The organism is Saccharibacillus sacchari, assembly GCF_037722395.1.
Taxonomy (GTDB): Bacteria; Bacillota; Bacilli; order Paenibacillales; family Paenibacillaceae; genus Saccharibacillus; species Saccharibacillus sacchari_A.
On record NZ_JBBKAR010000039.1, the window covers coordinates 1 to 230686 of the forward strand.

General features: G+C 51.8%; 201 protein-coding genes and 1 pseudogene (1 of these 202 cut by a window edge). 53 read left to right on the forward strand and 149 right to left on the reverse strand.

Going from position 1 to position 230686, the window contains the following annotated elements:
- A pseudogene (locus tag WKI47_RS14470) lies at positions 1–230 on the reverse strand (IS4 family transposase); the annotation flags it as partial.
- 476 nt (positions 231–706) lie between these two features.
- On the opposite strand from WKI47_RS14470, the gene WKI47_RS14475 reads away from it, so the two are divergent.
- The 7 genes from WKI47_RS14475 (at position 707) to WKI47_RS14505 (ending at position 6856) form a co-directional block, all read left to right on the forward strand.
- On the forward strand, positions 707–1723 hold the full coding sequence (locus WKI47_RS14475; RefSeq protein WP_340228064.1) for an iron ABC transporter permease: 1017 nt from the start codon (positions 707–709) through the stop codon (positions 1721–1723).
- 3 nt (positions 1724–1726) lie between these two features.
- The gene (locus WKI47_RS14480) at positions 1727–2488 is read left to right on the forward strand and encodes an ABC transporter ATP-binding protein (protein ID WP_340227857.1); all 762 of its coding nucleotides are present in this window, start codon (positions 1727–1729) and stop codon (positions 2486–2488) included.
- A gap of 33 nt (positions 2489–2521) precedes the next feature.
- Positions 2522–3583 (forward strand): ABC transporter substrate-binding protein, encoded by a 1062-nt coding sequence (locus tag WKI47_RS14485; protein ID WP_340227858.1) that lies wholly within the window; start codon positions 2522–2524, stop codon positions 3581–3583.
- Between the two features lie 194 nt (positions 3584–3777).
- Positions 3778–4332, forward strand: a complete 555-nt coding sequence (locus tag WKI47_RS14490; protein WP_340227859.1) for a biotin transporter BioY — start codon at positions 3778–3780, stop codon at positions 4330–4332.
- A gap of 1 nt (position 4333) precedes the next feature.
- Positions 4334–5134 (forward strand): ATP-binding cassette domain-containing protein, encoded by an 801-nt coding sequence (locus WKI47_RS14495; protein WP_340227860.1) that lies wholly within the window; start codon positions 4334–4336, stop codon positions 5132–5134.
- A complete protein-coding gene (locus WKI47_RS14500) occupies positions 5119–6045 on the forward strand; it encodes an energy-coupling factor ABC transporter ATP-binding protein (RefSeq protein WP_340227861.1) in 927 nt (308 codons plus the stop codon). Before WKI47_RS14495 ends, WKI47_RS14500 begins: the two co-directional genes overlap by 16 nt.
- Entirely contained in the window at positions 6032–6856 is an 825-nt protein-coding gene (locus tag WKI47_RS14505; RefSeq protein WP_340227862.1) for an energy-coupling factor transporter transmembrane component T, read from the forward strand. The genes WKI47_RS14500 and WKI47_RS14505 overlap by 14 nt, the downstream gene beginning before the upstream one ends.
- Positions 6857–7114: 258 nt before the next feature.
- Here the strand turns inward: WKI47_RS14505 and WKI47_RS14510 are convergent, their stop codons facing one another.
- Both WKI47_RS14510 and WKI47_RS14515 read right to left on the reverse strand, forming a co-directional pair.
- Positions 7115–7993, reverse strand: a complete 879-nt coding sequence (locus tag WKI47_RS14510; protein ID WP_340228065.1) for a DMT family transporter — start codon at positions 7991–7993, stop codon at positions 7115–7117.
- A 104-nt stretch (positions 7994–8097) separates the two neighbouring features.
- Positions 8098–8982 (reverse strand): dihydrodipicolinate synthase family protein, encoded by an 885-nt coding sequence (locus WKI47_RS14515; protein ID WP_340227863.1) that lies wholly within the window; start codon positions 8980–8982, stop codon positions 8098–8100.
- 101 nt (positions 8983–9083) lie between these two features.
- On the opposite strand from WKI47_RS14515, the gene WKI47_RS14520 reads away from it, so the two are divergent.
- Complete coding sequence (locus WKI47_RS14520) at positions 9084–10577, forward strand: PLP-dependent aminotransferase family protein (protein ID WP_340227864.1); 1494 nt, start codon at positions 9084–9086, stop codon at positions 10575–10577.
- Between the two features lie 257 nt (positions 10578–10834).
- Here WKI47_RS14520 and WKI47_RS14525 read toward each other — a convergent pair whose 3' ends face one another.
- The 4 genes from WKI47_RS14525 to WKI47_RS14540 all read right to left on the reverse strand — a co-directional run bounded on the left by WKI47_RS14525 (position 10835) and on the right by WKI47_RS14540 (position 16656).
- Positions 10835–12361: a DUF3502 domain-containing protein gene (locus WKI47_RS14525; RefSeq protein WP_340227865.1), complete on the reverse strand. Its 1527-nt coding sequence runs from the start codon at positions 12359–12361 to the stop codon at positions 10835–10837.
- Positions 12362–12410: 49 nt separating this feature from the next.
- Complete coding sequence (locus WKI47_RS14530) at positions 12411–13295, reverse strand: carbohydrate ABC transporter permease (protein WP_340227866.1); 885 nt, start codon at positions 13293–13295, stop codon at positions 12411–12413.
- A gap of 12 nt (positions 13296–13307) precedes the next feature.
- Positions 13308–14288 carry an ABC transporter permease gene (locus tag WKI47_RS14535; protein ID WP_340227867.1) on the reverse strand — a complete coding sequence of 327 codons (981 nt, stop codon included), beginning with the start codon at positions 14286–14288 and terminating at the stop codon, positions 13308–13310.
- Between the two features lie 181 nt (positions 14289–14469).
- On the reverse strand, positions 14470–16656 hold the full coding sequence (locus WKI47_RS14540) for a helix-turn-helix domain-containing protein (protein ID WP_340227868.1): 2187 nt from the start codon (positions 16654–16656) through the stop codon (positions 14470–14472).
- 150 nt (positions 16657–16806) lie between these two features.
- Here WKI47_RS14540 and WKI47_RS14545 point away from each other — a divergent pair, with 150 nt between their 5' ends.
- Positions 16807–18387 carry a glycoside hydrolase family 43 protein gene (locus tag WKI47_RS14545; protein WP_340227869.1) on the forward strand — a complete coding sequence of 527 codons (1581 nt, stop codon included), beginning with the start codon at positions 16807–16809 and terminating at the stop codon, positions 18385–18387.
- A 20-nt stretch (positions 18388–18407) separates the two neighbouring features.
- On the forward strand, positions 18408–19979 hold the full coding sequence (locus WKI47_RS14550) for a glycoside hydrolase family 28 protein (protein WP_340227870.1): 1572 nt from the start codon (positions 18408–18410) through the stop codon (positions 19977–19979).
- Here WKI47_RS14550 and WKI47_RS14555 read toward each other — a convergent pair.
- A complete protein-coding gene (locus WKI47_RS14555) occupies positions 19909–20775 on the reverse strand; it encodes an AraC family transcriptional regulator (RefSeq protein ID WP_340227871.1) in 867 nt (288 codons plus the stop codon). The genes WKI47_RS14550 and WKI47_RS14555 overlap by 71 nt on opposite strands.
- Before the next feature lie 90 nt (positions 20776–20865).
- Between WKI47_RS14555 and WKI47_RS14560 the strand changes: the two genes are divergently transcribed.
- Genes WKI47_RS14560 through WKI47_RS14575 form a run of 4 tightly spaced genes read left to right on the forward strand, consistent with a single transcriptional unit; the run spans position 20866 to position 24430 of the window.
- Entirely contained in the window at positions 20866–21756 is an 891-nt protein-coding gene (locus tag WKI47_RS14560) for a pectinesterase family protein (protein WP_340228066.1), read from the forward strand.
- A 30-nt stretch (positions 21757–21786) separates the two neighbouring features.
- The gene (locus WKI47_RS14565; RefSeq protein WP_340227872.1) at positions 21787–22866 is read left to right on the forward strand and encodes a dienelactone hydrolase family protein; all 1080 of its coding nucleotides are present in this window, start codon (positions 21787–21789) and stop codon (positions 22864–22866) included.
- Positions 22863–23990 carry a glycoside hydrolase family 88 protein gene (locus tag WKI47_RS14570; RefSeq protein WP_340227873.1) on the forward strand — a complete coding sequence of 376 codons (1128 nt, stop codon included), beginning with the start codon at positions 22863–22865 and terminating at the stop codon, positions 23988–23990. The genes WKI47_RS14565 and WKI47_RS14570 overlap by 4 nt, the downstream gene beginning before the upstream one ends.
- 50 nt (positions 23991–24040) lie before the next feature.
- Positions 24041–24430: a GNAT family N-acetyltransferase gene (locus WKI47_RS14575; protein WP_340227874.1), complete on the forward strand. Its 390-nt coding sequence runs from the start codon at positions 24041–24043 to the stop codon at positions 24428–24430.
- Positions 24431–24954: 524 nt separating this feature from the next.
- On the opposite strand, the gene WKI47_RS14580 is transcribed toward WKI47_RS14575, so the two are convergent.
- The 3 genes from WKI47_RS14580 to WKI47_RS14590 all read right to left on the reverse strand — a co-directional run bounded on the left by WKI47_RS14580 (position 24955) and on the right by WKI47_RS14590 (position 28408).
- Entirely contained in the window at positions 24955–25797 is an 843-nt protein-coding gene (locus WKI47_RS14580; RefSeq protein ID WP_340227875.1) for an AraC family transcriptional regulator, read from the reverse strand.
- A 91-nt stretch (positions 25798–25888) separates the two neighbouring features.
- Positions 25889–27970: a beta-galactosidase gene (locus tag WKI47_RS14585; protein WP_340227876.1), complete on the reverse strand. Its 2082-nt coding sequence runs from the start codon at positions 27968–27970 to the stop codon at positions 25889–25891.
- 198 nt (positions 27971–28168) lie between these two features.
- A complete protein-coding gene (locus tag WKI47_RS14590; RefSeq protein ID WP_340227877.1) occupies positions 28169–28408 on the reverse strand; it encodes a DUF896 domain-containing protein in 240 nt (79 codons plus the stop codon).
- Between the two features lie 241 nt (positions 28409–28649).
- Between WKI47_RS14590 and WKI47_RS14595 the strand changes: the two genes are divergently transcribed.
- Positions 28650–29018: a VOC family protein gene (locus WKI47_RS14595; RefSeq protein WP_340227878.1), complete on the forward strand. Its 369-nt coding sequence runs from the start codon at positions 28650–28652 to the stop codon at positions 29016–29018.
- A 113-nt stretch (positions 29019–29131) separates the two neighbouring features.
- Here WKI47_RS14595 and WKI47_RS14600 read toward each other — a convergent pair whose 3' ends face one another.
- From WKI47_RS14600 to WKI47_RS14615, 4 genes are all read right to left on the reverse strand, one after another.
- Positions 29132–29572 carry a MarR family winged helix-turn-helix transcriptional regulator gene (locus WKI47_RS14600; protein ID WP_425355465.1) on the reverse strand — a complete coding sequence of 147 codons (441 nt, stop codon included), beginning with the start codon at positions 29570–29572 and terminating at the stop codon, positions 29132–29134.
- A gap of 114 nt (positions 29573–29686) precedes the next feature.
- On the reverse strand, positions 29687–30388 hold the full coding sequence (locus WKI47_RS14605; protein ID WP_340227880.1) for an SDR family NAD(P)-dependent oxidoreductase: 702 nt from the start codon (positions 30386–30388) through the stop codon (positions 29687–29689).
- Between the two features lie 110 nt (positions 30389–30498).
- Positions 30499–31368: an SDR family NAD(P)-dependent oxidoreductase gene (locus WKI47_RS14610; RefSeq protein ID WP_340227881.1), complete on the reverse strand. Its 870-nt coding sequence runs from the start codon at positions 31366–31368 to the stop codon at positions 30499–30501.
- Between the two features lie 27 nt (positions 31369–31395).
- The gene (locus tag WKI47_RS14615; protein ID WP_340227882.1) at positions 31396–32436 is read right to left on the reverse strand and encodes a sugar phosphate isomerase/epimerase family protein; all 1041 of its coding nucleotides are present in this window, start codon (positions 32434–32436) and stop codon (positions 31396–31398) included.
- Positions 32437–32548: 112 nt separating this feature from the next.
- Here WKI47_RS14615 and WKI47_RS14620 point away from each other — a divergent pair, with 112 nt between their 5' ends.
- Positions 32549–33112: a TetR/AcrR family transcriptional regulator gene (locus WKI47_RS14620; RefSeq protein WP_340227883.1), complete on the forward strand. Its 564-nt coding sequence runs from the start codon at positions 32549–32551 to the stop codon at positions 33110–33112.
- Positions 33113–33227: 115 nt separating this feature from the next.
- On the opposite strand, the gene WKI47_RS14625 is transcribed toward WKI47_RS14620, so the two are convergent.
- The 4 genes from WKI47_RS14625 to WKI47_RS14640 all read right to left on the reverse strand — a co-directional run bounded on the left by WKI47_RS14625 (position 33228) and on the right by WKI47_RS14640 (position 36890).
- On the reverse strand, positions 33228–33713 hold the full coding sequence (locus WKI47_RS14625; RefSeq protein ID WP_340227884.1) for a GNAT family N-acetyltransferase: 486 nt from the start codon (positions 33711–33713) through the stop codon (positions 33228–33230).
- A 450-nt stretch (positions 33714–34163) separates the two neighbouring features.
- Entirely contained in the window at positions 34164–35459 is a 1296-nt protein-coding gene (locus WKI47_RS14630; protein WP_340227885.1) for an MFS transporter, read from the reverse strand.
- A 218-nt stretch (positions 35460–35677) separates the two neighbouring features.
- Positions 35678–36283, reverse strand: coding sequence for a DUF1349 domain-containing protein (locus WKI47_RS14635; RefSeq protein ID WP_340227886.1), 606 nt, complete (start codon positions 36281–36283; stop codon positions 35678–35680).
- A 13-nt stretch (positions 36284–36296) separates the two neighbouring features.
- Positions 36297–36890: a sugar O-acetyltransferase gene (locus tag WKI47_RS14640; protein ID WP_340227887.1), complete on the reverse strand. Its 594-nt coding sequence runs from the start codon at positions 36888–36890 to the stop codon at positions 36297–36299.
- Positions 36891–37049: 159 nt separating this feature from the next.
- Between WKI47_RS14640 and WKI47_RS14645 the strand changes: the two genes are divergently transcribed.
- Positions 37050–38006, forward strand: coding sequence for an AraC family transcriptional regulator (locus WKI47_RS14645; protein ID WP_340227888.1), 957 nt, complete (start codon positions 37050–37052; stop codon positions 38004–38006).
- Positions 38007–38065: 59 nt separating this feature from the next.
- On the opposite strand, the gene WKI47_RS14650 is transcribed toward WKI47_RS14645, so the two are convergent.
- The 4 genes from WKI47_RS14650 to WKI47_RS14665 all read right to left on the reverse strand — a co-directional run bounded on the left by WKI47_RS14650 (position 38066) and on the right by WKI47_RS14665 (position 42240).
- The gene (locus tag WKI47_RS14650) at positions 38066–38461 is read right to left on the reverse strand and encodes a hypothetical protein (protein ID WP_340227889.1); all 396 of its coding nucleotides are present in this window, start codon (positions 38459–38461) and stop codon (positions 38066–38068) included.
- The gene (locus tag WKI47_RS14655) at positions 38458–39405 is read right to left on the reverse strand and encodes a hypothetical protein (RefSeq protein ID WP_340227890.1); all 948 of its coding nucleotides are present in this window, start codon (positions 39403–39405) and stop codon (positions 38458–38460) included. The genes WKI47_RS14650 and WKI47_RS14655 overlap by 4 nt, the downstream gene beginning before the upstream one ends.
- A gap of 37 nt (positions 39406–39442) precedes the next feature.
- Entirely contained in the window at positions 39443–41446 is a 2004-nt protein-coding gene (locus tag WKI47_RS14660; RefSeq protein WP_340227892.1) for a TerD family protein, read from the reverse strand.
- A gap of 188 nt (positions 41447–41634) precedes the next feature.
- Positions 41635–42240, reverse strand: coding sequence for a sugar O-acetyltransferase (locus WKI47_RS14665; RefSeq protein ID WP_340227893.1), 606 nt, complete (start codon positions 42238–42240; stop codon positions 41635–41637).
- 182 nt (positions 42241–42422) lie between these two features.
- On the opposite strand from WKI47_RS14665, the gene WKI47_RS14670 reads away from it, so the two are divergent.
- From WKI47_RS14670 to WKI47_RS14680, 3 genes are read left to right on the forward strand one after another with little or no spacing between them, the layout of a single operon-like run.
- Positions 42423–43277 (forward strand): ABC transporter ATP-binding protein, encoded by an 855-nt coding sequence (locus tag WKI47_RS14670; protein WP_340227894.1) that lies wholly within the window; start codon positions 42423–42425, stop codon positions 43275–43277.
- Positions 43270–43923, forward strand: coding sequence for an ABC-2 transporter permease (locus tag WKI47_RS14675; RefSeq protein ID WP_340227895.1), 654 nt, complete (start codon positions 43270–43272; stop codon positions 43921–43923). Before WKI47_RS14670 ends, WKI47_RS14675 begins: the two co-directional genes overlap by 8 nt.
- Before the next feature lie 4 nt (positions 43924–43927).
- On the forward strand, positions 43928–44296 hold the full coding sequence (locus WKI47_RS14680; protein ID WP_340227896.1) for a GntR family transcriptional regulator: 369 nt from the start codon (positions 43928–43930) through the stop codon (positions 44294–44296).
- A 58-nt stretch (positions 44297–44354) separates the two neighbouring features.
- Here WKI47_RS14680 and WKI47_RS14685 read toward each other — a convergent pair whose 3' ends face one another.
- Positions 44355–50255 carry a GDSL-type esterase/lipase family protein gene (locus tag WKI47_RS14685; protein ID WP_340227897.1) on the reverse strand — a complete coding sequence of 1967 codons (5901 nt, stop codon included), beginning with the start codon at positions 50253–50255 and terminating at the stop codon, positions 44355–44357.
- 187 nt (positions 50256–50442) lie between these two features.
- On the opposite strand from WKI47_RS14685, the gene WKI47_RS14690 reads away from it, so the two are divergent.
- Positions 50443–51315: an AraC family transcriptional regulator gene (locus WKI47_RS14690; protein ID WP_340227898.1), complete on the forward strand. Its 873-nt coding sequence runs from the start codon at positions 50443–50445 to the stop codon at positions 51313–51315.
- Between the two features lie 61 nt (positions 51316–51376).
- Here the strand turns inward: WKI47_RS14690 and dmpI are convergent, their stop codons facing one another.
- From dmpI to WKI47_RS14710, 4 genes are all read right to left on the reverse strand, one after another.
- Positions 51377–51559, reverse strand: a complete 183-nt coding sequence (gene dmpI / locus WKI47_RS14695) for a 4-oxalocrotonate tautomerase DmpI (protein ID WP_340227899.1) — start codon at positions 51557–51559, stop codon at positions 51377–51379.
- Between the two features lies 1 nt (position 51560).
- A complete protein-coding gene (locus tag WKI47_RS14700; protein WP_340227901.1) occupies positions 51561–52118 on the reverse strand; it encodes an NAD(P)H-dependent oxidoreductase in 558 nt (185 codons plus the stop codon).
- A gap of 90 nt (positions 52119–52208) precedes the next feature.
- Entirely contained in the window at positions 52209–53135 is a 927-nt protein-coding gene (locus WKI47_RS14705; protein WP_340227902.1) for an AraC family transcriptional regulator, read from the reverse strand.
- A gap of 38 nt (positions 53136–53173) precedes the next feature.
- Positions 53174–54154 carry an aldo/keto reductase gene (locus WKI47_RS14710; protein WP_340227903.1) on the reverse strand — a complete coding sequence of 327 codons (981 nt, stop codon included), beginning with the start codon at positions 54152–54154 and terminating at the stop codon, positions 53174–53176.
- Positions 54155–54394: 240 nt separating this feature from the next.
- Here WKI47_RS14710 and WKI47_RS14715 point away from each other — a divergent pair, with 240 nt between their 5' ends.
- Positions 54395–55288, forward strand: a complete 894-nt coding sequence (locus WKI47_RS14715; RefSeq protein WP_340228067.1) for an AraC family transcriptional regulator — start codon at positions 54395–54397, stop codon at positions 55286–55288.
- A gap of 16 nt (positions 55289–55304) precedes the next feature.
- Here the strand turns inward: WKI47_RS14715 and nfsA are convergent, their stop codons facing one another.
- The 5 genes from nfsA to WKI47_RS14740 form a co-directional block, all read right to left on the reverse strand.
- Positions 55305–56045, reverse strand: coding sequence for an oxygen-insensitive NADPH nitroreductase (nfsA, locus tag WKI47_RS14720; protein ID WP_340227904.1), 741 nt, complete (start codon positions 56043–56045; stop codon positions 55305–55307).
- A gap of 74 nt (positions 56046–56119) precedes the next feature.
- Positions 56120–56707: a TetR/AcrR family transcriptional regulator gene (locus WKI47_RS14725; RefSeq protein WP_340227905.1), complete on the reverse strand. Its 588-nt coding sequence runs from the start codon at positions 56705–56707 to the stop codon at positions 56120–56122.
- A gap of 77 nt (positions 56708–56784) precedes the next feature.
- Positions 56785–57843 (reverse strand): hypothetical protein, encoded by a 1059-nt coding sequence (locus tag WKI47_RS14730; RefSeq protein ID WP_340227906.1) that lies wholly within the window; start codon positions 57841–57843, stop codon positions 56785–56787.
- A gap of 301 nt (positions 57844–58144) precedes the next feature.
- Entirely contained in the window at positions 58145–59080 is a 936-nt protein-coding gene (locus WKI47_RS14735; protein WP_340227907.1) for a helix-turn-helix domain-containing GNAT family N-acetyltransferase, read from the reverse strand.
- Between the two features lie 107 nt (positions 59081–59187).
- On the reverse strand, positions 59188–60057 hold the full coding sequence (locus WKI47_RS14740; protein ID WP_340227908.1) for an SDR family oxidoreductase: 870 nt from the start codon (positions 60055–60057) through the stop codon (positions 59188–59190).
- A gap of 264 nt (positions 60058–60321) precedes the next feature.
- Between WKI47_RS14740 and WKI47_RS14745 the strand changes: the two genes are divergently transcribed.
- Positions 60322–61233 carry an AraC family transcriptional regulator gene (locus tag WKI47_RS14745; RefSeq protein ID WP_340227909.1) on the forward strand — a complete coding sequence of 304 codons (912 nt, stop codon included), beginning with the start codon at positions 60322–60324 and terminating at the stop codon, positions 61231–61233.
- 158 nt (positions 61234–61391) lie between these two features.
- On the opposite strand, the gene WKI47_RS14750 is transcribed toward WKI47_RS14745, so the two are convergent.
- Positions 61392–62423: a carbon-nitrogen hydrolase family protein gene (locus WKI47_RS14750; protein ID WP_340227910.1), complete on the reverse strand. Its 1032-nt coding sequence runs from the start codon at positions 62421–62423 to the stop codon at positions 61392–61394.
- Positions 62424–62749: 326 nt separating this feature from the next.
- On the opposite strand from WKI47_RS14750, the gene WKI47_RS14755 reads away from it, so the two are divergent.
- Entirely contained in the window at positions 62750–63727 is a 978-nt protein-coding gene (locus WKI47_RS14755; RefSeq protein WP_340227911.1) for a helix-turn-helix domain-containing protein, read from the forward strand.
- A 64-nt stretch (positions 63728–63791) separates the two neighbouring features.
- Here WKI47_RS14755 and WKI47_RS14760 read toward each other — a convergent pair whose 3' ends face one another.
- The 7 genes from WKI47_RS14760 to WKI47_RS14790 all read right to left on the reverse strand — a co-directional run bounded on the left by WKI47_RS14760 (position 63792) and on the right by WKI47_RS14790 (position 71153).
- Positions 63792–63992, reverse strand: coding sequence for a cold-shock protein (locus tag WKI47_RS14760; protein ID WP_037288271.1), 201 nt, complete (start codon positions 63990–63992; stop codon positions 63792–63794).
- Positions 63993–64274: 282 nt separating this feature from the next.
- Complete coding sequence (gene flgB, locus WKI47_RS14765; RefSeq protein ID WP_340227912.1) at positions 64275–64682, reverse strand: flagellar basal body rod protein FlgB; 408 nt, start codon at positions 64680–64682, stop codon at positions 64275–64277.
- 12 nt (positions 64683–64694) lie between these two features.
- Positions 64695–66119, reverse strand: coding sequence for a HAMP domain-containing histidine kinase (locus WKI47_RS14770; RefSeq protein WP_340227913.1), 1425 nt, complete (start codon positions 66117–66119; stop codon positions 64695–64697).
- A complete protein-coding gene (locus tag WKI47_RS14775; RefSeq protein WP_340227914.1) occupies positions 66106–66801 on the reverse strand; it encodes a response regulator transcription factor in 696 nt (231 codons plus the stop codon). Before WKI47_RS14775 ends, WKI47_RS14770 begins: the two co-directional genes overlap by 14 nt.
- A gap of 59 nt (positions 66802–66860) precedes the next feature.
- Entirely contained in the window at positions 66861–67412 is a 552-nt protein-coding gene (locus WKI47_RS14780; protein WP_340227915.1) for a DUF4334 domain-containing protein, read from the reverse strand.
- 358 nt (positions 67413–67770) lie between these two features.
- Positions 67771–70554, reverse strand: a complete 2784-nt coding sequence (locus tag WKI47_RS14785; protein WP_340227916.1) for a sugar-binding domain-containing protein — start codon at positions 70552–70554, stop codon at positions 67771–67773.
- Between the two features lie 209 nt (positions 70555–70763).
- A complete protein-coding gene (locus WKI47_RS14790; RefSeq protein WP_340227917.1) occupies positions 70764–71153 on the reverse strand; it encodes a MerR family transcriptional regulator in 390 nt (129 codons plus the stop codon).
- A gap of 104 nt (positions 71154–71257) precedes the next feature.
- Between WKI47_RS14790 and WKI47_RS14795 the strand changes: the two genes are divergently transcribed.
- Together WKI47_RS14795 and WKI47_RS14800 are read left to right on the forward strand one after the other, a co-directional pair.
- Positions 71258–71578 carry a carboxymuconolactone decarboxylase family protein gene (locus WKI47_RS14795; RefSeq protein ID WP_340227918.1) on the forward strand — a complete coding sequence of 107 codons (321 nt, stop codon included), beginning with the start codon at positions 71258–71260 and terminating at the stop codon, positions 71576–71578.
- Positions 71579–71623: 45 nt separating this feature from the next.
- Complete coding sequence (locus WKI47_RS14800) at positions 71624–72019, forward strand: cupin domain-containing protein (protein ID WP_340227919.1); 396 nt, start codon at positions 71624–71626, stop codon at positions 72017–72019.
- 259 nt (positions 72020–72278) lie between these two features.
- Here WKI47_RS14800 and WKI47_RS14805 read toward each other — a convergent pair whose 3' ends face one another.
- The 3 genes from WKI47_RS14805 to WKI47_RS14815 all read right to left on the reverse strand — a co-directional run bounded on the left by WKI47_RS14805 (position 72279) and on the right by WKI47_RS14815 (position 75037).
- The gene (locus tag WKI47_RS14805) at positions 72279–73328 is read right to left on the reverse strand and encodes an NADH:flavin oxidoreductase (protein ID WP_340227920.1); all 1050 of its coding nucleotides are present in this window, start codon (positions 73326–73328) and stop codon (positions 72279–72281) included.
- A gap of 202 nt (positions 73329–73530) precedes the next feature.
- Entirely contained in the window at positions 73531–74064 is a 534-nt protein-coding gene (locus WKI47_RS14810; protein WP_340227921.1) for a TetR/AcrR family transcriptional regulator, read from the reverse strand.
- Between the two features lie 79 nt (positions 74065–74143).
- Positions 74144–75037 carry a LysR family transcriptional regulator gene (locus WKI47_RS14815; protein WP_340227922.1) on the reverse strand — a complete coding sequence of 298 codons (894 nt, stop codon included), beginning with the start codon at positions 75035–75037 and terminating at the stop codon, positions 74144–74146.
- A 120-nt stretch (positions 75038–75157) separates the two neighbouring features.
- Here WKI47_RS14815 and WKI47_RS14820 point away from each other — a divergent pair, with 120 nt between their 5' ends.
- Positions 75158–76516 carry an MFS transporter gene (locus tag WKI47_RS14820; RefSeq protein WP_340227923.1) on the forward strand — a complete coding sequence of 453 codons (1359 nt, stop codon included), beginning with the start codon at positions 75158–75160 and terminating at the stop codon, positions 76514–76516.
- Positions 76517–76559: 43 nt separating this feature from the next.
- Here the strand turns inward: WKI47_RS14820 and WKI47_RS14825 are convergent, their stop codons facing one another.
- On the reverse strand, positions 76560–76907 hold the full coding sequence (locus tag WKI47_RS14825) for a hypothetical protein (protein WP_340227924.1): 348 nt from the start codon (positions 76905–76907) through the stop codon (positions 76560–76562).
- A 240-nt stretch (positions 76908–77147) separates the two neighbouring features.
- On the opposite strand from WKI47_RS14825, the gene WKI47_RS14830 reads away from it, so the two are divergent.
- Entirely contained in the window at positions 77148–77987 is an 840-nt protein-coding gene (locus WKI47_RS14830) for a YitT family protein (RefSeq protein WP_340227925.1), read from the forward strand.
- Positions 77988–78266: 279 nt separating this feature from the next.
- Here the strand turns inward: WKI47_RS14830 and WKI47_RS14835 are convergent, their stop codons facing one another.
- Genes WKI47_RS14835 through WKI47_RS14870 form a run of 8 tightly spaced genes read right to left on the reverse strand, consistent with a single transcriptional unit; the run spans position 78267 to position 86000 of the window.
- Positions 78267–78818, reverse strand: a complete 552-nt coding sequence (locus tag WKI47_RS14835) for a hypothetical protein (protein WP_340227926.1) — start codon at positions 78816–78818, stop codon at positions 78267–78269.
- 51 nt (positions 78819–78869) lie between these two features.
- The gene (locus WKI47_RS14840) at positions 78870–79652 is read right to left on the reverse strand and encodes an ABC transporter ATP-binding protein (protein WP_340227927.1); all 783 of its coding nucleotides are present in this window, start codon (positions 79650–79652) and stop codon (positions 78870–78872) included.
- Positions 79649–80473 carry an ABC transporter ATP-binding protein gene (locus tag WKI47_RS14845; protein WP_340227928.1) on the reverse strand — a complete coding sequence of 275 codons (825 nt, stop codon included), beginning with the start codon at positions 80471–80473 and terminating at the stop codon, positions 79649–79651. The genes WKI47_RS14840 and WKI47_RS14845 overlap by 4 nt, the downstream gene beginning before the upstream one ends.
- Entirely contained in the window at positions 80473–81537 is a 1065-nt protein-coding gene (locus WKI47_RS14850) for a hypothetical protein (RefSeq protein WP_340227929.1), read from the reverse strand. The genes WKI47_RS14845 and WKI47_RS14850 overlap by 1 nt, the downstream gene beginning before the upstream one ends.
- 32 nt (positions 81538–81569) lie before the next feature.
- Positions 81570–82409: an ABC transporter permease gene (locus WKI47_RS14855; protein WP_340227930.1), complete on the reverse strand. Its 840-nt coding sequence runs from the start codon at positions 82407–82409 to the stop codon at positions 81570–81572.
- 19 nt (positions 82410–82428) lie between these two features.
- Entirely contained in the window at positions 82429–83346 is a 918-nt protein-coding gene (locus WKI47_RS14860; protein ID WP_340227931.1) for an ABC transporter permease, read from the reverse strand.
- A gap of 55 nt (positions 83347–83401) precedes the next feature.
- Complete coding sequence (locus WKI47_RS14865) at positions 83402–84964, reverse strand: ABC transporter substrate-binding protein (protein WP_340227932.1); 1563 nt, start codon at positions 84962–84964, stop codon at positions 83402–83404.
- Between the two features lie 28 nt (positions 84965–84992).
- The gene (locus WKI47_RS14870) at positions 84993–86000 is read right to left on the reverse strand and encodes a succinylglutamate desuccinylase/aspartoacylase domain-containing protein (RefSeq protein ID WP_340227933.1); all 1008 of its coding nucleotides are present in this window, start codon (positions 85998–86000) and stop codon (positions 84993–84995) included.
- Positions 86001–86301: 301 nt separating this feature from the next.
- On the opposite strand from WKI47_RS14870, the gene WKI47_RS14875 reads away from it, so the two are divergent.
- Positions 86302–86646, forward strand: a complete 345-nt coding sequence (locus tag WKI47_RS14875) for a cupin domain-containing protein (protein WP_340227934.1) — start codon at positions 86302–86304, stop codon at positions 86644–86646.
- A gap of 57 nt (positions 86647–86703) precedes the next feature.
- Here WKI47_RS14875 and WKI47_RS14880 read toward each other — a convergent pair whose 3' ends face one another.
- The 7 genes from WKI47_RS14880 to WKI47_RS14910 all read right to left on the reverse strand — a co-directional run bounded on the left by WKI47_RS14880 (position 86704) and on the right by WKI47_RS14910 (position 98622).
- The gene (locus tag WKI47_RS14880; protein WP_340227935.1) at positions 86704–87039 is read right to left on the reverse strand and encodes a helix-turn-helix transcriptional regulator; all 336 of its coding nucleotides are present in this window, start codon (positions 87037–87039) and stop codon (positions 86704–86706) included.
- Between the two features lie 22 nt (positions 87040–87061).
- Complete coding sequence (locus WKI47_RS14885; protein ID WP_340227936.1) at positions 87062–90052, reverse strand: glycosyl hydrolase 115 family protein; 2991 nt, start codon at positions 90050–90052, stop codon at positions 87062–87064.
- 90 nt (positions 90053–90142) lie between these two features.
- Entirely contained in the window at positions 90143–93835 is a 3693-nt protein-coding gene (locus tag WKI47_RS14890) for a DUF4832 domain-containing protein (RefSeq protein WP_340227937.1), read from the reverse strand.
- A gap of 76 nt (positions 93836–93911) precedes the next feature.
- Positions 93912–95606, reverse strand: a complete 1695-nt coding sequence (locus WKI47_RS14895; protein WP_340227938.1) for an alpha-L-rhamnosidase C-terminal domain-containing protein — start codon at positions 95604–95606, stop codon at positions 93912–93914.
- Complete coding sequence (locus WKI47_RS14900) at positions 95603–96436, reverse strand: carbohydrate ABC transporter permease (RefSeq protein ID WP_340227939.1); 834 nt, start codon at positions 96434–96436, stop codon at positions 95603–95605. The genes WKI47_RS14895 and WKI47_RS14900 overlap by 4 nt, the downstream gene beginning before the upstream one ends.
- Positions 96433–97206: a sugar ABC transporter permease gene (locus WKI47_RS14905; protein ID WP_340227940.1), complete on the reverse strand. Its 774-nt coding sequence runs from the start codon at positions 97204–97206 to the stop codon at positions 96433–96435. The genes WKI47_RS14900 and WKI47_RS14905 overlap by 4 nt, the downstream gene beginning before the upstream one ends.
- Positions 97207–97335: 129 nt before the next feature.
- A complete protein-coding gene (locus tag WKI47_RS14910; RefSeq protein WP_340227941.1) occupies positions 97336–98622 on the reverse strand; it encodes an ABC transporter substrate-binding protein in 1287 nt (428 codons plus the stop codon).
- Between the two features lie 175 nt (positions 98623–98797).
- On the opposite strand from WKI47_RS14910, the gene WKI47_RS14915 reads away from it, so the two are divergent.
- From WKI47_RS14915 to WKI47_RS14935, 5 genes are all read left to right on the forward strand, one after another.
- On the forward strand, positions 98798–100570 hold the full coding sequence (locus WKI47_RS14915; protein ID WP_340227942.1) for a sensor histidine kinase: 1773 nt from the start codon (positions 98798–98800) through the stop codon (positions 100568–100570).
- Entirely contained in the window at positions 100539–102053 is a 1515-nt protein-coding gene (locus WKI47_RS14920) for a response regulator (protein ID WP_340227943.1), read from the forward strand. The genes WKI47_RS14915 and WKI47_RS14920 overlap by 32 nt, the downstream gene beginning before the upstream one ends.
- Before the next feature lie 119 nt (positions 102054–102172).
- Positions 102173–103561 carry an MFS transporter gene (locus WKI47_RS14925; RefSeq protein ID WP_340227944.1) on the forward strand — a complete coding sequence of 463 codons (1389 nt, stop codon included), beginning with the start codon at positions 102173–102175 and terminating at the stop codon, positions 103559–103561.
- Between the two features lie 488 nt (positions 103562–104049).
- Complete coding sequence (locus WKI47_RS14930) at positions 104050–104535, forward strand: MarR family winged helix-turn-helix transcriptional regulator (RefSeq protein WP_340227945.1); 486 nt, start codon at positions 104050–104052, stop codon at positions 104533–104535.
- A gap of 144 nt (positions 104536–104679) precedes the next feature.
- On the forward strand, positions 104680–105945 hold the full coding sequence (locus WKI47_RS14935) for an MFS transporter (RefSeq protein WP_340227946.1): 1266 nt from the start codon (positions 104680–104682) through the stop codon (positions 105943–105945).
- A gap of 95 nt (positions 105946–106040) precedes the next feature.
- On the opposite strand, the gene WKI47_RS14940 is transcribed toward WKI47_RS14935, so the two are convergent.
- From WKI47_RS14940 to WKI47_RS14970, 7 genes are all read right to left on the reverse strand, one after another.
- The gene (locus WKI47_RS14940) at positions 106041–106442 is read right to left on the reverse strand and encodes a DUF488 domain-containing protein (protein WP_340227947.1); all 402 of its coding nucleotides are present in this window, start codon (positions 106440–106442) and stop codon (positions 106041–106043) included.
- Positions 106435–106683: a ferredoxin gene (locus WKI47_RS14945; protein ID WP_340227948.1), complete on the reverse strand. Its 249-nt coding sequence runs from the start codon at positions 106681–106683 to the stop codon at positions 106435–106437. The genes WKI47_RS14940 and WKI47_RS14945 overlap by 8 nt, the downstream gene beginning before the upstream one ends.
- Before the next feature lie 106 nt (positions 106684–106789).
- Positions 106790–107428, reverse strand: coding sequence for a hypothetical protein (locus tag WKI47_RS14950; protein WP_340227949.1), 639 nt, complete (start codon positions 107426–107428; stop codon positions 106790–106792).
- Positions 107418–108056 carry an RNA polymerase sigma factor gene (locus WKI47_RS14955; RefSeq protein WP_340227950.1) on the reverse strand — a complete coding sequence of 213 codons (639 nt, stop codon included), beginning with the start codon at positions 108054–108056 and terminating at the stop codon, positions 107418–107420. The genes WKI47_RS14950 and WKI47_RS14955 overlap by 11 nt, the downstream gene beginning before the upstream one ends.
- Before the next feature lie 39 nt (positions 108057–108095).
- Positions 108096–108878, reverse strand: coding sequence for a protease inhibitor I42 family protein (locus WKI47_RS14960; protein WP_340227951.1), 783 nt, complete (start codon positions 108876–108878; stop codon positions 108096–108098).
- Positions 108879–108977: 99 nt separating this feature from the next.
- On the reverse strand, positions 108978–109751 hold the full coding sequence (locus WKI47_RS14965) for a hypothetical protein (protein WP_340227952.1): 774 nt from the start codon (positions 109749–109751) through the stop codon (positions 108978–108980).
- Between the two features lie 33 nt (positions 109752–109784).
- Positions 109785–110342, reverse strand: a complete 558-nt coding sequence (locus tag WKI47_RS14970; RefSeq protein ID WP_340227953.1) for a TetR/AcrR family transcriptional regulator — start codon at positions 110340–110342, stop codon at positions 109785–109787.
- 158 nt (positions 110343–110500) lie between these two features.
- Between WKI47_RS14970 and WKI47_RS14975 the strand changes: the two genes are divergently transcribed.
- Together WKI47_RS14975 and hcp are read left to right on the forward strand one after the other, a co-directional pair.
- Positions 110501–111175 carry an SDR family NAD(P)-dependent oxidoreductase gene (locus WKI47_RS14975; RefSeq protein WP_340227954.1) on the forward strand — a complete coding sequence of 225 codons (675 nt, stop codon included), beginning with the start codon at positions 110501–110503 and terminating at the stop codon, positions 111173–111175.
- A gap of 565 nt (positions 111176–111740) precedes the next feature.
- Entirely contained in the window at positions 111741–113426 is a 1686-nt protein-coding gene (gene hcp / locus WKI47_RS14980; protein ID WP_425355469.1) for a hydroxylamine reductase, read from the forward strand.
- Between the two features lie 140 nt (positions 113427–113566).
- Here hcp and WKI47_RS14985 read toward each other — a convergent pair whose 3' ends face one another.
- From WKI47_RS14985 to WKI47_RS14995, 3 genes are all read right to left on the reverse strand, one after another.
- Positions 113567–114205 (reverse strand): hypothetical protein, encoded by a 639-nt coding sequence (locus WKI47_RS14985; RefSeq protein ID WP_340227956.1) that lies wholly within the window; start codon positions 114203–114205, stop codon positions 113567–113569.
- A gap of 15 nt (positions 114206–114220) precedes the next feature.
- The gene (locus WKI47_RS14990; protein WP_340227957.1) at positions 114221–115213 is read right to left on the reverse strand and encodes a hypothetical protein; all 993 of its coding nucleotides are present in this window, start codon (positions 115211–115213) and stop codon (positions 114221–114223) included.
- Between the two features lie 187 nt (positions 115214–115400).
- Positions 115401–116009: a TetR/AcrR family transcriptional regulator gene (locus tag WKI47_RS14995; RefSeq protein ID WP_340227958.1), complete on the reverse strand. Its 609-nt coding sequence runs from the start codon at positions 116007–116009 to the stop codon at positions 115401–115403.
- 173 nt (positions 116010–116182) lie between these two features.
- Between WKI47_RS14995 and WKI47_RS15000 the strand changes: the two genes are divergently transcribed.
- Entirely contained in the window at positions 116183–117496 is a 1314-nt protein-coding gene (locus WKI47_RS15000) for an aldehyde dehydrogenase (protein ID WP_340227959.1), read from the forward strand.
- A 216-nt stretch (positions 117497–117712) separates the two neighbouring features.
- On the opposite strand, the gene ric is transcribed toward WKI47_RS15000, so the two are convergent.
- The 9 genes from ric to WKI47_RS15045 all read right to left on the reverse strand — a co-directional run bounded on the left by ric (position 117713) and on the right by WKI47_RS15045 (position 129226).
- Positions 117713–118417, reverse strand: a complete 705-nt coding sequence (gene ric, locus WKI47_RS15005; RefSeq protein WP_340227960.1) for an iron-sulfur cluster repair di-iron protein — start codon at positions 118415–118417, stop codon at positions 117713–117715.
- Positions 118418–118579: 162 nt separating this feature from the next.
- A complete protein-coding gene (locus WKI47_RS15010) occupies positions 118580–119743 on the reverse strand; it encodes a glycoside hydrolase family 88 protein (RefSeq protein WP_340227961.1) in 1164 nt (387 codons plus the stop codon).
- On the reverse strand, positions 119707–121368 hold the full coding sequence (locus WKI47_RS15015; protein ID WP_340227962.1) for a glycoside hydrolase family 43 protein: 1662 nt from the start codon (positions 121366–121368) through the stop codon (positions 119707–119709). Before WKI47_RS15015 ends, WKI47_RS15010 begins: the two co-directional genes overlap by 37 nt.
- Before the next feature lie 43 nt (positions 121369–121411).
- Positions 121412–122248 carry a carbohydrate ABC transporter permease gene (locus tag WKI47_RS15020; protein WP_340227963.1) on the reverse strand — a complete coding sequence of 279 codons (837 nt, stop codon included), beginning with the start codon at positions 122246–122248 and terminating at the stop codon, positions 121412–121414.
- A complete protein-coding gene (locus WKI47_RS15025; protein WP_340227964.1) occupies positions 122248–123180 on the reverse strand; it encodes a sugar ABC transporter permease in 933 nt (310 codons plus the stop codon). Before WKI47_RS15025 ends, WKI47_RS15020 begins: the two co-directional genes overlap by 1 nt.
- Before the next feature lie 33 nt (positions 123181–123213).
- Positions 123214–124539, reverse strand: a complete 1326-nt coding sequence (locus tag WKI47_RS15030) for an ABC transporter substrate-binding protein (protein ID WP_340227965.1) — start codon at positions 124537–124539, stop codon at positions 123214–123216.
- A gap of 695 nt (positions 124540–125234) precedes the next feature.
- Positions 125235–126995 carry a sensor histidine kinase gene (locus tag WKI47_RS15035; protein ID WP_340227966.1) on the reverse strand — a complete coding sequence of 587 codons (1761 nt, stop codon included), beginning with the start codon at positions 126993–126995 and terminating at the stop codon, positions 125235–125237.
- Positions 126996–127011: 16 nt separating this feature from the next.
- On the reverse strand, positions 127012–128616 hold the full coding sequence (locus tag WKI47_RS15040; protein WP_340227967.1) for a response regulator: 1605 nt from the start codon (positions 128614–128616) through the stop codon (positions 127012–127014).
- A gap of 22 nt (positions 128617–128638) precedes the next feature.
- Entirely contained in the window at positions 128639–129226 is a 588-nt protein-coding gene (locus WKI47_RS15045) for a TetR-like C-terminal domain-containing protein (protein ID WP_425355470.1), read from the reverse strand.
- 274 nt (positions 129227–129500) lie between these two features.
- On the opposite strand from WKI47_RS15045, the gene WKI47_RS15050 reads away from it, so the two are divergent.
- Complete coding sequence (locus WKI47_RS15050) at positions 129501–130934, forward strand: DHA2 family efflux MFS transporter permease subunit (protein ID WP_340227969.1); 1434 nt, start codon at positions 129501–129503, stop codon at positions 130932–130934.
- 75 nt (positions 130935–131009) lie between these two features.
- Here the strand turns inward: WKI47_RS15050 and WKI47_RS15055 are convergent, their stop codons facing one another.
- Complete coding sequence (locus WKI47_RS15055) at positions 131010–132596, reverse strand: sugar hydrolase (protein ID WP_340227970.1); 1587 nt, start codon at positions 132594–132596, stop codon at positions 131010–131012.
- A gap of 23 nt (positions 132597–132619) precedes the next feature.
- Complete coding sequence (locus tag WKI47_RS15060; RefSeq protein WP_340227971.1) at positions 132620–134014, reverse strand: MFS transporter; 1395 nt, start codon at positions 134012–134014, stop codon at positions 132620–132622.
- A gap of 247 nt (positions 134015–134261) precedes the next feature.
- Between WKI47_RS15060 and WKI47_RS15065 the strand changes: the two genes are divergently transcribed.
- On the forward strand, positions 134262–135266 hold the full coding sequence (locus WKI47_RS15065) for an AraC family transcriptional regulator (protein ID WP_340227972.1): 1005 nt from the start codon (positions 134262–134264) through the stop codon (positions 135264–135266).
- A gap of 17 nt (positions 135267–135283) precedes the next feature.
- On the opposite strand, the gene WKI47_RS15070 is transcribed toward WKI47_RS15065, so the two are convergent.
- Positions 135284–136465, reverse strand: a complete 1182-nt coding sequence (locus tag WKI47_RS15070; RefSeq protein WP_340227973.1) for an MFS transporter — start codon at positions 136463–136465, stop codon at positions 135284–135286.
- Positions 136466–136643: 178 nt separating this feature from the next.
- Between WKI47_RS15070 and WKI47_RS15075 the strand changes: the two genes are divergently transcribed.
- Entirely contained in the window at positions 136644–137189 is a 546-nt protein-coding gene (locus WKI47_RS15075) for a TetR/AcrR family transcriptional regulator (RefSeq protein ID WP_340227974.1), read from the forward strand.
- 12 nt (positions 137190–137201) lie between these two features.
- On the opposite strand, the gene WKI47_RS15080 is transcribed toward WKI47_RS15075, so the two are convergent.
- The 14 genes from WKI47_RS15080 to WKI47_RS15145 all read right to left on the reverse strand — a co-directional run bounded on the left by WKI47_RS15080 (position 137202) and on the right by WKI47_RS15145 (position 152619).
- Positions 137202–137348 (reverse strand): hypothetical protein, encoded by a 147-nt coding sequence (locus WKI47_RS15080; RefSeq protein WP_340227975.1) that lies wholly within the window; start codon positions 137346–137348, stop codon positions 137202–137204.
- A 102-nt stretch (positions 137349–137450) separates the two neighbouring features.
- Positions 137451–137807: an MmcQ/YjbR family DNA-binding protein gene (locus tag WKI47_RS15085; RefSeq protein WP_340227976.1), complete on the reverse strand. Its 357-nt coding sequence runs from the start codon at positions 137805–137807 to the stop codon at positions 137451–137453.
- Positions 137808–137912: 105 nt separating this feature from the next.
- On the reverse strand, positions 137913–138494 hold the full coding sequence (locus tag WKI47_RS15090; protein WP_340227977.1) for an NAD(P)H-dependent oxidoreductase: 582 nt from the start codon (positions 138492–138494) through the stop codon (positions 137913–137915).
- 111 nt (positions 138495–138605) lie between these two features.
- Positions 138606–139028, reverse strand: coding sequence for a MarR family transcriptional regulator (locus tag WKI47_RS15095; RefSeq protein ID WP_340227978.1), 423 nt, complete (start codon positions 139026–139028; stop codon positions 138606–138608).
- A 124-nt stretch (positions 139029–139152) separates the two neighbouring features.
- On the reverse strand, positions 139153–139965 hold the full coding sequence (locus tag WKI47_RS15100; RefSeq protein WP_340227979.1) for an HAD family hydrolase: 813 nt from the start codon (positions 139963–139965) through the stop codon (positions 139153–139155).
- Positions 139966–140199: 234 nt separating this feature from the next.
- Positions 140200–140787, reverse strand: a complete 588-nt coding sequence (locus tag WKI47_RS15105; RefSeq protein WP_340227980.1) for a sugar O-acetyltransferase — start codon at positions 140785–140787, stop codon at positions 140200–140202.
- A gap of 18 nt (positions 140788–140805) precedes the next feature.
- Positions 140806–142512: a dihydroxy-acid dehydratase gene (ilvD, locus tag WKI47_RS15110; RefSeq protein ID WP_340227981.1), complete on the reverse strand. Its 1707-nt coding sequence runs from the start codon at positions 142510–142512 to the stop codon at positions 140806–140808.
- Between the two features lie 27 nt (positions 142513–142539).
- On the reverse strand, positions 142540–143205 hold the full coding sequence (locus WKI47_RS15115) for a GntR family transcriptional regulator (RefSeq protein WP_340227982.1): 666 nt from the start codon (positions 143203–143205) through the stop codon (positions 142540–142542).
- A gap of 205 nt (positions 143206–143410) precedes the next feature.
- A complete protein-coding gene (locus WKI47_RS15120; RefSeq protein ID WP_340227983.1) occupies positions 143411–144040 on the reverse strand; it encodes a cyclase family protein in 630 nt (209 codons plus the stop codon).
- Between the two features lie 388 nt (positions 144041–144428).
- The gene (locus WKI47_RS15125) at positions 144429–147233 is read right to left on the reverse strand and encodes a sugar-binding domain-containing protein (protein ID WP_340227984.1); all 2805 of its coding nucleotides are present in this window, start codon (positions 147231–147233) and stop codon (positions 144429–144431) included.
- Positions 147234–147455: 222 nt separating this feature from the next.
- The gene (locus tag WKI47_RS15130; RefSeq protein ID WP_340227986.1) at positions 147456–148751 is read right to left on the reverse strand and encodes an arsenic transporter; all 1296 of its coding nucleotides are present in this window, start codon (positions 148749–148751) and stop codon (positions 147456–147458) included.
- Between the two features lie 581 nt (positions 148752–149332).
- Complete coding sequence (locus WKI47_RS15135; protein ID WP_425355466.1) at positions 149333–150568, reverse strand: MFS transporter; 1236 nt, start codon at positions 150566–150568, stop codon at positions 149333–149335.
- A gap of 29 nt (positions 150569–150597) precedes the next feature.
- Positions 150598–151602, reverse strand: coding sequence for an ROK family protein (locus WKI47_RS15140; RefSeq protein WP_340227988.1), 1005 nt, complete (start codon positions 151600–151602; stop codon positions 150598–150600).
- Between the two features lie 510 nt (positions 151603–152112).
- Complete coding sequence (locus WKI47_RS15145) at positions 152113–152619, reverse strand: TetR/AcrR family transcriptional regulator (protein ID WP_340227989.1); 507 nt, start codon at positions 152617–152619, stop codon at positions 152113–152115.
- Positions 152620–152774: 155 nt separating this feature from the next.
- Between WKI47_RS15145 and WKI47_RS15150 the strand changes: the two genes are divergently transcribed.
- The 3 genes from WKI47_RS15150 to WKI47_RS15160 are packed head-to-tail and all read left to right on the forward strand — an operon-like array spanning position 152775 to position 154886.
- Positions 152775–152915, forward strand: a complete 141-nt coding sequence (locus WKI47_RS15150; RefSeq protein WP_340227990.1) for a hypothetical protein — start codon at positions 152775–152777, stop codon at positions 152913–152915.
- A complete protein-coding gene (locus WKI47_RS15155; protein WP_340227991.1) occupies positions 152912–153898 on the forward strand; it encodes an alpha/beta hydrolase in 987 nt (328 codons plus the stop codon). The genes WKI47_RS15150 and WKI47_RS15155 overlap by 4 nt, the downstream gene beginning before the upstream one ends.
- Before the next feature lie 19 nt (positions 153899–153917).
- Complete coding sequence (locus WKI47_RS15160) at positions 153918–154886, forward strand: alpha/beta hydrolase (RefSeq protein ID WP_340227992.1); 969 nt, start codon at positions 153918–153920, stop codon at positions 154884–154886.
- A gap of 97 nt (positions 154887–154983) precedes the next feature.
- On the opposite strand, the gene WKI47_RS15165 is transcribed toward WKI47_RS15160, so the two are convergent.
- Positions 154984–155403: a MarR family winged helix-turn-helix transcriptional regulator gene (locus WKI47_RS15165; RefSeq protein ID WP_340227993.1), complete on the reverse strand. Its 420-nt coding sequence runs from the start codon at positions 155401–155403 to the stop codon at positions 154984–154986.
- A 125-nt stretch (positions 155404–155528) separates the two neighbouring features.
- On the opposite strand from WKI47_RS15165, the gene WKI47_RS15170 reads away from it, so the two are divergent.
- Entirely contained in the window at positions 155529–156014 is a 486-nt protein-coding gene (locus WKI47_RS15170) for a DUF2798 domain-containing protein (protein WP_340227994.1), read from the forward strand.
- 314 nt (positions 156015–156328) lie between these two features.
- Here WKI47_RS15170 and WKI47_RS15175 read toward each other — a convergent pair whose 3' ends face one another.
- The 7 genes from WKI47_RS15175 to WKI47_RS15205 all read right to left on the reverse strand — a co-directional run bounded on the left by WKI47_RS15175 (position 156329) and on the right by WKI47_RS15205 (position 162114).
- On the reverse strand, positions 156329–158002 hold the full coding sequence (locus WKI47_RS15175; protein WP_340227995.1) for an aminotransferase class I/II-fold pyridoxal phosphate-dependent enzyme: 1674 nt from the start codon (positions 158000–158002) through the stop codon (positions 156329–156331).
- A gap of 345 nt (positions 158003–158347) precedes the next feature.
- The gene (locus WKI47_RS15180; protein ID WP_340227996.1) at positions 158348–158782 is read right to left on the reverse strand and encodes an NUDIX domain-containing protein; all 435 of its coding nucleotides are present in this window, start codon (positions 158780–158782) and stop codon (positions 158348–158350) included.
- Positions 158783–158815: 33 nt separating this feature from the next.
- Complete coding sequence (locus WKI47_RS15185; protein WP_340227997.1) at positions 158816–159295, reverse strand: DMT family transporter; 480 nt, start codon at positions 159293–159295, stop codon at positions 158816–158818.
- A 42-nt stretch (positions 159296–159337) separates the two neighbouring features.
- Positions 159338–160039, reverse strand: a complete 702-nt coding sequence (locus tag WKI47_RS15190; RefSeq protein ID WP_340227998.1) for a Crp/Fnr family transcriptional regulator — start codon at positions 160037–160039, stop codon at positions 159338–159340.
- A gap of 18 nt (positions 160040–160057) precedes the next feature.
- Positions 160058–160522, reverse strand: coding sequence for a DMT family transporter (locus WKI47_RS15195; RefSeq protein ID WP_425355467.1), 465 nt, complete (start codon positions 160520–160522; stop codon positions 160058–160060).
- A gap of 133 nt (positions 160523–160655) precedes the next feature.
- Positions 160656–161624: an alpha/beta hydrolase gene (locus WKI47_RS15200; RefSeq protein ID WP_340228000.1), complete on the reverse strand. Its 969-nt coding sequence runs from the start codon at positions 161622–161624 to the stop codon at positions 160656–160658.
- A gap of 25 nt (positions 161625–161649) precedes the next feature.
- Positions 161650–162114, reverse strand: a complete 465-nt coding sequence (locus WKI47_RS15205) for a DinB family protein (protein ID WP_340228001.1) — start codon at positions 162112–162114, stop codon at positions 161650–161652.
- Between the two features lie 148 nt (positions 162115–162262).
- Here WKI47_RS15205 and WKI47_RS15210 point away from each other — a divergent pair, with 148 nt between their 5' ends.
- Positions 162263–163453 carry a cytochrome P450 gene (locus WKI47_RS15210; protein ID WP_340228002.1) on the forward strand — a complete coding sequence of 397 codons (1191 nt, stop codon included), beginning with the start codon at positions 162263–162265 and terminating at the stop codon, positions 163451–163453.
- Between the two features lie 71 nt (positions 163454–163524).
- On the opposite strand, the gene WKI47_RS15215 is transcribed toward WKI47_RS15210, so the two are convergent.
- The 9 genes from WKI47_RS15215 to WKI47_RS15255 all read right to left on the reverse strand — a co-directional run bounded on the left by WKI47_RS15215 (position 163525) and on the right by WKI47_RS15255 (position 175187).
- The gene (locus WKI47_RS15215; protein WP_340228003.1) at positions 163525–166086 is read right to left on the reverse strand and encodes a diguanylate cyclase domain-containing protein; all 2562 of its coding nucleotides are present in this window, start codon (positions 166084–166086) and stop codon (positions 163525–163527) included.
- Between the two features lie 48 nt (positions 166087–166134).
- The gene (locus WKI47_RS15220; RefSeq protein WP_340228004.1) at positions 166135–166734 is read right to left on the reverse strand and encodes a biliverdin-producing heme oxygenase; all 600 of its coding nucleotides are present in this window, start codon (positions 166732–166734) and stop codon (positions 166135–166137) included.
- A 204-nt stretch (positions 166735–166938) separates the two neighbouring features.
- Entirely contained in the window at positions 166939–167508 is a 570-nt protein-coding gene (locus WKI47_RS15225; protein WP_340228005.1) for a GNAT family N-acetyltransferase, read from the reverse strand.
- 1520 nt (positions 167509–169028) lie between these two features.
- Positions 169029–169481 carry a chemotaxis protein CheW gene (locus WKI47_RS15230; RefSeq protein WP_340228006.1) on the reverse strand — a complete coding sequence of 151 codons (453 nt, stop codon included), beginning with the start codon at positions 169479–169481 and terminating at the stop codon, positions 169029–169031.
- 109 nt (positions 169482–169590) lie between these two features.
- Entirely contained in the window at positions 169591–170430 is an 840-nt protein-coding gene (rhaD, locus tag WKI47_RS15235) for a rhamnulose-1-phosphate aldolase (protein WP_340228007.1), read from the reverse strand.
- 522 nt (positions 170431–170952) lie between these two features.
- Complete coding sequence (rhaA, locus tag WKI47_RS15240) at positions 170953–172233, reverse strand: L-rhamnose isomerase (RefSeq protein WP_340228008.1); 1281 nt, start codon at positions 172231–172233, stop codon at positions 170953–170955.
- Complete coding sequence (gene rhaB, locus WKI47_RS15245) at positions 172230–173708, reverse strand: rhamnulokinase (RefSeq protein ID WP_340228009.1); 1479 nt, start codon at positions 173706–173708, stop codon at positions 172230–172232. The genes rhaA and rhaB overlap by 4 nt, the downstream gene beginning before the upstream one ends.
- Positions 173709–173918: 210 nt before the next feature.
- Positions 173919–174641, reverse strand: coding sequence for a YebC/PmpR family DNA-binding transcriptional regulator (locus tag WKI47_RS15250; RefSeq protein WP_340228010.1), 723 nt, complete (start codon positions 174639–174641; stop codon positions 173919–173921).
- Positions 174642–174764: 123 nt separating this feature from the next.
- Positions 174765–175187: a hypothetical protein gene (locus WKI47_RS15255; protein ID WP_340228011.1), complete on the reverse strand. Its 423-nt coding sequence runs from the start codon at positions 175185–175187 to the stop codon at positions 174765–174767.
- Between the two features lie 290 nt (positions 175188–175477).
- Here WKI47_RS15255 and WKI47_RS15260 point away from each other — a divergent pair, with 290 nt between their 5' ends.
- On the forward strand, positions 175478–176653 hold the full coding sequence (locus WKI47_RS15260; protein ID WP_340228012.1) for an MFS transporter: 1176 nt from the start codon (positions 175478–175480) through the stop codon (positions 176651–176653).
- Positions 176654–176778: 125 nt separating this feature from the next.
- Here WKI47_RS15260 and WKI47_RS15265 read toward each other — a convergent pair whose 3' ends face one another.
- On the reverse strand, positions 176779–177507 hold the full coding sequence (locus tag WKI47_RS15265) for a general stress protein (protein ID WP_340228013.1): 729 nt from the start codon (positions 177505–177507) through the stop codon (positions 176779–176781).
- Between the two features lie 207 nt (positions 177508–177714).
- Here WKI47_RS15265 and WKI47_RS15270 point away from each other — a divergent pair, with 207 nt between their 5' ends.
- Positions 177715–179367: a putative bifunctional diguanylate cyclase/phosphodiesterase gene (locus WKI47_RS15270; protein ID WP_340228014.1), complete on the forward strand. Its 1653-nt coding sequence runs from the start codon at positions 177715–177717 to the stop codon at positions 179365–179367.
- Between the two features lie 47 nt (positions 179368–179414).
- On the opposite strand, the gene WKI47_RS15275 is transcribed toward WKI47_RS15270, so the two are convergent.
- The 20 genes from WKI47_RS15275 to WKI47_RS15370 all read right to left on the reverse strand — a co-directional run bounded on the left by WKI47_RS15275 (position 179415) and on the right by WKI47_RS15370 (position 203530).
- Positions 179415–179570: a hypothetical protein gene (locus tag WKI47_RS15275; protein ID WP_340228015.1), complete on the reverse strand. Its 156-nt coding sequence runs from the start codon at positions 179568–179570 to the stop codon at positions 179415–179417.
- 52 nt (positions 179571–179622) lie between these two features.
- Positions 179623–180216 carry a DNA-3-methyladenine glycosylase I gene (locus tag WKI47_RS15280; RefSeq protein ID WP_340228016.1) on the reverse strand — a complete coding sequence of 198 codons (594 nt, stop codon included), beginning with the start codon at positions 180214–180216 and terminating at the stop codon, positions 179623–179625.
- Entirely contained in the window at positions 180213–182186 is a 1974-nt protein-coding gene (locus WKI47_RS15285; RefSeq protein ID WP_340228017.1) for an LTA synthase family protein, read from the reverse strand. The genes WKI47_RS15280 and WKI47_RS15285 overlap by 4 nt, the downstream gene beginning before the upstream one ends.
- A gap of 460 nt (positions 182187–182646) precedes the next feature.
- Entirely contained in the window at positions 182647–183210 is a 564-nt protein-coding gene (locus tag WKI47_RS15290) for a metallophosphoesterase (protein ID WP_340228018.1), read from the reverse strand.
- 2 nt (positions 183211–183212) lie between these two features.
- Entirely contained in the window at positions 183213–184085 is an 873-nt protein-coding gene (locus WKI47_RS15295) for a (2Fe-2S)-binding protein (RefSeq protein WP_340228019.1), read from the reverse strand.
- Between the two features lie 237 nt (positions 184086–184322).
- Entirely contained in the window at positions 184323–185090 is a 768-nt protein-coding gene (gene pstB / locus WKI47_RS15300) for a phosphate ABC transporter ATP-binding protein PstB (RefSeq protein WP_340228020.1), read from the reverse strand.
- A 13-nt stretch (positions 185091–185103) separates the two neighbouring features.
- Complete coding sequence (gene pstA / locus WKI47_RS15305) at positions 185104–186000, reverse strand: phosphate ABC transporter permease PstA (protein WP_340228021.1); 897 nt, start codon at positions 185998–186000, stop codon at positions 185104–185106.
- Positions 185997–186920, reverse strand: coding sequence for a phosphate ABC transporter permease subunit PstC (gene pstC, locus WKI47_RS15310; RefSeq protein WP_340228022.1), 924 nt, complete (start codon positions 186918–186920; stop codon positions 185997–185999). The genes pstA and pstC overlap by 4 nt, the downstream gene beginning before the upstream one ends.
- An 83-nt stretch (positions 186921–187003) precedes the next feature.
- Positions 187004–187954 carry a phosphate ABC transporter substrate-binding protein gene (locus WKI47_RS15315; protein ID WP_340228023.1) on the reverse strand — a complete coding sequence of 317 codons (951 nt, stop codon included), beginning with the start codon at positions 187952–187954 and terminating at the stop codon, positions 187004–187006.
- 333 nt (positions 187955–188287) lie between these two features.
- Positions 188288–189274: a glycoside hydrolase family 43 protein gene (locus WKI47_RS15320; protein ID WP_340228024.1), complete on the reverse strand. Its 987-nt coding sequence runs from the start codon at positions 189272–189274 to the stop codon at positions 188288–188290.
- A 16-nt stretch (positions 189275–189290) separates the two neighbouring features.
- Positions 189291–190283 carry an endo-1,4-beta-xylanase gene (locus WKI47_RS15325; protein WP_340228025.1) on the reverse strand — a complete coding sequence of 331 codons (993 nt, stop codon included), beginning with the start codon at positions 190281–190283 and terminating at the stop codon, positions 189291–189293.
- A gap of 24 nt (positions 190284–190307) precedes the next feature.
- Complete coding sequence (locus WKI47_RS15330; RefSeq protein WP_340228026.1) at positions 190308–191213, reverse strand: carbohydrate ABC transporter permease; 906 nt, start codon at positions 191211–191213, stop codon at positions 190308–190310.
- Positions 191214–191439: 226 nt separating this feature from the next.
- Positions 191440–192339: an ABC transporter permease gene (locus tag WKI47_RS15335; RefSeq protein WP_340228068.1), complete on the reverse strand. Its 900-nt coding sequence runs from the start codon at positions 192337–192339 to the stop codon at positions 191440–191442.
- 115 nt (positions 192340–192454) lie between these two features.
- Positions 192455–194107, reverse strand: a complete 1653-nt coding sequence (locus tag WKI47_RS15340) for an ABC transporter substrate-binding protein (protein WP_340228027.1) — start codon at positions 194105–194107, stop codon at positions 192455–192457.
- A gap of 137 nt (positions 194108–194244) precedes the next feature.
- Entirely contained in the window at positions 194245–195789 is a 1545-nt protein-coding gene (locus tag WKI47_RS15345; protein WP_340228028.1) for a response regulator transcription factor, read from the reverse strand.
- A gap of 2 nt (positions 195790–195791) precedes the next feature.
- Positions 195792–197606 carry a sensor histidine kinase gene (locus tag WKI47_RS15350; RefSeq protein WP_340228029.1) on the reverse strand — a complete coding sequence of 605 codons (1815 nt, stop codon included), beginning with the start codon at positions 197604–197606 and terminating at the stop codon, positions 195792–195794.
- Entirely contained in the window at positions 197603–198862 is a 1260-nt protein-coding gene (locus WKI47_RS15355; protein WP_340228030.1) for a response regulator, read from the reverse strand. The genes WKI47_RS15350 and WKI47_RS15355 overlap by 4 nt, the downstream gene beginning before the upstream one ends.
- Positions 198863–198975: 113 nt before the next feature.
- Positions 198976–200352: a helix-turn-helix domain-containing protein gene (locus tag WKI47_RS15360; RefSeq protein ID WP_340228031.1), complete on the reverse strand. Its 1377-nt coding sequence runs from the start codon at positions 200350–200352 to the stop codon at positions 198976–198978.
- Between the two features lie 329 nt (positions 200353–200681).
- Positions 200682–202541, reverse strand: a complete 1860-nt coding sequence (locus WKI47_RS15365) for a beta-galactosidase family protein (protein WP_340228032.1) — start codon at positions 202539–202541, stop codon at positions 200682–200684.
- Positions 202542–202639: 98 nt separating this feature from the next.
- Complete coding sequence (locus WKI47_RS15370) at positions 202640–203530, reverse strand: LysR family transcriptional regulator (RefSeq protein ID WP_340228033.1); 891 nt, start codon at positions 203528–203530, stop codon at positions 202640–202642.
- Between the two features lie 160 nt (positions 203531–203690).
- Between WKI47_RS15370 and WKI47_RS15375 the strand changes: the two genes are divergently transcribed.
- Positions 203691–204650: a DMT family transporter gene (locus WKI47_RS15375; RefSeq protein ID WP_340228034.1), complete on the forward strand. Its 960-nt coding sequence runs from the start codon at positions 203691–203693 to the stop codon at positions 204648–204650.
- Between the two features lie 71 nt (positions 204651–204721).
- On the opposite strand, the gene WKI47_RS15380 is transcribed toward WKI47_RS15375, so the two are convergent.
- The 3 genes from WKI47_RS15380 to WKI47_RS15390 form a co-directional block, all read right to left on the reverse strand.
- The gene (locus WKI47_RS15380; protein WP_340228035.1) at positions 204722–205051 is read right to left on the reverse strand and encodes an AzlD domain-containing protein; all 330 of its coding nucleotides are present in this window, start codon (positions 205049–205051) and stop codon (positions 204722–204724) included.
- Complete coding sequence (locus WKI47_RS15385; RefSeq protein WP_425355471.1) at positions 205048–205773, reverse strand: AzlC family ABC transporter permease; 726 nt, start codon at positions 205771–205773, stop codon at positions 205048–205050. Before WKI47_RS15385 ends, WKI47_RS15380 begins: the two co-directional genes overlap by 4 nt.
- Positions 205774–205842: 69 nt before the next feature.
- The gene (locus WKI47_RS15390) at positions 205843–206448 is read right to left on the reverse strand and encodes a GNAT family protein (RefSeq protein ID WP_340228037.1); all 606 of its coding nucleotides are present in this window, start codon (positions 206446–206448) and stop codon (positions 205843–205845) included.
- Between the two features lie 232 nt (positions 206449–206680).
- Here WKI47_RS15390 and WKI47_RS15395 point away from each other — a divergent pair, with 232 nt between their 5' ends.
- Complete coding sequence (locus WKI47_RS15395; protein ID WP_340228038.1) at positions 206681–207907, forward strand: acyltransferase; 1227 nt, start codon at positions 206681–206683, stop codon at positions 207905–207907.
- A 100-nt stretch (positions 207908–208007) separates the two neighbouring features.
- Here WKI47_RS15395 and dapA read toward each other — a convergent pair whose 3' ends face one another.
- Complete coding sequence (dapA, locus tag WKI47_RS15400; protein ID WP_340228039.1) at positions 208008–208907, reverse strand: 4-hydroxy-tetrahydrodipicolinate synthase; 900 nt, start codon at positions 208905–208907, stop codon at positions 208008–208010.
- 125 nt (positions 208908–209032) lie between these two features.
- On the opposite strand from dapA, the gene WKI47_RS15405 reads away from it, so the two are divergent.
- Positions 209033–209944, forward strand: coding sequence for a LysR family transcriptional regulator (locus tag WKI47_RS15405; RefSeq protein ID WP_340228040.1), 912 nt, complete (start codon positions 209033–209035; stop codon positions 209942–209944).
- Positions 209945–210339: 395 nt separating this feature from the next.
- On the opposite strand, the gene WKI47_RS15410 is transcribed toward WKI47_RS15405, so the two are convergent.
- The 7 genes from WKI47_RS15410 to WKI47_RS15440 all read right to left on the reverse strand — a co-directional run bounded on the left by WKI47_RS15410 (position 210340) and on the right by WKI47_RS15440 (position 219241).
- Positions 210340–211383 carry an ABC transporter substrate-binding protein gene (locus tag WKI47_RS15410; protein ID WP_340228041.1) on the reverse strand — a complete coding sequence of 348 codons (1044 nt, stop codon included), beginning with the start codon at positions 211381–211383 and terminating at the stop codon, positions 210340–210342.
- A gap of 80 nt (positions 211384–211463) precedes the next feature.
- On the reverse strand, positions 211464–213104 hold the full coding sequence (locus tag WKI47_RS15415; protein ID WP_340228042.1) for an AraC family transcriptional regulator: 1641 nt from the start codon (positions 213102–213104) through the stop codon (positions 211464–211466).
- Positions 213105–213244: 140 nt separating this feature from the next.
- A complete protein-coding gene (locus tag WKI47_RS15420) occupies positions 213245–215596 on the reverse strand; it encodes a sensor histidine kinase (RefSeq protein WP_340228043.1) in 2352 nt (783 codons plus the stop codon).
- Positions 215583–216284, reverse strand: a complete 702-nt coding sequence (locus WKI47_RS15425; RefSeq protein ID WP_340228044.1) for a response regulator transcription factor — start codon at positions 216282–216284, stop codon at positions 215583–215585. Before WKI47_RS15425 ends, WKI47_RS15420 begins: the two co-directional genes overlap by 14 nt.
- A 339-nt stretch (positions 216285–216623) precedes the next feature.
- The gene (locus WKI47_RS15430) at positions 216624–217589 is read right to left on the reverse strand and encodes a GGDEF domain-containing protein (RefSeq protein ID WP_340228045.1); all 966 of its coding nucleotides are present in this window, start codon (positions 217587–217589) and stop codon (positions 216624–216626) included.
- Between the two features lie 52 nt (positions 217590–217641).
- Positions 217642–218574 carry an EAL domain-containing protein gene (locus WKI47_RS15435; protein ID WP_340228046.1) on the reverse strand — a complete coding sequence of 311 codons (933 nt, stop codon included), beginning with the start codon at positions 218572–218574 and terminating at the stop codon, positions 217642–217644.
- 187 nt (positions 218575–218761) lie between these two features.
- Positions 218762–219241, reverse strand: coding sequence for a CBS domain-containing protein (locus WKI47_RS15440; RefSeq protein WP_340228047.1), 480 nt, complete (start codon positions 219239–219241; stop codon positions 218762–218764).
- A 217-nt stretch (positions 219242–219458) separates the two neighbouring features.
- On the opposite strand from WKI47_RS15440, the gene WKI47_RS15445 reads away from it, so the two are divergent.
- Positions 219459–222683 (forward strand): GNAT family N-acetyltransferase, encoded by a 3225-nt coding sequence (locus tag WKI47_RS15445; protein WP_340228048.1) that lies wholly within the window; start codon positions 219459–219461, stop codon positions 222681–222683.
- Positions 222680–223567 (forward strand): amidohydrolase family protein, encoded by an 888-nt coding sequence (locus WKI47_RS15450; protein ID WP_340228049.1) that lies wholly within the window; start codon positions 222680–222682, stop codon positions 223565–223567. Before WKI47_RS15445 ends, WKI47_RS15450 begins: the two co-directional genes overlap by 4 nt.
- 319 nt (positions 223568–223886) lie before the next feature.
- On the opposite strand, the gene treR is transcribed toward WKI47_RS15450, so the two are convergent.
- From treR to treC, 3 genes are all read right to left on the reverse strand, one after another.
- Positions 223887–224612, reverse strand: a complete 726-nt coding sequence (treR, locus tag WKI47_RS15455; protein WP_340228050.1) for a trehalose operon repressor — start codon at positions 224610–224612, stop codon at positions 223887–223889.
- A gap of 149 nt (positions 224613–224761) precedes the next feature.
- Positions 224762–226825 (reverse strand): PTS system trehalose-specific EIIBC component, encoded by a 2064-nt coding sequence (treP, locus tag WKI47_RS15460; protein ID WP_340228051.1) that lies wholly within the window; start codon positions 226823–226825, stop codon positions 224762–224764.
- A 39-nt stretch (positions 226826–226864) separates the two neighbouring features.
- Positions 226865–228574 carry an alpha,alpha-phosphotrehalase gene (treC, locus tag WKI47_RS15465; protein WP_340228052.1) on the reverse strand — a complete coding sequence of 570 codons (1710 nt, stop codon included), beginning with the start codon at positions 228572–228574 and terminating at the stop codon, positions 226865–226867.
- 548 nt (positions 228575–229122) lie between these two features.
- Here treC and WKI47_RS15470 point away from each other — a divergent pair.
- Positions 229123–229341 (forward strand): TetR/AcrR family transcriptional regulator, encoded by a 219-nt coding sequence (locus WKI47_RS15470; protein ID WP_340228053.1) that lies wholly within the window; start codon positions 229123–229125, stop codon positions 229339–229341.
- Between the two features lie 209 nt (positions 229342–229550).
- On the opposite strand, the gene cysI is transcribed toward WKI47_RS15470, so the two are convergent.
- Positions 229551–230686 carry the 3' portion of an assimilatory sulfite reductase (NADPH) hemoprotein subunit gene (cysI, locus tag WKI47_RS15475; protein WP_340228054.1) on the reverse strand. 592 nt of this gene lie beyond the right edge of the window, so 1136 of the gene's 1728 nt are visible here — the last part of the coding sequence; the start codon falls outside the window, past its right edge; its stop codon occupies positions 229551–229553.

Genomic DNA, 230686 nt, shown 5'->3' on the forward strand with positions numbered 1-230686 from the left:
GACAGGGTGGAATGGTCGACTGATTTCAAGCCGTTCGAGAGGAGACGGGGTTCGGCATCTCGATAGCCTTTCCATTGGTGAAGAGCGGCTTGCGTCCAAAACAGCAACAAGTCATAGACGGTGAACTTTCTTGCGACGTCGATATAGCCGATGTCCGCGAGCAACTCTTCGAGTTGCTCGCGGGGGAAGACGGATTGCAGCAGGGTAGAAAATGAAGTAGACTTTGTCATGAGGTCGCCTCGTTTCGCTGGGTGTAGGGGTACAACCAGCTTAACAAACAGGCGTCCTTTTTTCTATTTTTTGGCTAATCAACAGGCCTAGTATATACGCTCTTATTTTCAAAACACCGATCGTAGACGCCAATCGAAATAGACAAAGAAAGGTTGCCGAGAAAGCCCGACGTAACGGGGAGCGACTTTCTCGACACCTACATAGCGTTCCCGACCCCTAAGCGGCTTTACAGTCGCTGTTTTTTCTCTTTGTTTATCTGTTTACAATATTTAATGTATATTTTTTCTGTATAAAGATTGTTTTTTGTGCAAAATAGAGGTACGATGGCTTTTGTGAAAATGATAATCATTATCGTATACTCGTTTTCAATTTAAGTTGTGGAGGTGAATCCTGAAACATGCAGGAGGCAACGTTGCAAAAAACACGGACGCATAAAGCCCGGGCGACCGGTTTTTATAGTGCGTTCATTCTGGCTATGGTAGGTCTGATCCTGATATCGGCCGTCTATTCCGTGTCGATCGGACAGGTGCAGATTCCGTTTCGGCAGGCGATGAATATTTTGCTGCATGCGCTGTCGGGCGGGCATCTCGGCTCGATCGAGCAGATCGATAACGGCTCGTACCTGAATATCATTATGCAGGTTCGGATGCCGAGAGTTATCTTTGCCCTGCTGATTGGATTGGGGCTATCTCTTTGCGGCACAGTTATGCAGGCGGTCGTCCAAAATCCGCTTGCCGATCCCTACATATTGGGCATCTCCTCGGGAGCTTCGCTCGGCGCGACTTTTGCTATTCTGATCGGCTTTGGCAGCGGTACGATCTTCTCGCAATTCGGCGTGGCTTCGGCGGCTTTTGTCGGCGCAATGATCACGTCGCTCGGCGTGCTGTTCCTGTCGAGCATCGGCGGTAAAGCCACGTCGGTCAAGCTGGTGCTCTCGGGCGTCGTCGTCGGCGCGATGTGCGGTTCTTTTTCCAGCCTGATCATCTACTTCGCCAACGATGCGGAAGGCATCAAGACGGTTACGTTTTGGTCGATGGGCAGTCTGGGTTCGTCAAGCTGGCAGAAGGTTCCGATCATGGCTATCGTCGTGCTGCTCGGCTGCCTGATCTTTTTATTCCAGCACCGGATACTGAACGCCATGCTGCTGGGTGACGAATCGGCGATTACACTGGGCATCAATCTGAGCGTATACCGCAAGCTGTATATGGTCGCGACGGCGCTCGTTACCGGTACGATGGTGGCTTACGCAGGCATGATCGGCTTCGTCGGCTTGATCATTCCGCATATTACCCGGGGCATGTTCGGCGCAGATCACAAAAAGCTGATGCCGGCGACTTTGCTGCTCGGCGCGCTGTTCCTGATCTGGGCGGATATTCTGTCGCGTACGCTGGTACACAACGTCGAGCTGCCGATCGGCATCATCACGTCGGTCATCGGTTCACCGCTGTTCATCTACATGATCGTGAAAAAAGGCTATAACTTCGGGGGGTAAACGATGGAATTGACCGCTACGGGCATGGAGGTGCGGATCGGGCGCAAAGATATCGTCCACGGCGTATCCGTCCGGGTAAAAGACAAGCAGTTCGTCGGCCTGATCGGTCCGAACGGCTGCGGCAAATCGACACTGCTCAAAAGCATTTATAAAAGCCTGGTGCCCAAAAGCGGCAGTGTCATGCTGGATGATCTGAACATTTTAAAATCATCCGAGAAAAAAGTATCGCAAAAAATGGGCGTGGTCGGACAGTTCAACGAGATGCACTTTGACCTGACCGTGGAACAAATGGTGATGCTCGGCCGCACACCGCACAAAAAGATGCTGGAAGCCGATCGCCCGAAAGACCACGAGATCGTCGAAGAAGCGCTGCGTATCACCAACCTGACGGACTATAAAGAACGCAGTTATCTGTCGCTGTCCGGCGGCGAGAAGCAACGGGTTGTGCTGGCACGCACGATCGCGCAGCAGCCGGAATTCATGATTCTCGACGAACCGACCAACCATCTGGATATCCGGTATCAGATCGAGATTCTGTCTTGCGTCAAAAATCTTGGAATCGGCGTACTGGCCGCTTTGCACGATCTGGAAATGGCCGCGCATTATTGCGATTATCTTTATGCCGTGAAAAACGGAGTCGTATACGCGCACGGAACGCCGGAAGAAGTGCTGACGCCGGAAAATATCGAGGCTATCTACGAGGTACGCTGCGCGACTTACCGCAATCCGATTACCGGAAGTTTGGGGTTCGCCTACAGTTTATAAATCTAACTACATAAACATAGAGGGGGAAATATAATGATGAAGAAAAAGAATGTAATGGCAGGAGCGACGCTGGCTTTGATGTTGGCTTTAACGGCGTGTGGAGGTACAGCAAGCACCCAACCGGAAGCCTCGGCAGAATCCACGGCAACAGCGGCCACGGGATCGACAGAAACGGCAGCGCAAACGGAAGCGGCTGTTTATCCGTTGACGATCTCCAATGTAGCAAAAGTCGAAGGCGGAACCGAATGGACGGCTAAAGACCAGACCTTCGACAAGGCTCCCGAGCGCATCATGGCTAACACTCGTCCGACTGCCGAATTGCTGCTGCATTTGGGACTTGGCGATAAGATCGTCGGTGTCGGCGCGGGCGGTGGCGAAGGTGATCCGGACGTAGCGGACGAATACGCAAAGTTGAATATTTTGGATGAATTTTATGTCGGCAAAGAAGTCACGCTTGGCGTAGATCCGGATATCGTGGTCGGCCGCGGCGGATTGTTCGAAAACGCCGATTGGGGCACGGGCACCGTTGATTCGCTAAACGATATGGACGTCAAAACGTACGTATTCGAATCGTCGATCGCGGGTGGCACTTATGAATCCGTATATGCGGACATCGCAAATTTGGGCAAAATTTTCGACGTGGAAGAAAATGCGCAAGCGTTCGTCGACGAGCTGAAAACGCGCGAAGAAGCCGTAACTTCGAAACTCAGCACAATCACCGAAAACAAAACGTACGTCTATCTGCATATGTTCGATCCGAGCGAAGTCGCTTTGCTGACGCTCAAAGGCGAAACGTTTTTCAATGATGTCATGAACAAGATCAAACTCGACAACCCGCTCAAAGACCGCGCAGGCGACGGCAGTATCGAGATGCTGATCGAGACCGATCCGGACATCATCATCATCCCGGACGGCGAGCAGACCGACAAAGTCAAAGAAGCGCTGTACGCGAATCCTAAACTCTCAAGTATGCAAGCAATTAAAAATAAACAAGTGTATGCCATGAAGTATAACTATATGTTCGGCTACGGCTATGATTCTTTGAAAGGGATCGAGAAACTGTCGGCTGAGTTGTACCCGGATCTGTTCAAGTAAAAAAATCTATCCATTTTCATTAGCGACTCCTTTCTGCGGAAAGGAGTCGCTTTTTTGAATAGAGAAACGATCAATGTTAACCTTTTATTTTTCATTAGGTTTACAATAGATTTTGATCAGGCTATAATGCAAAGGCAAGAAGCAAGCAGCTTTCGATTGGCTTGCCTACATATCCGCTGGAGGTTAACAACGTCATGAAAACAAAAGAAATGGTATACGCCGCTTTATTCGCTGCACTGATTGCCGTATTGGGAATGGTTCCTCCGATTCCGCTCGGATTCATTCCGGTGCCGATCACGCTTCAGACGCTGGGTGTCATGTTGGCAGGCGGTTTTCTGGGCAAAAAAATAGGCTCGATCAGTTTGATTCTGTTTATCGTGCTGGTTGCGCTCGGCTTGCCGATCCTTGTCGGGGGATCAGGAGGATTGGCTCCGCTCGTAGGCCCGACCGCCGGATATATCTTCAGTTGGCCGCTGGTCGCGTTCTGCATCGGTTGGGCAACCGAAAAAGTATGGCCGAAGCTGAAAACGTGGAAGCTTATTGCAATCAATATTGCTTTTAGCGTGGTTATGGGCGGAGTGATCGGAGCTGTGGTTATGGCTTTGATTACAAACACGCCGATTTGGGCAGGGTTGGTTGCCTCGCTTGCTTTTGTGCCGGGCGACATCATCAAGGCCGTCATTGCCGCAATCGTTGTCGTCCAGGCTCGCGCGGTCAGTCCGGTCGAAGAGAAAGTGCTCGGCGCCTGATATGCTGGTTTTCGATCAAGTCGGCTATTATTATCGCAGAGGGCAAGAGGTAGTGAAGAAAGTCAGTTTTACGATCGAAAAAGGCGAATTCGTCTCGATCGTAGGCGGTAACGGGAGCGGAAAATCGACCCTCGCCAAGCTGATGAACGGATTGCAGCTTGCCAAACAAGGTTCTGTTGTGTTCGATAAACAGACGGCCTCCGATCCCGATCAAGCTCGCAATATTCGCAAAGCGATCGGGTTGGTATTCCAAAATCCCGAAGACCAATTTATTACGACGAACGTCACGGACGAGATCGTATTCGGTCTGGAAAATATTCGTGTCCCTGCTGACGAGATCGCAGCACGGGTCCGAAGCGCGTTGCAAGCTGTCGGGCTGGAACGCTATGCCGATGCCGCTCCGCATGAGTTGTCAGGCGGACAGAAACAAAGGGCTGCCGTGGCTGCCGTTATCGCGATGCGTCCTCGATTCATCGTTTTCGATGAAGCAACCTCCATGCTCGATCCGGAAGGCCGCAACGAACTGATGCAGCTTATGCAGGATTTTCACAAGCAAGGCATCACCATTGTCCAAATCACGCATCACATGGACGAAGTATTGGCTTCGCGTCGCGTTCTGTTGCTGGATCAGAGCGAATTGGTATTCGACGGTCCGCCGGATCGCTTTTTCCGGGAAGTACCGCTTGAAACGTATGGGCTGGAGCAGCCGTTTGCGGTTCGAATCGGGCAGCAGCTCGGATGGAGCGGAGAAGCAACCGCCGATTGGAAAGGACGTGCCGCATCGCAATGGTCAACCGAATAAAGAAGACCGCTATCGCACAGCAGAGCGGTTGGGAACTTCGCGACATCTGCGTGGAACTGGGCGGGACTCCTGTGTTGCAGCATATCGATCTGACGCTGGAACCCGGAAGCTGGACCTCGTTGATTGGAAAAACCGGGGCTGGAAAGTCTACGTTGGTTCGCTTGATCAAAGGTCTGATTCCCGAGTTTACCGGTGAATATTGGCTGGCAGGACAACCCATGGCACGAGACCGCAAAGGACGTGCCCGCGTTGTGCCGGAGATCGGATTCGTTTTTCAATACCCGGAGCATCAGATTTTCGAGACCACCGTCGAAAAGGAATTGAGCTTTGCGCTACGGATGCGGGGAGATTCTGCAAAAGAAATCGAGGTAGCGATCCGTAAGATGTTGCCCGTATTCGGGTTAAGCGAAGAACTCCTGCATCAATCGCCGTTATTGCTCAGCGGCGGGCAGAAAAGGCGGCTGGCGATCGCTTCCGTGCTTATTGCCAATCCTCGGCTGCTGATCCTGGACGAACCGACAGCCGCGCTCGATCCGGTCAGCCGGCGCGAGCTGCTGCGTGTTCTTCGAGATTGGCAGCGAGGCGGTTTGAACGACGAGCCGCGTACCGTACTGTTTATTTCGCATCGGATGGAGGATGTTGCGGAGTACTCGGATCGCGTTGCGCTACTGCATAACGGACATCTATTGGCGCATGAGACGGCAGAGAAGTTGTTTTTGCATCGAAGCGAGCTGCTGACTCAGGCCGGAATGCCGCTGCCGGAGGCGATAGAACTGCTGCGCTTGACTGAGCAGTTGTCAGGTCGAGTGTTGAACCCGTCAAGCTGCCGCGAAGCGGATGTTCTGAAGCGGGTAAAAGAAGCTTGGAGCACTCGAAAAGGAACAGGAGGACTGGCGGATGAATACTTCTAATGCAGTGCTCGTCGGCCAGTTTATCGAACGGGACTCTGCGCTGCACCGCCTCGATCCGCGTATCAAGATCATCGGCTTGTTGATGTTCATGATCGTCATCATGATGCTCGACAGCCGAAGCGGTTATACGGCGGCGACAGTAGTCGTTTTAATCATTCTGCTCCTGTCGAAGATTCCGCTGGGGTTCTACTTCCGCGGCTTACTTCCGTTGCTTCCGGTTCTGATCCTCACGCTGCTGTACCATACGATATGGGGAAAAGGACAAACTATCCTCGCTTCGTATGGGTTTCTGCAAATCACCGTCGAAGGCATTCTGGAAGGAATCCGAATCGTTTGGCGCATTCTGCTGATGATTTTGCCAGCGTCCGCTTTAACGGGCACGACCCAACCTCTCATTTTGGCGCAAGGACTGGAAACGCTGCTGAAGCCGTTGTCCAAGCTGCGTGTTCCCGTCGAACAATTCTCGTTAATGGTCGTGATCGCGATTCGGTTTATCCCGACTATTCTTGAAGAAATCCGGCGTATCCGACTTGCGCGACGAGCACGAGGATTCGAGCCGTCCAATCGCAATCCGTTCTCTCGCCTGACGGAATTTATCCCGATCTTGGTCCCTTTGCTGGTGAGCACCACACGGCGCGCAGACAACCTGACTCTGGCGATCGAAGCGCGGGCTTACGGCGACGGACGGCATCGAACGATCTTCCGTCCGCTTCGCTTGACGAAGTCTGATCTGATAGCAGGATGCTTGATGCTATTAAGTATCGCTATCCTTTTGGTCATCGATTTCTACCTATCTAACACCCACATTTGAAAAAGCAAAAGCGCCCAATTTTTTTTGGGCGCTAACAGGTACAGAAAGATTTGATTTGCAGCGAAGCATAAGGCGGAAGGAGAAATTCAGTGAAAGACGCCTTTGAACTCGGAAAATTCCTTATTTAAATCTAATCCAGTTTTCCGAGTGAGACAGCGTCTTGAACGAATTTTTCCCGCAGCCCTTTAAGCTTCCCGCAACGAATAGAATCTTTCTTCTCCTTTTGGCGCCCATGAAAATCCGGGCGCTTTTGCTTTTTCAAGAAGCCAATCTCAGTACGATAATTCCCGCAAAAGCAAGCAATATCCCCAATGCTTCGCGGCGGCTCATCGTTTCTTTCAGGTAAAAGCGCGCATATAAGATGACAACGATCACGCTCATTGCGGTGATCGCGGAGACAATCCCCGTGACGCCTTCTTGCAGCGCGTTCAGCATCAGAACCATGCCTGCGATATTGGTCAAACCTACGGTCATGCCCCAGATTAACGTACGCGGAAGGGGCCAAACGGCAGAAGCCTTAACTTCGTCGCCTGTCGGACTCTTTTTCCCGCGACTTTTCCGCACCCGATCCGTGGCATACATGCCGAGAAACAATATCGTGCCTGTCATAAACATCATCGTCAATACCGGCAGCATCGACGCACCGACTAGCACGGATTGCTTGGAACTCAGGTCGGTGAAGCTGTATAGCAACATGGCGAGCGTTCCCCAACTCCAACCGCGAAGCTGGCCGCTGCGAAGATCCTGTCCGTAACGGACGATGACGAGCGCCAGTACAACGATAGCAAATCCGATTCCCTGAACGATGCCTGGCGCTTCGCTCCACAGCAGATAAGCGGCGAATACGACAACGAGCGGGGACAACGCCGAGAAGAATGCTACGACTGAGGCGCGGCCGACTTCATAACCCCGATATAACGAAGCATTGGCGGCGAACGAAAACAAACCCATTAGAATGCCAAGCTCGATACCGCTATTCCAGGGTTGTCCGGCCTGAACGTTCAGCAACAGAGAAACGATGATTCCCGACAAATACACGCCAACGAACAATAGATTCCGATCCACTGGCCGCTGCGAAGTCCACTGATACAAAATCCCCCGAATGCCGAAGCAAGCGGAAGCGGCTATTGCGAACATAAACCACACGACTTTACGTTAACCTCCTCAACCGATCTCTGTATGCTTCATTCGCGCTGGCGAAGCTATTCTCCTTCAAGGAGGTGTATTGCACGTACCATTAATCAGGCCAACGCGTCCAGACAGTCGGCAATCTGTTCCATATCGGAAGCCGGAACGGGAGCAAGCGGAAGAGGCAGCCCCGGTGCGCTCATCCAACCTTGACGAATCGCAATCGCCGCTGCGGTGCGCATGCTTCCGTAACGATTGAACAGCGACCAGATCGGAGCCAATTGCGCGGATACGCGAACCGCTTCGTCCGCTCGCCCTGCTTGGGCATGACGGGTCAGCTCCAGGCAGATTCGTGGGAACAGACCGCCCAATACCGAATACCAGACGTCGCATCCCGCATTCAGACCTGTTGCCGCGCAATCGTCGCCGCTGATACCGAGTGCGAACTTCCCAGGAACAACCGAGCGCAAGCGACTGATACGTTCTTTTGCCTCGATATAGTCGTCCGAAACGCCGGGAATCTTGATCGACTGCACATGCGGCAACGCCGCAATACGCCCGTGCAGCTCGTCGCTGAACGTAAATCTTGTTGTACGAGGGTTGTCGTAGACGCAGATCGGAACGGATACGTGACGCGAAACCTCTTCGTACAGCGAAAAGACTTCTTCTTCCCTAAGCGGTTGATACGACACCGGAGCAAGCAGCACAGCGCGTACTCCAGCTTGTTGCGCATCTTCCGCCAACGCCAGCACATCGCGAAGACGAAGCTCGCTAATACTCGCCATAACCGGAGTGTCCCGGGCTTCGCGAACCGACAATTCGATCACCCGTCGACGCTCTTCACGGCTGAGATACATATAACTGCCGGTCGATCCAAGTACGCCGATCGAGTCTACTTTGGCTTCTAACGAGCGATTGATCAGAGCAATAAAAGCATGTTCATCAATACGTTCCTCCTTCAGCGGGGTAAGCGGAAAAGCAGATAGCCCTTTGAACATCGTCCAACACTCCCATTTCTGTTTCGATTTCGTATAGTATATAGATAAGCTGGCTTGTTCGATAGAACCAGTTTTGATCAAATGGAAGGAGCCAGTTGAAAATGTTGGAGCTTACGCCGCTGTTGGCGGACCATCCGAACGGAATATGGGATTCGAAGCGAAAAGAACCGATCTACGAGCAGTTGTACACCTATTTGAAAATAGAGATCCGTGCCGGGAGAATTTCTTCGGGCAGCAAATTACCATCTCAGCGTCGGCTGGCCGGTCATTTGCATGTTAGTCGGAATACGGTGGATGCCGCTTATCAGCAGTTGCTTGCGGAAGGTTATCTGCACAGTGAACCACGGCGGGGCTTGTTCATATCCGAATTGCCTGAAATCGAAAAAGCCGAAATAATCCGTTTGAATAACGCCAAAAACGTATGGGACTCCGACGACTCCGCTTTGGATGTCGGAGCCGTACTTGAATCTGAACCCGCGAAAGCCGCAAACGGGCTGCTTTGCGACTTCAGGTATGGCGACGTCGATACGCAGCATTTTCCATACCGCTTATGGCGCCAATTCTTGATGAAAAGCCTGTCTCCCGAGCACTCGCGCCTTCTCCAATACGGCGACCAGCAGGGAGAGATCGAATTGAGACAGCAAATTGCCGAGTATCTGTATCAGTCGCGCGGAGTGCGTTGTTTGCCGGAGCAGATCGTGATCGGCGCGGGGACGCAGTGGTTGACGGACTTGTTGTGCCGCGTGATCGGGCGCGAAACGGTCTACGGAATAGAAGAGCCGGGATACCCGCGTATCCGCAAAATCTTCGAAGACTGCGGCCGTTCTCCGGTTGCGGCGAGACTGGACGAATCCGGTATCCGCATAGATGAACTGGCACAAGGCGGGGTGCAGGTCGTCTACGTCACGCCGTCCCATCAATTTCCGACCGGCACCGTGATGTCTGTATCCCGGCGATTGGAACTGATCGAGTGGGCGCGAGCGGCGGGCGGAACGATTATCGAAGACGATTACGACAGCGAATTTCGCTATGAGGGGCGGCCGATTCCTTCTTTGCATAGCTTGGACACGCATGGAAATACAGTTTATGTCGGCACATTTTCCAAATCGCTGATGCCTTCGGTCCGGATCGGTTATCTGGTGCTTCCCGATAAATTAACGAACGCGTATCACACAAGGGGCCAGCATTACAAACAAACGACTTCGCGATTGGATCAATATACGCTGGCTTTGTTTATGCAGAGCGGGGAGTGGGCCAGACACCTCAACCGAATGCGGAATTTGTATAAAAAAAGATACCTGGCTTTGCTGACGTCTATCCGAACGTACATGGACCCAAAGGTGCGGATCATCGGCGCCGCGTCCGGCTTGCATCTGCTGCTTCAGCCAAACAACGGAATGACCGAGCAGGAATTAATCTTTGCTGCGGAACAATCGGGCGTACGAGTCTACCCGGTAGCCGACTGTTATATCGATCCTCCAGATGCTTCAAAACAAGCGCAGGTGCTGCTCGGGTATGCAGGATTAAATGAAGCCGCGATCGAGGAGGGCGTGAAAACATTGTCTGCGGCATGGAACATAGAGCGAACGAAGTAGCACGTATCTCCATTAAAATGTATTTAAAATTAAAACGCACCTCCTCAAATCAGGAAGCGCGTCGACAAAATCCAACGTGACTAGGAAGGGAGAAGACGGAGAGAAAAATTCAGTTCAAGACGCCTTTGAACTCGGAAAGATCCTTTATTCAAACCCAATCAACCTTTCCGGGTGAGGCAGCGTCTTGAACGAATTTTTCCCGGAGTCTTCTCCCTTCCCACGCACACGTCACTTTGAAAACTTGACAAGCGCCGCTGCTACTGATGCTGCTCCGCATACCACGCCGAGAACTGCTTCTGATATTCCGCGATATACTTGTCGATCCCCGCCGCTTTGAGCCGGTCCAGCGCTTTCGGGTACCCTGTCTCGTAATCGACGAAGCCGCTGCCGATCGGCGCCAGATATTCGGTCAACACCCCGTTCAGCTTGGTTTCTTCGTTTTTGACCGGCGTATTGTCGAAGTTGAAGCCCGCGCCTTTGGAGATGATCGCGTCGTCGTCCCAGGCTTTATAGTCGGCGATAAAATCGTCCGGTACGCTATTGTCGAAACGCATAAAGTTTTTGTTCATCAGCAGCCAGTCGGGGATCAACGAATCGGTCGTTAAACGCGTGATCCGGTCGTTTTCGTCCAGCGTGTAATCCGTTCCTTGTATGCCGTAGGCGAACAGGTCATACAGCTCCTGGTCTTTTTGCAGCAGATTGAAAAACATCACGTAACGTTCCGGGTCTTTAGCGGCGGAGGAGACGAAAAAGGCGGTGCTGTACGTACCGCGGCTAATCTTCGGACGGCCTTCGCCGAGGAAATAATTGACCAGCTTGGCATCCGGCACGGCTTGGGAGATCGTAGCGGCACCTTCGAACGGACGCGCGGCCGTACCGGCCCAGAACATCGCTTTGCCGGAGTTCCAGTCGGATTGCAGCTGCGGAACGTTGGTGGCGGCGTATTTCGGAATGATGCCTTTTTCGTACCAACCGCGCATCAGCTTCGCATAGTTTTTGAAGTCTTCGGATTCGAACCAGTTGATGATTTGATCGTCCTGGGCGGCTTCGTCCAGCGCGACAAAGTCGTTTTGCCAATATAAGTTGCGGTCCGTATAATCGTACAGCAGCATCCGCCGCGCATCGACTCCCGCGTAACCGATCAACTCGGGATGCGCCGCGTGGACTTTATCGTAATACTCCTCCAACTGCGCAAGCGAAGTCACTTCGCTCATGCCGACTTCTTCCAGCAAATCCTGACGGATCAGCACACTGTAAAACTCGGCCGAATTCGGCTTGTTGCCGACCGGAATCGCATACTGTTTACCGCCCAACTGGAAAGCTTTGAACGAAGCTTCGTCTACCGTTTGGCTTAGGTCGGCGGTAGCTTCCGCGTATGGGGTGAGATCCGCGTACAGTCCTTTGGCGACCGACTTGACCATGTAATTAGCGTCGGTGTACGTTGCGAAATCTTCGCCCGTGGAAAGCATCAGATCCGTTTTGCCACCCGCATATTCGGTCCACGGCAGGAACTGGAATTCGACTTCGGCATTGATTTCCTGCTTGATTCGATCGTAAAATTCCGTTTTCGCCAGTTCTTTCATCCGATTGGATTCGTCGCCGTACAGCACGATTTTGAGCTTGGCCGGAGCCAACTCGCCGCTTGCTTCGTTACCGGACGCATCTGTTGAAGAGGAATCGCTACCGTTTGTGCCCGTAGTCGCCGCACCTCCGCCTTGCGAACAAGCGCCAAGCAGCAGCACCGCAGTCATGAGCAAGCCGAGCCATCCTTTTTTTCTAAGCATAACTGAACCAACCTCCCTAAATATGATAGAAGATTCAAAAGCGATACGATCACCCTTTAACCGAGCCAACCACAATCCCTTTGACGAAAAAACCTTGCAGAAACGGATACAAAATCGCGATCGGGAGCACGGTTAGGCAGGTCATCGCCATCTTGGCGGTTTCGAGCGGCGGGGCGATGATCGCTCCGCCGACCTGCGCGGCGTTGCCGGAAGCGAGGAACTGGATGTTGGCCATCATGGTGTACATGAGATATTGGATCGTGTACAGCCGTTCGTCGGTGACGAGCATCAGCGGCAGATAGAAGTCGTTCCAGTATTGCAGCGCGTAAAACAGGGAAATGGTGACGACGCCGACTCGTCCGAGCGGAAGCATGATCCGTACAAAGATGCGAAAATGCCCGGCCCCGTCGATCTGCGCGGATTCCACGATCTCATGCGGAATACTGCGGAAGTAATTGGTCATGAGAAACATGAGGAACACGCTGAGCAGATAAGGAGCGATCAGACCGATCAATTTGTCGTCGAGATGGTAATATTTCGTGCTGAGCAGATACCAGGGAAGCGTGCCGCCGCTGAACAACATCGTGAAATAAGCGAAAAAGGCGAACACGTTGCGGAAACGGAAGCTTTTGACGGACACCACGTAAGCATATGCCGTCGTGACCAGAACCGCTGACACCGTCCCTAGCACGGTTACGGTCAATGAGACGGCGTAAGCGCGTACGATCTGTTCCATTTTGGAGCCGAACAGAAACTGGTACGTTTCGAGCGAAAAGCCGCGCGGCCAGAACGAATATCCTTCCGCCGCGATCCGCGATTCGGTCGATAACGAACCGGAGACTGCCAGCACGAACGGAGCGAAGCAAATCACGGAGAAGACGGCAATGCAGAGATAGAAGAAGATCAATAAGCCTTTGTTTTCAGCTTTGGGCATGCTTTTCAACTCCTAAAATAATTTGCTGTCTTTGTCGTACCAGCCTGCCATTTTGTTCGCGACCAGCACCAGAATGAAGCCGAACACCGACTGATACAATGTAATCGCCGAAGCGAAGCCGAATTCGCCGGAACGGATCGCCGTCCGATAGACGTACACGTCGATAATATCGGTCGTCGGCAGCAGCAGCGGATTCAGGAACGTGACGCCCATGATCATGCTGAGATCGCCTTTGAGCATGCCGCCTATACCGAGCAGGCTCATCAGAATAATGGACGGAACCAGCATTGGCAGCGTGATCCGCATGATGATCTGCCACCGCGAAGCGCCGTCGATCCGGGCCGCTTCGTAGTAGGAGGTGTCTATGCCCTGAAGCACCGCGTAATAGATGATGGCGCCGTAACCGGCGCTTTTCCAGATGTTCGCCAGCACCAGAATGACCACGAACAGCCACGGGCTGGAATACCAATCGACCTGTTCCAGTCCCAACGCGGCAAGCGATTGGTTCAGGATGCCTTTGTCGTAATCCAGCAGGGAGAACAAAATCGCTCCGATGATGATCCACGAGATAAAGTAAGGGAAAAACATAACGCTTTGCGTGATTTTGACAAACCATTTGCTGCGCATTTCATTGAGTACGATTGCGATCGCGACGGAGAAAAGGGTGCCGGTCAGCATATACAGCACATTCAGCATCACGGTATTGCGCGTCGCCCGAATCGCATCTTCCATACTGGAGAAAAAGAACTCGAAATTGGCAAATCCTGCCCACGGACTGCCGAAGATGCCGTCATTGAAATTGTAATTCTTGAATACGAGAATCAGTCCGCTCATCGGCAGGTAGGCGAACAGGATCAAAACCGCGACTCCCGGTAGGGCCAGTACATATAAGGGAGCATCTTTCCTGATCGATGTTCGCAGCCGACCGGACTTTACAGCCTGACGCTTGCCGAGACGTTTATTCGTTTCGCGCGTCGCAGCTTGTTGCACCATCGACGTTTCACTCCTTTTTTCGTTTTGGCGTTTTTCGTTCGTGACGCCATCAGCATAAGCCCGATAAATATGTAAGCGCTATCAAAATAAAGGGATAAAGCTTAACAAATCGCGAAAAAAGCAGCTTAACAAAACGAAAAAAGGTTCACTTTTTTGAACTTGAAGACTTTCAAAGCCCATATTATCGCTCATGGTGCTCCAAAACATAATGGATTCTCCATTTGGAAGGCGTGACGCCGTAGCGCTTTTTGAACTGGGTCGTAAAATAGGTGCTGCTGTTATACCCGACCTGTTCGGCGATCTCGCGGATATCCAGGTCCAATTCGTCCGTCAGCAGTCGCCGGGCTTGTTCAAGACGATGCAGATTCACCAGTTCGGGGAAATTGCTGCCGGTCCCGTCCGCGATCAGGCGGCTGAGGTATGCCGAGCTGATCGACAGCCTCTCCGCCAGCGCGTTGAGCGATAGGTCGGGGTCGCTGTAATGTTCGGAGATATATCGTACGGCCTCTGCGGCGAGACTGCGCGTTTGCAGGCCGTCGATCCGATCCAACCGTTCGCTCGCGATGCGGCACTGATGCTCCAGCCACTCCCGAAGCTCGGCATGATAGCCGATACGGTCGATAAGCGGATACAGGTCCAACAGGTCAAGATCCCATTGCTCTGTCTTTTTACTTCCGATCCGGTCCAGCTCTAAAGCCAGTCTGGCGAGAAAAGCAGTCGAGGCTTCCGCCCGATAATCACCGACCACGGCCAAAAGCCGCTCGACCGCCTGACTCATCGACACTTCGTCCCGTTGGCGCACGGCGATCCGAATCGGCTCTATGTGGTTCTCCGGAATCGGGCCTGCATGAAGCGGGAGTAGATCGGAGGCGAACAGCATTGATTTGGCTTGGAGGAATTTCATATGACGTCGGCAGTCACAGGCTTCGTCGTATCGGTCTTTCAATTGCTCTGCGAAATCGGTTAGCCCGCTGACGCCAAGCGTGTAACGAATACCGGCCGCGTTATGCTCGACTTGATTCCAACGTGTTTGAAAAGCTTCGACATCCTCAAAATCCCCTGGGCTTAATTCGCTGACAATCAGCACGGCAGTATGAAGGTCTGGGCGGAAAATTCGGAGGTTGGCCCATTCTTCGAACGTCCGTCTAATCAGCCTCAACAGCTCTTCACAATCTTGTTCGACAGACAATACGCATACGCAATAAGAGCCGTCCAGCTCAGCCAGGCGCTGCGGTGTCCCACTCCTGTCGGCATCACGGGGAGCTAGCAGCCAATGCAGCACAGCGCTGTCGTCGTTTTCTTTCCGAAGCTGGGCCATGCGTTCGCCGATCGTTTCCAGCTCGCGATTGACGACCTGATAATCCCGACTTACCCGGGAATCCGGGCTGCCGGACAGATGCACGATGCTGCCGAAGATCCGATCGATCGGTTGATACATACGGCGCGAGATCCAGAAAGCGATCGCGACCGCGGCAAGGGTCAGCGCCAGGCATAGAAGCATCATCAAATTCCGGGCATTGGAGATATCGCGTACGCTGTCGGTATAAGAGGTTTCGGAAACGAACCATAATCCGTCTTTTTCCGAGTGTACATAGGTAATCAGCTTCGCTTCGTCGCTTCCTCGGAAAACGAAGGAATGTTCGGCCGAAGCTTTCGATCCGATAATACGTTGCGCCATTTCGGGGTCGATTGTCGCGATTCCGGGGCTGTGCATCAATAGATTTCCGTTTGCGTCAAGGATGCGGTAATGCGTGGAGTCTTCGCCTTGCTGCACGAACAGATTTTTTTGCAGCTCTGCCGGATTGATCGTGATCGCGACGCCGCCGTAATACGCACTGTTCGCAAAAGCCCGATCGTTGTAAAAAACCGTGATTAACGGGATTTCGCTCCCGTCATTTCGCTGCGCCGTCCAAAGAAACGGAGACTCGACGATGCGGCTGTCCTGGATTTTTTGAAATAATTCGGCTTTGGAATCGGGGCTGAGCGGAAGATTCTCGAACATGGCGACAGGTTCTTCGGTTCCGAAGATATAGGCATTTTCCAGATAAGGATTGACGATTAGCGCTCCTTTGATCTGGCTGAGCGCGCTGTACAACTGATCGCTCCAATCGGTATCGCCGCTCATCATCAGGGCATGGATATTCGGATTCGCGTAGAAGTCCATCGTATAGTTCTGGGCGACGTCCTTATAATTGTTGTACACGTTGGCCGTATTCAGAAGCACGCTTTGATTGGCTTTGTTGACGTTCTGAATCGTTAAGCTGCGGTACCAGAAAAAAATAGCGACTGAAAGCACAAGAATGCTGCACACCGCGATCAGGGTCAAGCTAAGAAAAAAAGGCATATGCAGCTTCATTTTCTTCCTCATGGCCATCACTCCTCGAATAAAAAGCATGAAAGTATAAAAATGAGCAAAATAGACAAAGGAATCGCAAGAAAGTTAAATCCATACGAACTATAATTGATAAGGCTTACATATGTAAACGGTTTAATTTTTTATTTTGAAGGAGGCTTATCGTTGAAAACATTCCGAAATCCTATCCTGCCCGGTTTTTATCCCGATCCATCGGCGATCCGCGTCGGCGAAGATTATTATCTGGTCACGTCGAGCTTCGAATTTTTCCCCGGCGTACCGATCTTCCACAGCAAAGACCTGGTCAACTGGCGCCAGCTTGGTCATGTATTGGATCGTCCTTCCCAGTTAAACCTGGATCGGACCACGCCGTCCCGAGGCATCTGGGCGCCTACGATTCGCTACCACGCAGGCGTGTTCTATATGATAACGACCTTCGTCGACAATGACAAGGAGTGTCACAACTTCTATGTGACGGCTACCGATCCGGCAGGAGAATGGTCGGACCCCGTCTGGTTGGAGGATGCGCCGGGAATAGATCCTTCGCTCTTTTTCGATGACGACGGGCGGGTGTATTACACCGGGAACCGCGTTCCGCCGGCAGGGCAGAAGTATGCCAAGCATATGGATATCTGGCTTCAGGAGATCGACTTGAACTCCGGCAAGCTGATTGGCGACAAGCTCAGTATCTGGCAAGGTGCGCTTAAGGTCGGTCATGCCCAGGAAGGCCCGCATCTCTATAAGATCGGCGACTGGTATTATGTCCTGATCGCCGAAGGCGGTACCGGTCATACGCATGCGATCACGATTGCGCGCAGCAAGCGGATCAACGGCCCTTACGAAGGCAATAAAGCCAATCCGATCCTGACGCACCGCCATCTGGGCCGCGAGTTCCCGATTGTGAACGTAGGCCACGGCGAATTGGTCGAGACGCAACACGGCGATTGGTGGATGTTCTGTCTGGCTTCGCGGACAAGCGGCGGTTATTACCGTAATCTCGGACGCGAGACGTTCTTGACGCCGGTGAAATGGGAACAAGGCTGGCCGATCGTCAATCCGGGAAAAGGCATGCTGGAATTACAATCGCCTGCGCCGGACCTGCCGCAAACGCCGTGGCCGCCGCTTCCGGTTCGCGATGATTTCGACGAAAACAGGTTGTCTCCGGTCTGGAACTTCCTGCGCACGCCGCAAGGCGACTTTTGGAGCTTGAACGATGCGCCGGGCCGTCTGCGTCTGCGCTTGAAGCCCGAGAAGCTGACTGAGTTTGTTAATCCGGCCCTGCTCGCGCGCAGACAGCAGCATCTTTCATTCCGGGCGGCCGCAGCTATGAAGTTCGCGCCGGCTACCTCTGACGAAACAGCCGGGTTCGTGCTTTTCCAAAATGCGGATCATCACTTCCGATTGGAGGTCGGGTCCGGGGAAAAAGGTGTTGACGGCGAAACGGCGAGTTTAACGCTGACGGTGCGTTTGAATGGCGAGGACGAAGTGTTAGCCAGCGTTCCCTGGAACCAGGCGCATATCCAGTTTAAAGCCGAAGCCTACGGGCAGAATTATAGTTTCTTTTACAGGGAGAACGAACAACAGACATGGACGGCGCTGCACTTGAACGCCGACGGTCGGGTGCTAAGCACGGACACGGCAGGCGGATTCACCGGAGCGTATATCGGACTATATGCCAGCTCGAACGGAGCAGAAAGCGCCAACCATGCGGACTTTGATTGGTTTAGCTACGAAGGATTGGAATAGAGAGAGGAGGAATTCCACAGATGAATAGGCATCGAACCCGCAACGAGACTGAACGCAAGCCGCAATGTTTTGAGCGTGACACCGGATACCCGCTGCCCGAACTACCGCGGATTCCGGATCACCGCGTGAACGTAACGGACTACGGCGCGATCGGCGACGGGTTGGACTTATGCACTTCCGCCCTGCAAGCCGCGATCGACGATTGTGCCGCTTCGGGCGGCGGAACGGTGGTCATTCCCGCCGGATTCTGGCGAACCGGCCCGCTGACGCTGCGCAGCCGAATCAATCTCCATGCAGAGAGCGGCGCGCTCGTTCAATTCGACTCCGATCCTGAGCTGTACCCGCTGGTGCCTTCGCATTTCGAAGGTCGGTCGGAATGGCGCTGCCAGGCTCCGCTTGACGGTTCGGCATTGACGGATATCGCCATTACGGGTAGCGGAATCTTCGACGGCGGCGGGGAAGGGTGGCGTCCGGTCAAGCGTTTCAAAACGACGGAATCGCAATGGACAAAGCTGGTGCAATCCGGCGGCGTGGTGGATGCGGCGAACGAAATCTGGTGGCCCAACGCCGAAGCACGGGATGGAGAGGCTTATTGCCGGGAATTGCGCGAGCGATTAACGATGACATCGACAAATGCGGAGCATGAATATGGACAATTGTCGCAAAATCCAGCCAGCTCGGAAGATTATTTACCCGCCCGAACTTATTTGCGTCCCAACATGGTGAGCCTGCGCTCCTGCCAACGAATCTTGCTCGAAGGCCCTACTTTTCAAAATTCCCCAGCCTGGTGTCTGCATCCTGTCGGCTGTGAAGACGTCACGATTCGAGGCGTACAGGTGCGTAATCCGTGGTATTCGCAGAACGGAGACGGACTGGATCTGGAATCGTGCACCCGTGCGCTCGTCGAGCACAGCCTGTTCGATGTCGGCGACGATGCGATCTGCCTGAAATCCGGCAAAGACGAAGAAGGAAGACGTGCGGGAATGCCATGCCAATCGATCACAATTCGGCATTGCACGGTGTATCACGGTCATGGCGGGGTGGTGATCGGCAGCGAAATGTCCGGCGGCGTACGCGGGGTTCGCGTCAGCGATTGTGTGTTCAGCGGAACGGAGATCGGCCTTCGTTTCAAAAGCGCGCGCGGACGCGGCGGAGTCGTGGAGGATATTCTTATCGAACGGATCGTGATGCGGGATATCGTGCATGAAGGGATCTCGTTCCATCTTTTTTATGCAGGCGTGGAAGGTTCGGAAGGCAGCGACGACGAAGTCTACCCGGTAACGGAAGCAACGCCGGTGTTTCGGGATATCGGGATTCGCGACGTGATTTGCGGGGGAGCCGCTACGGCTCTGCTGGTGAACGGACTCCCCGAAATGCCGCTCAGGAATTTGCGTATCGAAGGTCTTCGAGCGGTCAGTGAAAAAGGGATCGTTTTGCGCCATGCTGACGGGGTAGAGCTGTCGAACGTCGCGCTCCGCACCGGCGAACAGCCGCAGTTGACCGCGCACGGCTGCCGGAACGTCAAACTGGACGGCGAGTCGCTCGCGCCTGCTTCCGGTATTGCAGCGGCGTCAATCCGGTCGCTTTCTTGAACGTTTTGTTGAAATGCGACAAATGCTCGAATCCGACAGCCGAAGCGATCTCCTGCACTTGGTCTTCCGAATGTACTAATCGCTTCTCCGCTTCCCGCATACGGATATGGAGAATATATTCGCGGAAGTGAAAGCCCGTTAATCGGTGGAATACGCGGCTCAAATACGAAGCGCTGATGAAAAAATGAGCCGCCGTTTGTTCCAGTGTCAGACTCTCTCGGTGATGTTCGCGGATATAGGTCGCCACATGGTTAACCAATTCATGCAGCGGCGGCTTGGCCGATCCGTTTTGCTGAAGCTGCACGCCTTCGGAGCGCTGAAGCAGAATCATCAGTTCGGTGAACAAGGCCACTACGCAGCTTTCGTAATAATCGCGTGCGGCCTGGCATTCGTCCAGTATTCGTGCCAGCAGTTGCTGAACCTCGTTTTGTTCGCGCAAAGTCAGCCCGAACATGCGGTAGCCCCGGTTATGGAACCATTTGCTGTCGTCTTGCAGAGCGCTCGGCAAAAGCAGCGGATCGTAATTGACCAAAATCCGCTCGAATTCCGCTTTCTCGGAGCTTGCCGTTGCATGGAGCTGGGCGGGTCGAATCAGGATCAGCTCGCCCTTATGCACGGTAACGACACGGTCGTCGACAAAATAAACGCGCTCCCCTTCGCACAGGAAATACAATTCGATCTGCTCATGGCTGTGGGGACGCGGCATGGCTGTGATGCCTTTGCGTTTCATATGCTGGATACTGAATCGCCCGTCTTCCACAACATACTTGGGATTGGGACTGCTGATGCCGGACATACGTCACTTCCTTTTCTCGCACCGACCTGATTTAACTTTGACTTCATTATAGAACATCCCAGCCAATCCGGGAAAGGAGTCCGTCTCTTGATGCTTATTACCGTCTCCAAGCAAAACGACGCCGAGTTCTCAACGCTTCAGTCAGCCCTTGATTACATCCCGAGCGGCTTCACCGAATCTGTCACGCTGCGGATCAAGCCCGGCGTCTACGAGGAAAAGGTGACCGTTCGCGCCGATGCCCCGCCGATCCTGCTACTGGGCGACGATGCCGCGTCCACGATCCTAAGCTGGTCGGATAACGCCCATACGCTGGATGATGCAAGCCAGCCGCTCGGCACGTTCCGCAGCGGGACGCTCAACGTCTTGGCCGAACATTTTACCGCCGAAAACGTGACGATCCGCAACGCTTCCGGTCCCGGCACGGGCCAGGCCGTCGCCGCGTTCGTCGATGCCGGATATGCCGTTTTCCGCCGCGTGCGATTGCTGGGCGACCAAGACACCCTATATACGGGAAAAGGCAAACAAGTTTACGACGATTGCTATATCGAAGGCGACGTCGACTATATTTTCGGCGCGGCAACCGCTTTGTTCGACCGCTGCCATTTGCACACCAAACGTTCGAGAGGGTATATCACCGCAGCTTCCACGCCCGAAAAAGAGCGATTCGGCTATGTGTTTCTTGATTGCACGATCACGGGCGGAGAAGGCGTAAGCGAGGTATGTTTGGGACGCCCGTGGCGATCTTTTGCCCATGTGGCTTTGATCCGTACAACAATTGACGCCTCGATTATCCCGGAAGGCTGGCATAACTGGGGACAGCCGGATCGGGAATCCACCAGTCGTTACGAGGAGTTCGATAGCCGAGGTCCCGGAGCGAATCCGAATGCCCGCGCGGAATGGTCCCGTCAGTTGAGTGCCGAAGAAGCTGCCGGTTATCGGGTGATCGAGATTTTGGACGGTTGGCATCCCGAAGGATATTGATCCGAGCAATCAGAAAGGAGAGAGGACAGCATGAATTCTTACCAAGCGAATCAATCGAACGGGTTGGAACATTTTATCCGTACGCTGGGCTTAACGGCGCCCCGGCGCGCGGAATGGCAGATGAACACACCGTTCGAACAATGGCAAAAAGAGCTGAGTCAGCGATTCCGCGAACGTCTGGGCGAATTCCCGTCCGTTCCCGCCGAATTAAATCCGCTGTTGCTGGAACAAACGCAGTGCGACGGTTACACGCGGGAACGGATCGAGGTCACGACCTATGAAGGTCTTCGGATGCCGTTGTACCTGCTGATTCCCGACACTCTTGGCTCTCCCGATCCACTTCCTGTCGTGCTCGCGATCCACGGTCACGGCTACGGAAGTCGCGAGATCGTCGGTCTGCATCCGGACGGATCGGCGAGACAAAGTCAGCCCGGTTTGCATAAAGACTTCGCGTTGTCGCTTGTCCGGCAAGGTTTCGTCGTAGCCGTGCCCGAGCTGCTCGGTTTCGGAGATCGCCGTTTAGCGGAGGATTTGGCTTTGGCCGCCGAAGATCCGGGCAAAAATTCCTGTTTCCGCTTATCTTCGGCACTGCTGATGGTTGGGCAAACGATGGCAGGCTACCGGATTTACGAGACGATGCGCGCGCTGGATTATGTGCAGACGCGCCAAGAAACGGATTCCGGTCGGGTCGGGATTATGGGGATTTCGGGAGGAGGGCTGGTAGCCGGATTCACGGCCGCTTTGGATCAACGTATTGCTTGCGCTGTCGTAAGCGGTTACACGAACACGTTCGCCGCAAGCATTCTGACGCGCAATCACTGCCTGGACAATTATATCCCCGGTATTTTGCTCGAAGCGGAAATGCCGGACCTGCTCGGTTTGATCGCGCCGCGAGGTCTTTTTGTGGAATCGGGGGTGAACGATCATTTATTCGGTCCTGCCGGCGTTCGCGAAGCGTTGGATCGACTGCAAGTCATTTTCCAAGCATCAGGACATCCAAATAGCATTGAAGCGGATTTTTTCGAAGGCGGACACGAGATTCACGGCGATCCGGCTTTTGCTTGGTTGAAGCGACAACTGACGACGAATAAGGAGGTTCGGCAGAAATGACGACGTTGAAAACAACAAACTTTGCGGGGACCGCGTGGGTACGCAAGTTCGCGGATCGACTATTGGCAGAGTGCAACGATCAAGGCGAGCATCCGTGGGTCATGGAGCGTTGGGCGTATGTCCCCGGGATGCAGCTTATGGCGCTTGCGCAGGCGGGCGAGCAGTTGGACAGGCCGGAATATATGGCGTTCGCGAAGCAGCATATGGATACGTTTGTTCAAGAAGACGGGCGTATTCGCACGTATCGGTTGGAAGAATACAATCTGGATCAGATCAATCAGGGAAAAAATTTGTTTGCTCTGCACGGGGCGACGGGAGAGCCGCGTTACGCGGAAGCCGCGCATCTGCTCGCCGCCCAGCTCGTCTCCCAACCGAGAACGTCGGAAGGCGGATTTTGGCATAAAAAAGTGTATCCGTTCCAAATGTGGCTCGACGGTCTGTACATGGCTTCGCCGTTTCTGGCCGAATACGGCAAAACGTTCGACCGTCCCGACCTGATCGACGAAGCGCTGCACCAGTTGCTGCTGATCGAACGCCGTACCCGCGATCCGCGCACCGGACTGCTGTATCACGGCTGGGACGAATCCAAAGAGCAGGAATGGGCCGATTCGTCGACCGGATTGTCTTCGCATTTTTGGAGCCGCGCGATGGGCTGGTACGCGATGGCGGTCGTGGACGTGCTGGATCATGTGCCGGTCACGCACCGTCAGCGGGGCACGGTCGTCGGTATTTTTCAACGGATGATGGGCGCGCTTGTCCGGGTACAGGATGCGGACAGCGGACTGTGGCATCAGGTGTTGGATCAGGGAGGACGCAAAGGCAATTACCTCGAGGCTTCCGGTTCGTGCATGTTCGTGTACGCGATGGCAAAAGGATTGCGGTTAGGCTATCTGGAAGCCAACTTCACGGAGCCGATGCGACGCGGATATACGGGGATTTTGCGGCATTTGGTCACCGAAGACGAGCAAGGCATCCATCTGAACAGAATCTGCCACGGCGCGGGATTGAGCATCGACCGCAACGGTTCGTACGATTATTATATCTCCGAAGCCGTGGTGAGCGATACGCCGATGGGCGTAGCTCCGCTGATGTTGGCTGTGCTGGAAGTAGAGCGGGTACAGTAGTAAAAGTCGGAATGCAAGTTCGATTCGAGAATTACCGGAAGGATGAGGGTATGATCCAAGTCTTGATTAATCCCTATTTGCAAAATGAGGAAGTTCCTGATCTTCGGGAAGCGATAGGCTGGGGAAGACGAGACAGCGACTTTCCTATATTATTCGAACGTTGCAATTTCTGGGCAGGCGTCAAGAACGAGCACGGAAAACTGATAGCCTTCGGTTATGTGGCCGGAATGGGTTTGCAGCATGGTTATATGGAAGACATTATTGTGCATCCCGATTACCAGGGGCAGGGGATTGGGAAGAGGTTGGTGGTTAGGCTGTTGGAAGAAGCGCAAGCGTATGGGTTGGAGATCGTGACGCTGACGTTTGAGGAGAAAAATGCGAAGTTCTATGCAGGTTGCGGATTTCGGGTAGGCATGGGCGGCGTTTGGCGTAGGAATTAGAAGGAACGTAAGTTTATGTAATAGAAAGCGACGGCGCAGAAAAAGAATCTGTAGCCGTTGCTTTTTTAAATGGTAAATTTTACAAATAATTAGAGTCGAATTAGATTCGTGGGTTTAAAGATGACATTTATAAATCCATGGATCAGGCCAAGCATGTAAAGTTTAAATGATTCAACGATAAACAAATCCAAAGACGGATGCCGTGCAAGTCCATACAAATGAGTTCGCAAACTTTATCATAAAACCACGCACATAAATTCATTTCAAAATCAATCAAGCTGAACAAGCTAAATTGACTAATCACGCAGTTAGATTAGGCTATATATCAATTTCCTTATACATTTCTTCACAAAATCCGTATTTTGTACATATGTATATAAGCAAAGTTAATCGCCTTAACTATCTTTGTATCTTTATATCCGTTTTATTTTTTCGCAAAACATAGATTAATATGACTTTTAAATTGTTTATCCCTCGGAGATTACTTCATTTCGCATGGATAAATAAACACAACGGCTTATCAATCATTCGTATGCTCTAGTCAATCGATACTGCGCCGGCGTAATTCCGTGCTCCCGTTTAAACAAGCGCACGAAATAATTAAACTCCATCCCAACTCGCGTCGCGATCTCGCCTACGGAAAGTTCGGATTGTTCGGCTAGCAACTGAGCGCCTTTGAGTAATCGCAACCGTTGCAGATACTCGCTTGGATTCACGCTATGGGTTTCTTTAAACTTGCGCTGAAAATGTTGCTTGGAATATCCGACGGTATCGGCGATATTCGCAATACTTAAATCCTCCATATAATGCTGCTCCATATAGTACACAGCTTTACGCATTAACTCGTTGACTCCTGTAAGATAGCGATCGCCGGATGGTTTGCTTTCGGTTTGAATCATTGCGGCAATCGAGGTTAACAAACCATACATCTCACTAGAAGCATGATGATCAGCGTCCCGCTCGTGCAGCTCGTTTCCATTCCATAATCGTGTTAAAGCCGCTTCGACCTGATCCAAATTTTCTTCACCGATTGAGAACGTTCTCATGACCGGAAGCTTCAATGTATGAATCAAAGGCTCAACCAAACTCCCTTCAATCCCCGTATATCCTAATGTCCAACGTTCCGCCGCCGGAGCATAATGATGAGCTTGTTTGCCCGGAATGAACAAAATGTCTCCTTTTTGCATCATAACCGAAACGCCATTTTCAAAACGAAAAGTTCCTACGCCGTCAAAGCAAATCATACATTGAAAGGTCGGATAACCGATCGGACGATGGATCTCATGTTGGTCATGCAACCCGCAACTATATAAAGACAACGGCAATTCGATCTTTCCTTTTTGATGAAAAAGCTTGAATGCTAACATGTTCGGCTTCGCTCTCCTTCTTCGCATCCTTAAATAAGACCAGATCCCTTTGGTCTTCGAGTATACATGAATTTCCGATCCGATAACCGGCTTAATCTTGTTTGCTTTCAAACTCTTTATAAAAATCGTTTTTCATTTCAGACACGGCCAGGTAGCATTCTTTGCCTTCCAGCAGCTTTGCCGGAACTCTCCACGCCTCTCCGTAAAAATAACTATCCGCCACAAGCTCCCCGTCTGCATAAATCTGCGCCGCATCGCCGTAATACTCAATGTCGATGAAACCTTGCGCGCCCGTAACGGAAACTTTTTGCCACTGGACGTTGCGCTCGCCGCCGATATGCAATTCTTCGGTATGCTTCGGTTCAAAAGGAAGTTCCACTACATCTTCATACATCGCGAAAGCCGCTACATACGGTTGTTGAAAAGATTTCGAATGAAACGACTTCCCGTTCCAAAGCCAATAACGAACGTCACCGCCTGCCACAGCACGAATTTCGCTATCCACTTTATACAGGTCGCATCCATCTCCTACAACCAGCTCTCCATCCAACCTGCGCAAATACCGGGCTTGATCCCAAGTCAGCGTCACGATCGTCGTCTCATCAACCCGAACAGCCGACTCTAACCCTGCTTCAGCCGTAACTTTTTGCCCGTTGCTGAATACATACTCCGGCGCAATCCCAGGAATTTGTACAAAGAAATACGTATCCCCTTCCTTACACAAAGGCTGAGCCGTCGCATAATCCAGCACAACACTTGATAGTTCCATACGAAACGGCATAAAGAAGCTCGTTTCCCCGCATACATCTATTTTCGGAAAAATGACACGCCCCGTATCAATCGCTACATCCCGCACATCCGCAAGCCCGGTCAGCCGTTGATAGTGGTTCACAAACACGAATCCGCTCTCCCCGTCCGTGCGCATTGCATACCGTAGAGAAGTCGTATCCTCCCTGGCAACAGTATGCGCAGCTTCGACCCGAACCATAGGCGCAAGCGTTTCCTGAAAATCCTGAACAAACAAATGCAAAAGGTTCAAAAGCCGATACTGTTCCCGCACTTCCCCATATTCCGACAACGCACACTGAAAATCATACGACAAAATCGGATAATCGTTCGGATAGCCGGTGGCTTTCGATTCCTGGAACGTCGACAACTTGCCGATCTGATTCGTGCCCCCGTGATACATATAGTAGCCGATCAGATTGTTGCCATCCCCGATCTTCACGAGCGAGATGCTGTAAATATCCATAGGTTTGATCCACGGTCGGCGATGATGCGTCACTTGAATCCCGCTGCCCAACTCGCACGTCGCAAACGGATACCGTTCATACGGCAACCGCCATTTGGAATCCGTTTCGATCGCTTGAGGAAGCAAGTCTGCCCCGATCCCCGTATCGTTTCTCATCCCCGTAAAAAAGTAATGCGGAGACGGCGGCAGCGGGTTCAAATGTTCTTCCCACGGCGCTTCGCAATACCCGCCGAACACGGGAAGCACCTCGTCCGCGGGGATCTGAGCGCCTTCCACGGCATTCCATCCGGTCACGGTATAGATCGGAGCCATGATCCCGCAGTCGATGGCGATTTCTTTTAACTTGAGTAGGTGCTCGGCTTGATCCGTCAACTCGTTTTCCAGCTGAACCGCGATAATGTTGCCTCCGTCTTTGAAAAAGAGTCCTTGCACCTGTTCGAAAATTTTTTTGTATAGGATACGGACTTGCTCCAGATATTGCGGATCATTTTCGCGGAGTTTAAAAGGTTTGTTGAGCAGCCAATCCGGGAATCCGCCGTTACGGCACTCGCCATGCGCCCACGGACCGATCCGGATCACGACGTCCAGTCCGACCTTTTCGCATTCCAGGACAAAAGCGCGCAAATCGTTATCGCCGGAAAAATTGAATACGCCTTCAATCTCTTCGTGATAAATCCAAAATACATAGGTGGAAACGAGCGTGATCCCGCCTGCTTTCATTTTACACAGCTCATCGTGCCAATCGTCGCGGTTGCATCTGGAATAATGGAATTCGCCCATGACCGGAATATGCGGTTTGCCGCCCCGTTCGATATATAGGCTGGTTACGTCGATCTTCTCGCCTGACGGATTCGTGCCTCCAAGCTTCAGATGATTGCGCAGGTGGTCGGGTTTTTGCATATGTTTAAACGTATAAGTCATATTCATTCCCTCTTTCGTCGTGATCGTTTTGCGTTTCGCTTGCTGATCTTATTGTATCGTAGAGGGTTTCAGGCCCGTTAGGATTAGGAGAATCATAACTAGCACAAAATGAACTAGTATCATTGACGGGTATGCCAAACAGGAAAGAACTGGGCAGTCCTTTCCTGTGTCTATCGTATGAAGTTGAGACGCTTTAGCTTAGTTGTTTCTTTTTTTCGCGATCTCGTTCTGCTTCGCTCTTAATTTCTCGGGCGTCACGTCGTCTCCCAGCGGATCGATGACGGTCGAATTGAGCAAAAGATCGTTAACCGAGCCGCGGAACGTGCGCAGATATTCTTTCCGAAGCAAAGCTTGTTCTTCTTTTTCCGCCTCGGTCAGCCCGACTTCTTTTTGTTTTTTGGACAGCTCGTTGATTCGTTCCAAACTTGGGTTTACCATATGATGTCCTCCCTGATCCTGTGCGTTCTTCATTTGTGTTTATATTGTATTTTAACTAATTTCGGCTTTGGTGTACATCTTTCGCGTTTTTTGCAGTCAGGTAAGCCAGCGGATACTTTGCATTTGTCATACCGGAATCCGTTTTTCTTTTCGACTACTGACATACCGCTGTCAACAGTGGAGCTTTATAGTGAAGACATAACCGCGATTCAAATTCATAAGGTATACAAAGGAGACTATTATGCCCGTTATTGGACCCGACTTTATTTCGCTTCAGGTAACCGATTTGGAACGTTCCGCGCAATTTTATCAGCAGCACCTCGGCCTTGTTCGATCGCCGGCAGGACCGCCTCATGCAGTCGTTTTTGACACCAAACCGATTGCTTTTGCACTTCGTGACCTGATGCCGGGTGTTGAGCTGCACTCGATTGCACAACCGGGGCTGGGCGTTGCCTTGTGGCTGTATGCGCCGGATGCGCAAGACATTCACGACAATCTTGCTGCGTCAGGCGTAACGATTACCTCGGCTCCGATCGACGGACCGTTCGGGCGCACGTTTACGTTTGCCGATCCGGACGGATATGGGATTACGTTGCATAGCAAGCCTTAATCCGCCGACGGCTGATCCGAACCCTTGCGCTTACTGAACGAAAAAGAGTCTGATCGGCAAGCGTGACGCTGCCTTCAGACTCTTTTTCGTTCAAATGGGAATCTCTGCTCCGTTCAACTTTGCCGCTTCAAACGCTCCACGTTTTTGTTCAACTGTGCCAGCGTGGTTCGTAAATTTTCCAGTTCCGCTGCGCCGATATTCGCCAGCAGTTCTTTCGCGAAATCCATTTTTTCTTTTTGCGACTGTTCGATCATCGCCTTGCCCGCTTCCGTCAGTCGGACGAACACCGAACGGTTGTCTCCGTCTTTTTTGCGCCGGATCACGATCTGATTCTCTTCCAACTGCTTCAGATGCCGGGCGACAGCCGCTTTATCGAGCGTGACTTTGCGTTGCAGATCGCTTTGGCTAATCTCGCTCTCGTTGTGGATCAAAGCCAGAATCTCAAAACGAGACTGGCTGATGCTGATATAAGCGTCGAAGGTTGTATTGATCGCATTGTTGACGCGGTAGATTTCGTACAGCAAAGCGGATTCGTGCGACCCATCTTGGCTCAAAACGATCACATCTTTCTCGGTTTTATTTACGCGATACTTTATTATAACGCAAAATATCGCGCAAAACCGTGTAAAAGCCCTCTCCATTAAGGAAAGGGCTGCACGGGACCGACATCAGTAAACCGAAGGCGTCCCGTCGTAGTTAATGACCTGTCCGTTACGATTCTCGCCGTCCAACACGAATTCGGTAATCAGTTTCCCTGCTTGAGCCGGAGTCTTCATAAAATCGCCGGTCATGTTTCCGTTCAGATCCGTGGTCACCCCTCCAGGCATCACGGCAAAGATCCGTACCGGAATCTGTGCCTTTTCAAAAGCTCTTCCCCATGACTTCGTCATCACGTTCAAAGGCGCTTTGGATGTCGTATAAGCGAACGGGTTGAAAAAGTCCAACGGCTCGATCGGAATGCTGATATTTTGAATGATGCCGCGGTTCGCGATCAGCAGCGGAAGCAGTCCTTTCGACAAAGCAAAAGGTCCGATAAAGTTGACCTGGTGTGTCGCTTGCAGTTCTTCCACGTCGAATTCCCAACCGACTTTGTGCATGTCGCCGGGAATCCCCGCATTGTTGACCAGCAGCGACAAATCCGGGTACTGCGCGTTAATCGTCTGAACGGCCTGCTCGATGCTGCTCAAATCAGCCACGTCCAACAAAAGCAACTGCGCGTCACCGAAAGCTTGCAATTCATTAACAGCCGCTTCTCCCCGGACTTGATCTCGCGCCCCTACGAGCACCCGATAGCCCGCTTGCAGCAAATGCTTCGCCGTTTCAAAACCGATGCCTTTATTCGCGCCTGTCACCAAAGCCGTTTGCGTCATGATCCATTCTCCTTTTATTGTTGATGTATCAACAGTTGATTTATCAACAATATAGTACGGATGGTTTGGGATTGCAAGTTATTTTTCGCGCCCGGCCTTCTTGTAAAACGCTAACCCTTGTTAATCTCCTTCCGGGATATCTCCCGAAGCATCGCCAACAACTCGCTCGACACCGCTGTATCTTTCGCCGTTTTCGGAAGATTGGCGGGTCGGCCGAATTCGAAGTACAACGCATCTTTTCCCGCATCTGCTATTGCCGAGATAGCCTGATAGATCCGCTCCGAGCCTTGCAAAGCGGTCACGAAGTACCAACGGATCAGCGGGAACCACCAGGGCATGGCTCCGCTTAACGACATCGCGGTTCGGGTAGGGCCGGGATCGGCAATTCGCAGCGAGATGCCGTCTTTGGCATAATCGTCGGCCATAGCCTGAAAAGCCGCTGCAATCGCAAGCTTCGTATGCGCATACGGCTTGAATCGTTGAAACTTTTCCGGTAAACGGAGTTGTCGAGGATTAAGGCCGCGTGCCATACGCATCGCACTCGAACCGACGGCAATCACGGTGGAATGTTCGGCTGCCGCCAATTGCGGTCGAAGCAGCTCGGTTAGCAAATAAGGCGCGAACGTATTCACCTCGAAATGCAAATCATTGCCTTGAACGGATCGCTGAAGACGTTCGTTGGCAACTCCCGCATTGTGGATCAGAAGATCGATGTGGCCGTGCTGGTCCGTAATCTGCTCGGCAGCTTCCCGAAGTTGCGTATGATCCGACAAATCCGTATAAACGGGGTGAATCGTACTCTGCGGCGCAAAAACCCGAAGCTCCTTCAGTTGCAAAGCCGTTCGTTCGGAACTGCGATTAACAACGATCAAGTCGTAGCCTTCGGCGGCAAGCCTTTTGCTCAGCTCCGTTCCGATTCCGGAATAAGAAGCCGTTAATACCGCAACAGGACGCTTTTCGTGTGCATTATTGGACGTCATCTGGCACCTTCCCTCTCTGCGTTTCGTTTACTCTCCGAAAGTCTCGTTCATATAAGCCGCGCTAACCTGGATACTCTTGATCGGATCGCGATCCACCCAATTTTGATTCGTTTCCAAAATGACGCCTTCGACTCCGTTACGGATCGCGATCGCCGAGAGCGTGTCCAGATCCATATTCCCGTTTCCCAGCTCCGTCACTTTTTGCTTCAGAATCGGCGTCATGTAAGGACCCGGCTTCGTATGACCGCGATCCGTGATATGCCACAGCTTCATACGACTTCCCAACTTTTCCATCAGAGCCGTTACGTTCGCGCCTCCGTCGGCCATCCAATAGCTGTCGAATTCAAAATTCACATAAGCGGGATCGGTTTCGTCGACAATGATATCGTAAGCGGTTTGTTCCGGCGTTACCTTTTGCAGCTCGACATTATGATTGTGATACAGCAGACGAATGCCCTTTTCCGACAGCGCTTTGCCCGCCTGATTCAGTCGTTGAGCCAGTTGTGCGACGTTATCCAGGTTGCCGTAATCGAATTGGTACATACCTGTAATGACCACCGTATCCGTCCCGAATTTTTGGGCTTGATCGGCGACGGCTGTCGGGTCTTGTTCGATGCTTCCCAGATTGCTATGTAAACTGATGACTTGCAGTCCGCTTTCTTCAATCAGCTTCGGCCAATCCAGCGTACCTCCGTTGCCGATCGGCATACCGGAGAATTTTGTCATGACTTTCACAAGGATCGACGACTTTTGGATCATAAAATCATTCAGCTCGATCGCATCGTAACCGGAGCTTTTGATATTGAGCAGCGTTTGCAGCGCATGGTCGTAATTGTTGCTTAACGTTCCGATCATGATCTGCTGCACGGCGGTTGTGATAGCGGGTTTGTTCCGATCAAGACCTTTGGCGGCGGCGTACGTGGGCAACGCGCCCGGATCGACGTTATGCGACTCGATGATTTTGTTGATTCGAAAGTTCTCCTTGATCTGATACCCGCCAACCAGAATCACCGCAAGGCCTACGCATACGCCGGCTACGGTTAAGATTTTCTTGCTTTTTCTTCTCACGTTCACATCTCCGTTTCATTGACTTCATTCCTTTATCCCTTAAAATGATATCAACAACTGTCTATTTTACAACCGACAGATGCGATGGAAATGTCGAATTTACGGAGGCTTTATGGCTGAAAAAAACAAGATAAATCAGCGGGTGATGTTAACCAAACGGTTGATTAGCGAAGCTTTGCTGAAGTTGTTGCAGACCCAAAATATCAACAAAATATCGATCCGCGAACTTTGCCAGGTTGCCGGAATCAATCGGACGACCTTTTACAATCATTACGGAAGTCAGTATGACGTGTTAAACGAGATTGCCGAGACGTATATCCAAAACACTTCGCTTACCGTGATCTCCGACCTCGCCGCTGGCAAAAGCATCGACGAGTGTCTGACCGGAATTTTGCATTATATCCAAAACAATCTACAGTTCACCAAGCTTGTGCTGGATCTCGGCAATTATGACCTGATCTCCAATATTTCGATCTCGCTGCCGCAGTTTGACGATATGGTGATCAAGCATCTGCCTGAACATTTGGACGTAGCGGAGAAAAAGGCTATCGCTTCGTATGTGCAGTACGGCACGGTGAGGTTGCTGAAAGAGTGGATTCTCTCGGATTGCGAACGATCGCCGGAGGAGGAAGTTCGGCTGATTTTGGCGATTGCGGAGAGAACGATGCGGGCATAATGTAGATGACGGAGTCGATCAAGGAGTTAAGGAAGCGGATTTTGGGGCATGAAAAGAAGCCGAGCATCAGGTTCTCTCGGCTTGTTTGCTTTTGTGTTTTTCGACCGGGATGGCTCTACCGTCTTTTCACTAAATTGTACCAGCGTATGCCGCCATGCTCCGACGCCGATACGCCTTCGTTCACAAAGCCGAGCTTTTCGTAAAAAGGAATCAGTTCCTTTTTGCAGGTCAATGTGACGCCTTCCCGATCATTTGCGGCTGCCAGCTCGTCGAGCTTATCCATCAATAGCTTCGCGACGCCTCGACCTCTCGCTTGATCGGATACGGCCAAGCCCAGAATACTCTGATAACCTACGCGAGCGGGGTTGGGTTGGATCTCGGTGAACAAGTCGTCCGTGATGTAGGCTTGACGGATGATCGGACCGTTGACGTAGCCGAGAACTTTGCCATTTTGCTCGGCTACGATGAACGTGTCCGGTATGAATAGGATACGCTCGATAAAGGCTTCGCGAGTAGCGGCTTCTTCTTCCGTGAAACCTTCGTTTTCGATGATTATAAGTTGGTCCAGGTCTGTCGGGTGAACGTTTCGTAAAGTTATCATTGGGTGTTCACCTCGTTTTGAAAGATTTTCTGTTTATACACCTCGCAGCTATGCACCCGTTTAACCTATGTAAGGACTGGAACCTTTGGCCTAAAAACTTCATCAAACTTTTCTTTGATCCAGCCTTCGACGTCTTCAACATGTTCGCTTCTGTATAACACGACTCCGCCTTGCAAGGAAAACACGATATACTCGCATTTGTCCCCCAGAATGGATGTTTTCATTACTTTGGTGTTGATCTGACAAGCGTTGAAATTCAAAGCATCCGTTACTGAATCTTCTTTAAAATCTACGTACGTTCCCCAAGCTTTTACCACTACCCAATCCTCATTTCTTATCATTCATAGAGTACTTTTTCGCCAGTGAGATGCGGATTCTCAAGATTATAACCTATCTTCACTAATTTGATAAGCATAAATAGATGTATTACTCGATTTTCAACCTATTCTTTTATACCGTCTTCCGCGACCACAACACCACCGGAATCAACAACAAAGCCAATACCGCCCCGCCTAGCGAAAGTACCGAATAACTGTAATGCGCCACCACCATACCGGATAACGCACCGCCCGAAGCTCCCGCAAGAGCAATCAACACATCCACCGTTCCCTGCGTTTTCGCGCGGTTCTCCGGTGTCGTGGCATCTACGATCGCCGCCGTCCCGCTGATCAGACCAAAGTTCCAGCCCAGGCCAAGCAGCGCCAGCGCAAGAATCAGCAGCGTCATGGAATCGCCCGGCGCAAAAGCGGCAAAGAGTCCGGCCAGCAGCAACGTCACGCCGGACGCATAGGACATCCGCTTCCGACCGTATTTATCGACGAGTACCCCGGTCAATAACGAAGGCAGGTACATCGCGGCCACGTGAATACCGATGACCATGCCTACCGCACCCAGCCCATGCCCGTGATGCTTCATATGCACGGGAGTCATGGTCATGATCGCGATCATCACGATCTGGGTCAACACCATAACCGAAGCGCCAACGATGATTCCGCGCTTGTCCCTGTCCGACTGCGTTGCTGATGAAGGGTTCAGAGATGCAGTTCTGCCGATATTGTCTTTGGCACGCTTCGCGGAAGCAATCGCTTGGGCAACCAGCAGCGGGTCAGGCTTCAGGAAAATGAGCAAAACAAACCCTGCCAGCAGATACGCCGCCGCTGCCAGCATAAACGGGCCGGATAAGGCTGGAGCGCCTAGCGAAGTCGCGACGTCTCCCGTTACATTCACAAGATTCGGTCCCGCAACCGCTCCGAACGTGGTGAACACCATCGCCATGCTAATCGATTTGGCGCGCTGCGTCGGCAGAGCCAGATCCGTCCCCGCATACCGGGCCTGCAAGTTGGTTGCCGAACCCGCTCCGTAGATCAACAGCGAAATAAATAACAGTGGAATGCTGCTCCAAATTGCCGCCAGCACGACCCCGATCGCTCCGACTCCGCCTGCCAAAAAGCCTGCGGCCAGTCCTACCCGGCGTCCGGAGCGCTGGGATAACCGGCCGACGATCCATGCGGCAGCCGCCGAGCCTAGCGTGAATAGCGCAGTCGGCACTCCAGCGTAGCTGTCCGTACCAAACATCTCTTGAGCCAACAGCGCCCCTACCGTAATCCCCGCAGCCAGCCCCGCTCCGCCGAACATTTGCGAGGCGATCACGATATTCATCGTTTTGCGGTATAGACGCCGCTGCTTCTCGGGCGAGTCCACATAGGGTTGAAGCTTTTCTTTTCCAATACTTGTATCGCGTGACATGTCTGTATTCCTCCTGCTTCGACTCTAACAATATCCGCAATCATACCATTCCCCAAAAAGCCAGGCTATCCCAAAATTATGGGGGAAACAAGGGATCAACGTAGGGGAGTGGATATGACGTCAAAACACAGCAAAAAGAGCTTCCCGATGTCGAGTAGCCCTTTTTCATACCATTGATGTACTGCGGTGTGCGGTTCGGCCAAAGTGAATAAAAGCTTCTACTCGCCGTTGCGAATATTTCGAACCGTCCGCTGTTCCAATGAAAATTCCGAGTAGACGCGATCCCCGCCTTTACCTGTAGGAGCTTGAGCTACCAGTCCTGCCTTAACCGTCTCGCCGACAGGCAGGTTGAAAAAACGAACCATAAAGAACTGTTTGCCGTCGAGCGAGTAATGGAATGCAAACGATTGGCCTACCCGAGCCGCTTGCAGCCAGACCGAATTGCCGTCGATATTGCTGCCGTTGGCATCGTCCGAAGTCTGGTTGGTCACGACGCTCACCACCGCATGCGTATCAAAGTCGGTAAACTCAAAGCAAAACTTGCCCCATACGTCCAGGCTATCCATGACCATTAAGCAGGCTGCGTCGTAGACGTCCCGGAAGTCCACTTGCACTTTGACGCGCATCACGAAATCCCCGGTAACTTCCGTGTAATAAAAAGGCGCGTTCGTGAGAGAATCCGGTGTGATGCCTTCGCTTGAGATTGCCCCGTTATTGCAAAAAAAGTCGCTTTTCTCCGGCGCATAGATCGTCAGCTTGTCGTTTTCGAATGTAGCTTGGCTTTCGTTCAACCAATGGAATTGTTCGAAATCGCTTTTCTTCATGTTCGCTCTCCTCCTATTGTTGTCTTTTCCACTGTATATCCGAAAAACGGATCGGCCGAATGACTTTGCACGGATTCCCGGCTGCTATAACGTTGGGCGGAATGTCTTTGGTCACGACGCTGCCTGCTCCGATGATGCTATTCTCGCCGATCGTGACGCCCTGCGTAATTTTCACGTCGCCGCCCAGCCATACCCGGTCCTGCAAAATAATCGGTTTGGCATATACGCCTTTGTCTGCCCGTTCGAACGGATCTTCCGCATGATTGGCCGCATACAATCCCGCACGCGGTCCTATGTAAACGTCGTTTCCGATCTTCACTTCGTTGCAATCCAGAATAATCATATCATGGTTGATGTACACTTCGCTGCCGATCGAAATATTGAAACCGAACTCGCACCGGAAATTCGATTCGATATAGACGTTCTCGCCGACTTCATGAAATAACGTTTTTAAAATCGACATGTCATAGCCTTCGTTGGCGTTGACTTTAGCATTATATCTCCGGCACTCCGCTAACGCATGATCTCTGGCCGCTGCGACGTCGGGAGCCGCGTCATCGTACATTTTTCCCGTATTGGTGATGGCTTTGATCTTCTCGATATTCATGGAAACCTCCTGTTTTGGGCGCTTTTTTGGTAGGATGAAGAAGATGGAACATAGAGCCGGATAAAGTCATCCAACAACAGATTATAAGCATCCGTCGATAAAGTCTCAATTCATTTTGTTCCCAGTATCTATCACGATCTTCCCAAAAAGGAGTGTGCTATGCGCGCAGACACTATGCCTCTCGACGCCACGCTTTACGAAGGCACCCAGCACGGAACGCCGGATTTTCCGATTCAATTTTACGTGGACGAGCTGCATCTTTTTCAACAACGCCAGGTTCCGCTTCATTGGCACTTCGAACCGGAATTTTTCGTGATACGCGGTGCGAGCGTTCAGGTGCAGGTCGGCCATCATCTGGTGCTGCTCAATCCCGGCGAAGGCATCTGGATCAGTAGCAACACGCTTCATCGTTTTCAACAGATCGGCGAGACGCGGGAATGTCCGTGTCCGAACATCGTTTTTTCCGCCGAGATGATCGCCCCGCATTCCAGCGTGATCTACGAGAAATACGTGACGCCGCTGCTGGATGCACCGGATCTGCCTTATGTGGTGCTAAGCCCGGAAATTTTTTGGCAAAAAGAGATATTGGAGCGTCTGGATACGGTGTTTGCGTTATTGCAGGAGTATGGGCCGAAGAGTGCGTATGAAGCTTTTCCTTATCTGGATTTCGGAAGCCATGAGTTGAACGGTCAAGGGTATGAAATGCAGGTGCAGCGGGGGCTTAGCGAAGTGTGGCAGAGTTTATTCGCTCGGATAGAGGAAGTGCCGCGATTCGCGCAGGATAAAAAGGCTTTGCAAGCGCAGGTGCGGCTTCAGCAGATGATTGCGTATATTCGGGAGAACTATCGGGACGAGGTGACGCTTCAGGATCTTACACTATCGGCGAATATCAGCAAAAGCGAGGCGGCGCGATGCTTTCAGGCGTATACGAGCGTATCGCCGATCGAGTATCTGCTGCAATACCGGGTGAAAATGGCTCAACGCCTCCTGCATCTGACGACGCAGAGCGTGCAGGAGGTGAGCCTGGAATGCGGGTTTCGGTCGTTGAGTTATTTTATTAAGGCGTTCAGGGAAAGGGTTGGGGTGACTCCGGGGGAGTATCGGCGGCGAAACTAAATATGAAAAAGTCGCTCCTTTAGGAACGACAGAATTTAGGCTATATCAGAAGAGTCTTCTCATGCGCGCTCTTCAAGATGATGATCAGATGTTTGACTAGCTACAAATTCATTCAACCATTTTTCGAATTCAGCTACAAACTCTTCCCAATCGTAGTATTCTTCACAATGATCAGAATCATCAAACACAATAGGATACAACTGATCTGAATCGCTAAAGTTAATTTCCGCAAGGAAGGTTTCTACTCCATCCGGCTCGACCAAGTTCATTATACGTGTCTGTTCATCTGGTGCACCGGTAATTCGCTTAATTTCTATATGTGAACCGTTAAGCTTGGATTTCAAACGAATTACTGAAATTAACAGATGACGCACTAAAGAATCAGAAGTAATCGACTTTTCATCTTTAATTAATTTTGGAATGAATTTTTCATTTTTTTTATTCATTTCGCTCATTCGCTCTGCTCCTCTCTTTTCGGAGTGAGACTAAACTTAATTGGCAGATGGTCGGAGTAGTTTCTGCTTAGAGGTCGTCCATATCTATCAATTAAACTATTATTTACATCATTATAATCGTAGGATGAGATAATTTCAAAAAATTCGTAGTCAAACTCAAAAGGATCGATGACGCCCCTTGTGAAAATGACCTGATCCAACATATGAAAATAAATAGGGTTATTAGCACCGCTCGCCATATAAAATGTTCCCAATACCTTTTTCGTTATATTTCCGTGTAAGGTCCAACTGGGGTTAAAAAAGCGTTCGACTCTTCTGCCGTTAACGTTTAGACTCATTAAATTCATAGGGCTCATAGTCGCATCGAATGAATAAGTTTCTACGAGCCCCGGATCATGCGGATCCATGTTGAAATCACCTGCTACCGCTACACCATCAATCAGGGGTCTTCCTTCAACCTCGCTTTTTTCATTTAATTCATGAACATAAGCAAAAATTTGGTGTCTAATTTTATCGGCATCTTCTCTAATCACTCGTTGCGGCGTAGCATATTGAGACCTCAAATGAACGCCTACTAGCAGTATTCGTTTTCCATTTATCGACAAAGGAATGTAGCTGTGTCTTGGCATCACAATCTCTTCCGAAGGATCAAGTACATCGTGAGGCAAATTGGAGAATATCGCTATTTTACTGGGTCGCTTTAGTAAGGCTGTTCTTTTCGTTTTAGTAGATTGCGACATGTTGAGTTCGATTTCAATTCGGTTTCGCATAAATGAACCATTGCATTCTGCAAGCACTAAAATATCAAACTGATTCGCTTGATGCATACCTTTTAGTGCTTCTACGATATTGTCGAGTCTTTTACTGGATGTCTCGTCACCTTCATCGGATCCTTTTATATTCCAGAACAATACTTTCAAATCTGTCTGCACATCTTCTACCACAAACAAATCTCCTTTAACAAAATACTTGGTCTATGAATCAACCCACTTCCAACCCATAAGCCCGACATGCCTCTTCCAACCCGCCCGCGAAATACGTCTCCGACGTCGTAAACGCCCACTCCCCGTCGATCTTTCGGAACTGCCCCAGCACCAACGTATCGCATACCGCGCTCGGCATGTACTCGAACGTATGGTACAGATCCAGCTCGTTGTCGATCGTCAGCTCTACTTTCCGCTTATACGTATCCAGCGAGCCGACGACCACGATCCTCGTGCAATGCGCAGGAAGCTTCGCCAGATCCAGAATCAGCAGCTTTTCCCACACGTTGTCGTTGATCAGTTTCACGCAGCCGCTCGGGTGATCCGGTTGGTTGTAAAAGACGAAGTCGTCTTCGCCCGCGCAGCGATCGTATTCATTGACCAGAAACGCCGAAATGTCGATATCCACTTCGTCTTCCGAATCCAGCTTGGATAGCTTGAGCTTCAATTCGTGTTCCGGCGAGACGCCGATCCGCGAGCGCAGGCGTTCTTCCGTCTTATTAAGCTGCGTTTTGTCCCACACTTCCACGCCGAGCTGTTCTGCCATCTGAAGCGCCGCGCGGCTGAAATAACTCGTCGTCACCACCAGATAACTGTCGCAATCGTACATTTTCGCGCCCGCGTACACTTCCTGCACGGCCCGCACCGGCACGACGTTGCTGAAGCATTTGAGCTGTACCGCTTTGCGGACGCCGCCTTTGATGATGATCAGGTCGACTCCGTAATCCGGCGCGTACGGATCGCTGGTCGGCACTTCCACGTCGTAGCCGAGCTTGGTGAACAAATCCTGCATCTGATACTCGAACGTCCGGCCGTCCAGCGCGATCTCTTCCAGCACTTCCGGCGTGAACGAATAGGTCGTGGTCAGATCGGGAATGCCGTAATGCTCCGCGACCAGTTCCATCCCCGCGTCGTAGCCGTTGCCGATCGCGTTGAACCGCCATTGGTCTTTGTATGCGTACAGCGAACCCAATTCCAGAGCCGTATTGCCCGAGCAGGTACGCATATCCACTTCATATCGCAGCAGCTCCCGATTGTCGTAGGTCATCAGGCGGACATACAGTTCTTCCGGCACGCCGTGCGGCATGACGAGCGTGAACAGCACTTTGTCCGGTCCCGCCTGCCCGATCGCCGCGAGGTTAACCGTGTACAGCTCCATATCTTCCGTCGGCAACTCGCGTCCGTCCACATGCGTCATCCCGATGGTCGATTTATTTCCGAAAAAAGCAATGCTTTCCGCGTCCGGCAGCCGATTATCCGCAAGCAGCATGCCTGCCGTCAGGCATTCGCCTTCCGACGTTTTCCAACCGATGCCGACCTTCAGATTGCTGGGTTCGACCGTCGTTTTGGAGCCTTTGACCACAAGTTGCGATGCGGAGCGGTCTTCCGTCTGCATCACGCGCACGCGGCCGTTCATCGGGAGATCGGTTTTATTGATGTACTGGGTGAATTTGTTGAAAACTTTGCGGTACAACACCGAGGTGGCGAGGCCGGAGATTTTCGGAGCGTGCGTCAAGGTGACGTTTTTCGGCGTTTTTTCCGTGCAGCGAAGCGGGTAGCCTTTGATCGAAATGAAGTTCCAGAACAGATGGGGCGCGTGCATGGAAGCGATCTTGGAAAGATACGGCGTCACTTCCTCATCCGTAAACCAGATCAAATGCGTGATTTCGCTCGTCGTGAACAGTTTGGAAAACAAATCGATCCGTTCGCCGCGCGCCGGATCGAGTCCGTAGATTTGTTCTTTCATGTAAGTATGCGTATTTTCGTGCGCGAACGACGGCAGTTGGTAAAAAGAACCGTCCTGCTGCGCCACCACTTTGACCGGACCGCTCAGCGTTAACGGAGACAGTTTATTGAAAACGGTCTGCATATTATTGCGCTTCATGTATTTTTGCAAGCCTTCAGCGACGTTGACGATCAGGATGACTTTCATTTGGTCTCCCTCGACGCTTTGGCGATTTAAGTAGGATTGATACGAACTGCGGTAACTGCTGGACCCCATAAGATGCCCCTCCTTGAGGAAATTTATCTCTAAAAATAAGTATAGTGCTAAAGTTCCACTTGCTCTCTAAATAGTACTCTCTTTTCTTCTGGAAGTGAATGCACAAAAAGAAAAAAAGAGCCGATTCAGTGCGTGAACTGCGACTGAAGACTCTTTTGCTTTAGATCCATGTTCCGGTTGCTAACTTTCTATTCCAGCTCGATCTTCCGGTCTCTGAAATAAACCTCCCGGTCCCGCTCATTGATCTCCCGCATGACTTTGCACGGATTCCCTACCGCAACCACGCCTGCCGGGATATCCTTCGTCACGATGCTGCCGGCGCCGATCACCGAGTTGTCGCCGATCGTAATGCCCGGAATAATGATAACGCCCGCGCCGATCCAGCAATTTTGGCCGATATGTACCGGGGAATTATACTGATAAGCTTGTTCCCGCAGTTCAGGCAAGATCGGATGTCCGGCGGTCGCGATCGTGACATTCGGCCCGATCATCGTGTAGTCGCCCACATGGATATGCGTATCGTCCACCAGCGTCAGATTGAAGTTCGCGTAAATGCCTTTTCCGAAATGAACATGGTGGCCTCCCCAATTCGCGCGAAGCGGAGGTTCGATATAACAGCCTTCTCCGATCTCGGCGAACATTTCTTTGAGTAGCGCTTGGCGACGTTCTTGTTCCAGCGGACGCGTCAGATTGAAATCGTACAACGCCTCCATGCACTTCATTTGTTCGTTCATCAACTGTTCGTCCATCGGCAGATACAAATCTCCGTTATGCAATTTTTCTCTAATATCCACTTCCGACACTCCTTTAAAGTTAGCTTCGCCTCTTTTTCAATTAGTAAGCGATTACAATCAAGCGTATCCGATAATTTTGGAAAAGGAAATAGCGGAAAGCATGATTCGACGCTGTTGACACCCTGATTCCTCGATGATATATTGTGCATACACGATATACACGCGATCAAGGAGATGAGAATATGATCATGCTGGATGTAAAAAACCTGAACAAGAAATTCCCCCATTTTCAACTGAGCGATGTCTCTTTTCAACTGCCGCAAGGCTACATCATGGGCTTTATCGGGCTTAACGGTGCGGGCAAGACCACTACAATCAAGTCAATATTAAACCTGATCACGGTAGACAGTGGAGAAATCAGCATCATGGGCAAAAATATGAACGAGCACGAAGTCGAGCTGAAGCAGGTCGTCGGTTACGCGTTCGGCAATGTCGACTTTTACACGCGAAGCAAAATCAAAACGCTGACAAAAGTGTTCAAAACCTTCTACGACAATTGGAACGACGAGGCTTATCGGCATTACATCCAAAAGTTCAAGCTGATCGAAGACAAAAAGATCGCGGAGCTATCTACGGGCATGAAGGTGAAGTACAGCCTCGCCCTCGCTCTATCCCACGGCGCCAAACTGTTGATTCTGGACGAGCCGACGAGCGGACTTGATCCGGCGGCTCGCGACGATCTGCTGGACGTGTTCCGCGAATTGGTGCAGGACGGGGAGATCAGTATCCTTTTCTCGACCCATATCACCTCCGACCTGGAAAAATGCGCCGACTACATTACGTATATTCACGAAGGGCATCTCATCAATAGCGCGGAAAAAGAAGAATTCGTGGATAAGTATCGCCTGATCAATGGAAAGGTTGAAGACCTGGAGCCGATCAAGGATCGGATGATTTCGTATAAAGTGACTTCGTTTGGTTTTACGGGCTTGATCCTGGCAGAGAACTTCACGCCTTCGCCTGCATTCAAATCCGCGATTCCGAACCTCGAAGAAATCATGATCTATTATTCCAAAAAGGAGGCTGCGCATGTATAATTTGCTGTTGAAAGAAGTAAGGCTCGGCGTGAATCCGTTTTTCTTCGTGCTTCCTTTGATCACCGGAGCGCTTATGCTGGTTCCCGGATGGCTGTACTTTATCGTTCCGCTGTACTTCTGCATGATTACGATTCCGAATATCTTCGGCGGTTATAAAAGCCAAAACGACTTAATGTTCACCAGTATGCTGCCTGTCAACAAGAAGAACGTCGTCCAGGCGAAGGTGCTGCTTATCGTTTTGTTGGAAGTTCTGCACGTGGTAACGGCGATGATCTACGGTAAAATCAGCCTGAGCCTGTATCCGCATCTCCACTATATTTTCTTCAAGCCGACTCCCGGTTTTTGGGGATTGACCTTGGTCATGTTAGCGCTATTCAATCTCTTTTTCATTTCGATGTATTTTAAAACGGCCTACAAGTATGGAGCGGCAACGCTTGTCGCAAGTACGGTTGCCGTGTTGTTCGCGGTCGAAGCCGAATGGTTGGGTATCCAAAATCAGTTCGTATCCGACTTGTTTAAAGGTAGCGGTTCTACCGACGGCTTGACGCATTATTCGATTCTGTTTACGGGGGTATTGATCTTTGCCGCATTCACGTTCATCGCATATCGCATTGCCTATCAACGATTCAAGAAAGTAGAAGTGTAACCGCATGAATATCATGATCTCCAACACCTCCGAAAAACCGATCTATCAGCAAATTTTCGAACAAATCAGCGCTCAAATTCTCAAAGGCGAGTTGGAAGGCGGCTATTCGCTCCCTCCGATCCGTCAGGCTGCCGTGGAACTTCAAGTCAGTATCATTACGGTAAAAAAAGCCTGGGAAGAGCTTGAGCGTTCCGGCCTGATCTATACGGTGACGGGCAAAGGCTGCTTTATCACGGAGCTGTCGCCGGAGCGGATGATCGAGAAGCGCAATGAAATGATCCTCAAGCAGATGGCGATCGATGTGGAATATTACCAGTCGTTCGGTCTGACGCTGGAAGAAGTGATTGAGCTGTTGAAAACCATGTATGAATGAAAAAGAACCCGCTTCGGCGCATCCATACGGTGCGTGTCGAAGCGGGTTCTTTGGTTAACTATTTGACCGTTACCGTCAACTTGGATGTCCGGGTTTCTCCGGCTGCATTTTGCAAAACGGCTTCATACTCGTAGCTGCCTGTCGCTTTGCCGGAAATATTCGTTGTCGCCGTTTGCGCGCCAGGCGTTGCGGCTTGTAGCGCTTGCGTATCGACCAGCGTTCCGTTCTCGTACAAGCGATATTCGGTTGCGTTCGTGCCCCACCACAGATTCATGCTGACCGCGTAGTTGCCGTCTTGATCCCAGTTGTCGTGCGACAGGACGGCTTGTCCCGGCGCGGCATCCGTGACCGTCACGGTCAGCGGCGCGCTTGCGGTAATGCCGTGTGCATTGGTTAGCTCACCCGTGTAAACATAGGTACCGTTAGGCTTACCCGTGATATCGACCTGAACGGATTGCGCGGAAGGCGATTGATCGGTCAAAGGGACTTCCTTGATCAGTTCCCCGTTCTCATAAAGCTTGAACGAGCTTCCGTTATTGCCCCACCACAGATTCATCGTGATCGTATAATCGCCGTCTCTCAACCCCGTATCGTGACCGTTGTTATCCGAAAGAACAGCGACTCCCGGAGCGCCTGTCGCAAGCGGCGGCGCGAAAGCGATCGAGATTTCCAATACTTGCTCCGCTTCTTTATTCCCTGCGACATCGACGCTCCAATAGGTAATGCGATGGCTTCCTTCTTCGTTCAATGTAAGCAGATTGCCTTCGGCAGCCTCTCCATCATTGATACGGTAGTAGGTAGCCGCTACTCCCGATCCTTCATCTGTTGCTTCGAATCGAACCTCGACGGCTGAGGCGTAGGAACCGTTTTGCAAATCGCCGGTCGGAGTCGCCGTCGTCTGCGGAGGTGTCTGATCCGAACCGTCATCCAGCGTCACGAAGGCGGACAGCGGGATATTCAATTGCTTGACCAGACCCGCGACGAGCTTGGACACTTCGATTGCGCCGTTCATTTGCAAATGCGTATTGTCTTCCGTCGCGCCGACCCACATGAAGATCGATTTGGTGCCTTCCGTGCCGAGTCCACTGAAGTATTCCCAGCTTGCCTGGTTCAGGTCGACCAGCAGCGTATCGGTTTCCTGAGCCACTTCCTTCATGGCTTGCACATATTCCGGGAAACTTTTGTTCAGCACGTCTCCTGTGTAATCGCGGCGGTTCACAGGCGTCACCAGAACCGGAGTTGCCCCGCGTTGGTTCGCGCCGTCGATGTACGTTTTCAGATACACTTTGAACTGTTCCGGCGTCAGATAACGTTCCGGACGGGACGGAGTGGAGTCGTTATGCGACCACTGCATGAACAGATAATCGCCTGCATGCACGTCCAGCAGCAGATCGTTCAGATGCCCGCCGACCAGGAAGGTCTTGCTGCTCAAGCCTCCGATTGCCCGGTTATCCACGCTCACTTCGTTCGGATCGAAATATTGGCCCAGCGTCTCGCCCCAGCCGGCTTGCGGACGGTACGTCTCGGCATAATTGGCTACGGTGGAATCGCTCGCCAGATAGATTGTCGGACGATCGGCCGTGCCATTATCCGGCAGACGCTCAAGGGTCAAGGCGTTGATCTTCGGCGAATTGCCTGCAAACTCGAAGTTGAATACGCCGTCGATCAGCGCTACGTCGTACGTCACTTCCTTGAACTCGCCTTTGGCGATGGTCGCCAGCGGGAGCTTGGTCATCTGCTCCGCGATCACGCTGGTGCTTGTCGATTCCCCGGCATCGCCGACGATCATCGTCACGCGATAGTTGGCGGGTTCCAGTTCCGCCAGGAAGGATGTCGAATTCACTCGGGTGAAGTCTTCCTTCAGAGCGTCGCCTGTCTCCCGGTTCTCGTCCTTGGTCAAAGCCGTATCGGCAAAACCATAGCCGTTGCCTTCGATATACGCATGATCGGCCGTGACTTGCGTGTAGCCGTCGGCGATCACTCCCGAACCGAAATCGAATTTGTATGCATTGACGGGTTCAGCGGCTTCGCTGGTTAGCGAAGCTTTGGCAACTCTCAGCATGTTCAGGGCATGGTCCACCTGAGCCTGCGTTGCCGTCTTGTCGATGATCTCCTCGGCAGCCGTCAAAGCCTTGCGCAATACGGCACGCGAAGCTTCCGTATAATTCGACAGATCCAGTTCTTGGATCTCTGCGTACAAAGCTTTCAACGCCGTCTGATCGCCGGATTCCGGCGGAAGCTCCGTGCCTTCGATCCGCACATTGTCGATCGCCGTCGTCCAGTTCAACGTACCGGCGCCCCCTTTTCTTGTACCCAGGAAGCGAAGCGATCTTACATTATCCGCATAAGCCCCCGGACTCAGCGCCAAGCCTTCGAACGTCTGGGTGACCGATGGATTGCTTCGGCTCGTGAGCGTCAGATCCAATGTTTTGCTGGCGAAGTCAATCGTGGCATCCACGTTGACCCATTGATTTTTTGGAATCGTGGTCGCCGTGCCGCCTTCAGGGATCGCGGTGTTGCCTCCTGCGTAATCCGCGACGTATGGACCTACGAAGTAATGCAGATTGGCATCGCCGTTTTTGGCAACCAGGGTAAATAGTGCATTTTCATTCGAATCCTGCACGGTCAGATGACCTTCCGAAGGGAATGCCGCTACATTGCCGGATTGCCAATCGAAATTCACATCGACTTTGTCGCCGTTCACGGCATCGAAGATGCGGAAAGTCTTCGCCCGATGGCCGGAGCCGCTGCCGTTTAACGACAGCACTTTGCTTCCGTTCTGGTCCACGACCGTGCCTGCCATCGTTCCTCCGATCCCCGTCGCATTGATCAGGGAGTATTGAACATCGGCCGGATCGCCTTCGAAATCTTCTTCATAGAGCTGCGCTTCCGGTTCCGGCTCCGGTTCTTCAATATCCGGGTCAATGACCAGAGGCGAGATGCTCAGTCCCAGATCTTTGACCGCGTTTGCGACCAAACCCGCGATTTTCTGGGCGCCGTAATGGCTGAAATGGGTATTGTCGTTAATGCCGTTCGGGTATTTCGGATACTCGCCCGGATTGGCGTAAAGGAATACTTTTTCCGTCGCCGTATTGCCGATTTGGTCGTAATAAGCCACGCTCAATTGGCTGAGATCGACCAACGGTACGTTTAACTCTGCCGCGACTTCTTTGGCAGCTTGCACGTATTCCGGGAAACTCACATTGAATTCCTGAGTCACCGTATTGAAATCGCGACGACCGACCGGAGTAAGCACCACCGGAGTCGCGCCGCGCTGCTTGGCCCCGTTGATATAACGCGCCAGATACATTTTGTAATCCGCCGGGGAAGCGTACCGATCCGGAATGCCTGCGCTTGCATCGTTATGGCCGAAGGAAACAAACAAATAATCGCCCGGTTTGATACGTTGCAGAATCGTGTCCAAACGGCCGTCCAGCAAGAAGGATTTGCTGCTGCGGCCGCCGATCGCATTGTTCGCCACGACCGCTCCGTTCGCGAAGTAACGACCGAACTGTTGGCCCCAGCCTTCTTGAGGCGCTTGCGACTTGCTGTAAGACTGCATCGTCGAATCGCCCGCCATATAGAGAGTTGCGGCGGCTCCGGCTTCTTTGTCCGGATATTTCTCGATGATAACATCCTGAATATCAATGGCTGTGCCGGTGAACAGGAATTCGAGCTGTCCGTCCACCAGAGCTACGTCATACGCGTATTCCAGAGGTTCGCCCGCCGTTACCGAAGTCACCGCCAGCTTCTGGACATACTCCGACTTGACGCCGACGTTGGAATCGCGCGAATCGCTGCCGAGCCGTAAAGTGACTTTGTAATTCGCATTCGGCAGGTCTACGGCAAACGTCGTTCCTGATTGGACAGAGACTTGATTGGCTTCCGCAACGACACTGCCGGTGTCCGTGAAGCCATAACCGGTCTGCTCGGTGTACAACGTATCCTGCACACCCGTATTCCCCGCTGCCGGTTCGGTTCCGAAGTCGAAGCGATATACCGACTCCGTTTGTTGGCCTCCGCCGACCAGGTTCAGATCTGCTTTCGGGAATTCGGTTGCTTCCGCGCCGATATAGAATCCGGTATGCGGAGGCTGATTATAGGCAACATTTTGCCAAGCAATCCCCAGCCGGTAGACCGGGTCCTGCATCAGCGTCGGGATGCGGTATTGAGTCGGAATGGTCGTGGTGTACAGACGATATTCCGAACTGTCTTCGCTCCGCACCAAGATTTCTTCGCGCCAATCGCCCAGAAGATCCGCCTGAAGCGCCGGATTCCCTTTGGTATGGTTGTTGGTCAACGCGCCGTTCGCACGGAAAATCTCATTCAGCTTTTTATTCTCATAATCCCATTTGTAAATAAGCGGAATGCCTTTTGCCGTACTGGCGTCCCATTGATGGTCGAACAGTTCGCGCTGCAAATCGCCGTCCCACCAGATCGCGAAGTTTGCCGTTTTCGGCGATTGCTCCGGCGTATACACGACTTCTCCGGTTGCTGAGTACGTGCTCGTGACCGGAATGCTTTGTCCGTCCGTAATGGTTGTGGCCCACGATTCATAACCCGGATGATTCGGATCGATGTCCGCCGACATGCCGCGTCCGGTATCCCGGCCCGTGAACTCGCCCCAGATAATTTCCCCCGTCCCCGCGTCGCGCATCTCGACCCCGTATGTAGCGTTGGTATGCTCATGCACGCCCATGACTTGGTACCCCTCGCGGTTCGGATCGAGCTTGCCTGCATGGATGGCGTCCCCGTGTCCGAGCCCCGTGCTGTAGATCAGCGTTCCGTCGTCGTCGATCGCAAGCGCCCCGAACATGATCTCGTCTTTGCCGTCCCCGTCGACGTCGAGCACGCTCAGGTTATGGTTGCCCTGCGATTCGTACTCTTTGCCCGCTTCGTTCGTATCGAACACCCACCGTTTCACCAACTGGCCGCCTTCGTAATCGTAAGCAGCGATCACGGTGCGCGTATAATAACCTCGGCTCATAATCACGCTTGGCGTCTTGCCGTCCAGATAAGCGATGCCGCCGAGGAAACGGTCCACGCGGTTGCCGTAGCCGTCGCCCCAATCGCTGACGTTGCCTCTTGGCGGATCGTAATCGACCGTCGATACGGCTGCTCCGGTCTGTCCGTCGAACAGCGTCAGATACTCGGCACCGGATAAAATGTAGCCGCCGTCGTTCCGGTAATCTTTTGTCGCGTCGCCAATCACCGTGCCTTGGCCGTCGACCGTGCCGTCAGCGGTTTTCACCACGACTTCGGCTTTTCCGTTGCCATCCAGATCGTACACCATCAACTGCGTGTAGTGCGCGCCCGCCCGGATATTGACGCCCAGATCGATCCGCCACAGCTTCGTGCCGTCCATTTTGATCGCGTCGATATATACGTTGCCCGTATACCCGGCTTGCGAATTGTCTTTGGAATTGCTTGGGCTCCACAAGAACACGATCTCGTATTCGCCGTCGCCGTCCAAATCCGCTACGGAAGCATCGCCTGCATAATAGGTATACGTACCGCCGTCTTTGGTTCGACCGTCGGCAGGCTTGTCCAGCGGGATCGGCAGGTAATCGTTATGCCAGACCGATACGATCTCCGGCTGCATCTGCTCCTTGCCCGCGATGACCGTCGAGATCTGATACTGCGAGCTATCGAAGCCTGTCGTATCCACGTAGTTCGTCACATCGTCAATCGGTGACGCGTTTACTTTAGTTCCGTTTTTATATACATTGAAAGCGATATCATTTGGGTCCGTATTCAAGTATCTCCAGCTCAAAAAGACGCCGCTGTCGGTCAATACCGCAACCAACCCCCGATCCAGAAACTCCGCTTGGCGAGCCGGAAGCAAATCTGTGTTTTCCGCATTTGCGGGCACCGGAGGAATAATCAACGAAACGACCATGAGGAAGGCTAAGAATAAAGCGGTTAAGGACTTCTGAACAGAACCTTTTTTTCGGCTCATCGAATGAATCCCTCCTGTTTATGAATATCGATTTTGGTTTTCTGGCATGATGTTCTGCGGTTCAATCACGAATCCCCCTTTCTTGGTAGCGTTTACAATTATTCTACAAGTGCTAAAATAGAGGCACAATCTAAAAAACGTGACTTCCGCTATAACAAAATTGACTTTTCGAAAAGGAGCAGAGACGATGTACCATACGGTTTCTTATGCTTTCCGCAACGACGACGCTTCGATTATGACGGTCGACTCGGTCGGCTGGCAGAACGTCTCGCATCCCCGATACCGTTGTTCGAGCGACGCGAGACCGGATAACGGCCATGTCGTTTTTCAATATACGTTGAGCGGCCAAGGGTATTTGGATATCGGCGGGCAAACTTTTGCGCTGCCGAAAGGCCACGCGCTTTTGGTGAAGGTCGACGACGAGCATTGTTATTACTACAAGGAAGAGAACGGGCAGCCGTGGGAGTTTGTCTGGATCAATATTCGGGGAGAGGAAGCGAGCCGGATCTGGAACTTGGTTATCGAAAAAGAAGGCCATGTCATTTCACGCAACCTCGATTCGCCTTTGATCCAAGAATTGTGGAATATCATCCGGTTGATCAATCAGGAAAAGGTGACGGATCGGTATCGGCTGTCGGTGCAAGTGTACCAATGGCTGCTTACGCTCGTGCAGAGCAGCCGCGAGGCGGAGAAAGATATCGGGGCTTTATCCGTTAACGCGATCGAGAAATGCAAACAATATATTCGGGATCACTACGCCTCGCCGATCACGCTGGATATGTTGGCCGGACATTGCGACATCAACAAGCATTATTTATGCCGTCTTTTCCAGCGCTCCGAACAGACTTCGCCGCTCGCCTATCTCAAAGACCGGCGAGTGGAAGCCGCGTTGACGATGCTGCGAACGACCGAGTTGCCGATTTCCGTTGTCGGGCAAAAATGCGGGTTCGAGAGTCCCAGCTACTTCGGCAAAGTGTTCCGGCAATACATGTCGATGTCGCCTACGGATTACAGACTGAACAAGTTGGAGTTTCCGTATGAGGCGATTTATTACGAATGACGGGAATGCAAAAAAGGCTTCGGCGTACGCATGCGGTACGCTGAAGCCTTTCAAGTCTATTTTAGCGATCCGCCAGCAACGTTCCGCCGACGCCGATATTTTCCCGATCCGATTCTTTGATCAACACGATAAAAGCCGATTCCGGCACGTTCATGATCGCCGAAGCGGAAGTCGTCAATTCGGTCGCCAAGGCTTGCTTTTGCTCTTTGCTCAGTCGGCCTGCTTCAACAGTAATAACGGGCATATTAGCGAACCTCCCCTGCTGCATGGTTCAGCGAAAGTTCCGAATTCAGCACGCGAGCGACGTATGCCACGGCTGTTTCTTGGATTCGCTCTTCCGCGATCCGACTCGCGCCGTACACCGCATAAGGCGCAAGGAAGCGGGTTCCGATCAGATTGCTTGTCGCTTGCAAAGGCTTAAGCAGCTCGTCCAAAGTATAGCCGAACGCGCCTTCCGGCGTATAGGCTTCTCCCGGCGCTCCCACGCTGATCGCCAGCATAAGTTCTTTGCCGTGCAGCTTGTTGCCGGTGCTTCCGTGTGCCCAACCGTGAGTCAGAACGGCATCCTGCCACTTTTTCAACAAAGGCGGCGTGCTGTACCAGTAAAAAGGAAATTGCAGGACAATCCGATCATGCTGCTCCAGCAAGGCTTGTTCGGCTGCAACATCGATTTGTTCGTTCGGATAAATTTCATACATTCGGCGAACCGTAACCGTTTCTTGCTTGCTGATTTCTTCCGCCCAACGACGATTCAACCGCGAAGCGGCCAGATCGGGATGGAAGACAAGTACCAATGTTTTCATTTTGAAGTTCTCTCCTTATTTCGCTGTATTCGTTGTTCCGCGAGATAAGGATATCAAAATCAGGGACTGCAAGCTTTGCCGAGAAGCCCATCAGACTTGTTCATTCAGCTCAATGGCTGCCATACGCTCAAGACGCGCTTTTTGCCGGAACTCTGAAGGAGAAACGCCGAAGCGCAGCTTGAACACTTTGGAGAAATGCGTGATATTTTCGAATCCGACCGTATAACAAATCTCCGTAATCGAAAGTTCCGTTCCCGCCACCATTTGCTCCGCTTGCTCCAGCCTTCGGTTCCGTATCCATTTCAAAGGCGAAGTCCCAAACGTCGCTTGGAATTCCCGCTTGAACGTGGACAGGCTTTTGCCCGATAAGTAAGCCAAATCCCCGAGCGATACCGGATGGGTGAAATTCTCCTCCATCACAACATGAATCGAACGGTTAACCGGATTGCCCGGCTCCAGAATCTGCTGCAAAAAACGCTCGTCGGTATCGGTCAGATGCACCAGCAGTTCCATCAGTTTGATCTTCACCAGACCGTCGCCGATCCGATCCGCATGATAAAAATAAGGCTGCAAAGACTCGAAATAGGTTCGGGTCAGAGGCGTGACAGGCAATATGGATACCGGGACGTGTTGGTGGACAGATTCAATCGGCTTCAGACCGGCGAACTGCACGAATTCGTCAAGCAGCTTCTCGTCCAGAAAAAACATCATATAATCCAAAACGTATCCCGATTCCGGCGTGCCCGATTTGTCATATTCGATCAAGGTCGATTTGGGAATAAAGATCATTTCGTTATCGCGAACGGTATAGTTTTGATTTCGGAAACGGACTTGATACTTGCCGGACTTGATATATAACAATAGATGATCTTGCAGAAAATACGATCCGATCTGTCCCTGATTTTGCTGGCAAAACGTGATCGCAGACAGCCCTGTATCTTGCAAGCTTCCTGTTCGATTGGTGACTTTGCTCAGTTGCCGGGGAAACGTCATCGTTTTTTCCATGCCGACCGCCATATCGGTTCCCACCTTTTTCGTTGTCGATCTAATGATGTTTAGCTATGCCCGATGATCGGATGCGGCGCGTAAGGCTTTTCTAACCAAGTTATATCTTCTGCGCTGAGTTTTAAGTCAAGCGCTCCGATCGCATCATCCAGATGAGATATCTTCGTCGCGCCGATGATCGGAGCCGTAACGGGTTGTTTGTGCAGCAGCCAGGCGAGCGCGATATGCGTACGGGGTACCTTGTACCGATCCGCAAGCTCCGCCACGCGTTCGATAATGACTTGATCGGCATCCGCCGTCCCGTCGTACTTGGACTTCTGCACCTGATCGCTCTCCGAGCGCTCCGTTTTCTCCGACACGTCCCGCGTCAATCTACCGGAAGCGAGCGGGCTGTACGGAGTCACGCCGATCCCTTCGGCCTGGCATAATGGCAGCATCTCCCGTTCCTCTTCGCGGTAAATCAGGTTCAAGTGGTTCTGCATCGATACGAATTTCGTCCAGCCGTGCTTATCCGCGGTATAGAGCGCCTTCTGAAACTGCCAGGCATACATCGCGGAAGCTCCGATGTATCTGGCTTTTCCGGACTTCACGACATCGTGCAGCGCCTCAACCGTCTCTTCGATCGGCGTATTATAGTCCCAACGGTGAATGATATACAGATCCACGTAATCCGTGCCGAGCCGCTTCAGGCTGTTATCGATTTCGCTCAAGATCGCTTTGCGCGATAGCCCGGCACCGTTAGCTCCTTCGTGCATGCGGCCGTGAAGCTTCGTCGCCAACACGATCTCGTCGCGATTGGCATAATCATTGATCGCCCGCCCCAGAATCTCCTCGCTAGCTCCCATTGAATATACATTGGCCGTATCGAAAAAGTTAATGCCCAGCTCCAACGCTTTCCGAATCACCGGACGGCTCTCCTCCTCGTTCAGCACCCAGGAATGAACCCATTTTTTCGGATCGCCGAACCCCATACAGCCCAGACAGAATTTCGAAACGTCAAGTCCGGTATGACCCAGTTTTACGTATTCCATTTCGTTTTCCTCCTTGAAAGACCTTTGGTTTTGATGCGAATTCGTTCGTCACGATTCCGATTATGTCACAAGAATTGAGCCATCCCTATTCGTATTCCTGCCCGATTTTTGCCCAAAACTCTCAATTCTCTTTTTCCAAAGTCTCACATCGGATAAAATGGATTCACGATTACAGCTTAAAAGCATTGCGAAAAAGGAGCGGTTGCGATGAACAAAACGATAAATGGAGTTTCTAGGGAAATGTCCGTTGGTTTACGAAAATTAGACGGCCTAATCCGGAAATACGCACCGACGGACGGGGTTCATGTTACAAAGATCCCGTCGTTGTTTTTGGTTCGAGAGTCGGAGATCAGTGAGCCCGTGGTCCGGGTCAGCGAAATTGCTTTTTGCCTAATTATCCAGGGGGAAAAGGAAGTGTGGCTGGGGGAGCAGCGTTTTCTCTATGGAGCGGGCCATTATGTCGTTTCTTCTGTCGAGCTTCCGGTCACCGGACAGGTCATTGAAGCTTCGGCCGACTGTCCGTATCTGGCGTTCAAAGTCGAATTCAACCCCGCGGAAGTGCTGGATGTCATGAATGACGCGAACCTGAAGCCGACACGCGATAAAAAAGCCAAGCGGGCCATGTTCGTAGGCGATGTAGAAGAGACTTTGCTGGATGCGGCGGTTCGGCTGGGTTCGTTATTGGACCAACCGCAGCATATTCCCGTTCTGGGCCCGCTTTTCAAAAAAGAACTGTTGTACTGGGTACTGCAAGGTCCGCACGGCGATTCTCTGAAGCAGTTGGCTGTAGAAGAAGGTAGCGCGCGTCGGGTCCGTACGGTCATCGAGCATATTTTGGCGAACTACGATCAGGCGCTTCCCGTGGAAGAATTGGCCCGATTGGCGAATCTGGGCGTGTCGTCGCTGCATCGGCAGTTCAAGGAAGTGACCGCGATGAGCCCGATTCAGTTTCAAAAACAGCTGCGGCTTCAGGAAGCCAGACGTTTGCTGCTGACGGAGTCGACGGATATTGCCGGGATCGCGTTTCGCGTCGGTTACGAAAGCCAATCGCAATTCAGCAGGGAGTATTCGCGATTGTTCGGCAGCTCGCCGCGTGCGGATATTCGGCGGATCAAGGAGCGTTACGGCGTATAGCGAAGCGTGAGTCGGATCAGTGTTTCGCCCAGCCTCTTCCCGTCAAAAACTCCTTCATAAAACTTCTCGGCAGGCGAATCAGGCTTCCGATTGCGGTATCCGACCATGTTCGGGTCGACGGCTGGCCGTTACGTTTGGAGTAATACAGTCGAGTCTCTTCGTCGTACCCTTTTACAAGTTCCAACGTATCCGTGTTATAGCGATTCTCGTGATAAACGGCGTCGAACGGCAGTCTCGGCTTGATCTCGTTGCGCTCGGCGGGATACCCGACGGCAAGGCCGAAGACCGGAACGACATGGTTCGGAATATGCAGCGCATCGGCGATGTCGATAATTCCGTCACGCACGCCGCCGATATAACATACACCTAAATCCATGGATTCTGCGGCAACCGTCAGATTTTGCGCGGCCAACGTCGCGTCAATCGTGCCTACGAGCAGCGCGTCGATACCTTCGATCGTTGGCGAAATATCCAGGTTTTTAGCTTCGGCGATCTGCTTGTGGCGATAGGTGTCGGCGCAGAAGACGAAGAAATGTCCGCCTTCCGCGATAAACGGCTGCCCGCCTGCAAGTTCGGCCATTTGAGTTTTCAAGGCCGGATCAGTCACGCCAATAATGCTGTAGGCTTGCTGAAAGCTCGCGGAGGAAGCGGCTTGCGCGGCTCTCACCAAAAGCTTCACCTGCTCTTCGCTTAACGGTTGCTCGGTAAAAGCGCGGACAGATACATGATTCATCAAAGTCCCGATCGTGGGATTCATCGGTCAAACTCCTTTTGATTTTTATTTTTTATCAATCAGTACAAAATAGGTCCAAAAAAAATTAGCCGAGTCGACTAATTAAAAAAACGCATCGTTCCCGCAACGATCTGCTCTGCCATATCGCGGCTGCGCATCGTGGCATTGATCGTTCGAAGTCCGTAAAAGCTGCATAGAAAAGTCCGTGCCGATTCCGTAACCGAAAGTTCCGCGGACAATTCCCCGGAGTCGATGCCTTCTTGAATGATTTCGCCGAATAACTTCTCCAGTTTTTCGGCATGCAGCATCGAAGCCCGTTCCACCGTCGAATCCGTGCGTCCCCGTTCCATCGTGGCGTTAATCAACAAGCAGCCTTTGCTGTCCGCTTCGAAATCTTTCTCGATCGCCCATTCCAAAAAATTGCGCAACCGAGTTTTGACAGGTTCGGAGCTTTCCAGAATGGAGGTCTGCTCGCGAATCCAGTAGACATGATACCGATCCAGAGCTTGCTCATACAATTCATGCTTACTGCCAAATGCGTTATACAAGCTTCCCCGACCCAGCCCCGTGCGGTTGCACAAATCTTCCGTCGAACAAGCTTCATACCCTTTTTCCCAAAACACGTCCATCGCGGCGTCGAGTACGGCTTCTTTGTCGAACGCGCGGGGTCTTCCGCTTTTCGTCATTGCATCGTTCTCCTTCCGATTTCGCGATGGACTTAGTATAATTAGTTTTGTACTGATGTGTCAATAAGTGAAGTTGATTAAATTTTGATCGTTTTTTCGGGTAGTTCCATATCGTAATTCACCAGTTCCACAACTAGAGTTCCGTCGAACGTTTTGTCCACGAGGCCGATTGCGGTTGTTCGAAGCTTGACACCGTTAGCGTCCGGCCGGCTTTCCGATGAATAAAATACGGAGAAGAGCAGCTTCCCGGCTACATCAGTATCCGTCATAACTTTAGGCTTTGCATCCAAAAAATCTTTGGCGTAGAACTGCAATCGAAGATTGTCTTCCGATTCGTAGTCGAGAACAGCCAGATCCTGATGTTTGGGGCAAGCCAACTCAAGCCCGTCCAGATACTGTTCTTTGAACTGCTGCCATTCTTCTGTTGTCGAACTTTGCGCAGCCGGTTTTTCAAAATTCGCTTCGGCTTTTTTCCACACGTCTTCGCGTTTCAAAGCTTTGATCGAAAAAGTCCGCTGTTTCCCGGCAACCGGATCGTAAAAATAATACTTGCCGCCTTCCGGCGTATCTCCGAATTCCAGCTCGATCGGTTCCGTATGCACAGCGACCGTGCGGAACGTGCTGTTGAACTTCAACGTGATATTCAGCTCCTTTTCCAAGTCCAGATCGGGAAAAAGTTCGGACGCGTCCTGCTCGTAAAACGTCAAAAATAAACGATCCACTCTGACGTCCGCAAAACTTGCCAGCTTCATGCCTTTTTCGACAAAATGCTGCACCTTCATATATGCTTCATGATCTTGTTCCGTACAGAACGTCGATTGCGACATGCCGAACGTCATGGGTTTCCCTTGAATGATCATCTTGGAGATTCCATCCTCTTGATCGCCGAAAGCCACCCTTTCTTGTAAAGATCCCTGCATACGCTGGCGATGAGTGCGATTCTCTTCAGGCTGGTAATCCGGATTCTCTTCATACATCCAATTAGGAATTTGACGCAACGTCCACAATTTATTAACCCCGTTCTCCGACGTAATCGAAATCAGCAAAACATCCGCACTGTTAATACTCACCAGACGATTCAAAAGTATTTCGCGGTCAGGAATCAACATCGTTTCTTTCAGCTCTTTAAGTAACATAGGCTCCTCCTTTGATACACGAGTATAAAGAAATAAATGAGCATACATCCATTCTTTTACTATATATCAAAAAGAGGAGCTTTAACGCTCCTCGACGCGTCGCGAAAGCCCAACGTAGCTGGAAATGAGAAGGCGGAGAGAAAAATTCAGTGCAGGAGCGTTAGCGATCGCCTTTGAAATCGGGAAAATACAAATGAAACTTCAATCTTTTTCCCAATTTCAACACGCGACCGGAACGAATTTTTCTCGGAGTCTTCTCATTTCCACCGCCTACGTAACTTTCCCGAAGCATTTAGGAGTGTTAACGCTCCTGCCCATACTCCAACGTATACGTTTGTTCCACATGATGCACGCCCCAAGCTTCGTTGTCGTGCTCCGCCGTTTTACGGAATCCGTTTTTTTCATACATGCGAATCGCGGTTTTCTGATCGTCTGTCGTCTCCAAAAACATCTGCCGCAGCCCTTGTTCCCGTCCGTGCGCCATCGCTTGTTCGAACAATTGCTTGCCCAGGCCGACGCCTCGGTACTGCGGATGCAGAATGAACCATCTGAGCTGCGCTTTGCCTTCGCCTTTCCCGATAACCGCGATGCTTCCCACGATCCGTCCGTCTGATTCGGCCAGCCAGATCCGGTCGTTCTCCGGGTCATAGCTCTCCATCCACTCGTAAAAAGTACGGCAGACGTAAGCTTCGAACACGTGGTTGTAACCGCAGTCCTGCGCGTAAATCCAGCCGTGCAGATGGATCAGCATGCCGATGTCGCCGGGGCGAATATCGGTTCGAATCTGGAAATCGGACGATCCTTGATCGTCGGATAACGTCCGTTCGATGATCTTCATGCTGGAAGATAGTTCGGCACGGCTTTGCTGCGATAATCCGCCGATCAACTGACGAACCTGCTCGTTCGATAAGCCGTTCATATTCTCTAGCGTTTCGCGGCCTTTTTCCGATAAATGCAGCAAATAAGAACGTCCGTCTTCCTCCGACTGCACGCGGTAAGCCAATCCCGCTTTTTCAAACTTTTTCATGATACGGCTCAAATATCCGGCATCAATATTCAGCCATTCGATCAACATTTTGGCCGTGCAATCTTTCGTTGTTCCGATCTCGTACAATACGCGAACCTCCGACAACGAAAACTCGCTGCTTAATAGACGCGAATCCAGCAATCCCAATACTCTCGTATAAAAACGGCTGAATCGACGAATCGTGGCAATCATGGCTGTTTCCGAACGCATACGCAATTCCTCCCGTTTTTCGATCTATAAACTTGACACAGTCAAATATAAAAGAAGTATACGGATTAAAATTGACTGCGTCAACTAAAATAGAAAAAACCAAAACGTTAGTTCAAATAAGCTTGCGTCGCTTTTTCGCAGTACGTCCACAGCTTCTTTTCGTTTTCGAGGGAATAATGTTTGGGATTGGGCGTATCTTCTTTGCATTGATGACTGAAATATTTGCCGGATACGCCTTCGACTTCCGGCGAAGTCGCGAGGTAAATTTCCGATTTCGCTCCGTCTTCCGGCTTGGCCATGAATCGCAGCGCGACTTTGTAGATCAGATCGACCATGAAGCCTTTTTTCTCGTTCTGACCGAAATCGGTAGCGACCGCGCCGGGATGGGTGATGTTTACGGTGACGTTGCGAATGTTTTCGCGGTTCAAAAACTTCGCGAAATATTGACCCATCCATATCGCGTACAATTTGGACAGACTGTAATTCGGCTGCGCGCCATAGTCTTTTTCCGAAGTCATATCCTCGAAATCCGGTTTGCGCGCGGACGAATGCGAAGCGGAAGATTCGATAATCACTCTGGCCGACCGGCTTTTTCGAAGCGCGGGCAGCAGCAATCGGGTCAATAGGAACGGCGCGAACACGTTAAGCTGGAATGTCCGTTCCTGCCCGTCTTCGGTAAGTTGCCGCTCGGTGGAAAATACGGCTCCCGCGTTATTGATCAGAACGTCCAAACGGTCGTATTTTCGGTAAAATTCGTCCGTCATACGCTTGATGTCCGCAAAAGAAAGCAGATTGCACAGCAAAATATCGAGATCGGCGTTTTGCGTTTCGGCTTTGATCTCTTTCATCACGGCTTGCGCTTTCTGCTCGTTTCTTCCGTGGAGAATGACTTTGTATCCTTTTTTCGCCAAAGCTTTGGCCGTTTCTTTGCCGATTCCGTCCGTAGCTCCCGTGATCAGAACGATTTTGTTTTCCATGAATAGATGCTCCTTTTTTTGAACGAACTGTCGATCAATCGAATATCCAAGACGTTCCCGTACTTGACTTCACGATGATACCGCAGCCTCGATGCCGGGATACATAGCCTAATCACGGGCATTGTTGTCCGAATGACCGATCAGCAATATTCAGTAACCGGAACCAGTCAAACCGGGATTCGGCTATGTTCGGCATAGTGGATATCGCTTATACTGGTAGCCTGACCGACCCGACAGACCTGCAACCGAGAAGGAGCCAATCTCATGATGCCTATTGATTCGATATCCGCTTTGCACGAGCTTTTGGGATGCGGCAAACCCGCACATCCGCTGATCACGGTCATTCCTTTCGAAAATATTCGGACGCCGGAGAATATCGCGACCAATGCGCTGGCTTTGGACTTTTACGTTATTTCCCACAAAAACAACCCGGACTGCGAGTTGCGGTACGGCAGACGCTCCTACGACTTTCGCGAAGGCAGCTTGATTTTCACAGCGCCCGGACAGATCATGAGCGGCGGCGGAACTTACGAAGGCCGAACCGAAGGTTGGATGCTCTGCATCCATCCCGATCTGATTCGCGGCAGTTCTTTGTGGCGCAAAATGCCGGAGTACGGCTTTTTCGAATACGAGTCCAGCGAAGCACTGCATCTGTCGGAAGCGGAAAAAGAGACCGTCGAGCGTCTTGTCGAAAATATCCGGACCGAATACGGCGGCAATCTGGACGCTCATAGCCGGGATCTGATTGTTTCCAATCTGGAATTGCTGCTGAATTATGCCGACCGGTTCTACGGAAGACAATTCCTCACGCGAACCGCGGTCGGCAAACAAGCGATCGTGCGCTTCGAAGAATTGCTTGACGCTTGCTTCGTTGCGGACCGGATCGAAAACTGCGGCGTGCCGAGCGTGAAAAGCCTTGCGCAAGATATGGGCTATTCCCCGAATTACCTGTCCGACATGTTGAAAAAAGAAACCGGAAAAACCGCCCAAGAGCACATCAAATTGAAGCTTGCCGATCTGGCGGAACACTTGCTGCTTGCCAGCGGGGAGCCGATCTATCGCATCTCGGAAAAGCTGGGATTTGAACAGCCGTCCAGCTTCACGAAGTTCGTGAAAGCACAGTTCGGCGTCAGCCCGGTCGATTATCGCAAAACGCGCGGCGTATCGAGCGGATAACGGACGGCGGGCGCCACGATAACCTATCCAAGCAACGCCGAAAAAAGGCCGCCTGCATCATGCAGGCGGCCTTTTTGAACGTCGGGATAAGAAACGCTCGGTTTGATCAAGAGCGTGCGGAGTCAACGTTTTTGTCCGCATATTGACGCGGCGACCGCTTATTTGCGTCCTGCCGGTTCCGCGGGCTTCGCCGGATTCGCGAATTGCAGCGCCTCGTAACTCCATGCCTGCTGGCTACCGCCTCCGATTGGCTTCACCGCCTGATGCGGAGTGCGGTCGAACGACAGCGACAGATAACCCGGCGTCGAGTAATGACCGGCGGTGTCGATCAGGAACTTGCCTGGGATGATCTGTTCCAGGTCGATATCCGCATAAACGATTCCTTCCTCGTCATGGGCAAGCGGACTGCCGACATCCAGTCCGTTCGGACCGATGATTCGGGCGAAGCCGTGACCGTTCTGCATCATGGCGCGCTGTTCGTCGCTCTCGCAGATCCGGTCGCGCTGCTCGTCCGTCCAGATCTGCGAAGCCAATAAGCAAAAGACCTGATTGGTCATCGCGTAATAACGGGTGGCGATCACGCATTGCTCGGCACCGAACAGATGGCCTTCCTGCGGCAAGCCGATCGGCCATGACGCGACATGCACCTGTTCGTTCATCGACGCCATCGCGGCGACGTTGAGCGGGATCAGATGCTCCCAGCATTGCAGGCCGCCGAGATTGCCGTATTCGGTCTCGAACACCGGCATCATGCTGCCGTCGCCGTCGCCCCAGATCGTTTTCTCGGCATTGGTCGCTTTCAATTTGCGGTGCTTGCCGATCAACGCGCCGCTCGGATCGAACCAAAGCTGCGTCAGATACAGCGATCCGCCTTCTTTTTCCGTTACCGATACGCAGAAGTACACGCGGTTCCGTCTGGCCGCTTCGCTCAGCCGTTGCACGGCAAGGCTCGGAATCTCGACGGCATTTTTGTACAGGTCGATAAAATGCTTCATCCCGTAATCCGCATTGCCCATCCAGATCCACCACGGATAACCGGGGATATAGGCTTCGGGAAAAGCGATGACTTTGGCTCCGTTCGATGCGGCTTCGTCGACGAGTCGACACGTTTTGTCGATCGTGGCGTTCAGGTCAAGCATAACGGGAGAAGCCTGTACGGCGGCAACGCGGTATTTCGGATAATCGGACATGGGTATTCCTCCTTTGGGATCGTGCACAATTCGACGGTTCGGCGTTCGCCGCAGAAGATTGTGGGTGTTCTCAGTATAGGAGAACATGATGTCAGACTCTTGTCTATTTGCGTTCTTTTGTTTGTCTATTTGCGCATAAAACCTCAATATTCATATAAAACCTGACATTGAAGCGAGTTTAATTGATTATTATCACTTTTTTCGCTTAATAAAAATAAAATGATGTAATATTTTATGACCTAATTATTCAAAAAGAGTTTGACGCTCTGCCGCTTCTCTTCTATAATCGAAAGCAATTCATATTCGATTCGGAAGGAGGAACGCTGTTGGCTACCGTCATTTCTACAGCTCAAGTGGATGAGCCCAGCCGGTTCGCGTACTGGAACGAAGCCGCCAATGACGTGTTCGTCAAATTGGACATGTCACGCGTTTCCCCGCTCGCTTTTGCAGCCACGATGAAAGTCGAGACGCTGGAACACATCCAGATTTCCACGATGCAGACCGACCCGCAGCACGTCGTACGTTCCGCGCGCCATGCCTCGAAAGCCGAAGACGATTATTTTCTGCTGAGTCTTCAGCTTCAGGATTCCGGTTACGTACAGCAAGACGGACGCGAAGCCAGGCTTGCGCCGGGCGATCTCGCTCTATACGATACGACGCGGCCTTACGTGCTCCATTTTGAACGTCCCTTTCGTCAGACCGTATTTCGTTTTCCTCGTTCGCTTTTGCTGAAGCGGATGACAACGGCCGACTCGCTGACCAGCATTCGCTTATCCGGCTCCGGCCATCCGGTCAGCGCTACTTTGTCTTCGTTTTTGCAAAGTCTCGCTCTTTCTTGTCCGTATTTCGATCCAGCCGCGAAAATGCGCATGGCGGACAGCGCGATCGACTTGCTGGCGGCCGCGTTAAGCGTGTCCGTACACACAGCTCCCGACGAGCTGCATGCCCCCGCCGAAGTCCATTACCGCACAGCGCTTAGCGTGATCGACCGGAACTTGAACGATCCCCGCCTGTCCCCGGACTTCGTCGCCGGGCAGCTTAACGTTTCTTTGCGCCACGCGCAAAAATTGTTCGCGGATCGCGGCGGCAGTCTCGCGGCCCATATTCGCGCCCGTCGCCTCGAATGCTGCCGACGCGATTTGAGCGATCCGGGTCAGCTTCGACGCAGCGTGACGGACATTGCCTTTGCCTGGGGCTTTAACGATGCGGCTCATTTCAGCCGCTTGTTCAAACGCAGCTTCGGCGACAGTCCGACCGAATTCCGTGCTGCGGCTGTGCGGAAAGCCGCGAACTTTCCGCGCTAAAAAGTTTGTACAAAAAAAAGCAGTACGCTTATTCAGCGTACTGCTTTTTTGAGTAAAACCAATATTAAAGTTTTACAACGTTTTCTGCTTGTGGTCCACGAGCGCCTTCAACTACGTTGAATTCTACGCGTTGGCCTTCGTCAAGAGTCTTGAATCCGTCGCCTTGAATAGCGGAGAAGTGAACGAACACGTCGTTGCCGCCTTCAACTTCGATGAAACCAAAACCTTTGTCTGCGTTAAACCATTTAACTGTACCTGTTTGCATGTGAGGTACCTCCAAAAATTAAATTTACATGACCTCATTTATTCAGAAAAAGCATCCGATAAAATTAAAAATCACATATTGCACAAAGTTATTTACCCTGTGAACAATAACTCTCTGCAATGTGTGAGTTGGGGTCAGAACTTCTTTAACGTCACTATACCCTATCGCGAGTTTGAATACAACCCTCATGAGAAAAGAAAATTTGGGGCAATTTAGAAAAGAGCTGTTTCAAACCGGAATTATGGCTAACAACAGCTCTTTTTTATCCTATTGGAACGCTCGTTACTTCAATCCTTGAAGCATTTCCTTGTACTTCTTGTAATGTCCGCTCACCCGGTCAGCCACGTAGTTATACATCAGCTGATTTTCCGACAGAGTCGCCATTTCCGCATCAATGTCCACGCTATTGTTATTATTATTCATCTTTGCACCGCGATCTTCGACGATTCGGTAAGGGACCAACGGTTCGCCGGCGGAACGAATCGTCATATGTTTGGCGTGTCCGGTTTTCAAATCCAGATCGCCGCCTTTGCCTTCGATCGCTTTGCGCAGCTCATCTTCGAAAACGACCGACTTTCTTTTGTAATGCGGCGTATCGGCGTTTGCGATATTGTTCGCGGTAACTTCCTGCCTGGCGTTCAACGCTTGCAGGATCGACTGATGCAGCTTGACGTTGGTCGATTGAATCATGGGCTCACTCCTTTACGTGTTCAAAGATTCCGACTGCGTTAAGGGCAGGCGTATCGTCACTTCCGTCCATTCGCCATATGCGCTATGAATATCCAAAGTCCCGCCATAATCGTCCAGCAGCCTTTTCGCGATCGACAATCCAAGACCGTTACCGCCTTCTTTGCGACTTCTCGCTTTGTCGACCCGGTAAAAGCGGTTGGTCACCAGCGGTAAGTCTTCCTCCGGAATGCCGGCTCCGTAATCCTTGATCGCAAGCTTGACCGAAGAATCTTCGATCTTGGCATCAACGCGTATCTTTTTGCTGTCTCTGGCGTGCTTGATCGCGTTATCGAAAACGATGATCAACAGTTGTTGAAGATGATTTTTGCGAATGGGCAGTGTAAAGTTCTCTTCTAGCTCTATCTGTGTTAGAATGCGGAATTCCGGCTGAAGCGTCTGAAAGTTCTCGACGATCTCCTCGATAGCCGGCCTGACGCGTATCGGTCCCGGCGGTCCATACATGGACGTATCCGCACCATCCGCCCGCGTCAGAATCAACAGCTCCGATACCATATGGATCAGCCGATTCGTCTCATTCAGACTCAGTTGAATCGAACGTTCCAACACCTCGGGATCATCTTTCCCCCAGCGCTTGAGCAGCGACAGATGGCCGTGAATGATCGTCAGCGGCGTTTTCAGCTCATGCGAAGCATCCTCGATAAACTGCTGCTGTTGGTCGAATGACTTCGTCAGACTATCCATCAGTTCGTTGAACATAGTGGACAGCTCGGTCAGTTCATCCTGCGGATTGCTGATCTGCACGCGCTCCTTCAGTCCTTTTTCCCGTATGCCCTTCATCGTGCGAATCATGGCATTGATCGGGTTCAGCAGCTGATAAGAGATGATCCGGCCGCCGACTAGACTGAGTATGATCGAGATGATCGCAGTCGCAACCAACAGGCTGGTAATCAGCGTAATCAGGCTTTCGAAGTTTTCCAGATTGCGTACGATTTCGATCGTGACACGCGTCGAGCGGAATTCGATCGGCTTGCGGTAGACCAGAAGCGCGTCGCCTGCCGGGGTTAGCTGCTCCAGCCGTTCTGCTGACGCATACTGGGGAGCGACCCAATCTTCGTCAACTCGATCCGTCACGGTGACGACCGGAACGCCTTGCTCAGTCACGATTCGGATCAGCTGATGCCGCTCGTTCAATACGTCCAGAAAATCCCGGCTGCTCTCCAGATCGCCCGTCGGCTCAATGCTGTCCAGATAAGCGACGATCTCCTCCATGTTTTTGCGGATGATCTCTTTCTCGTGGTTATGCACCCAACCTTGCAGCACCGAGAATTGAAGTACGGTGTAGAAGAAGAACAGCACGATCAAATGAAAAGCCGCCCATAAGGTCAGCTTCCACTTGATATTCAGCGTCTTCCACACCGGCCACTTAATCCTTTTCATGCCGCATCACATATCCAATCCCCCGGACCGTTTGGATATACGCTTCAATGTCGCCACCGCGAGTGTCCAGCTTGTTACGCACATGCCGGACATACACATCCACCACATTGGTCTCGATCCCGACATCATGTCCCCAGATTCGCTCCAAGAGCAGATCGCGAGGCAGAACCCGATTGATATTTTTCATAAAAATGAACAGTAGCTCGTATTCTTTCTTCGTCAGCTCAATCCATTGATTGTCTTTGCGCAGCATACGCGATTCAATATTCAGTTCAAGATCCTTGAACGTCAGCGACATCGGTGCAGGACTTTGCGACTTCTCCTTCTCCTGCCGCCTGCGAATCACCCGAATGCGCGCCAGCAGTTCCTCGATCGCGAACGGCTTGGGCATATAGTCGTCGGCGCCGCTATCGAGTCCCGCCACGCGGTCCATCACGCTATCTCTGGCGGTAATCATGATAACCGGCGTCTCTTTGACCGCCTTCAACCGTCTGCATACCTCGATTCCGTTCAAGCCGGGCAGCATCAGATCAAGCAGAACCAAATCCCACTCTTCGCCGAGCGCCTGCTCCAGACCTTCCCTTCCTTCATAAGCAGGTACGGCTTCATAGCCTTCATGCCGAAGCTCCAGCACGATAAAGTCGGACAACGCCTCTTCATCTTCAATGACCAAAATGCGCATAGGCGTCAGCTCCTTTTCCAACTCTATAATAATCGAATAAAACCGCTCTGAAAGGAGCATTAAAATTTTTTCATGACGTTTACCCGATTCAATACGAAAAAATAAGTGTCGTCCGTATCCAGGCTTTTGATATCCATAATCCCCAGCAGCGTATCCTGATCGACCTTGCGAAATACATCAATAATATCCTTTTTATCGTAAACCATCGACGCGCTGAGCTTGCCCCGGTATTCCAGCTTTCGCAGCCGTGCTGCACTTTTTTGCGTCTGGATCATCGGTCGAATCAAAGCCATAGCGGGCCGAATCAGTCGTTTGGGGATTTTATCAAAAGGCAGATTAAGCGGGATCAGCAGCGGATTAACCTTATATAGATCGCCGTTCTTTTTCTCGAATACCAGAGGGTGTACATGCTCCGCGCTGCAAAACTCTTTACCGTACCAGCCGGAAGCGGCAAGCAACCCTTCGAAAGGATGCCCGGTCGCCAGCTCCTCGCCTTTCCACACGCCCCACATCTCATAAGGCTCCGCCACTTCCAATTCATCAAAAAACGCAAAAGCTTCTTTCTGCGAAGATTGGCGGCCCAACATCTGGTTTAATTGTTCTTTTCTCATAGTGAAAATCCGTTCTCCTTAAGTTTTTTGTAGAAAACACTTCGAAAGCATCTACGTTATATCCATTTGAAGTAGGAGCGACGACTGTTGCATTTTGTACCCTTATAGTGGATTGATCGTAACATGAGGCGATTAGCGGTTCAATGCACGGCAAGCAAAGTCATATGAACAGGGGAAGTCTCGCGGTTTGGACAATATCCGGACTTCAGGTTGCCTTGGAAAGTTACGTAGGTGCGAGAAGCGAGAAGACTGCAAGATAAATTCGTTAAAAATGCTGTCTTCTCGCTTCCCGCTACGTTAGGCTTTCTCCACAAGTTGAAGACCGGATACATAATATCCGGTCTTTTTTTAAATAGATTTATTTATTCTGTAATAGCTCTTGAAGGCGTTCGATCTCAAGCTTGTTTTTCGGCACGAAGCGTTCGCTATTCATGTACGTGAGCAGACTGCTTCGAAGCTGTGCGGCAGCCGGACGTTGCTCCAAGTCATTTTCGATATCCATCCCGCAGATCAACAGCTTGCCTTCACCTACGCGATACTCGATCAGATTGGTCATTTTACGATTATGGAAAAAGTTCGGGATGACCTGAACGATCGGCTCAAAAGGAAGTTCCTTCGGCGCGATCAGCGAAACGGAACGATCCAGCAGGTCTTTCCACTGATGCTCCGCGTAGCTTGCCGTCGGGAATCCATTCAGAGCTTCGTGCTCATGATCTACCCAGATCCCGCAAGGATTGTCCGTCTCAAAATGAACCGGGCTCCAGAATACAGGCGTGAACTTACCGGGAACCGCATGCGTCAGACCGGCAGCATGGGCGAGGAATAGCACGGAACCGCCGCTCTCCAGCGCTTGTCGAGTCTCCGCTTTCCACGCAGTGGCAATCGTAAGCTTGGATTCGGCAGCCCCGCTCGTCGCTCCGTGGTCTTCTTCGCCAAGCGGAGGCTGTGGATACACCCAAATCGACCATTCATTGCGAATATTACGTTCCGGTAGCTCAACTGTCACACGCAGCTCCGTACTTTTTTGAACCTGATTCAGCGCACTTGATTGCAGCATTCCCAGCGGAATACCCGAGCCGAAGCCGATCTGAGTCGTTTTCAATTCCCCGCGATCTAGCACATGTCCCGAATCGTCTGCAATCGACCATTGAAGGTACGAAGCTGGCAGTTCCTTTTCTCCAAAATGGGCAATCTGTATCTCCGCTTCGAACGCTTCCGTCGCCGTATACACACGCTTGGGCATCCGCAGCAGCAGCACCGTCGGTCCGCAGAATGCCCGGAATTGCTCCGGCTCGATCAGACCCTTTGACTGCCAAAAAGCATCCAGAATGCCGATCGTCGCTGTGCTTTGCCCCGGGAAGTCATGCAGATCGAGCAATTGGAAACCGCCGAACTCCGGGGTACGCAGCGCGGCTTCGATCTCATCGCGGTATAGCCGCAGCGACAGCATCCCCGAGCTTTGCACGAATTTGCGCACGTCGCCCAGCAATCCGGTTCTGTCCAGATCCGCCCGAATCGCTTCCAGGTTGACTGCACGCAGCGCACCCGAGTAATCCGAAATGGTATCGACGTCAGGGTAGACCGTATACTGCCCAACTTCGTGCGCTACCACAGGCATATCCCGCTTCGCGATCGCTTCCCGGAAGTCCAGCATCGTCCCGTCCGCCAGCTTATCCGGGTAAAACTGTCCGCGAATCCCTACTCCGTCCACGGATTGCGTACAAAACAAATCTTCCGCCGGGTCAGGCTGTCTGTCCCAGTTCGTCGTCAACGTGTACAAATGGCGGTTATCCGCTGTTCGCAGTTCCTCCGCAATCCGATGCAGCAGACCAAAGTCGCCGTTCAACTCATTGCCGTTACTGAAAATGCAGAACGAAGGATGGTTGCCGTACGCCTTCGCGATCCGACGCGCTTCTTCCGGCAAATACTCGTAATGCTCCGGATGCGCGCCGACCGGCGTATTCCAGGTATCCATCCATACGGGACCTTCCACTTGAAGATATAACCCTAAGCGATCTGCTGCCTCGAAAGCCGCTTCAGGCGGACACCAGGAATGGAAACGAACATGGTTCAGACCGTAGCTTTTGACCGTGTTCATTAGTTTCAGCCAATCTTCAAGCTCCGTCGGCGGATAACCGGTCAGCGGGAAAATACAGCATTCCAAGGTACCGCGCAGAAAAACAGGTCGGCCGTTGATCGCAAGCTTTCTTCCGTCAGTCAAAAAGCGTCGGAGCGCAAATGGCTGAGTCGTCTCCGCGTAAAAGTTTTTTTGGGAAGCATCTACTTCATGATCCGCCCGCAGCTCCAGCTTAAGCGCATACCGATTGGGTTGAAATTCGTCCCACAGAAGCGGATTCGGTCCCAGGTCATACGTCCAGCTAAAAGAAGTCTGCGTTTGTGCGGGAAGGGTGAGACGTTCTTGCCGAGTGTCCGCGTGAGTCGTTGAATCCAGCACATGTGCGGACAGACCAACAATCGCCTGTAACTCCCGATCCGTATCGTTGAAGCAAACTCCTTTAACCGTAACCATGCGCAGGTCGTCATGCGGGAAAATGTGTATGTCCGTAATCCTGACCTGCTCATGAGCCTGTAGTTCGATTACGCCCACAACGCCGTTCCAGATGGTTTGCGTCTCGTCGGTGTAAGCGCTCGGATAGTTGCCGATCTGCTGCACATCCCGATTGTCGATCCGCAGCGTAAGACGGTTTTTTTGCCCCGGCTGCATCCACGCATCTGCGTCGTACGCATGCGGCACGGACAAGCTATCGCACCGACCTGCGAAATTTCCATTGATCCATAGAGAAGATTGGAACATGACACGCTCCAGAAAAACACCGAAGCTTTTGCCCTGCCAGTCTGCCGGAACGTCAACCTCCAGCTCGTACCAGGCCGCACCCACATAAGAATGACGCTGGCGGAGAGAGCGAATCGCTTCTTTGTCCATGTCGCCGTTCCACGTATAAGGCGTTCCGATTCCATTCGAAGTCAGCGTTCCCGGCAGCTTCAAGGTTTGCGGCGATTGTTTCGATTGTGGCAGACCTTGTTGGTACCATTGCTGCGTTTCCCCAACGTCTTCCGGATCCAAAGCATAGTTCCAATTTCCATTCAGGCGAATTCGCGTTGCCGCTTGTGCGTCGATCATCTTTTCACTCCCTATCTAATATCGAAGGTTCTCGTAAACGTTCTCAATTCTGTTGAAAAGCCTAGCTGTGCGTACCTTGATTGTAGAGTTCATCGTTGGAAAAAGACATCAATATCCGGCTGAAAATCCGACCGATTCTGCTATGTCGTTTGCTTTGCAAATGAAAAAGCCCGAAATGCAGAGGTTCACATTCCGGGCCAGTGTTTGCATTATGGATGCGGATAGGCAAAAACCAATTTCGGATTATTCGGCTTCTCCCGGTAAAACTCGATCTTGCGATCCAACAAATCCAGACTTTGCTGAAGCTTCTGCATTTCTTCTCTCACCAGCTGTCTGCGCTTTTCCAGCAAGTCCAATCGCTGCGGAATCGTCTTATCCCCTTCCGCGCGCCACTCCGTATACGATTTGAGTTCCTCGACCGACATGCCGGAGCCTTTCAGATGCAGGATAAAGCGCGTCCAGCCGATATCTCCTTCTTCATATTCACGCACCTGATTAGCATCGCGCCGGGGCGTGATCAATCCTTCTTTTTCATAATAACGCAGCGTGCTGGCGGGTACGCCCACTATCGCTGCAAATTCGCCGATCGAATACGCCATATGCGCAACTCCTTTTCCCGACCAAAAATTGTTCTTGCCTTAAAGTCGACTTTAAGGTCTATGCTACATCATGTATCCGCCAAACGAAAGGGAGGAATCATCTAATGGCCGAAAAACAAACAGCAGGACGCGATCGCTTGGGCGAGTTTGCTCCCAAGTTTGCGCAATTGAACGACGATGTGCTTTTCGGGGAAGTCTGGTCGAGAGAAAAGGAATTATCTCCGCGCGACCGCAGCATGATCACCGTATCCGCTCTGATCTCCGGAGGCAACTTCGAGCAACTGACTCCGCATCTCCACAAAGCCAAGCAAAACGGAGTCACCTCCAGCGAGATTGCCGAGATCATCACGCATTTATCCTTTTACGTGGGTTGGCCCCGTGCGTGGTCGGCGTTCAATCTGGCTAAAGAAGTGTATGAAGGCTAAGAGATCGATACACACCCAATCTTCTACAGAAAGCAGGTATTTGCAATGAAAAACGAACAATTAAACAAAGGAACCATCTTCCCGCTCGGCAACAAAGTAGAGAAAAACTTTATCGGCGACGCCTATCTGCAAATGGTATTCACCGACGAGCAACCGCTGAACGCAGGTATCGGCAGCGTCACGTTCGCACCCGGCGCCCGCAACAACTGGCACTCGCACAAAGTTGGACAGGTGCTGCTAATCACCGGCGGCGAAGGCTGGTACCAAGAAGAAGGCAAACCGGCGCAATCGTTGAAAGCAGGCGGCGTCGTCAACATCCCGGCAAACGTGAAGCACTGGCACGGCGCAACCAAAGACAGCTGGTTCGCGCATCTGGCCATGACCCCGGGCGAGACGGATTGGCTGGAACCTGTGGACGACGAAGCTTACGGAAACCTTTAAATTCCTGCTTTACGCAACAAGCGCATAAAAGGCTGTTCCAAGCCATGTTAACCATGACTTTGGAACAGCCTTTTGTCTTTGACATCATCTTTTGAAAAAGCTTCAATTCCAGCCAAGCGACGGCGGAGGGAGAAATTCAGGTTAAAACGCCTTTGAACTCGGAAAACTTCCACTAAAAATTCTGATCTCTTTTTCCGAGCGAGACAGCGTTTTTACCGAATTTCTCCCGCAGCCCTCCAGCTTCTACAGCGAATCGGATTTAGTACAGCTCCTGCAAAGCCGTCGGCGAGAACGCCACCAGTTCATCCTGACGCCCCTGCTGCACTTTATCCGCCCAAGCCGGATCGGCGATCAACGCGCGGCCAATGGCGACCAGATCGAACTCGTTTTGCTCCAGACGCTCCAGCAGATCTTCGATCCCGCTGACCTCTGCGCCTTTGCCTTCTTTGAACAGCGTCATAAATTCGCCGTCCAGCCCTACCGAACCAACCGTAATGGTCGGTTTGCCGGTCAGCTTTTTCGTCCAGCCCGCAAGGTTCAGGGTTGAACCTTCGAATTCCGGTTGCCAGAAGCGGCGCGTGGAGCAATGGAAGACGTCAACGCCCGCTTCGCTCAGCGGCTTCAGGAATTGTTCCAATTCTTCCGGCGTCTCAGCCAACTTCGCGCTGTAGTCGCTGCCTTTCCATTGGGAGAAACGGAACACGATCGGGAAGTCCGGTCCTACCGCGGCGCGGACCGCTTCGATCACTTCGACCGCGAAGCGCGTGCGTTCCACCATATCGCCGCCGTAACGATCGGTACGCGGGTTCGTTTTGGCCCAGAAAAACTGATCGATCAGATATTCGTGCGCGCCGTGCAGTTCAACGCCGTCAAATCCGATTTCTTTGGCTGCTGCTGCCGAATGCGCAAACTGCTGCACGATATCGGCCACTTCCGCTTCGGTGTAATCGCCGACTTGCCCGCGAGCGCCCATATGCCAAATCTGAGGAATGATCTTCCCGCCTGCGGCATGCACTTCGGATACGACGTTTTTCCAGCCTTCAAGCGCAGCTTCTCCGTGGATATGCGGTACGTTTTGCTGATTGGACGCGTCCGGGTGGTTGATGACCGTTCCTTCCGTCACGATCAGACCGACGCCGTTCTCCGCTCTGCGGCGGTAATAAGCGGCTACATGGTCGCCCGGCACGCCTTCCGGCGAGAATTGGCGCGTCATCGGCGCCATCACGATTCGGTTAGCCAACGAGAGATTGCCTACCTGGAAAGGTTGGAACAGCGATTGAACAGATTTTACGGATTGCGAATCAGTCATGGAAAATAGCCTCCTAAATAATAGGTGTAATCAAAATATCGAATATGTGAATACCGCCTGATTGTCGTCGAAAATCACGTTGTGTTAAAGCCTGTTGCGCTCCGAGCCTCACCCCCTTATTCAAATACCCATTCATTCTTGACCAAGTAGTCAAATAAAAGCCAAAAAACAACCGGCACATCTTTTTCGATAAGCCGGTATTTCAAGCTTGGATCAAGGCAATCGAGGTGCGCAGAACGCCCAGAATTTCTTCCCGACTAGCGCCCGATTTCTCCATCATCTTCGCTCCGTTGATCGCATTGCTCAGATGAAGAGCCAACTCACGGCTGCTTAAACGCGAAGTAATCGTACCTTCCGCTTGCCCGCCGCGTATCGCCTGCTCGATCATCGTCTCGGTGCGCTGCATCATTTGTATAATTTCCCGATTGATGTCCTCGTCACCACTTCCGAACTCCAATGACGTATTGATGATCAGACAACCGCGAATCCGGGCCTCGTCATCCGCATATAAAGCCGTTTCGCAGATCGCTTCCAGTTGGCGGACCGGCGATGTTTCATTCGCGATCCTTTTTTCCAAAATAGACAAGTTTTCTTCGCGATATAACGCCAACGACTTTAAAAATAATTCCCGCTTGTTCTTAAACACGCCGTACAAACTCTGCTTCTTCACCTGCGTGCTGCGGGTCAGGTCTTCATAGGACGTCGCATGAAATCCTTTCGTCCAGAATACCTCCATGCATTGGTGAAGCGCGAGGTCGGCATCAAATTCTCTTGGTCTGCTCATGCACAGAGTGTATCAGTTCTTGACTACGTAGTCAAATACGAAGTTCGGGTTCGATCTTTTCCGCAAAATACGCCAAGACGACATCCCGGAAAATTTTTGCCGCATGCGAAATGTAGCGATCCGTATTCCATAACAAAGTAATCTCGCGCACCAACTCCGTTTCCTGTAAAGCCACATAACGGATACGTTCTCGTTTTTCGATCGCTGTGGCCGGGATAAACGCGACCCCGATACCTGCTTCGACGAGCGAAATCAGTCTGGATGGCTCATCGCCCTCATAGACATAATGCGGCGTAAATCCATACCGTTGCGCCGCATCGTCGATCAGATTGCGCGTGCCGTAACCTTTTTTCACGCCAATCAGCCATTCGTCCCGAAGTTCGTTCAATGAAAGCATCGGCTTCTCCGCCAGCGGATGGTCAGAAGGAAGCGCCGCGACGATCGGATCGATATGAACGACTTCACAGCCTATTCCTTCCTCGGCAGCCAGCGGCGACGATAATCCGAAATCCGCCTCGCCACGTCGCAACCGTTCCTGCATTTCCCCAGCCGTCAGCCGTTCGACATGAAACTGAATCTTCGGCATCCGTCTACGGTATTCGCTTAATATGGGCGGCAGCGTACTGGCAGCGGTCACGACGAGCTTCAACGTATCCGGCTCGCGGTTGGCTAAATCTCGAATCTCTCTTTTCCCCTGCTCCAGCTCAAATAACGCTTTTTCCGCTCGCTTCAAAAATAACACGCCGAATTCGTTCAATCGCAATCTGCGATTGTTGCGATCGAATAACGGCGCCCCTACATCTTCTTCCAACCGTCGAATGGTTTTGCTGAGCGAAGATTGCGTGACATGCAGCGTGCGTGCGGCCTCGGTCATATGCTCGGTTCGAGCCACTTCGATAAAATACTGCAATTGTAACAGCTCCACTCAAACGCCTCCTACAGATTCATTTTCCGATCCATTCCTTTGAGTCTATGAAATCATAGCATAAAAGGCGTTGGAGGAAATGATCCGAATTCGTTAAGCTTCACGTAAGGAGGAACGAATATGCAGGCACGCAGCCGTTGGCTGATGATTTCGATCGGTTTGGGTATCATGCTTAATCCGCTTAATTCTTCGATGGTCGCCGTCGCCATTCCCGGTATTCAGCAGGCTTTCGGGTTGGATTATACGACGGTATCCTGGATCATTTTCTCGTTCTATATTTCGAGTGCCGTCGCGCAGCCTGTGATGGGCAAAGCCAGTGATTTGTTCGGGCGACGGCGTATTTTTCTGGCGGGGCTTGTGGTCGCTTTTACCGCTTCGCTGCTCGCGCCGCTCTATCCAAGCTTCGGCTGGTTGATTGCTTTGCGCATTGTTCAGTCGATCGGAACCAGCATGATGGTTGCGGTCGGCATGGCGATTGTACGGATTCATATCGTGGAAAAACAGTCTACCGCGCTCGCGATTCTGTCGATCTTTCTCTCGGGAGCTGCGGCGATCGGCCCTTTTTTCGGAGGATTGCTGACGTCAAGCTGGGGCTGGGAAGCTATTTTCTTCGTTAATGTTCCTTTTGCGCTGCTTGGATTCATCTTGTCATGGAAACACATTCCCCAAGAACGCTCCACCGATTCGGCGTCCTTTTTGCGGGAATGGCTGAGCCGGATTGACTTGCCGGGCATCCTTCTTTTTACGGCAGGATTAGTTACGTTATTCGTTGGACTGCTCTGTATTGAAAAAGACGGTCAGATCGAGGTTACAAGGATCGTTCTCGCCGGAATCGGACTGCTGTTGCTGCTGATCTTCGCCTTATATGAGCTGCGGATCAACGCGCCGTTTATTCCTTTGCGATTGTTCGTCCGTTACCCGGCCATCATCCGCGTCAACACGGAGTTTATGCTGGCTAATCTGCTTTTTTACGCGGTATTCTTCGGACTTCCGTCTTATTTGCAACAGATACGCGGCATAAATGAGTTACATACGGGGATGTTGATGCTGAGTCTCGGTGTTTGCTCGCTTGCGATCTCGCCTTTGACCGGAACCTGGGTAGGACGTCACGGCGCCGCTCCTGTGCTTCGTACTTCGGCGCTGATTATGGTCTTTGGCTCAGCAGGCATGGCCGTTTTGCAACCGGAATCCGGTTTGGCGACGATTCTGTTCATTCTGGCCGCCTTCGGCATAGCGAACGGGTTGAACGGTGTTGCCATGCAAGCCGCATTATTTGCTGCCGCTCCGAAAGAAGTCATCGGCGTCGCATCCGGATTGTTCAACACGTTTCGTTATTTGGGCACGGTCTTCTCTTCGCTGCTGACCGGGATTGTGATGAGCGGGTCGTTCAATAGTGGAGGATTTCGGGTATTGGGCTTCGCGCTGACAGGCATCGCATTGTTTTTGACCGCATTGAGTGTGCGCAAACGCGCCAAATAAACAACCCCTCTTCGAATGAATAGGTCGAAGGGGGTTGTTTGTGTTATTCTTCTGTACTTTCCTCGGCTGCTTTGGCTGCTTTGGATTTACGAGCAGGAGCTTTTTTCGGCTTTTTCGCCGCTTCCAGCGCCGCGCGCTCTTCCTGGTATCGACGCTCGACCGCTTCTTTTTCCTCGCGGCGGTCTTCATGCATTTGCTCGATGTCCGCTTCTACCTGTTTTCGACAAGCCGGGTCATTCATGCTCAGAAACTTTTCGAACGCATCCGGGTACAAAAATTTCTTCGGCTCATCCCCATTGGCAAAACGAACCTCAATACGTTGGTCTTCTTGTTGGATGATTTCCCCTTGCCCATAACTCGCGTGCTCAACCTCTTGGCCGATCAATTGCATAACAGGTTTTCTCCTTTATTTATCTATTTCCAATAATTATAACACACTACTGTCAAGTCACGTTTATCCTAATTTTTTTACTGTAATGCCTAAATGCGAAAAAGCCGTTCCCAACGCTTCGTTTCTCTGCCTTTAGTCAGCTAATCGGTTAGCATGGTATCTTGGTAGTCCAAGTTCTTGAGAAATTTTGAAGTCCCGTGCTTAAATGAATTCATGTTGACCGGAAAGAAGGGTATCGGGGTGAAAAAGACAAGCTTGGATCTACTGATCATTGCGATTGGCGCCTTCGCTTTCGCATTGGGCATTAACGTATTCGTCATTCCGCACGAACTGGGCGAAGGCGGCGTGGTCGGCGTGACGATTATTTTGTATTATTTATTCCACTGGTCGCCCGGTTGGAGCAGCCTGATCATCAATATGGCGCTGCTCGCGATCGGCTATCGACTGTTGCCGAAAAAGACGGTCGTCTACACGCTGGTCGCTGTCGCGCTCCATTCTCTTTTCCTGCATATGACGGAAGGTTGGCAGGTCGCCTCGGACGATCTGATGGTCAATGCGATCTTCGGCGGCGCCATGATCGGATTCGGCATCGGACTGATTATCCGCAGAGACGGCACGACGGCAGGCACGGTCATTATCGCCCGGTTGATGAACAAGTTCTGGGGCTGGAATATCAGTTACGCGCTGCTGGTCTGCGATGTAGTGGTGGCGGCGTGCTCGTACTTCATCATCGGAGCGGAAAAGTTGATGTTCACGATTATTATGCTGGTCGTCGCGACCAAGATCATTGATCTGGTCACGACCGGACTCAATCCGCAAAAATCGGTAACGATCATCTCCAAGCATAAGGACGAGATCGCCAGACAAGTGAATGCGCTGATGGATCGCGGGGTTACCGTCGTGAACGGGCAGGGCTATTATACGCAAAGTTCGGTGGATATTTTGTATGTGGTCGTGAGTAAAAAGGAATTGTCGATGTTGAAAAATATCGTGCGGGCGACGGATCGCGAGGCGTTTTTGACGATTCACAATTTGCAAGATGTTTTTGGGAAAGGGTTTGTGGATTTGCAGCAGTCGTGAAGGAGCTCGTCGAGGCGCTGCGGGAGAAATTCAGTTCAAGCCGCTGTCTCACCCGGAAAATTTGATTAAAAGTTTAGCGGAATTTTTCCGAGTTCAAAGGCGTCTTTCACTGAATTTCTCCCTCCGCTAGGCTCGGCCCGCTGTGGTAGGGGGATAGAGTAAATCAAGGCTTAAAGTGTTTGAAAAGTTGCAAGGTTGATCGCAAAAAGACTCTCGTTCCGTAAAGGAAGGGAGTCTTTTTCGCTATTTATCACATTTCATTTAAAACCTTGATAAAGATCAAGCTTTGGTCGGTAGGATGTTTTTGTCGAATTCTACTTCGAATAAGTATTCGTCGAGGTCGACTTTCAAGGCTTCGTTGAAGATGTTGGAAGCGATCATTTTGCAGCCGACGGTGGTGATCAGCACGATCTCGGCGGAGGAGAACTCGGCTTTCAGACGGTCGTAGATCGAAGGGTCGATGTTGTTGGCGTTGTTGACCAGGCCGCGGCCGTAGTCGATCAGCGCTTTTTCGGTTTCGGTAAATTCGAATTCGTCGAAGGCCAAGTTCAGGTCGCGCAGCAGTTTGGCGTGGTACGTGGAGCAGACCAGGCATTCGTTTTCGGTTGAAATCGCGTAGCAGTAAAAGTAAACGGCGCGGCTTCCGATGATTTTTTGCAGCTCGTTGCGCACCGGATAAAATTCCATCGCACGGAAAGACGGCATGGAATACAGCAGCGTTTTGACCATGTTGGTGACGCGGGTTCCGCTGCTCAATCGCTCGTCCACAAAAGCACGTACCTCTTCGTTCATCTCTTCATATTGCAGCAAAGGGACCACACTGTTACTCATATTAAATTCCTCCTTTGAAATAGGTTGCATTTAGTCACGGGATAACATCTTTTAATCAAACTGCGGAATCTGTATCCTCGGAATCGCTCCGATCAGAGACTGCGTATACGGATGCTGCGGACGGTGGAAAATATCGGCGGTCTCGCCTTCCTCCACGACTTTTCCTTCCTTCATGACCATCACCCGATGCGAAATGCTATAGATGACTTCCAAGCCATGCGCGATAAACAAATACGAAACGCCTTTGCTGCGCTGAAGGTCTTTGAGCAGCTCCAGAATCTGAGATTGAATCGTCATATCCAGCGCGGACGTCGGCTCGTCGCATACGATGACGGAAGGCTCGGCCGCCAGCGCCCGCGCGATTCCGACCCGTTGACACTGCCCGCCGGATAGTTCCTTCGGATAGCGCAGACGGTATTCCAAAGGCAGTCCGACATCGCCGAGCAGCGTATCCACGCGCGCGTCGATTTCTTTGGGCGACAGCTTGAAGTACAGCTTCAACGGCTCGGCGATGATGTCCCGGACTTTCATTCTGGGATTGAGCGACGAGACGGGATCTTGGAAAATGTACTGGATATCGCGTTTATCGGCTTTGGAGCGCCCGGAGGCAGCGAGCGTTTTGCCGCTCAAGCGGGTCTCGCCCGATGTGACGGGAATCATGCCTGCCACCATTTTCGCGACGGTCGTTTTGCCGCTGCCGGATTCGCCGACGATGCCGAGCGTCTCGCCTTTTTCCAATGTCAACGAGACTTGATCAACGGCGGTGAAGTCGGCTCCGGCGCGTGTTGGATAGACTTTGCGCAATCCTGCCGCTTCAAGCACGGGTTCGCTCACGGATTCACCTCCTCGAAGTAAATGCGCGGCATGCTGCCAAGAAGCTGCTTCGTGTACGGATGGCTAGGCCGGGTAAAAATTTCCGACTTGGTGCCTTCCTCCACCAGAACGCCCTGCTTCATAACAATTACGCGATCCGCGACTTGGTGAACGACGCCCAGATCGTGGGTGATAAACAGCACGGTCATGCCGTATTGCCGCTTCAACTTCAGGATCAGACGCAGAATCTGGGCTTGAACCGTGACATCGAGCGCCGTGGTCGGTTCGTCGGCCAGCAGCAACTGCGGACGCGAGGACAAGGCCATCGCGATCATGACGCGCTGCCGCATCCCGCCCGACAATTGAAACGGATACTGTTTGACCACGTCATCGACGTTGCGGATCTCGACTTGCTTCAGCAATGCTTTGGCTTCGTTCAACGCGGCTTTGCGACTGGTCTTTTTGTCGGCATGCAGCCGGATCAAATCGACCATCTGCGTGCCGATCGTGTACACCGGATTCAACGCGCTGAGCGCATCCTGGAACACCATTGCGATCTTTTTGCCCCGTACTTCGCACAACTGCTTTTCATTGAGCGTCAACAGATCTTGCCCTCCGAAAAGAATCCGGCCCTGCGTATACTCGGCGGGCGGCTGCGGAAGTAGGCGCATGATCGACTTCGCCGCCACGCTTTTACCGCTGCCGGATTCGCCGACCATGCACAAGACTTCGCCTTCCCGAATATCGAACGACAGGTCTTCGAAAATGGTTGTTGCGGCTCCGCGCTTTACGAATTGAAGTCCCAGATTGCGAACTTCGACGAGCGGTTTGACAGGTGGCATCACCATCCTCCTTTCTTCGATGCGGAATCCAGAAGATCGAACGAAGGCGGCTGATCGGCCAAATCGGAGCTTTTCAACAGTCGACTCAGCGTTTCTCGGGCGAGCGCCAGATCGAACATCGACAATCCGAACGCGTTGAACATCAGCTTGCGGGAAGCGGTCTGCCGAATGTCCAATTTTGCATCCGGTATGCTGGGGTCACTTGACGGATTTATCAACTGTTCCAATAGTATGACTTTTTGCTGTATTTCGGCATGCTCCCTGGCCCAACCGAACAACGATTGACTGCTGGAAGACACGCCTGACAGATAATCGTCGCACACAATCGTATCGAAGCTTGGAATGGCTGCCGCTGCGATGTCCCTCATTCCGATATGCACATACAGATGACCCGGCACAAAGTGTTCGGCTGTCAGATACGGTTCGGCGGCCGAAGTCGCTCCGACAACGATTTTGGCGAAATCGAGCCGGGCCGGTAGCTCGCGATGTACCCGAACGCGGATATTGCGCTTGAACAGCTCGTCCGCGAACCGTTCGTGCAGCCGCCGGGCATGGATCGGACTGCGGCTCCATAGATGCAGTTCTTTCAGACCCGGCAGCACCGGCAAAAGACTGCGAAGCTGATGTCCCGCCTGATACCCCGAACCGCACAGCAGCAACGAATCCGCCGTCGGATCGGCTAGCGTGCGAATAGCGGCGGCAGACACGGCTCCGGTGCGAAGCCCGCTGATTAGCTCGCCTTCGAGCAGCGCGATCGGCTGGCCCGTTTCCAGATTATTCAGTAAAATGATCGGCTGCGTATACGGAAGAGCCGCATCGGTTCTCGGGATATGCGAAGTCCATTTCAGACCTGCAACGCCGATTGCATCGGCTTCTTGGCCCAGATAAGCGGGAAGCGAATAAAAGGCTCCGTTCTCCACCTTGCCGCGAGCCATCGCTACCTCCTGCGCGAAAGCTGACGTTCCTGCGGATTTGCTTCGGAAAGTCTGTTCGATCAACGCCAGCGTCAATTCCGGATCGGAGATTCCGCTGCGCTCGATCAGGTCGCGGGAAACGATATACATGGGAGCTTGCCTCCTTTCGTGTTCATCGGGATTTACCGATCTTCCGCACGGTCCCGCAGCCAATCGCCGAACAAATTGATGCTCAGAATAACAAAAGCGATCGCAAGCCCCGGCAATGTCGATAACCACCAAGCGGAATCGATATAGCTTTTGCCGTCATTGACCATCCCGCCCCAGGTCGGCGTCGACACTTCGATTCCAAGACCCAGAAAGCTGAGCGCGGCGGCAAGCAGGATCATATGCGACATTTGCAAAGCCGCCTGCGTAGCAATCGTGAACAGCGTGTTCGGCAGAATATGCCGTCTCATGACCGTTACATGCGGAACGCCCATCGCCCGGGCCGCTTCGACATACTCCATTTCTTTTAAAGACAAGACCTGACTGCGTACTACCCGGGCAAAAGTAACCCAGCCGGTCACGGCCAGCACGATTACGATATTCTTCAGCCCCGAACCCAGTACGGCAACCATCACGATCGCCAGCAGCATGCTCGGAATCGACATTTGAATATCGGCCAGACGCATCAGCAGCGCATCGGCTTTGCCGCCGAAATATCCGGCCGCGATTCCGATCGCGCTGCCGATTACGCCCGACACGGCTACCGCAACGATGCTGATCCAGAGCGATAACCTTCCTCCGTACAGCAATCGGCTGAGCACGTCGCGCCCCAACTGATCCGTTCCGAGCAAGCTGATTCCGCCGTCGCCTCCGTAAGGACTCAGCGGCGGAACCAGAATGTCCTTGAGCGACTGGCTGTACGGATCGACCGGCGCGAACCAGGGAGCGAATACCGTCAGCACGAAAATGACCGCCAATGCGCCGATACTGACGACGCCTTTTGCGCCGCCGCGCAGCAAAGCTCTTTTTTTCATCACGTAAGCCTCTCTTCGTTTACCGAACCTTGATTCTTGGATCGATGACATGATAGATCAGATCCGTTGCCAGCGTCAGCATAATGTAGATCGCACTGACAACCAGAATGCTGGCTTGAACGAGCGGGAAATCCCGGTTGCTCACGGCCTGGATAATCAGTTGACCGACTCCCGGCCAAGAGAAGATCGTTTCCGTCACCACGGCTCCCGCGATCATCACGCCGAATTCCAAGCTGATCACCGTAACGACGGGCAACAACGCATTTTTCAGCCCGCGCTTGAAGATCCGTCGTCTTTTGGAAAAGCCTTGCGCCTGGCTGGTCACCATATATCCTTGTTCCATCACTTCAATTAGCGACGCCCGCATGGTGCGGGCAATCGGCGCGATCGGATAAGCCGCCAGCGTGATAGCCGGAAGAACGATCGACTCCAACCCCCGGTTTCCCGATGTCGGCAGCCAATGCAGATTGACGGCGAAGATCAGAATCAGCACGATGCCGATCCAGAACACCGGCAGCGACTGTGTCAGGAAAATCCATCCGTTGAGCACGTAGTCAATGAAACTGTTTTTGTAATAGGCCGACAAGATCCCGACCAACAACCCGACCGTTACCGCAATCAAGATCGCAAACACGGCAAGATCGACGGTAGCCGGCATTCGGTCAAGGACCAGCTTCAAAGCAGACTCTTTATAATAGAGGGAACGACCCAGATCGCCGGTCAGCAAGTTTTTCAAATACTCGAGGTATTGCATCCCCAAAGGACGGTCGAAGCCGAGACTTTGACGAAGAGCGGCGATCTGGTCTTCGCCCGCTTCCGGGGGCAGCATCAACCGTGCGGGATCGCCCGATAGCCGGATGATAAAAAACACGATGGTGGCGGCGCCGATCACGGCAAGCAGCGCTTGGCCCAGACGCTTGAGCACATAACGTTTCACGACGGCTGATTTCCTCCTCCCGGCAAGTTGCTGTCCGTTGCTTTGCGACGAAGCATTATTCCGTTTTCGCCGTAATGGTCGACACTTGAAGCGAAGTATCGACGCGACCGTCCCAGTTCAGACGATCCGATACGCCGTAATACTGATTCTCTTGATACAGGAAAATGCGCGGCGCGTCTTGAATGACTTGATCCTGGATTTCTTTATACAGTTCTTGGCGGCGATTCTCGTCGGTCGACGACCGGGCTTCGTCCAGCTTGGCGTCCACGTCGGCGTTCGCGTATGTCGAGTATGATTCGCCTGAGCGCAAGATGGCGTAGATCGCGGCATCCGCGTCCAGCGTATTCGTGCTGCTCCAGCCGAGCACGTACATATCCGACTGTTTGCCCGAAGGTACGAGCGTACGATAAACGGAGCTTTCAACGTTGTTGACTTTGATCTCCACGCCGACGGCTTTCAGTTGTTCCGCAATGACCTGAGCGACGTCCGTATTTTTGGCGTACCAGCTTACCGTATCCAGCGTCACCGAGAATCCGTCCGGGTAACCCGCTTCGGCCAGCAGTTGCTTCGCTTTTTCCGGGTCGTAATCGTAGCCTTTCGGTTCTCCGGCATAACCGAAGTCTTTCGGCCCGATTAGGCTATTCGTACGCACGGCCGCGCCTTGCAGCACATTATCCACGATCGCGTCGACGTCGATCGCGTAGTTGAGCGCTTGGCGGACTTTCGGATCATTGAACGGCTCGACATCGGTTTTGAAACCGACATATACGGTGTTGCCTGCACGCTCAACCGTCGAGAGACGAGCATTGGAGGACGATTCGATCTTGCTGCGATCCTCCGGCGATACTGCGGTTACGATATCGACTTCGCCGTTCAGCAAAGAGCTGACGCGCGTGGACGCTTCAGGGATCGAACGGAACGTTACTTTTTTCACCTGCGGCTCGCCGTTCCAATACTCCGCGTTTGCTTCCAGCACGACGTTACTGCCTTTGTCCCAGCTAACGAATTTGTAAGGACCGGTTCCGATCGGCTTTTGCGCAAACTCTTCCTGGCCGACTTCTTCCGCGTATTTCGGCGGTACGATCTCGGTCGGGTAGCGATTGAAGCGAGTCGGAATCAGAGGATCGGGATTTTTGGTGATGACATGCACGGTGTACTCGTCGATCGCTTCGACTTTGTCGATCGTCGAGACGTAACTCGCCGTCGGAGCGTTGCTCGCCGGGTCCAACACGCGTTCCAGCGAATACTTGACCGCTTCGGCGTTGAACGCTTCTCCGTTGGTAAACGTCACGCCTTCGCGCAGTTTGAATTCCCACGTCTTGTCGTCCACTTGACTCCAACTTGTCGCAAGTCCCGGAACCAATTCTTCGTTCTCGCCCCGCTTGACCAACGTATCGAAAATATTGTCCACGACCTGCGCGTTTTCCGTCAGGAAGCCCGGATCGAGTCCGCTTACGTCAAAAGCGCGTCCGATCGTGATCTCCAGATTTTGCTCGGCCGTCGCCGGTTCGGATGCAGATCCGCTTGCCGCCGGCTCCGTTTTGCTTACCGTCGAGCACCCTGCGGTTAAAGCCGCCAGCAGCGTCAAGCTCATGAACCATCGTTTTCTTTTCAACATGATGTACAACCCCCGTGTGATCTTATTTTTATGTGAGTTTTCCAAGCATGACTGCATAACCGCCGCTGCGAACGGAGGATGCGGTATGGATGGATAAAATGACACCTTGTTCGATAGGACATCTCAACGACTCTTCCGCAAGTGCCGGGTAGGTGAGCACGTTGATTAGCCGATCCCCTTTACGGACAATCTCTCCAGCTTCACGGCGTAGCGTGCGAAGCCCGTCCGTTTCGAAACGAAGCTCTACAACCTCGCTGATTGATAGGATTCGATTCTTATGGTGACGCTGTGAAGCAGAGAAGTCGGAATATGCAACAGGATAGCTTTTAAATCGGTCCAGCAGAATTCGAACTCCTTCCAGATGCGTCTGCACACCGCCCTCGCCCCAACTGCTCCCGCCTCCGCTTTCCAACAAGATCGACGGAATTCCCGCGCGGCAGATCTCGTTAATCAGCATGCCTTTACCGGATGACGAACAGCTATAGATCGCCGTCAACGGTACAGGCTCCAAAGCTTCGATTGCTGTCGCATATGCGGCCCCATCATCGCTGGCAACCATCGCGAACGGGCATACTTCCAGCCATTGTCCGCCACCGTGCAGATCGATCAATACATCCGCGTGCGTCTTAATCTTTTCCGCCAACCAACGCCCGTACCGGTACGAATACGAATTTGCGATATGCTTATCTGTTCCGATTCGTTCGGTGAATACCCGATTCAAGTTCACGCCGTCAATCGGACTTCCGTTCGTTCCAGCCAACAGCGCGGAAGCATTGGCAATTGGGAAAATCACCAGACTGCCGTGGAGTTTATCCAAGCATAAATCGGACATTAGACGCATACAGGCGATTACGCCGTCGTGTTCGTCGCCATGCACAGCCGCTTGAATCCAGATCGTCGGACCTGCCTGCTCCCCATAAGCCCGGAACAAAACGAGACTCTGATCTTCCCAAGTTTCGTTGATGCGCACGATTGTCCCGCCAGCTTGATATTTAACCGCTTGCTCCAAGGTGTGGTAAAGGCGATCGGTCTGCATTCTTCAATGCCTCCTCTATATCCTAGTTCTAAGATAGGAATTACTGAATTAATTGCCATGCTATCAAATGCGCAAAAACAAAGTCAATGTCATAAAGTCCCTATAGAAATGTTCTATAAAATAGAGTAAAAGTGAATCAAGCGCAACTTTTATTCATTATTGCTACAGGGATCATCTTTTTCATTTGGAACCAATCTTTGTGACTGTAATCACGAACTTCTTTTTCTGACCCTTTATACTGAAAAAGAACCGAGGGAATCTTCTCATTGAGAACCTAATCCGATCAAGGAGTGAGTCATAGATGGAAAAGCAAACGTTACGCGATTTTCAGGAATACCGCGAAGACAAATTCACGAAAAAGATCGTATTCAAAAAAGAAGGCCATGTCGCATTCGTGTTGAACTTCGGCCCGGGTCATCGGCTTCCAACGCACAACCATCCCGGAGCGACGGTGTATCTGACGGTGTTGGAAGGGAGCGGCTACATGATCGCGGACGGTATGGAAACAGCAGTGGCTACAGGCGACCTGGTGCAGGTGGAAGGCCATGAAGCTTTTGCGTATCGCAGTGCGGATGATTCGCGTTCGAGTTTGTCGGTGGTGTTGATTAATACGCCGAGCGAGGAGTATGCGAAGGAAATCGGATAACGATATTTCTATCGGCAAAAAAAGCCTGAACACCGTAAAAGGCGTTCAGGCTTTTGGTTATAAAGTCGTTTGACGGACAGGGTTCGTGTTCGATTTGTAGCTGCTCAATACCGCATCCAACAGTCCTGGGAACCGTGCGTTCAAATCTTCGGTCCGAAGCGACAGCAAACGGTGCGTGCCTACGGCTCGCGTATGCGTAATTCCTGCTTCGCGCAACGTACGTGCATGCTGGGATAACGTCGATTTGGCGATCGAGACTTCGAAATTTTTGCATGCCTGCTCGCCGTTCTTATGAATTTGGGCCACGATCTGCAATCGAACAGGATCGCTCAGCGCATGCAGCACGGTAGGCAACGCGATCTCGTCCTTAGCCGGATGATGAAGAAGTTTCATACGTGTTCCTCTATCCTTCCTATCACAAAATATTCGGATACGCGGAATGATAACTCTCGGGCGGACCGAAGTACGAAGGAATTCGTTCGCCCGTCCAGATCACGATCTTGTCGAGAATCACGCCGGAATCCATTCTGTATAACCGAAGAGTCTGGTATCCTTTTTCCGAAACCAAGATCCGCGCGGTAAGCGTTTCGTTATTTTCAAGTACGCCTTTGGACCAATTGTCTTCCGGATTCGCTTGCCCTGTATAAGCGTTTGTTCCATGAACGATCGTGGGGGATTTATCATTCAATCCTATAGCAAAACGCACAGCGCCTCTTTCGTTCAACGTAGGAATTCGGTAGATATCCACTTCAAATGTACCTGTTGATTCAAAATAAATCAAATAATCGGCATGGGAAGTATTCGCGGCATGAGGAGTCTCCACGCTTTTCGCAAGATCGGGATAAGCTTTCAAGCTGTTCCCGGTTCGGCTCAAATGGCTTTCGGTACGCCAAACATATTCGTTATATGCGGTAACCTTCGTATAATGGTCGGTTCGGATCGAGATATACCCGTCCGCTTCTACGTAGGCATGGTTAGACAGATCAATCGAGCGATTGCTTATCGAAACGGAAATCGGAATCGATTTTACAATCTGCCCATCATGAATATGATGAATTTGAATCGAAGAAGAACAGATGCCTTGCGGTGCCCGATCCCAGTCGATCCCTACCCGGATTCGTTCGTCGTTCTTGACGGCTCCCTGTACCTTGCTCAAAATCAAATAGTCTTCGTTCGTCTCGGCTATCCATTTCAGCGGAGCGTATCCCGTATTGTAAATATCGATCCATTTTTGTTGCCGCGTATATCGGGAAAAAGTCAATGTTTCGGCCGCGGCTCCCAACTCTGGATGTCCGGTATCCTTGCTGGTTTCGAGTAACTTGGGAAGTACAGCGCCGCAAGACCGGAAAAAAGTCTGATACGGGTCCATGATCCGATTCCATTTTCTCGAACATAACGCATTATAGGTTTTAGTGTCTTTTACCAGCTCATAATAAAAATCATCCGACCGTTCAGCATACTTGTTCGCGACCGTTCCTCTGCCTTGATCGAAATAAAGCTTGGATTTGACGGCATACACGTATTTGCAAGCGACATGATAACTTGATCGTAGCGGATACAGTTGTAATTGGTAAAAAGCGGGCTGAAGTTTAGGATCAAGCTGAAGATACAGCTTTTCCGAGCGTTCAACCAATCGTCGGTACCGATCTACATACTGCTGGCCTTCATCGCCGAACTCTTTGTAATTAAACAGATCGGCCAGAACAAACTTCGGCTTTTGCGCACAGGCTTCCTGAAATTGTTGTGGGGTCAGCCCATAGCCTTCGAAGTTGAAATTGTCGGCTCCGAAATATTCCGGTTTTTTGGCAAAAGCCATTTGATGAAAACCCAATTGAATCTCGGCGTACTCTTGAGCATCCGTCGCACCGAATCCGAAATCGCGCGCTGCTTTGTCCGCCATGTATTCGTTCAAATTCCGGTCGTAGACCGTGTGCACCTCTCTGGCCAGATTCAAAAAGTATTCGATCTGATTTTCGGCCGGTTTTAAATCGCCTACGTTCGCGACCCATACTTTTCGGGCGCCGTTGCCGTAAGCTTTTCCCATTTCTTCTCTAATCAGCGCCAAAGGAGTCGTGCTTAACCAAATATAACTGTTGGGATAACCGTGATACGACAGATGGTAGTAGATGCCCGCTCCGCCCGTTCGCTCCCGTTCGTGATCGGTAGGGAGTTGACGGATATACCCGTAATTGTCGTCCGTCCACATCAAGGATACGTCTTCGGGAACGCGCATGCCGGAATCGTAGATCTCTTGAATTTCTTTATATGGAATAAACAACTGTGGAATTTGCGAAAGGTCCTGCTGAAGCACCTCGGCCAAAATCTCCCGCTGCACATCAATGATTTCTTCCAGCAAAGCGACTTTTTCTTGCGGGCTGTTTGCGCCGATCGGCTGCCATTTTGCGTCGTGCATGCCTCGCATGCCTAGCGTATATACATTTTCGTATCCGCCGTAAGTTTCGACGCTGTCGCGCCAATACGCCTGAATCAGTTCTTTGTTCGACACCGGCATACCGGTTTCGGGATGTGCGTCGATATAGACGTAGGCGCAAGCTTTGGGAGCGTCTGACAATTCGGCTTTGTACAACCTTTTATCCGGATTCGCAAGTTCCCAAGTCCGCTCAAACTCAAAATACTCGCTTTGGTTATTTTTAAGCAGCATTTCGCAATGCGACGAACCCATCACGATTCCGTACCTGTCCGCGTTTTGGGCGTTTAAAGGATTTTTATGAAAATGGGGAGAATAACTATGCATCGCTGGCCACAAAAAGTTAGCTTTGAGGCGCAGCAATAACTCGTAAATCCGCGTATACATTTCAACATAATCTTCGTCCCCGCGATCGACCGCCCAATTATGCAACGCATATTCATCATTCAAAAAAATTCCTCGATATTGCACGGAAGGCTCGTATTCGACATAAGGCTGATCGAGCGTCACATACAAAGACTCCGCGTAACCGGGAACGACATCCGCCCACCAATACCAAGGCGATACGCCGATTTTTTCACTCAAATCATAGATGCCGAAGATCGTTCCCCGTTTGTCCGCTCCCGCGATAACCAACATATTTTCAATCAAAACCAGTTTGAAAGCTTCCCACTTTCCTTCGATATCCGTTACATCCAGCTTACCTTCGGCAATAAGAAGATCGACGCCTGCGCTATGACCGATCGTGCCGATGATGATATCCACTTTTTCCGCTTGTTCGTAATCGTTGACGGGAATTTGTTTGGTGACCGCTTTCAAGTCTTGGCACAAGTCGTCAACAGCTCGGACCACGCCCGTGTAATCGTTCATATCGGTATAAATAACAGGAATATGCGACGGACTCGCTAACGTGTATGTACCGGAAACCGTCGAAACATAACCGGATACGCAAGCTTTTCTTGGATTGGTTTCGCTCATTTTGCACCTTTCCTTTCGAGTGCCGGATCAGATTAATATGCAATAAAGCTGCTGATGATCTCAGCAGCTTTTGCAATAAGGAGGATCGACTTAATTCGCAGGTACGCTGATGTTGACGTTATCGTAATACCATTTGCCTCCGCCGTTGCCGAGACCTGCATACCCGGCTGTATAAGAGGTATCATTCACGTTAATGATCGGCGTTGTCGAAGCATCGACGTAAACTTTGATGTTGCTTCCCACGGTCACGATTTTGACGTGATGATAGGCGGTCGTATTCGTCACAGCGCCGGAAACGGTCGCAAGCGTGGTCACGGTAGAGCCTGCTTTTTGCAGCTTGACCTCGCCGGTTCCCGTCAAAGCTACAAAGTATCCGGTGTTATTGGCCGAATGGCTTTGGCTCTGTTTTCTGAACATGAAGGAAGCCCAGCTTGATCCGTTCGATTTCAGATCGATTTCATAGGTGGCATCGTACCAGACCCGGTTTTTGATCGCGGTCGAATACTTCCATGAAGCGCTGGTCGTTCCCGCCGACTGCACATATTCTTCCGCGGTCACGTTCCACGTTCCGGTTCCGGCACTCCATTCGGCGCTGCCGCTTGCGAAGGTGTCGCTGAAATTCCCGGAGGCATTCACGAGCAATGTCAGATCGACGGTAGCGGTCTGCGCTCCGGTTATTTCCTTGTCCGGCAACGATAAGCTTTGATAGCCGTCTTTGGTCGCCGTTACCGTGTAATCGTCTCGCACGGGTACACTCGTGATCGTGTAAGCGCCGGTCGCATCGGTCGTGCCGGTGAACGTTTCGCCTTCAGGCGATATGAACTGAACTTGCACGCCTTGCAGCGTCCGTCCGAAGTTATCTTTGACCTGGCCCGCGACAGAGCCGGTAACCGAAGTTTGTTCGACGGTAAAAGGAATCTCGTTGCTCACTATGCCGCCGATCGAAGCCGTCAGCGTTCCTTGTCCGGCACTAAGCGGAATCAGTTTTGTTCCTTGCACCTCGGCGTGCGTTGATCCCGATGCGATCGACCAGGTCACCGGCATGCCGACCATCGCGTTGTGCGCGCGCCCGTATTGGTCTTCGGCTTTGATCGGAAGCTTATTCAGATTGAAAGGATCGCCGCTGTCCGCGTACAAAACAGGATGCGAATCTTCTTGAATAGTCACGCCGGCAAGTTCGGCCGCTTCGGCTTGCACGGAACTGTCGGCACTGTAATAATGCAGCGAGATGTCTTTGGCCGGACTGTCGAAATACACAGGATCGATCGCGATCGTTTGCGGTTGTTGACCGACGCCCATATAGCCCATCGGGGCATATCCGCCTTTTTTGTAATTCTGAATCGCGAAGCGCAAGCTCGGAACATTGCCGGCGGGGTCCAGCACGGCCATCTGAATCATGTAATCTTTATTCGAAGCGATGCTGTCCGGCAACGTGAACGTACCGGCAATCGTGTATTCCTGGGGAGCCGTCGCGTAATTCAACACGGATTGGCTCCAGTTGCCTTGCTGATACTTGTTCCACGCCGCGTACCCTTCTCCGGGCAGCCAGGTTCTCGTATCGACGTTTTTGAACGTATCGCTCCATACGATTTGGTTGGTTGCGGGATCTTTCAAGCTGATTTGCACCGGCCAATTCTCGTACATCGGAGCCGCTCCGGTATTTTTCACTTTGAACTGCACCGCGAAATCTTCGCCCGGCTCCGCTTTTTTCGGATAATTGAATTCGGTGAGTACATACCGATAACCGAAAGCTTTTTGGATCGTTTCCGCGCCTGCGTCCAATTGCTCCTTGTTTTCGTAATAAGCCGGTAGTCCTTCGTAACCCGGATCGTTGCGATACGTATATTCGCCGATCCAGGTCAGGTAAGTGGCATGAACGTTACGAATCATATTGGCCGCATTGTTGGCGTTTTGAAGCATTGTCAAATGCGGATTGGTTCCCAGCAAATCCGCGCCGTTATAATCATAAGCCGTCTCGCCTCCGACCTCCTGTTTTTTCCAGTTAGAGATCGTTTTCATATTGGCTATTGCATCGTTGTATTGACCGAACGAATACTGATCGTGTCCTTCGTAACGGACTTCGACTCTCGTATTCGGGAAATATTGATGGAAATACGCGTCGATATTGGTAGGTACGCCTGTACCATGCTGTTCTCCCCATGTTCCGTACACGCCCATTTGCACATAGGCGACGCGCGGGTCGTTGTCCCACAAAGCGCCCAAGCGTTGAATCAAGCGTTTTAACCGTTTATCAAAATTGTCGCTGGTGAAATCGTTGATTTTCATATCCGAAGGCCAATGATTGCCCTCCAGCCCTACGAAAGGCGTATCCGGGAATTTCAGATACACGCGCGGAATCACTTTCATGTTGTAGTCTTCATAAGAAACCCAGTTGCCGTTTTCGTCTTTGCCTCTCCATCTGTCGTTGGAATACTGCGCGATTTTGTCGATCGTATCGTCCACGTCGCCTTCCAGCAAGTTCCATGGAATATAGGTCATTGCCATAGAGGCCCAGGGCATATAATCCAGCGGCCATTCTTGCACAAGATTGACGCGAAAATCTTTCTCGGTCATTCCCATCAACGGATTTTGAATCGCGCCTGTAAATTCTTGCGGCGTGATAATTGCTCGATTTTCGCTCGGAACAGCAGGCGGCGCCGTCGGCGTGACGTAAGCGTCGTCTTGATACACTTCGATTTCGGTAAAAGCGGCCCGAATATCGCTCATGGATGTCATCGGTCTATTGACGGTGGTTGAAATCCGGACATACCGAGCTTCCACCGCATCGAAGCGATACGGATTTTGAGCCTGTACAGGTCTCAATATGTTCGTTTCGGATTGGACTGTAGTCCAATCCGTATCGTTCGCGGACACTTCGATTTTGAAATCGACCGGATATCCTTCTCCGACGATGCCGTTTTTGCCGCGCGTGCCGGATAACCAATTGATCGCATACAAGTCGACGCGGTTGAAGGTACGGTTGGAACCCAGATCAATTTTCACCCATTGATTATTGCCTGCTTCGCTAACCCAGCCCATATCGGAACCGTCCACGCTGCGTTGCTCGCTGTTCGTCAAGTTCGCTGGCGACCAGCCGGAAGCCTGAAGCGACGAAGAAGCCGTTACGGTTCGATTCAATGCGTAGTTCTCTGAAGGAGGCGCCAACGCGGAGATTTCGTTTCCCGAAACGAGGGCCCCTCCGTAGTAAGCGGTTACAGTTTGGGAATCGGTAAAGGTTGCCGAATTCGGATCGTACGAATAGTCATCGGTTTGAACAAAGCTTTCGTTTGCGTTTTTACGGATATTCACTTCGAATTCGATCGAGCCTCCGGCCGCCAAAGAACCCGCGAATTCATCGAAACCGGCTTGAAAGTAATGATCCGCATCGGCCTGTCCGGGAGAAAGCGTGCCGAACGTTCCCAAAAACGATTGGCGAACGCTCCCGCTTGTGGAATCCATATCGTAACTCAAAACATTCGATCCATTGCTTGTGAAATAATAGCGGATAGCCACATTTTGCAGATCGACCGGAGTCGTGCCCGTATTGGTCACTTTGAACACCGGAGTTAACGTGTTCACATCATTGGCGCGATCGGAGTTATACGTCTGAACGCTTAAAGCAGGATGAATCGCTGACGTTGCGCTTGCTTGGGTTGTTGACGAATCTGTCGCGTTTTCGGCAGCAACAGCGGTTGCGGCTTGCGGATAAGGCAGCAGTGATACGCATAACGCGCTTGCGAGCAGCATGGTCGTCCACGTTCTCCGATTCATTTTCGTTGGCATAAGTTCCCCTTCCCGATCGGACGCTTTCGCATCCGATCCAGAAAATTTGTGAGTGCCCGGTGTCAAAACCCCTGCTTCATGCACGAATAATTTGAATTTCGTCCGGTGCCTGAACCGTGGACACGATCGTTCCGTTGTCCGCTTTTTCATGCTTGACGTACACGGTTCCGTAAGGCGTCGGAAACGTTCCTTCCACCCATTGCAGATTGCCCAAAGCAGGGGATATTCGCAATGTTCGGCATCCCGGTTCTTCTACCCGTATGCCCAATACGTATTCGCTAAGCCACGCAGTCGGTCCCGAAGCCCAGCCGTGGCACAAGCTATGGCGGTAACCCTGATAACAATAACCGCCGTACGTTCCGTGAACATCGACTTTTCCTTCGGGAACGACCTCGTCGATCCGTGCCGCGTTTTCCAGCCAGGCGAGATCAAAGTCTTCCCAAAAAGTCGTCGCGCCCAGCTCAAGCATCCCTCCCCAATACTGGCGTATGCTGTCCAAGCTGCCCTGAATATCGCCGGCTTCTCCGCGGGCTTTCAACAGATAATAGCCATAAAAAGTAGAATAGCCTTCGGGCGACCCGGGCGCGATCACAAGCTTGTTGGTCGCTTCGGCTTCCAGTTGGCCTGCCAAAACCAACAGAGACGCGGCTTGCTTGCTTTTATTGCAATCGGGACGGACCTGACGAAGTTTTTGCGCCGTGCGGCTGCAAAGTTCTGCGGTTACGGCATCGTCCATCCACCCGCACAATCGGATTCCCGCATCCATGCACCAGATCAATAACGCATGGACGCCCGCTTCAAGCCCTTGCGGATTGGTCGAAGACGGCCAATCCAAAAACGGATTCGGAAGATTCACCTTTCCTTCGGCATCGACGCCGTCGGCCAATTGACGCAGCAGCGCGGTCATATAGGCGTGCTGCTGCATTAGATACGCGCGATCGCCGTTGTGCATATACCAATCGTGATGCACTAAAATCCACCAGACGGAATAGGTCGGAAACGTCGTCATCCACTCCGGCAACGGGTATTCGTCCCGAATAAAATCGAGGCTTCGGGGGACGACGTCGTGATACCCGAACACGGCCTGGATCACGGACGTTTCCGGGTGCATATCTCCCGCCCATATCAAGCGATCCCGCTTGATGCCGTCCCATAAATACTCCTGCATATTCAGATGTACGGTATAAGCGCCGATGCTCCAGATCCGATCCAGCAAAGGATCGCTTGAACGGAAACTGCCGCGGTATTCCAGGTCGTGCATGATCGCGATCGCGCGCACGCCGATCAATTGAATCTGCTTATGCTCATCGGTAAAGTCGATCCGAATGAAGCGAAAACCGGTATTGCCGATTCGCTCCGCTCCCATATAAGGGACTTGCAAGCGAAGATCGCGCATCGCGTGATCGTTTGTCGCATTCGTATCGCCGCCGAGTTCGCTCATACATTCCATGACCGATTCGCCGAAACGAATACGAAACGAAGCATAAGAACGCTGGCTGTTGTTGCCCATGCCGACACTGAGTTCGAGGCCTCCATGAAGTTCGACGCCGAAATCAAGCACGATTCCAGGTGCTTGTCCGTCATGGTGCATCACGCAAGTCGGGCGACGGGAAGAATCATGAATCGGTTGTGCCGTTTTTTCCGATAACAGCAGCCCGGCTTGATCAATCGCCGAAGCTTCCGTGGTTTGCCATACGATCCGAACCGGATGGACGAAGTAGGTCATTCGCGGATCTTTGCTCGCTTTTATGTTTTTCCATTCCTGTATCATCCTTTTACCGCTCCCGACATGATTCCCGAAATGATGTACCGTTGCAAAAAGATATACAAAAGCATTACAGGCGCCACGCAAATGACGATCATCGGAAACATATGCGCCCAATCGTTGCTATAGCGTCCGGAAAACGAATAGACGGCTACTTGCACCGTACGCAAACTGTCTGTGTTTAAAAACACGACCGGAAGGAAAAAGTCGTTCCAGATATGAAGAAATTGCAGAATCAACACGCTGGCCGCTACCGGTTTCAATAGCGGCAGCAAAATTTTGAAAAAGATGCCGACTGACGACGATCCGTCGATCTGCGCGGCTTCTTCCAATTCCATAGGCAGAGAACGCATAAAACTGCTGAACAGAAAGATCGTCAACGGCATCCCGAACGAGATATAAAGCAAAATGACCCCGAGCTGCGATTGATTCAATTGAAGACTGTTCATCATTTTAAATAATGGAATCAAATTGAGCTGCACGGGAACGATCAGACCCACGACGAAAAACAAACTTAACAGTACCGAAAGCTTGCCCGATCTTCTGGCCAGAGGGTACGAAGCCATCGCGCCGAACAAAATAATGAAGGAGACTGAAACGATACTGATCAGGCTGCTGTTGAAAAGGGCTTGACCGAAGTTGGACCGCGTCCAAGCCTCCACATAATTGGTAAAGTGAAATCCGCCTTTTAAACCGAACGCGCTTGCAAACATCTGCTCATTTGTTTTCAAAGAGAGTACAGTCAGCATATAAAGCGGATACAAATAAAACACCGACAATAAAGCCACGATAGCCCAGCGTATATAGCTTTTCCATATTGACGTCGTTCGCATCATACGTCCACCTCCCGCTTTCTCAATGCCGTAAGCTGAATGATGGTGATGATAAATATAACAATGAACATAATCATCCCCATGGCTTGCGCTTCGCCGAATAAATTGCGGGTGAATGCCGTGTCGTACATGACCGTACTGATACTTTCGGTTGCATACCCCGGCCCGCCTTTGGTCATGGACATAATCAAGTCGAAAGCTTTCAACCCATTAATCATCCCCGTAACCAGAGTGATCGTGATCGCCGGACCCAGCAGCGGAAACGTAACGTTCAAAAATTGTTTGAATGTACCGGCTCCGTCGATCGACGCGGCTTCATACAGATCTTTGGGAACCGATTGTAAATTGGCCAAAAAGATCAACATGCACCATCCTGCGCCTTGCCAGATGCTTACCGCGATTACCGACCATAAAGCCAGATCCAGATCGCCCAGCCAGTTTTTAGCCATGCCGGACAATCCCAAAGAATTCAAAATCGTATTCAGGCTTCCGGTCGTCGGGTCATAGATATACGCCCAGATGTAACCGATTGCAAGCAGACTCATGATTTGCGGACTGAAAAAGACCGACCGGAAAAAACTCTGGCCTTTGAAGCCGCCATGCAGCAAAAGAGCGAACAGTAGTCCGAAAATCGCTTGCCCCAATGTCAGCCCTACCGCGTACAACAAGGTGTTTTTAAAAGCGGCCTGGAAACGCATATTGTCCATCAGCCCCAAAAAGTTTTCCATCCCTACAAAGTTGAAATCGGGATTAATTCCATTCCAATCGGTCAACGCGTAGTAAAAACTCTGTATACTTGGATAAATGAAAAACATCAGATATAACAATAAAGCAGGCAATACAAAGGTATAGGGTACCCTTTGCAATTTGGATTTGTGGCGCATTCGCAATCCCTTCTTTCTCTATCTTACGGCTTTATCCCAAGACTGATCGGCAACAGTGAGCAATTCTTCAAACGTTGTCGCTTTGCCCAACGCCGCTTGCGTGCCCTGGTTGAACGCATCGACATTCGGGCCTGCCGGCCAGCCGATATCCAAAAACTGATACGAAGGCGCGTTTTGCACCACGTCCACGATATCCGCCGTGATCTCAGCGCTTTCCGGTTGTACCGTTTTGAGCGTCGAAAATTGTCCTGGGCCGATTAACGTCAAGTAATTTTCATCGCTGAATACGTAGGCAAGGAATTTTTTCGCTGCTTCCTGCTGTTTGCCCCCCGACCACACGGCTAATCCGGTCGACGGCGCGGACGACAACCAAATATCTTCGCCTGCCTGGTTGCCCGGTAGCGCAAACATGCCGATCTCGATATTGTTGGCTTTGGCGATCTCTTCATAACCGCCGATCGACCAGTTGCCGTCGATCATCATTGCCGCTTGACCGGTACCCAACGCCGTTTTTGCCGATTCGTACGAAATGCCGAGCGTATTTTCGTCGAAATATCCGTTTTGGAACAGTTGGTTATATTGCTGCGCTACCGTTTTCCAGGAATCGGAGGTAGCGAATTGAACCTCGTTATCAAAACGCTTTTGATCCCAGTCCTGATCTTGCGCATACACCGTCGAAGGAGCTAGCGCATACCACGGAAGCTGTACGTTCCACGCTTCTTTGCCGGCCAAAGCGATCGGCGTGACGCCTGCGGCTTTCAGCTTTTCGCATGCAGCCAAAAACGATTCCCAATCGGTCGGGATTTCGATCTGATTTTTCTCGAATACGTCTTTGTTATAAAACATCGCCAAATAGTTTTTGCTCCACGGAATGCCGTATACCTTTTCTTCTTTGCTAAATCCTTTCAGCAAACTCTCGTCGATATTTTTCAACGGAGCCACATCGTTCAGATCCGCCAAATATCCGGCGTCGATACTGAGTCCGATCTTACTGAGACCCGGCCATTGTACGAACAGATCCGGCGCTTCTTGCGAAGCGAGCTGCGCGCCCAACGTTTGTTTAAACTGATTGTCGGGCGCGCGATCCACATTGATCGTGACGCCTTCGTTTTCGCTTTCGTATTGCTTGGCCAACGTTTCCAGGCCGCTCATGTCTTGCGCTGTCAACGATACTTTCAGCTCGATACTCGAATCCGCAGATTTGTTATCGCTTTCATTTTCACTGTTTGCATTACCGTTGGATCCGCATGCCGCCAAGATCAAAAAAGCGGAAATCAGCAAACCGAAAGTCAAACGTTTGAACATATTGGTTCCCCCTATACGCAAGTTTTAAGGTACAAGCTTATCGTGACACGACATTAGATTCACGGTAAGCGGTGTTTTTTTCGGATAAGGACGAATTCTTCGGATTCTTCAATATGAATTCTTTTACACACAATTGTCTTCCCTTATACTGGGTCTTAACAAGGAGAGATTAAATATGACGTTCAAGCAAAAGCTGAATTTGTCTTATACATTGATTATCGTCATCTTAATCGTAATCGTCTCGTACTGCCATTATCTGATTCATTTATCGAACACGAAACAAAACATGGAGGTTACGATGGATGAAATCTCCAATCAAATCGCGCTCAATCTGGACGTCTATGTGTCGGAACTGGTATCGTCCACGATCCAACCGCTTTACGATCGGACTCAAATCGAACGGCTGATTACCGGAAAATCGATAGACTCTTTAAAATTGAACGAAACGACGCAATTGGAAAACTATATTCGAAACACGTATTTGTATCCGAATTCGCAAGATATCATGGCCGTTCACGTCTTCGATCGGGCTGGCGGAAGCCTGAATCTGTATCAGAAAGATCAGCAGTACGTGTATGCGCCTCAATCGACGTCGGCTTTTGTTGAAGCGGTCAAAAAACATGGGAAATCCGCCGTTTCGAACACGACCCTGGTCCGACCTTCCAATAGCCAAACCGAAACGCCCATGTTTTCGATCTTCCGGCAATTGAATATTTTCGAACTCAATCAGCCTTACGGCATGCTTGTGTTGGATATCAATTTTTCCAAGATCGATCGTCTTCTTCGCAATGTCGAACTTGAACAAGGCTCTTCCTTGACCCTCGTTAACGAGCAAAATCAAATCATTTATTCGATGGATCGGAACTTGATTACTTCGCCGGCTCCCGCTTTGGATGCCCATCAATGGCTGCAAGCCGAAGCAAATTTGGAAACGATCCCATGGACGATACGGCTCGACGTCCCGCTAAATTCCGTTTTGAATCGCAAAGAAATGCTGCTGACGTCTCTTCTGATCATGGTTGCGGCCATCTTGGCTGCCGTTCTTTTTTCGGGATGGTTTTCCCGAAAAGTGACGCTGCCGCTCGAACAATTGCGAAGATTGATGCGAAGAGCGGAATACGGAGAGTTCAACCTGAAATTCCGGGCGAAATCTCAAGACGAGATCGCTCACCTCGGCAACAGTTTCAATCAGATGACAACGCGGATCAAAGAGCTGATCGACCGTTCTTACGTTGCCGAAATCCGCCAACGCGACGCTCAGTTTTCGGCTTTGCAAAGCCAAATCAATCCGCATTTTTTATTCAACACTTTGGAAACGATCCGTATGACGGCGGAAACGGAAGGCAATCCGGAAACGGTCAAAATGATCGCTTCATTAGGCAAATTGTTGAAAGTCAACTTTCAGCAGCAAAGCTGGGTCACGATCCGGCAAGAGCTGGACTACATCGAACATTATTTGCTGCTGCAATCCGCACGCCTGTCTTACCCACCAACCATCGAAATCGAATGCGGCGAAAGCGCGAAAAACATACCGATTCTCGCTTTTCTGATTCAACCGCTTGTGGAAAACAGCATTTTGCACGGACTGCGGCCCATTTCGCGTCCCGGTCTGATTCGCATACATATCGCCGAAAACCAAGCAGATGCAAAAATCGAAATCGCGATCACGGATGACGGTGCAGGGATGACGCCGGAACGACTTGAAGCGGTTCGAAGCCGCATCCGCTTGTCTTCCGATGAACCGTCGCCTGAAGCCAGTATCGGATTGTTAAATATTCAACGGCGGATCAAATTGTCTTACGGAAACAAATACGGGTTGGAAATCGACAGCCGCGAAGATCGCGGTACGTCTGTCGTTTGCCGGATTCCTTGTAATCAAATACCGAAACGCCACGGAAAAGGAGATGATTTGGACCATGAATACATTTCGTATGGTGATCGTGGATGACGAACCCATGATTCGCAAAGGGCTGCAAGCTTTGATACGAAGAATCGCTCCCGAGTGGGAAGTGTGCGGAGAAGCGACCAACGGGCGCGAAGCTTTGGCATTGATTCGAAACGTCAAACCGGACCTTGTACTAACGGATATCTCCATGCCGATCATGGACGGGATCGAGCTGTATGCCGAACTTAAACGCGAGGCGCAAACGCCTTTGTTTCTTGCTTTGAGCGGATATACGGATTTTTCTTACGTGCGTCAAATGCTGGTTATGGGTGCGGTCGATTACATCACAAAACCTGTCGAAGAACCTATTTTGATCGATAAACTGAACCAGGTCAAAGCTATGGTATTGAATACGTCGCATCAAAAACTCGAAGAAAGCGAACAGTCTCAGCAATTGATCGAATACTGGCTGCATCAACTATTGAACGGTAAAAGCCATACGGCCAAAACATGCGAAGACCGTCTGCATCGTTTGGGCCTTCCGATCACCGACCTTTTTTTCGGACTGGCTGCGGTGTATTTGAATGTTCATTCCGTCGATGCCCATGACCGCAGTCTCTATTTCTATTTTCTTTTAAAAACGTGTCAGGAACTGATTCCTAATCAAAGCGTTGTTATCCGTGCCGAAGATCATATGATTATGGTGTTGCATTGGTCGTCGGACGAATTCACGCTCAAAGAACAAATGATCCGTTTCGAAGAAGACTTTTTCCGCTTCGCCAAAGGACATGCCCGGATTCCGATGTTAATGGCAAGCGGTCCGGTTTTTGAACATTTGCTTCAACTGCCTTCTTCTTGGAAACTGGCCAAAATGGAGATTCGTTTCCAATTGACTTCAGACACTGAAATGGACACCGTCGGATGGTTAAATGCTTTAAAGCAAGGGCAGCAAGCTCGAATTCAAAATCTGATCACTCAGGCTTTTCTTGAGGCTCAACCCGAAAATTGGAGAGATCGATTTATCGGTTGTCTGGCTATTTTAGGACAGTTTGCGAATCAATGCGGCGTGCCGCAATACCTTGTGATAGACCCTTTGCGCATGGAACTTCCCGGTGAAGACAATCATTCTCTATCCAGGGAAGTGTGGATCAACAAACTCAATATGCTAGTCGAGGAAATTTTGTTCTATGCGCAAAAAAGCCGACAGCAAACCGAGTCTCCTCTGATTGTCCGGGTCAAAGACTTTATCCGCGCGAATCTGAACGAAAATCTCACGCTGCAAACCACCGCCGACTATGTACGTATGAATCCGAGTTATTTGAGCGAGGTGTTCAAAGAAGCCATGGGGATCACGTTTATTGATTACGTGATCCAGCAACGCATGGAACTCGCCAAACGATTAATTATCGAAGATCGTTATAAATTGTACGAAATCGCTGGCCTAGTTGGCTATCAAAGTCCTAAGCACTTTACGTCCGTATTCAAAAGAATTGTGGGCGCTCTGCCGTCAGAATACAAAAGGTACGTCGAATCCGCTCCGCGTTGATTGCGTTGCCGAATCGGCATTTGTAAGCATTCAAATTTTTAATTGTCATTTTCCTCATTCTCCTGCTATACTTCGTATTGTTCGTTAATTACCGAACTATCGAAAAAGGAGAATTTATCATGAAACCTACTGCCACCTCTTACGCGGCCGAAGCGCCGCAGCCTTCCGTATCGGGCGTTCTGGCCCGCGAAGGCTTGACGATTCTCGTCTTCAGCGTGGCCGTCATCCTTGTCGTGATGAACACGGCCATGTTTAACATGGCGCTGCCGGGCATAACCTCCGATTTCCGGATCTCCGCCACTTCCGCATCCTGGATCGTGACCGGATACTCGATCATGTTCGCGATCTCCTCGATCACATTTAGCCGTCTGTCCGATTTCGTGCCGCTGCGCCGGTTGCTGATGATCGGTCTGGTGGCGCTCGGAGGAGCGGGTTTGATTGGCTTCTTCAGTCAATCCTTCCTGGTGCTGCTGCTCTGCCGAATCATTCAGGCAGCCGGAGCCGGAGGAACCGTATCGCTGGCTATGGTCTTATTTACCAGATACATACCGCTTGAACGGCGCGGTTCCGCAATGGCGACCATTATGTCTGCCGTTGCTCTGGGCTTGGGACTCGGCCCGGTCGTAGGCGGCTTGGTCGTGGAAAATCTGAGCTGGCATTGGTTGTTCGCGATCACGGCGATCGTCCTGCTCTTGCTTCCGCTGTTCGCCTGGTTGTTGCCGAAAGAATTGCCTAAACGCGGTTCGTTCGACGCGATCGGCGGCGTGCTGCTTGCCGTCGGGATCACGAGCTTGCTGTTGTTTTTGACCAATCAGATCTGGGCATTGCTCGCTCTGGGCGTCGGAGCGCTTGTCTTGTTCGTTCTGCGGATTCGTTTGACGCCTGATCCGTTCGTTTTGCCTTCGCTGTTCGCGAACCGGCGGTATCTGTTGTTGGCACTCGCAGGCATGACCGCTTATATCTGCAACTTCTCGACGCTGTTCCTGCTTCCGCAGGTGTTGACAAAGAATTTCGACTTTACGGTAGGCCATGCGGGGCTTGTGATTTTCCCCGGTTCGCTGCTTGCGATCATCGCATCGCGCAAGATCGGGAAAGTCATCGACCGTCACGGCAACCACGGCATTTTGCGTTACGGTCCACCGCTGCTTTTGCTATCGACGTTATTGTTCGCTCTGCTGATCGGACATTCGTGGATCGCGGCGATGTTCACGTATATGATTCTAAGCATGTCGTTTACGGCGCTGTCGAGCAGTTTGTCCAACGAAATGTCCCGCGTTCTTCCGGAATCGTCGATCGGTTCGGGTATGGGATTGTTCCAACTGCTACAATTTTTCAGCGGTGCGTTTAGCGTTGCGATGGCCACAACCGCTCTGGAATGGCAGCATACCCTCCCATTGTCGACGGCTTACTCCAATATTTATTGGGGCTTGTCGATCTCGGCAGGGATCGCGATCGCGAGTGCGATCTGGTATCGGCGACATTCCGGGCGAGTAGTGATCGGGGAGTGACTGAGGCGGAGGGCGGAGGGAAAATTTCGTTCAAGCCGCTGTCTCACCCGAAAATGGGGGAGTGGCATCGATGCCACTCCCCCATTTTCGGGTTCAAAGGCGTCTTTAACTGAATTTTTCCCTCCGCCTGCTTCGCCACACTCCGCGATACATTTTTTTTAAGATTAAAGCAAAGCGACCGTGTGATAGTCGCTCAACGTGTCGAGAAAGCTCCAACCCAACTAGAAGCGAGAAGACGGAGAGAAAAATTCAGTGAAGGAACGATAGTGCTCGCCTTTGAAATCGGAAAAATCCCATTAAAATTCAATCCTTTTTCCGATTTCAACACGCGACCGGAACGAATTTTTCTCGCAGTATTCTCGCTTCCCGCACCTATCTAGCTTTCTCGACAATCTGAAGGCGACTATTGAATAGTCGCCTTTTTTGCATTGTTGTATAGGAAACAAAAATTGGATATAATAGAAAGTATCGAGGATCGGAGGTCAGACATGAGTCAGCAGGAAAAGATATTGGAAGAATTCAGGTCGGTGTTTAATAAGCTGGTTTGGCTAAATCGAGGCGAGATGGAAGAAAAGCTTAAAGGACATAAGCCTTCCGAGGTACATTGTATCGAATATATCGGCAAGCACGTCGACCCGAATGTGACGCGGTTGGCGGAAGCTTTTTATATGACTCGGGGAGCGATTAGCAAGATTACGAAGAAGCTGCTGGACAAAAAGCTTATCGAAAGCTATCAAGGGCCGGAGAACAAAAAAGAGATTTATTTCCGCCTTACTCCGCAAGGTCGGGAAGTCTTCGATATCCATGAGAATTTGCATCGTTCGTTCCGTGGTCGCGACGATGTCGTTTTCGAAAAAATTAGCGACGAGCAATACAAGACCATGTCCCGGTTTCTGGATATGTACAGTCAACATCTCGATGCCGAGATCAACAAACAAGGCATTCGACTCGAAGAAAGTCCGATTGTCGAATGAACGAAAAACAAGCAGTTTCTCTACCTTCACAGAGAAGCTGCTTTTTCTTTCCGGTTTTTTTGTTGACAAGGAAACAAAAATATCGTACATTTATCTTGTTTCCTAGGAAACTAAATAAACATCATGAAGGAGTAACCCTTATCTATGACAACATCCAAATCCGCAAATCCATCTCCCTCTTCTCCAACCATCGATAAAAAGGCTCTCGTTTTCGGCCTCATGGCCGTATTCCTTTGCGGGATCGGCTTTACGATCATCGCTCCCGTTGTTCCTTTTCTTGTCCAGCCTTACGTTCATCATGCTTCGGATCAAGCGACGGTCGTAACTCTGTTAACTTCGATCTACGCGCTGTGCGTGTTCCTCGCCGCTCCGGCCATAGGCGCTCTCAGTGATCGCTTCGGACGTCGCCCGCTGCTGCTGCTTTGCCTGCTCGGTTCTGCGATCGGTTATACGGTATTCGGTCTGGGCGGCGCGCTCTGGGTACTGTTCGTCGGACGAATCATCGAAGGCGTCACCGGCGGCAGTATCGGGATGATTTTCGCCTACTTTGCGGACATTACGCCTCGCGAGCAGCGCACCCGTTACTTCGGTTGGGTCGGCGCGGTTGCCGGAGCCGGAACGATTCTCGGACCCGTCGTCGGCGGATTGCTTGCCCGATACGGGTATGCCGTGCCGATGTTCGCCGGTGCCGCGGTCACGCTGCTTACGTTCCTGTTCGGACTGCTGGTGATGCCGGAAACGTTAAAGCCCGCTCAACGCCTGAACAAGATCACCGCTTCACGTTTGAATCCTTTTATCCAGCTTCGCAGCATTCTCGCCGTTAAATCCTTACAAAGACTGTTGATTGCCGGATTCCTGCTTTGGCTTCCCAACGGCTCGTTCCAATCGATCTTCCCGCAGTTCACGATCGACGTATTCGGCTGGCAGCCGGCAGCAATCGGGCTTCTGTTCTCGATCATCGGCGTCCAGGATATTTTATCTCAAGCTTTGCTGATGCCGATCCTGCTTAAAAAGCTTTCCGATTCGCGAATCGCCATGCTTGGGATGGTCGCGGAAATCTTCGGCTACGTGCTGATTGCGGCCTCCGCCCTGTTCGCTTTCTACCCGCTGCTGATCGCAGGATTGTTCGTGTTTGGCTTCGGCGATTCCGTCTTCGGTCCCTCGTTCAACGGCATGCTGTCAAAATCGGTCGATGATAGCGAGCAAGGACGTATCCAAGGCGGCAGCCAAGCGATTCAATCGCTGGCGCGCGTGGCGGGTCCGCTGCTCGGCGGTCAACTTTACGTCCTGCTGGGTCACTCCGCTCCTGCATGGATGGGCGTCGTTCTGATCGGTGCGGCGGTATTTGTTCTGTACGGCTATGCTCGGGCATTAACGAAAAACGTCCTAACCGGCAACACAACTGCCTAAGCCACAGCTTTGTTCAAAAATAAAAAGACCTTTACGGCGTGCCCGGCACATCGTAAAGGTCTTCATTTTTAAAACGGTTCCAGTTGGTCTGACCCTCAGTTCCCGGCCTGCCGCCTTAACCATTCCTCTAACACAACGGCATGGTTATGAACAGGATCTTTGGCTCCGTATAATAACGTGACCCGACCTTTTTCGGCTTGGCGGAGCAGGAACGCGGCGCGATCCGTATTCCCCTCGCCATCGTCCAGTTGAGCCAAATAGCGTTCGCGGAAATAGTCAAAACGTTCCGGTGTATGACTGAACCAACGGCGCAGCGACGGGGTGGGTGACAGCTCGCGCATCCATTCGTCGAACTTCACCCGCTCACGGGACAGCCCGCGCGGCCATAGCCGATCCACCAGCACGCGAAAACCGTCTTCTTGGGCCGGAGTATCATATACCCGCTTGATTTGCAGCCTTTTATCCGCCGAATCGACCCGATCGATAAGATCATTCATGGTCGCCTCCGAACGGAACCTCCGCAATCAAGATCGAATCTGTCGGGCAGCCGTCAACGGCATCTTCCAGATCGCTTTCAAGTTCCTCGGGAATAGGCACGATCCCTCGATTGCCGTCGCCAGCCCTAATATTTTCAGCCAGCCCCTCGTCGTCGTAATCGAAAATGTCAGGCGCTGTCGCCCCACAGGCACCGCACGCAATACAGGTGTCTTTATCTACTTTTGTATAATGGTGAGCCAATTCCGTCTCCTCCTCGTCTGGGTTCTTTTCCAGTATAAAAGGGTTCGGCGGATGAGCTTGTGATTCCGCGCACGGACGATACAGAAGTTATAGATCGAAAGGTAGGCTAACGGACCGAATTTACGATATCCGACATCTGCTTTTCGCTGATGCTGTCGCTGGAGCGTATCGAGTACGTAAATCCGCCTTCCTCCCATAACGCCAACTTGTATCCGTCCGCGTCTCCTTTAACCGTCACATTACGTCCCGATACCTGGAGTTCCGCAATATCAGGGTACGACTCGTAATCGCCGCTGTTGTCTCCGCTGCCGCGGCTCATCCGAAGATCGAGCGCTTGCTCTCCGGCTGCATATCGGATTTCCGCCATATCGCCCGCGATCGAGATATAGAGCGTTTCGGTCGGCACGAAAGGAAGCTCCGTAATTTCTTTGACCTCGAATCCGATATGAGCGGACAACTCGCCTAGCGATGCAAACTCTTCGTTTCCGTTCACCGTCTCAATAGGGGGATTGCCGACTCCGTCTTGGACCAAGCTATCGTAGGCCACGAATGCACCTCCCGCCAGGATAAGCAAGCAGGCTGCAACATACAGGAATCGGCGACTTTCGCTCAGCCATCTCCGGGTGCGCGATCGTGAGTGAGCCAACTTGGAAAGGGGTTGCTTCGCGAGATTTGCCATCAGTCGCTCCTTCATTTCCGGTGTCACCTCGACGCGCTCCATGATCCGGTTGTATTTACTCGGCAAAGTCATACTCCTCCTTCAGCACAGCCTTGAGTTTCGCCCGGCCCCGGTGCAGCAGCGAACGAACCGTCGATTCTTTTTTGGACAGCAGCGAAGCGATCTGCTCGGTCGGATAGCCTTCTTGGTAAAAAAGATGCAGCACTTCCGCGTACGCGCTCGGCAAACTTTTCACCGCTTCCCATACGATCTTCAAATCCGATTCGGCCTCGGTGTAAAAGTCGGCGTCGATCAGCTCGGATGTATGGCGTCTTTGATTGAATTTGATTTTGTTTTTGCTGAGATTGATCGTGACCCGCAGCAGCCAGGCTTTCTCATGTTCGGCACTCTCGAAAGAAGGCGCCGAACGCAAGTAGCGGATCAGTACCTCCTGAAGCAGATCTTCGGCATCCGTCAAGTTGTGAATATACGAATAGGCCAAGCGCAGTATCGAGTTGCCGTACGTATCGATGATATGCTCCGTGCGACGGTTGGCTTCCTCGCGGTCCCATGTCGTTGCCGCCGAAAGCGGCTGCCGAGACGAGGAAGCCGAACCCGTGGATGCGTGAAGCGAACGTACCCACGTAAGCAAACGTCGGACGTAACGAGAAGCGCGAGACGTGAGCTGAGACCGATAATTTTCCAAAATGAACAAAGGGGCAACCTCCTGATCAACCAAAACTGAATACCTGTTCTAACCTTTAACGTTAACGGTGTAGGTAATCGTCTGCGCCGCACTGCCGTTCGTGTCCCAAGGTTGCGCGTAAACGAAAGTCAGCGTATAGGTTCCCGGTTGATCCGCGCGGAATGTCCAGGTCTTTTGCTCAGGTGCGCCGTCGATATTCGCTTGGGTGTTAGTGGGTTCGCTTTTTTCACCGATCAACTTGACTGCCGCGCTGCTGCTTTTATAAGTCCAGCCGTATCCGGTCGTTCCGTTCTCTTCAAGCCGTACGCGGAAAGGCTCGCTTTTTTTCACGGCATTCACTGTTTTCTTCTTCAGAACGGACAACGGTTGAACGGTGCTTTTTCCGCTGGCTTGAACATGGACGATATACGTTTGCGATTGAACGGGTGCTTTATCCTTTTCCCACGGGCGGGCGTAATCGAATTGGATTTTGTAGGTTCCGGCTTTTTGGGCTTGGAAGGTCCAGGTTTTCTGATCCGGTGCGCCCACGATCGTCGGTTCTTCGTTGAGCGAGACACTTTTTTCCGAAATTAAGGTAAGAGCCGGATCGGCTTTATAGGACCAGGCATATCCGGTAGATGGATTTTCTTCGAGCGAAATTTCAAAAGATTTGCCTGCTGTCGCTTGGATCGTCTGAGTAGCGGGCTTTGCCGAAGCGGCTTCGGAAGTTTGCGTCACGGCGGCAGTCAGTCCACGCGTATCTGCAAAAGCAGCTCCTGATCCAAGCAGACTTCCGGCAGACAGACATCCCGTCAGGCAAGCCGCGGCGATCATTTGAGTTGTTTTTTTCATTGTAGATTCCTCCGTTTGTATAAGGGTTATGGTGAATTTCATAACGTATACAAATCGGAAGGCGGGATTGTTGCAAAAGGTGAAAATAAATTTTCGCGGTTAAAAACATAATTCGAAGATAGGGGGTCCGTGCGGAGTGCCGGTGCATTTGCGCCCTACCGGTTCGTGATAGATTTGCGTATTGACCCAATCGACGAAATCTTGGTGTCCTTGAATATAATACCAACCGTCTGCCACGACATTGCCTTGATACAATTGCTTATGGTCGATCCTAAAAGGATGAATCCCGTCTTGGTCGTACATCCATGTATAAAAACGATCACGCAAATCTTGGATCTGAAGGGCCGCATCTTCTCGGAATTCAAAGAAATCATATTCGTTATCCGAGTAATCCATAGCCACGACCAAGGTCGGTTCTTTTGTAAAAAGACGTTCTTGTTCAAGTGATACTTCTTTCAATAAAGGATTTAACGCTTCATCTGAATACAAGTTTAAATCAGACGTTTGAGATAGCGTTCTCAAAAGAATCAAGCCGCGTTCCAGGTTCTGCGAAAGATCGGTAAAACGGGCGATTCGGTCAACAAGTTCTTCCCGACTCCAAAAAACATAAAAGGTCACATATCGCTTCATGATTTCTTCGGCAGATTCCTTGATAACTAATGGATAATGTTTGATTTGTTGCTCGTCATTTTCCGTCCCAAAATACTCTTCTCCGGTTCCGGTCAGACCAATCCGTTCGCAAGCCTTGGTCAGAATCAGCATCTCGCGCGAAAATCGATCCGATTGACCGTTAAAAATCCGTCTGGCTTCCGGTGAGTAATCCTCATGCAGGTTTCTCCAGAGCACCAGAAGTTCATCAACCTCGGCATTCATCGTCAAAAAGCGACCGTATAAGTTCTCTGTCATCTAATCCCTCCCTATACCCATTGCCAACTTCGCTACATTCGCCGCCGCTGCATCCTGATCCAGAGCTACCTTTCCGTCCGCCCACAAACATCCCGCTTCATGAATCATCGCCGCATAGACCGGGACATACAGACTTTTCTCCGCTTCGCTCATGTATCCTTCCAGACTTTGAGACAGATATTCCCTCAGTGCTGCACGCATCTTTTCCTGAATCTGCGGAATAAAGCTCAGATAGCTGCTCCGGCACTCAAAATCCGGCTTCCGATGATAATCGCATACGGCGAGGAACAACTGCTTGGCACTTTCTTCGTCAAAAGCCATTCTGCCTGAAGTACGCTCAGCGATAACGTTCTCCGCCGACGTGCCGTGGATGTATTCGAACAGTTGATATTTATCGTAAAAATGCGCGTAAAAGGTCGCCCGATTTACTTTCGCCCGGCTGGTCAGATCGGTAATGGTCATCTTGTCCAAGTCTTTCTCATTGATCAAACTATAAAACGCATCGACCAGCGATTGCTTTGTGTTGGTCACCCGTTGATTCTGCACTTTCGTAGCCATCTGCATATTCCTCCTGTTCGCCACCCAACAATTCGCACGCAATGTTGCTATAGCAACAACTCTGTCAGATCGTCGATTGTTGAACGCGCCTGATCACGGTATGGTTACTAAAGCAACACATGTTAATTTAATATATCATCTGAAAAGGAGCTTGTCACATGAAAACCATCGCTATTATCGGAGCCGGTCCGGGACTGGGTCTTTCGATTGCAAAACGCTTTGGAGCCGAAGGCTTCCGCGTTGCTTTGTTATCCCGTAATGCCGCCAAACTCGATACATTGGTTCAAGAACTGAAGTCTTTGAACATCGAAGCGCGCGCGTATCCCGCCGATGTATCCGACCTGGATGCTCTTCGTTCTTCCCTACAAAAAATGAAACAGGATTTCGGCAGCATCGACGTGCTCGAATTCAGTCCTTATGCGGGTTTTGAGACTTTCGTCCACGCCTTGCAAGTACGCCCGGAAGACGCCGAAGCTCAGCTTCGCGCTTATGTTCTCCCTGCCATTCTCGCTGTAAACGAACTGCTTCCGGATATGCTGACCCGAGGCAACGGTGCTTTCCTGTTCACGACAGGATTCTCCGCCATGGCCCCAATCCCGATGATCGGCAACGCCGGCATCGCCATGTCCGGACTCCGCAATTACATTACCAACCTGCACAATGAACTCAAAGAAAAAGGCATCTACATCGGCCACCTCTCGATCGGCACCCTGATTGCTCCGGGCACAGAAGGCGACCCCGACATCATCGCCGAAACCTGGTATTCGATGTACGCCGAGCAAAATATTTTTGAAGCCACTTTCCCAGCCGTCATCTCCATCCCTTCGAATTAACTGCATATCTCCAGTTAATCCGAACTTGCACGTCCCTAACCGCCAAATACCTGCATATGTCCAGTTATTTAGAGCAAAAGAACGCAATCCGCCATAAATGAACCGATTTAAATGGATATCTACATTTATTTTCTCAAAACAAAAGAAAGTCCAAAAATCAAATAGATATTTGTAGGTATTTTTTGTTCTTTCCCCCTCCCCTCCTTCCTCGCAAAAAGCCGAGAGGGAGATTCCTATCCTTATGCGAAGCGAGGGCGAAGGGAGAAATTCGGTGAAAGGCGCCTTTGAGCCTGCGCATGATAGAGTTGACCATCGGTTCAACTCTATCATGCGCAGGCGAGACAGCGACTTGAACGAATTTCTCCCGCAGCCCTCACCTTCCCCATAACGAATAGGAACTTCACTCCCCCGAAACTTCTTGCTTCCCCGTTCGCAAAGTCGTCCGGTTTATTGTGCGCGTAATCACAAGTCTCCAATTTGAACCTTTTACAATGAACACATAGGTTTGAAATTACGCGAAACGATAAACCCCAACATTTGATAACGGAGGAAATCGACCATGACTATGAATTCTCAATCCAAACGAACGACCGAAGCGACCCAGCCTTCCATGTTCTGTTTCCAATGCCAGGAAGCTTCGAAAGGAACCGGCTGCACGATTCAGGGCGTCTGCGGCAAACCGCATGACGTCGCCAATCTGATGGACCTGCTGATCTACACGCTAAAAGGGATCTCGTTCCTCAGCCTGGATCTGGATATGCCTGCAACGCTGGAACGCCGCGTTTCTTTGTTCATTATGGATTCGCTGTTTGCTACGATTACGAACGCCAACTTCGACCGGGATTACTTTATTGCGAAAAATCAGGCGGCGTTGGCGCTGCGCGAGGAACTCCGTGCTTTTCGCGACGCTCAATTCCCGGGGACTTCAGGCAACTTGCCGGATGCCGCAACCTGGGAAGGCGAAACAAGCGAATTCGACGGCAAAGCCTGGACAGTCGGCGTGCTCCGCACGGAAAACGAAGATATTCGTTCGCTGCGCGAGCTGCTGACCTACGGACTTAAAGGCATGGCTGCGTACAGCTATCATGCCGGACAGCTTAGCGAAATCGATCCGGAGTTGGACGCGTTCACCCGTCGCGCGCTCGCCGCGACGCTTGACGATACATTGGAAGCCGGAGATCTGGTCGCGCTGAATCTCGAAGCAGGCAAATACGGCGTGGATGCGATGGCGCTGCTTGATAAAGCCAACACGGGCGCATACGGTAATCCGGAAGTGACGAAAGTCAATATCGGAGCCGGTACTCGTCCTGGTATTCTGATCAGCGGACACGACCTAAAAGATCTGGAAGAGCTGCTGATTCAGACCGAAGGTCAAGGCATTGATATCTACACGCACAGCGAGATGCTGCCCGCCCATTACTATCCTGCTTTTAAAAAGTACGATCACTTCTATGGGAACTACGGCAACGCTTGGTGGAAGCAAAATAAAGAGTTCGAGTCGTTCAACGGACCGATTCTGATGACGACCAACTGCATCGTGCCGCCGAAAGACAGCTATATCGCCCGTCTGTATACGACAGGCAATACAGGCTTCCCGGGCGTGACGCATATTCCGGACGGAAAGAACGGCGCTCATAAAGACTTTTCCGCGCTGATCGAACAAGCCCGTTTTTGCCCGGCTCCGACAGAAATCGAAAGCGGCGAAATCGTCGGCGGGTTCGCGCATCATGCGGTGTTGAGCGTAGCTGATCAGGTTGTCGAAGCGGTGAAGACAGGCGCGATCCGTCAGTTCTTCGTCATGGCCGGTTGCGACGGACGGATGAAATCGCGTAACTACTATACCGACTTCGCCCGCGAACTTCCGCAAGATACGGTCATCATGACAGCCGGATGTGCGAAATACAAATACAATAAGCTGGATCTCGGCGAGATCGGCGGTCTTCCGCGCGTACTCGATGCCGGACAATGCAACGATTCCTACTCGCTCGTCGTCATTGCGATGAAGCTTCAGGAAGCCTTCGGCCTGGAGAATATCAACGATCTGCCGATCTCGTACAATATCGCATGGTATGAGCAAAAGGCTGTTATTGTACTGCTCGCTCTGCTGCATCTCGGCGTGAAAAATATCCATCTCGGTCCGACGCTGCCAGCCTTCCTTTCGCCGAACGTCGTTCAGGTATTGGTTGATAACTTCGGGATTGCCGGGATTACGAACGTGGAAGACGATATGAAGATGTTCCTCGAAGCCTAACGTTTAAACAATAGAAAAAGCGCAGATTCAGTTTGGGTATGGGAATCTGCGCTTTTTGGTTTAATGGGTTTGAGGTTTCAATTTTTTCCGGTTTTGAATTTGGTTTTATTATTATGAATTTTTCACTACCTTAAATAATTTTATATAAGTGGATAAATGATTTGATGTTCGTGATCTCTGTTCAACATTTCTACGAGCACATGATTATGGTCAGCTCCCACGATGCACAACATCTTTTTTCCTGGATGTCGCTTCAAAGCGTTTTTGATTCGTTGAACCATAATCAGATGTCGAGCTTCCCAGCGAAACACATGGGCTTCCGGGTCTACTTTTTCCAGCCATTCATATTTCAGCCGCGTGGCTTCATCGAATGCTGCCGTATTGAACGGAATGCTCCCCTCTTTTGCTCCCTGAAGCTGCTTTTGCCAAAACTCTTCGGATTGCTGCTCCAATTGCTCGCGATCCTCACCTGCATAATTCCGAAAAGGATCAAAATCGTTCCATACGTCCAGCTCCACCCAGTCGATCGGCTCGAACGCGATATTTTTCTTCCTACATAATTCAAAAACAAGATCATAATACTCGCTCGGAGCTTCTCCCCAATATCCTCGATCCTTAAGATCTTGCTTGTAACGTTCCCAGCTTGTCGGAAGCACTTCTCCGCAGATGACGTCCGGGGCGAATTCCAGAATCAGCTCGCGGATCAGTTCCAAGGTCAGACCCGTCTGCTTCCGCAACTCATCATGATGAACGACACCCAATATGCCCACTACTGTCATTTTTCCACCATCCTTTTAAAGCTTAATAATTTTTTCCGGTAGCTCCACGTAATAAGACAACAGTTCGATAACGATACTCCCTTCAAACGTTTTGTCTACCGGACCGGTCGAGTCGGTGCGACTCTTTAAGCCGTTGTGTCCGAATTCACGGTCCGAGGAGAATAGGATAGACATCCCTATACTGTCGAATGAGGGTGCAGGCTTTTCATTCAAATAATGTTCAGCGTAAAAGTTCAGTTGGATATTGTCTTCGGATTCGTATTCGACAAGAGCGAGATCCTGATTTCTGGAACAAACTGTTCCCAATGCCCTGAACTGTTGGGCTTTAAACTGCTGCCATTCCTTTTCCGTAAATTCTTCCGGTATAGGCTTTTCTAATTGCTTTTCGGTTTCTTTCCAAAGATCGTAGCGTGTCAATGCGTTGATATAGAAGAACCGATTTTTATCGTGAAAAGGATCATAGAAAGAATGTTTGATTCCGTTCGCCACTTCTCCAAACTCGAGCGCGATCGGTTCGGTATGTATGGGAACCCGGCGAACAGTACTATCGAACTTCAACGTAATATCTAGCTCTTTGTTTACATCTACATCAGGAAAAGGTTCCGAATCGTCTTGCTTGTAAAAGGTTAAAGATAAACGGTTCAATTCGACGTCTGCAAAGTTTTCAAGTTCCAGCCCTTTTTCAACAAAATATTGCAGTTTCATGTAGGCTCTGTACTCTTCTTCTCTGTAATAAGCCGATTCCGAAGAGATAAAAGTCATGGTCTGGCCTTGAATGGTGAGTTGGGAGATAAAATTTCCTTGAACGCCGCGAGCCGATTCTTCTTGCAGCTCCCGCTGTATTCTTTCTCGATTCGAAAGGCTTCTTTCCGATTCGTAAACCGATTCTTCTGAACATTCTTCTTCATCCGAACGTTCCGGCAATATGCGCAGTGTCCACAGTTTATGTATCCCGTTTTCCGAAGTGATCGAAATCAATAGCATATCGGTATCTTGGATTTTGACCAAACGATTGATCATCATTTACCGGTCGGGGATCAGCATCATATTTTTTAACTCTTTTAGCCGCATAAAGGCCTCCTTTAATCGATCATTGATAGATAGCAACTTTGCAGCAAAACGCTATAATCACAAAACGCCTCCAACCGAGCTTTGGTTACGGGAGACGTTTTTCTGCTTTTTATTTTTTCTTTTTCTATTGTGAATTTTTCACCGTTTGAATTGGGCCTTGCAAATTAAGCAAAATCATTTGCCGCGTCATCTCTTCCGGCGACTGCCGCATCCCGTCGTTCAGCCAGCCGTGGATCACGCCGACGTAGGCCGAACCGATATAGCTGGCGATCACGTCTTTTTGCACCGGAAGCCGGCTTTCGTCAAGATCGGCGAATTTCTCTTCATAAAAACGCGCGAAGTACCGCTTCATGTACTGCACGAAGTCCGTCATCGCTTTGCGCTCGAACATTACTTCGAAAAACGTGCGGTGCTTTTTGACATACGCGAAAATCCGTCCGGCGATATAACTCTGCATCTCGTCGATCGACAGATTCATCGGCTGCTCCGCTCTGGCTTCGCCGAACAGTTCATCCAGAATGCTATCCGTCACGCTTTGCAGCAGATGGTCTTTCGTTTCGTAATGGAGGTAAAAGGTTTTGCGGTTCACGGTCGCCCGCTCGGTAATGTCCGCAATCGTGATTCGCTCGTACGACTTTTCTTTGAGCAGCATAATCAGCGCATCCCGCAGCATTTTTCGCGTCCGCGTCACTCTCGGGTCCAGCCGTTCGGGTGGGTTGGAGCTAAAAGGCATAGTTTCCTCCTTATTTCGATCTATATAAACCCCAATATTGCCTCAAATGTGGCATAAGCCGCATTCGTGTAACTGATGGCTATTGTAGCACAATTGGGCAAAGACTATACTGTGAACTATGAGTTGAACGCAATTAAATGTTTGCAAATATAAATGAACGGGAGAGAAATGATATGACTACGACCTCTTTGAACGCCCAACAACTGGTATCGAAACAGCGCCGCTTTTTCCGTACCGGACAAACGAAATCGCTCGCTTACCGTATCGAAGCGCTCCGTACGCTGCGTAAAGGCATCGAAGACTACCATCAACGCATTCTCGACGCCTTGCGCGCCGACCTGAACAAATCGGAAGCCGAAGCGTACAGCTCCGAGATCCGTCTGGTGCTCGGCGAACTCGATTACACGCTGGAACATCTGGAGCAATGGGCCGCGCCGCGCGTCGTGCCGACATCGGATCAGATTCCGGGCGGAACCAGCACCATCCATCCCGAACCTTACGGCGTAACGCTGGTCATCGCGCCGTGGAACTATCCGTTCCAGCTTGCTTTTTCCCCGCTGATCGGCGCGATCTCCGCAGGCAATACGGCCGTGCTGAAGCCTTCCGAACTGACGCCGAACGTCTCGAAACTCAGTGCCGACCTGATCCGCGATTGCTTCCCGGACGAATTCGTGGCGGTCATGGAAGGCGAAGTGCAGACCAGTACGGAGCTGCTGCGCGAGAAATTCGACTATATCTTTTTCACGGGCAGCACGCCGGTCGGCAAAGTCGTCATGCGCGCCGCGGCCGAGCATCTGACGCCGACGACGCTGGAACTGGGCGGCAAAAGCCCGGCGATCGTGCATAAAGATGCCAATCTGCCGCGCGCCGCTCAAAGCCTGGTCCGAGGCAAGTTCCTGAACGCCGGACAAACTTGCGTCGCGCCGGACTATCTGCTGGTGCACGAAGACGTCCGCGACGAACTGCTGCATGTGATTCAACTGGAGATCGCGGACAAATACGGCAAAGACGTGATGCAAAATCCCGATTTCCCGCATATCGTCAACGCCAAAAACTTCGATCGGTTGAGCAAATTTTTGGACAATGGCGAGATTCTGCTCGGCGGACGTTCGGAGCGCGAACAATTTATAATCGAGCCTACGCTGCTGCAAGGGATCACTTGGGATTCGCCCGTGATGCAGGAAGAAATCTTCGGTCCGATCTTGCCCGTGATTACGTATACCGACCTTGACGAAGTATTGGAAAAGATCACGGATCGTCCGAAACCGCTCGCTCTCTACCTCTTCACCCGCGATCAACAGATACAGGATACGGTGCTGAACACCGTGTCTTTCGGCGGCGGCTGCGTGAACGAAACGCTGCTGCATATGAGTTCGCATGAGCTGCCGTTCGGCGGCGTCGGCGAAAGCGGCATGGGTTCGTACCACGGCAAACAAAGCTTTGAGACGTTCTCGCATCATAAGTCGATGTTGGTGCGCAGCGTCTGAGTTTCTGTGTATTCGAATCTATAAAACGCATCCGATCGCAAGCCCATGATCCAACGCGGTGCACGTATCCGCAAAAGATAAACATTTGAATTAAACGACATGCAAACAAAGACTCCGCGAGCGTTCGCGGAGTCTTTTCGTTATGCGGATATACATGCGGCAGACAAAAGGCACAAAAAAGACGCTTTGCGTTTACTGAAGCTTGCTGCTGTTGGATCAGATCGCTTTTCGAGCTTGATCGAACAACACGTTGTTTTCCAAATGGATATGCTCGAACGTATCTTTTTCCAATGCTTCCAGACGGTTCAGAACCAAACGGTGCGTGCCGCAGGCGTCGATCGGAGGGACGAAGTCGCTGGTGATCTCGCGCAGTTCTTTGAGCAGATTCCCTGCGGCTTCATGCTCGCTTTCCAGCTCCGACAGATGCGGCTTGAGTGCTTCTGCGCCTTCCGACGAAGGCGAAGCGAAGTAGCTTGTCAGCAGCGGGAACACCGTTTGATCTTCGTCTTCGGTGTGCTCAAGCAGTTCTTTTTTCAACAACGAAAAGATTTCCTGAACGCGGAGCAGGTACGGGCGATTTCCGCCGTGTACGCGGGCGAGCTTGGTCACGTAAGGCGTCAGTGCAGGAAGTTCTTCGCGCAGCGTGGCATGATATCTTTGTTGAATATGAGCGATCAGCGCATCGGGTTCCAGCGAAGACGGCTTCATTTCCTGACGCAGCGCTTCTTCCTGGGCGATCTGTTCGATGCGGCCCAGCACTTCGGCTGTATCGAGTCCGCGTTCCTGCGCAGCTTGCTGAAGCGGCATTTTCCCTCCGCAGCAGAAGTCGATGCGCAGCTCGCGGAACAGATCGCCGGTGCGCGGCATTTCGCTCACGATATCGGATACCCAAGTGTTTTCATTTACAGTTGCAGTTGTCATATGGTTGGCCTCCCTATAGGCTTGAAAAATAAGATTGGTAAGGCGATTAACCGCGGCGCCTTGTTCTTTTTTAGTATAGGGAGGGTTGAATAAGCGACTTGTGATTTCAAGCACTTTTTTTCACATTGATCGTAATTCGTGTATTTGAACGTGTATGATTGTTCACAATCCCCATATTCTCAGATCTCGCCCCTGCAACCGCAGTACCGCTTCGATCAAAAAATAATCCCCGTAAATAATCGGCACTTCGTAATCGTTGCGCCCGTGGTAAGAACCGCTTCCGTGCGAAACGATCGAATCGCGTTCCGGGTTCCAATCGCAGTAGCGCCGATCGATCGCTTGAAGAATCCGGATCGCGCCGCGCAGGTATAACTCTTTTTCATGCTCGCCTACGATGTCGGCCAATTCCAACAATCCGCAAGCGGCGCAAGCCCCTGCTGTCGTATCGAATCCGATCGGCTCGGACGGCGCGCGGAAATCGATCAACGGAACGAAATCCGTCGCGGCAACGTTAGCCAGAAAATAATGCGCGGTTCGTTTGGATGCCTGCAAATAGCGGTCTTCGCCTGTATGCACATAACCTAGCGCCGTCCCGTACAGCGCCCAAGCTTGTCCTCTCGACCAGGCCGAACCGGATTCGTATCCTTGCCCGCCCGGCGTTTCGATCAGCTCGCCGTTATTCGGGTCCAGTACCGCGATATGATTGGACGAACCGTCCGGACGCAGCAGATGGATCAAAGAAGTATCGGTGTGGTCTTTCGCGATTGCGGCAAACCTCGGATCATTTGTTTCGCGCCCGGCCCAATACAGCAACGGCAGATTCATCAGGCAGTCGACGATGATCCAACCGGTGCAATCTTCGTTCCAAGCCCGGATAAAGCGACCGCGCGGATTATATCGACCCGCCAGCAGATTTGCGGCATGCAGCCCTCTTGTGCGCGAACGTGGATTTCCGGTCAACCGATAATTCGCTACCGCCGAATGTAGCCACATAAAGCCGACGTCGTGATGCAATCCTTCGTAACCTTCGAGTGCGCGGTCGAGTTTTTCTTCGAGTTTTTCCGCCGCCTGCCGATAGGCTTCTTCGCCAGTCGCCCGGTACATCTGCCACAGCATGCCCGGCCAGAATCCGTTTGTCCACCAGTAGATATCCGTTTCGGCTTTGTCTTCGACGTATCGGCCGTTCTGCGGAATATACGGAATTTTAGAGCCGATCCGCTGCACTTGCGCTTTCATTTTTGTTTCGATTTTGCTGCCTATGTCGTTCAGCCAGGCGCGTTCCGTTTCGTTTAATCGTTCTTGTCGTTCTTGTCGTTCTTCCTGCATCTTGTCCGATCCTCCTTAATCGACCGTTTGTTTTCTTCTGGGTCAAAGTCGGTGTATTCGAAATAATCGAACCAGGCTTCCCGGCTTTGCCGATCCAAGTCTTGCGCGCATAGTCCGACGAACGATCCGGTAAAACCCAGTTTCCCGCCGTACTCGTCGGACAACGTGCCGAAGTCCAATTCCGGACTGACCGCGATCCAATGCGAACCGTCTGGCGAAGCGAAGAAAGTCAATGCGCATCCGTCGATCACGGCCCGCAGATAAAAGCATTCCCAATCCCCCGCCGCAATTTCCATATCGCCGAATTCGTCGTAAACACCTGCTCTGGAGCATACGACGCCGAGCGTGATTCCCCGAATTTCGTCATAAGTGACCCGTAAATAATAGTAGTCTGCATCGTCGTAGTAACACACCAATCCCGCCATTTCGAAAAAGCTTTCGGGGCAGAATTCCAACTTCGTCTCGATCCGGCAGCGGAAATGCGCGATTGGACGGGCAATCAGACTCTGATCATACATGGATACGAGAGATTCCCGCCCGCGAAGCTTGAGCCAGCCGGGCCGTTCTTCAAGGCTTGCCCAATCGGAGCCGATCGGAGCACGCAGACTTTGGTAGACGGTTCGCCATTCTTTTTGATCGAAATCATCCCTGTTCTTTTCTTCGGAAAAAGGATATGCGGCAAGATCGGGAGCTTCGATCTCCAGCGCGGGCAGCCGTCCTCCGTGCGCAAGCCTTAGCCAACCGTCTTCGGTCCATACGCAGCGTTGCAGCGCCGTTTCCCGGCCTAACGGACTGCTTAGCCGGGTACCGCCGGGCAGCGGTCTCGTGCACAGATGCGCCAACCACCATTCTCCGTGCCGAGTCTGCACCAACGATCCGTGCCCGGCCTGCTGCAACGGATATTCCGGCGAAGCCGCGGTACACATCAACGGGTAGTTCGGATCGGTTGCGTAAGGACCTTGCAGCGTTCGGCTTCGCGCAAGCGTAATCTGATGCCGAATCCCCGTGCCGCCTTCGGCGGTCATCAAGTAGTACCATCCGTCTTTTTTGAACAGTTGCGGCCCTTCCGTTACTCCCGTAGGCGTTCCCGAGTATAGGTCGAGCACTTGTCCAACAAGACGATTTCCAACGGGGTCAAACTCCTGCATCACGATCCCGGCAAAATTGGAATGGCTGCGGCGAAAATCCCAGCGCATATTCAGCAGCCATTTCCGCCCGTCTTCATCATGGAACAAAAACGGATCGAATCCGCTGCCGTTTAACCGAGCCGGCAGACTCCACGGTCCCTCAATCGAGGCAGAAGTCGTCACGTAATTATGCAGGTCTTTATGATTTCGCCCACGCGACCTGACATTGGTAAACAGCAGATAAAACGTTCCTTGCGAGTAAGAAAGAGCCGGCGCCCAGATCGAACCGGAAGGCGGGCTGCCCCGAAAATCGATCCCGCACTCTTCCGTCAACACTCGCGTCGCCAATCTCCAATGGACCAGATCCCGGGAATGATGAATCTGCACGCCCGGCATCCATTCGAAAGTCGACGTCGCAATATAATAATCGTCCCCTACCCGAAGAAACGAAGGATCGGGATGAAAACCCGGCAAAATCGGATTTACGATACGGCTCATTGACGAATATCCTCCATGTGTAATTCGATTTTTCAATATAAATTTAGCCTTTCGTCGCTCCCGACGAAATGCCTTTGACGAAATACTTTTGCATGAAAACGAATACGACCAGCACCGGTACGACCGACAAAGCGGTGCCCGCGAAGATCATGTCCCATCTCGAAGAAAATTCCCCGATATAACGGTAGATTTCCACGACCATCGTTTTCGGTTCGCCGGAAGGCAAAGCCAGCATCGGCAGCAGAAAGTCGTTCCAGATGCCCAGACCGTTCAATACAACCATGCTGGCCGTGACCGGACCGAGCAGCGGGAAAACGATTTTCCAAAAGATGCCGTAGCGTCCGCAGCCGTCGATCTCCGCCGCTTCTTCGACTTCTTTGGGGATGCCTTTGACGAAACTGGTATACAGCAGGCAGCCGAATCCGACCGCGCCCGCGATATAGATCAGGATCGGACCCGCCAGACTTCCGTACAGACCCAGCAGCTTCAGTTCTTTGAACAAAGGAATCATGTACGCTTGAAAAGGAATCATCATTCCGGCCAGGAAGTACAGGAAAACGAAATTCGTCCATCTGGCCTGCCTGCGCTCAATCGCGTAGCCGGCCATCGGAATGATCAGAATTTGCAGCAGGATCGACACCGAAGTCAGAATCAGGCTGTTCAGGATCGCTCGCGGAAATTCGGTTTCGGTGAGCAGGTAACGGAAGTTTTCCAAGTAAAAAGACGTCGGAAAAGCGATCGCGTCCCGCATGATCTCGCCGTTGCTTTTGAATGCGGACATCAGGTTGAACAGGATCGGGAAAAAGAACAGCAGAGCGACCAGCAAAGTGATCAAAAAAAGCGCGGCTTCCCCGACCCGTTTGCGCGTCGATTCTTTCATCAGTACCGGACCTCCCTTTTCCGCAAAATTTGGACTTGAATAACCGTGACGATCAGGATCAGCACGAACAGAACCAAAGCCAGCGCCGTTCCGAAACCTTGCCGCAACTCGCCGAAGCCGACTTTGTAGATGATATACGTCAGCGTCTCGGTAGCAAAGCCGGGACCTCCGTCCGTCATGACCGCGATCTGGTCGAAAATCTTCAGCGCGCTGATCGTGGACAGCACCATGCAAACGGTCAGCGATCCGGCCAGCAGCGGAAACGTAATAAACCGGAACTGCTGCCAACCGCTCGCCCCGTCGATATTCGCCGCTTCGGACAGCTCGGCGGGGATGCCCTGCAATCCGGCGAGATAGATAATCATGTAATAGCCGGCGCCTTTCCATACCGTGGACAAAATGATCGATACCATCGCGTAATCCGGATTGCCGAGCCAATCGATCGCCCAAGCGCCGAGTCCGACCGCATTCAGAATCTGGTTGAATACGCCGAAGTTGTAGTTCAGGATCATCGCCCAGACAAAGCCCATCACTACTCCGCTAAGCAGCGTCGGAAAATAGAACAGACTGCGGAACAGATTTTTGAACCAGCGCACGCGATCCACCATCAGCGCCATCGCGATCGCCGCAATATTTTCCAGCAGTACCAGGCTTACGGTGAGTATAAGCGTGTTTTTTAACGCATTATGGACGCGCGGACTTTGCCAGATCTCCGCGAAGTTGGCGAGCCCGATAAATCGAACCTCTTCGCTAATCCCGTCCCACGACGTAAAGCTTAAGTACACGCTGCCGAGCGTCGGCACGATCACGAACAGCGTATATAACACCAAGGACGGCAGGATAAAAAGTAACGCGAACGAGTTCGCTTTGGATTTTTTGCGGCGGGACTTGCTTTTCACTTGCAGTCCCGCCGTCGAAGCCGGAGTGCCCATACGCTCTCCCTCCTTTTGGTCTGCGAGTATCCGTTACATCGAATTGGCTTTGACTTGAGCGTCGTATTCGGTATCGATCTGCTTCATGTAGTCGGCCACGTCTCCGTCTCCGACCACCATTTCTTGCAGCTTTTTGTAGAACCAGTTGCGGAACTGCGGCGGGATCAGATTGTCGCCCCACCAGTTGTTGATCGCGAGCGACTTGGTGACGTCGGGATCGTTCATCAGATCAAGCGCCGACTGCATAGCCGGGCTGGCTTCGTATTCCACTTTTTCTTTCGTCGACGGGATGCCGTTCAAACTGGCCAGGTACAGCGAATACTGCTCCGGTTCGAAAAAGTAACGGATAAACGATTTGATCGCGTCCGTTTTGGCCGGGTCTTTGGCCGCTTCGGCTGATAACGTCCAGCCCGCCGGGGAAGGCAGCCCGATGATGTTCACATGGCCTTCGCGGTCCGGCACCGCGTAAAATCCGTATTCGAAGTTCGGATCGGCTTCTTCGATCTGCGAGAACATCCACGTTCCGGAGAACAGTTGAGCCGCTTTGCCGGACACGAGGATCGAAGCGGTCTGATTATCCGGCGTGCTGAGCCAGCCTTTATCCACGTAATTTTGGAACAGGAATTTGAAATCGGTCATGGCTTGTACGACATTCTCGTCGGCGAAAGCGACTTCCTTAGCCGTCTTTTTGGAGTTCCAGTCCGGGTCCTGCGCGTACACGTCGTCGATCAGGAATTTGTTCACCCAAAATCCCATATGGAAAATGTCTTTGCCGCCGACGACCAAAGGACTGATGCCGCTGGCTTTCAGCTTTTCCTGAACGGCAAGAAATTCGTCATATGTTTTCGGTAGATCGGTAACGCCTGCGTCCGCGTAAGCTTTTTTACTGTAAATGATGCCCTGCGGCACGTTGAGCGCAAGCGGCGCGTTCCATACTTTGCCTTCGACTTCCGGCGGCGATTCGAACAATTCCAGCAAATCCGACGGAAGTTCGACGATCTTGCCGGCATCCGCGAACACTTCGGTATCCCGCATCTCGACCAGGTCGGGGAACTCGCCTACGGCGTCTTTCGTTTTTAACCAGTCCAAGTAAGAGCTTGCCGAATTGTCGCTAATGTCTTTGATTTCGATATTCGGATTTTCGTCCATGAAGCGCTGCACGGTATCGCTGATCGCTTTGCGGGCAGCCGGATCGCCGGAAGCGTAGCCGAGCGTAAAGCTGACTTTTTCTCCGCCTTCGTCGCTTGATGCGGCACCGCTTGTTGCTTGCGTATCGCCCGGGCTTGAACCGCAGGCGCTGAGTAATAGCGACGCGGCGAGGGTGACGGCGAACCATCCTTTTGTTTTGGGTTTTATCACGTATCTGATCCCCTTTCGATATCCTACAGATTGGGTAAGCGCTTTCTGGATTTAGAATAGCATTGATATTTACAGGGATGAATGATGTTTTTTAAGCATGATATGAGGAAAACTTAAGCATACGAAAAAGAGCGGCTATGTAAGCTGCCCAGATTGCCTTCGAAAGTTACGTAAGTGCGGGAAGCCAGAAAGCTACGAGAGAAATTCGTTCAAAACGCTGTCTCACTCGGAAAGTTGAATTGGATTTGAATAATGGATCTTTCCGAGTTCAAAGGCGTTTTTCACTGAATTTCTCTCTCCGCTTTCTGGCTTCCAGTTACGTTGAACTTTCTCGACACGTCCAAACTGGACGCGGCGACGCAGCAGTGAACGGACTTGCTAGACGATATCTGGAAAGTTTTTTGGAGAGGCGTTCAAGCAAGTCGATCTTAATAAAAAAAACAAAAAGGAACGGCGACAAGCCGTTCCTTGGAGTGCCAAGAAAGCCCAACGTAGCTGGAAGCGACAAGACGGAGAGAAAAATTCAGTGAAAAACGCCTTTGAACTTGAAAAACAACCTATTCAAATTCAAATCCGGTTTTCCAAGTGAGACAGCGTTTTGAACGAATTTTTCTCGGAGTCTTCTCGCTTCCCCCCGCTAAAGTAACTTTCGAAGGCAATCTAAGAAACGGCAAAAATCCGTTCCTTTCCCCTTCTCAATCAGCGATAGGAAAACGCAAAAGGACGGAAGTTCCGACGCCTTCGCGGCTGGTGACGGAGAGCCCGTAGGCTTCGCCGTATTGGGAGCGGATACGTTCATGGACATTTTTTAGACCGATCGAACGGCCGGGCATAGAAGGAGCGTCCAAGACCTGTTCAATAGCAAACAGCGTTTCGGCACTCATACCGGAGCCGTCGTCGTGAACCGTAATATGCAAATCGTTGTTTTGAACAGCTGCCGCAATCAGAACCGTGCCTTTTTTACTTTTGCGCAGGCCATGTTGGATCGCATTTTCCACGATAGGTTGAAGGCAGAGCTTCACGACGGGCCAACCGACCTCCACCTCCGGCGAAATTTCGAAACGAAGCGTATACCGGTTATCGTAGCGTACAGAGATGATATAGAAGTAGTCTTGAAGATGCTCAATCTCTTGCGCCAAGCTTACACGCTCTTCGCCGTAGTCGATAACGTACTTCAACTGGTTCGCCAGCGAATGGATCATATCGGCGACTTCGTCGGCTTCTTTGTCTACCGCGTTCATGCGGATCACTTCCAGCGTGTTGTACAAATAGTGCGGGCGGATCTGGCTTTTCAGCGCGCTGAGTTCGGTTTGCTTTTGCTTAATCTGAGCGACGTACGCTTGCTCGATATGGGTTTGCAGACGTTCGACCATCGTATTGAAGCTATGCGTCAGCCGACCGATCTCGTCCTCGCTCCGCGGCGGAGGCATCGGTTCCAGACGCCCGGACTCGACAATGGCCATCTGCTTCATCAGCCTGCGGATCGGGGCAGATAGACGTCGCGAGAACCAGGCTCCTACCGTAACAAGAGCAGCAGCACCGATCAAGATCGCCAAATACACGGTTGTCCGTGCGGAAAAAAGCTGTTCGAACAACGCCGCACGGTGCACGCCCGCTATTAATTCTCCCTGCAAATACGGCACGTTTTCCTCCAAAACCATCATCTCGCGATTCCGATTGCCGGAGAGTATCGATCGCGCGCTTTCTATGCCTTGCTTACTGAAAAACAGTTCGCGTTCACCGTCAACCAACACCAGCTCATCTTGCTCCCCTAATGCCAACTCGCCGGAAAACTGTCGGAACAAAGAAGTATCCACGTCAAAAAACAGGGTCCCGACCACCTTGGGTTCGCGGTTGAGCGTACCTGACGTGTCAATCAGATTACGGGCCACCGTAAACACTTCGCGCGTCGAGCCGACAAAGTACGTATCCTTATGCGCCGGAAAAATCGCCAGACGATTGGGCTGCGGTTCCATATCCGTTTGCCGTTGCTCCAGCGGTAGAAGGTCGATTTGCAGCGCATGGTTTTCGCGATCCTGATAATAGAGATTACCATCCATCTGGCGCACAAAATAAGCCGCCGTAATATACGTGTCGCTATAGAGAACCGTTTTCAGAAACGAATCGATCGGCGCTTCGTTAATCTGCTCCAACTCGTTCACGTTATACGTCTGATTGCGGCTCATCGTCTCTGAAAAACCTTCGTAACGCCCGGTATACATCAGCTTGGAAATGTCGTCATACTGCCGGAACGCCGTGTCCAGGTTATAGCTCATATACATAATCATCTGCTGCAAATTGCCTGTCGTATAGCGAACCACATAATTGGAAAAGGTTTGGACAGAAAACAAGCTGAGCGCGAACAAAGGCACCAATCCGACCAAAATAAACGCAGCCGATAGCTTGACAAAAATACTTTTCGGCAGTCGCTTTTGAAGTTTGCGGAGTCCCGTCAAGATTCTCTCCTCCTTTTCACGACGGTGTACGGCCGGATTGACGGTAATCTTGCGGCACTTGTCCGTATTTCTTTTTGAATGTGTCGCTAAAATGCCGGACATTGTTATACCCGACACGTTCCGCAATCTCGTAGATCATCAGATCCGGGTTATGCAGCAGAAGCAACGCGTTGTGCATTCGGATCTCCGTGAGATAGGTTTTGAAGTTCTGTCCGACCTGTTTTTTGAAAAAGCTGCTGAAGTAATACGGGTTCATGTAGAAATCGGCAGCCATCTTTTCCAGCGTGATCGCTTCGGCGTAATGTTCGTCGACGTAGGCACGGATTCGGGACGGCATATCGCGGTTGCGGCTCGACGCGTCTTGGCATACGGCGTTTATCCGACTGCTTAACGCCTCTTCAGCTACGGTGCAGGCTTCCGCATACGATGGGCACGCGGTCAGTTTTTCCAACAAAAGTTCGCTGGAGCATTCCGATGTTATCGCTTCTCCCCGACGTTCTTCCCATTGCTTGATAACCGACAGCACGCTATGGTACAACGCGGAGATCGCCGTATGCTTGCCGATTCCAGGGCCGATTCCGATCGCTTCGAACAACTCTTCGGCCAGCGGGTGAATCTCGCCTTGACGCCGCGCCACCATCGCACCGACCAATCGGGCCTGCAATTCCGCTGAATCCAATTTTTTTTCAGGCAAGCCCTCGCCATATTCCTCGTCCAGCAATACGCGTCCGAACCCGGCAAAATACGTCCGGTCCAACGCTTTGAGCGCGGAACGGTAAGAGAAGTCCGCCTGTTCCGGTGCATGTACCGTTCGCCCCACGCCGCACGAGACATGCAGCTTGAGAAAGCGTTCGATCTTGTGAATCAGCTCTTCGATCGGGCGAGCCGGCGAATCCGCGTCTTCATGCTGCATCAATACGGCAAAACGCCCTTCTTTTTGCGTCATCATACCCCGCATCGCCGTCTGCTCTTCCACCGTCTCCCGGATCGCGTTACTCAAAGCGAAGTTCGCCAAACTGCGCTCTTTTTCCTGCCAGGAATTTTTTCCGAACGACTCTTCCAACTCGATCACGAACACCGTACAGCACCCGTCGGCGAACAAATACTCCAGCTCGATCAAAGATGTTAACGCTCTCAAATCTCCGTCCAACAAACGATCCGCCAGCTCTTCGATCGTTTGCGCCCGGTCTTTGGCTTCATAATAATGCAGTCTTTCCTTCTTCTGATATCCCTCGTTCTCTTGATAGATCAGCTCGGCGGCTTTGCGGACTACCGATTCCAGCTCGCTTTTGCTGATCGGTTTGACCAGATAGTCGAGCGCCCCGAGCTGCACGGCTTCGCGGGCGTAACCGAATTCTTGAAAGGCGCTGATAAAAACAATCTTGGCCTGACCGCCGCTTCTATTCATCTCTTGTATGACTTCGATCCCGCTTCCCTCCGGCATGCTGATATCGCTGATGACCAGTTGCGGCGAGAGCTCGCGGATCAGCTGACGCAGTTCGCGCCCGTCAGCAGCCTCGCCTACGATCTCGAAGCCTAGCTCTTCCCACGGCAGCAGCTTTTTTAGCCCGCGCAAAATAATCGGTTCGTCGTCGGCAAGCAATAGCTTGATCGGTGTCATCTTCGCTTCTCCTTTCGGATCATTAATCCGTCTCGTACATGTCTTCGCGCCGGAACAGCAAAGCGAACTGCCGGGCCAAAAACTGCGGCGAATACGGCATGTCATTGCGTACCCAGGAAGCGATCGTGCCCAGCATAGCCGCGGAACCGAACCAGACGGCCACGTCCTGCTGGATTCCTTTTTCTTCTAATAGATGCTTGGTCACGCCATCGTTGATTTTTTTCACGAAAATATCCCGCAAGCGCTCATGGAAAATAGGAAGGCCGCGCGAACCGATAATCACTTTGTAAAATCTGGCGTTGGCCGCGATATGCTCCAGCAATCCAAGCAAAATCACGTCATCGCCGCCCGTCTTTTTCTCTTCGACTTTTTTGGTCATCGCCGTTTGAATCTCGACGACCATTTCGTCAGCCATTTTGTCCATCATGTCCTGAATATCGCGGTAATGCAAATAAAAAGTGACCCGATTGATCGTAGCGCGCGTCGCGATACGGTTCACCGTGATCTTGTCCGGCTCCATTTCTTCCAACAATTCGACCAGCGCGTTTTTCAATAACTGCCGGGTTCTCAACACTCTGGGATCGATTTTGGTTTTTTCTGCTTCCTGCATCATGCTTCCCCCTCATATGTCTTGATTTACACTTTATTTATTTGTGTATATTATTTAAATTTTAAACAACACTTTTGCCCATTATGAAAACTAATTGACGATTTAAGGAAAAGTGTCGCTTGTAACCACGGGTGGCGTCTCGCTATAATCTGTTTTATGCAATGTTGATTATCCGACACGTTGTAAAAAAAGTCTAGCCCAGAAACGAGAGGACGGAGAGAAATTGAGCAATACCCATACTGTAGACACAGGATCGGCAAAAAGAGGACCGATCATGTTCATCATGATTCTGGGCGCCTTCTTGGCGACCTTAAATCAGACGCTGATGAGCGTTGCCACGCCGGAATTGATGAAAGACTTCGATATTACCGCCGCTACCGCCCAATGGCTGACCACCGGCTATCTGCTGGTCAACGGCGTGCTGATCCCGATCACCGCCTATTTGATGCAAAAATTCTCGACGCGGCAACTGTTCCAGGCTTCAATGATGATCTTCCTGGTCGGCACGGTCGTATCGGCACTTGCGGGCGATTTCCCGATGCTGCTGACCGGACGCCTGATCCAAGCGGCTGGCGCAGGTATCATTATGCCGCTTCTGATGAACGTGATCCTGGCTCTGTTCCCGCCTGAAAAACGCGGTTCGGCGATGGGTCTGGTCGGTCTGGCGATTATCGTCGCTCCGGCAATCGGACCGACGCTTGCCGGTTACACGTTAGAACATTATTCGTGGGAAACGATGTTCTACGCGATGATTCCTTTGGCTGTCTTGGTGATCGTTTTAGGCTTCATTTTCCTGCGTAACGTCGGCGAGCGCGTGAACGTCAAGTTCGATGCGATCAGCGTGATCTTGTCGACGATCGGCTTCGGCGCTTTGCTATACGGCTTCAGCCGCGCGGGCAGCCTCGGTTGGTCCAGCTCCGAAGTATTGATTATGATCGCGGTAGGCGTGGTCGGCTTGGTCGTGTTCTGCTGGAGACAGCTCAAAATGACGACGCCGCTGCTCGATCTGCGCGCTTTCAAATTCAATATGTTCTCGCTGACGATTATCATCAGTATCGCCGTGACGATGATTATGTACGCGGACATGATGCTGCTGCCGCTTTACCTGCAAAACGCCCGCGGTTACACGGCAATTGAATCGGGTCTGCTGCTTCTGCCGGGTGCGCTGCTGATGGGCCTCCTGATGCCCGTCACCGGACGGCTGTTCGATAAATACGGCGCCAAATGGCTGACCGTCATCGGTATGGCTATCGTTATTGCAACCACGCTTGGCTTTATTAACCTGACGGACAATACCAGCTATATGTATCTGGTCCTGATGTCTACCGCTCGCCGGGTCGGCATGGCGTTCATGATGATGCCGCTGCAAACCGCCGGCTTGAACCAATTGCCGCCACGTCTGAACGCGCACGGTACGGCAATCAGCAATACGACACGTCAAGTCGCAGGCGCTATCGGTACGTCGCTGCTCGTGACCATCATGTCCGACCGTGCCAAGTCCCATGCGACGGAAATGATGCAAAACGGCACCGACCCGACACAGATCGCGACTCAAGCGCAAATCGCCGGCATCAACGATGCGTATCTCGTAATCGTAGGAATCGGGGTTGTCGGACTGCTGCTGTCGTTCTTTATTAAAAAAGTAAAACGCGGCGGCGAAGAAACGATCGTCGTGAACGGGAAAAAAAACGAAGCGATCAAAGCATAAAGCAAAAAGCAAAAAGAGCGATCACAGCCGTGATCGCTCTTTTTCGATTTTTCGTTATTCAAAGCAGCGCCTCTCCTACAAGTTATACTTTCGAATCAAATAAGTCGGCGTGCAGCTCCAGGCATGGCAGTAACTATTGATCAGATGATTGCCGTACGGCGAAAAGCTTTTGTCGGCTGGATCGTATAGTTCCCAGAAGGTATCCGCGCCGTCTTCGATCATCGCTCCCCAATAGCCTTTGAGGTGGGCGACTGCTTCGGTACGCAGACCGGAGATCAGCAAAGCTTCAACCAGATGATGGTGCAGATACGGCGTGGTCATCCCGATTTTTGGTTTTTGTTCCAGCAACCGAAGAAGCAACGTTTGATTTTGTTCGGTCGCTAACGTCCCGGACAGCACCATCCATATTTGCGAGGCCCAGGAGATTTGCCGTTCTTCGCCGCTGACAAAAAATCCTTGCGACTCGTCCCATAGATGTTCGATTGCCGCTTTTTCCGCTTCGAACACTGCTTTTTTCCAAGCCACCGCAGCCTGCTCGCCTTCCGACCCGCCTAGGGCTTCCGCCAAACGGATGCCCTTTTTCAGCGCATAAATCAAAACACCCTGCGCAGGAGCTTGTTTATGCAGATCCGGATGCCAGTCAATAAAAGGCCACCAATCGCTTTGAACGTTCACCAAGCCGCCGGATGTGTAGTCCCAGGCGAGATCGATCTGTTTGCGAGCAGTCGGCCACAAGTCTTCCAAAGCTTCCTGATCGCCGGATGCTTCATAATAGTCATACAGCGACGCGGCGAAAAAAAGCGAATAGTCGTACATATACGTATCGTCCGCAATCGCCGTTGGTTCAATAAACAGATTGGCCGCTACTCTTCCGCGTTCGTCCGGCAATCCCGCAAACAAGTACAAACAGCGTTTGACCAGATCATTGCTGCGGAATGTTTCGTAGTTCGCGATGGCTTGAAGACGCAAATCGCCTAGCCACAGTCTACGATCCCGCTTCGGTCCGTCCTCGAATACGTCTTGCATACAGTCTTCCAATGTACGGATACTGACTTGGTCGATTTTTTGCAGCAAAGGGTCGGCATGGTTCAGCGGTTGAAGCGCGGCTCCGTCTGCCGAAGTCACGGTGCGTACATTCAAGTCTTGGAACGAAACCTTGTACTTTTGAGAGCTATCTACAACCTCCAGCTTCAGATAACGGAAACTATAACGTCTTGGCAGCTTGATCGCGGCAGGCAGAACATCCACGAACAGCAATTCTTCCTGAAGCCACGAACTGCTGATCCAGCCTTCGTAGGAGGAGAACGGCTCGGCCATTTCTACCGGCATCTCTCCGAACGTCAGTTTCAATTTGAGCGGTGCGTCCGGCGGGCTGCCGACCGAAACTATGTTAAAAGACACATAACCGACCCGATGATCGCCGAAGTCGACAATCACGGAATCGCCTTTTCCCAGTGCACGATGGGTGAGTTCTTCCGGATTTCCGATCCCGGTTACTTTCCAGCCATGAATAGCGTTCGGATCGGCTTGAACGTCTACCAATCGAGTAGGAACGGCCTGTTTTTCAATCAAAACCGGTTTAAGCCGCTCCGCTTTTTCCAACAATGCTTCATTACGAATAATTTTAACCTGCCGAGTTTGCGTATACGTCGGTTCAGACATCGTAAAACCCCTTTAATATAAGTTTATTTTCCGCTGCGCCCTGCTTTGACTTCTTGCAGTTCTTGCAGAATTTTCGGATACTCGCGATCCAGCTTGTAGAACCAGAGTACAATGAATTGAAGGATGCAGAGAATAAAAGGCACGTAGATAAACACGAACTCGATCGAACCGGATGCCGAAGCCGAGATCGAAGCCTGACCGCCGACATAACCGCCAAGCGCGAGCAGCCAGCCGACCATCGCCGCGCCGAGACCGCTCCCGGCTTTGCCGCCGAAGCTCGAAGCGCTGAAAATCAGTCCTTCCGTGCGCATCCCCGTTTTCCATTCTCCGTAATCGACCGTATCGGCCATAAAAGCAAAAATCGTACCCATTACCGGCGCCATCCCAATTGCTTTTACAATCGTCGCCACCATCACCCATACCAAGTTGTTCGGGTCGATGGCCGGAATCAAAGCGCCGCAAGCCGTAATCGCCACGCCGACCAGCGCTACATTACGTTTACCGAACTTTTTGACCAAAGGCGCCATCAGGAGCAAAATCAGCAGCATCGGAACCATTTGCGCCGTAGTGAGCAGACCGACCAGACTGGCATCTCCCAAAATATACTGCGTGTAATAAATGTTGATCCCTTGCGTAGCGGCCTGACTGCCGTAAAAGAACGTATTGAGCAGCAGCACCATGACCCAATATTTGTTGCGGAAAAGAGCCGGCATAGCGCGCTTCAGCGGGATAGGCTTATCCACCACCGAAGGTGTCACCCGTTCCCGCGTCGTCAAAGAGGTCACGAAAAACAATACGGCGCCGACGATTCCGAACACGGCGAACGCCAGCGTCCAGCCCATTTTTTGCCCACCGAACAGATTGACCAGCGGCATCGTCAGATTGGACACGAGCAGCACGCCGACGATCGCCATCACCATGCGCACGATATTGAGCAGCGAACGCTGATACGGGTCCTGCGTCATCAACGAGCTAAGCACGCCATACGGAATGTTGATCGCCGAATAAATCACGTTGATCAGCAAATACGTCACGTACGCGTACACGAGCGCTCCGCCCGGTCCAAAGTTAAGCGAGGAAAACAGCAGCACGCCCGCAATCGCAAACGGAATCGCCATCCACATGATCCAAGGACGCGCTTTGCCGATCCGGGAACGGGTTTTGTCCACCGCTGCGCCAACCGCCACATCCACGAAAGCGTCCAATACCCGCGCGAGCAGGAACAACGTTCCGATCGCACCCGCCGCCAGACCGACCACATCCGTGTAATAAAAGGAGACGAACATCGATAACGCGGTCCAGATCAGATTGCTTGCGACGTCCCCGCAGCCGTAACCGATTCTTTCTTTCCAACTCAATACCGCCGATGCTTCATCGTTTGTATTTTCCCTTTTTACAGTATCCGATACCGCTTGCATGCCGATCCCTCCAAAATGGACTCGCTACTGCGAGTATATTGAATTTTTCAATTGAGTTTGGATACACGTCCTAAAATACAAAGCTTCTTCTCCGGAAAAGAAACCTTGATTTTACGCTGTCTGATTTGCTAGGGTAAGCTCACTTCCTATTTAAGCGCTTTCTTATGAACAGAACAATTTCGGTTTTACGTTTATTTTTATCGGAATTACAGTTCTTGTTTAATGTCTAAAAAAAAGGAGAGTCCACATGATGGATTTGGAACAGTTGGATCGTTATCTGCGCGCGTTTAACGAAATCGAGCGAATCCAGCAGAAAACGGGAGAAAATATCAACGATATCGCTTTGGTCATCACGCACGACGAAAGTTCGGATCAGCTTCGGATGCCGGATAGCTTGTTTTTCGACACCGGACCGATTCAGATGCGCAAGCACCACCGCTTCGCTCCCATGCCTGTGCACCGACATACCTTTATCGAGCTGAACTATATCTACTCCGGCACTTGCACCCAGCACATCAATGGCGAACAGGTCGTGCTGCAACAAGGCCAGATCTGTATGCTCGACTCCGATGTGCTGCATGGAATCGAGCGCATGGACGAGAACGACATTCTGGTCAATATCCTGATTCGCAAAGACGTGTTCGCTTCCGCGATTTTGGGACGCTTCGCTACGGGAGGCATCGTGTCGCAGTTCCTGCTCGGAGCCATGGCCGAAGACACCTCGCATGACCGCTATGTGGTGTTCGAATCGGAGAAGCATGAGAAATTGCAATTTTTCGTGAAAAACATGATGGCTGAAGCGTTCGGAGAGGAGATGTATGCGCAGGAAATGCTGTACGGGCACATGATGGTCATTTTCACGGAGCTGATGCGGGTATATTCGTATCGGACCAACGACAAGACAGCACAAAAAGGCGGGCGCGCCGATCTGATCGACATGCTCGCCTATATCGAACGCCATTACCGAACCTGTACCTTGACCGGTTTGGCGGACGCCTTCAACTTTAACCCCAACTACCTCGGCAATCTGTTGAAAAAGAAAACGGGGCGCACCTTCATGGAGCTGATCAAAGCGCAGCGTATGCTTCAGGCAGCCGCCCTATTGACGAATACGGATGACAGCATCGAACAAGTCGCGCATCATGTCGGCTATGACAGCCCCGGATTCTTTTACCGCTCGTTCGTTGCCCAGTACGGCATGACGCCGAAGCAGTATCGGAGACAGTTGCCACGGTTCGAAAAGGACGAATAACGCGTTTCGGTTCTTTATTACCTTCTCCCGCTTGCCATGAGTCTGTCTATTTTCTTCAAGCTTCGACGGGACGAATATCGGGAAAGCAGCAATGCGATCGTTACGGAGGCCGCTGCAACGAGACCTACAAGACGCATGGAACCACCGTTTGACGCCAAGCCTCCGATTCCTCCTGCCGCCGCAATGCCCAGTTGAATAAACGAACCGTACAGTCCAAGCATGATTCCGCGTGCCTGCGGCGCAAGTTCGATCAAATTGTACTGCATCCCGGGCCCTGACGCCCATGCCGAGAAAGACCAAACCATCAGCAACGGAATCGTGACGAAGGTCGAACCGGGCATAACGGATAACGTTACCAGAGCAAGAGCATGAACGGTTAGGCTACCCATCAGCGTTTTGCCATTCCCAACCACATCCGACATCCATCCTCCGAACTTCGACCCGATCAAGGTGGCGATACCGAAAGCGAACAAAGCCATACTAATCTGTCCTTCTCGCAGCAAAGCAACCTGGAGCAGAAACGGCGTGATATAGGCATACATCATTCCGTAGCCGAGCTGCCAAAAGAAGGTAACCGCGAGTCCTGTCAAAATCTTGGGCTGTTTCAAATAAGCAAGCTGCATGCCGATTGGTGTCACTTCCCCTTTAATCTTCGCTGGAATCACGGCCATGATCGCCATGATCGACAACAAACTAAGCAACCCGATGCCTACGAAAATAAATCTCCAATCATGCGACATCGCCACTACGCGTCCTATCGGAACACCGACGATGATCGCCGCGCTGAAGCCCAGCAGGATCGTACCGATCGCTCCAGCTTGTTTTTCCGGCGGCGCCAAGTGCGATGCAGCCGTCTTCGCCGCAATGGCAAAGACTCCGCTCCCAATCGCAAGTACCACACGAGAGAGCATCAGGTAGCCGAAGCCAGATAACCAAAACGTTGCCGCGCAGCCGATGACCATGATCATAAGCGACACGATCAACACTTTGCGCTGGTTCCATTTGGCCGCAGCGATCATGACAAGCGGAGAACCGAACGCATTCGCAATCGCGAAGATCGTAATGAGCTGGCCCGCTACCGCCAGAGGAACATTGACGGAAGCCGCGACTTTATCCAATATGCCTGCAATAACGCCTTCCGAGGTACTCACCACGAATGTGATCAGGGTAAGTAAATAAATCTTTCCTGTATGCTTCATCTATCTCCAACCTTCCTATTCCAAAAATAAACGACAATGTTCGATTAATCGACTTTTGCTGTATAATCGTAATCAAGAACAAGTTCTCGTACAATCGTTAGATTTGGGGAACCCGTCGATTATGCGACAAAAGCTTCAAAACCGTCGATTATTTTGGAAAAAGAAAGGATGATCCGCAGTGGTTAAAATTGATCGAAGAATTATCAAATCCCGTGAAGCTATAAAAAAAGCCTTGATTGAGCTGATGGCTCATCAAGACTTCGATCATATTACGATTCAACAAATTGCCGATCAAGCCAACGTCAATCGCGCCACCATCTATCTGCATTATTTAGACAAATACGATCTGCTCGACAAAATGATGGAAGAGCAGATCGACGAGCTAAAGAAAACATCCGAGACGGCTTGCCAGCTTGAATGGATCGGAGCGACCGAGGTGTTTTGCGAATATTTCGACACTCACTACCCGTTCTTTTCGCTTATGTTGGCAAATAGCGGCTCTCCTTATTTCCGTAAACATTTCCTCCGATTCTTACTCGAAGCCTTCGAAAACGAACTGGACATGAACCAAGTACAAAACCAAGACATGGACCCGTCGATTATTCTCGAATTCACTTCCTCTGCCTACGTCGGCGTAATCGAAAGCTGGCTAAAAAAAGAATCGAGAGTCCACCATTCTATATTGGCCGAGCAATTGGGAAGGTTATTGGAGCGCGTTATGTAGCCGCGTCTTCCCTTAGTCGTTGTCTTGATCATCATCCATCTGCTGATGCTCCGCGTCGTCCATATCCATATCGTTCATGTCGTTGCCGTCGTCCGAACCGCAGCCGATCATCGTCGCCAAAAGTCCGACGGCAGCCAGCGTACGTAGCGTCTTTTTCATGAAGTCTCCTCCTTCCTCTTTTACGGCTTCTTTACTATAGGATAACCCGGAGATGGCTGCTTTGAACTGACTTGCCGGAGATCCATTTGTTCCTCTCCGTTTTCAAAAATCCGCTTGCTGCCGCTTTTTCGATATTTTCGGCCGAGTCAGCTCAAAGCTGTGCCGCACCAGATCAAAAATATCTTCTTGCTCCAACTCGCCGTCCAAAATCACCGTGTTCCAATGTTCTTTGTTCATATGATAACCCGGCTTGATGTCGTCGTGCAGATCACGCAATCTCGCCGCCCGCATCGGATCGCATTTCAGATTGGCGCAGTGATGACCTTCCCGGACGTAAATAAAAGCGAACGATTTTTTGTTGGCGCCGTGCCGCATCACGGTCCAGCTCGGATCGAACGGATGATCTTCGTACACGCCCGGATAGGTCAGGCAATGGTCGATCAGTTGTTGTTGGTTCATCGTGGATTCACCCGCTTTCAAGTGGTTTTTTATCCAGTATATCAAACATACGTTCCCGATCCAACGACAAAAAAGAACCCACCGAAATGGGTTCTTTTGCAAAAATCAAAAGGCTTGCTTCACCGTGTTTTCCACTTGGCGCAGAATTTCTTGATAGCCTTCTTCCGGCAGATAACCGATGCTGCCGAAAAGCAGATGGCCGACGGATTCGATACCCGTGAATTCAAAAATGCCGACTGTTGCGGTCGCGCGAAGCGCGTCGCTCATGCCGATCTGGTCGTAAACTTCCGCCGGCGTGCCGTGGGTGTTGATGATCAGGCCTTTTTTGCCGGCCAGCATCTTCACGATGCCGTTCTCGTCGCTGGCATAAGCAAAACCGTACGCGAACACGCGGTCCACGTAGCCTTTCAGAATCGCAGGAAGACCTGTCCACCAGATCGGATAGATGAATGTGATCGTATCCGCCTGTGTAATGAATTCTTGCTCCGTCTTGATGTCTTGCGGCGTATTTCCGGCTCTCATCGCTGCTGTATCTTGAGCTTTCAGTACAGGTCGGAAATCCAGTTCGTACAGATCGCGCACGATAACTTCGTCGCCTTTGCTTTGAAGAGCGCCGACTGTCGTGTTAAGAATCGAACGGTTCAAGCTATCTTGATGCGGGTGAGCATAAACGATCAGATGTTTCATGATGAATAACCTCCAAGGAATAATAAGAATAGTTTGTTTTTTGCCCATAACTACATAGACATCTATGCAATATTCGAAAATATTGCATAGGTCTCCATGTCGTCCGACATTTCAGAACCTATGCGTAATTTTGTCCAACAGACGTTCCAGCTCCAACCCTTCGTCTTTCGATAAGTTACCGTACAGCGTTTCGTTCAACCGATCGGACACACTGCGGAATACAGGCTCCAGCTCCCGGCCTTTCGACGTCAAAGCGATCAACGTTACCCGCTGGTCGGACCGGCTTTTCACCCGTTTCACATAGCCCAACTTTTCCAGCTTATTGACTAGCACCGTTACGGTAGGCTGCGTGCGCCCTATCGCTTCGGCAAGCTCGGTTACGGACAAGCCGTCTTGCCGATACAGAAACATAAGCACGCCGCCGTGAGACGGAACGATGCCTTCAATGCCTTGCTGCTCCAACTCCGTTGTAATCAGCTTCTGCGCCTGATCATTGATCCGGCTGATCAGTGCGGCTGCGTTGTATTTGTTCATGAACGAATAATAACATAGATGTCTATGTATTTTCAAGCATGATTTTAAAAAAAGCTTCGGCGTGCAAGAACGGCATGGTTACCGTTTTTCTACTGCCGAAGCCTTTTTCTGTAGTTGGTTACATTTAAACGCGTGCCGGTGCCTGCAAACGCAGCATCTTTTCCACAGTCAACAATACACCGTCTTCGATATTCGATTTCGTGACAAAAGCCGCCGCAGCCTTGGTATTCTCGCAGGCATTGCTTACGGCAAAACTGAATTCCGCGATCTGCATCAGTTCCACGTCGTTCTCGCCGTCGCCGAATGACAGCGTCTCTTCCCGCGTCACGCCCAGCATCTGCTGAAGCTTGGTGACCGTTTCGCCTTTATGCGTGCCGAGCGCCGTAATATCCAGCCAACGCGGCTCGGAATCGACGATATACATCTGGCCTTCCAGCTTGGCTTCGATCCGGCGACGAAGCTCCGCGCTGCGGCCTTCCGCGTCGAATACGGTTACTTTTACAAAAGAACCCGTAATTTCTGCGAACGAAGAGACCCGAATCACTTCCCGGTAAGAACGTTTCACAAGATTGTAGTGATCTTCCGCAAGCGTATCGCGTACATAAGCCGCATCGCCGGTGCAGGCAATCACGATCATATCGGGATCAAAGGCTTCGATCTCCTCGATCGATTGCAGCGCAAGCTCCCGAGCCAGCGTAAATTCTTGTACCACTTTCCCATCCCGCTTGATCCGCGTCGCGCTATCGCCCAAAATCCAAATGCCTTCAAAGCCTTCGAACAGCTCTTCCACCCGCTCGCACTGCTTGCCGGTACAAGCCGCAAACTGCACGCCCTGAAGCTTCATCTGCGCATACACGTCCGCAAACCGCTCCCGCTCAAACTCGCCTTCATTATTCAAAAACGTTCCGTCCAAATCACTTACAACCAGCTTGAACATGTTATTCCTCCTTGTTTTCGCAGCACTTTCTCAACTTTATAAACATCCTTTATTAAGGTGTGCGTTTACTTTACCGCGTGAAACGCGTTTCATGTCAAGTACGGATTCTGCGAAAAAATATTCGGGACGAATAGCAAAAACAAACAGTAAAACACAACGCGCAGCAATCAAAAAAGACGCATACCGAGATGAATCGGCACGCGTCTTGACTTGAACTTTTCCCGCCGACCCGGATCAGGCCCGCTTGTATTTATTCCGGTCGTCCTCCGTAATCTCGCGGATCACGCGACACGGGTTGCCCGCCGCGACCACGCCTGAAGGAATATCCCGATTCACGATGCTGCCCGCTCCGATCACGCTTCCGGAACCGATCGTCACGCCGGGCAACACCACCACATTGCCGCCGAACCAGACGTTGTCGCCGACCGTGATCGGATACGCGTATTCCAATCCCGCATTGCGCTGTTCGACGTCAAGCGGATGGCCCGCCGCGTAGAAGCCGCAATTCGGGCCGATAAACACATTGTCGCCGAACTTCACTTTGGCCGCGTCGAGAATGATCAGATTGTGATTGGCGTAGAAGTTATGACCGAGCTGTATATGATACCCCAGGTCGCAGTAAAAAGGCTGTTCAATCACAAACGGTCCTTTTGCTTCGGCCACGATTTTCCGGATCATCTCTTCGCGTTCGGTCAGCTTCAGCGGATTCAGTTGATTATGCTCGAAGCATAACGACTTGCAATAATTGCGCTCGCGAACGAGCTGCGGATCATGGTTGTTATCGTAAAGAAGCCCTGCGGCTGCTTTTTCTTTTTCGTTCAAGTGATCCCAACCTCCGAATTATTCAAATAAATCCGTTACCGCGCCTTTGGAAGCCGAAGACACAAGACGCGCGTACTTCGCCAGCACGCCCGAGGAGACTTTAAGCGGCGGTTGCACCCAGGCTTGCTTGCGTGCGGCCAACTCTTCGTCGCTGACGTCCATACTGACTTCCCGGATTTCGCTGTCGAACGTCACCATGTCGCCGGTCCGAAGCAATCCGATCGGCCCGCCTACCTGAGCCTCCGGCGAGACGTGTCCGACCACGAAGCCGTGCGAACCGCCGGAGAAACGTCCGTCTGTCATCAACGCGACTTCGCCGCCCAATCCTTTGCCGACGATCATCGCCGTGACCGACAGCATTTCCGGCATGCCCGGTCCGCCTTTCGGCCCGCAATAGCGGATGACCAGCACGTCGCCTTTAACGATATCGCCCCGCGTGATCGCAGCCGTAGCTTCGTCCTCGCTGTCGTATACTTTGGCAGGGCCGGTAAAGCGCGATTTTTTCATGCCCGACATTTTCGCCACCGCTCCGTCCGGCGCCAGATTGCCTTTGAGCACGACGAGCGGGCCGTTTGGCTTCAGCGGGTTTTCGAACGGGCGGATAATGTCCTGACCTTCTTCCAACGACGGCATATCGGCCAGGTTTTCCGCCAACGTGCGTCCGGTTACGGTCATGCAGTCGCCGTGCAGCAGCCCGCGTTCCAGCAACATTTTCATCACGCCAGGCACGCCGCCGATATCGTTGAGATCCTGCATAACGTGCGTTCCGCTCGGTTTCAAATCGGCCAGATGCGGCACGTTCAACCGGATACGCTCGAAATCGTCCAGCGTCAGATCCACGTCGACCGAATGCGCCATCGCCAGCAAATGCAGGAACGCGTTGGTCGATCCGCCGAGGGCCATCACGACCGTAATCGCGTTCTCGAACGCTTCTTTGGTCATGATATCGCGCGGATAGATTTCTTTTTCAAGCAGATTGATGACCGCCGCGCCGGCTCTTTCGCATTCTTCCGCTTTGCCCGGGGAAATGGCGGGCGTCGAAGACGACCCCGGCAAGCTCATGCCCATCGCTTCGGCGGAAGCCGCCATCGTGTTGGCCGTATACATGCCGCCGCATGCGCCGGGACCCGGACACGCGCTGCATTCGACTTTTTTCAATTCCTCGTCGGTTATTTTGCCTTCCTGATACTGGCCGACCGCTTCGAACGCCGATACGATATCGATCTTTTTGCCGTCCAAAATGCCGGGTTGGATCGTTCCGCCGTATACGTACACGGAAGGCACGTTCAAGCGTCCGATCGCCATCAGGCAAGCCGGCGTGTTTTTGTCGCAACCTCCGACTGCCACCAGACCGTCGAAACGCTCCGCGCCCGCTACGATCTCGATCGAATCGGCAATGGCTTCACGGCTCGGCAGCGAGAACAGCATGCCTTCGTGCCCCATCGAAATGCCGTCGGATACGGTGATCGTGTTGAACACGAGCGGGGCTCCACCGTTGTCTTTAACGCCTTGTTTCGCTTGGAAAGCAAGATCGTTGATATGCATATTGCACGGCGTGACTTCGCTCCAGGTGCTGGCTACGCCGATCATCGGCTTTTTGAAATCCTCGTCGGTAAAACCTACCGCACGCAGCATCGCCCGGTTCGGTACGCGGTTAGCGCCCTCGCTGATCACCTTACTGCGAATTCTCAAGTCTTTTTGTTGGTCGTTGGTTGTCTTTTCCATGTTGGTTTGCTCCCGTCGGTTGAGGTATTAAATCAAATGTTCCAGTTCACGCATCGGACGGATCAAATTTTGCTTCATGGCTTCGTGCGCAGCTGCGGCATCCCGGATTTGAAAAGCGCGGATAATCGCAAAATGTTCGTCGACCGAAGCCTGCGTGGAGTCGATCGGCTGCTGTAAAAACACATACTTGAATCGCCGGATATGGACCTGAAGCGATTCGCTGAAACTTACCGTGTACGGATTGTTTGCAAACTCGACAATCGCGTGATGAAACTCTTCGTCCGTCTCCATCGCCAAGTAAGGTTGATCGCTAATAACCGCCCGTTCGAATTCCGTATTCAAATCAATCAGATGTTGAATTTGTTCGGGACGAATCAACTCAGCCGCCACTTCCGCCGCAGAAGCATGCAGAGCGGCCAAAGTCGAGTAGAGCTTAAAAATATCGCCCTTTTCGACTTCCGTCACTTTCGTTTCTTTCCCCGGATAGGTCGCAACCAATCCTTTGACTTCAAGCAATTGAAAAGCTTCGCGGATCGGTGTACGGCTCACGCCAAGCGATTCGCTTAATTCCGATTCGAGCAATTTCTCGCCCGGTTGAAGGGTACCGTCAATGATCCAGCGCTGGATTTGGTCGAACGCTTTTTCTTTGGCGGACATTCGGGCCGGGGCTTTAAAATTTTGAGGAACGGGCAATAGGAAGCCTCCTTTGCTTGACGCTGCAACAAACTATAGTATGCAATATATCGCATACGTATACGAAAAGCAAATGTTAATTGTTTTTTAGCTGTCGAAAGAGGTTGAGTTGGTGGGGGAAGCGAGAAGACTGCGAGAGAAATTCAGTTCAATTCGCTGTCTCACTCGGAAAAGGGATTGGACTTGAATAAGGATTTTTCCGAGTTCAAAGGCGTCTTTCACTGAATTTCTCTCTCCGTCTTCTCGCTTCAAGTTGGATTGGGCTTTTTGGACGCTTCAAAACAATCTCAAAATGCTTTGTTCGTATTTTTATTTGTTTGTTAACAAAAAAGAAGGCACATGAACTCTCTTCGATTTCGACGATGATGTTTACTACAGACGCGTCATGGTTTTTGATGCGCAGCGGCGCGGCGAAAGCAGATACCAATTTTTTACCGATCAAAGGAACCGGATTGGTGTCTTCGTAGATCAGCATGATGGGTTGTTCGTACTTTTCATGGTCCAAAAACGCATGGTGGACAAAATAACCGTTATGTTGGGCTTCGTTCAAATTTTCGATGCTCAACGTGTCGATCGCTAACGCTTTGCATTTCGGCAGTTGGGTACGGATACATTCGGCGGCCTCCGGCGGCACTGCCGGAAAATCGTGCGCGTACCGATAAAAATCCGTTTCCCGATACTTCCAATGCCCGATGTTGAAGATCAAAATATCCGCCTCATACAGCTCCTCGGCCTTCATCAGTTCATTAACCGTAATCAACCCGTTCGTCCCGAGCGGGCAGTAGATCAACAACTCTCGCGCCTCCAACTTCACTTCCGGCAACCCCGGATACACAGGCATCCCTTCATAAATCGGATACCCAACTCCACATACCTGGTCATCATCAACAAACTCCCTCTTAAATAACGTACCTGCAAGAAAAAAGACCTCAACCTTCACTTTAAGTGAAAGCCAAAGTCTTTTCCACAACCAACAACCATCAATTCAAATCAAAGCCCAAAAATGCCAACCGACATTCCAAAGCTTTTGCCTTTACTTCCCTACTTCCCCAACTTGATGAGATAGACCCAGCGGAGGGGAAAATTCAGCGAAGGACGCCTTTGAACTCGGAAACTTCCACTAAAATTTTAATCGGTTTTCCGGGTGAGACAGCGTCCTGTAAAGCATTTCGAAGAAATGCACTTCGGAAGCATATGCTGGTAATTTTCCCCGCAGCGCCTCCTTATCGCACCATCTTCTCCACCTCAGCAACATCAAGCTCCACCTTCGGCACAAACGCATCAGACCGCACATACTCCAACACGCTGCTCAAAAACTGCCTTCCGTCCGGCGTCTGTCCTGCCGCTGCCGCGTCTACCGTGCACACGAGCAGATTGCCGCCGCCCGTTTTGCATTCGAACAACAGTCCCAGCTTATGGTTGCGTTCGAAGTTGTCGATCGTTTGCACGATCGGCTCGAACGAAGACGGCGTGCCGTCCAAAATAACCGAACGCGAATTCATGACCACGTTCCACCACGCGTACGTCGTATGGCTTTCGCTCGGGAAAGTTTTCAAAGCCGGATGCTCGTTGCGAACAAGCAAGCCGTGCGTGCCTACTGGAATCTTGCGATCCATGCTTTCCGAGATCGAACGGAACATCGGGAAGCACCAGAAGTCCGCGGCATACGTGCCTTCGATGGAATTTTCCAGCGTCGAGACATTCGGCATTAGCAGCACGTTTCCGCCTTCAGCCAATAGCGCTTTCGCTTCGTCGTTCAGCGTCTCGAATACGTGAACGCCGCCGAAGTCCGCTTTCGTTTGCGCCGGATAGATCCAGAGGTCGTAGTTTTTGTAGACGTCCGTGCCGTTCAGAGAAAGTTCCAACTCCACCTTTTGCATCGATTGTACGTTTGGCAATGCCAGCTCGATTCCGCCAAGCTCGAACAGATCGCCGCTCGCCGGCACGTTTGCCGTGATCACGCCAGCGCCAAGTTGCTGTTCAGCCGAACGCAGCGACCAGCTCACTTCGATCTCTCCCGGCGCTTCTTCGCGGAACCAGCTCAACTCTACGGCCGCCCGGAACGTATCGCCGCCCACCAGATTGTACGATTCAAAGCGCGCCAGCAGCACGGCATTGTCGCAGAACGAACGCCAGTCTTTTTCCGTGATCAAGCCTTTGGAATCCATGAATGCGTCCAGCGCCCCGACCAAAGCCGTTCCCTGACCGCTGAAATCCTGCAAATCCAGCACCTGGAATCCGGCCAGCTTGCGCGAACGCAGCGCCGCTTCCAGCTCTTCCTTGTAACATTCCATCGCCAGCTTGCCCGAGTTTTCGAAGTAAGCGCGCGCCAGATGACCGAGTCCTTTTTCCTCCAAACGCTCACGGAAGATTTTGAAGTTTTCCGCTTTCAACGGCCCCGTATACTTCTCGATCTCGTCGAAATTCGGGAACGTCGCGTATTGCCCGATTTCGTGCGACACGACCGGAAGCGGCGATACCCAATCTCCGCCGTCGCCTTCGGCTTCGACCGTTTTCATGCCCGTGCCGTATTGGATCTGGATTTGCTTTTTGCCGCCTTCTTCCCCTTCTGCCGCTTGAACGCGCGCAGGCGAGATCGCTTGGTCATAATCCGTCAGCGTACCCGGAGGCGACACCTGTACATGCCCTTGCGGCGCGTCGCACATCGCATACGAACCGCGGAACAGACGCTCGCGCGTGAACCGTACCCCGCAAAAGAAATCGTCATGTTCCAGCAGCTCCGGCACCCATTGATGGTTATTCGAGCCTTGCGTGTACAGCGGACGGGCATCGAATTCTTTGTACCCTTTCAAAATGGAATCGATCTTACTCCGGCTGCCCCATAGCTCGTTGCCGAGCGAGAACATGACGCACGACGGATGGTTCGCAAAAGCTTTGAGGATCGCATACCCTTCTTCGATCAGATAATCCTGTTCGGCCTGGTTGTGGTTGTCTTCGCCCGGCTCGGTGATCGTGCCCCAGAACGGCAGCTCCGGCTCCATATAGATACCCAGCAGATCCGCCGCTTCAAAAGCAGCTTCAGGCGGACACGCGGTATGGAAGCGGTAATGGTTCATGCCGTACGATTTTGAAATGCCCAGAATACGAACCCACTCGTCCACATCCGTCGGCGCATATCCGGTCAACGGGAAAATAAGGCCGTCGTGCTTGCCGCGCAGGAAAGTCCGTTTGCCGTTGATCTCGAATTTGTCGCCCGCCGACTTGAACTCGCGCAGCCCCAGCACGCTGTCGGCCGTATCGATCACGTCGCCGTTTGCGTCCAGCAGCTCCAGCTTCAAGCGATACAATTCCGGCGTCCACTCGCTCCACAGACGCGCGTCTTCGCCCAACGCATACGTTACGTCGACGCTCGACCCGCTTAGCTCGAACTCTGCCGTATCCGGCGTATGCGACCCTTCCCCGTTGAAACTTGCCGCCGACACGCGCAATTTCGCGGCGGTTTTTCCTTCGATATCCGCCGTGATCCGAACGTTTTTCTCAGCTACGCTCGGATAGGTACGCAGGCTTTCCAGACGCGATTCCCCGTAAAATTGCAGCTCGACCTTGCCTGTAATCCCGTTCCAGTTGGTCTGCGTATCCGGGGACGTCATATGACCGCCTTTTGTCGGATAGCCTACGTTGTCCACCCGGATCGTCAGCGTGTTGTGGCCCGTCGCCAGCTTACCCGTCAGGTCGTACACATGCGGCGCGTTCAGACTGTTCCGCGTGCCGATCTCCTCGCCGTTCAGCCATACCGCCGTGATGCGCGTACGTTCCAGATGCAGCAGCGCGACGCGTTCCGCCGATTCCGCCGGAACTTCGATCTCTTTTTGGAACCAGGCCGAGCCTTCGAATTTATATTCGTCCGTCAGCGACCCGATCAATTGCTCTTCGTTGCGGCGTCCTTTGCGGGCGTGCGAAGTCGTGCCGGGCAGCTCCATCGTATCTTCAAACGTCTGCGGCAGGCCTTTTCTTTTTTCGTCCAAACTCAATTGCCATACCCCGGACAGATTCAACTTGCTTTGCATAGATTCTCACTCCTATTTGTATGCGTTTTCTCTTGCTCCACCTCTTACTATAACGTTTTCGTAAATATAGAGCAATCCATTTGTCGAAAGCTGTCGGGTTGAAAAAAGGTTGGACGTAAACGGACATTTGGCTGGATGATGACGTTTCGAGCAGCCCCGTTCCTACGACAAAAAGCCCCGAATCTCCATGATCCGGGACTTGCGCCGCGCAGGCGGCTTTTTTTACAACCAGGACAACCATACATACAAACCGAGCAGCGTAATGAACAACGTCGGAATCGTCAGCACGACGCCGATGCGGAAATATTGGCCCCACGTAATACGGATGCCTTTGTTGTTCAGCACATGTAGCCATAGCAAGGTCGCCAGCGAGCCGATCGGCGTCAGCTTCGGACCCAGATCCGCTCCGATCACGTTCGCGTAGATCAGCGCTTCCTGTATCCGGCCGCCGGCGTCCGCCGTGTCGATCGCCAGCGCCCCGATCAGAACGCTCGGAAGATTGTTCATGATCGACGACATCACCGCCGTCAGGAAGCCCATGCCCATCGTCGCCGCGAACAATCCGTGGCTTGCGAACGCGCGTATGCCTTCGGCCAGCAGATCGGTCAATCCGGCGTTACGGAGTCCGTACACGACGACGTACATCCCGACGGAGAAAAACACGATCGACCACGGCGATTCTTTGAGCACGGCGGCGACCGAGATCGACGGACTGCGGCGCGCCAGAATCAAAAACAAGATCGCGATCACGCCCGCGGTAAGCGACAGCGGAATCCCGAGCAGCTCGCCCGCGAAATAACCGATTAGCAGCAAGCCGACGACGACCCACGAAATCCGGAACAGCTTGAGATCGCGAATCGCGGTAGACGGCGCTTTGAGCTGAGAATCGTCGAACGTTTTCGGGATGCTTTTACGGAAAAAGAAATACAGCACCGCCAAGCTTCCCGCCAGCGCGAACAGATTCGGCACGAACATCCGGCCCGCGTACTGCATAAATCCGATATGGAAATAATCCGCCGAGACGATGTTCACCAGATTGCTAATCAATAGCGGTAGCGAAGTCGTATCGGCGATAAAGCCGCCCGCGATAATAAACGGAAACACCTGCCGTTCGTCCAGCTTGAGCGCCCGCACCATCGCCAGCACGATCGGGGTCAGAATCAGCGCCGCGCCGTCGTTGGCGAACAACGCCGCAACGACCGCCCCCAGCAGGATCAGGTACACGAACATGCGGATGCCGCTGCCTTTGGAAGCCCGGGCCATATGCAGCGCCGCCCATTCGAACAATCCCACCCGATCCAGCACGAGCGAGATCAGAATGATCGCGACAAAAGCCAACGTGGCGTTCCAGACCACATCCGTAACATCGCGTACATCTTGTACATCCACGACTCCGGTCAGCAGCGCAAGCAAGGCACCGCCGCAGGCCGACCATCCGATCGGCAATCCATAAGGACGCCGGATGACCAAAAATAAAGTCAAAACAAAGATAAGAGTTGCCCACAACGCTGCGTACACACGTTAACCTCCAGTAATCGGGCAAGTCGTATCCGGAATCCGATGTTCCTGATATTCCGTTCTCCTACCGCTCACGTATCTTGCGTATAGCCGTCTATATGTTATCCGCTTCGCCGTAAGGAAGCAAGGAATTTTTCGAACGTGTTCGTACATCTCGATTTCACTTGGTAAGGAGTGCTTTGAGACGTTCCAATTCCTTATATGCTTCAGGCTTTGAATAAGCGAACGAGTCTGGAGGAAAGGCTTTGCGGTAGCAGCTAATCCGTACCTTTTCCGTATGAACCCGGGTCGACTCAACTCGAAGCGTATTCTTCTTTTACAGTCACGATCTACGAAGTTCTACATGTATCGCAAGCATAATCAGAAGTTTATGGTCGCCCGAAACTTTACATTTAACTTGGTCAAGCTACTGGGAGCGAGAAGGCGTAGAGAAAAATTCAGTTCAAGACGCCTTTGAACTCGGAAAATTCCCTATTTGAATCCCATCCATTTTCCGAGTGAGACAGCGAATTGAACGAATTTTTCTCGGAGCCTTCTCGCTCCCGCGCGCATACGTAGCTTTCTCGACAGCCTTTTCCTGTTCAGCCCGTCATTCTTGTCCGCTTGATCGCTCGATTCACCTGTTCGGAGCTGAGCAACATGAACACGACCAGCAGCAGCGTCACGATTGGGAACAAGCCGATGCCTGCCTGCGAAGCCAGCACGCCGAACAGCGGCGGAATGAACGTGGTGCCTGTATACGCAATAGCCATCTGATAACCGATCAGCTTCGCGGAGTTGGCACGGCCGAACCGCGCAGGCGTCTCGTGAATCAGTCCCGGATAGACCGGCGCGAAGCCCAAGCCGATCAGGACGAATCCGACCAGTACCACCACATCCGGCAAAGGAAGCATCAACAGCACCGCTCCGATAACCGATATGACCTGACCCGCTAGAATCAGCGCGCGGTTGCCGACCTTCAGCGTAATGAAGCCGGTAATCAGACGTCCGATGGTGATCCCTCCATAGTACAGCGAGATCCATCCGGCGGCCGTTACCGCGGATACGTCGCGCGCGCCGACGAGGAAGCTCGCGCCCCATAGGCCGACCGTCGTCTCCACGCCGCAGTAGAACAAGAACGCAAGCAGCGACATTTTCACGCCCGGCAAGCGAAGAGGTTGTTTGGCGGGCTGTTCGTCCGTCACTGTCACCGGTATCGCAGCAGAATCATGTGCAGCCGCGTCGACAACGACTTCAGCGGCAGGCTTTTCCTCACGTCGAGCCGCAATCTTTTTCCAGAGCGGCAACGTAACCAGCAAGACGATGACCAAGCTAAACTGAATCATCGCAACTGCTGTATACCCGGATCTCCACGAATCCTGTTCTTTGATAAAATACGACATCAGCAGCGGGCCGCCTGTTGCGCCGAGCCCCCAGAAACAGTGCAGCCAGCTCATATGATGCGCTTCGTAATGGGTAGCGACATAATGGTTCAAAGCAGCGTCAACCGCTCCGGCACCCAAACCGAGCGGGATCGCCAGTAGCGCAAACCACAGCAGCGACGGCGCGAACGAGAAGCCCAGCAGCGCTGCCGCCGTCATGAGACAACTGAGTAGAGTCAGCGGACCGGTGCCGAGCTTCGCAATCAATTTGCCGCTGGCCAGACTGGATACGATCGTACCCGCCGCCACGATCATCGCCAGCATGCCTGCGGATTCCAGCGGCGCGCCAAGATCCGGTCGCATCACCGGCCAAGCTGCACCCAGTAGGGAGTCGGGCAGGCCCAGACTGATAAAAGCCAAATAAATAACAATCAGAAACCATGTTGCCACAAACATCTTCCTTCCTTTTTACGCGTCTATAACTGCTATAAAATCTTTGGCTCCAAGGTCTGCAACGCCAAATTCCGCAACCCGGACGCAAAATGTTCCGCAAAACGCTCCGACCATTCGATGTCCGGCTCGGCGGGCAAAGGGTGGCGACGGATATAAGCTTCCCAGTGCGCGGTCCATGACCCCGTATCGGGACGCACACCGTAGAGCACTACCCGTTCCGGTGCCAGTACGACAGAGACGGTGTGCACGATCCGGCAAACGGTCTCATTCCAGGCGTCTCCTGCCGGCGGCCGGCTCCAATCCAGATCCAGCGGCAAATATTTGACTTCTCCCGCCATGCCGCGCTTGCCGCCGATTAACGTTCCGTTCCAGGAAATCGCCATGCCGGGAGGATATTTGGTCGGAAAATAAAGCCCGATAACGACTCCGTTCTCTACCTCCGCACTATTGGCCTCCTCCAACAGATAGCCGTGCAAAGCCGCATTCACGTCGTTTTCCAATAACGCAGGCACGCCCAGTTGCTCCTCGATCCACTTGGCCGGATAAGTTCCTCGCAATCTATCGTGACTGCTCACCTCGATCCGCCCTTCCACGGCTTGGCCTGGAATCCCCAACCCGATCGTCTGAATCTGCGGATACGCTTGCATCAAGCTCTCTACCCAGTATAGAAACGAGTCCCGGTCCAGCGTATCAAAAAGCCGTTCTTCGTGTTTGCGCACATCTCCCCGAAGATCCACGACCGAAGCAAATACGGTATCGATTCCTTCGCGCTCATGGATATGCAAAGACAGCGCCAGCCGATGCGCATAATCGAAGCGATACACGGTAGCCGGACGCCCACCTGTCGAGGTGCCCGCTTCTTCTTCATTCAATTCGCCACGCTCTGCCAACTCGCGTACGAGCGCCGCCACCGTGACTACGCTTAATCCCGTCTCCGCTGCCAACTGCGGCTTGGTTGCGCTCTCCATTCGCTTGAGTGTGCGCCGTACCGTGTTCAGATTAATCTCTTTCATCAGCGTCGTATCTGCTCTTTTCATTGTACCTCCGTTCTTTGACCACTTTATAAAGATCCTTTATTTATATTGCCCACCGGATGAATTTTTGTCAACGGAATTGTTGAAATCGCATTTTGCTGCATTCAACGTTCAACACAAAAAGCCCTGGTTCGTAGTGAACCGGGCGTGTCTTCAAACTTCGATGAAAGCAGATTTGACCGAATTTTCGTTCTCGGCAAGCAACTTTTTCGCAGGCGTGCCGGGGCACGTCAAGGGAAAGTGACGAAGTAGATCTGCATCTCCTCGATGACCGGTCGATCAACGCCGATCTTTTGTAGATGCGCGTCCAACGGTGTGTGTTCAAAAGAATCAGGCGTTTTTTTTGAAAAATCGATTTGCCTGGTTGCGGTGCAACGGTATCGTGAATGTGCCAGCTCGGACTTCCTTCCACGAAAGGCCCTTCCACTTCGGTATGGCGCATAAAAATCACCCGAACCTCTGCCGTTCGTGCCTGCTCCAACAAGCCCAAGCGATCTCCCATACTTTCCCCCTTCATTTCATTCCGCTCGTTGCCAAAAGCGCCGACATGGTTTCCGCTGATTCCTGCATGCCGCGACCGATCCATTCTTCGATCCAGCCGTACACGCCGTAAGCGATAAAAGACGCCGCGTAGGCTCCCATATTGTCGTATTCACGCTTTGCTCCGTAAATCTCGACAAAAACGTTCAAAAACAAATGAAACAGATTTCTCTTTTTGAGCAAAAGATAAAAAGCCTTTTTTTCTTTCAAATGATGAAATAGGCTCCCGAACATTTCTTTCTCTGACTGGTTATTGTTCAAGTCGTATTCCGCATTCCACCGCGTGATCAAATGCTTGATATGTTTGAGCAAAATTTCATCTTTATCTTGATAGTTTCGGTAAAACGAGTTGCGACTTACTTTCGCCTCCGTTGTGATCTGAACGATCGTAATTTGGGACAGATCGCGATCGTTCAATAAACGCAAAAAAGCTTCCGTTATTTGTTGTTTAGCAAACGTATTTTTTTCTTCGTTATTCATGATGGTACATCCACTCCCGATCTGTGCCATTTTCGCCATATGTATTGATCTTGCCTATAAGGGTTGGTACATTTGGCACGTCGGTAGCGTATACCTGCGGCAATCCATTGTCAAGAGTTAAGTAAGCCTTTTGAACAAGTATAAAGGAGAAAAAGATGACGAAATTTTTTACAACGAAACGAACGGTTATATTGGCTGCGATCCTGCTGGTCGGATGGATTTCGGGAAGGCTTGCCGTACGCGCATTCCTGAATCTGCTGGTCGGCGGATCTTTGTTCGGAGGTAATTTTTTATGAGCAGCGAAAAGAAAATCAAAAAGAATAAACACAAAACCGGCCTGTTTATCTTGCTATGCGTAGGCGCATTTATCGTTTCTTTTGGGGGATCGGCGGTGTTCAAGCTCACTTACGCGGCTCCGGCATTGAAAAAGTATACGGTAGACTGGAACGACGAGACGGGCACGATCCGTACGGATCTATCCTACGGGGACGGCGACGCGAACAAATTCGATCTTTACCTGCCTGCCGATCGGAGCAAAGAAACTTACAGTCTTGTTGTATATCTTCACGCCGGAGGATTCACGACAGGCGATAAATCGGACGATGCGGATATGCTCAAATGGCTGGCTTCCAAAGGCTATGTCGCGGCAGGCATCAATTATACCCTGCGCAATGAACAGAATCCTCAGGCCAGCGTGTACTCCCAGTCGGCAGAGATCAAAAGCAGTATCCCCGCCGTTGTCGAAGAAGCCGGAAAGTTGGGATATAATCTGGATTCGATGGCGATCTCCGGAGGTTCGGCGGGCGGTACGCTGGCGATGCTTTATGCTTACCGCGACGCGGCCGAATCGCCGATTCCGGTCAAAATGATGTTCGAAGCGGTAGGACCGTCGAGTTTTTATCCGGAGGACTGGTCGGTCTACGGACTGGACCGGAACCCAGACGCCGCAGCCGGATTGTTTTCGGTCATGTCCGGCTCCGGGATCACGGCGTACATGTTCGGAACGGAAGCCTACGAAGAGGCGATTAAGCCGATCTCGGCCTATATGTGGGTGAACGAAAATTCGGTACCCAGCGTAATCGCTTATGGCGTCTATGATAAAGTCAGTCCGTTCGACGCGTCCAAGCATCTTTTGCGGGCGTTGGAAAAAAATAACGTGCCGCACCAGTATATCGAATTCCCGCACTCGGGGCACGCGCTTCAAAACGATACGGCTCTGTACGTGAAGTACATGGAGAGCGTGGAACAATACTTGAAAGCGTATCTGCCGATCAAGTAAAAGCCGGAGGAAGTTAAACATGAAGATTTTAAAAACGATTCTGAAAATTTTGTCTATTATCGCAATCATCATCGCTTTATTGCTAGCGGGACTCTTTGCATTTGCGAAGTACAAAAATACGCACTACTATAAGTTCACGCAGACAGAGCAGCCGATCGAAAAGCGATATACAGAACTAGGCGAAGAAAAAGTGTCGTTTGCGGAATACAAGGTCGACGACGCGGCTATCCAAAAGCACGAAATCTGGTATCCGGCGGATTTGGAAAAAGAAGATGACCTTTATCCGGTCGTGGTCATTGCCAACGGAAGCGGCACTCCGGCAAGCGGATACCCGGCCTTTTTCGAGCATCTGGCTTCTTGGGGATTTATCGTGGTGGGCAACGAAGACCATAATTCGCGAACCGGCGCTTCCGCCGAAGCAAGTCTGGAGTTCCTATTGAAACTGAACGAAGACAGCAGCAACATCTTTTACGGAAAAGTCGATACGCAACACATCGGCATCGGCGGCCATTCGCAGGGCGGCGTCGGAGCGATCAACGCGGTGACGTCCCAGCCTCACGGGAATATGTACAAAGCCTTATACGCCGTCAGCCCTACCTCTCCGTATTGGGGACAAAAGAACGTATTCGGCGCAGAATGGAGCTATGACCTATCGAAGATCCACATCCCGACTTTCCTGACTGCGGGTACCGGTGGCTTCGATGCCGGAACCGCCGACAACATCAGCTTAAAGGAAGGACAAGGCATCACGCCGTTATGGGCGCTTCAAGCCAATTATGAGGCCCTTCCGAATTCCGTCCAAAAAATGATTGCCCGAAAAACAGGCATCGATCATGGCGATAGCTACCTAGCAATAGATGGATACATGACGGCATGGTTCATGTGGCATCTTAAAGGAAATACCGAAGCCGCCGAAGCTTTTAAAGGCAGCGACGCGGAGATTCTTCATAACAGTCTGTACCAAGATGTCAAGAGCAATATCCAGTAAACATCACGCACATCATTCATTAACAAGGCTTGAAGACCGCTTCAAAGCGTTTCTTCAAGCCTTTTTCTTCGTATCCCTATAAAATCATAGGAACAACTCAAATCCAGTCTTCAGCAAGCAGCCGCTTGAGCCATTCAACATGTTCTTGCCCCAACTTTTCCGCAATCTCAAGTTCCAGCTCGCGCTTGACTGCCAGTTGGCGATTGCAAGTCTGTCCGCCCTTGCTTGTTAAGCGTACGTAGCGATCACGACGGTTATCGGAATCCTGCGATTCTTCCAGATAACCACGCTCGATCAAACCCAATACACTTTTATGAGTCCCTTGGCGAGTCAGATTGACGGCTCTGCCGATCTCTGAGATCGAGACTTTCACTGCCTTTTCAACGACTGCCAAAATATGCGTTTCAGTTCGATTCAGCCCTTCCCCATCCAACTCCGCTACCTTTTTCCGCAAAAAAAGATGCTTGTCGCTCATTAGGTCAATCAGGGTAGCTGAAGAAGCTTCGGTTACATTCATGGATTTACGCTCCTGTCAAAAGGTCGTGGAATTTCAGTCAACCAGGTTGACATTAATTCTTTGCTAATGATATTGTAAACCAAGTGGACAATAAAAATAAAGCTTGAACATTAAGGAGTAGAGCAATGGGTAAAAACAAAAAAGAAAATCTGATCTTCACAACGATGATGTGCGCGCTGATGGTAGTGGGCATGACGATCTATAACGTGCTGCTGATGCAAAGCTTGAGTGTGGAGGCGCTGCGTACGATGGCAATCGGTTTCGTGCCTGCTTTTATTGTCGCGCTGGTGCTTGATATTTTCGTAGTAGGCCCTCTGGCTAAAAAGATTGCGGGGCGTTTGGTTAGTCCCAACGCTCCGATGATTCAAAAAGTGCTGACGATCTCCGGCTTTATGGTTCTGGGAATGGTGATCGGGATGTCGATGTATGGTGCTTTGACTCATGTCGGCTTTACTTCGGGTCTGGGCGGGGCGTACATCCATAGTCTGTGGACCAACTTCATCTGTGCGCTTCCGCTGCAATTGGTGATTGTCGGTCCGGTTACGCGTGCGATTTTCATGAAAATGTTTCCGCCGCAAGGTGCTTCTGCATCTACGCAAGCTGCGGCTTAATGGATCGCCAAGTTTTCCTTCCGTATAGCAAAAAGCTGCTCTCTGACCATAGGGAGTAGCCAGATTGTCGAGAAAGATGCTTTGGTGGAAAAAAGGATTAAATTTTCAATGGAATTTTCCCGATTTCAAAGGCGAACTACAGCATAGGCTTCCGAAGTGCCTTTTCTTCGAAAAGACTGTAGCTCTTTCACAGAATTTCTCTCTCCGTCTTCTCGCTTCTAGGCACTTTGGACTTTATCGACACGTTAACTGCTCTCTGATCGTAGAGAGCAGTTTTTTATATGAAAAATTTCACTTATACCATAATTTTAGCTCTACATCTCACGGCGAATAAATCGACCGATTCGCCGTGCGGCTTCCAGCAGCGTCTCTTCTTCCCGCACCAATGCGATCCGTACAAAGCCTTCGCCTTCGTCACCGAATGCTTCGCCCGGCACAACGGCTACGCCTGTTGCAAGCAGTAACTCTTCCGCGAAGATACTCGAACTTCCGATACGGCCGTTTTGACGGAAACGCTCGGGAATCTCTGCCCAGAGAAACATGGTAGCGTCCGGCTTGTCGATCAGCCAGCCTTCCTCCGCCAGCGCCTGATGGAACGCTTCGCATCGGCGTTCGTATAGCGGTGCCACACCCCGATCTCCTGCGGGAGCTTCCATTGCCAAACGGAAAGCTTCGATCGCCGCTTGCTGAACCGGTTCGAATACGCCGAAGTCGATATGCCCTTTCAGCTCTCGCAACGCTCCGACAGCTTCAGCGTTGCCGGTAATAAAGCCGATCCGGCAGCCGGGCATATTGAAGCTTTTCGAACAGGAATGCAGCTCGACTGCGATGTTTTTCGCACCCGGTAACTGCAAGATGCTTATCGGGCGATAATCGCCGAAGCCCAATTCGGAATAAGCGAGATCATGCACGATCAGCACATTCCATTTCTGCGCCAGGGCGATCAATTTCTCGAAATAAACCCGGTCCGCGCGGGCTCCTATCGGATTGCCCGGGAAAGCGACCAATATAAAACGGGCCCGCGACCAAGTTTCATCCGTAATATGATCCAGATCCGGCAAAAATCCGTTTTCCCGCCGCAAAGGCAACTTGTACGGCTCCACTCCCGCCAGTCTCAACGCCCCCAGATAGATCGGATAACCGGGGTCGGGCACCATCGCCAGGTCTCCCAGATTGCAGATCGCTTGAGCCAGATGCGAAAGCCCGTCTTGTGAACCGAGCAGCGGCAGCAGTTCGCTTTCCGGATTGACGTCGGCGCCGAAGCGATGCTTCATCCAGGCGGCGGCTTGTTTGCGGAATTCCGCGCTGCCTCTTGTACCGGGATAACCGTATACATCCTCGCGCAGCGACGCTTCGCTCAAGGCTTGGCGAATTTCCGGCGCGGGCGGCCGATCCGGCGTGCCGATGCTGAGGTCGATCATTTCCCGTCCCAACCGCTGCGCTTCTTCTTTCCAGCCAAAAACTTTCGAAAATACGGATGAGCCCATCTCGCTTACAAGGCGAGACTTCCAGCCGGCATGCAGCGAGCGAATATACCAGGCGTCGCAGGCAAAATGTTCCGAACCCGCTAGCGGTGCATCCAGCTCTCGGAATCCGTGCTTCCGGTAAAATCGATTGGCCGCCTCCATCGTTTGCAGCGTCTCCAAGTAGCATTCTTCATAATGCAGGGCAGCAAATTCCAACGCGGCGGCAAGCAGCTTGCCTGCCGTGCCGTTTCCGCGTGCTCCGGCCACGAGATACATTTTTTGCAGTTCGCAGACTTTCTCGGAATTCGCAAACGGCGCGATGCCGCAGCCGCCGATCAATTGTCCGTCTTCAACCGCAACCCAGTATTCCCGGTCTTCTCCCGCATAGAAGGCGGATAGTGCCGAAAGGCTATCGTCCTGCCAGGCTAATCCTTCCCGGTTGCCGCCGAATTCGATGAGGCATTCCCGGATGATGACTTCGATCGCGGCGTTGTCTGTTGCAAGGATGGTTCTGATTTCCACGCTCTCCGCCTCCTGTTGGTTGTCTATTGGTCTATCTGACTAGCATAGCACGAAAAAGACAGCCCTGTTATCCGGGCTGTCGCTGATTGTCGAGAAAGTTATACTGGTGCGGGAAAGCGAGAAGACTACGAAAGAAATTCGTTCAATTCGCTGTCTCACTTGGAAAACCGGATTGAAATTTTCAGTTGAAGTTTTCCAAGTTCAAAAGCGTCTTGAACTGAATTTCTCTCTCCGTCTTCTCGCTTTCAGTTACGGTTGTATTTGCTCGATACGTTGAGACAATCCCAATGTCGGACTATCGTTTTCCTCCGTACAGAAAATGAATAGAATATATTAAGAGATCGCTTAGACCTTTTCACATGTCCCGTAAATAACATCGAAGACCAATTGGCTGACGGCGGAGACTTGGTGGCGGTCGGTTTCGTCTAGCCAGGCCAGTTCTTCGATCTCTGCGGCCGGGGAGAGTTGGCCTTCGTAGTCAGCGGTGTAGCAGACCATCCGTACGCGAACGCCGGCTGCTTTGCCGTCGGCTTCGGCTTCGAAGATGCCGAAAGGGCGTACCGTATCGGGTTTGATTCGGACGGTCAACTCTTCCTCGATCTCGCGTACGAGCGTCTCGGTGTCGCTTTCTCCGGGTTCGCGTTTGCCGCCGGGGAAATAGTAGATTTCTTTGCCTTTTGAACGTGCGCTCAGTACCTTTCCGTCTTGAACCAAAATCCAGGCCACTTTGTCGATCATGGACGCTGTAGCGCTCGGTTGTCCGTTTTGCTGATTTTCCATCGGATATGCCTCCTGTATGGTCTGCCGACCGTTTTAATTCGCTGCCGAAGCCGACTGTACCGCTTCTGCCGGCTTCTTTTTTCCGCCAAATTTGAATACATAGATCCCGGCCACGATAACCAGGACTCCCGCAAGCTGCTTCCAGTCGAAAGCCACTTTCTCCAGCCCCAGCCAGCCGAGCGAGTCGAATAGCAAGGCGAAGCCGAGTTGGGCGGTCAGCGTCACCGAGACGGAGAAGGTCGGACCCAGAATCTTGATGCCCAGTACCAGACAGATCACGACGCCTACGCCGATCAAGCCGCTAAACCAGTACCACGGCTGCATATGTTGCAAGTTGAACGTGCGGCTTCCTTCAAAGACCAGGCTGCATGCCAGCGAAGCGACGAACCCCATGAACAGTACCCAGGTTGTCGTCGCCCAGGAACCCATATGCACATCCGTTCTATTATTGAAAATCGTTTGCAGCGCGACCATCATCCCCGCAAATGCTGCAAGCAGCAATCCGACCAGCATTTCTTTTCCTCCTTCAATCTTGGGCAATTCGTTTTCCAATCCTCAATGTTCGTATAAATTCCGTCCGGCCAACTGTTCCAGCAACGCCCGGTCGCGCACATGCAGATAACCGCCGCTGCGCTCGACCAGTCCTTCCTCGGACAGCTTGCGGATTACCCGGTTGAGATGCCGATAGCTCGTTCCGATCAGGTTGGCCGTATCGGTTAGCTCGGACGTGGCTAGACGCCCTTCGAAACCCTCATCGCTCTCGTCGTAGCAAACGGAGAGCAGATAGCTCGCAAGCCGCACTTCCACCGGATACATGAGGTTGAAGCTGAGAAAGTCCGATTTGATATAGAACTTTTTTGTAATGATATCCAGCATAAAACGCAGCAGCGGCGCATGATCGTCTCCGTAGCGCTTCAACGTTTTTCCATTGATTCCGATCACGGTGACGGGAGAAACCGCTTCGACCGTATTGATGATATTCAGGTCGCGGATATATTCGATGTCTCCGATGACTTCGGGCGGATTTTTGAACGAAATCACCAGCGTCTTGCCTTCTGGCGACGTCGTATAGATTTTGATTTTTCCTTTGACCAGCACATACAGCATGTCTGCGGACGCGCCTTGACTGCATAAGGCTTCGCCGGGCTCGAACACGTACAGATTCAATAAAGGACGCAGCGGCTCATGGAACACTTGCTCCAAATCATGTTGCACCAGATACTGATGCAGCAGCCCGGAATCTTTGATTTCTCTCATCCAAAAAGGCTCCTTCGCCTATAGCTTCATAATCAGCACGCCGCCGACCATCATCGCCAGACCGATAAACTGCGGCGCGCCCATTTTACTTTTCGCCGTACCGAACCAACCGAATCGATCGATCAAAAAAGTCACCAGCAGTTGAGCGATCAACAAAGCGGAAATGGTAAACGTGACGCCGATTGTCTGAATCGCGGTCACTTCGCTGAAAATGATCACCGAACCAAATGCGCCGCCTGCCAGATAAAGCGGCTTAACCTTGCGGAAACCGCCGAGATCGCCGTCACGCACGAACAGATAAATCATCAACGCCATGATAAATCCGGTCAACTGCGTTACCGTCGCCGCTTGCCAGGTCCCGATATCGTGACTGATCCGGGAATTGGCTACGCCCTGCAACGTAATGCAGGCACCGCCCAAAAAAGCGAACACTATTCCTCTAAACACCTGTATGCCCCCGTTTCCTTTGATAACCTTACCCATTATACGAACAGAGCGGTGGGATCAGGGAAGGACATATGTCCCAAATCTCGAAATTTGCATAAAAAAAGAAGCTTTTCTCCGCTACGTAAACGAAAAAAAGCTTCGAACGTCCGTCATCTTGTGATCCACTTGGTCAGTCTGCCGCAGCAGGTTCAGTCAGTCGACTGCTCAGGAATTCTTTGACCTTGCTGGTGTATGTCGCTTTGTCGATCAGGAAAGAATCGCCATGCCCCGCACCGTCCACGATCAACAGATCTTTATCCGCCGGACACGCTTCATACAGCTCATGCACCATGGAAGTCGGAACGAATACGTCATTCGATCCGTGGATAAACAGCATCGGAGTGCGGCAGCGGCGAACCTGACTCAGCGCAGAAGCTTCGGTGAACGAGTAACCCGCACGAATCTTCGTCAACGCCTCGGTCGCCGGAAGCATCGGGAATGCAGGCAGCTTGTACATCCGCTTCATCTGATGCTCCAACTCGGCGCGCACCGACGTGTAGCCGCAGTCTTCCACGATCGCTTTGACATGAGGCGGCAAGTCTTCGCCGCTCGTCATCATCACGGTAGCGCCGCCCATCGAAATGCCATGCAGCACAATCTGCGCTTGAGGCCCGTCATGGGCGATGACCTGACGAATCCAGCCCAGATAATCGACCCGCTCATGCCAGCCATACCCGATATACGTCCCTTCACTGCGTCCGTGTCCGCGGGCATCGGGTACGAGGATATTCATATCCAGGTCTTCGTGATAAAACTTGGACACGCCGCTCATCACGGACGCGTCGCCGGAATAACCGTGCGCCAAAATCGCGGTGCGAGACGTCGGGCGCTTGGCCGGCAAATAATACGCATGCAGCTTCAGCCCATCGCCGGACAGCAACTCCCGATGCTCAAAAGACTGGCTGTTCCACCAATCCCGGCTGGAGGTCGTTTCCGTCTGCACATCCGGGTTTGGCTGCAAGCCCGGATCGCCGTCGAGAAATTTTTTCGGAGCACGCGCCACAGCCAATTGGTAAAAGTAAAAGCTCCCCGCAACCACAGCTGCTGCCGGAACGGCAGCTACGCCGAGAGCCGTCCACAATGCTTTAGATTTTTTCACACGGAATCTCTCCTTCTCGATGGATTTAAGCCCGAACCGTACGTGCCAAAGCATTGATGAATCCCGAATGGTGCTGCATATGGCCTGCGTTCAGCGTTACGAGATCTCCCAGCGTCTCGGCTTTGGCAAAGTTCTCTTGATTCGCCAACTTTTCGTCCAGCTTCCCTGCGTAGGCCTCGCGGAATTGCTGAGGCAGTTCTTGCAAACGGGTCACCAGCTCTTCCCAAGCGGGCGGATCGCCCTCCCATTCGGCCGGCTTGGTGCCTGGCGCAAAGTAAGTAGCATACGCTGCCGGCAGCACAGGCTGGCGACCCGATACACCATTCACAACCCGGTCAGCGACCGCAATAATATGGCCCAACTGCCAATGAAGATGGTTGGAAAAGCCCGCCGGCACAACCGTACGCGCTTCTGCGGGGATGCCTTCTACATATTTCAAAATCTGTGCTTGAGCCCGATCTGTCATTTTAAACGCAAAAGCATCTGTCATGAACTTCCCTCCATTTCAATATAAGATCAGTATACAACGCCTTTTTTTACCTCTGCAACGCACCGATTGTAAAATCGCTGTTTCATTCGGTCGGACTTGGCCTATATGTGGGGTAGACCATGAATCGAATCCGAAAGGAGTTTATACATTGAATTCTTCAAATTCATCGCCGAAGGAAGAACTGTTTACTCCAAAAGCCGTACAAAATCCGTATCCGGTCTATGCGCGTATGCGGGAGGAAGAACCGATTGCCAAGCTGATGTTCCCTGACGGTCAGTTCGGATGGATGATTACGCGTTACGAGGATGCTGTCGAGATTTTGCGAGATCAGCGTTTTGTCAAAGATATGAGCAAAATGTTCGGCAGTGAATACCAGTCGATTTTCACCAGCAATATGTTATTTTCCGATCCGCCGGATCATCGTCGTCTGCGTGGACTTGTGCAGCAGGGATTCACTCCCAAGCTGGTAGAAGCCATGCGTGAGCATATTCAACAGATTGCGGACGGACTGCTTGATGCGGTAGAAGGACAAGATACGATGGAATTGATCGACGACTATGCTTTTCCTTTGCCGATCATTGTGATCAGCGAAATTCTGGGCGTACCGGTCTCTGATCGGGACAAATTCCGGGTGTGGTCCAATTCGATTGTCGGCGCTGCCAATGCGGAAGAAGGTCCCGATGTCTATCTTCATATGCAGCAATTTACCGAGTATTTGGCGCAATGGTTCGAACAGCTGCGCAAACAGCCCGGAGACGATCTGATCAGCCGGTTAATCGTAGCCGAAGACGCTGGCGAGCGGCTGTCCGAACAGGAAATCTACGGCGTTGTCTCGTTGCTGATTATTGCCGGCCACGAGACGACGGTGAATCTGATCGGCAACGGAGTGCTCTCGCTGCTCCAGCACCCTGATCAGTTGAAAAAACTCCAGGATAATCCCGAGCTGATCAAAGGGGCGATCGAAGAAATGCTCAGGTACAACGGACCGGTAGAGTTCAGTACATCGAGATGGGCCGGCGAGGATCTGGAGTTCAAGGGACATGCCATGAAACGCGGAGATTTGGTCATCGTGGCGTTGGATTCAGCCGGACGGGACGGAGATCAGTTCACTGATCCGGATCTGTTCGATATTACGCGCGAACGCAGCCGCCATTTGGCTTTCGGACATGGCATTCATATGTGTTTGGGCGCTCCTCTGGCCCGGCTTGAAGGAGAGATCGCGATCAATACGCTGCTGCGCCGTTTTCCGAATATCAAATTACGCGAAGACGCGAATGAGTTGGAATGGCGTCCGGGTATGATTGTGCGCGGCGTCAAAGAGATTCCGCTATCGCTTTAGCTTTATCTTTTCCCACTAAAAAGATGCCAAAAAGCCGTCTGCTCCGTGATGAGCAGACGGCTTCGTTTGAATTATTCTTCCATAAATACAACGCGGTTTTTGCCTTCTCGTTTCGCTTTCATCAAAGCACGATCGGCTTGGGCGATAAAGTGCGTGAAGCTGTAATCCCGGCTCGGACGCATAATAACGCCGCCGATGCTGACGGTAACATAGTCCTCTGCGTTACGTCCTTCGTCCCGATTCATTTGCAGCCCCACGACGGCCTGACGCAGTTGTTCAGCCAACTCTTGCGCCCGATTGGCGTGTTCGCCGTCAAGTCTTAGCATAAAGGTTCCTCCGCCCATGCGCGAAACGCTTGCTTCATGCTGACGCCCGAACAAGTCGAGCACCTGAGCCACGTTTTGAATGCACAGGTCGCCGCCTTGCAAGCCATGCACGGCGTTATAGGCGCGGAAATCGTCGATATCGATATCCAGCAAAGCGATCGGCGGCCGTTCGTTGAACGAGGCTACCGTATTCCAATCCGACTCCAGGCGTTCTTCGAAAGCCCGACGGTTCGGCAGATCGGTCAGCGGATCGGTCGCCATATAGCTGCTTAATTGATCGGTGATGCTGGTGTATTCGGTATGCTCTTCCGCCGTTTCCGCGACCTGGCGCGCAATCAGCATGATCGAAGGTCTGCCGCTGTGCGAAACGGCCGCCAGCGTAATATCCAGTTGAAGGGGTTCGCATTTGACATTGACGAACGCCTGATTCCCGGACACAAGCGCGGAAGCGTCACGTTCAAGCTGCTCCAGCAACAAACGCATCGGCTCTCGCGAATCGGCCAGCACGAACGGCAGAAAATCCCGGCCGATCAACTCGTCTTTGTTCGTTTCCCCGAGCAGCTTCGCCGCCTGTTCGTTGCAGTAGACGATATGCCGGTCGGTGATCGTAAAGAAAGCGACCGGCGAGAACTCCATCAATTGCAAATATCGTTGCTCGTTCTGGCGCAGCATGCGCGAGTTCTGCAAAGCTTGTTCCTCGGCGCGCTGCAAATCGCTTTTCGTCTGATTATCGACGACGGTGCGCAGTTCGAACAATGCGTTCAATTCTTCCGTTTTCCAATCGAAAGCGGTGGCCTGCACGACCTGGCGCCATTTCTCGAACGACTTGCGCGGGGAAAGACGCATCCCGTCGTCGTCCCGGATCACCGCTTTGGCCGGGTCTCCCGCCCAGTCCACGATCTGAAGCACTTCCGGCCGGAACCAGATGATATAATTTTGCTGGCCCGGGGACAAAGCGACATATAGCGCCCCCGACGCTTTTTCTTTATAGGCTTCCGCCGGAGCGAATTCCAGGCTCAGCCTCGAAGTTTGGTGTGTATAGTTTTTGGATTTTCCCGCCATCCAGCCGGAAAGTTCCCGCACTTGCGCGGGAGCCGGCGTATCGCCGAACAGCAGCAACTTATCGTTAAAGCTAACCGCGACTCCGGAAGCATCCATCATTTTCAGCAACCGGTTCTCCGACGCGTACAATTCCTCAACGATATGAAACGGACTGGAATTACCCAAAAAAATCTTGGCAATACGCGAAGCTTCCGTACGCAATCGCAGCTCGGCTTGATACTCGTCAAGTTGCTGGCGTTGATACAATTCGTTCGAGAAGAAAGCGCCAAGGAAATTACATAGGTTGCGAATACGGTGCGTGACATATTTCGGCGAGTAATGGTGACACGTGATCATGCCCCATAGCTGCCCGTCGTGAATCAAAGAAATGGTCACGGTTGCGCCCACGCCCATATTTTTTAAATATTCGATGTGCATCGGCGATACGCTCCGCAACACAGACAAGCTCAGATTCAACGGACGTCCGGTTAACGGTTGTACGGTCGGCGTAATCCCTACCGGAGTATAATCCACATTGACGATAGTTCGCAGCCAGTTACGCAAATACAATTCACGCGCCTGCTTCGGAATATCGGATGCCGGATAATGATGACCCAAGAACGGCTCCAACTGGGGTTCTTTGGCTTCCGCAATGACTTTTCCGTTCCACTCTTTGTCGAATTCATAGATCATGACCCGGTCATAACCGAGAATCTCCTTGACTTGCTCGGCTGCGGCCTGGCTGGCGGTATAGCGGTTGGCACTTTGTTTAAGTTTGACGAAAAAGGTACGAATCCAACGAAAATCATTATCCGCCTCGTCGTCTTCGCCGTTTTCCAGCTCAAGTTCGAGAATCAATAATCCTTCGCTTTCATGCGCGACTGCCGTAAATCTCACAGGCAAGCCCTGCACATCGATTTGGAGATTCAAATATTGCAAATCCGAGGAAGCGACGGTGTTCAGGTCACGCTTGACGAGATCCGCCATCACGTCGGCTCCGATCAAATCCGCCAATGGAAGACCAAGCAGTTCATCCGGCGCACGCCCAAGCAGTTCGCCTGAGTTCTGGCTACATTGGACGATCTTCCCGGTCGGCGTGCGGCGTGCCGCCAGTAAAACACCGTTGGGTTGAATCATACCCGGAATATGAATGGGTTCTTTGTCGCAGTTGGTCAGGTCGATCGGCTCGTCGGTAACAAAACCGTCGCCTGTGATGAGGGAACGATTCAGCGGTTCATTTTCGGAATTCAAGTTGGCGTTGGACATGATTGTGTAAGTACCTCCTGTGCTCTGGTTGCAAAAATAAGTCCAGCTTTAAGATTGCATGCTTCGGTCGAACCAGCGTTCCAACAACGCAAACGTCTCGACCGCGCTGCGAACGATCTCGTCGACGCTTGCCTCGTCTTGCCCGGCAGCCGTCAACAGCTCCCGGTAAGCGCCCCAGCGGGTTCGGCTTTCTTCGCCGTAAGCGTTGAAGTACGCCAATCCGGCTTCGGTCGAGATCGGCAAGACGCGCGAAAGCTTTTTGGTGATCATCTGCCCGCCCATCGTCGAACCTTCGATCACGTAGAAACAACCGAGCAACTTTTCCGGGGTCGATACGTCGGGCAGTTCCGTGCAAAGCGGAATCGAGTTCAGTTGATCCCGGGATTGTCCCAGTTTGGCCAAATCCGCCTCCAGCATCGGGGTTTTGCGGCGGTCTTGCAGATCGTAACCCGATGCGGACAAAACGCCCGATTGCGCGGCGCGTTGTTCCAGCGGCGCGATAAAGCCGTAAAACATCTCCAGGTATTTTTTATATTCATTAAGCTCGATGGTCCCTGCCATGATGGCGGATGCGTAAGGGTTCGCTTCCACCCGATCATGATAAGGGGCACTTTCGTTTCTCAGGCGCTCTAACACATTTGAGGTCATTGATTTTCTCCTTTTGCCGCCGCGCCGAAAAATGAAGCGGCAGCCTTTCAGCTACCGCTCTCTGCACGAACTTCGTGGTATGGACAATTTGATTTGCTACAATACTATAGGTATAACAATACCCGATTTGAACCATAAAAAAAAGAGCAGACCCAGGTAACTTGACGTTACCTGGGTCCAAAGTCAGTCTATGCTCGGTTTTTCTCAATATTCATGCCATACATCCCTGTACTCTTCATGCCGTTTAAATTGGGCGCGAACGTAGGAACAAACCGGGAATATCATCTTTTCTTGTAGGCGCGCTTCTTCAACAAGCCGATCCAGCAAAAGTTTAGCTACGCTTCCGCCACGGTACTCGGGGTCTACATACGTATGATTCGCCATCCATGTATGGGGTTCGGGACCTTCGGCATACGTAATCTCTCCAATGATTCGATCCGCTCTTTTCAATTTGAAGCCTGTCGCTTCTTTTACAAACTCGGCTCCTGCGATCAACGAAGCCTCGGGTTCCCGTTCCTTGCCCGCGTCTTTAATCTGTGCGAAGCCCTGCTTAATGCCGGCCACTTCTGCTTTCAGATCCCCGATTCCCAATTTCAAATAAGATAACGAAGATTTGAATTTGGCCGGTTTGTCCTTCACCTGCTCTTGCACGCGCTCCATGCTTCCCTTCAATGTATCCAGTTCCGTTTTGAGGCCGTCCATGGACGCTTTGATTCCATCCTGTGCCTGTTTGATATCGTTCATGCTTGTTTTGATCGTTTTTAACATTGCCATCCTTTACGCCTCCCTATGTCGCTAATCTTCTTTTCTATTACCCAAAACTACCTAACACAAAGACGTGTTTAAAGCTTACTAGGTATCGAAAACGAGAAAAATCGTAAAATAAAGCGTTATTTTACGTATGTAGAAGCGCGAAAGAGCTGGATGAACGAGATCTGCTTTTACAAACATCTTGATGTTTTTACAGACGTTTTACTTTTTCCTCATCGGGGGTAATATATGAGCAACACCAACAATACTTCATAGCAACAGCAACATAAGTATTGCGGGTGCTACTCAAAGACTTTTCCATCATTCATCGAAGGAGGGACAAGTCCAATGGACTAGGGTAAGCGAAGCATATTCCGAACTCTTAAGTTGAAAGAAAAACGCCCGTGAAAACGTTTTTCGAGAGAACGGTTATGTGGGAAACTTAGAGTACTCACCGTAGACCATTGCCGAGGACGGAAGATTGAAGACCGGTCGATAACGAGATTTTACCATCTTGGATTTCGAAGGGAGCAGGATTCCGATGACACAGGTTAGCGAAACGTACCAATGACCGATTTTCACGCATGAAAAACGTCGGTGAAAACGTTTTTCGTGAGATCGAGGGTACGCGGGAACTCACCCATAACGAATGAAAGAATCACTTCAACCGCCGGAAAAACGCCGAAGCAGCGAAGATCGATTTCGCTCCAAAGGAGAAGATTCCGATGAAACACGTAAGCGAAGCATACTGAGTGGTTTTACGTTCAGGGGGCGTACGTGACAGCACCTCTCTGTAAAATCAGGTATGTGGGAAACTCAGAGATTCAAGAAAGACTCACGACGGAAAAGGCTAAATTGAACAAGGTAAAGGTGAACATGCTTTGAAAAAGACCATTGTAGAAGGAAATCGCGATTTCGAGCAGGGAAAGAAGCCTTGCAAAAAAGGAGCATGATTCCAATGCAATAGGTTAGGCAGGCAGACCTTTGCTTACGCATACTGGACCCGTAAGTCCAGACGACGCCTCATGCGGGCATTAAGGTTGTCAAACCCAAAGGAAACTATTGTTCAGTGGAAACGGCCGTTTCGAGCAGGATTAAGCCTTGCGTGGAAAGGAGTAGGATTCCGATGCAATAGCGAAAGCGAAGCGTACTAGCACGGTTTACACAAAGGAAAGGTGTCCGTGAAAACACTTTTCGTGAAATCGATGTATGCGGGAACTCACCCCATATGCAAACAGACATGGAAACAGTCGCGAAGATGCGACAAGCTCCGAATTTAACGGAGTACGGATGCAAGACCCGGGCAAGAAATGGTAGGACAAATAAGAAACAAACCGCTAAACGGTTGACGAAAGCTGTGAAGCATACGCCAATCGGCAAGACTGGAAACCCAAGAATTACGTTCACCATGTCAAGCATGTGGATTGGATCATCAGGAGGAACGAATAAAATTGAATAATGACCTTAACGAATAGCCCCCCGCAGTCTTGTTGATTCAAGGATGCGGGGGTATTTGTGTGCTTTTTCAAATGGGTCTTGTTGCTTTACTCGACGTACAGTCCTTCCTCCTCCAGCATCTCCTGAAGGTCGAACAGCATTACGATTCGATCCGGCGTTTTGTACATTCCCGTGAAAAAAGATCCTTTCCGCTTGCCTCGGCTTTTTCCGTCTCCGATCTGCGGCGCCTCCGCGCCGACCTTCAGCACTTCAGTGATTTCGTCCACGATCAAACCAACATGCAGCCGCCCGATCTCGATTAGCAAAAGCCTTTGTTTGGCATCGGGAAACGCTTCTTCAAAGCCGAACGCGAACCGCACGTCGAACACCGGCATAATCTTGCCTCGGATCTTCATCATGCCCCGAATCGCCGAATAATAATCCGATACCGGAACATTCTCCGGCACAGTCAGAATTTGCAGCACATGCTGGATCGGTAATCCATACTCTTCCCCTTCGATCTTGAACACCACATACTGCTCCGCGTGATCCTGGAACATTCGATCCGGCCCCTTTCGTCTCTTTCATTTGCCCTTATTTTACACGAAACGCCCGACTCCGCATATGGGAATCGGGCGTAATGCTCTATCAGAACGATTATTGATGGTATTAGACGCTTAAGATGCCTGGCCGCGGGATTACCCCGAATGCTGCGGCAAGGTCGGACAGCTCCTGCTCAGTAATCCGCTGCTTGATCTCATGGTGAGCAATCAGCATATAGATCTGCGCGGCCTTCTCGATCGTCTCAATCAAACCGAAGGCTTCGTCAATCGATGTTCCGGTTCCGAAGATCCCGTGCTGCGGCCAAATCACCGAATGGTACTCCTTCATCTTCTCCGCCGTCGCACGGCCGATCTCGCTTGAGCCCGGCACCATCCATGGAATAATGCCAATACCGTCCGGGAAAACGACGATACATTCTGTGCACATTTCCCATAGCGTTTTCGTGAACTTGGCTTCGTCGAGATCATGAATAAAAGTCATCGCCAGCACGTTCGTTGCATGGTTATGGATCACGACGCGATGGTTGGGATCAGCTTTCAGGCGCTCGATATGACTCATAAAGTGCGAAGGCAGCTCACTCGTCGGCTTCGCATCGTGATCCAGGCCCCATAGCAGCTCCAGCTTGGTGCCGTCTTTGCTCACGCGCAGCACACCGAGATTGCCGGACGGGTCTTGCAGCACATTTTTAAAATATTTACCTGAACCGGTTACGATAAAGTATTTGCCCGCAAGCTCGTTCACCGGAAATGCAGGTTCGATTACGCGAATCACGTTGTTGATGTCCAGGTACTTAGCCACTTCGGCTTCGTCGAGAATGTAGCTGACATTACCGCCGTTACGTTCGTCCCAGCCGTTGCGCCACATATGTTGGGTGATTTCGGACATTTCGCGAATAAAAGGAATTTCAAGTGCTTTCGCTGTTTTTTCGGCGTTGATTGTGCTCATGAGTTGGGCTCCTTTGGGTACGTTTGGGTGACGCTGCGGGGGAGAAGGGCCTGCGATCGCGTGTTGAATGTTGATTTTCCGATTAGACTTTTATAAGGTGAAAATCAAAATTCAAAGGCGACCACTTCGTTTCTCCGGCTCCTTCTCCCCCTCCGCTCGGCACGCACGTGGATGGTGGGTTAGGTATGAAGTACGACAGGCGAAGCGGTAACCTTCGCCTGCTTGAAACTTAATATTCATTTCTATTTCTGTATTTCTTTGTCCCTATGCGAGCTTCTTAGAAGCTATTCAACGTCTGGAGAAAGTTTAACGTGGCTGGAAGCGAGAAGACGGAGAGAGAAATTCAGTGAAAGACGCCTTTGAACTCGGAAAATTCCTTATTTAAACCCAATCCATTTTCCGAGTGAGACAGCGTCTTATAAAGCATTTCGAAGAAATGCACTTCGGAAGCATACGCTGGCAATTTCTCTCGCAGTCTTCTCGCTTCCCGCGCCCCCGTAACTTTCTCAGCAGCGGGTATAGCTACTTAGAAGCTACCTCATGTTGCCCGCGTTTTTGAAGGACTTCTTTTTCGTAAGTTTTGACCTGGGTCAGCCAGTCTTCGCGGACAGGGACGCCGGCTTGGTCGCAGAAGTGGTCCCAGATCGCGCCGAACGGGTAAGATTTGAATTCTTCGACGAGTGCCAGACGGGACGTGTAGTCTTTTTCGACTTCGATTTGTTTGAGCTGTTCGATCGGCTCAAGCAGAGCGCGTAGGAGTGCTTTTTGGGTATTGCGAACGCCGATAACCCAGGCGGCGATATGGTTGATGCTGCCGTCGAAAAAGTCGAGGCCGATGTGGGTGCGTGGAAGCAGATCGCCACGTACGAGTTCGCGGGCGATTTCCAGTAACTCGTCGTCCATCGTCACCACGTGGTCGCTGTCCCAACGAACCGGGCGGCTGACGTGCAGCAGCAGTTGGTCGGTGAACATCAGGATGGAAGACAGCTTGTTGGAGATCACTTCGGTTGGATGGAAATGTCCGGCGTCCAGGCAGACCGTCTTGCCGCGGCTCATGGCGTACCCCATATAGAACTCGTGCGAGCCGACCACATAGCTTTCCGAGCCGATGCCGAACAGTTTGCTTTCGACGGCATCGATATTGTATTGCTCGTCGATCTTCTCGGCAAAAATTTCGTCGAGCGAATCCCGCAGACGCGCGCGCGGCGACCAGCGGTCGACCGGGGTATCCTTGAAGCCGTCAGGCATCCAGTGATTCGTTACGCAAGGTTGGCCCAGCTCGCGGCCGAATGTTTCGGCGATGCGGCGGGAAGCTTTGCAATGATCGATCCAGAACTTGCGGATTTCCGGATCGGTGTGGCTGAGCGTAAATCCGTCTTCGGCTTTGGGATGGGAGAACAACGTGGGGTTGAAGTCCAGACCGAGACCGTTTGCCTTCGCCCAGTCGATCCAGCCTTTAAAATGCCGTGGCTCCAGTGCATCCAAATCCACCTCTTCGTCGGTATCCGCGTAGATGGCATGAAGATTGACTTTGTGTTTGCCCGGAATGAGCGCCAATGCGGCATCCAGATCGGCACGCAGCTCGTTCGGCGTCGAAGCGCGTCCCGGATAGCTGCCGGTCACGGCAATGCCGCCGCTTAACGTCTTATCGCGGAACAAAAACCCTTGCACATCGTCTCCTTGCCAACAATGAATCGAAATTTTGATATCGTTAAGCTTGGCAAGTGCCGCATCGACGTCGACACCGTGCTTGGCATATAATTTTCGGGCTTCCAGATAAGCTTTTTCTGTTGCTTCGCTCATTGTAAAGTCTCCTTCAAGGTCAGTTGGTTGATGCGTTGCCAGCGTTCCAACAGATGATTGCGGTTATTCACCTGATTTGGATGACAAATCGTTGGCGGGAATGAATCTGCGATAACTTGCCTTGCCTGTCGGATATCCGCCAAAGCCTCGGCCGCGATCAACTGCACCGCTATGTTACCGATCGCTGTTGCTTCGGAAGGGCCTGTCCATACTTCGATACCCAGCAGGTCGGCCGTGAGTTGGGACAGCAATTTGTTATTGGAGCCCCCTCCGACGATATGTAGCACCTCGTACGTTTGCCCTGTCAATCGTTCCAGTTCACGCATCGCATCCAAATACGTCAAAGCCAAACTATCAAAAATACATCGGGCCAATCGTCCCGGCGTGTCCGGTACAGGTTGCCCGCTCTCCTGGCAAAACGCAATAATCTCCCCGGTCATACTCTGCGGCTTCAGGAAACGTTCGTCGTTGCACGGAACCAGACTCCGAAAAGCTTCTTCGCGTTCAGCCCATTCGGCAAGCTCAGCAAAATGGTGCGACTCCCCGTTCTCGCGCCGAACCTCCTGAATCATCCATAATCCCATAATATTTTTGAGAAAACGGAAGGTCCCGTACGCTCCCCACTCGTTCGTATAGTTGGCTTTGCGTGGTTCGTCTCCATTGAGCGGCTCACTTAACTCGGCTCCGAGTAAAGACCAGGTGCCGCTGCTGATATACGCCCAGCTTCGATCCGTTGTAGCGGGTACGCCGACAACCGCAGATGCCGTATCGTGCGTCGGAGCAACGATAACCGAACATTCCGGATAGTCGCCCGTCTCGGCCAGCTCTGCCTTCAATCCGCCAAGAGATGTCCCCGGCTGCGTCAGCTCGGCAAACTGCTCACGTTTCAAGCCAAGTGCTTGAAGCAAATCCAAATCGAATTCACGTGTTTGCAGGTTGAGAAGCTGAGTTGTAGAAGCATTGGTGGCTTCGTTGATCTTTTGCCCTGTCAGAAGGTAATACAAATAGTCAGGTACAAGCAAAATCTGATTTGTTTGCTCCAGTTGCCCACGGTCGTGTGCGTACAATTGATACAACGTGTTAAAGCTCAGTTCCTGAATTCCGGTCTTGGCATACACAGACTCCCGACCGATCAGATTCTGATGCAAACGGTCCGCGGCTCCAACAGTACGTTCGTCGCGGTATGCGTACACATCGTGCAGCCGCTCTCCAGAAGCACCCAGCAGAACGTAATCCACGCCCCATGTATCGATTGCTAATGTACATGTGTGGATTCCTGCCGCTTTTGCCTTTTTCAAACCGATCAGAATCTCCTTGAACAATGCGTCAATATCCCAGTAGTCATGGCCGTCCTTCTCCATAAAAGCGTTACCAAAACGATGAAGCTCGTTCATCTCAAGCTGCTTCCCCTTTAATGTAGCCGCTACGAGACGACCGCTGGAAGCGCCGATATCAACAGCGATTGCAACTCTCATTATTCATTCCTCCGCTGAAGCCAATCTTCTTTACGCTTTTATCCTACCTGTTTTCTGTGGGTGAGTCAACATTTTCGGACTTTAAGTATGTGGTTTTGTGTTTGTTTAATCTTTTTTTCAGACATAATTGCAGAATACTTTGTTTTTAAAAAACAAAAAAAGCGGAAACCCGTTCGGGTCTCCGCGTTGTCTTCTGTTGATACAGTTGGCTTACTCTTCGTCGGAATCGACGTTATGATAGACCTGTTGCACGTCTTCGAGATCTTCGATCGCATCGATCATCTTTTCGAACGATTTTTCCGAATCCGCATCCAGCGTCACGAAAGTCTGTGGCAGCATCGTAATTTCAGCTACGGTAAACTCTTCGATGCCGGCCGCGCGAAGCGCTTCCTGCACAGCATGGAATTGATCCGGCGCTGCGTAGATGATTACCGCTTCGTCTTCAGGGAGGATATCACGTACATCGACGTCCGCTTCCATCAGCAGCTCAAGCACTTCTTCTTCGTTCTTGCCTTCGATCCCGATTACGGCCGTCTCGTCGAACATATAAGCTACCGATCCGCTTACGCCCAGGTTGCCGCCATTTTTGTTAAACGCGGAACGAACGTCGGAAGCCGTACGGTTAACATTGTTCGTCAGCGCGTCCACGATCACCATCGATCCGTTTGGACCGAAGCCTTCGTAACGAAGCTCTGTGTAGGTCTCGTCACCGCTGCCTTTGGCTTTATCCATTGCACGGTCGATGATCGCCTTCGGCACGTTATACGTTTTGGCGCGTTCCAGTACGACCTTCAGAGCACGGTTCGATTCCGGGTCCGGCTCGCCTTTCTTCGCTGCTACATAAATTTCAACGCCGAATTTTGCATAAACCCGGCTGGTGTTGGCGTCTTTGGAAGCTTTTTTTTCCTTGATATTATTCCATTTACGACCCATATCTATCCCGCTCGCTTTCCATTGATTGGTTATGCCCTCTTTTTCACACCTGTTTATTGTAGCGTGAAAAAGAGGACGGAACAAGTCTCTATCCCTTTTCGCTGCGAAGTTTGCCGAACGATCTTACACATCGCCGTTCAATTTGTTAAACGCACGTCGAGCATTTTTCAAAAAAACTTCCTGCCGGATGCGTTCATCTTCCGAAATCCCGGCTTGCAAACGATGCTCCGTCTCTCCGATCGCCCGATGCAAACTTTCCCGCAGCGCTTCACGCTCTGCCTCGTCCAGCAGTGCCTTCAGCTTGTCCGTCACATTCGGCGTATACGGCATACGGTTATATTCCTCGGCGCTGACCGTACGCACGTCGAGATACGTATTTTTCACTTCAATAATCGTACTGGGATTGCGTATGTTCTTATCTGTTTCCACAACGACGCATTGATTCACATGATCCGCGTACACATTTGTGATCTTTTGCCGAATGCCCAGCACGCCGCGAATCCGACTAAACGGAATACGGTGTACCCGACTCACTTCTTCCGACATGGCTTCCCCTCCGTTCCCGTATCGGCCCTAGTCCTTTGTCAATGCCCTAGCGAACCGGATACTTCCAGCATATCATAAGACGGCCAAAAACGAGCAAAAAGCCGCCTCTTCAGGATTGCTTTTCTGCAAAAAATGCCAGTATCCATATTCTCTTGCATTGACAAGAAGTTTCTTTTGCCTATATAGTTGTTATGACAATTAAATGATAAAAATTTGATCCATTTGGTTTTGGGTGATGATTGGGGAGGACGATTTTGTTGGAAAAAGAACGCTTATGGAGCCGTAATTTTTTGACGATAAGTTTTAGCAGTTTTTTTATTTTTATCAACTTTTATATTTTAGCGGTGACGTTACCGGAATATGCGTTGACGCATCTTGGAGGAAGCGCGGACGGGATCGGACTCGTGACCACCGTTTTCGTGATCGCTGCCGTCATTTTCCGCCCGCTGACCGGCAAATGGCTGGATGAGATTAACCGCAAAAAGCTGCTTGTTTTCTCGGTAGTCATGTTTGCTGCGTGCAGTTTCTTCTATTTATGGGTGCCTACTTATTCGCTGCTGCTTGTGTTGCGATTCGTACACGGGATTTCCTTCGGGATTGCGGCGACTACTACGTCCACCGTGGTACTTGACGTGATTCCACGCGAGCAAAAAGGCGAAGGCATTGGCTATTTCACCTTGTTTATGAGCCTTGCGATGGTATTCGGTCCGTTTGTGGGATTGTCCGTCTCCGCAAGCGCAGGCTATACGGTGTTATTTGCATTGATGGTGATCTTCGCTTCGCTGGCTTGTCTGTTCGGCGTGATCACTCCTATTCCTCAGCATGAACGCAAACCGAGCGAACTGGGGGCTTGGGATATTAAACGCTTCATCGAATTCCGTGCTATTCCCGTAGCCGCTGCCGGATTTTTGATTGCTTTTGCCTATGGCGCGATTTCAACTTTCATTTCGGTCTATGCCAACTCGATCGGTTTGAAAAGCGTCGCCAGCTATTTCTTTATTGTTTTCGCGGCTATGGTTCTGTTATCCCGACCGTTCACGGGCCGTTTGTTCGACCGTCGGGGCGCGCATGTGCTTGTGTATCCGGGGATCGCTTTGTTCGCGGTCGGCATGATCGCGCTTAGCCGGGCCGACTCCGCAGTCTTTTTCCTGTTAACCGCAGCGATAATCGGACTCGGTTACGGTGCGATCATTCCAAGCTTCCAGACGCTGGCGATCCAATCGGCTCCTGCGCACCGAAGCGGACTGGCGACGGGGACGTATTTTGTCTTTTTCGATCTGGGTTATGGCTTGGGCTCTTATCTGCTGGGATTGATTGCGTCTTCGGCAGGCTATTCGACCATGTATTTGGTAGGCGGTCTCACCGTGCTATTGTCGCTTGTCGCTTATTACGGGCTGTATCATCGGGGAGAACGGCGCAAGCTTTCTTTTTCCGCGCAGCGGAAAACCCGGCATTCATCAGTCTGATTGCGGTCGTCGGGCCGTTTGGTTCATCTTTGTAAAAGAAAGAGCGCAGGCATGGGCCTGCGCTCTTCTTCGCATAGGAATGCTGACGTTGCATTTAAGTGGGCCGCTTGCGGGATCTCGCGCCGTTATCTTTTATACGGACGGTCGTTGGGGCCGATAATTAGGTTCGAAGCTTCGCGATTGGGATCGGTAGCGTCCCGGAAATCCACGTCGTCGGCAGGATCAAGACTGGAAGGGTCCGAACGGCGCGACGGATCGGAATCGGATTCTTCGTGCAATGCGACGTCGTCGACTCCGGCAGGAGGAACCCTTTCGTCGACGGGCGCCATGCCCGGCGTTCTGGAAGTGCCGTCAGGATCGAAGTATAACGTATTGTTGGCGCCGTTGCGGCTAAAAATCTCGTAGATCCGGCTGCGCATCGCTTCGTCCGCGTCCACCATGACCAGCACGTCGCCTTCGTGTATCCGTTCATCATAATATTTGGCTTCCTGTTCCGGGATGCCCAAGCCGATAAACCCGCCTGCAAGACCGCCTATGCCGGCTCCGAGCGTAGCTCCGGCCAGACCTGCGGCAATAGGCCCGGCGGCCAATAGTGGACCAATGCCCGGAATAGCCAATGCGCCGAGGCTCGCGAGAACGCCGGCGGCTCCGCCCAACGCTCCTCCAGTCACCGCACCCGCGGCCAATCCTTCCGGCGCTTTCGTTCCGGTTTCGTTCCGGATTTCTTCCGCTTCTTTCTTATCCTTGGTAACGACTGAGATATCTTCCCGATCATATCCGGCTTCCTGAAGGTCATGAATCGCTTGGACGGCTTGTTCTTCCTGTGCAAAAGTCGCCGAAATTTTCTTCATCATGTTATTTTCCTCCCTCTTCTGTCGGCATGCCCATTTTTACCCGATACCGATTAACGTCAAACTTTCCTCAAAAATGGGAACTCCCAAACCTATATTTAAAAGCCCTATCCCCCTTTCTTCCCTTTGCGTAGTGGCTTGTACATAGTATGATAGGACTATACAAATTTGGTATCTCGGATAAAAGCGGACGAGGAGGGCTTTTGCGGAATGACAGAAATAAAACACCCAGATACGGATTTTGCCCAGTTCCTTCATGCGCTTGAAGACTGTATCTATGTTATGGACTGGGACGGCGAGCATTTCCGTTATCGGTATGTCAACCGGGCGGCGGCCGTGCTTAGTCAGATCGGATCGGAACATATGGGGCAGACTTTTGCGGAAGCGTACGCGCACGAGCCGGAGATGGGCAAATACCTCCATCATAAATATATGAAAGTCGTCGATGAACGAGTAAGCATTCGCTTTGCCGACGGAACCTTGCTCCCTACCGGCGCCCTGAGCGGAGAAAGCATTCTATCCCCGATCTTTGGTGAACGCGGCGAAGTTACTGCTGTTGTCTGCGTAACACGGGATATGATAACAAGCTCGGAACGCGGGCAACAGTTGCATCATTACGCGTACCATGACGAATTGACGCAACTGTTCAACCGTCGCTTTTTATATGAGTTTCTGCATAAATCGTGCGGCCTGTTCCTGATCGATCTCGATAATTTCAAAAATATCAACGATGCGCTGGGCCATGAAACGGGCGACACTCTATTGATCGAGGTAGCCGGGCGATTCCGCCAATCCTTCGGAGCGCCTTATGTGATCGCACGCCAGGGAGCCGACGAGTTTATCATTGTATGCGAGACTCCTATTGCAAAGCCGGAAGAACAGGCCAAGCGAATTCTGGAAGTTCTCGACAAGCCTTTCCTGCTGGGCGATCGCCTGATTCGAGTCAGCGCAAGCGTCGGCATCTCTACATCACCCGAGCGGACTGAACTGTCCATGCTGCTGCGCCAAGCGGATATCGCTCTCTACTATGCAAAAAGTAAAGGCCGGAATCGATATCATGAGTACAATGAGTCCCTGCGCTATGATCAGGTGGTTAAATTCGACTATGAAATCGCGCTGAACCAGTGTATCGAACGCGATGAATTGCTCCTGCACTATCAACCGATCTTCGATGCGGCACGCAACCAGGTTGTGGAAGTGGAAGCTTTGCTACGCTGGAATCTCGGTCACAAACGTCTTGTTTCTCCGGCTGACTTTATCCCGGTAGCAGAGGAAACGGGCCTGATCGTACCCATCGGCGAGTGGGTGCTCCGTCAAGCCTGCAAAGACCTGCCCAAGATCAGCGAAAAGTTCGGCCCTGACGTACGCGTCGCCGTCAATATTTCGCGTGTGCAGTTCGAGGAAGAAGATTTTGTCGAGCGTCTGAATACCATTTTGGCTGAAGAAGGCGTCTCGCCGGAGCGCTTCGACCTGGAAGTGACGGAATCGCTGGTTATGCGCAATCTCGAAGAAATCTGTGCGATTCTGGATCGGCTTCGCGCGCAGGGGTATACGATCTCGCTCGATGATTTTGGCACGGGATATTCGTCTCTTGGCATTTTGGCGCAAATTCCGATCGATAAATTCAAGTTGGACCGCTCGTTCATCGTACAGATGAATCCTGCCGTCATCTCTGCTCTGCTCGCGATGGCTCGTGCGATGAATCTCGATGTAGTGGCTGAAGGTGTCGAGGACGGCGAACAATTGATTCAGTTAATGAATATGGGATGTCCCGGTATTCAAGGATACTTAATCTGTCGCCCCATGCAAGTAGACGATCTGCCGAACATATGGTTCCCGGATATGCAGCATCATGTCGTCTAACAAAAAGCGGTCAGGATCGCATATGCGAATCCTGACCGCTTTTTTGATCAATGAATCAATCCAACTTCCCGTGCCTGTTCTTCGGTCAAAATAAACTGCTCCGTCTCCCAGTATTCTTTTGCCGGGTCCAGACCAAACATATCGATAATCTTGCTCCAAATTTTCCGTTGCATCGCTTCTTGCTGGGTAATCATAATCTTCATTGGCCGTATGCCCCTTTCGCTATAACGCGACTCGCTGCGCCTTCTCTTTTGATTACCCTGATTGCCGGCAAGACGACTCGCTGCGGAAGCAATTAACGAGATGGTCATCGACCATGCCGGAGGCTTGCATCAGCGCATAGCAGATCGTGCTGCCGACAAAGCCGAAGCCGCGCTTTTTCAGATCCTTGCTAAGACGGTCCGAAATTTCGGTCTTGGCCGGGACGTCTTCGGGGCGAACACGGTTCCCAATCATCGGCTCACCGGATACAAACGTCCACATATAAGCATCGAAGCTGCCAAATTCCTTTTGAACGCGCAGAAAAGCTTTCGCATTTTTCACGGTTGATTCCAGCTTCATCCGATTGCGAATGATTCCTGTATCCTGCATTAAGCTCTCGATCTTCTCGGAATCATATTCAGCGACCCGAGCAGGATCAAAGCCGTCCATCACTTCGCGATACCGATCCCTCTTTCTCAACACGGTGTACCAACTGAGTCCAGCCTGCGCGCCTTCCAGCGTCAGCAGCTCAAACCACTTCCGGTCATCGTGCACCGGTACGCCCCATTCTTCATCATGATAACGAATATAGAGCGGATCTTCGTTAACCCAGCGACAGCGGATCAGCGGCGTGGATGATTGCGTCATTTCAAACCTCGCTTTGGCAGCACTTTTACATAATCGTCGGACAGCTTCATCAGTTGCAGAATATATTCGTAGTCTTCGCGGTAAGGTTCGATATCCTCTATATGCTCATGGGTCTCCAGCGAGATCGCCGTTCCATCATCAAAACCTTCTCCAGGGATAAACAGAACGCCGTCTCCGACAAACGATCCGGTCGGCAGATAATAGCGGATGCCCACGACGTTGCGGTCCGTATTAAGCAAATCGCGGCCGAAAGCGGTGTACGATTCTTCCTCCAACGATACGCCGAGCAGGTTCATCAAGGTTGGCACGAAGTCCATTTGACCGCCTGCCAGCTCGACCGTTTCGCCTTTTTCCACGCCGGGGACACGGATCGCAAGCGGAATATTGAAGCGGCTTGCATTGGCGTCATAGGAAATGCCCAGCATCGAAGATACCCATGCGGGATCGTTTTCCGCTGTGGACAGGCCGCCGTGATCGCCGTAAACGAGCAGCACCGTGTTATCCCAGAGTCCTTTTTCTTTCAGGCCGTCAATCAGCTTGCCCAACGCATAATCCGTGTAATGTTGAGCATTGAGATACTTCCCGAGTTGCGTATCCTGTAAACGTTCCGGAATCGCAAGCTGCGGGAACTCTTCTGGGACGTCAAAAGGAGCATGGCTGGACGTCGTCACGAATTGTGCATAAAACGGCGAGCCGTCTGCGGTCATTTCGTCGATTTTTTCCAAACCAACGCGGTACATCTCTTCGTCGGACGCCCCGAAATTATTGAACTTGTCGTTGTTGTAATTCGGCTTGTCGTAAAAGTTCTGGAAACCAAGCGCCGGATACAGCTGATTGCGATCCCAGAACGAAGCGTTGTTGATCTGGAATGTCGCGGTCTTGTACCCTTTGTCCCCAAGCAATCTCGGAGAACTTGGAATCACGCGATCCCCGTAACCGGTCGACATGGCGATCTGCGCGGTCGGATAGATCGAGGTATTGGAGATAAATTCGGCATCCGATGTATTCCCCTGCCCGATCTGCTGATAGATATGCGGGAAATAGAAGCTTTCGTCCATCAATGCGTTCAGATTCGGCGTGACTTCCGTTCCGTCCAACTTGTAGTCGATCGGGAAGTTCTGGAATGATTCCATCTGAACGACGACCACATTCATGCCTTTTGCCGCTCCGAAATACGCAGGAGACGCTGTAGTGTTCGTTGCGTCCGCAGCATTCTCTAGTTTATCCGTATACGGGAAAGATTGCTGGAGCGCCTTCACCTGTTGGGCAACTTCTTCAGGCGAGGTCGATGCGATAAAATCACGTTCTTTGCGTTTCTCGATCGCTGTGCTGACTTGGTAATTGATAAAACCAATATTTTCCGCACGTACAATCTCGTTGCTGATCGCAGAACCTCGATTGATCCATACGCCGGACAGCAGCAGGCAAACAATCAGCAGCGCCGCCACCCCGACACGACTCATGCGGGTTGCGGTCCCTGCCCAATAGGAACGCGAGCCGCCACTCCCTACGAATGAAAAAGACTTATGCGATTTGGATCGGCGAACTTTCACCACGATCACCGAAAGCACCAAGGCCAATAAATCAGCAAAAAATATGAAATAGGCGGGTTTGAGCAATCCTCCGACCATATTGCCTACCTCGGGCACCTGGCCGAGCGAACCGAGTACAACATAAGTCGGTACAGAACCAAAGTACGAATGATAGACAGCCGCACAAAAAAAAGCTACAGACAAAATCAGATTGACCCCCCAGGCAACGCCAACTCGCAGCCGGCGCGGAAGAATCAGTTCAAATAGACAAGTTACTCCGAGCGCGGTGAATAGATCGATAAATACGCCGCTAAACTCAAAGTCGCCGAAGAAAAATCCACGCAATAGCAGCAGCTTGGCAAACAAGATACAGACCGCCGCAATAAAAAGACGATCCGGCTTGCGGGATGTTTTCGACTGGAATGAGATTTGTTTCATGAGTGGAATACCTTCTTTATTAAGAATGTTTGGGTTAAATCCCCATTATAAAACACTCTGTTTGTGTGGTCAAAGGGGGAGTAGGAACGTGGGAGGCGCTACGGGAGAAATTACCAGCATATGCTTCCGAAGTGAATTTCCCCCTCCGCTGGTGGCACGCTCGGAAAGGGAAGAAAAAAGAGCATTTTTTTCTTCCTTTTTGGTATTGAGTTTTCAAAATTGTGTGAAAAGCAAATAGCTTACAATCCTAAATTTGCAAGCTATTCAGGCACTTTAAACATGAAAACATTAAGTTCAGTGTGAGGTTTTATATATTCTTTCCCTCCTACCTCCCACCCAGCCGAGAGCCGGTTTCGAACCAGAGCGCCTTTGCCCTTTCCCCTCACCTCTAAATCTTTTATTCAAATCGGAAGGGGAAAGGACAACGAAGCGACGGTCGAAACCGGCTCTCGGCGCCTCCTCATTGTTTCGAGTCGTAAAAGCAGTGCTTGCAGAACAACGATCCGACACTCAAAGTCAGGATGCCGAAAGAAAATTGAGGTTGTCGCCGTTTGTCGGTTGGAGAGCCGGGGTTGAAAAGCGGCGTGGCAGGGCGGTTACCCGCTCTCTCGTGTTCGGAAAAGAACGGAATATGCGAATGACCGAAGATAATAAGATCCACGTTTTCGTTGTCAAAAGCGGCTGCGGCATTATCGGGTGTATGGCCTTTTCCCAAATGGCCGTGAGTCAATCCGATTCGGCGGCCCGCGATTTCAACGATCCGGCGATACCCCCAACGCTCGACGATATCGGGACCGTCGTTGTTGCCGGCCACGCCTTCGACAGGCGCATAAGCAACCAGCAGGTCATAAACTTCGGGCTTGGTCCAGTCTCCCGCGTGCAGGATCAGATCCGCGTTTTGCAATCCGTCGATCAGCGCGGGAGGTAACGCTTTGGACATCCGTGGCATATGGGTATCGGAAACAATCACGATTTTCGCAGACTCGAACGGCATCTCATATGTGCTTACACGTAGGATATCCATATTTATTGCACCCGCAGCTTTTCCCGGCGCTCCGCTCGATCCTTTTCGGTGAGCTTCGGGCAGTTGTAGCAATATTCGGCTCCGGGAAGAGTGTGGTAAAGGCAGCAGCTTGGGCGCATTTGGATCTGTGCGGAAGGATCGGTTGGATGTTCGATATAGCGAAACCGCAGATCGAACGGATTTTTCTTGCGGCCGAAGGTGTCGGGTTGAAGGGTCTTCAGCTGTTCGTAGGCTTTTTCCAGGCGATCGCGGTGCGGGGCTAGCATAGGGCCGATCTCCGGGTGGGTGCGCCACGTTTCCGCAAAGTAATTCAAGCGGCCGGGAAGTTGAGCCCAGATCATACCTACGGCCAATCCGGATACGGCGGCAAAGTTTTCAAATAAGGTGCGACAGGTCTTGCCATAAAAAGCTTGGAAACCTTCTACGGTCCAAGCATCACGTGCGTTATCTGTAGGCGCGCGCTCTGCGGAACGGTTGTGAATGACGATGTTGAACGAATGTCCTCCATTTTCCAGACGGAACAGCTGTGCACTCAAGTTCTGCGCCGAAAAATCGGGACGCAATCCTGCAACTGCCGGGAAATACAGCGAAGCGGCTACGGTTCCGCTGAACCAGCTACAGAAGTAGGTGACGGCTGCTTGTAGATTCGGAGCTTGCAGCACATCGGCAAAGGCTTGGAGAAACGGCTCGGCGCCTTCTCGTGTGGATAGTTCAGCCAGCGTTGCCTCGGCGCAAGCATCCGGTTTGGGCTCCGCGCTCATATAGAACTGGGGCAAAATCAAAGACGGATCGAAAATGACGATGTTCGATGAATCGGATTGCATATCGGATTGAGGTCCTTTTCCGGTAAATTGCGGGTTAGACGCTTCGGACATGGGGTTCATCCTTTCCGTATCGGGAATGTTTCTCATTGGTTTATCGTACTTGATCGTCGGGTGTAGTTCAACGAAAATCGTTAACGAGTTAAAAATTAAACAATAGCGTTAAAAACGCAAAAAAAGACCGTTCTCTTTCAATAAGAAAGGAACGGTCCAAATTCAAATCGTATGAATGAGTTTAAGCCTACGGCCAAAAGAACAACTATGGAAGTCTTTTTTGGATCGTAGGACTGTTTAACCGAAACGACCCATGATGTATTCCTGAGTCATTTGGTTGGAGGGATTCGAGAACAGCTTGGTTGTGTCGTCGTGCTCGATCAGGTTGCCCAGATAGAAGTACGCGGTCGAATCGGATACGCGAGCGGCCTGCTGCATGTTGTGCGTGACGATAACGATACGAAGCTCTTTTTTCAATTCGATGATTAGCTCTTCCACCTTGCCTGTCGATACCGGGTCAAGCGCGGAAGCTGGCTCATCCAGCAGTAGAATCTGGGGGCTAACCGACAGCGCGCGCGCGATGCACAGACGCTGTTGTTGGCCGCCGGAGAGCGCCAGAGCCGATTCTTTCAAACGGTCTTTGACCTCGTCCCACAGAGCCGCGCGGCGCAGGCTTTGCTCGACGATCTCATCCAGTTGCTTCTTGTTTTTCGTGCCGTGGTATCTTGGACCGAAAGCGATATTTTCATAGATCGACTTATAAAACGGATTCGGACGCTGCCAAACCATACCGATCTTTTGACGAAGCGTTACCGCGTCCGTTTCTTTATCGTTCAAATCCTGACCGTCCATCCAGATTTTGCCCACGACCCGCGCCGAAGCGATCTCGTCGTTCATCCGGTTCAGGGAACGCAGGAAGGTTGACTTCCCGCAGCCCGACGGTCCGATCAGAGCGGTCACGCTCTTCTCGGGAAATTCCATATTGATTTTTTTGACTGCTTCGTTGGTTCCGTAGAACACGCTCAGTTCTTCCGTACCGAAGCGAGGTTGCGTACTGGTCTGCATAACGGAAGCCCTCCTAGTTGACTTGTTTGGAAGCGGTAATTTTGCGGTATACGACACGTCCGAACCAACGGGCTACCAGGTTGAACAGCAGCACCATGATAACAAGAACGGCCGAAGCTCCCGCGGATACATCCTTCGCGTCCGGAATACGTCCTTCACTGTTCACTTTCCAAATGTGTACGGCAAGTGTCTCGGCCGAACGCATCGGGTTGATCGGGGAACGTGCATGGAACGGATTCCAGTCTGTGAAGTCCAGCGGAGGCGTCGTCATACCGGATGTAAACAGCAGCGCCGCCGCTTCGCCGAAGACGCGGCCAGCGGCCAGAATCGTTCCGGTGATCAAGCTTGGCAGTGCAACCGGAAGCAAGATCGACGTGATGATTTTCCATTTGGAAAGACCCAGTGCAAGACCTGCTTCCTTTTGCTCGCGAGGGACGGCACGGAACGCTTGCTCCGTGATCCGAACCATCAGCGGCAAGTTGAAGATCGCCAGAGCGATCGCGCCGGAAAGTAGCGAATAGCCGAATCCGAACGTGTTCACGAACAGCAGGAGACCGAACAAACCGACTACGATCGACGGGAAGGAAGACAATACTTCCACGACCAGGCGGATAAAGCCGGTCAGTTTGTTTTCTTTGGCGTACTCGGCCATGTAGATTCCGCCGCCCAAGCCGAGCGGAACGGTAATGATCATGGTCAGCACGAGCAGGAACAGCGAGTTGAACAACTGGGGACCGATACCGCCGCCCGCCTTGAAGTTTTGCGAAGGGGACGTCAGGAAGTGCCAGTCGATATGCGCGATCCCGCGGAACAAAATGAAGCCGAGTAAACCGCCCAGAATGGCAACGATCAATACGGCAAAAAAGATAATGACGCCTGTAGCGATTTTATCGGCAGTTTTTGCTTTCACAGCTTATTCCTCCTTTGGAGCAACCGTACGATGATGATAAACACGAAGGTCATGAAGAGCAGCATCAAAGCCATGCTCCAAAGGACGTTATTCTGAACCGATCCGGTCGACGTATTCGTCATGTTCAACGTGATGACGCTGGTCAGCGTGGAAGCCGATGTCAGCAGCGATGTTGGAAGGAATGGCGCGTTACCGATTACCATCTGTACGGCGAGCGCTTCACCGAAAGCGCGCGCGATACCCAAGATGACACCTGTCCACAGCGAAGGGGCCAAAGTCGGCAGAACCACGCGGTAGATCGTTTGCCAGCGCGTTGCGCCGAGTGCATACGATGCCTCGCGCATTCCGCGCGGAAGCGAAGCCAGTGCGTCCGCCGCGATACTTGTGATAGTTGGCAGGATCATAACGGACAGCACAAGCGCACCCGCAGCTACGCCATAGCCAAGCGAGTCTCCGCCAGTCAGAGTCGAGATGAACGGAACCAGCACGGTCAGACCTATAAAGCCGTAGACAACGGACGGAATGCCCGACAACAGCTCGATCACCGGTTGAAGAATACGTTTGCCTTTACCCGGAACGATCTCGGTCATGAACAATGCCGCACAGATGCTCAGCGGTCCCGCGATCAAGGCCGCTAACATCGACACGACGAACGAGCCGCCGATAAACGGCAATGCGCCGAACGACGGATTGTCGCCGTCAGGACTCCAGTGCGTGCCGAACAGGAATTCGATCGGGCTGACTCCGTCCTTGAAGAATGTCGCCAAACCTTTCGAAGCTACAAAATACACGATCGCTACGATGACTACGATCAGCATTAATACGCATAGATAAGTGTAGATTTTGCCGATCATGTCCTCGCGGCGATGCCTTGCGAAGCCACGGGATTTATTATCGGCGGTAGCCTTATTATTTTCCATAAGTGGATACCCTCTCCATTCCTTGGTGAACGCGCAAATAGAGGCGGAGATCCCGCCTCTTTTTTGCCGGTGCGTCGAATCGGTTACTGAATGACTTTACCTTCCGCATCGCGCTTAACTTCCATGCTCGATACCGGAATGTAACCCAGTTCAGTTACGTCGGCATTTTGTACTTCTTCCGTCATGAAGTAGTCCAGGAATGCTTTCGTCGCGCCGTCAGGCTCGCCCTTCGTGTACATGTGCTCGTAAGCCCAGATCGGGTAATCGCCGCTTTGTACGTTGGCTTCCGTCGGTTCTACGCCGTCGTAAGACAGAGCTGTAACCGTATCGTCCAGGTACGAGAACGCCAGGTAACCTACAGCGCCTTTTGTATCGGCAACGATTTGTTTAACCGTGCCCGAGGAATCTTGCTCGATTGCGCCTGGTACGTTTTCTACTTTTTCGCCCAGTGCATATTTTTCGAAAGTAGCACGTGTGCCCGAGCTGCTCGGACGGTTAACGATCGTGATCTTTTGATCCGCGCCGCCAACTTCGCTCCAGTTCGTTACGGTACCGTTGAATACGTCCAGCAGTTGTTGCTTCGTCAGGTTTGTTACGCCCGCATCTTTGTTCACGACAGTTGCCATTGCGACAACCGCTACTTGATGGTCAACCAGTTCAGCCGCTTTGTCAGCATCCAGCTTCTCTTCCGCGAACACGTCGGAGTTGCCGATGTTCGCCGCGCCTTCGGATACTTGAGTCAGACCAGTACCGCTGCCGCCGCCTTGGACTTGAACGACAACGTCCGGGTTATTCGCCATGAACTCTTGTCCCACTTGATCAACCAGCGGTTGAAGTGCCGTCGATCCAACTGCCAGGATTTCTCCCGATACGCTTGCTTCAGCCGGTTGTTCAGTAGCTGCCGGAGTTGTAGTTGTTCCTGTAGCTGCCGGTTCCGTAGTTGTCGCAGTGCTGCTGGAGTTGCCGCCGCAAGCGGTAAGCGCGAGCATTGCGGAAAGTGTTAAAGTGCCGAATAACGTTTTTTTCGATTTCATGTCTGGTTTGACCCTCCTAGTGGATTCATACGATTGCGTGCGTCTTCTCTCTATCCGAGTTGTCCGCGCCGCTTTACAGTACCCATTGTAGGATTCGAAAATCAACGGAAAACACTTGTTTTGTAAAATGAATGTAAAATATTTCGATTCATGATTCAGGGGAAAGAAAAAACGCTCGGATGATCGGAGCGTTCCGGGGTGGCGCGGCGGCAAGTCCTATTCGTGGGATCAAATCAAAAGGCTGCGGGAAAAATTCGCTGCTTCGCTTTGATGAGAATAGGAGTTGCCACCGCGCCTGGAACGCTGGGATATCCGGGCGTTTTTTATGGTGGGTTAGGTTGGTAAGGGATAAGGATTGATGGGTTGGATCGTGCCGTCTTCGTTGTAGTGCAGTTCGGTGTATTTTACGCAGCGCTTGTGGTCGACGTTGTTGGACAAAGAACTGTCGTGATAGAACAGATACCATCGGCCTTCGAATTGTACGATAGAGTGATGGGTGGTCCAGCCGATCACTGGAGACAAGATGATGCCCTTGTAAACGAAAGGGCCTTGAGGGTCTGGGCTTACGGCGTATGCGATTTGGTGGGTGGTGCCGGTTGAATAGGATAAGTAGTAAAGACCGTTGTATTTATGCACCCAGGGACCTTCGAAATAGCGACGGGCTTCGTCGCCTGCGACGATTGGATTGTGATTTTCGTCTATGATGGAAATTTGCGTCGGCTCGGCGCTGAACGACAGCATATCTTCGTTCAGCTTCGCCGCATAAGGGCCGATTGCCGGCTCGTGGGCGGCCGGACCTTCGGTGCGCTGGGGCTCGTAGGTTCCGCTTTGCCATTGTTCCAGTTGTCCGCCCCATAGACCGCCGAAGTACATATAGGCTTCGCCGTTATCATCAATAAACACGGCCGGATCGATGCTGAAGCTTCCCGGAATATAGGTTGGCTCCGCTTGGAACGGGCCGACCGGCGACACGGATGTCGCCACGCCGATTCGAAACACATCTTCATGATCGCGGGCCGGGAAAAACAAATAATACTTCCCGTTTTTGAACGCGGCATCGGGTGCCCACATCTGCGATGAAGCCCACGGCACGTCCCGCACATGCAGCGCTTCGCCGTGGTCGACCGCTTCCGATCCGATACCGTCCATCGACAACACATGATAATCTTCCATCCGATATTGATCTCCGTTATCGTTGCTCGGACCGTCATGGTCCAGATCGTGCGAAGGATAAATGTACAATTTCCCTCCGAATACGTGCGCGGAAGGGTCCGCGGTGTAGATATGCGTGACGATAGGTTCGTTAAACTTGGTTAGCATCGCTGCACTCCTTTACTCATTCGACAATTCGCCAAAAAGCAGGCTTGGGCTTCAGCTCGCGATCGAACGGAAGCGGCCAATTGAGACGCCCGCGCACCGGGAAGCCGTCCAACCAGGTATGATTGTCAGCGGCTCCCCAGAAAGTGACCGAATCGATGAAATTTCGATATTCACGGAATAAACGGAAAATGTCGTCATAGCGTTGTGTCAACATCTCCTGCATTTCGTCAGTAGGCGCAAGCAGGTCGCTTCGACGATCTTCGAAATCAAATGCCGAAACATCCAGTTCCGTAATATGCAATCGAACGCCAAGCGAAGCGTACCGTTCAATCGCTTCGCGGATCTCATCGATCGATGGGCCGTGCAGATTCCAGTGCCCCTGCATCCCCATCCCGTGAACCGGAGCGCCTACTTCAAGCAACGAACGCACCAATCGGTAAATCTTGTCACGCTTGATCGGATCGGTCTCGTTGTAGTCGTTGTAAAAAAGCTGCGCCGAAGGATCGGCTGCATGCGCGATTCGGAAAGCCTGCTCCAAATAATCCTCGCCCACGGTCGTCAGCCATTTCGTTTCGCGCAGATACGCCTCGGTTTTTTCTTCAATCGCTTCGTTCACGACGTCCCAGGCATGAATCCGGCCTCGATAGCGGCTCATGACGGCATGCGCGTGGCTATGCAGGCGCTCAAGCACGCGTTCTCTCGAAGCCGGCGTACCGTCCGCTTCTTCGAATACCCAGTCCGGCGTCTGATTATGCCATACGAGCGCATGCCCCCGAACCGCCATGCCGTTTTTTTCCGCGAATTTCATGATTTCGTCTGCGGCATCGAAGTCATAGCTTGACTCTTCGGGATGGATCTCTTCGAATTTCATTTGGTTTTCGGCAGTCAGGCTATTGTAGTGAGACGCGATAAATTCGCCTTCCCGACGGATCGTACGCGTGCTCACTGCGGCGCCTATATGAAATATACCCTCATATGCCCCGTATAGGGACGGCGTTTTGGTGTCCATCCGGCATTCTCCTTATGCGTTGACTTATTCTTTGACGCTACCGAGCTGCAAGCCGTGCACGAAGTATTTTTGCAGAAACGGATACACGACCAGAATCGGCAGCGATGCGACGATGGTAATCGCGGCGCGAATCGAAACGGGCGTCACCATATTCTGTGCGGCAGCGGCCGGATCGGCTCCGCTGGAACCTGCTATGCTGCTGTTCAGGTTCATCGAGGACGACAGCAGCTTCATCAGCTCGAATTGCAGCGTACTCAGTTCCTGCTTCGACGATGCGTACAGGAACGTATCGAACCAGGAATTCCATTGACCGACAGCAACGAACAACGCCACCGTGGCCAGCACGGGCTGACAGAGCGGCAAGATGATCGAGATGAATGTGCGGAAGTCGCCGGCCCCGTCGATTTTGGCGGATTCGATCAGTCCTTCCGGCAGCGTCTGGATATAAGTTCGAATAACGATCATGTTAAAAGCACTGACTAACCCCGGTATAACATACACCAGAAAGTTATTGAGCAGATGCAGATCTTTCATTAAGAAGTACGTCGGGATCAAGCCTGCGCTGAAATACATGGTCAGCACGACCAGAATCGTGATCGGCTTGCGCAGCACGTAATCTTTGCGGCTGAGCGTGTAGGCCAGCATCGAAGTCAAGAACAGACTGAGCACCGTCGCGATTACGGTACGTGCCACGGAAATCCAGAATGCGTTCAGAATATGCCCGTTCGCGAACACGGCTTTATAATTCTGATCGGTCCAGACGCGCGGCCATAGATAGATTCCTCCCCGGATCGTATCGTTTCCCGCATTCAGCGATACCGCGAACGTATTCAGAAACGGATACAACGTAACAACAGCAATCGCGATCATAAGCAGTCCGTTCAGCGTATGAAAAACAACCGGCTCCAGCCGCATTTTTTTCGTATTCATCGACTCTTCCCCTTCCTAGGGCGTGTCTTCAAACCTGCTAACGTACATCTTTTACCGCCTTTTCGCCCTGCCCGGCGTCACTTTCCTTTGACGTGCCCCGGCATGCCTTCAGCAAAGTTCCTTGTTCAGCACGAAAATTCGGCAAAATCTGTTTCCGTAGAGGTTTGAAGATACGCTCTGATACATTGACTCTGTTAAACCCCGAGTTTATCCAACGGTCAACGTATTAAATCAATCGATCTTCGCCCAGACGCTTGGCAATCGTATTCGCGGCGAAGATCAACGTGATGCTGACGACCGTTTTGAAAATGCCGGCTGCGGTAGCGAGCGAATAGTTGCCGATCTGCAAGCCGTATTTCAGCACGAAAATGTCGATGGTTTGCGACCAGTCCACCACGACGCCGTTGCCGAGCAGGTATTGAACTTCGAAGCCGGCTTCCAGCACCCAGCCCATATTCATAATCAGCAGGATAACGACGATCGATTTGATCCCCGGCAGCGTGATATACAGCATCTTTTGGTAACGGTTCGCTCCGTCAATCTCGGCGGCTTCGTATTGCGAAGGGTCGATCGACGTGATCGCGGCCAGATAGATGATCGCGTTCCAGCCCAGCTCTTTCCAGACATGCGAAGCGCCGACAATGCCCCAGAAGTATTCCGGTATGCTGAGCCACATGATCGGTTCGCTGATCATGCCCAGTTTGAGCAGCAGGATATTGATAATGCCGCCGTCCACCGATAAGGAGCTGGCTACGATGCCCGTTACGATGATCCACGACAGGAAGTGCGGCAGATAGGATACGGTTTGAATGGTTCTTTTGAAAAAGCGTCCTTTGATCTCGTTCAGCAGCAGCGCGAACAAGATAGCGGTCACGAAGCCAAGGATCATATTGATTAAGCTCATGGCGATCGTATTGCGCAGCACGCGAAGGAACGCTTCGTCGGTAAACAGGAAAGCGAAGTGCTTGAATCCGACCCATTTTTGCTCCGTAAGAGCTTTAGCCGGGCTGTAATCCTGGAACGCCATCGTCCAACCCCAGATCGGGTAATACGAGAAGATCAGAATATAAATGACAATGGGCAGAGACATGAATACCAACTGCTTTTGATTGCGAAGTTTTTTCATGAATGAAGATGTAGGCAGATCCGCCGACGCGGACTTGCGCGAAATGGCTTTGGCCATGGTGCTCTCCCCCTAAACGGGGAAGCGATATTCGCTCCCCCGACTTTTGACACCGCAATTACTTGTCTGTTGACCAATTTTCGATTCGCCACTGAATTTGCTCGTTGATCCGGTCTTCGTAAGCTTTGACATTGATTTTGCCGAACGCCTGCACATAATCGTTCCACACCGAATCGAACTTGCCGTCCGCGGCCATGACGGCTTGCGGCAGGAATTTCAGCGACGTATCGGTCATCTGCTTGTTGGCAACCGAAGCGTCGGAGCCTTCGACCAGGTCGATTTGCCAAGCCGGGTAATACACTTCGTTTTCCGGCGCGGGCGAGAAGAAGTCACTCCACGTTTTGAAGCCATACGTATCCAGCAGCTTTTTGTCTTCGTCTTTCAAGCTGGCATAGAATTCTTCCGGCTGGTCCCCCGGACCCGTCGCGTTGCCGTCGGAGAAGGTGCCTTGCGTTTTCGGAGCGGCGCCATAGAAACCGTCCGCACGGTTCGCCAGCTTCCAGCTCGGATCTTCCTGCTCTTTGCGTTGTTCCGGCGTGCGATAGAATCGGCCTTTGTCGTCAACCATGTAATCTACGCCTTCTTCGCCCCAACTCAGCAGCTTTTGATATTTTTCGTCCATCAGCGAATCGAGGAACTTGATGATTTTAACCGGATCTTTGGCATTTTTGCTGATGCCGAATCCGTTGTTCAGATTGATGACCGGACGATCCAGATAATGGTCCTGAATCGACGTATCGAATACGAGCGGGAAACCCACGTACGTACGGTCGATTTTCCCCTGGGCGATCAACGTTTCCTCGGCCGGCTGGAAGTTCCAGTGCTGGTCGAACATGCCGAGCACGCGCCCTGACGACAATTTGGCCAAGTATTGGTCGTAATTCTGTACGAAAGCCTCTTTGTCGAACAATCCTTCGTTGAACAGCCCGTTTAGCTCTTTGTAATAACGCTTGGACATATCTTTGTCCGCGAATACGGAAGCCATGCCGTCATCGACCACCACGCCGCCGTCATTCGGATGACCGGTCAGATGTTCCGGCGGGTTCAGCAACGGGAAGGTTCGCCAGTCCGAAGCGAGCGTGCTGAATCCGATGGTGGGCTGGCCGTCGATCGTCGGATTTTTTGCCGCGTAATCACGAATCAGCTTGGTGAAATCATCCAGCGTTTTCGGCGTCGGATACCCTGCGTCTTCGAGCACCGCTTTTTGAATCCAGAACGCCGGCCCGCTGTACGCGTTGCTGTTGAATTCGCCGGAGTAAGCCCCGTAGTTCGGCAGCCAGTAAATATGTCCGTCGCTGGAGTCTTTCATACGGTTCCAATACTTCTCGTAATGCTTTTTCAGATTCGGCGCATGTTCTTCGATCAGGTCTTCGAGCGGAATGACCGCTCCGGCCGCAACCAATTTCGTATCGGCCGTGATCAGATCAGGGTACTCGCCTCCCGCGATCATGACGCCGAGCTTCTGCTGCAAATCGCCGACCAGGAATTCCATGTTCAGTTTGACGCCCAGCTCATCCTGAATCTGTTTGTAAATCCGATTATCTTCCGTCGGTGCCTGGTTTGGCGTGCTGATGAACGCGGAAATCGTCAGCATTTCCGATCCGTCCTCCGCCGTGGTTGTATCGCTGCCTCCGCATGCGCTAAGCATCAGCGCCGCAGCCAGCACGAGCGACGTCGCGCCCCATAACTTTTTCATTTTGTAACCCCCCATCGGTTGACCTCCTTGAAAATGTGATCATCCTTTCCTCTTTATTATGAATGTATGTATACGCTTACAAAATGTCTGGATTCAAGCTTCTTCCCCCCAGGATTTAAGTAGCGGTCCTTGAAAGTCATAAAAAAGGACGCTTAGCTTGAAGCTAACGTCCGATACGCGGCAGGCTTGGTTCCCGTTCTTTTTTCGAAATGTTTAAGAAAATGGCGATAATCTTTATACCCGACCCGTTCGGCAATCACGCACGAGGTCTGTTCGCTTTCGCGCAGTAACCGGCAGGCTTCTTCGATCCGCAATCGGTGCACAAATTCGGAGATGCCCACGCCGTACTTGCGGGTAAACGACTGCCCCAGATAAGCGGGATGCACGTAAAAACGGTCGGCTAACTCTTGAATCGTAAACGTATCCGTATAATTGGAGCGTAAAAAATGGGCGACCTGTCCCTGTATGCCGCCTCCGCTGCATTCGCGTGACAGCAACATTTCTTTCCGGCATCCGAGACAAAAGTCTTCCAGCTTCCCAAGCGCTTGTTCGAGCGTAGGCAGAAGCGGCGGGTTTCCATAAAAAGGTGACGTCCGAATCAGCGATTCAGGATCGCCGCCTAGCTCTTGAAGTACGGAAGCGCAGCACAATACGACGCGTTCCGAAAAGCCCAGCACAAGCCCGGGATGTATCCACTTTCTTCGGAAATCGGCGAACACGGAAGCCAACGCTGCACATACTTCCTGCTCGCTTGCCTTTTCCGCCAATTCAGCAATCTGTTCGGCTAGTCGAAGCGGCGGCGGCTCGAATGACACCTCTATGCTTGACGCTTGATCGCAAGAATTGAACCGTGAGCCTTCGAAAAAAGAATAAAAGGACAATATCTCAGCGCTTTCGAACGACAGCCGCAGTTCATCGAGTTTTGCGACGCTGCGACCGATTGCCAGGCGAACTTGCTTTTTAACGTCCGTCGGTAGATTAGAAAATAATTGTTCGGCGAATCGGCGGGTGTGGGCGGCGGGATCTTCGTTGCTCGAACAGCCGATCACCATGCCGCAGCTACTGTTTTCTACATACTTCGCAAAACCTTTTGACGGTCCGACGCGTTCAACCGCACAGGCAGCTTCGCGCACCGTCGGCAGCACAGCAGATTCAGCGCTTATTTTGATCCAGCACCAGCTTGATGCTTTGCGCGACAGTCGTTCTAATACAGCCGCATGCCTTTTCGGCTTTTCGCTTTTTTCAAGTAATAACCTTTCCATTGCCTGTTGCTCTTCGAACCATTCCGCCCGTCGGGCTATCGATTCTTTTAACGCGCGTTCATCCAGCTCCCGGCTAAGGCGCTCAAGGATCTCTTCCGCCTCGTCTTCGATCAACGGTTTGGTCAAATAATTGGATACGCCCAGATGCATCGCGCGCAGCGCATAGTGGAAATCCCCATAACCGCTCGCAATCACGAACAGCGTGGAACAATTGCCGTCGCCTCGCGCTTTTTCGATCAATTGCAGGCCATCCATCCCGGGCATCCGAATATCCGTCACAACCAGATCCGGCGGATCGCTGCGGATGCGCCGGATCGCGTCTTCGCCGTTCTCGCATATGCCTCCGATCCGAAAGCCGTATTTTTCCCAATCGATCAGCAACTTCAACCCTTCGATAGCAAAAGGCTCGTCATCGACCAATAGCACTTCGTACATCGTCATGCCTCCTTATCCCACGGATAAAAGTCCGCATCACCGGGATGCAGCCAAAAAGATGGAATCGTAAATCCCACCTCCGTCCCTCTGCCTTCCTCGCTTCGCAGCCGAAGATGTACACCCCGGCGATAAAACAGTTCCAGACGCCGATGCACATTGCGCAGTCCCACGCTACCGTCGCCCGACGAATGCTCCGATCCGATCAGCTTCTCGACTTCTTGCAATCTGGATTCGTTCATTCCGATTCCGTTATCGCGCACGGCAATGCGAAGACCTTCTGCGGTCATCCCCGCCGTTATCGTAATTTTCCGTTCGTCTTTGCGGGCTTGTAAGCCGTGTTTGCACGCATTCTCGACTAGCGGCTGAATGCTCATGCGCGGAATCCGCAGTTGCCCAGCCGACGGTTGCACTTCAAACAAATAATCGAAACGGTCGCCGAAACGGAACTTTTCGATCTCCAGATACATCCGCGTAAACTTCAACTCTTCTTCAAGCGGTACCAGATCATCCGGCCTGCTAAGCAATTGACGCATAAGCTGCGACAGGTTTTTGACGATTTCGGTGACTTCCCGATAACCGTTTTTCGCGCAGACGATCATCACCGCATTAAGCGTGTTGAACAGGAAATGCGGATTCACCTGACTTTGCAGCATGGCAAGCTCTGTCCGTACGCGGTCCAGTTCCAGGTTTTTTTGCCGGATCTCCAGCTTGTACACGTCGTCGATCAGCGATCGGATACGGCCCGACATCACGTTGAACGCGCGAATCAGCCCGCCGATCTCGTCCTTGCCTTCGCGCGCGGCGATCGGATCAAAGCGCTGATCGCCGACTTTTTCCATATGCCGATACAGATGTTTGACCCGGGTGTGATAGGAACGGAATATGAAAAAAATCAGCAGCGACGGCACGATGGTACTGATAATGCCCAGCCACAGGATGGAAATCATTGATTCGAGGCGAAGGCCGTCGATATACCGGGTATTCGCGATGCCGACCACTTTCCAGCCCTGCACGTAGCCTACGCTGCCGAGCGACTGCTGAAGCGCAAAACCCGAACGTGTTTCTTCCGAGGTAAAAGCCGGATTTGCGTACAGTTCGCCTTCTCCGTCTCTGCCGCCGATTCCGTCCGCTACGACCCGATCGCGTTCGTCCACCAACCGCAGCTTCACGCTGCTCCGCTCGCGGTTCAAGATCGCCGAAACGCGGCCCAGATCGAGATCGACGCGTGAATACTTCGGATACGCAGAAAAGGACGGATATACATCCATCCGCCCGATCACGCTGATCCGCCTTCTCGGATTATGCGTTTCTTCGTCCATATACGCAGAAACCGCAATAGCCGAGGAACTTTGGCCCAGCGGATTCATCCATTCGGGAGGAGTTGCTTTATCGTCGATTACGCGGTAGTTGGACCCGTTTTGAACACTGACGTTTTCCGTATAAATACGGACCTCCAAAATATTTGCCGACATATAGCGGGTCAGCTTGTCTCTCAGCGATTCATCGTACACGGCGTAATAATCCGAAGGCGAAGCGTAAGTCTCATCCAGCGCTTGGTACAACGAGTCGTCGGCCGCGATCGAGCGGCTTAGCGCCACGCTTTCGTCGATCATGCCGATCAGCTCACCGCGTGCGCGTTCGAGGGAACGTCGCAGATTCTCCTGCTCGCGTGTCTGAATATCGGATAGCGTCCGGAAGTAAAAAAACAGATTGATCGTCATGATCGGCAGCAGCACGCAGAGCAGATAAATGAGTAAAAATTTGCGTTTGAGCGGCATATCGTTGAGTCTGGGAAAAAAAGAGCGCCGCCGCGTCATGAGACCGTCACCTGCTCTCTCATGCGATATGCCGAAGGAAGCTCTCCTGTCGCGGCTTTGAATTTGGCGCTAAAGTACTCGGTATCGTGATAACCCAACCGCTCAGCGATTTCGGCAATCTTCATATCGGTCCGCCGCAGCAGACGCTGGGCTTCCTCCGCGCGAAGTCGATGAATGTAATCATTGAAGCAGCAGCTCATTTCTCGTTTGAATGCCTGGCCCAGATGGACCGGATTCATATGAAGCCGATCCGCCAATTCCCGCAGTTGCAGTTTGTCGCGATAATGGACCTTCATATAGGCAATCGCGGTTTGAAGCGGATGCCGGGACACTTCGACGGCCGCTTCCAGAGAACCGGCGACCTGTTCGGCTTCGCTGCTGCGCCGAAGCTTCAGCAAGCTTTCCGTGTAGCCGCCGGTAAACTGCGATCCGGAAAAACGGGCTTCGTCCCTCGCGGCCATCGCCTGACCGTACGACAAAGGAATTGCCGCATATCCGTTCACACTACGGCCAACGTATACGGCTATTCCCGACTTCTTCGCTTCCGAATGCCCGCAAGCGCCGGATAACGTTTGCGATGAACAAACGGCAAGTAATCCGGTACGATTCTGCGCGTCATCGAAAATCCAAGCTTTGATGCCTTTTGCGTGCAAACGTTCCGCCGTCCGCTCAAGGATGACTTTGGCGGAGCGCGCATCTTCTTGCCGATCTTCCCGCATCGGTTCAGCCAGCAACACGCTCAGCGACTGAGCTGGATCTGGACCGAGCAGCTGTTCCGCTTCGAAAATCGCGTTCGGCTCGCCTCGAAGCAGCCCCGATAGGCAAGCTTGCACAGCGGCGCTTTGCAACTCACTCGCTGATCGGCGCGCGTCTACGCCGGACTTTAGCGGCGTTTTCAATTCCACAAGCAGCTCATGGATCTCTTCCGGCACGATCGGTTTCAGGACGTAGCGGTCTACGCCGAAGCGAAGCGCCTGCCTGGCGTAGTCGAACTCCGCATATCCGCTGACGATAATGCTTTTCACATTCATATTGTTTAGTTCCCGAAGCTCGCGAATCAAATCGAGACCGCTCAAGCCTGGCATACGAATATCGGTCAGCAGCAAATCAGGCTCGAAGCGTTTAACCAGCTCCAACGCTTCGTCGCCGTCCGAAGCCGCTCCGCACAATTCATAACCGAACTTGTTCCAGTCGATGATCGTTTTCCAACCTTCCAGCATTAGCGCTTCGTCGTCCGCCACGATGACTTTATACACGTCCATTCCTCCCGCCTGCCTATTTGTTCCAGTATGTCACCGTCGGGGAGAACGAACAATGTACGTATCTACGTTTTGTTGGATCATTCTACGTCAAATTGTAAGCGTATTCTTCAATGCTCAAGCATTTGGTTGCGATAGGAGATCGGGCTTATCCCGATCACCGACTTGAAGCAGCGGCTGAAATACGCCTGATCTCCATAACCGACCTGGCGGGCCACTTGATGCACTTTCATCTGTGTTCCTTTGAGCAAGGCGCAGGCGCGGTCCATTCGAATCCGGGTCAGATGCCAAGTGAATGGGTGTCCGGTTTCTGTCGTGAATAATCCGCTCAAATAATTCGGAGACAATTGCAATCGCTTGGCAAGCCCTCCCAACGTCAAGTCAGGCTCGGCGTATTCCGATTCGATCGCCAGCAGCGCCAGTCGGATCGTTCGGTTCATGAATTCGAAGTCCGGAAGCGTTCCGAACGGTTCGTCCAGCCCGAGTCCGCGCAAACTTTGCCGGTATAACCCTTTCAACTCGCCGGGTGACGCCGCTACGCCGCCGATTCCCAGCCTCACCGTCTCGTTTAAACTTCGTTCCAGCAGCCTGCGGCAATCGGCGGCATACTCTTCCAGGGGCGGAACGCTGTAGCCGTCCATGAACAATACGGCGGTCAACCGCCGGTCGCCCGTCGCCACGGCCGAAATGCCAAATTCAGATAATGTATCATCGAGCAGCGTTTTGGCGAAGAAACGATCAGGTTTGGTCCAGAAGCTTCGATCCGGCACCATTACGGTAAACAGCCCTACCCAATTGAAAGGCGGCAGCAGCGTGCGCTCGCTCCATACGCCGTCCGTTTCCGGGCCAACCAAGAAATCCTGAACTTTCTTCTCCAATGCGTGTCGTTCTCGCAACCGCCGAGCCGACTCCGTTCCGCGCCCGTCCAAAACTGAGGGGCTGCTTGTCTGTGTCTGATCAGGCAGCGAAAAGGCATATTGGCAAAGCTCCAACAGCAGCCGAAGCAGCGACGCCCTAATCGCAAACGATTCATCGGCTTGTTCGTCGCTCTGTTCGCTGCATAGCAGCGCCAGCCGCTCCAATTCGGGCTTCAGCTTGACAGTCAGTTCGTCATGCTCGGCGAAAAGCGTGCTGCCGAGCGCCGCGATCCGTTCATACATCACGGCATCTTCGATATCGAAGTGCATACAAAAATAAGACATGGACGGACAGCGCCCGATCCGGCTTTCATGCACGCAATCGGGCGCGAGCAGCAGTAGCTCTCCGGCGTTCTGGATATGGCGCTGCTTTTCGATATCCATGAATTGCTGGCCTTCCATGACATAGTTGAGTTCGAACAGGGAATGGTTATGCGCGGGGTATGACCATCCGGTTGATACTTCGCGCCAATGCGTACCGCACATTTGAAACGACAATCGCAGATCGGGCAACGCGTATTGATCGAGATTGAAGTCTCTGCCTCCTCCGGCTTCCGAGGTCCAGGACATGATTGGGGCTCCTTTCTTGTCTAATGGGAAAAGCCCGTCTTTGTTTTGGAAGACGGGCAAGGCTTTATAAAAGTTTCTATTCGTTGCTTGTGTACGCTTAAAGGCTGCGAGAGAAATTCGTTTCGGTCGCGTGTTGAAATCGAGAAAAGGGATTGAAACTTGTATTGGTTTTTTCTCGATTTCAAAGGCGATCGCTGGCGCTCCTACACTGAATTTCTCTCTCCGCTATGCGCTTTGCTTATAACAAGACCATTTTAGGAGCACTAGTCTTTCTTATTTCATGAGACTGTTGCAGAACGCTTCAATGCTTGATAATAACTTTTTACTCTCTAGCCCAAATCAGGCTGATCCGTCAGTTCGACAAAAGGAAGCGTGCTAGCACCGTTGACGGAATCGTCTGTATTGCCGAAGCCGTGCAGTTCGAAGGCCACGATTTCGTTTTCGCCGCTGCGCAGAAGAGGGGCGGGAACGTACAAGGTCTTCGTGGGGCCGGCTTGCCAGTAGCGGCCGAGGAGGAAGCCGTTGATCCAGACGACGCCTTTGCCCCAGCCGTCGGTGCGGATGAAGGTGTCGGCGGTATCGGTAGCGGTGAATGTTCCGCGGTAGAAGGCCGGCTGTGCGCCGGATGTTTCTCCCCAGCCTTCTGCCGAGTATTCGGCGCCGGTGCTGAGTTTGGCGGCAGGCTGGAAAGCGTTCCCTTCTTGCGCTATAGACGTGAAGTTCAATGAAGACAAATCGCTTAGTGGCAGTGGGCGGATTTCCCAATCGTGCAGGAATTGATTGCCGACGCGGATGCCTTCGGTGATGCCTTTGCGGTCGCGCATCAGCGGACCGTAGTTGATGCGGCCCATGTTTTCGACCAAAATATCGAGACGGACGCGGGTTCCGGCCGGCACGTTGAGCTTGATACCCGGTTGCGGCTCCCAGCGGTTGACCAAGCCGATCTGTTGGCCGTCCGCGAATACCAACGCACGGTCGCGCACTTCCTGAAGGATCAGATTGCCGCCGTTATGCTCGTCTCCGATCGTAGTCGTGTACATAATGAAACCATAGGCTTGTCCGACTTTTTCCATCGGCTCCGGGTAGACGCTCTGAATCGCTTCACCGGACAGCGCATCGACGGCTGCGAACAGCGCTGCCGATTCGGTCAGTTCTACGCGTCCGTATGCTTTTTTCGGCAAAGGAGCCGGCAGCTCGGGCGGTGTCAGACCAAGACGTTCGCTAAGCAGCTTGCGCACCGCGTGATACGTCTCGGTCGGTTCTCCGTCTTCGCTCAAAATGGCGTTGTAATCGTAACTGTTTACCGTCGGTTCATAAAAATTGACGTGGTTCGCCCCGTTCATAAACCCGAAATTCGTACCGCCATGGAACATATAGAAATTAAACGACGCTTCAAGCTCCAGCATCTGCTCCAGCTCCGTTACGATCTCCGCAGACGGACGCGTATTATGCGGTGCCAGCCAGCGGTCGAACCAGCCGTCCCAGAATTCCATGACCATCAGCGGACCTTCCGGCTGATGGTCGCGCAGAATCTTGAACGCTTCGCGTGTTCGCGAGCCAAAGTTAACCGTCGCCAGAATGCCTTCGACCGATCCGGCCCGCAGCATGGCGATCTCCGGGCCGTCGGACGTGAACAATAACACGTCGATGCCGCGGCGGATCATCCCGTCACGCAAATATTCCAAATAAGCATGGTCCGCGCCGTAGCTTCCGTATTCGTTTTCGATTTGCATCGCGATGATCGGTCCGCCGTTGGTAGAAAGTAGCGGAACGAGTCTAGGCAGCAGCTCGTCGAAGTAAGCATCCACCTTTTCCAAAAAAGCAGGATCGGAGACGCGCAGGCGGATATCGCCATTTTCCAACAGCCAAGCCGGTAGTCCTCCGAATTCCCATTCCGCGCAAATATACGGACTCGGACGAACGATCACATGCAGCCCTAGCGATCCAGCCAGTTTGACGAAAGCTTCCAGATCGGCGATGCCGTCGAACACGAACGTGCCTTCTTTCGGCTCGTGTACGTTCCAGGCGACATAAGTCTCAACCGTATTAAAACCGACTGCCATCAGCTTGCGCAGACGATCTTCCCAATATTCGGGCACGACGCGGAAATAATGAATAGCGCCGGACAGTAAAGTAATCGGTTCGTTCTCGTAATAAAAGTGATTGCCTCGCGTTTCGAATACAGGCATGAGCGACCTCCCGTTTGAGCGGATAAATTTGTTGGAACGCTTTCATTCAATCATTTCGCCCCGGATGTCGCTTGTTCCTGCTTTTCCGGAAAAAGACCTTACTCCGTCGCTTCAATCTGCCGGAAAGCCGGATAAGCCGCGACATGCTCCAGAAACTTCCGCAGTGCCGGAGACGCATGTTCGCTGCTTTTCAGACAAATGCCGAGCCTGCGGTACGCCGGAACGCTCAGTTCTTTTTGCACCACGCGGTACGGGGTCCGGTTCAAAACAAGCTCCGGCAAGATGCTGATCCCAAGCCCGCTCTCGACCATGGAGATAATCGCGTAATCGTCCCGTGCGGTAAAACGGACTTTCGGATGAATATCGTGCACATTGAAAATTTCCGTAATCTCGTTCACCGTTCCTTCTTCCAGCAGAAGAAACGACTCTTCGCCGAGCGCCTCGACCGGAAACCGTTCCTCGCCCGCCAGCGGATGATGTTCCGGCAATATGACAAGCAACCGGTCCTGCGCCAAAAAGCGGCTTTCGAAATCGGCGCGCACAGGCAGACGCTGGAATCCGCAGTCGGCTTGCCCCGTATCCAGCCAATTTTCGATATCCGTGTAATGCCCGTGCAGCAGTTCGAAATCGACGCCCGGATGCTCCTGTTGAAACGTCTGGATCAGCCCCGGCAGCCAGTTGACGGCGGCGCTGGTGAAGGTGGCGAGACGGATCAAGCCGGAGCGCAACCCGCGCAGATTGGCCGTCTCGTCGATCAATTCCCGGTGCGCCTGCACCATGTTACGAATATAAGGAAGCAAACGCTGCCCGTCGGAAGTAAGCCGGATGCCCGAACGATCCCGGATGAGCAGCGTCAACCGCCACTCCTTTTCCATCGCGTTCAACATATGGCTGATGCTCGATTGCGTATAACCCAGCGCTGCCGCGGCTTTGGTGAGACTTCCGGTTTCCAGCGTTTTGAGAAAAGCTTCGTATTTATGGGTGGACATCTTGCGCCTCTTTCCATCATTAAAATTGTTCATGTTAAGCATGAAAAACCTTCGCTTTCCTCATGCTTTTCTTCAACTTATACTGGGAAAGGCGAAATTGCAACGGATTTTTATACAGCTTTTGCATCGACCTTACGACCGAAAGAGGATGACCGAAAAAATGGAACTACGCATGACGAAAAGAACAGCCGATATCGCGATCGCGCTGGTCTCGGCGGGCTGGGGCTCGTCCTATTTATTGATGAAAATGGGACTGGAGGGCATGGAACCGTTCACCTTGCTCGCCTGGCGATTTTTACTGGCTTTCGCGTTGACGCTCCCGCTGTTTTGGCGGCGCGTGCGCTTGGCTGATTGGAAAACGATCGGGGAAAGCGCCCTGCTCGGCTTCGTGATGTTCGTCATGTTGACCTTGCTGATTGTGGGATTGAAAACAACGACGGCCTCAACGGCAGGATTTTTGACCAGCGCCATGGTGGTGTTTGTGCCAATGCTCCAGTTTGCGGTCACCAGACGCAAACCAAGCCTCGCCATGACCGGCGGAATCGTGCTCACGATGGGCGGAATCGCCATGCTGACGCTCCAGCACTCCCTATCTTTTGAAAGCGGATCGCTGTTATGCCTGCTCGGTGCCCTGGTCTATGCGGTACATATCCTTATGACTAACCGATTCTCCAAACATTCCGACGGACTGACGCTCGGCGTGCTTCAGATCGGATTTATCGGATTGTTCGGACTGATCTTCGGCTTCCTGTTCGAGACGCCGACGATTCCGCAAGGCGCTTCCCAATGGACTTCGGTCATCGGACTTGCCATCGTTTGCAGCGCGTTCGGTTTTATTATGCAGACCGTTGCACAAAAATACACAACCCCCGAACGTATCGGCGTACTGTTTTCGCTGGAACCGGTCTTCGCCGCTTTGTTCGGATTCGTTTTCTTGGGCGAGATGCTGGGCATTCAAGGCTATATCGGAGCGTTGCTGATCCTCGGCGGCGTACTCGTATCCGGTATAAAAAAATCCCCCGCCCGCTCGATCCCCCGTCCCCCAAGACTCCCGGGCCGCTCACGCCGTACGGCAGAACGCGTACGTGCAGTAGAAGCCGAGACCGGAACGAGCGCATAAAGAAACGAGCATTTTTTCTTTTTCCTTCTATATAACAAAGAAAAAGCCGCTGTGCCAACACAGCGGCTTTTTCACATCACCCACCTCACCAAAGCAAGCAGCACCACCCCCACAATCACCGACGCCGACAGACTTTTCGTTTTCAAAGCAACGAGCAATGTCGGCACCGCCACGCCTACATACGGCCAATTCACCTTCGTCATGCCTCCATCTTCCGGTTCAATCAACAGCCCCTGTACGATAAGAGCCGTTAAAATGCAGATCGGAATAAAAGACAGCCAACGCAGTACGATCATCGGCAGCGTTATGCTTCGCACAAGAATAAAAGGCAACACCCGCGGAATGACCGTGACCAATGTGCAGCAGCCTACCAAAGCCAGCATCCATGCGGTCGTCGTCATTTGATGATCACCGTCCCCACGCTGGCCGCGATGACGGTCGAGATCAGCACAGCCGTATGGCCTGCCATGAATTGCGATAGTACAGCCATCAAAACACCGGTCAACAAAATGAGCAGAATGTATCCGCGCAGCTTGCCTGCCGGAATCTGCTGAAGCTGAAGCACCAGAAGCGCGATAAACATCGCCACCAGCGCAAAGTCCAGACCTAAAGCCTCCGCGTCGGCAATCCAGCGTCCAAATAAGGAGCCGGCCATACATGACAAGCTCCAACCGATGTATGCCGTCAGATTCAACCCATTCATCCAGCGATCGCCAAGCCTTTTTTCCTGCATGGCTTTGACCGAAGCAATGCCAAACGATTCATCGGTCAGCAATGCGCCAATCCCTATATTTTTCCAGAGCGAGTATTTGGTAAAATAAGGGGCTAGCGTCAGGCTAAGCAACAGATGCCGCAGATTGACGATAAACGTTGTCAAGACAATCGACAGCATCGGCGTTCCCGCCGCAATCAGCGCGCAGATGATAAACTGGGAAGAGCCGGCGTACACGACCCAGGATAACAGCGTCACCTCGATGAAGTTCAGATTGGACGCCGCGCCGACGATTCCGAAAGCCAGACCAATGCTAATGTATCCGAACAACGTAGGCAAACAATCTTTGATGCCTTGGACAAATGTATTGACCGTTTCTTCGCGCGTACCGCGGTCCTTTTCAAATGCGATTTCTTTTGCATCCACGCGAATCGAACCCTCCCGAACGTTTTCCTTTTATTTTATCATATATCCAATTTTTCAGAGCGGAATAGATGACAAGGAAATAGCTTCGTAATCCGAACGCAGCATGCCGTACACTTTCGTGTCGATATACTCGCCGTTGTACCGGAAATCCTCGCGTTTCACGCCTTCCAGAATAAAGCCGCTTTTGATGTACACACGTTCCGCTCTCGGGTTGAAACTGTACACTTCCAGCCATACGCGGTGCAGACCGAGTGTTTCGAAGCCGTGACGCAAAAACAGTTCGATCGCTTCCGTCCCCAATCCTTTTCCCTGTCCGTCCGAACCGATCAGAATCCGAAAACTTGCGTTGCCCGAATACTCTTCGTACTCGTTGAACACGGCTTCGCCGATCACCTTTCCGCTCGCCGCATCCACGATCGCCAGATCCAGCCGATCGGTTTGCGCGTTACGGCTGGCGTACCACTCCCGTACCTTCTGTTCTTGTTCGGGAGTGCGCGGCTTTTGGGCTTCTTCGTCAGTATGTACCGATCCGGTCAAACGCTGCACGTCAAGCTCCGCCAAAATGTTCAGCATCCGCTCACTGTCTTCCGCTTTGAACGGACGCAACAGCACTTTCTTGCCTGTTAAAACAGGTTTTTGCGCAAAATTAATCGGATTCATATTTACCTCGTTCTCCTTTTTCGTCTATAATTGTAGCCGTCTTGATTCTCAAGCGAGCCTATTACTCTGTACCAAATGAAGGTAAGGTTACGCCCGTGCGCGTTTCCGTCGGAGACTTCGTACACGGTTTAGGTACGAATCTCGGCCAAACGTAAACCCACTATTTGAACGGGTACAGAGTACTATTAGCTTATTATAAACAAAGACACGCTGTGGAAGGAGCTTTTTGATTATGTCTCAAATCATCGCGACAAACGGCGCTGCCTCTCCCCGCACATCTCTGGAACGGGTAGACGAATGGGGACTGCTGCGCGGCTTGTCGTTTCTCGCCATCGTCATGCAGCATAGCCTTGGGGAATTCATTTATCGCAGCGATATTTTGTTTCCCGATGCGGTTGCGATGGCGCTGCTGTATCATCTGATTCGCTACGGCACGCTGACGTTTGTTTTTCTCGCCGGGGCCATTCTGTTTTACCGGTATGGACGAAGAGATCGACGGTATGCTCCGGTATTGGTCAAAAGAATCGGAGACATCTATGTCCCGTTCGCTTGTTGGACGGTGTTGTATTGGATCTTGACCAAAACGTTATCCCATCAACCGCTGTTCGCATGGAGCGACTGGCCTACTTTTCTCCAACAATTCATCGCGCCAACGTACGGGTACCATCTGTGGTTTGTCGTGATGATCTTCCAATTCTATCTATTCTTCCCGCTTTTTCGCGCTGCCGCTTCGGGAATCGGTCGCTGGACCGGATCAAGCCAGGCGGAACGGACGAAGTTTGGACGAATAGGGCTGTTGATCCTGCTTTTGGCGATAGTCTACGGCTGGCTCATGTACCTCTCCTACTATCGCATGCCGGAATGGCAAACATCGGGACTGTGGAAAACGCTGCTGGATTACCGAACCTATGAGTTTCCGTATTACGCCTTTTATTTCGTGCTCGGCGGGATTTGCGGGACTTATTTGGAAAAGTGGCGAGGATTCGTGTTAAAAATGCTACCGTGGAGTACACTGGCTTTTATCGGAATGTATCTGTGGATGAATCTCGACTTGCTCCGCAGCTCGGGCGAACAGATCAATCTCAACTACTCTACCTATCTTAAGCCAAGTAGCTTCATTGCGGTCACTTTTCAAATTCTGATGCTATACGGATGGGCGCTTTTGCTGCAAAAGCAAAAAGGCTGGTGGACCAAGCTGCTCACTCTTTGCGGAAAGTACTCGTTCGGCGCGTATTTGAGCCATGCGATGCTGCTGACGGGAATTGCCGTACTTACCCGTGATTGGATATTCCCTGGCTGGCATCTGCCCGTATCCGTACTAACCGCACTCTTTGCGGCTCCAACTGCTCTGTTACTTTGCGCGGGACTGTCTCGCCTTCCCGGCGGACATTGGCTGACCGGCGGTGCGGGACGCAATTGGAGACTACGCAAAGGAACTCAAGGATCGGCGAAAAACTAGCATGAGCCTTTTTACCGAAAAGGCTGCAAAAAAACCTTCCGGACCCCGCACAAATGCGAAATCCGGAAGGTTTTCTTCAGTTTGGTCGATCACGCCTCAACTACAGCACCAACGCATCGCCCGGCAGTACACCTGTACGGCGAAGCTTGCCACGCAATTCTTCTCCAATCTCGACCATAGGAAGTCTCAGCGTTCCGTGTGCAATCTGTCCCAGTTCTGCAAGCAGCCATTTGACAGGCGCCGGATTGGGTTCTTCAAACATCAAGTTCATTAACGGAATCAGTTCGTTGAACGCAGTATGAGCTTCTTCCACGCTGCCTTCACGGAAACGACGATAAATAGTCAGAAGAGCTTCTGTGCACACATGGGCCGATACGAGCATCCCGCCTGCCGCACCCGCTTCCATAAACTCCAGCAATCGGGTATCGTCGCCACACAGAACAGGCTTGTGATAACCGGATGCTTGCAGCGCCTGGAACAGTTCGAGGCTGCCGGAGCAGTCCTTGATTCCCGCAATACCTTCGGTCTCCAGAATCGTTCGCACCGTATCCACTTCCATGCGGACGCCCGTACGAGCCGGAATCTCATAAACGATGACCGGAAGGCCAACTTCGGCAATTTTGCGAAAATGCGCCACGATCCCCTGCTGGGAAGGCTTATTATAGTAAGGAACAACAGCTAGCACAGCATCGGCACCCAGTTTACCCGCAAGTTCGGTCTTTTTGACCGAAGCTCGCGTATCGTTCGTTCCCGTTCCGAGCACAAGCGGGATCTTCGCGGCTCCGATAGCGGACTTGGCAGCGGCAGACAGCAAACTTAACTCCTCGCAGCTTACGGTTGGCGACTCGCCGGTTGTCCCATTCACGACCAAGCCATGAATGCCTTGCGAGACGAGCGACGAAGACAGCTTGTGGAATGACTCCAGATCAAGCTCTCCTCTCGGCAAAAACGGAGTAACGACAGGCACGTAGATTCCATGTAGCTGTTGTTCGGTTAACATTGGGGTTCCTCCCAGCAGACTTTTGTTAGCTTTAGTTTATCATGGAAAGATTCATCGGCGTTAGCTATAATAAATGATACATCACATCAAAGTTTTTGATGAATTGTTCGAAAGGAGCCGACTGTATGGAATTGACCTACCTCCGGACCTTCCGGGAAGTGGCTCGGCGCCAGAGCTTCACGAAGGCTGCCGAAGAGCTTGGCTATGCCCAATCCAGCGTGACCATGCAAATGCAGAAGCTGGAACGGGAATACGGCGTCGCGTTGTTCGAACGCTACGGCCGCCAGTTACGGCTGACGCCGCCTGGCGAAGCTTTGCTCAAGCTGGCCGTGCAGATGCTGGAGCTATACGACGAATCCAAAGAAGCGATCGGCAAACAGCTCGACGGGGCGGTGACGATCGGCACGATCGATTCGCTCGCCGCTTATTATTTGCCGCCCCATCTTCAACAGCTTCGGCTCAAGCATCCCGGCATCGGGATACAAATGCTGCCCGACAGCGAAAGCAATCTGGTCCATAAGCTCAAAGAAGGCGAATACGATCTGGCTTTGCTGCTCGACCGCAAGCCTGCCGATGCGTCGCTCCGCTGCATCGTGATCCGCGAAGAACCTTTGGTGCTGGTGGCGCCGCCAGGCCATGCGTTAACCATCGAAGAAAACATTCGCCTGAACGATCTGAACGGCTGCGAACTGATCGTCTCCGAAGGAAGCTGCCTGTACCGAAGCACCTTCGAAAAGGTACTGCGCGAACACGAAGTCAGCTACCGGATCGGCTTCGAGTTGGGCAGTCTGGAAGCGATCAAGCATTGCGTCATGAACGGTCTGGGTATCGCTTTGCTGCCGCAAATCGCGGTTGAGGAAGAGCTTCAGCGGGGAACGCTTGCCAGTATTCCGTTCGAACACCCGGATTTGAAATTTCATCTGCAATTGCTGTTGCATCCGAAAAAATGGATGTCGCAGATGCTGCTCACGTTGATCGGGCTAATGACCGGCGAAGACGCGGAGCAGGTGAATCGGCGTTTAAGCGAGGGGCTTTAATAGGCGCGAAAAAAGCGGCTGCTGGCCATATGTTGGCAGTCGCTGGAATGTCGGAAAAGTTACCGTTGCGGGAGAAGCGAGAAGACTGCGAGAAAAATTATAAGCGTAGGCTTCCGAAGTGCATTTCTTCGAAATGCTTCAGGTAGCGTGTTGAAATCGAGAAAATAGATTGAAACTTTGATTGGTTTTTTCTCGATTTCAAAGGCGAACTATAGCATATGCTTCCGAAGTGCCTTTTCTTCGAAAAGACTGTAGCTCTTTCACTGAATTTTCTCTCCGTCTTCTCGCTTCCAGCTACGTTTAACTTGGTCGACATGAAGCGGCTGCCTGCACATTGCAGGCAGCCGCTTTTTTAGCTTTTGTGAGGAGTGGAGATAGTTAAGAAAAAATCAGATTTATTCTTGTTTTGCTCGCTCGCGCTCCACGATCATGTTCGCGATTTCTTTGATTTGGAGTTTCAAAGAAATCGGGTCGTTGCCCCAGAACAAGTCGGAATCGAGTTGGAAAACGCGGTCGTTTTTGACGGCATCCAGCGTTTTCCAGATTCCGTCGTTGCTTCCCCATATCTCCGGGAGCATGTCGCCCTGGTCGAGGAAAATAAAGTCTCCGGCGTAATCGCCGATCACTTCGTACGAGACTTGCTTATACGTTTCCTTGCCGATCATCTCTTCGCGCTGTTTGGCCGGCGGCGTCAATTTCACGTGCTGGTACAGAGCTTCGCCGCCGCGATAAGCTCCGTCGCCGTAGATGTAAAAGTTTTTGTCCACGACGAACACGCCCATCAGTGCCGCGGTATCGGTTTCTTTTACGTACGGCTTGATCGCTTCTCTGGCGTCCGCGGAGACTTGATCCAGATCGGCCAGCCATGCTTCCGCTTCTTCCTCTTTTCCGAGCAATTGCCCGAAATAACGCATCGCCTCGTATGTATCCTTAAAATGCCCGTAAGGAAGAGCCAATGTAGGCGCGATCTTGTTGTATTGCTCGATAATCGGCCCGTCGGAGTCCGGATTAACCCAGGTGATGATCAGATCCGGCTCCAGCGCGAGAACGCTCTCGGGCGAACGTTCGCCGGTACTTGTGATGCCTTCGATCCGATCCGCGATAACTTTGTTTTCCAAATCCCAGCTCGTAGCGCCGACCGGCTTTACACCGAGCGCCAGCAGATTGGGCAAATAACCGTCCACGACGATCCGTTTCGGCTGCACGGGAATCTCCAGATCGCCGGTCACCGTTGCGATCGTTCGGGTATCTCTATCCGTATTTTCTACCTCGTCCACTTGCTTATCGGACACGTTCGTTTCACTTTCGGCGGTAGTTTCTTGCCCGGTTTCGTTCGCCGTCGGCGTGGTCGACGAAGCTCCGCAAGCGGTCAGCACGAGTACAAAAGCCAGCATCAGTACAGATAGCGCTTGCGCGGCAAACTTTCTTTTTCTGTTCATAACACCCTCCAAGTAATAATGATTCTCAATTGCGATCGCAGTCTTTATTATAGCGATGGCTCAGGAACCAAGTCGATGTGTTATGGTCGCGTTTGTCCGATGTCTATGGGTTGGATGGTTTCTTTGTTCGTTAACGCCGATAGCAGAATCTGCAATTGTTTTTCCAATAATAATCCGTCGTCCATCCAGAATTCGTTCATGGCAAGCGGATATACGCGGCATCCATGTTTGGATTGGAGTTCGAGCCAGATTGGTCGCAAAAACAGTTGTTCCGACGTCTCGCCTCGCAACGTATCCGGCAAAATAACAAACATATGGTCCGCAGCGTAGCGACTCAAATCCGGTTCGTCGATAAACAACGGTTGATTGCGCTCCAACACGTCCGATCGGATATGCTTCGCCGGACTCAATCCCAATGCTACATACAAATTGTACGCGGAACGGACTTTGTCATGAGGAATCAGCCAGCGCTGGTCGTAATTCCATTCGTATAAGCCGACGGTTTGACCCGTTGACAGATGCGGCTTTAATTTCTCGCGTGCTTGTTCAACCTGAAGAACGTAACGCTCGATCCATTGCTCCACTTCACGTTTGCGGTCGAACCACGCTCCGATCTGCCTGACTTCTTGCAGCTTGTCCGTTTTTCCCCATTCCATAGTGACGGTCGGGGCAATCTGTTCAAGTTCTTTTACCAGTTCGGAAAAATGGTAGTAGTAAGCAGGCATAACGATCATATCAGGTTTGACCTCTTTTGACCGCTCAATCAGCTTCGTATGATCCGCAATAACGGTTTCGTGCAACTCGTCGCGGATAAGCAGCGAAGCATCGGCCGTTTCTTGTGTCGTCAGAACAGGTTCGATACCTGCGGCAAGCAGCGCACCGTTGAATTGAAGCGCAGCGACACGCCTCGCCGATCGTAAAGATCGAAACGCGCCGGTCGTGATGCCCACGTATTTTTTGAACGTTTTGCTCAAATATGACCCGTCCGCGAATCCGGTTCGTGCCGCGATCTCCTGAAGCGAATCGGAGGTAACGAGCAGCTGGCGTTTCGCTTCATCAAGCCGCAACCGATTCACATAGTCACCGAAGTTCCATCCGGTTTCTTTCCGGAACAGCGACGAGAAATAGCTGGCGTTGAACCCGGTCTTTTTCGCCATGTCCGAACGTCTTAACGGGGTATGCAGATGCTGCTGTATATATCCGCACAGCTGCTGAATCGTCATGTCTTGCACGTAACGTCCTTCCGCTTCGCCCATGTTCACGAAGATCCGATTCAGCAGGTCATTGAGCATAAACCCGATTCCGGGATGGCTGGAAGGCGAAGCCGTCTGCGTAATGCGCCGATCCAACTCATCCAATGCCTGATGCAAATACCGTGGAAATTTGAGCACTCCGCTTTGCCGCGGCAATCCTTCATGGTTTTTGCGATAATTGACTTCGTTTGCCGAAGTTTCGTTCAACCGGTATCGTTCAAACTCGATCACATACACGCCTGGGAAGTCTTCGCTATCCGCTTTGTCCAAAAACCTTGTCGTTCCATCAGGCTGCATAAACAAACATTCTCCGTTGCCGATCCGGTATTCCGTATCCGGACAGCCGATCTTGATCGTGCCCAGCGGAACAATCAGTGCGGGAGATTCAAGCTCAAGCGGCGCCGGAACGTTCATACCGGGATCGCTTAACCGGTACATCCCCAGCATTTCGTAAAGGGTCGAAATCATGATTTTCCCTCCGTATTTTTCATTGATTCGAGCTTATCATACCTGTCCTCGGCCTGAAAACCGAAAACTGCCCTGCACGGAAAGACCATCGAACCAGTCTTTCTTGCAGGGCGTTTCCGATACATCATGCTCTTTGCCGATCATTTTTCCGGGAGTTCGGTCGCCAACGGCCAGCGAATAATCGCTTTGAACAAATCGCCGTCCAGTTCGATCGCGAACGCACCGCCTTGAAGCTCGACCAGGCTTTTGACGATGGCAAGCCCGAGACCCGAACCTTCGGTATGGCGGGAACGGTCTCCTCGTACGAAGCGGTCCGTGATTTCTTCCGCTTGGAAATCCAGCTCGGCGGCGGACACGTTTTTGAACGAAAGGATCGCTTCGCGTTCTTTGAGAGTCAGCTCGACATACGCGCGCGAACCCGGTGCCGCGTATTTGGCGATATTCAGATACAGATTTTCGAATACGCGGAACGTTTTTTCGCTATCCAGCGGCGCGATCACTTTATGCTCCGGCAGCCGGAACCGCAGTTGAATGCCGGATTCGGCAAGTTTGTCTTCCAACTCGATATGCGCCTGCTTCAATAACTCGACCAGATCGACGTTGATCGGAGCGATCTCGGTGCTTCCGCTGGAAGCCCGCGTGTATTCGAACAAATCTTCGATCAATCGGCTCAACCGTTGCGATTTTCCGCTTAACACGTCAATATACGCTTTACGGTCTTCTTCCGTCAAATCCGCTTGTTGCAACAGATTCACGTACGTCAGAATCGCCGTGACCGGGGTTTTCAGATCGTGCGAAACGTTGGTCACTAATTCGCTTTTGGTGCGTTGGCTTTTCGTTTCCTCGTCTACGGCATGCTTGAATCCGTCGCGAATGCGCTGCAATTCATGCTTCATTGGCTCGAATACGCCGACATCGCCGTCGATGTTCACGTTCAGGTCGCCTTGCGCCATGCCGCGAACGGAAATAAATAGCCGATCGTAAGACTGGCGTAGCCGATCTTTTTGCTTTTTGAATAGATAAGCCAGAAGCAGCAAATAGATCGCCAGCGGAATCAAAGCGTAAAAACCGATTGTGACAGCCGAATAGCCGATAGCCGCCAGGATCAAAAAATGAGCAAGCGCGATTTTGACCAGCGAGCGGTCGCTTCGATCCGAGAAGTGAAACGTATGCAACCAAGCGAAAAACCGAACAATTAGACTGGCACGCGCAAATGTCGATCCGAGTCCCCGGCGAACAGCCGTCATCAAAAACCAGGCCAATCCGCTCCAGAAAATCAAAGCCCATATCCAGACGCCGGCAGTAAGCGTGATCGGAACCAGACTTTGCCCGGACTGATAAGCTTCGAATGACGTATACGAATATTGCGCAAAATCGATATTAAATATAATGGGAAACGCGGCTCCGATCACCCAAAACTCGAACGGCAAACGAGGCATAGGCAAAACTGCGGATTCCCGACCCGATTTTTCGCGTTGCGTGTCCAACTCTCTGCCATTTTTGCGTTTCATACGAGCGGTTCTTTCAAGCGGCAGCAATCCGATCAAGACCGCGAAGCCCAAAGCCAAAAGTCCGACCTGCCGAAAACCGGCTTCTTTCATCGCGAGACTTTTATATGAATCCAGGCTGGGCAAAGAGGAATGGGAATTTCGCGGCAGCGCATAAACGATCGTGAAATCGGACGGAGCTTCGATACGCTTGATATAAGGCATGATCTCGGAAGTTTCCTGTATAGTTGGTTCGACTGTTCCGAGTTCGGATACGAAATTTTGACGGTTCAATTGATTGACCGTCATGCGGTCTTTCCAACTATGCGGCAATCCGTACCAGACCGGTATGCTCATGGCTCCGCTCGAATCAAAGCGAATCATAGCATAAAACGCATAATTTTCATCAAGCTGTATTTGCGAATCGTAACTGGCTTTTTCGTACAACGTCCAAAAATCATCAGGATCATTGACAAGTTGCTGATTGTTTAGGTCGTACCTAACCATGTACTGCATATCCGATAACGCGGTTCCTCCGCCCATCATTTTGGACTGCCAGCTGATCACCAGCGCGTTGAATCGATTTTTAAAACTTTGAGGAATCGGTTCTCCCGCCGGAATCGAATTATACGAATTCCGCCCGCCTGGAAGCAGAATATCCGACGGCACGACCCCGACGGCTTCCGCTTTGCGCCAATTTTGCTGTGCCAGCGTAAAAGGCAGAATGTAATTTGCTTTTTGCATATATTGAATCCAATCGCTCGGCTGTTCCAGATTCAATGAGATGTCGGAAGTCTTGTTGTGTATCCATTTTACTGACTGGTTATACAAGTAGGAATACTGCACTATAACGAAAGCGACTACAATTAACAGAAGCGTCAATCGGATCAACCACGGACGAATCGAAGGCAATTTCAGTTTGGGTCCAGTCTTTTTGGGCTTGGTTGATACGGTCTCGTTCGATTCCAACTCTGCGGCTACCGACAATACTTTATTGTTTTTCAATTTTATACCCAACCCCCCATACCACTTTCAAATATTTCGGATTTTTGGGATTGATCTCGATTTTTTCGCGGATATTGCGGATATGTACCATGATCGTCTCGGTCGAGACGGCGCGGTCATTCCATACCCGTTCGTAAATCTCTTCCGCCGGGAAAACGCGACCTGGGTGCCGGATAAGCAGATTGAGTATTTTGAACTCCAACGGCGTGAGGCGGATCGGTACATCGTCCACGCAGACCGTAACGGTCTCTTCATCCAGCTCCAATCCGCCAAGCGTATAATGACCGGACTTCGCTTCACGCTTAGATAGCACGGACAGATATCTCGCATACCGCCGCAACTGGGAGTTCACCCGGGCCAACAATTCCATCGGGGCAAAAGGTTTGGCGACGTAATCGTCTCCGCCGATGTTCAATCCCGCGATTTTGTCGATTTCTTCGGACTTTGCGCTGAGGAAAATGACCGGAAAATCATATTTCTCCCGCAAACGCATCGTCATCGTGATTCCGTCCATCCGTGGCATCATGACATCCACGACGGCCAGATGGACTTCTTCCCGTTCAAGCTGCTCCAGACCTTCTACCCCGTCGGCAGCTTGCAGCACCTCATATCCCTGCGTACGCAGGTAAATACATACCCCCTCCAAAATTTCTTTGTCGTCCTCCACTACCAATATCCGATACGTCATGACTTCTCCTTTCTTCCAATGCGGTCCTTTTGCCTAGCCATGCAGATTCTCACGAGCACTCAAAGCTTCCTGTTCGATTATGCCTTTTGCAGGCGGGAAGCGCAATCGGTAGACGCAAGAATCAAACCGCTCCGGCAAGGAGGCGTTCGTTCTTTGCCTGTTTATCTTACGTGCGGCTTCTTAATGAACGCCGGGCGAAAAACGAAAGAAATTCTAAAGAAAACAAAGGGAATGACAAAAAGCCGCTCCATGGTTACAGGCGGCTGAGGCGGATGATAGGGTTGTCTAAGGTGGCATTGCGGCGGAAATTTGTCCAAACGCCTGGACAAGATCAGAGTTCTATCTGCCGATTTGGGCTGCGGTCTGTCCGTCGGCGAAGACGATGCTGCCTTGGACGGATTTGCAGCGTTTTTTGATACGGGCGGATTCTTCGACGACTTCGTCGATGGTGTCGTAGCGGCGGCTCCGGTTGGTGACGACTGCGATGGAGAGAGAGACGAGAGGGATAAGGCCGCGGCTTCCGAAGCGGTTTTCGCCGGTGATGGAACCGCGTATCAGGTCTTCGCTGCGGTAGAAGTCACGTTTCAACTTTTCGAATTCGTCGACGGCGCGGCTGCACGCTTCTTCGTAGTCGTGGTTGTGTAGGATTGCTACGTAGTCGTCTCCGCCGATATGGCCGAAAAAGCCGTCTTGTTGACCGAAGATATCGCTCAGTATGTTCGCTGTGGCTTGAAGAAGCAAATCGCCTTGCTTGAAGCCGTAACCGTCGTTATAGGATTTGAATTGGTCGAGATCGATATAGAGCACGCTGAACTTTTCCAAGCCGAGTGTCTGGTTCAGGCGATCTTCGATGATGCGGTTGCCGGGCAATCCGGTCAACGGGTTCATAAAGGTCGCGATTTGAGTGCGGACATCGGCGACGGAGAGCAGCAAGTGCCGTACGCTCACCGCGCCGCGCAAGCGGCCTCCGCCGCTGACGAGCACGAGATCGTAGAGTTCTTGCTCCGGCCGGTTCATCGCTTGGATACTGACGTCGGTAATCGATTCGGCTTCGTCTACCAGTAGCGGACGAGAGTTCGACATGACGCCGACCGGGCGATTCATAAATAGGGTGAATCCGTACCTTGTACCGATTTGCTGATAGAACTGGACCCGCATCATCAACGCCGTCGTCCCGTCCTCGCAAGCGATCGCCAAGCCTTCGAGCTTTGGGTTTTGTTTGAATAAGTCATCTACCGCTTCGCACTTGGTGCGTGCGTCGACGACCGGAATCGCCTCCGCAATCTCTCCGATTTTTGTAAGCAACCGCTGCGCCTCCTCTCTTTTCTTTATTCAGCAAAACGACCCAAAAGCAGCTTCAGGCGAAGCGGCTTCTGGGTTTGATATCCGCTTTAGCAACTTGCTTTTTACCTGGTTCGGTCCAAATGGCGGCTTGTTCTTCTTCCGGAAAAAGGGCTGGCTTCAGCTCGGGATCAGGGCGGCCGAGTGCATAGCCTTGTCCGTACTCAATGCCTTCCGCTCGCAAAAATTCGGCCTCCGCCCGGCTTTCGATCCCTTCGGCAATAATCGACGTTCCCGAGCCTTGAGCGAATTCCTGGAGCAGCTTCACCATGCGCCTTCGGTCTTCATGTTCATGCAGATCCCGAATCAAAGACTTGTCGAGCTTGATGAATTCCGGCTTCAAATTAATGATGGCTTTCAGACTGCTATAGCCTGATCCGGCATCGTCTACAGCGATTCGGAAGCCCTGGGCACGGTAGTGCGACAGCACGCGTTCAAATTCTGCATAATCCGTCACGGCTTGCTTTTCCGTCAGTTCGAAGACTACGCGTTCCGGCGGTAGACCGTATCTTTTCAACAATCGGACAGTCTCTCCGCTGCGGTAAGCCGAATCGGTCAGCACGAGCGGATGCACATTGATAAAAACGACATCCTTCGGAATATCCCCTGGCAGCCCGCCCCGTCTTCTCGCGGCTTCAAAACGTTCAAACGACGTCTCGCGACAGTAGCGTTCAAATGCAAATACCCGGTTCGTTTGCCCGATGTAATCGTAGAACTTCTCCGTATTCGGAAAGTGATCGGAGACGGGCGGACGATTCAACACTTCGTAACCGAGGCATTCTCCGGTCTGCAAGTTCAGAATAGGCTGGAAAAACGTAGACAGCTTCCGGCCCTGAACAATCCGGTGCAGCTCTCTGGATCTTCCATATGCCCGAGCCGAGGAATGAATGCTGTCCAAAAGATCTCCCCAGGCCGCGGCCATCCCAGGCATGAATAGCGGAAGTTTCATGTTCGTTCACCTTATATCTTAGGAATCGAGGCTGAAGTTGGAATTCGAGCATCTCTATGCGCCTATCGTACCACTTGGATACCAAGCAAGCGTCAACCCTGTGTAAAATCCACGTAAACACTAAAACCCGTTTCGGCCTTGCGCCCTGATTGGGCAGACCAAAACGGGTATAAGGAACGGATTGAGTTTAACGGCTAACCGTATTCGTATTGAGTTCATTCAGCCGTCCGGCAATCTGCTTGAGCAAGTCGCCGCGGCTGATCACGCCGACCACTTCTTTTTTCTCATTGACGACAGGGAGCTTTTTGAAGTGATGCTTCGCCAGAATGCCTAACGCCTCCTCCAGATCCTGCTCGGGGGACACGGACTGCACATTCTTCTTCATGATCTTTTTCGCCGCCGTCTCGACCTTGTACGACAACGCTTCGGCCAACTCTTCCGGCGGGCTCACGAACACATAGCTGAACATATCATAGACCGTCTGCCTGCTCGGATTGATATAACGCAAAATATCCCCGTCGCTGACCATCCCCGTAAGTTTCCCGTCTGCATCCACTACAGGTGCGCCGTTGATCCGTTTGGCTACAAAAAGTTGCAGCACTTCGGACAGCAGAGCGTTCTGATTCACCGTAAGAACATCCTTGATCATAAAGTCGCGTACCTTCATCTTGTCTCCCTCTTTCTGTCGTTAAGATGAATGCTATATACCTTTATTTTACTCCTCGGCTTTCGACCTGTAAACGCTTTCTATTAGAAGTCACACAAATCGCATATTTATGGCAAAAATATCTCCTTCATTTTGTTTTCCGCAAAACAAAACGGGCTTTTCTGGAATCCGATCCATTTTCCGCTTATAATTAAGTTGTTTAATCAATTTATGCCCGATGTCAGTCAGGCAAGGGAGGCAAGACATGAATACCCTCAATACGCCACGTATCCATATCGCCGAATACAAGCCCGAACACGCGGCTTCGCTCGCCGAGATGTGGAACCTCAGCAGCGAGAGCTGGGGTGGAGACGCTTACGTACATACCGAAGAAGAGATGCTCGAAAAACGGGCCCGCAGTACCGATCTCCAGACGTTCCTGGCGCTCGACGGCGACACGGTCGTCGGCTTTTGCAGCTTCTCGTATTACCAGGAAGACGAAGGCGCCATGTATATTCCGCTGCTCAACGTAAGACCGGATTATCATGGGCACAAGGTTGGCAAAATGCTGATTCTCAACGCCGTACGCCGCACGATCGAGATGGGATGGCCGCGCCTGGACCTGTACACTTGGGCGGGCAACATCAAGGCGGTTCCGGCTTATAAAAAGTGCGGATTTTTCTGGGAAAAACGCGAAGATACGACGCATCTGATAAACTTTATTCCCAGCGTATTGGCTACGGAAGCAGTCGCAGACTTTTTCGCATCGGCTGACTGGTACGCGGACGGCAAGCGTGATCTGTCCCTGCGTCCTGACGGCGACAAAGAGAACGGCTTCGATTTTCTTACCTATCACTGGGAAAAAGACGGCCGCTCGCTGACGATGCAATTCGAACGGACCGGACGCGGGCTGCGCAAGATTGAAAACGACGACTATGCGATCGAAGCCGTGATCGAGCGTCATCGGCTCCCGTTCGGACGCAGCTACCCGGTGTCGTATGTAATCACGAACAAAAGCGGTGCTCCGCTGGATATAAGCATCACAGGAAAAAACGGAAAAGACGTCCTTTTCGCTCTGGATGAGCACGTTAGTTTGAATGAAGCAGGAAGTGTTCGAAAAATTACAGGAACATTCGAACTGGTCGAAACATCGGACGAACCCAGCGCCTGGCGCACGCATCCCGGCGTCGAAGCCGAACTTTCCATCAATGGGAAAAAGGCTTCTTTCAAGACCGGCGTAGCTCCCGTTTTCCCGATCAAGCTCACGACGGTCCAGACGGACACCCTGTTCCATCCGGGCAGCGAAAGCGAAGTGCAAATCGGCTTCGAAAGTCGGTTCGCCGAAGATGTCGAAATCGAAGTCATACTGCCGGAATCCGAGACTGTAGCTTTCCTGCCTTCGACGCTCACGCTTAGCCTGCCTGCTGAAGGTCGGACTTCGGCCAGCGTGCAAGCCCATGTGCAGCAGGCGGGGGTTGCAGCGCCGAATGTAGAGATCGCGGTTACTTCCAAAAACGAGACGTTTACGGTGCACGGAGAACTTCAAGCCCACTTCGTTACGCCTTCCGGTACGTTCCGGGGCGAAACTTCTCAAGAGTGGATCGCGGGCAACGGTTCGGCAACCTTGCATTTGGACAAATCGGATAACGAATTGGACCTTCGGATCGCCGGCCAAAAACATGCCCCGTTCTCGTTCGGTCTTCCGAAGCTGGGTCCCCCGTTTAGCGATCGCTTTATCGAACGCAAACCGGCAGAAGTCCGATTTGAGCAGCGCGGACTCGATGTTATATTGGAAGCAGACTATGATTGGCAGGAACCCGACGGCATTCGCCTGACCGTCGTTGCCGAACTTTCGCCGAACGGATCGTTGAAGCTTTTCCATCGCGTGCTTCGAGTTGAAGGAGACGTTCTGGAGAATGATACAAAACTCAAGCTGGCACTTCCACTCTCGTTCCTGCAAGCCGTATTGCCTTACGACGGAACCTTCGTGGATTTGGGCACCGGCGCGGACGCGATTCATCGGGACTATTGGAAACCGGAAAAGCTGACGGAAAACTGGATGTTCTTCCGCTGGCCGAGCGCGGCCTGTGGCGTCGTATGGCCGAAGGAACTCCAGCCCGTACGAAACGGTTGGCGTTACGCGTTCGAGCATTCGATCGGCCCGCTTGCGGCTGGCGAATCCATATCTACCGCTCCTCTTCAGCTCTTCGTCGGAACCTTCGATGACTGGAAAGAACTGCGTGCCTACGCTTTAGGTCAAAGCACGCTGTCGCCGCATCATCCGTGGCCGTTATCCGCTGAACATCGCAGGGAACATGGACCTTCGCAAACGACGGATCATCTTACCGCTTCATTGAACGGCCAGAATCCATTCTTGCCGGAACGATTCGAAGCCAAGCTGATCGAGCGCAAAGATGTCAGCTTGAACGGTACGCTTGCGCTTTCCTCCGATCTGGGCTCGATTGCGCCGTCCCGTTTGACCGCTGATCCAGCGCTTGAATTGCGTGAAGTCACGGAGCCGCTCCGATTGGATAAACGGGTCGAAAGCGACATCGTTACGTTGCATTTCGATATGGACGCCTTCTCGTTCCGTCGCAAACAGCTTGTATTCCCTGCTCCGACAGCGGACAGCGAAGCCATTCGCAGCCAGCGACTGACCGTAGAAGGTCTTGATACTTATGAAATGACCAACGGTGTTCTGACGCTTCGCGTTTCTCCAGCATTCGGTCCCGCCCTGCACTCGCTGAATTATCACGGCCGGGAATGGCTGCATTCTTCCTTCCCTCAGGCGGGTCCAAAATCGTTCTGGAATCCGTGGTTCGGCGGGGTCGCGAGTTCTCCGTCCGGCATCACGCTTCGTTCGCTGCTGGAAGAAGAGATCACGGCCGAATTTGACGAGGTAAAAGACAGCCTGGGCAATACATGGTCGGGCATTCGCGTGTCCGTCAATATCAAGCAGAACGAAGCCCTTAAAGGCATGCGTTACCATCAATACTTCCTGCTCCGCCCAGGGTCGCCGGTCATGGCCTACGTCACGAAGATCGAGCAATTTTCCGGCAAACCGATCGAGCATGCCGCGATGCAAAAAGGCGCTTACTATTCCAGCTCGGCCGATCTGCGCGACGGAAGATTCGAGGTATCGGACACCCGCGGAGACCGGATCGTGTATAAAACAGGACGTTACGATACCGATCTGGAGTTCGACGGCGTATTGCGTCTTTCTTCCGATGAACGCAAAGAAAAGCTGCTCGTCATTCCGGGCGAAGAAGAACCGTTGCAGCAGTATGCCATTCTGGTTAACGAGCTGTCCGGCATTATGTACAACGACAAGTTCGACGGGCGCGACGGAAGCGTCAGCTTTACCCGTCCTTATTTCTACGTCTTGACCGATCTTGATCCGCAGGATAACGAATTAGCGAACCTGCGCCGCATTCGCTTTGAAAAGGGGGACCCACAAGCATGAAAATCATCGATGCCCATATTCACTACTCCGAGATCGAAAGCTTTCATCAAACGGCTAACGAAGTCTCGTTGCTCAGCTATACACCGGAAGGATTGGCGGAAGAATTCCGTCGGGCCGGCGTGATCGCTGCGGTCGGCATGGGCGTAACCGAGACAGCGCCCGGCGGATTCCCCGACAACGCCGCAGCGAATCCGATGGGACTCGATCTGGGCGGCGGCACGCTCGACACGCTGCCCAAGACCGTATTCGAATGCGCAGGCATCAATCCGCACACGCTGCATGAACCGGGTCAATTGGAGGCGTTGGAAAAAGCTCTTCAACATCCCAAAACGGTCGGCATCAAGCTGTACGCGGGATATTACCATTTTGCCGTGAACGACCCGATTTATGATCCGGTCTATGCCCTGGCTTCCAAGTATAAGCTGCCGATTGTCATTCATGGCGGTCTGACCTACTCCGACCGCGGACTGCTGAAATACTCGCATCCCCTGTCGATGGAAGAAGCTTTGCTCGCGCACCGCGATATCACTTTCATGATCTGCCACCTCGGCGATCCCTGGGTAATGGATACGGCGGCAATGTTGGAAAAGAATCCGAACCTATACGCGGATCTGTCCGGTTGGATCGTGGGCGACGACAACAAAATCACCCGCCTGCTGACCGAACAGACTTACGTCGATCATTTCAAACGCGCGATCGTGTTCGCCGAACGATATGACCGTCTCGTGTTCGGAACCGATTGGCCGCTGATCCCGATCGATTCGTATATTCGCTTCATAAAGCATCTGATTCCGGAAAAATACTGGCATCATGTGTTTTATCAAAACGCGCTGGACGTGTTTCCGAAGTTGAAAGACGCGATCGAGGAACTTGAAGCTGAATAAAGCAACGCTCCAAAGAAGCCCTGATCTTCGCGTCATGCGAAAGATCGGGGCTTCTTTCTTCTTTCTTTTTTCATATCTGCTACTCAACTTCGATCCACAAGCCCGTAAAATTATCCGCGCTCCGGATGTAAAGTCGAACAGCGTTCCTGTTAACGGGTTCATCTCCCGCTCCACATCCGAAAAGTTCGGAATTTGCTAGAAACCGTATCTGATACTGCGTGAATTCTGAAAAGATGCGGACGGAGATTTGCTAATGAAGACTGTACCATAGTTCTCATCCGTTTCCGGACGAAAAGGCTTTTTTCCATACCTTCATCCATTAATCCTCTGCTACCGCGCGACGGGCAAAATCCACAAACTGAAACTTGTCCAGACGATGCCGGGACTCCGTGTACTGGAACAGCGTGGTGTCTTCCAGATGCACATAGTTGCGCACCACGACGATATGCGTATCGCGCCCCAGATGTAGCAACCGCTTGTCTTCCGCAGACACCTTTTCCACCGAAATTTCTTTTTTCGCATACGCGATCTTGAGCGACAATTCGCCTTCCAGATACGCATAGATCGAATCGGCGGCAATCTGCTCCGTTAACGAAGGAATCACCGAAGCAAGAAAATAATCTTTGTCCAGAATGACTTTTTCCCCTTCGATCTCCCGCGCCCGAACGACTTTCCACACCGGTTCGCCTTCGGCGACCTGGAGTTGGCGCGCCACGTTCTGCGGACAAGGAATGCGTACCGTCTCGCTCACCAACGTACGCGCGGAGCGGCCGAGACGTTCGGACAATTCTTTGAAACTGACCAACCCGGAGATCGGAAACTCCATCCGGTTGATATCGAGCACGTAGGAGCCTTTGCCGCGAATCTTGTGGATATAGCCGTTTTGCGACAGCAAATGAAGCGCTTTGCGCACCGTTTCTCTCGATGTTCCGTACTCTTCGGCAATCTCGTTTTCCGAAGGCAGCTTGATGCCCGTTTTGAGCAGGCCGCTCTCGATCCGCTGCGTATAATCACTATAAATTTGCGAGAAAATGTTTTTGTTCATCGTTAATCACCGTGACCCATTTTACGGGGGATTTTGTGAAAAAGCAAAGAAGTTTGTCATGTTTTCCCGTTATGCCGATACGGCGCGCGTGCCGCGAACTTCGCATGGCCCGCACGCCGTATCCGATGATTCCATAAAGGTTAACGAAGTCAGACGCCCGCGCTGCTCAGATGGACGCGAATGACCGGCGTTTGTCCTTCGGTCGCGTCGCCGGTAAGTTCTTCGACGCTTTCGACGATATCCTGTCCTGCCGGAATGATGATCGGCGAGATCGTGGCATAACCGCCGGCTTTGATGATTTCCTGATCGAATTCCAGCAGCAGTTGACCTTCTTTGACCACATCGCCTGTCGCGACATGAGCCGTGAAGCCGTTGCCTTTCAGACCCACCGTGTCGATGCCGACATGGATCAACACTTGTACGCCGGTGGCATGTTCCAAAATCACCGCGTGTTTGCTTTTGTCGATCACATGGGCTACGGTGCCGTCGAACGGCGCAACCACGCGTCCTTCGGCCGGTTCGATCGCGATGCCTTCGCCCATTTGTTTTTCGGCAAAAGCAGGGTCAGGCACGTTTTCCAGCGGCACGGCTTTGCCTTGAATCGGAGACGCCAGATCGAGCACGTTGACCGCGTCCGCGCTTGCCGGAGCCGCCGCTGCAAGAGGAGCGTCGGTTTTCGCGGAAGCGGTATGCGAGACCACTTGGTTTCCGGTATTCGGAATCGGGCTTTGCGCGTTTTCGACCTTTTTCACGTCGCGTTCCGCCAAATCTTCTTCGTCGATAGGCTCACCGGCAGCGGCTTGTTTGCGGGTCACGATCTTGCCGTATACGAACGTGCCTACGAACGGAAGGACCAGCGCGATCGCCATGCCGGTAAAGAAGACGCCCCAGTCGCCTACATTGATTGCCAGGAAGCCAGGAAGACCGCCGACGCCGACTGCGAATGCACGAACATCGTTCATCGTCAGCAGCACGCCGCCAATCGCGGAACCGATCATACCCATGAATAACGGGTACTTGAAGCGCACGTTAACCCCGAATACGGCAGGTTCCGTAACACCCAGGAATGCGGTCACCGAAGTCGTAGCCGACAAACTTTTCATTTTTTGCGAGCGGATAACGAACATCATAGCCAATGCGGCTGCGCCTTGCGCGATATTGGACAAAGCCAGCATCGGCCAGAGGAATGTGCCGCCGGTCGAGTTAATCAGTTGCAAGTCGACCGCGAGGAACGTATGGTGCATCCCCGTAATAACAAGAGGCGCATACAGACCGCCATAGAGCAGACCGCCGAGCCAAGGTACTGTATCGAACAGCCATACTACGCCTTCTGTCAGCCAGTTGCCGAGCGTAAATGTAACCGGACCAATGACGACGAAGGCCAGGAAGCCCGTTACGAGCAACGCTACCGGAGCGACAACGAGAAGCTTGAGCGAATCCGGTACTTTGCGGTTCAGCCACTTTTCGATAACAACCAGTACGTAGGCTGCAACGAGCATCGGCAGCACCTGTCCTTGATAGCCGACCGCATTGATATGCAGACCGAACAGGTTCCAGGTAGGTACCGTTCCTTCATTCAGAGCCGCCGCATAATCGTAAGCGCTCATCAGACCCGGATTGACCAGGATCAAACCGAGCACGACGCCGAGCAGCGGACTGCCGCCGAACCTCGTGGCTGCCGACCAACCGACAAGCGCCGGCAGGAAAGTGAACGCCGTGCTTGCAATCGTATTCACGATCGCGGCGAAGTCGGCCCATTGGGGATATACTTCAACCAGCGATTTTGCCTCGAAGAAAATGTCTTTGCCTGTAAGCAGGTTATTGATGCCGAGCAGCAAGCCTGCCGTAACGAGCGCGGGCAGCAGCGGGATAAAGATATCGGACAGCGTTTTGATAAACTGCTGCACCGGACTCTTATGCTTGATCGCCGCCGATTTCACGTCGTCTTTGGTGGCGCGTTGGCCTCCGGTAATCGCTATCAATTCGTCATACGCTTTGTCGACGATGCCCGGGCCGATAATGACCTGGAACTGGCCTTGCGTGGAAAAGTAGCCTTTTGCCAGCTCATTATCGTCCAGCGCCTGCTTGTCGACCTTGCTTTCATCTACGAGCGAGAAGCGCAGCCGGGTGACGCAGTGCGTCGCGACTTCGATATTGTCTTTGCCGCCTATGGCTTGGACGATCTTCTCGACATCTTCTCTTTTTACCGACATTCCTTCAACCCCATTCTTTGTTATGAAATGCCGGGGGATTTACCCCCGGATGATCCACATAAACGATGCGTACGGTTCCAGCTCCAGCCGTTCGCTCCAGGTCGGCGCTTCCGGTCTATTGCCGGACAACAGTTCAAGCTGCGAATGGCCGAGCGCGGCATAATCTTTCGGCAGCGTGAAGGTCGCTTCTTCGGACGAAAAGTTCGAGACAACGATCAACGTATCCGCATCGTTCGTGCGCGCATAAGCAAACACCTGCGGATGCTCTTCGTCCAACCGAACATAACGTCCGTCGGTCAGCACGTTTTCCTTTTTACGCAGCGCAATCAGGTTCTTGTAATGGCTGAACACCGATTCAGGATCGTCCCGCTGCATTTTGACGTTGATCTCGGGATAACGCTCGTCCACCTTGATCCACGGCGTGCCGTCGGTGAATCCGGCCTGGGGACCGTAGTTCCACTGCATCGGCGTACGGGCATTGTCGCGCGAACGCTTGGCAATGATCTCGAACGCTTCTTCCGGCGTCTTGCCCATCTCGACCATGATCCGGTACATATTGGTCGACTCGATATCGCGGAATTCCGAGATATCGTTCCAGTTCGGATTCGGCATCCCGATCTCTTCGCCCTGGAACACGTACGGCGTGCCTTGCAGTCCGTGCAGCGTCGTTGCCAGCATCTTGGCGCTCGCGACGCGGCAGCGTCCGTCGTCGGCAAAACGGGACAACGCGCGCGGCTGATCGTGATTGTTCCAGAACAACGCGTTCCAACCGCCGCCTTCTTGCATCCCGATCTGCCACGAAGACAGCAGTCCTTTCAACGCTTCGAAATCGTAAGGCATCAGCTCCCACTTTTTCCCCTGCGGATAATCGACCTTCAGATGATGGAAATTGAACGTCATCGAAAACTCGCGTTCCTCCGGGTTGGAATACCGAATGCAGTGTTGAAGCGTCGTGGACGACATCTCGCCGACGGTAACCAGATCGTACGGACCGTATACTTGCTCATATAACTCTTTGATGTATTCGTGCACCCTCGGTCCGTCCGTGTAATACCGCCGTCCGTCTCCCGTCATGATGGAGCCGTCGTCGTCCGGGAAATCCTGGTCTTTGGAAATGAGGTTGATCACGTCCATACGGAACCCGTCAACGCCTTTATCCGCCCAAAAACGCATCAGATCCGCCGCTTCCCGCCGTACCGTCTCGTTTTCCCAATTCAGATCGGCCTGCGTTTTGTCGAACAGTGCCAGGAAATATTGCCCCGTCACTTCATCGTACACCCAAGCCGAGCCGCCGAACTTGGACTGCCAGTTGTTCGGTACGCCGCCGTCCGGAGCCGGGTCGCGCCAGATGTAATAGTCCCGGTACGGATTATCCTTCGATTTGCGCGATTCCTGGAACCAGACATGCTCCGTCGATGAATGGTTGACCACGATATCCAGCATCAGGTGCATATCCCGCGCTTTCAATCCGGCCATCAATTCGTCGAAGTCCTCCATCGTTCCGTACATCGGATCTATCGAACGATAATCCGCCACGTCGTACCCGTTGTCGTTCTGCGGCGAGTTGTAGACCGGCTGCAACCAGACAATGTCCGTGCCGAGATCCTTGAGATAGTCGAGCTTCTTCGTCAACCCGCGAATATCGCCGACCCCACTGCCTGTCGTATCGTTGAAACTGCGCGGGTAGACCTGATACACCACCGATCTGCGCCACCATTCCGCCCGGTCGTTCGACTTGTTCGTTGTCATCTGCGTACCTCCTTCGGGTATAACCGGAGGCCGCAGACTTTTCGAAAGTCCGCTCACGGAAAAATATGCCCGCAGCCTCGTTGCGTCAAGCCCATTCAGGTTTCAATCCAAACGTGCTCAACGCTCTATACCCTTCATGTATATACAAGTTAGTGTCGAAACCGATTGTACGCCTGTATATACAAGAAGTCAACCTGTGTACTATATAACCCAACGAAAAAGCAAGCAAACACTTTTCGGGGATTTTCTTTTGACCTACGTATTCAGGCTTGGATAAACTTCGAAGCAAGCGGAAGAGGTGTGCATGCAGGAGCGATAGCGTTCGCCTTTGAAATGAGGAAGCTTCTTTTTAACATTGAATCCGGCTTCCTCATTTCAACACGCGACCGTAATGAACACCTCTGGAGCGCGTCAGCGAGTTAAAAAGCCCCTTTATTTTTCCATTACCCCAAATTTAAAGCATGACACCGGCTAAAAGAATGTTCGGATCAAAAGCTTTTTCGATCGCTTGTTTTCCGAAGACAGCTAATGTTCAAAGGAGCCTGATCATGCCTTCTATCCATCAAAAAATGAATGAACGGACTCGGTCTCTTATTCGGGAAACGTTTATCGAACTGGTCGCGGAGTGCGGCTTCGACAAAGTAACCATTCGTCAAATCGTGGAAAAAGTCGGGATCAACCGCGGAAGGTTTTATTTGCATTACTCGGACAAATACGATCCGGTTGTTCCTGTTCCATATGGACGACCTCTTTCCGTTATCGAATAAGCGCGGTTCCGATCAAAGATCGGACACCGACTGCTTTTTCAGATTACGGCGGAAGCGGAAAACATACAATCGACAAACGCAAGCGATATGTTGAGCGTTCGCGTTTGATCCACAGCACGAATAAATAGCGGCGCAGCAAAAAGACGAAAACCGGCGGGCCTTGCGGCCTCGGTTTTCGTCTTTTTGTCTTTTGGCTTTTCAAATTCAGCTTATGCGTGGAACTGCCGTCCGTCATGGACCGCTTGCACATAACCCGAACGTACCGTAAAGTCGCCGAAATGCTCGCCATCCAAGCGTTCTTTCGCATAGCGTCCGATAATCGGCTTCAGCGAGGACAAAATCTCTTCTTCGCCGATATTTTCTTTATACAGCTTGTTTAGGCGTGCTCCGTCATGCGCGCCGCCAAGATACATATTGTATTTGCCCGGCCCTTTGCCGATAAAGGCCAGCTCCGCCAACATCGGGCGCGCGCACCCGTTCGGGCAACCGGTCATGCGGATCACGATTTCTTTTTCGCGCAGACCAGCTTCTTCCAGCATCGGTTCCAGCTTGTCAATCAGTCCCGGCAGATAGCGCTCGGATTCGGCCATCGCCAGACCGCAGGTCGGAAGCGCTACGCACGCCATCGAGCTACGGCGCAAAGCCGAATAATGAACGCCGTCCGTCAAGTTGTACTTTTTGATCAAAGCATCGATTTTGCGCTTTTTCTGAGTGCTGACGTTGCCGATGATCAGATTCTGGTTCGCGGTCAGGCGGAAGTCGCCGTCGTGAATCTTTGCGATTTCGCGCAAGCCTGTCATAAGCGGATAGTCTTCGAAATCGGCGATCCGTCCGTTTTGGATAAACAGCGTCTGATGCCATTTGCCGTTGCTGCCCTTGATCCAGCCGTAACGGTCGCCGTTATGGTCGAAGCTGAAATCGCGCGCTGCTTGCAGCTCCCAGCCGAGACGGGTATGCAGCTCGTTCACGAACCAATCGAGCCCGCGATCGTCAATCGTGTATTTGAAGCGAGCGTGTTTACGCACCGCACGATCGCCGTAGTCGCGCTGAATGGTCACGACTTTTTCCGCCAGATCAATAGATTGCTCCGGCGTAATGAAGCCGATCAGCTTGCCGAGCTGCGGATAGGTCTTGTTATCGCCGTGCGACATCCCCATGCCTCCGCCGACCGTCACGTTGAATCCTGCCAATTTGCCTTTTTCCAGGATGGCGATCAGACCCAAATCCTGCGAAAACACGTCGACGTCGTTGGAAGGCGGAACGGCGATTCCGATCTTGAATTTACGCGGCAGATACACCGGTCCGTAGATCGGCTCCGGGTCTTGCTCGCGGCTATCCACAACCT

Excerpts from the sequence above, each read along its gene's own strand:
- WKI47_RS14475 (WP_340228064.1), top strand. The coding sequence starts at position 707 with ATGGTAGGTCTGATCCTGATATCGGCCGTCTATTCCGTGTCGATCGGA.
- WKI47_RS14480 (WP_340227857.1), top strand. The coding sequence starts at position 1,727 with ATGGAATTGACCGCTACGGGCATGGAGGTGCGGATCGGGCGCAAAGAT.
- WKI47_RS14485 (WP_340227858.1), top strand. The coding sequence starts at position 2,522 with ATGATGAAGAAAAAGAATGTAATGGCAGGAGCGACGCTGGCTTTGATG.
- WKI47_RS14490 (WP_340227859.1), top strand. The coding sequence starts at position 3,778 with ATGAAAACAAAAGAAATGGTATACGCCGCTTTATTCGCTGCACTGATT.
- WKI47_RS14495 (WP_340227860.1), top strand. The coding sequence starts at position 4,334 with ATGCTGGTTTTCGATCAAGTCGGCTATTATTATCGCAGAGGGCAAGAG.
- WKI47_RS14500 (WP_340227861.1), top strand. The coding sequence starts at position 5,119 with ATGGTCAACCGAATAAAGAAGACCGCTATCGCACAGCAGAGCGGTTGG.
- WKI47_RS14505 (WP_340227862.1), top strand. The coding sequence starts at position 6,032 with ATGAATACTTCTAATGCAGTGCTCGTCGGCCAGTTTATCGAACGGGAC.
- WKI47_RS14510 (WP_340228065.1), bottom strand. The coding sequence starts at position 7,993 with ATGTTCGCAATAGCCGCTTCCGCTTGCTTCGGCATTCGGGGGATTTTG.
- WKI47_RS14515 (WP_340227863.1), bottom strand. The coding sequence starts at position 8,982 with ATGTTCAAAGGGCTATCTGCTTTTCCGCTTACCCCGCTGAAGGAGGAA.
- WKI47_RS14520 (WP_340227864.1), top strand. The coding sequence starts at position 9,084 with ATGTTGGAGCTTACGCCGCTGTTGGCGGACCATCCGAACGGAATATGG.
- WKI47_RS14525 (WP_340227865.1), bottom strand. The coding sequence starts at position 12,361 with ATGCTTAGAAAAAAAGGATGGCTCGGCTTGCTCATGACTGCGGTGCTG.
- WKI47_RS14530 (WP_340227866.1), bottom strand. The coding sequence starts at position 13,295 with ATGCCCAAAGCTGAAAACAAAGGCTTATTGATCTTCTTCTATCTCTGC.
- WKI47_RS14535 (WP_340227867.1), bottom strand. The coding sequence starts at position 14,288 with ATGGTGCAACAAGCTGCGACGCGCGAAACGAATAAACGTCTCGGCAAG.
- WKI47_RS14540 (WP_340227868.1), bottom strand. The coding sequence starts at position 16,656 with ATGAGGAAGAAAATGAAGCTGCATATGCCTTTTTTTCTTAGCTTGACC.
- WKI47_RS14550 (WP_340227870.1), top strand. The coding sequence starts at position 18,408 with ATGAATAGGCATCGAACCCGCAACGAGACTGAACGCAAGCCGCAATGT.
- WKI47_RS14555 (WP_340227871.1), bottom strand. The coding sequence starts at position 20,775 with ATGTCCGGCATCAGCAGTCCCAATCCCAAGTATGTTGTGGAAGACGGG.
- WKI47_RS14560 (WP_340228066.1), top strand. The coding sequence starts at position 20,866 with ATGCTTATTACCGTCTCCAAGCAAAACGACGCCGAGTTCTCAACGCTT.
- WKI47_RS14565 (WP_340227872.1), top strand. The coding sequence starts at position 21,787 with ATGAATTCTTACCAAGCGAATCAATCGAACGGGTTGGAACATTTTATC.
- WKI47_RS14570 (WP_340227873.1), top strand. The coding sequence starts at position 22,863 with ATGACGACGTTGAAAACAACAAACTTTGCGGGGACCGCGTGGGTACGC.
- WKI47_RS14575 (WP_340227874.1), top strand. The coding sequence starts at position 24,041 with ATGATCCAAGTCTTGATTAATCCCTATTTGCAAAATGAGGAAGTTCCT.
- WKI47_RS14580 (WP_340227875.1), bottom strand. The coding sequence starts at position 25,797 with ATGTTAGCATTCAAGCTTTTTCATCAAAAAGGAAAGATCGAATTGCCG.
- WKI47_RS14585 (WP_340227876.1), bottom strand. The coding sequence starts at position 27,970 with ATGACTTATACGTTTAAACATATGCAAAAACCCGACCACCTGCGCAAT.
- WKI47_RS14590 (WP_340227877.1), bottom strand. The coding sequence starts at position 28,408 with ATGGTAAACCCAAGTTTGGAACGAATCAACGAGCTGTCCAAAAAACAA.
- WKI47_RS14595 (WP_340227878.1), top strand. The coding sequence starts at position 28,650 with ATGCCCGTTATTGGACCCGACTTTATTTCGCTTCAGGTAACCGATTTG.
- WKI47_RS14605 (WP_340227880.1), bottom strand. The coding sequence starts at position 30,388 with ATGACGCAAACGGCTTTGGTGACAGGCGCGAATAAAGGCATCGGTTTT.
- WKI47_RS14610 (WP_340227881.1), bottom strand. The coding sequence starts at position 31,368 with ATGACGTCCAATAATGCACACGAAAAGCGTCCTGTTGCGGTATTAACG.
- WKI47_RS14620 (WP_340227883.1), top strand. The coding sequence starts at position 32,549 with ATGGCTGAAAAAAACAAGATAAATCAGCGGGTGATGTTAACCAAACGG.
- WKI47_RS14625 (WP_340227884.1), bottom strand. The coding sequence starts at position 33,713 with ATGATAACTTTACGAAACGTTCACCCGACAGACCTGGACCAACTTATA.
- WKI47_RS14630 (WP_340227885.1), bottom strand. The coding sequence starts at position 35,459 with ATGTCACGCGATACAAGTATTGGAAAAGAAAAGCTTCAACCCTATGTG.
- WKI47_RS14635 (WP_340227886.1), bottom strand. The coding sequence starts at position 36,283 with ATGAAGAAAAGCGATTTCGAACAATTCCATTGGTTGAACGAAAGCCAA.
- WKI47_RS14640 (WP_340227887.1), bottom strand. The coding sequence starts at position 36,890 with ATGAATATCGAGAAGATCAAAGCCATCACCAATACGGGAAAAATGTAC.
- WKI47_RS14645 (WP_340227888.1), top strand. The coding sequence starts at position 37,050 with ATGCGCGCAGACACTATGCCTCTCGACGCCACGCTTTACGAAGGCACC.
- WKI47_RS14650 (WP_340227889.1), bottom strand. The coding sequence starts at position 38,461 with ATGAGCGAAATGAATAAAAAAAATGAAAAATTCATTCCAAAATTAATT.
- WKI47_RS14660 (WP_340227892.1), bottom strand. The coding sequence starts at position 41,446 with ATGGGGTCCAGCAGTTACCGCAGTTCGTATCAATCCTACTTAAATCGC.
- WKI47_RS14670 (WP_340227894.1), top strand. The coding sequence starts at position 42,423 with ATGATCATGCTGGATGTAAAAAACCTGAACAAGAAATTCCCCCATTTT.
- WKI47_RS14675 (WP_340227895.1), top strand. The coding sequence starts at position 43,270 with ATGTATAATTTGCTGTTGAAAGAAGTAAGGCTCGGCGTGAATCCGTTT.
- WKI47_RS14680 (WP_340227896.1), top strand. The coding sequence starts at position 43,928 with ATGAATATCATGATCTCCAACACCTCCGAAAAACCGATCTATCAGCAA.
- WKI47_RS14685 (WP_340227897.1), bottom strand. The coding sequence starts at position 50,255 with ATGAGCCGAAAAAAAGGTTCTGTTCAGAAGTCCTTAACCGCTTTATTC.
- WKI47_RS14690 (WP_340227898.1), top strand. The coding sequence starts at position 50,443 with ATGTACCATACGGTTTCTTATGCTTTCCGCAACGACGACGCTTCGATT.
- dmpI (WP_340227899.1), bottom strand. The coding sequence starts at position 51,559 with ATGCCCGTTATTACTGTTGAAGCAGGCCGACTGAGCAAAGAGCAAAAG.
- WKI47_RS14700 (WP_340227901.1), bottom strand. The coding sequence starts at position 52,118 with ATGAAAACATTGGTACTTGTCTTCCATCCCGATCTGGCCGCTTCGCGG.
- WKI47_RS14705 (WP_340227902.1), bottom strand. The coding sequence starts at position 53,135 with ATGGCGGTCGGCATGGAAAAAACGATGACGTTTCCCCGGCAACTGAGC.
- WKI47_RS14710 (WP_340227903.1), bottom strand. The coding sequence starts at position 54,154 with ATGGAATACGTAAAACTGGGTCATACCGGACTTGACGTTTCGAAATTC.
- WKI47_RS14715 (WP_340228067.1), top strand. The coding sequence starts at position 54,395 with ATGTCCGTTGGTTTACGAAAATTAGACGGCCTAATCCGGAAATACGCA.
- nfsA (WP_340227904.1), bottom strand. The coding sequence starts at position 56,045 with ATGAATCCCACGATCGGGACTTTGATGAATCATGTATCTGTCCGCGCT.
- WKI47_RS14725 (WP_340227905.1), bottom strand. The coding sequence starts at position 56,707 with ATGACGAAAAGCGGAAGACCCCGCGCGTTCGACAAAGAAGCCGTACTC.
- WKI47_RS14730 (WP_340227906.1), bottom strand. The coding sequence starts at position 57,843 with ATGTTACTTAAAGAGCTGAAAGAAACGATGTTGATTCCTGACCGCGAA.
- WKI47_RS14735 (WP_340227907.1), bottom strand. The coding sequence starts at position 59,080 with ATGCGTTCGGAAACAGCCATGATTGCCACGATTCGTCGATTCAGCCGT.
- WKI47_RS14740 (WP_340227908.1), bottom strand. The coding sequence starts at position 60,057 with ATGGAAAACAAAATCGTTCTGATCACGGGAGCTACGGACGGAATCGGC.
- WKI47_RS14745 (WP_340227909.1), top strand. The coding sequence starts at position 60,322 with ATGATGCCTATTGATTCGATATCCGCTTTGCACGAGCTTTTGGGATGC.
- WKI47_RS14750 (WP_340227910.1), bottom strand. The coding sequence starts at position 62,423 with ATGTCCGATTATCCGAAATACCGCGTTGCCGCCGTACAGGCTTCTCCC.
- WKI47_RS14760 (WP_037288271.1), bottom strand. The coding sequence starts at position 63,992 with ATGCAAACAGGTACAGTTAAATGGTTTAACGCAGACAAAGGTTTTGGT.
- flgB (WP_340227912.1), bottom strand. The coding sequence starts at position 64,682 with ATGATTCAATCGACCAACGTCAAGCTGCATCAGTCGATCCTGCAAGCG.
- WKI47_RS14770 (WP_340227913.1), bottom strand. The coding sequence starts at position 66,119 with ATGAAAAGGATTAAGTGGCCGGTGTGGAAGACGCTGAATATCAAGTGG.
- WKI47_RS14775 (WP_340227914.1), bottom strand. The coding sequence starts at position 66,801 with ATGCGCATTTTGGTCATTGAAGATGAAGAGGCGTTGTCCGACTTTATC.
- WKI47_RS14780 (WP_340227915.1), bottom strand. The coding sequence starts at position 67,412 with ATGAGAAAAGAACAATTAAACCAGATGTTGGGCCGCCAATCTTCGCAG.
- WKI47_RS14785 (WP_340227916.1), bottom strand. The coding sequence starts at position 70,554 with ATGATCGACGCACAAGCGGCAACGCGAATTCGCCTGAATGGAAATTGG.
- WKI47_RS14790 (WP_340227917.1), bottom strand. The coding sequence starts at position 71,153 with ATGGCGTATTCGATCGGCGAATTTGCAGCGATAGTGGGCGTACCCGCC.
- WKI47_RS14795 (WP_340227918.1), top strand. The coding sequence starts at position 71,258 with ATGGCCGAAAAACAAACAGCAGGACGCGATCGCTTGGGCGAGTTTGCT.
- WKI47_RS14800 (WP_340227919.1), top strand. The coding sequence starts at position 71,624 with ATGAAAAACGAACAATTAAACAAAGGAACCATCTTCCCGCTCGGCAAC.
- WKI47_RS14805 (WP_340227920.1), bottom strand. The coding sequence starts at position 73,328 with ATGACTGATTCGCAATCCGTAAAATCTGTTCAATCGCTGTTCCAACCT.
- WKI47_RS14810 (WP_340227921.1), bottom strand. The coding sequence starts at position 74,064 with ATGGAGGTATTCTGGACGAAAGGATTTCATGCGACGTCCTATGAAGAC.
- WKI47_RS14820 (WP_340227923.1), top strand. The coding sequence starts at position 75,158 with ATGCAGGCACGCAGCCGTTGGCTGATGATTTCGATCGGTTTGGGTATC.
- WKI47_RS14825 (WP_340227924.1), bottom strand. The coding sequence starts at position 76,907 with ATGCAATTGATCGGCCAAGAGGTTGAGCACGCGAGTTATGGGCAAGGG.
- WKI47_RS14835 (WP_340227926.1), bottom strand. The coding sequence starts at position 78,818 with ATGAGTAACAGTGTGGTCCCTTTGCTGCAATATGAAGAGATGAACGAA.
- WKI47_RS14845 (WP_340227928.1), bottom strand. The coding sequence starts at position 80,473 with ATGCCACCTGTCAAACCGCTCGTCGAAGTTCGCAATCTGGGACTTCAA.
- WKI47_RS14850 (WP_340227929.1), bottom strand. The coding sequence starts at position 81,537 with ATGTATATCGTTTCCCGCGACCTGATCGAGCGCAGCGGAATCTCCGAT.
- WKI47_RS14855 (WP_340227930.1), bottom strand. The coding sequence starts at position 82,409 with ATGAAAAAAAGAGCTTTGCTGCGCGGCGGCGCAAAAGGCGTCGTCAGT.
- WKI47_RS14865 (WP_340227932.1), bottom strand. The coding sequence starts at position 84,964 with ATGTTGAAAAGAAAACGATGGTTCATGAGCTTGACGCTGCTGGCGGCT.
- WKI47_RS14870 (WP_340227933.1), bottom strand. The coding sequence starts at position 86,000 with ATGCAGACCGATCGCCTTTACCACACCTTGGAGCAAGCGGTTAAATAT.
- WKI47_RS14875 (WP_340227934.1), top strand. The coding sequence starts at position 86,302 with ATGGAAAAGCAAACGTTACGCGATTTTCAGGAATACCGCGAAGACAAA.
- WKI47_RS14880 (WP_340227935.1), bottom strand. The coding sequence starts at position 87,039 with ATGAAACTTCTTCATCATCCGGCTAAGGACGAGATCGCGTTGCCTACC.
- WKI47_RS14885 (WP_340227936.1), bottom strand. The coding sequence starts at position 90,052 with ATGAGCGAAACCAATCCAAGAAAAGCTTGCGTATCCGGTTATGTTTCG.
- WKI47_RS14890 (WP_340227937.1), bottom strand. The coding sequence starts at position 93,835 with ATGCCAACGAAAATGAATCGGAGAACGTGGACGACCATGCTGCTCGCA.
- WKI47_RS14895 (WP_340227938.1), bottom strand. The coding sequence starts at position 95,606 with ATGATACAGGAATGGAAAAACATAAAAGCGAGCAAAGATCCGCGAATG.
- WKI47_RS14900 (WP_340227939.1), bottom strand. The coding sequence starts at position 96,436 with ATGATGCGAACGACGTCAATATGGAAAAGCTATATACGCTGGGCTATC.
- WKI47_RS14910 (WP_340227941.1), bottom strand. The coding sequence starts at position 98,622 with ATGTTCAAACGTTTGACTTTCGGTTTGCTGATTTCCGCTTTTTTGATC.
- WKI47_RS14915 (WP_340227942.1), top strand. The coding sequence starts at position 98,798 with ATGACGTTCAAGCAAAAGCTGAATTTGTCTTATACATTGATTATCGTC.
- WKI47_RS14920 (WP_340227943.1), top strand. The coding sequence starts at position 100,539 with ATGAATACATTTCGTATGGTGATCGTGGATGACGAACCCATGATTCGC.
- WKI47_RS14925 (WP_340227944.1), top strand. The coding sequence starts at position 102,173 with ATGAAACCTACTGCCACCTCTTACGCGGCCGAAGCGCCGCAGCCTTCC.
- WKI47_RS14930 (WP_340227945.1), top strand. The coding sequence starts at position 104,050 with ATGAGTCAGCAGGAAAAGATATTGGAAGAATTCAGGTCGGTGTTTAAT.
- WKI47_RS14935 (WP_340227946.1), top strand. The coding sequence starts at position 104,680 with ATGACAACATCCAAATCCGCAAATCCATCTCCCTCTTCTCCAACCATC.
- WKI47_RS14940 (WP_340227947.1), bottom strand. The coding sequence starts at position 106,442 with ATGAATGATCTTATCGATCGGGTCGATTCGGCGGATAAAAGGCTGCAA.
- WKI47_RS14960 (WP_340227951.1), bottom strand. The coding sequence starts at position 108,878 with ATGAAAAAAACAACTCAAATGATCGCCGCGGCTTGCCTGACGGGATGT.
- WKI47_RS14965 (WP_340227952.1), bottom strand. The coding sequence starts at position 109,751 with ATGAATGCCGAGGTTGATGAACTTCTGGTGCTCTGGAGAAACCTGCAT.
- WKI47_RS14970 (WP_340227953.1), bottom strand. The coding sequence starts at position 110,342 with ATGGCTACGAAAGTGCAGAATCAACGGGTGACCAACACAAAGCAATCG.
- WKI47_RS14975 (WP_340227954.1), top strand. The coding sequence starts at position 110,501 with ATGAAAACCATCGCTATTATCGGAGCCGGTCCGGGACTGGGTCTTTCG.
- hcp (WP_425355469.1), top strand. The coding sequence starts at position 111,741 with ATGAATTCTCAATCCAAACGAACGACCGAAGCGACCCAGCCTTCCATG.
- WKI47_RS14985 (WP_340227956.1), bottom strand. The coding sequence starts at position 114,205 with ATGACAGTAGTGGGCATATTGGGTGTCGTTCATCATGATGAGTTGCGG.
- WKI47_RS14995 (WP_340227958.1), bottom strand. The coding sequence starts at position 116,009 with ATGCCTTTTAGCTCCAACCCACCCGAACGGCTGGACCCGAGAGTGACG.
- WKI47_RS15000 (WP_340227959.1), top strand. The coding sequence starts at position 116,183 with ATGACTACGACCTCTTTGAACGCCCAACAACTGGTATCGAAACAGCGC.
- ric (WP_340227960.1), bottom strand. The coding sequence starts at position 118,417 with ATGACAACTGCAACTGTAAATGAAAACACTTGGGTATCCGATATCGTG.
- WKI47_RS15010 (WP_340227961.1), bottom strand. The coding sequence starts at position 119,743 with ATGCAGGAAGAACGACAAGAACGACAAGAACGATTAAACGAAACGGAA.
- WKI47_RS15015 (WP_340227962.1), bottom strand. The coding sequence starts at position 121,368 with ATGAGCCGTATCGTAAATCCGATTTTGCCGGGTTTTCATCCCGATCCT.
- WKI47_RS15020 (WP_340227963.1), bottom strand. The coding sequence starts at position 122,248 with ATGAAAGAATCGACGCGCAAACGGGTCGGGGAAGCCGCGCTTTTTTTG.
- WKI47_RS15025 (WP_340227964.1), bottom strand. The coding sequence starts at position 123,180 with ATGGGCACTCCGGCTTCGACGGCGGGACTGCAAGTGAAAAGCAAGTCC.
- WKI47_RS15040 (WP_340227967.1), bottom strand. The coding sequence starts at position 128,616 with ATGACACCGATCAAGCTATTGCTTGCCGACGACGAACCGATTATTTTG.
- WKI47_RS15045 (WP_425355470.1), bottom strand. The coding sequence starts at position 129,226 with ATGCAGGAAGCAGAAAAAACCAAAATCGATCCCAGAGTGTTGAGAACC.
- WKI47_RS15050 (WP_340227969.1), top strand. The coding sequence starts at position 129,501 with ATGTTCATCATGATTCTGGGCGCCTTCTTGGCGACCTTAAATCAGACG.
- WKI47_RS15055 (WP_340227970.1), bottom strand. The coding sequence starts at position 132,596 with ATGTCTGAACCGACGTATACGCAAACTCGGCAGGTTAAAATTATTCGT.
- WKI47_RS15060 (WP_340227971.1), bottom strand. The coding sequence starts at position 134,014 with ATGCAAGCGGTATCGGATACTGTAAAAAGGGAAAATACAAACGATGAA.
- WKI47_RS15065 (WP_340227972.1), top strand. The coding sequence starts at position 134,262 with ATGATGGATTTGGAACAGTTGGATCGTTATCTGCGCGCGTTTAACGAA.
- WKI47_RS15070 (WP_340227973.1), bottom strand. The coding sequence starts at position 136,465 with ATGAAGCATACAGGAAAGATTTATTTACTTACCCTGATCACATTCGTG.
- WKI47_RS15080 (WP_340227975.1), bottom strand. The coding sequence starts at position 137,348 with ATGAAAAAGACGCTACGTACGCTGGCTGCCGTCGGACTTTTGGCGACG.
- WKI47_RS15085 (WP_340227976.1), bottom strand. The coding sequence starts at position 137,807 with ATGAACCAACAACAACTGATCGACCATTGCCTGACCTATCCGGGCGTG.
- WKI47_RS15090 (WP_340227977.1), bottom strand. The coding sequence starts at position 138,494 with ATGAAACATCTGATCGTTTATGCTCACCCGCATCAAGATAGCTTGAAC.
- WKI47_RS15095 (WP_340227978.1), bottom strand. The coding sequence starts at position 139,028 with ATGAACAAATACAACGCAGCCGCACTGATCAGCCGGATCAATGATCAG.
- WKI47_RS15100 (WP_340227979.1), bottom strand. The coding sequence starts at position 139,965 with ATGTTCAAGCTGGTTGTAAGTGATTTGGACGGAACGTTTTTGAATAAT.
- ilvD (WP_340227981.1), bottom strand. The coding sequence starts at position 142,512 with ATGGAAAAGACAACCAACGACCAACAAAAAGACTTGAGAATTCGCAGT.
- WKI47_RS15125 (WP_340227984.1), bottom strand. The coding sequence starts at position 147,233 with ATGCAAAGCAAGTTGAATCTGTCCGGGGTATGGCAATTGAGTTTGGAC.
- WKI47_RS15135 (WP_425355466.1), bottom strand. The coding sequence starts at position 150,568 with ATGTTTGTGGCAACATGGTTTCTGATTGTTATTTATTTGGCTTTTATC.
- WKI47_RS15140 (WP_340227988.1), bottom strand. The coding sequence starts at position 151,602 with ATGAAAAGAGCAGATACGACGCTGATGAAAGAGATTAATCTGAACACG.
- WKI47_RS15145 (WP_340227989.1), bottom strand. The coding sequence starts at position 152,619 with ATGAATAACGAAGAAAAAAATACGTTTGCTAAACAACAAATAACGGAA.
- WKI47_RS15150 (WP_340227990.1), top strand. The coding sequence starts at position 152,775 with ATGACGAAATTTTTTACAACGAAACGAACGGTTATATTGGCTGCGATC.
- WKI47_RS15155 (WP_340227991.1), top strand. The coding sequence starts at position 152,912 with ATGAGCAGCGAAAAGAAAATCAAAAAGAATAAACACAAAACCGGCCTG.
- WKI47_RS15160 (WP_340227992.1), top strand. The coding sequence starts at position 153,918 with ATGAAGATTTTAAAAACGATTCTGAAAATTTTGTCTATTATCGCAATC.
- WKI47_RS15165 (WP_340227993.1), bottom strand. The coding sequence starts at position 155,403 with ATGAATGTAACCGAAGCTTCTTCAGCTACCCTGATTGACCTAATGAGC.
- WKI47_RS15170 (WP_340227994.1), top strand. The coding sequence starts at position 155,529 with ATGGGTAAAAACAAAAAAGAAAATCTGATCTTCACAACGATGATGTGC.
- WKI47_RS15180 (WP_340227996.1), bottom strand. The coding sequence starts at position 158,782 with ATGGAAAATCAGCAAAACGGACAACCGAGCGCTACAGCGTCCATGATC.
- WKI47_RS15185 (WP_340227997.1), bottom strand. The coding sequence starts at position 159,295 with ATGCTGGTCGGATTGCTGCTTGCAGCATTTGCGGGGATGATGGTCGCG.
- WKI47_RS15190 (WP_340227998.1), bottom strand. The coding sequence starts at position 160,039 with ATGAGAGAAATCAAAGATTCCGGGCTGCTGCATCAGTATCTGGTGCAA.
- WKI47_RS15195 (WP_425355467.1), bottom strand. The coding sequence starts at position 160,522 with ATGGGTAAGGTTATCAAAGGAAACGGGGGCATACAGGTGTTTAGAGGA.
- WKI47_RS15205 (WP_340228001.1), bottom strand. The coding sequence starts at position 162,114 with ATGACAGATGCTTTTGCGTTTAAAATGACAGATCGGGCTCAAGCACAG.
- WKI47_RS15215 (WP_340228003.1), bottom strand. The coding sequence starts at position 166,086 with ATGTCCAACGCCAACTTGAATTCCGAAAATGAACCGCTGAATCGTTCC.
- WKI47_RS15220 (WP_340228004.1), bottom strand. The coding sequence starts at position 166,734 with ATGACCTCAAATGTGTTAGAGCGCCTGAGAAACGAAAGTGCCCCTTAT.
- WKI47_RS15225 (WP_340228005.1), bottom strand. The coding sequence starts at position 167,508 with ATGGCAATGTTAAAAACGATCAAAACAAGCATGAACGATATCAAACAG.
- WKI47_RS15230 (WP_340228006.1), bottom strand. The coding sequence starts at position 169,481 with ATGTTCCAGGATCACGCGGAGCAGTATGTGGTGTTCAAGATCGAAGGG.
- rhaD (WP_340228007.1), bottom strand. The coding sequence starts at position 170,430 with ATGAGCACAATCAACGCCGAAAAAACAGCGAAAGCACTTGAAATTCCT.
- rhaA (WP_340228008.1), bottom strand. The coding sequence starts at position 172,233 with ATGAGCGAAGCAACAGAAAAAGCTTATCTGGAAGCCCGAAAATTATAT.
- rhaB (WP_340228009.1), bottom strand. The coding sequence starts at position 173,708 with ATGAGAGTTGCAATCGCTGTTGATATCGGCGCTTCCAGCGGTCGTCTC.
- WKI47_RS15250 (WP_340228010.1), bottom strand. The coding sequence starts at position 174,641 with ATGGGTCGTAAATGGAATAATATCAAGGAAAAAAAAGCTTCCAAAGAC.
- WKI47_RS15255 (WP_340228011.1), bottom strand. The coding sequence starts at position 175,187 with ATGTCGGAAGAAGTGAGTCGGGTACACCGTATTCCGTTTAGTCGGATT.
- WKI47_RS15265 (WP_340228013.1), bottom strand. The coding sequence starts at position 177,507 with ATGATGAAGAAAATTTCGGCGACTTTTGCACAGGAAGAACAAGCCGTC.
- WKI47_RS15270 (WP_340228014.1), top strand. The coding sequence starts at position 177,715 with ATGACAGAAATAAAACACCCAGATACGGATTTTGCCCAGTTCCTTCAT.
- WKI47_RS15275 (WP_340228015.1), bottom strand. The coding sequence starts at position 179,570 with ATGAAGATTATGATTACCCAGCAAGAAGCGATGCAACGGAAAATTTGG.
- WKI47_RS15280 (WP_340228016.1), bottom strand. The coding sequence starts at position 180,216 with ATGACGCAATCATCCACGCCGCTGATCCGCTGTCGCTGGGTTAACGAA.
- WKI47_RS15285 (WP_340228017.1), bottom strand. The coding sequence starts at position 182,186 with ATGAAACAAATCTCATTCCAGTCGAAAACATCCCGCAAGCCGGATCGT.
- WKI47_RS15290 (WP_340228018.1), bottom strand. The coding sequence starts at position 183,210 with ATGGATATCCTACGTGTAAGCACATATGAGATGCCGTTCGAGTCTGCG.
- WKI47_RS15295 (WP_340228019.1), bottom strand. The coding sequence starts at position 184,085 with ATGTCCGAAGCGTCTAACCCGCAATTTACCGGAAAAGGACCTCAATCC.
- pstB (WP_340228020.1), bottom strand. The coding sequence starts at position 185,090 with ATGCAGACCAGTACGCAACCTCGCTTCGGTACGGAAGAACTGAGCGTG.
- pstC (WP_340228022.1), bottom strand. The coding sequence starts at position 186,920 with ATGGAAAATAATAAGGCTACCGCCGATAATAAATCCCGTGGCTTCGCA.
- WKI47_RS15315 (WP_340228023.1), bottom strand. The coding sequence starts at position 187,954 with ATGAAATCGAAAAAAACGTTATTCGGCACTTTAACACTTTCCGCAATG.
- WKI47_RS15320 (WP_340228024.1), bottom strand. The coding sequence starts at position 189,274 with ATGCTAACCAAGTTTAACGAACCTATCGTCACGCATATCTACACCGCG.
- WKI47_RS15325 (WP_340228025.1), bottom strand. The coding sequence starts at position 190,283 with ATGGACACCAAAACGCCGTCCCTATACGGGGCATATGAGGGTATATTT.
- WKI47_RS15330 (WP_340228026.1), bottom strand. The coding sequence starts at position 191,213 with ATGAATACGAAAAAAATGCGGCTGGAGCCGGTTGTTTTTCATACGCTG.
- WKI47_RS15335 (WP_340228068.1), bottom strand. The coding sequence starts at position 192,339 with ATGAAAAAACTTCGCAATCAAAAGCAGTTGGTATTCATGTCTCTGCCC.
- WKI47_RS15340 (WP_340228027.1), bottom strand. The coding sequence starts at position 194,107 with ATGGGGGGTTACAAAATGAAAAAGTTATGGGGCGCGACGTCGCTCGTG.
- WKI47_RS15345 (WP_340228028.1), bottom strand. The coding sequence starts at position 195,789 with ATGTACGAAGTGCTATTGGTCGATGACGAGCCTTTTGCTATCGAAGGG.
- WKI47_RS15350 (WP_340228029.1), bottom strand. The coding sequence starts at position 197,606 with ATGACGCGGCGGCGCTCTTTTTTTCCCAGACTCAACGATATGCCGCTC.
- WKI47_RS15360 (WP_340228031.1), bottom strand. The coding sequence starts at position 200,352 with ATGTCCTGGACCTCGGAAGCCGGAGGAGGCAGAGACTTCAATCTCGAT.
- WKI47_RS15365 (WP_340228032.1), bottom strand. The coding sequence starts at position 202,541 with ATGCCTGTATTCGAAACGCGAGGCAATCACTTTTATTACGAGAACGAA.
- WKI47_RS15370 (WP_340228033.1), bottom strand. The coding sequence starts at position 203,530 with ATGTCCACCCATAAATACGAAGCTTTTCTCAAAACGCTGGAAACCGGA.
- WKI47_RS15375 (WP_340228034.1), top strand. The coding sequence starts at position 203,691 with ATGGAACTACGCATGACGAAAAGAACAGCCGATATCGCGATCGCGCTG.
- WKI47_RS15380 (WP_340228035.1), bottom strand. The coding sequence starts at position 205,051 with ATGACGACGACCGCATGGATGCTGGCTTTGGTAGGCTGCTGCACATTG.
- WKI47_RS15390 (WP_340228037.1), bottom strand. The coding sequence starts at position 206,448 with ATGAATCCGATTAATTTTGCGCAAAAACCTGTTTTAACAGGCAAGAAA.
- WKI47_RS15395 (WP_340228038.1), top strand. The coding sequence starts at position 206,681 with ATGTCTCAAATCATCGCGACAAACGGCGCTGCCTCTCCCCGCACATCT.
- dapA (WP_340228039.1), bottom strand. The coding sequence starts at position 208,907 with ATGTTAACCGAACAACAGCTACATGGAATCTACGTGCCTGTCGTTACT.
- WKI47_RS15405 (WP_340228040.1), top strand. The coding sequence starts at position 209,033 with ATGGAATTGACCTACCTCCGGACCTTCCGGGAAGTGGCTCGGCGCCAG.
- WKI47_RS15410 (WP_340228041.1), bottom strand. The coding sequence starts at position 211,383 with ATGAACAGAAAAAGAAAGTTTGCCGCGCAAGCGCTATCTGTACTGATG.
- WKI47_RS15415 (WP_340228042.1), bottom strand. The coding sequence starts at position 213,104 with ATGATTTCGACCCTTTACGAAATGCTGGGGATGTACCGGTTAAGCGAT.
- WKI47_RS15425 (WP_340228044.1), bottom strand. The coding sequence starts at position 216,284 with ATGACGTATCGGATATTGGTAGTGGAGGACGACAAAGAAATTTTGGAG.
- WKI47_RS15435 (WP_340228046.1), bottom strand. The coding sequence starts at position 218,574 with ATGAAACTTCCGCTATTCATGCCTGGGATGGCCGCGGCCTGGGGAGAT.
- WKI47_RS15440 (WP_340228047.1), bottom strand. The coding sequence starts at position 219,241 with ATGAAGGTACGCGACTTTATGATCAAGGATGTTCTTACGGTGAATCAG.
- WKI47_RS15445 (WP_340228048.1), top strand. The coding sequence starts at position 219,459 with ATGTCAGTCAGGCAAGGGAGGCAAGACATGAATACCCTCAATACGCCA.
- WKI47_RS15450 (WP_340228049.1), top strand. The coding sequence starts at position 222,680 with ATGAAAATCATCGATGCCCATATTCACTACTCCGAGATCGAAAGCTTT.
- treR (WP_340228050.1), bottom strand. The coding sequence starts at position 224,612 with ATGAACAAAAACATTTTCTCGCAAATTTATAGTGATTATACGCAGCGG.
- treP (WP_340228051.1), bottom strand. The coding sequence starts at position 226,825 with ATGTCGGTAAAAAGAGAAGATGTCGAGAAGATCGTCCAAGCCATAGGC.
- treC (WP_340228052.1), bottom strand. The coding sequence starts at position 228,574 with ATGACAACGAACAAGTCGAACGACCGGGCGGAATGGTGGCGCAGATCG.
- WKI47_RS15470 (WP_340228053.1), top strand. The coding sequence starts at position 229,123 with ATGCCTTCTATCCATCAAAAAATGAATGAACGGACTCGGTCTCTTATT.